Source organism: Nitratireductor basaltis (assembly GCF_000733725.1).
GTDB lineage: Bacteria > Pseudomonadota > Alphaproteobacteria > Rhizobiales > Rhizobiaceae > Chelativorans > Chelativorans basaltis.
This window is the reverse complement of sequence record NZ_JMQM01000002.1, coordinates 339,383-566,508: the sequence shown is the minus strand read 5'-3', so window position 1 is coordinate 566,508 and position 227,126 is coordinate 339,383. Positions and strand designations below refer to the sequence as shown.

Sequence of the window (227,126 nt, the reverse complement as noted above, 5' to 3'; positions counted from 1 at the left end):
TGAAGAATATCCACACGCCCAGGATCAGGATCATCGGCAGCCACGAAATGAAATAACCAAGCAAGGAATTGGAGCCGTCGCTCTCGGGTCGCGCATTGATCGTCACGCCGCGATCTTCAAGACGCTGCACGAGTGAATCATCACCCGGCGAATAGGTCTGGAAGGTCTGCTTGTTGTCCGTATAGGTGCCGGTAATACGGTCGCCGGTGATCGTAACGGAATCCACCCTGCCCGAGGACAGGTCCTGCAGGAATTCGGAATAGGCAACATCGCGCGAAGCACTGCGCTGCTGCGGCGCCTGAAACAGGTTGAACAGGGCTATGAGCAACACTGCGATTATCGCCCACAGCGCGAAATTTCTGTAGTTCGGATTCATAAAGCGTCCCGTGAGTGCGCCGAGGCCGGCAACGTCATTTGCATATCTGATCTAACATAGGGAGCGCACATGGCCTTGCCAAGCGCATCTCCTTCATTCGGTTAAGCCTTGCCTGCCATTGTGGCCTTGCAGAGGCAAGTGCGGCAGCAAACCTGCGCCGATCACATTGCCGATAGCGGCAGCAAGCGGCAGATCGAAGCTTGGCAGGAGGCGGCTCCAGGGCGCAACGAGTGGCCTGGCGTGAAAGATGTCGTCCTGCCCGACTTTGTCCAGTTGCTCCCCTTTGAACCAGGCTGCGGGCAGAGCCGAGCGCCCACCAGCCCCCAGCTGCCCATCAAATTTCTTTCGAACTACGATCTCGTAACGCCCATCCCAGACAAAGGGGCAGTCGGGTGTCGCATCCGCAAGATCGAGCCGCAGCAGATTTCGCTGCTCCCGTGCAAACCTTACCACATCCTTCCTGCAGCTTATCACCGCGCGGGCCAGACTGGCGCCTCTTCCCGCCGAAATGTTTTCAAGCACCAGGGCAGCGCTGTTCTCATCGGGCAATTGCTCGGCCCCGCCCGCCGCAGCGCACAAGGTGCGCACGCACAGGGCACGCGGGCCAGGCGATAGTGACATTAGAGCACTTCGTGAAAGTAAGAGCCGCCCCTCCTCGTCCATGCCGAGATGCAGGGCGAGGAAGTCGGCCAGATTGATGTTCTCCTCCTCACGGGCTGCGGCTGAAGCACGTTGCTCTGCCAGCACCCCGGAGATATCTGCGCCAGCAAGATGCCGGCGCGTGGCAACGCGTTCGAAGGAAATGTTTTCGTTGCTTGGGTCATCGATCCAGCGGATGCCGCGAGCATGCAGCCAGCCGCGCAATTCCTGCCGGCGAATATTCAGAAGAGGCCTCACGAACCAGACCTGCTGCCGAAAAAGGCTCGCAGGTGCGATCCCCGCCAGACCGCGCCCGTGGCCGCGCGCCTTGCGCATCACAACCGTCTCGGCCTGGTCATCCGCCGTATGCCCCACGAGGACAACCCTCGCGCCGCATTCATGCGCCGCTTGCGCAAGCAAGGCCATACGCGCCTCTCGAGCTGCAGCCATTACACCGGCTGCAGGCTTCTCCTCCTGCCATCGCATCACGCGGTGGCCTATTCCGTAAGCGTCGCACAACCGGGCAACATCTTCGGCTTCGCCTGCGGAAGCCTCACGCAGTCCATGATCGACCGTGACGGCCTGCACCTTCCAGGACCGGCCTGAACGCCGCAAATGGTCCTGCAGCAGCAGAAGCATCGCCAAGGAGTCACTGCCGCCCGAAACAGCAACGACAACGGGCTCTCCCGGCTGCAATGTCAATCTGTCGAAAGTCTCGTGGAAACGGATCACGCTCTCGGCTCAACAGCCGGCGAAAGACCGTTCTTCCTCGACGCGCTGCTTCAGCGCATCGGAAGCCTGCGGATAACGCTGGCCTATCTCGCTATAGGTGGCACATGCCACATCACGCTGGTTCATCGCTGCAAGCGCGATACCAAGCTTCAAGAGCATTTCGGGCGCCTTGTTGGCGGAAGGATGTGCGCGGCTTGCCTGCAAGAGGACTTCCGCTGCCTCGCGGTGGCGATCCTGCCCGAGAAGCGCTTCTCCCAGCCAGAACTTCGCGTCTGCCTCGTGTTCCTCACCTGAATACTGATCGATATATTGGCGGAAACCGGCTTCAGCGGTCTTGTAATCACCAGACAGGATGAATTCGTAGGAGTTGCGATAAAGCTCATCCGGGCTGCTCGTCTCGGGCAGAGCGGCGACTTCGGCTGACGGCTCGCCGTCGGGGAGCATGTCCATCGGGACCTCGTTGTCCCCGGCGACAATGTTCCCGTTCTCGTCGAAGGTGATGGAGCCCAGCGTGCGCGGTGGTTCGCCCGTCTGCGGCGCTTCTCCGGTCGAGGAAGGCGCAGATGCGGTGGCAGAGCCACCGGCATCCGGATTGGTATTCCCCGCATCAGGCGTTTGCGCCGTCTGCGTGGAAGAAGAACCGGCTGACGAGCCGGCATCGGTCTGCTTTCCCTCAAGTTCCTGGAAGCGGAACTCGTTGTCTTCCTTCATCCGGCGGATTTCATCCTGTGTCTGCAAGAGCTGGAAATTCAATTCTTCCACCAGCCCGGTGAGGCGGCGCACTTCTTCCTGAAGTGCGGAAACACGCGGATCCACCGCTTGCACCTGAATGATCGGTGCATCCTGCGCCCCCACCTGCATCTTCGGCACGGGATGCAGCCCGCCAGCACTCGCAGAACCGGCTGCGATGGCTAGAACAAGTGGCAGCAGTCCGGCACGTAACACGCTAATGCGAAATGGCATTTCGTCTCTTTCTCCAGAAAACGGCTCGAGATCACGGCCAACACGCGACCGCCAGTCCTTTTAACAGGGCGCGAGACTTCGGCCAAATTTTGATTGTATTACCCAAGATCAGCCAAAACCCGCATAGAACGGAAAAAGGCGGCGCCGCAGCACCGCCTTTGGTTCATCTGGTCCGATGGATCGGGAACTAGCTGCCCGCACCGTTGAGAACGGTGACCGCGCGGCGGTTCTGCGACCAGCAGGAAATGTCATCGCACGTCGCCACGGGCCGCTCCTTGCCGTAGGAGATCGTGCGAATGCGGTTGGCCGCAACACCCTGGCTGACGAGGTAGTCACGCGCGGCGGCAGCACGTCGGGCACCAAGCGCCAGGTTATACTCACGCGTGCCGCGCTCGTCGGCATGGCCTTCCAGCGTGATCGAGTAGTTGGAATACCGGTTGAGCCACTGTGCCTGGCGGGCAAGCGTCGCCTGTGCATCGGCACGGATCAGCGTCGAGTCGGTGTCGAAGAAGATGCGGTCGCCGACGGTGACGGTGAACTCCTGAGTGGAGCCGGGCGTAGCCGCGGAAGTGCCCGCACCTGCGCCAAGGCCAAGCTCGGCGGCATTGTTCGGCACCTGCTGCTTCGAGCGACAGCCGGCAACGGCCAAGGCTGTGAAAAGCACGATGATAGCGGGATTTTTCGTTAGGGCTGCGATACGGCGCATTGCCGTCTCTCCTTAAAATACAGGTGAACTGCTTCAGGCTCCAGTAACCATAGCAAAGTTAAGGAGCTCTCAAGAAACACGGTTAAGGAAAGGTTGCCGTCTGTTGTCCTGGCCCCTCTCCCCCTCTACGAAGCTGCCGAAGCAGCTCCGTTATGTGGCATACCTACTGTCAAATGCGGCTGAAAGGCGGCAATCAGTTGCGCAATGGTGACCAGGCTGGATCAGACGCGAAGTCGGGCGTCGGGATTTGCTGCTCGTTGCGACCGGTCAGATCGATCGAGTGAAGCTTCGGCCCACCTGCACCTGCCGCTTGACGGAAGAACATGATCACGCGGCCATTGGGTGACCAGGTGGGGCCTTCCTGCAGATAGCCGGAGGTGAGAATGCGCTCGCCCGATCCGTCCGTGCGCATGACCCCGATCTGGAACTCGCCGCCGCTCTGCTTGGTGAAGGCGATCAGGTCACCACGCGGCGACCATACCGGTGTTGAGTACGAACCGTTTCCGAAAGAAATGCGGCGCTGATTGCTGCCGTCTGCACCCATCACATAGATCTGTGCACGCCCGCCACGGTCGGAGGTGAAGACGATCTGGCTGCCGTCCGGCGAATAGGAAGGCGAGGTGTCGATGGCGTTCGTATCCGTCAGGCGCGCAGTAGCACGGGTACGCAGATCCATGGTGAAGATATTCGAATTACCATCATCGCGCAGCAGGCTCATGATCACCTTGTCGCCATTGGGCGAAAAGCGCGGTGCAAATGTCATGCCCGGGAAATTGCCAACCAGCTCGCGCTGGCCGGTCTCGATGCGCAGGAGATACACCTGAGGCTGACCGCTTTCGTAGGACATGTAGGTCAGTTCTTGCTGTTGCGGCGAAAATCGCGGCGTCAGGACGATGGAATTGCCGTTGCTGAGATAGATCAGATTGGCTCCGTCCTGATCCATGATGGCCAGGCGCTTGACGCGATTGTCCTTCGGACCGGACTCCGCGACGAATGCGATGCGACTGTCGAAATAGCCCTTCTCGCCGGTAAACTGTTCGTAGATCGTGTCGGCAATGATATGGGCGATACGACGCCAGTTCTTGGCATCCGCGAATAGCTGTTCGCCGACAAGCTGCTGCCCCGTAAAGGTATCCCACAGGCGGAATTCGGCACGCAGGCGGCCATCGGCCTCCTGTGTGACGCGACCGGTGACGACGGCCTGCGCGTTCAGAACCTTCCAGTCCTCGAAACGCGGAGCAACATCCGGGTTCGAGATCTTCTCGATGAAGGCAGCCTTGTCGATCGGAGCAAACAGGCCGGAGCGCCGCAGGTCCGCGGCAATCACGCCGCTGATATCCGCGCCCTTGCTGTCACCGGACAGAAAGTCGGTCACTGCAATCGGTGTGGGCTCTACCACGCCCTTGTTCACATCGATTTCCACCAGCGCACGCGCCGGTGTTGAAGCCATGCCGATCATCGCAGCGGCAAAGACCGCGATGGCCAGGGATGCCTTGAGGATATTTCGCATCAGCAATTGCCTCTCTGTTTCCATTTCGCCGGTCAGGTCCGTCAGAACATGTCAGATGGATCGAAATTCACGATGACGTCTGCCCAGGCACTGTATTTGTCGGCAGGCAGGTTATAGGGCGCACATTGCAGGATGGCACGACGTGCCGATGCTGCTGCAGCGCGCTCCACGGTCGAACCACTGCCCCCGGAGATGATTTCAGGTGATCCGTCGACTGCGCCGCTCGGATCCAGTTTGAACTTCACGGAAACCCGAAGATTCTCGGCATCCAGCGCACCGGCCGGAACGTTCCAGCAACGCTGGATCTGGCCGCGAAGGGCGTCCATCTCGCTCTGCGTCAGCTTTTCACCAGCCGTTTTGCTCTCGCCACCGAGCGAAGCCTGTTCCTGTGAACGCTTGGCCCCGCCACCGGAAGCCTTCTCCTTGTTCAGGAGTGCGGCCACCTGGTCGAGGACCTCGGATTCCGATTTCTCGCTCTTCTGCGCCTGCTGCTGCGCAGGCTTTTCTTCGGCCTTCTGGCGTTCCGGCGCCTTGGCGGTCTGCGGCTTGGGCGGTTGCGGACGAGCCTGCGGCACCGGTGCGCTGTCCGGCAGCTTCAAGCTCTCTTCCACCGGATTTTCCGCGACCAGCGGCTCGGAAGTCGGCTCGGGCGTTACTTCCTGACGCGGCTGCGCTTCCGGCTCGCGCTCGGGTTCAGGTGCCGGCTGCGGCTGGGTTTCGGCAACCTTTGGCTCCTCGACCGGCTTTTCAGCCGGTTTGGGCGTGGGCTTGGGCGCAGGCGGAGGCTCTGCGGCCTGCTCGACAGGTTGGGGCTTGGTTTCCGGTGTCGGCGGTGCTTCCTGGTCCTGATCTGCTTCTCCGACCTTGACCGCGTCCTCGACGGGGTCAGGCCGTTCGGTCGGCGTGGGCGCAGGCTTGTCCAGCTTCGGCGCTTCCTTCTGGCCTTCCTGTATTTGCGTCAGCGCATCGACAGGAATGATGTCCACCGGCAGCGCCTCGACATCCGCCACCTCGAAGGCACGGGGTGCCGACAGCGTGAACAGACCGAAGCCCAGCATCGCAGCATGCAAAGCAACCGATGTGGCAAGCCCCGCCTTCATGACCTTAGGTGTCCTGTTCCTGGAGAGTAACGAGACCGAGATTGCGGAAACCGGCAGCCGAAATTCGTGCCATCACACGCATGACCGTTCCGTAGTCGGCCGCCTTGTCGCCGCGTACATAGATGCGCTCTTCGTAGCCTGCCTGTGCAATGGCCTCGAGCTTCGGCACGACCTCGTCAATCGGTATTTCAGTCTCCTGAAGGAAAATCTGCCCTTCATTGTTCACCGACACCGTGATCGGCTGTGTGTCGGAGTTGAGCGCCTTTGCCTGCGTCTCCGGCAGGTCGATCGGCACGCCCACCGTCATCAACGGTGCTGCAACCATGAAGATGATGAGAAGCACCAGCATCACGTCCACGAAGGGCGTGACGTTGATTTCCGACATCAGCGCCTGCTTGCGGCCGCGCCTTCTGTGTCCACCGGCCCCGCGAGGGGCGCCTACCGACATGCCCATGCTAGTTGCTCCTCAGCCCTGATTACGGGGCGCGACCTTTTCATCGATTTGCCGCGAGAGTATGGCCGAGAACTCATCGGCAAAGCCTTCCATCCGCGCGCCGATCTTGCCTGCGTCGGAAGTCAGCTTGTTGTAGCCGATGACGGCGGGAATGGCGGCAAGCAGACCGATCGCGGTTGCCAGCAGCGCCTCGGCGATACCCGGAGCGACGACCGCAAGATTGGTGGATTTCGATCCGGCAATGGCCTGGAAGGACGTCATGATACCAACGACGGTACCAAACAGACCGATAAATGGCGCTGCCGAACCGATGGAGGCCAGAAAGCCGAGCCGGCCCTCAAGCCGTTCCATCTCGCGGGCAAGCGCCAGATCCATGGCCTTGTCGATACGCATTTGCAGGCCGTGGGGCGAACGCGCACCTTTTTCGAAACTCTTCTTCCATTCGCGCATGGCAGCCACGAAGATGGATCCCATGCCGGTGGTCTTGCGCTCCGAAAGCGAGCGATAGAGTTCTTCCAGCGACTGGCCGGACCAGAACACCTGCTCGAAGCGGTTGAGCGCCATGCGCATCCGCGCGAATGACACCAGCTTGTCGATGATGATGGCCCAGCACCAGACCGAGGCGACCAGAAGCCCGATCATGACGAGCTTCACCACCCAGCCCGCTTCCCAAAACAACGACCAGATCGACAAGTCACCACCCGGCGCGTTGAGCGCTATACTTTCCATGAAACTTCGTCCTCGTAAGATAAGGGCAGCATTTATCTGACTTCACGTCCCCGCCCACTCGCCTCCCTGCCATTCCAGCAGCAGAAAGCGTCCCCAGCGGGCCTTGCTCAGCGCTCTTCTTTCCTTCAATTTTGTTAAAAGGAAGGCGCAATGGGCCTTGGCCATACCGCTCAATGTCTTGAGGCTTTATGGTTAATTAAGCGTTACGCTGACGCTGCGGAATCGCGGATACGAGATCAATTTCCGTCGAGAAGAAGATTATCCCGCTTCACCAAGAAAAGCTGCTGCCCATTGCTTCGGGAAGCGACGTGGCTTGCCGCTGGCGCTGATGATTGCGGCTTCGACACGCGCCCTGATCAGCAGCGTATCGTCACGATGGATGGTCTGCGCCATATAGATGCGCGCGCCCGAAAGCCGCTCGACCTTTGTCTCGATTGTCATGACGTCGTCGATGCGCGCCGGCTGGACGAAATCGATCTCCATGCGCCTGACGATCCAGGCAAGTTTTTCGCCACCATGCTTGCCTTCTTCAAGCTCCGTGTGGTGCACACCGGCAAGCCGCAGAAAGTCCGAGCGTCCGCGCTCCAGAAATTCCAGATAGCGCGCGTGATAGACAACGCCCGTGAAGTCCGTGTCGGCGAAATAGACGCGCGCCCGATAGCGGTGACCTTCGCCAGTCAGCTCGCCCGCCAGCTCGTTTTCGCCAGCCATCAATCCTCCTCCTGGAAAAGATTGATCTGGGTGGCGGTGACGGCCTGCGGCGGCTCAAGTCCCATATGCTGCCATGCGCGCGCGGTCAGAACACGCCCGCGCGGCGTGCGCTGGATGAATCCCTGTTGAATGAGATAGGGCTCGATTATGTCCTCGATGGCATCGCGCGGCTCGGAAAGGGCTGCTGCAATGGTCTCGATTCCCACCGGTCCGCCGCCAAAATTCGAGGTGATCATCGTCAGGTAACGCCGGTCGAGCTGATCGAGCCCCATGGAATCCACTTCGAGCCGTGACAATGCCTGATCGGCTACCTCGCGTGTGACCTTCTCGGCGCCCGCAACGGCTGCAAAGTCGCGCACGCGACGTAGCAGGCGCCCGGCGATACGAGGCGTCCCCCGCGCGCGGCGGGCGATCTCCTCCGCGCCATCTTCCGCCATGGGCAGTCCCAGAATACGCGCGCCGCGGGTCACGATATGCTGCAACTCGTCGACCGTGTAGAAATCAAGCCGAACCGGAATGCCGAAGCGGTCGCGCAGCGGCGTCGTCAGAAGGCCAAGACGCGTTGTCGCAGCCACAAGCGTGAACTTGGCTAGATCGATCTTTACCGACCGAGCTGCCGGACCTTCGCCGATAATGAGATCTAGCTGGTAGTCCTCCATCGCCGGATAGAGAATTTCCTCAACCGCCGGATTGAGCCGGTGTATCTCGTCGATGAAGAGAACGTCGCGCTCTTCCAGATTGGTCAGAAGCGCGGCCAGATCACCGGCCTTCGCAATGACCGGACCGGAGGTGGAGCGGAAATTAACCCCCAGCTCCCGCGCCATGATCTGCGCAAGCGTGGTCTTGCCCAGTCCGGGCGGCCCAACGAAGAGCACGTGATCCAACGCCTCGCCACGGCCGCGCGCTGCTTCAATGAAGACCTTCAGATTGGCCCGCGCCGCCTTCTGCCCGACAAAATCGTCAAGCGTCTGCGGCCGCAAGGACGCATCCACATCCTCACCACGCTTGTCAGCCGTAATCAGGCGATCGGCCTCACTCATACGATTGCTCCACCAACTGTAGTGACGGAGGGATAGGTTGCTGAGCGCTGCTGTTCAACTCTCATCGCGCCAGTTCCTTCAGCCCAAGCCGGATCAGCGTTCCGGCATCGGCTCCTTCACCCGCACTCTTCATGGCTGCGGAAACCGCGCTCGCGGCCTGGTCGCGCGAATAGCCGAGATTGGCGAGTGCCGAAACGGCGTCTGCGACGGGCGCTGGTGCCGCGTTCTCGCCAAGCTCCTGTTTCAGGCCGATGGTGCCGGTGGCATCTCCCGCATAGGCCGGTGCCTTGCTCTTCAGCTCCGTAACGATGCGCTCGGCAACCTTCTTGCCGACACCCGGCGCACGCGCGACCATCGCGACATCCTTCAGCGCAATGGCATTGGCCAGTTCCGCCGTAGAAAGCGTGGAGAGAACCGCCAGCGCCACCTTGGCACCGACGCCCTGCACATTGTTCTGCAAAAGGCGAAACCATTCGCGTTCCAGCTGCGTGCGGAAGCCGTAAAGGCGGATCATGTCTTCGCGCACATAGGTTTCGATATAGAGCGCAACTGCAGTTCCCTCGCCTTCAAGGCTCGAAAGCGTTCGGGCCGGACAATAGGCCACATAGCCAACGCCACCGACATCGACCACGCAATGGTCTTCTGCGATCTCGTCGATAATGCCTTTGAGTTTGCCGATCATTTCGCAAGTTCCATGGCAAGGCGGCCCGGCGCGGACTGCCGGTGATGGGCGTGGCAGATGGCAATGGCGATGGCATCTGCCGCATCGTCGGTATCGAATTTCGCGCGAGGCATCAGGACCTTCACCATCATGTGGATCTGTTTCTTGTCACCATGCCCGACGCCGATCACCGTCTTCTTGACCGCGTTGGGCGCATATTCGCTCACGGGAAGACCCGCCCGCGCAGGCACGAGCATCGCGATGCCGCGCGCCTGGCCGAGCTTCAGCGTTGCCGAGGCATCCTTGTTCACGAATGTCTGCTCCACGGCAGCTTCCACCGGCATATGCGTGTGCAAAATGTCCGAGAGGCCATCATGAAGCTGGCAAAGGCGCGATGCGAGATCCGCCTTGCCGTCAGAAGTCACTGTCCCTGCAGCCACAAAATGCAGGCTGTTGCCAAGGCTCTCGATGATGGCCCAACCGGTGCGTCTGAGCCCCGGATCAATGCCGATGATGCGAATCGCGCTGTTCATGGCCCCACAATAGCCAGCGTCAGGCGCATTGCCACAAAATGCGTCGCGCTGCAGCCTCTGCAGGCAACCAGCTTCAGGAAACGATGTCCGGAATCCTTTTTGATACGAGCTTTTTCCTACTCGCCGCCACGGTGATGGTCGCCGGCATTGCCCGTGGCCTGTCAGGCTTTGGCACCGGCCTCATCGTGGTTCCGGTTGCTGCCGCGCTTTATGACCCGGTGGTGGCGGTGGTGATCGTGGTCATCATCGATTCCTTGCCCATCATTCCGTTGACACTGCCAGTGCTCAAGCATGTGAATTGGCGTGAAGTGCTGCCTGTAACGCTGGGGCTCGCCTTGTTTGTTCCCCTGGGCATCATGGTGCTGAAGCTCGGCGACCCTCACATACTGCGCTGGGCGATCTCCATCATCATTCTCATTTGTGCGGTGTTCTTGTGGAGAGGCTGGCGCTATCACGGCCCCAGAACTTGGCCCGTGTCGACTGCAGTCGGTGCGTTATCAGGCCTGCTTGGGGGCATCGCCTCGATCCCCGGCCCTCCCGTCATCATGTACTGGATGGCTTCGGCTGCCCCGGCATTCATGATCCGTGCAAACCTGATGGCCCTGTTCATGCTGGGCGAGGTATTCGCGTTCGCCAACCAGTGGGCGGCCGGCTTCCTTACCGCCGAGCGCGTCTGGCTAGGTGCCGCGATGGCCCCGATCTACATGACTGGGTTGGGAACAGGATGTCTGCTCTACGGTCGGTCGGCAGAGGCGACCTACCGGCGTATCACCTTCAGCCTGGTCGTGGCATCAGCACTGCTGGCCATGCCGCCTGTCGGGCGCGCACTCCGCAGTGCCTTAAGTGGTCTTGTCGCCTGAAAACAGGATCAGCCGCGGCCGAATGCGGTGCGCAGAAGCGTGATCTGGTCGGAAACGGGATTCGTGCTCAGCGCCCCGTCGTCACTCTCGTCCTCATGAGGACCGTAGATTTCCTCATCCATGCGACGCACAAGCGCTTCCAGACGCAGCGAACGGTCGACGAGATCGCGAAACTCTTCCGGCAGTCCTTCCCAACCCGGTGCATCACGTCCGGTGGATGCGGTATCGAGGCGCACTTTCGCCTTCTCGGCTGCTACCTGTTCGCGCGTCATTTCGCCGGCATTGGCCGCACGCTGGAGAAGAAGCCAGGAGGCAAGCTGCATCAGGCGGGTGGTGAGGCGCATGGATTCGGCGGCATAGAGACCGGCAGCGGTTTTCGACAGGCCCTTGGCCGCTGCACGACCCGGTCCGTCCAGATATTCCGCCGCTTCCTCAACCAGCCCCATGCCCTCATTGTAGAGCGGCTTGAATGACTGGGAGAAAACCCTTCGCTCGGCCAGCTTGACTGTTTTGGCGCTGCCCGTACCCGTCGTTACCATGCGAGATCCGCCCCGAAATCTTTACTCTACGCGCCAGCTGCAAAGCCTTGAGACGCTGGTTGTGAAAAGTTGGCGGGGAAGATGCGCCTCACTCCGCGTGAAGGCAAGTCCCCTCTTAACAAAAGGTTAACGCACAATCGGGCGAAAAAAAGAGCCGCAAACGCGGCTCTCAGGAGTTTAACAGGGAGGCGTCAAACAGAATGGCACCAGCCACTCGGTAAGAATCCAGATCACTGGATACCCACAGTAAACACTCATAAAGCTTAATGCATGGTTAACATGCGCAGTTAAGTTTGACTAAAAGCCGGTCATGCACCCGTGAAGCAACGCCATTGCCGTGCCGTTGGACCGACTCACTCTTCCTTCTTGACCATGTCCCGCAGGCGGAATTTCTGGATCTTGCCGGTGGAGGTCTTCGGGATCTCCTCGAAGAGGATCTCCTTCGGGCACTTGAACGAGGCAAGCAGGCTTTTGCAATGCGCGATCAGGTCTTCCGCCGTTGCCTCTTTCCCGGGTTTCAGCTCGACAAAAGCGATCGGTGTCTCGCCCCAGCGCTCATCCTCCTTGGCAACCACACCGCAGGCAGCGACAGCGGGATGCTTGTAGAGTGCGTCCTCGACCTCGATTGACGAGATGTTCTCGCCGCCAGAGATGATGATGTCTTTTGAGCGGTCCTTGAGCTGGATATAGCCGTCGGGATGCATCACTCCCAGGTCGCCGGAATGGAACCAGCCGCCCGCGAAAGCCTCCTGCGTCGCATTGGGGTTCTTCAGATAGCCCTTCATCACGATGTTCCCGCGGAACATCACCTCGCCGATGGTTTCACCATCCCGCGGCGTTTCCTTCATCGAGACGGGATCCATGACGGTAAGTCCCTCAAGCGATGCATAGCGCACGCCCTGGCGCGCCTTCTGCTTTGCCTGTTCCGCCGGCTCCAGATTGCTCCAGTCCGCCTTCCATTCATTGACCACGGATGGGCCATAGGTCTCCGTCAGGCCATAGAGATGGGTCACCTGAAAACCCTGCTCGGCCATGCCGGAAAGCACTGATTCCGGCGGTGGTGCGGCAGCAGTGTTGAACACGACCGTCTGATCGAATTCCCGCCGCTCCTCCTCGGTTGCGTTGATGAGCGTCGACATGACGATCGGCGCGCCGCACATCTGGGTTACCCCATGATCGGCAATCGCGTCATACATGGCTTTGGCGCGTACCCAACGCAGGCATACATGGGTGCCGGCCTGCACCGAAAGAGTCCAAGGGAAGCACCATCCGTTGCAGTGGAACATGGGCAGCGTCCACAGATAGACCGGATGGCGCGGCATGCTGGCATGTACGGTGTTGGAGTAGCACATGAGTGCCGCCCCGCGGTGATGGTAGACGACCCCCTTGGGGTTGCCCGTCGTGCCCGAAGTATAGTTGAGCGAGATCGCATCCCACTCGTCATCCGGCATCTTCCACCTGAATTCGGGATCGCCTGAGGCGAGAAACTCCTCGTAGTCTATGCGTCCGATCCGCTCACCCTTCGGATATGGCGCATCCGAGGGATACTCGCTGTCATCGAAGTCGATCACGAGCGGCTCCACATGCGCTTGCGCCAAGGCCTCGCGCATGACCGCGGAGAATTCGCGATCCACGATGACGACCTTGCTCTCCGCGTGATCCAGCTGGAAGGCGATGATGGCCGCATCAAGTCGGGTATTGAGGGAGTGCAGCACGCCTTGTGTCATCGGCACAGCATGATGCGCCTCCAGCATGGGCGGCGTGTTGGAGAGCATCACGGTCACCGTATCGCCCTTGCCGATACCGTTGCGCGCCAGTGCGGATGCAAGCTTCACGGACCGCTCATAGAATTCGGCGTAGCTGCGACGGATGCGGCCATGAATGATCGCCGGCTGATCGGGAAATGTCCTGGCTGCACGCTCGAACAGCGTTAGCGGAGTCAGCGGCTGGTGGTTCGCGGGATTACGGTCGAGATCAAGTTCGTACGGGTTCACCATCATGCCCCTCCCAAGGCGGTTTTCCCAGTTAAAGCACACAGTTGCGGTGCCGTCACCACCTCCTCGAGACGACGTTCGACCTAGCCCCAGATGCCGGTAACGCCGTCATGAATGAGCTTGATGGAGACGATGAACACCATGGCATACATCAGTGGATAGAAAATCTCCGCCCGCATCCTCTTGATGAGCCATACCCCCGCAAGGGTGGCCAGCGGTGCAATTGGCGCAAGCGCGAGGGAGATCGTGAGATTGGTCGTGTCGAACTGCCCCAGCGCAAAATATGGCACCAGCTTCACGGCATTCACAACGGCGAAGAAAACCACGCTTGTCCCGGTATAAAGCTTCGGGTCCTGCTTCAGGGGCAGCGCATAGACCTGGTAGGGCGGTCCGCCGGCATGGGCCACGAAACTTGTAAAGCCCGCGATCGATCCCCAGAAGACGCCGCGCGGCGCATTGTGCTCGCTCACCCGTTCCCGGCGGCCCGCCTTCTCTACCAGCCAGCGCAGAAAGAAGACGAGCGCCACCACCCCCACGATCAGGCGCACATGCGCCTCTGTTACGATCGCTGCCGTAAGCCAGCCTATTCCAATGCCTATCATCGCACCGGGCAACATCACCATCAGCGTGCGCCGATCGAAATTTCCACGCCATGCCCAGAGGGAGACGATATCCATCACGATCAGGATCGGCAGCAGGATGGCCGCCGCCTGCACCGGCGGAACGACAAGCGATAGAATGGGCACGCCGAGCAAGGCCATTGCGCCGCCAAAGCCGCCTTTGGACATCCCCACGAGCAGCACCGCCACGACTGCAGCGGCGATGAATTGTGGCTGGGTTAGAAGATCCGTCATTCTGTCGCCCGAATTCAGCACACATCAATGCTCTTCGCCCCGCAATGGGTCGTGACATCGACGCAATAGGATAAAGCCTTGCCTGCCCATGGAACATGGGACTATGCGAAAGATGAGAGTTTGCCCACAATGCCAGTCATGGAAAGTGAAAGCCAGCACATGCAGACAGAACGCTGCCGCCTCGTATTGATCACGCCTGATATCGCGACCGTAGCCGATGTGGCGGAGCGGTTGCAAAGGGCCGTTGACGCAGGCGACGTCGCATCCGTCATCATCCCCGATTGGGGAATGGATGAAGACCAGTTCCAGGATCATGCAGCGGCATTGTCCAAGATTGCGCAGGAAGCCGGCGCAGCCTCCCTCATCGCCGGCGCTCCCCGTGTGGCTGCGCGCATTGGCGCGGACGGCATACATGTCGATGGCAATCGTCTCGAACTCGATGACGCCATCCGACAGTATCAGAACCGCATGATCGTCGGCAGCGGCGGTGCCCGCACGCGCGACGTTGCGCTTGATCTTGGCGAGGCACAGCCAGACTACATGTTTTTCGGCCGCTTCGGCTACGACAACACCCCCGAGCCACACCCGCGCAACATCACGCTCGGCACTTGGTGGGCGCAGATGATCGAAGTACCCTGCATTGTCATGGCAGGATCGGATCCGGCATCAATCCGCACCGTCGCCGAAACGGGCACGGAATTTGTCGCTGCTTCGCAGATCGTGTTCGGCAGTGATGTGGACGCGGCTGAAGCGGTGCGCAATGCCAACAACATGCTCGACCAAGCCGCAGCATCACGAACGGAGAGCGAAAGCTGATGCTGCGACGCGCTAGCTTCCTGCTTGCGGCAATGCTGCTGGCGCAGCCCCTCGGTGCCCAGGAACAGCAGGCCGCCGGCGAACCGCAGATCGAGGAAGTTGATCCCAGCCGCTTCGGCAAACGCACGGATGCTGCTTTCGGAGCCTTTCAACGTGGGCTCTACATAACCGCCCTTCGCCTCGCCACACCGCGAGCGGAAGCAGGCGATGCCGCGGCGCAAACCCTGATAGCAGAGATACACGCCCGTGGGCTGGGCGTACCGCGCAATGCGCGCGAAGCGGCAAGCTGGTATGGGAAAGCGGCAGAACAGGGCGTTGCCGAGGCACAGCTTCAATATGCGCTGATGCTCGTCGACGGAAACTTCGTCGAGAAGGACCTGGAGAAAGCGCGCGAGCTCCTGGAGAAGGCGGCACAAGCCGGACACCGGCTGGCGCAATTCAACCTCGCCCAGTTCATCCTTGCCAATGGCGGCGGCGCACAGGCACAGAAGGAAGCAGTCGAACTTTATGAGGCTGCCGCCAAGGCGAACCTTCCCGATGCCCAATATGCGCTCGCGCTCGTCTATGCGAACGGAATCGGCGGCAAGGAACAGGATGACGCGGAGGCGAGGCGCTGGCTTGCAAGGGCCGCGCGCCAGAACTTCGACACCGCCCAACTCGATCTCGGCACCTGGCTTATCGAAGGGCGCGGCGGAAAAGCCAATCCCGAAGCCGGTTTTGGCTGGCTGAAACGTGCAGCCGACAGCGGCAATGTTGCCGCACAAAACCGGGTGGCAAAGCTCTACCGGGCCGGCATAGGTGTCGAGGGTGATCCGATTGCCGCTTCCGCCTGGTACATACTGGCCCGCCGTGCGGGCCTGGTTGACCGCGAGATGGAAGATTTCATGAACGGACTGACCCAGGAGCAGGTTGAACAGGCTCTGCAGCGCGCCAACCAACTGCGCCGATAGGAACGGCGAACCAGCTTCTAAGGCAGTGTTTTGGCTTGCCTGTCTTGCCTCCCAGCCCATTTTATGGTCTTGGAACGCCGACAAAAACGCCTGAGCGCGTCTCTTATCAGGACAGACCAGATGAAGATCAACGGAAACGAAATCCGTCCGGGAAATGTTATCGAACACAATGGCGGGCTGTGGGTAGCGGTCAAGACCAATGCCGTGAAGCCCGGCAAGGGTGGCGCCTACAACCAGGTTGAGATGAAGAACCTGATCGACGGCACCAAGCTGAACGAGCGCTTCCGCGCTGCCGAGACGGTTGAGAAGGTTCGCCTTGAGCAGAAGGACTTCTCCTATCTCTACGCGCAGGACGACGCACTCGTCTTCATGGACGCCGAAACCTACGAGCAGCTTGAACTGCAGAAGGACTTCGTGGGCGACCGCGCCGCATTCCTGCAGGACGGCATGACCGTGACGGTCGAACTCTACGAGGAAAAGCCCATCGGCATCTCGCTGCCGGATCAGGTTACGCTTGAAGTCGCCGAGGCTGATCCGGTGGTGAAGGGTCAGACGGCTGCATCCTCCTACAAGCCGGCAGTCATGGAAAATGGCGTGCGTGTGATGGTGCCGCCCTTCATCCAGACCGGCGAGAAAATCGTCGTCGACACCAACGAAATCACCTATCTGCGTCGCGCCGACTAAACCGGCTTTTCGCAGAACAACTTACGAGGACAGACGCGATGGCGCGCTCCGCGATCATCAATGTCATGGTGCAGGCCGCCATGAAGGCAGGCCGCTCACTGGCCCGTGACTTCGGCGAGGTGCAGAACCTGCAGGTCTCGCTCAAGGGACCGGGCGACTATGTCAGCCAGGCCGACCGCCGTGCAGAGGAAATCGTGCACCAGGAGCTGTCGCGCGCCCGTCCCGGCTACGCCTTCCTGATGGAAGAGCGCGGCGTGGTGGAAGGCGGCGACGACCAGCATCGCTGGATCGTGGACCCGCTCGACGGCACAACGAACTTTCTGCATGGCATCCCGATCTTCGGCGTCTCCATCGCGCTTGAACGTCAGGGCCAGATCGTTGCCGGCGTAATCTACAATCCGGCCATGGACGAGCTGTACACGGCAGAACGCGGCGGTGGTGCATTCTTCAATGACCGGCGCATGCGCGTGGCGGCCCGCCGCGAACTGACTGACAGTGTCATCGGCACGGGCATACCGCATCTGGGTCGCGGGCACCACGGGCAGGCATTGCTCGACCTGCGTCACATCATGGGCGAGGTCTCCGGCATCCGCCGCATGGGCGCAGTCGCGCTTGATCTGGCCTATGTCGCCGCCGGTCGAATGGACGGTTTCTGGGAAGACGGCTTGCAGCCCTGGGACATGGCAGCCGGCCTGCTGATGGTGCGTGAAGCAGGTGGTTTTGCCACCGACCGGTCCGGGGGGCAGAAGATCTTCGAGACCGGCAATGTGGTAGCCGGCAACGAACTGATCCACCGCGCCCTGCTCAAGCAGTTGCAGAAGGCTTCCAAGCGCGACTGATCTGGATGAATCCTGCTCAGCGCGGCACGCTCTTCCGCGCTGAGCAGGCTTTTATGGCATCCGGCGCTGCCACAGGCGGCTGCCAGCCAAATCTTTCCGCAAATGGTGATGCGTCGAGCAACAGAGGGTCGAACAATTGTTCAGCCAGTTGATGCATGCCGGCCGCCTCGATGCCTGAACGCAGCAGTCCGACGGGCACCGGCACAAGATGCGCACGACGCCCGGCGCCCGCGCGAAGCAGTGTCAGCACTTCCGCAAGTGTGACCGTCTCCGCATCGCATATTTCGTAGACCCCGGCCCCCTTGGCTCCTGATGCACCGGCCTCAAGGGCACTGATGATCGCATCGCACAGATTCTCCACTGCACAAAAGCTGCGCGCCGCGTTGACAGAGGCGAATGGCAGCGGCAGCGGGAGGCGTGCAAGACGCATGAGCCGTGCCCAATTGCCTGGCGCATCTGCCCCGTAGACAAGGGGCGGGCGCAAGCTGATGGCAAGCAGCCCACCTCCCTTCGCGAAGCCTGAGACACGCCGTTCTCCCGCAAGCTTCGACCGTCCATAGGCGGAAGCGCCATCGCCTTCCTCTTCCGCACGACGCGCTGCGATGCTGCTCATATTGACCATGACCGGCAGATCAGCCTCCTCCATCGCCTCCAACAGACGTGCTGTGCCCGCATCACTGGTTGAAAAGAACGCGGCATCGTCACGCACGCGCCCGTGTGCCGGGCCCGCGAGATGCACCACGGCATCTGCTCCGACGAGCGCTCGCGACCAATCTGTGCGCGGGCCGATTTCGCCAACAACCACATCATCTGCGTCGGCCGCAACGCCCGCGCTGCGCAAGGCGCGGCGCACCTGATATCCACGTGTACCGAGCGCCCGACACAGATGTCGGCCGACAAAGCCCGTTGCTCCGGTCACCACAATCTTCATTGTCGTCTCTGCACCCACCATTGCTGCATCCGCGCCATATGGCGGAACCGGCATTACATGCTACACGTTGCCCCAGCGCCGCAACCGGCTTTCAATTTGGTCACAATTGCGCTTACAGTCTGGGCGCTCGGGCACATACCGATGAGGAGAGAATGGCCTTCATGAAATCGCTGGGAGCGGAACGTCTCACCGTGGATGAACAATATGATCCGCGAAGCCTTTCGAGCCCCCACGTCTTTTTCTATTCGATGCTCATCTTTCTGGCCATTGTCGGGTTCGTGGCCGCAATTCTCTATCGCCAGATCTCCGCGGCGTTCCAGAGCAATCCGGGCCTGAACGGGTTGATCCTTGGTGTATTGGCAATCGGCGTTCTGCTGGCCCTCTTGCAGGTGATCCGGCTCTTCCGCGAAGTACGATGGGTGAATTCCTTCCTGGCGGGGACGGAAGCCACCGATCCTGTTTTGCTCGCACCCATGAAGCTTCTGTTGAGCAGGTCCTCCAGCATGGCCCTCTCGACGAGCTCGATGCGCTCGATCCTCGATTCCATCGCCACGCGCCTCGATGAAAGCCGCGACACGTCACGCTATCTAATCGGCCTGCTGGTCTTTCTCGGTCTGCTCGGCACCTTTTGGGGCCTGCTGCAGACCATTGGCTCGATCGGCGATACGATCCAGTCTCTCGATCCCGGTACGGGTTCGGCCAACGACATCCTGGATTCGCTGAAAACCGGGCTCTCTGCACCGCTTGCCGGGATGGGCACTGCCTTTTCCTCGTCACTCTTCGGCCTTTCCGGGTCGCTCGTGCTTGGCTTCCTCGATCTGCAGGCCGGGCGTGCGCAGAACCGCTTTTATGTGGAGCTGGAAAACTGGCTTTCCACCGTCACCGATCTGGGTTCCGATCTTGGCGAAGGCACGCGTGCCGGACAGTCCGAGGAACTGAAGGAACTGGCCGAGAAACTGCGCAACATGCAGGAAAGTGGCAGTGCCTCCAATCCGAAGACCGCAGCCGCCATGGCCTCGCTGGCGGAAGGCATTTCCGGCCTTGTGAAGAACATGCGTCAGGAACAGCAGATGATGCGTGACTGGGTGGAAGCGCAGGCATCAGACCAGCGCGCCCTGCGCGAGACACTGGAAAGTATCGCAGTCTCCCTGAAAAAGCGCGAACGCGAGGACAGCGAATAAGATGGCTCTGGCGCGCAACAGGCGCAGGACGGGCAGCGTCGACTACTGGCCTGGCTTCGTTGATGCCATGGCCACGCTGCTTCTGGCCATCATGTTCCTGCTGTCGGTCTTCGTGCTGGCGCAGTTTTTCCTGAGCCGCGAAATCTCGGGCAAGGACGAGGTGCTCGACCGCCTGAACACACAGATCAATGAATTGACGCAGCTTCTCGCCCTGGAGCGCGCCAGCAATCAGGATGCTGAAGACACGATCGCCAGTCTGCGTGCCTCCCTGGAAGATGCTACCGAAGAACAATCGCGCCTTCAGCAACTCCTGGCTAGCGGCAGCGGACAGAGTGAAGAGGCCCGGGCGCGTCTGGGCGCCCTGACCGAAGAACTGAACGAGGAACGCGGCGTCAGCCAGCGCGCTCTCTCGCAGGTCGAGCTGCTCAATCAGCAGATCTCCGCACTGCGCCGCCAGATTGCAGCCCTGGAATCAGCTCTGGACGTATCGGAAGAGCGTGACCAGGAATCCCGCGCGAAAATCGCAGATCTTGGCCGCCGCCTCAATGTCGCGCTTGCCCAGCGCGTGCAGGAACTGAACCGCTACCGTTCCGACTTTTTCGGACGGCTGCGCGAGATCCTTTCCGATCGCGAGAACATCCGCATCGTTGGCGATCGCTTCGTCTTCCAGTCGGAGGTCCTGTTCCCCTCCGGCGCCACCGAGATCAATCCCAGCGGACGGGAAGAAATGCAGAAGCTTGCCGAGGCCATTCTCGATCTGCAGCAGGAAATTCCGCCCGAGATCAACTGGGTATTGCGCGTCGACGGCCACACCGATGATGTGCCCTTGTCCGGCACCGGTCGCTTCCGCGACAATTGGGAACTCTCCACCGCACGCGCGACGGCCGTCGTGAAATTCCTCATCGAGCAGGGCGTGCCCGCAAACCGGTTGGTGGCAGCGGGTTTTGGTGAATATCAACCGCTCGATGCGTCCGATACGCCCGAAGCCCGTGATCGTAATCGCCGCATCGAACTCAAGCTGACCGAACGCTGATTCCTATCCAACCAGGTATTGTCCATGTCCTTTGATAAGCTCGACAAGCTCGGAACGAAGCTGCACGCCCTCTCGCACGCCCTTTCCATACTGGGGGCGGATGAAGCCACGCATATGGCGCCGGGCGGCGGCGAAGCGCGGGCCGAAGCCATGTCGGTGCTCTCGGGCATGCATCATCGCGAATCGGTCGCTCCGGAAATTGGCGATTGGCTGGATGCCGCGGAGCAGGAAGATCTGAGCGATGACCAGAAGGCGGCAGTGCGCGAATGGCGCCGCCGCTATGTCGGCCTCACCTGCCTGCCGCCCGAATTCGTGGAGCGGCAAACGCGCGCTTCCATGCGCTGCGAGCAGCTTTGGCGTGATCTGCGCGCCCGCAATGACTGGGCAGGTTTCGCACCGGTCTTGCAGGAAGTGGTTGAGCTGGAGCGCGAACGAGCTGCCCGTCGCGGCGAAGTCCTCGGCCTCTCCCCCTATGATGCGCTGATCGAAATGTATGATCCCGGCAGTCGGGTCGAGCAGATTGCGCCGGTATTCGACGAACTGAAAACCTTTCTCGTCGACTTTGTGCCGCGCGCACTCGAAGTGCAGGAAAAGCGCCGCGAAAAGGCCCCCACCCGCCCGCTTTCAGGCAACTACCCGATCGAGAAGCAGCGTGAGCTGGGGCTTGCCATGATGGCCGCTGTCGGTTTCGACCTCACACGCGGCAGCCTTTCCGTCTCACACCATCCCTTCTGCGGTGGCGTGCCAACCGATGTGCGCATCACCACGCGCTACCGTTCGGACGAATTCCTGTCATCGCTGATGGGCACGCTGCACGAAACCGGCCACGCCCTCTACGAACAGAACCTGCCCAAGGAATGGGCGCATTGGCCCTTGGGAGAAGCGCGTGGCATGTCCATGCACGAAAGCCAGAGCCTGTTTGTCGAAAAGCAGATCGGTCGCAATCCGGCCTTTTGGCACTGGGCGCTGCCGCTGGTTGAACAGCATCTCGGCGAGAGCTGGTCGCAGGACGAAATACTAGACCATGTGCATCACGTCGAACGCGGCCTGATCCGCGTCGATGCCGATGAGGTCACCTATCCGCTCCACGTCATCCTGCGCTTTGAAATAGAACAGGAGCTGATCGGCGGGACGCTTGAGGTCACGGATCTGCCGGAAGCATGGGACGAGCGCATGAAGCGCTATCTCGGTCTCTCCACCATCGACTCGCCCAAGGATGGACCGATGCAGGATGTGCATTGGCCTTCATCCGCATTCGGCTATTTCCCCTCCTACACGCTCGGCGCGATGATGGCCGCCCAGCAGTGGAACGCGATCAAGCGGGAGATACCAGATCTGGATGACCAGCTTTCCCGCGGCGAGTTCGAGGCGGTGAACGACTGGCGGCGCAAGCATATCTGGAGCCAGGCATCACGCTGGTCCACCCCGGAGCTGATCGAGCGCGCCACGGGCGAACCGCTCAATGCTAGACACTTCCGCGAGCATCTGGAAGAGCGTTACGGCTGAAACTGAGATCCGCGTCACCGGTCCCGCCGGTGACGCTCCAGACTCTCCCAACGGCTCAGTGCGCAGTCATTTCTTTCACGATCTGCTCGCCCGTCAGCGCGGCCGGGTAATAGGTCGGCCAATTGCTCAGCTCCTTCAGGAGTTCCGCGCGGTCATCGCCCCAATACAGGTGATAGTGGTCTGCCTTCTTCGGCGCGATGATATGGTCGCTGAACTGGATGTAGTCGGGTGCTGAATCGTCGCCTTCCGTCTTCTTGAAGATGAAGCGGACCCCGCGATTGCCCTTCTCATAGGTCAGTATCTCGTAGCCATCGCCAGCATAGGTACCAGAGAAGGAAGCTCCGGACTTCGAGAAGGTCACGTGGTCGCCCTTGATCTCGATCCGGTCGACGTCGGTCTCGTATCCTTTCCGATAATAGGCCTTGTACTCCTCAGCACTCTTGTCACCATTTTCAGCCTTGTGGGCGAAAACCGGGTCCAGCGTCCCATCCTGCAGATATGGGAAAACCGACTGCCACTCGCCCTCCCAGTCTGCCAGGGTCCGTTCCTGCACCTGGCCGTCCTCGAAATAGCCTTGGTAAATTTTCGTTTCTGCCTCGGTGGAATGCGAGTGCGAGTGGGCATGCTTTTCCGAGTGGCTTTCCTTTTTGCCATCAGCCTGGACCGTACCGGCTGCAACAAACAGGCTGGCGGTAACAGCAGCAATCTTGATGATGTTTTTCATGCAGAATATCCTTGGGTGGATTTGTTATGCTATTACATTACATATTCCGTCTATCCGGGCCCGAGAGGATTTGCAACAACTGATTGCAACCCGTACGCCCAAAGCATCCACCCGAAGGCGATGCTCGGGATGCTCAACTTTGAAGATGGGAAACGAGGAAATTCAGCCGGAAAAACTGCGAGGAAGCATGGATGAATGCCGCTGGTGGCCGCAGCTCCGGCCACAGCACGACCACGCGGCTACAGATGGCTAGCATTAAGCCAAGCGCATGGAGGGCAGTCCGGTGGCCTCGGACTTCATTCATGCAAGCAGGCCGCAGCAAACCGGCGTCGTGCCGTTCACACCGCGGCCGAACTCTTGAACGCGTTCGACCCGGAATCGAACTGGAGGCTGGCGAGACGCGCATAAGCGCCTCCGCGCGCGACCAGTTCCTCATGCGTGCCTTCTTCCACGATCCGACCTTCCTCCATGACGAGGATGCGGTCCGCCTTGAGAATCGTCGCCAGCCGGTGCGCAATGACCAGGGTCGTGCGCCCTTCCATCAGCCGTTCCAGCGCCTTCTGGACGAGCGCCTCGCTATGGGCGTCGAGCGCGGACGTGGCTTCATCAAGCAGCAGGATCGGAGCATCTCTCAAAAGCGCCCGCGCAATGGCCAGACGCTGGCGTTGACCGCCTGAAAGCGTCACTCCGCGTTCGCCGACGGGTGTTTCGTATCCCTGCTCCAGCGCGCTGACGAATTCGTCCGCAAGTGCCGCCTTCGCTGCCGCTTCGATTTCAGCTGCTGTCGCATCGGGTTTTCCGAAGGCGATATTGTCTGCTGCGCTGCCGGAAAACACCGTCACATCCTGAGGGACGATCGCCAGACGCTCGCGCAGAGCTTCGGGATCAACCGTCCGGATATCGACATCGTCTACCGTGATCTTTCCTGCAGTGACATCATAGTAGCGCAGGAGCAAGCCGAACAGCGTGCTCTTACCTGCTCCAGATGGACCGACGATCGCCACGGTTTCCCCGGGTTTCACCGAAAGGTTCAACCCGTGAAGCGCGGCAGTTCCTTTCCGTGATGGATACGCAAAACCGACATTTTCGAAGTTGATTTCGCCGCGCGTCGGCGAGGGCAGCACCTCCGGTTTCAGGGGAGCTGCGACAGAAGGTTTCTCATCCAGCAACTCACCCATGCGTTCAGCCGCACCGGCGGCCTGCGAAAGCTCACCCCAGACTTCCGACAAGGCGCCCAGGGCGCCGGCGGCAAGCACCGCATAAAGCAGGAACTGACCGAGCGTCCCGCCGCTCATCTCGCCCGAGAGGACAGCATGAGAACCGACCCAAAGCACTGCCACGACAGAGGTGAAAGTGGTGAAGATTGCAAAGAAGGTCAGGACGGATCGCGCGAGGATGGATTTGCGTGCTGCTTGATAGGCCGCCTCGACGGCGGTGGAAAATCGTCCTGCAGCGCGTTTCTCACCCGTGAATGCCTGCACCACCCGTACTGCACCAATCTGCTCTCCTGCGAAAGCCGTAGCCTCGGCGAGCGTGTCCTGTGCGATGCGGGAGCGGCGGCGAACGGAGCGCCCGAACGCCATGAGCGGAAGCACGATGAACGGTATCGCCACCACCACCAGAAGTGAAAGCTTGGGACTGGTAAGCACCATCATCGCCACGGAGCCTGCCCCCATGAGCGTGTTGCGCAAGGCAACCGAGGCGGATGCCCCCACGGCGGATTTGATCTGGGTGGCATCGGCAGTCAATCGCGAAACGATCTCACCGGATTGCTCGCGATCGAAAAAGCCCGGCGACAGCTTCATGACATGTGCGAACACGTCCTCGCGCAGATCTGCAACGACACGTTCGCCAAGCGTGATGACAAAGAGGTAGCGCCCGGCGGAAGCAACGGCGAGCACTGCCGCCACCACGATCAGCATGGAGAAATAGCTGGCGATGAAGGCACTGTCGGATTCGGTGAATCCGTGGTCGATCATCCGCCTCACGGCCAGCGGCAATGTCAGCGTGGCACCCGCGGCCATCAGCAGAAAGATGCACGCTCCCACCAGCAGGCCGGGATAACGCATGACATAAGGCACAAGCCGGCGCAACGGTCCCAGCGAGCGCCGCGATCTGCCTTCATTCTTCTCGTCAACCTGCATTATGCCCTGCCCGCCTGAAGGCTGAAGCAGCACCAACTGCCCAAGCCCCCTTGTGTCTGAACTGCGCGTGATGTATAGGCACGCCAACCTCAGGCAAGCCGTAGCCCTCATTGGCCGCGGCTTCAAGTTTTTGAGCGTGGGCGACTTTGCCGCATCGGCAGCCGGCGCGAAGTGACCAACAGGAATTTTAGGACCGAGCGATGAAAGCCGATATCCATCCCGACTATCACACCATCAAGGTCGTCATGACGGACGGCACCGAGTACGAGACCCGCTCCACTTGGGGCAAGGAAGGCGACACCCTTCAGCTCGACATCGACTCCTCCACGCATCCCGCATGGACCGGTGGCAACCAGACCCTGATCGACCGCGGTGGCCGCGTGTCGCGCTTCAAGAAGCGCTACGAAGGTCTCGGCATCTAAGCCGCTTCGAAAGTTCAAAGCAAAAAGCCCGGCCATCGCGCCGGGCTTTTTCTTTTTTGTAAGGCTCGGGTTCCAGCCCCCGCAGGGGCTTGAGACTGTTGCTGCTAGCCGTTCTTTTCATGCCAGATCGTATGATCGATCTTGCCGGCAAGTTCTGGATAATCGGCAGCATGGAAGACGGGGAGTTCGCCCGCCTTGCGCTGCTTGAGATAGTCCTGTGTCAGCTTCACCACTGTTCCCGAGAGCAGAACGATAGCGATCAGGTTGATCGTCGCCATAAGACCCATGGATGCATCGGCCGCATTGAAGACCGTAGCGACGCTCTCATAGGCACCCCACAGCACCATCAAAAGCACGGCCACGCGCATCAGTACGATCGGCAGACCGCTGCCCATTCCGAGGAATGTCATCGCATTCTCCGCATAAGAATAGTTGCCGATGATCGAGGTGAAGGCGAAGAAGAAGATCGCGATGGCGATGAAATAGACCCCTGCTCCCCCGATATGGGTGGCAAGCGCATCCTGCGTCAGCTGTACACCTTCAACACCGTTTCCTGGCACGAGAGCGCCCGACAGCAGGATCATCACCGCTGTCGCCGTACACACAAGGATCGTGTCAATGAACACGCCCAGCGCCTGCACAAAGCCTTGCGAGGATGGGTGGTGCGGCTCTGGCGTGGCAACCGCAGCGATATTGGGTGCCGAACCCATGCCCGCCTCGTTGGAGAACAGGCCGCGCTTCACGCCATTGAGCAGCGCGGCCATGACTCCGCCGGTCGCTCCGCCTGCAGCTTCCCGCAGACCGAATGCGCTGCCGACGATGTCGGCCAATACGCCGGGCACCTGGCCAATATTGGTAATCAGGATATAGACCGCCAGAAGCAGATAGAGGATCGCCATGAACGGTACGAGAACCTCGGCCACGCGGGCAATCTGGCGGATGCCACCGAAAATCACGATCCCCGCGAGAATTGCGATCACCACGCCAACGCCGATTTTCGGAACACCGAAAGCGCCCTCCATGGCATCTGCGATCGAGTTCGCCTGCACCGCATTGAAGATCAGGCCGAATGCGAGGATCAGGAAGACCGAGAACAAGGCGCCCGCCCAGGGCGCGCGAAGCCCACGCGCGATATAGAAGGCAGGCCCGCCACGATAGCGGCCATTCTGGTTCTTCACCTTGTAGAGCTGCGCCAGTGTGCTCTCCGAATAGGCCGTGGCCATGCCGACCAGCGCCACCATCCACATCCAGAAGATCGCACCCGGTCCGCCGAGACTGAGGGCGACAGCAACACCGGTGAGATTGCCCGTACCCACGCGTGAGGCAAGACTGACAGTCAGCGCCTGAAAGGGCGAGATACCCGCCTTGTCCTCACTCCGCGACGAGCGGATGACGCGGAACATTTCCCCGAAATGCAGGATCTGGATCAGTTTCAGCCTGAAGGTGAAATAGAGGCCCACCCCCAGCAGACCATAAACGAGGATGTAGCCCCAAAGAATGTTATTCAGGAAATCTATAATGGCAGACATCAATGTCCCTTCCCGCTTCAATAGCAGCATTGTCAGGCGCGTATACGGGCACCTGCCCTCCAAACAAACACACGCTATGCGTGTATCATTCCGTCATATTGCTGCCTGGCTGGCAAGTGTCCATCCCGGCAGCGACAGAATCGTGATGAAAACTAGGGCGTGTCGTCGCTGTGGCGAGTGGAAGCGGAATCTATATGCCCAAGATCACGTTCGGGATCGAGATGATCCCGTACGATCTGCTTCAGCGTCTTGATGTCAGGAAAGCCGCCGTCACGTTTGCGATCCCAAACCAGTTCGCCATCGACCTCGATTTGGAAAATCCCGCCGCTGCGTGGGCGCAGGCAGACCTCGCTTGCGCAAAGCTCTGTCGAGAAGGTGGACAGAAGTTCCTGCGCCATCCAAGCCGCGCGCAAAAGCCACTGGCATTGCGTGCAATAGGTAATCGTGATGCGGTGCGCCGGGGAAGACATGTCTGCACTCATCACCGGCGCTCCCGAAATCAGGCCGCGCTGAGCTTGGCCATTGTCTCGTCGTCGACCTCGAAATTCGCATAGACGTTCTGCACGTCATCATCATCTTCGAGGGTCGCAATGAGCTTGAGGATCGACTGCGCGCGCTCCTCGTCAACGGGTGTACCCGTCTGCGGCTTCCAGATGGCCTTGACCGATTCCGCCTCGCCCAGGCTTTCCTCAAGGGCAGTGGTAACGTCGCCAATATCCTCGAATGTGCAGATGATGACATGGCCGTTCTCATCCGACTGCACGTCTTGTGCGCCAGCCTCGATGGCCGCTTCCATGACCTTCTCGGCATCGCCTGCAGAAGCAGGATAGATGATCTCTCCGACGCGATCGAACATGAAGGCGACGGACCCCGTCTCGCCAAGTGAACCGCCCGATTTGGTGAAGGCAGCGCGGATATTGGAGGCCGAGCGATTGCGGTTGTCGGTCAACGCCTCGACGATGACGGCCACGCCCCCGGGACCGTATCCCTCGTAGCGTACCTCATCATAGTTTTCCGAATCCGAACCGGATGCCTTCTTGATGGCGCGCTCGATATTGTCCTTTGGCATGGACTGCGCCTTGGCGTTCTGAATGGCCAGACGCAGGCGCGGATTCATCGCAGGGTCAGGCAAGCCGGCCTTGGCAGCAACCGTGATTTCGCGAGCGAGCTTGGAGAACATCTTGGAGCGCACTGCGTCCTGACGACCCTTGCGGTGCATGATGTTCTTAAATTGGGAATGGCCGGCCATGGGGCTCCTTCTCCGGGCTTATTCTGCATGTTCAGATTGCCGCGCCTTATAGTGAAATTGAGGCGCAACGTCCAGCAGCACGGCCATTCCGGCGCTCTTCACATTTGCGCAACATCAACCACAACCTGCTTCGCATCCACTGCACTTCGCTCTAGGATGGCGCACCGCAACAGGGAGGACGCCCCATGCTCGTCGCCAGACTGTTCGCATTCACAAGCTTCATATTCCTTTTGGCCTCGCCCACCTGGGCACAGATGCAGCGCCCCAGCACCTGTATGGCGGTGGCCCAAGCTCTGCCCGATATAGTCTATGTCTCTGCCCCACTTGTCGAAGCAGCAGCGGGCGATACGGTTCGTATTACCTATGCGGGGCACTCGACCTATCTCATCGACACGCCGGCGGGCATACGCATAGCGACCGACTTTTCCGGCGCATATGGTGCATCTCCGACGCCGGACGTTGTCACGATGAACAAGGCCCACACAACGCATTTCACCCGCTCTCCATCTCCCGAGATCGCCCATATTCTCCCTGGCTGGAACGAGGAAGGCGGCGGGATTTCGCATTCGCTGCTGGTGGATGATGTGTATATCCGGAACGTCACGACGGACATTTCCCGCTACGGCGTCTTCGAGGAAGATGCCAATTCGATCTTCATCTTTGAAGTCGCCGGCCTGTGCATCGGCCATCTGGGACACCTGCACCATCGCCTGACGGACACGCATTATGCCGAGATCGGCCGCCTCGACATCGTGATGGTACCGGTAGATGGCGGCATGACACTGGCTCTGGACGGAATGAGTGAGATAACGCGCCGGCTCTCGTCCTCGATCATCCTGCCCATGCACCGGCATCGCACACCCATGTCGGCATTCACCGGCCGCATGGGCGAGGCATTCGATCTGGACTTCCGCGAAAGCAACAGCCTCGAGGTCTCGCTTTCAAGCCTGCCCCGGCGACCGACCATTGTCATCCTCGCCGGGGTTTGAGCGTGAGCTCTAGTGCAGCGTCGACTGGCTTTTCGCATCCCGCTCACGCTTGCGCCGTGCCAGCATGTTGAGCCCTTCCACGAGAGCCGAGAAGCCCATTGCTGCGTAGATATAGCCCTTCGGCACGTGGAAGCCGAAGCCATCGGCAATGAGCGTCATACCGATCATCAGCAGGAAGCCCAGCGCCAGCATCACGACGGTCGGGTTCTTGTCGATGAAGCGCGACAGCGGCTCAGCGGCCAGCAGCATCACGGTCACGGCGGAAATAACGGCGATGAACATGATCGCGATTTCATCGGTCATACCGACGGCGGTGATGATGGAATCGATGGAGAAGACGAGATCGAGCAGCAGGATCTGGAAGATCGCCGCACCCAGTGTCATGTTCACCTTGCCCATCATCGTGTCCTTCTGATCGACAGGGTCCACCGAGTGGTGGATTTCCTTTGTCGCCTTCCAGACAAGGAAGAGACCGCCGGCGATCAGGATCAGGTCACGCCATGAGAAGCCGTGACCGAAGGCTTCGAAAACCGGGTCAGTCAGCTGAACGATGATCGAAATCGTACCTAGAAGCGCAAGGCGCAGGATCAGTGCCGCACCGATGCCGAGGCGGCGGGCATTCTTCTGCTGCTCCTTGGGCAGCTTGTTCGTCAGGATGGAGATGAAGATCAGGTTGTCGATGCCGAGCACGATCTCGAGCACGACGAGCGTAAAGAGCGCCACCCAGGCCTCTGGATTGGAAACGAACTCAAAATGCCCGGCAAGCCATTCCATGATCAGTAGTCCCTCTCGAAAATCCGCTCAACTATGGCGTCAGTTATGTGGTGGCAGATGCTGGCGGTCAACGCCAGAAGGCGGGTATTGTTTCCTCCAGACGCGCGCCGAGACGCAGCGGCGCCACCTTTTCGGCAAGGCCCGTCCGGTCGGAAATCTCCACTGCCAGACCGCAGACAGTCGCTGGCCCGGTCGCAGCCTCGAACCGCCCCTTCGGCACCTTGAACAGAAAACGGTGCAGCGGCTCTTCCTTTTCCATGCCCAGCGACGAGTCATAATCGCCGCACATGCCGGCATCTGTCAGATAGGCGGTGCCGTTGTTCAGGATCTGGTGATCGGCGGTCGGTTGATGCGTATGGGTGCCAACGACCACGCTGGCCCGGCCATCAAGAAAATGCCCCATGCACATTTTCTCCGAGGTCGCCTCGGCATGAAAATCAATGATTGCCGCATCCACCTGATCCCCCAGCGGACAGGCTGACAGGATTTCTTCCGCGCTTGAGAACGGATCGTCCAGTTCGGGATGCATGAAGACGCGGCCCATGATGTTGGCAACCAGCACGCGTGCACCATTCTTCGCCATGAAGACGCCCGAGCCATGGCCCGGCGTCCCCTTTGGGAAATTGGCGGGCCGCAGAAACCGTTCCTCCCGCGGTGCGAAGGTCAGGGCCTCGCGCTGGTCCCAGACATGATTGCCCGTCGTCACCACGTCAGCGCCGGCATTGAGCGTGTTGTTGAAGATTTCCTCGGTGATGCCGAAACCGCCAGCAGCGTTTTCTCCATTCACCACAACGAAATCGAGATTGAAGTCCGAGATCAGGCCTGGCAGCCGCTCGAACACCGCATTGCGGCCGGCACGGCCGACCATATCGCCAAGAAACAGAAATCGCATGGAAGGCTTCTACAGGTCAGGCGCGAAGCGGCGCAAGCCGCTTTCCGTGAGTATTTCGGGAAGGACGACATCATGTGGCTCGTCGGGCACTTCGTCCACCTCTTGGCAGTCAAAGGCAATACCCACAAGCTTCGGCATGTGACCTTGTGCAGCCATGCGTGCCAGCGCCCGGTCGTAGAAGCCACCACCATAGCCAATCCGGTGACCCCGCGCATCGAAGGCGGCAAGCGGTACCAGTATGAGGTCCGGCATCAGCACCTGCGCCTCTACATCCGGCCCCTTGGTGCCGAAACCCATTTCAACGAGCTTTGCACCTCGGATGAGTTCTCGAAAGACGATGGTCTGGCTGTCCAGGATGGCCGGCAATGCCAGACGCGCGCCTTGGGCTCCCAGCGCATGCATCAGCGGTCGCACGTCCATTTCGGAGCGGATGGGCCAGAACCCGGCGGCTACGTCCGGTGGCGTTGAGCATATCTCGGCTGCCCACTCCACGAGCGACATGGCTGCATCAAGGCGATAGTCGACAGCCAGGGCATCGCGGCGCGCCAGAGCATCCAGCCGCAGCTTCTTTTTCAGGTCAGGCTTGGTGAGTGTCGTCATGGAACGACCCTAGACCAGCAGGCGCACAGGATGGAAGCGAGGAAGAGAAGGATGCGATCCACGGCGACCGATGGATTGTCGATCCCGGGAACCTACAAAGTAGGTGGGCGCCGTGTAACCAAGCCCACGGGCAAGGTCAGGGACAGCTCCCTTCAGGATCATTAAGGCCCCGGGGAAATGATATCCTGTCGGGAAGCGCAGATCGCAATGCCAGATATAGTCTGCGCACACCCCTTCCGCCAGTGCCCTCAAGCCTTGCCACGAAGATTTCCGGTCAATAGTTTCCGCGGCAAGTAACAATCCTTCAGGAGATTTCTCTGATGCGGTTCGAAGGCACCGGTTCCTACATCGCTGACAAGGACCTCATGGTCGCGGTCAATGCGGCCATCGCTCTGGAACGCCCGCTTCTCGTCAAGGGCGAGCCCGGCACCGGCAAGACGGAACTGGCCATTCAGGTTGCCGAAGCGCTCGGTCTCGACCTCATCCAGTGGCATGTGAAGTCGACCACCCGCGCGCAGCAGGGTCTCTATGAATATGATGCCGTCTCGCGCCTGCGCGACAGCCAGCTCGGCGACGACCGCTTCAACGACATCAACAACTATATCCGCCGCGGCAAGCTGTGGGAGGCTTTTGCCGCCGAGAAGAAGACGGTTCTTCTGATCGATGAGATCGACAAGGCGGATATCGAGTTTCCCAACGACCTGCTGCAGGAACTCGACAAGATGGAGTTCCATGTCTACGAGACCGGCGAGACGGTGAAGGCAAGACAGCGCCCCATCGTCATCATCACCTCCAACAACGAGAAGGAACTGCCCGACGCCTTTCTGCGCCGCTGCTTCTTTCACTATATCCGCTTCCCCCAGCCCGATACCCTCGCACGCATCGTCGAAGTGCATTATCCCGGGATCAAGCAGCGCCTCGTTTCCGAAGCGCTGAAGCAGTTCTACGAGATCCGCGAAGTGCCGGGCCTCAAGAAGAAGCCGTCCACCTCCGAAGCGCTCGACTGGATCCGCCTGCTGGTGGCCGATGATGTTGCCCCCGAGGATCTGCGCGGAGACGCGAAGAACGCGCTGCCAAAGCTGCATGGCGCGCTCCTGAAGAACGAGCAGGACGTCCACCTCTTCGAACGCCTCGCCTTCATGGCGCGCCGGCAGGGATAGAAGCAAAGGATATCCGCCGCTGGCCCATTCAGCTGGTCCATTGATGCTGCCACGATCCTTCGTTTCAAAAACTGGGGGAACGACATGACCAACATCACCATCCGCCCGATCACCCGCGGTGACGAGGCCGAGTGGCGCCGCATGTGGACGAAATATCTGGAATTCTACAAGACGAGCGTGCCCGAGGAAGTCTATGCAAGCACCTTCGAGCGCCTGTTCTCCGATGGCGAGTTCGAGCCGAACTGCCTGATCGCGGAGTTGGATGGCAAGCCGGTTGGTCTCACCCACTACATCTATCACCGCACCTGCTGGGCCGTGGCCAACAACTGCTATCTGCAGGACCTCTATGCGGACCCGGAAGCCCGCGGCAAGGGCGTGGGCCGCGCGCTGATCGAAACCGTCTACGCCAAGGCGGACGAAGATGGAGCGGCTGCTGTCTACTGGATGACACAGGACTTCAACGAAACCGCCCGCAAGCTTTATGATCGCATCGCGAAACTGACGCCCTTCATCAAATATCAGCGAGGCTAGTTTTAGGATCCTTCGCAGACGATGCGAGCAGGGATTGGGAAGTTTTCAGCGAAGCCAGTCCTGCCACAAACCACAGTTCCGCCATCGGCCATTTGTGCTTGTGCTTCTTTTTTCGTTTCGTCTTCAAGTATTCGCTGTTGAGAAAATCAGGCATTGAGGAGCGACCTTTCACTCCATTGCATTCAACACAACAGGGAATAGTCGGTGAAGCGCTGCTATGGACACGGGGTATGATATGATCTCGAGAAGATTTGTTCAGCGGTATAGGCGAATTTTTGCCAGCGCGTCGGCGCATCGCAATGCCACAATAGGCACACCAGTTCCTGCGGTCGTCTTGCCACCACGACCCAATCAGCTTTTCTGCAGAGCGCAGTACGATATGCAACTCATCTGTGTTCATAATGCATCCTGTAATTGAAACAGGTAAAAAACATCTCCAACTGGACAGGTTCAATTTTATCTAATGTTCATCCCCTTCTTCCTTCAGCTGAAAGCCGCGCGCGTTCCTGTTTCGCTTCGGGAATATCTGACGCTGCTTGAGGGGATGGACGCGGATCTGGTCACCTACGACATCGAAGCCTTCTACTATCTGGCGCGCACGACGCTGGTGAAGGATGAGCGGCACATCGACCGCTTCGACCAGGTGTTTGCCCATTGCTTCAAGGGCGTTGAAGCAGTGTCGGGCGAGAGCGCCGTCGATCCGCGGGAACTGCCCGAGGAATGGCTGCGTCGCCTTGCCGAAAAGCACCTGACAGAGGAAGAAAAGAAGCTGGTTGAAAGCCTCGGCGGTTTCGACAAGCTGATGGAAACGCTGAAAAAGCGTCTGGAAGAACAACAGGGCCGGCACCAGGGCGGCAACAAGTGGATCGGCACCGGCGGTACCTCGCCCTTCGGCGCCTATGGCTACAACCCCGAAGGTGTACGCATCGGGCAACACGAGTCGCGCCATCGGCGCGCGGTGAAGGTGTGGGACAAGCGCGAATTTCGCAATTTCGACGACTCCATCGAGATCGGCACGCGTAACATAAAGGTCGCCCTCAAACGCCTGCGCCGCTGGGTGCGCGAAGGGGCGCAAGAAGAATTCGATCTGCCCGAGACCATCCGCTCGACCGCCGAGCACGGCTATCTCGACGTCAAGACACGGCCGGAGCGGCGCAACGCAGTCAAGCTCCTGATGTTCTTTGATGTCGGTGGATCGATGGATGATCACATTCGCATAGTCGAGGAACTGTTTTCAGCCGTGCGAAGCGAATTTCGACACATGGAATATTTCTACTTCCACAACTGCCTCTATGAAGGCGTGTGGAAGGACAATGCACGCCGCCATGCAGACGTGATCCCGACCTTCGACGTGCTTCACAAATATGGCTCCGACTACAAGGTGATCTTTGTGGGGGACGCATCCATGTCGCCCTACGAGATCGCCTATCCCGGCGGTGCCGTTGAGCACTGGAACGCGGAAGCTGGCGCGGTGTGGCTGCAGCGGGCTCTCGAGCATTGGCCCAATGCGGTTTGGCTTAACCCGGTGCGTGAACAGCATTGGAGCTATACGCATTCCATCCAGATGATCCGGGAGATATTCTCCGACCGGATGTATCCACTCACCCTTCAGGGGCTTGAACAGGCCACGCGGGAACTTTCCCGCGCGCACTGAGCTACGCGTCAGGCAATACCGCGGCGCCCAACCTTTGCGTGATGCGTCGGCTTGAGTGACGGATCGCGACCGTCTGCTGCCATCACGCCCGCACCTCCGAATATGATTTGCAGGAACTCGACCAGCCACTGCTTGAGATGCCTATCCCAGATCATCCGCCCTCCTAGATGATCGCGACCGGGCTGCGCGCCGGGCATCACGAAACGATGAGCGCCACGCACCACCCAGCGCTGCATCATCACCCTTGTCAGCTCGGCATGAAACTGCACGCCCCAGGCGTTCTCACCATAGCGGAAGGCCTGATTGGGATAATGATCGGCAGTCGCCAGTAGAGTGGCATCCTTCGGCAGCGAGAACCCTTCGCGGTGAAACTGATAGACCATTTCGGGCCAATGCATGAGCTTGCGCCCTGCCTCGGTGGCACGCAGCGGGTACCAGCCGATCTCGACAAGACCGTCATCATGGCTCTTCACCTGCCCTCCCAGATGCTTCACCAGCATTTGCGCACCAAGGCAGATGCCCAGAAACGGCTTGTTCTCCTTGAGTGGAACCTCCAGCCAGTCGGTTTCACGCTTCACGAACTCATCGCGGTCATTGGCGCTCATGGGACCGCCGAATACGACAGCACCGGCATGCTCTTCCAGAGTCTCTGGCAAGCGGTCGCCAAGCGGGGGCCGCCTGATATCCAGCGTGAAGCCGGAGGCTTCCAGAAGCTGCCCGACCCGACCCGCACTTGAAAGCTCCTGATGCAGTACGACCAGGATCTTGTTGCTCATTCCCCAACGCCCATTCTTCGCGGTTTTAGTTCTTCGAGGCGCTTTCCTGCACCTTCTGTCGCATGATCACCCTCGTGCGGGAATCCACGCCGATCAGCTCGGCCACCCGCCACACGAGATTATCCTCAAGCTCATGAACTTCACCATCGGCAAGGACGATTTCCCACATGAGTCTGATGAATTCCGAGCGAGCCTCTTCACCCAGATGGCGCTTCAGAACGCTGGTGAAACCATAAAGATCAACCGAATCCTTTTCGGCCTCATCGGCAGCCTTTATCAGGTCTGCCAGTTCATCTCCGCTCAGGCTGTAGGCGCGCGCGAGCGTTTCGCGCAGCCGCGCCTGCTCCTCGGGAGTATTGACCCCGTCGGCTTCCATCACATGGATCAGGATCGCAGCCGCTGCCACGCGCGGGTCTTCGGCATCAAGCCGTGTACCGTTGCCCTCATCGCCGGGCAGTTCTTTCAGAAATTGCAGTATGCGCTCGAACATGAGGCCTCGAATTGTTGCTGCGTCCGTTTCGCTATCCTAATGCGAAATGGACGCAGCAATATGTAGTTCCCCGGCAACAGTGTCAGAAGAGTCTGAACCCTTGCTGCGGCTTCGCATCATCTTCCGGGTCAACACCCGGATCATCGGGAATGGGCGGGCGCTTCACCTTGTCTTCTTCGGCGAGCCGCTTGCGATGGGCAGTTGCCGGTGCTGACGTGTCCGCCACTGGTTTTGGCTGCGCCTCAGCCGCATCCGCAACCACTGCATCCGGCTTGCTCTCTTTCACGGGCGCAGCCGTGGCGGCCTGGAGTTTCGGCTCCGCCTTTGGCGTCTCCTGAACCTCATCTGCCTTGACCGCGTCGCCCTTGTCCGACGAGGCATCCGGTTCATTTGGCTTTGCCTTGCCGGCAACAGGCGGCTTCACCTCGGTCAGGCCTTCCTCTACTACGATCTCCGCATCTTCGGATCTGCCTGCGGATGAGGCTCCTGCGGGGGGTGCACTGATTGCAGGCAGTGGCTCCAAGGCATCATCGGCATCGAGTACCGGCGCGAGCCGCTCCACCGGAACGCGCCATTCATAGGCATCGAACCGACCAGACGGAGAGACGGGCGCCCAACGCTCCGAAACCTGGCCATCGGCAATCCATGCCGGATCGCGCGGCGCACGCAGCGCCTTCTGGAGCCAATGGCGCACACGTCCCTGCTCGCCGGTCTCAGCCTCTTCGATATCGGCCAGGATCAGGAAGGCGCTCTCGCGCGGTGCAATGCGTATCGCAGCTTCCGCTGCCTTGCGCGCTTCTGCATATTCGCTCGCATCAAGAGCGGCACGCGCCACGGCAAGTTCGGACTCCACATTGTTCGGCTTCAAGCCACGCAGTTTCCTGGCACGATCCAGACGGTCATGGGTGGAATCGCCCGGGCGTGCGTGCAGATAGGCTTCGGCCAGCTCCGGATGCGGCTCCTTCTTCCAGGTCGATTCCAGTACCTTCGCAGCCTTGCGCAGTTCGTTGTTGCGGAACAGCGCCTTCGCGGCCGTCACGGCTGCCGGCACGAATTCCGGCTGCAGCTTGTGTGCCTCAAGCGCGGCACTGCGCGCAGTTGCGGGATCGCTGTCCAGCACTTCCATGGCTTTCGCGGTCAGGAGAACCGCGCGACGGCGCTTGATGGCGTCCTTGTCCTGGTGCTTGGCGCTCTTCTGTGCATCCACAAGCGAAAGCGCGCTGTCCCACTCTCCTTCACGGGCCCGGGTAGCCAGTGCTGCATTGGCTGCCCAGCCAAGCTGGGGCGCCTGTTTGGCTGCTTCACCGGCATAGTGCTCGGCAGCTTCGCGCTCCCCAAGCCGCTCGGCCTCGAGATAAAGCCCACGCAAGCCAAGAAGCCGTGTCTCGGGATCTTCCGCCATCGCGGCAAACTTCTTGCGCGCCGTCTCGTGATCGCCTTCCAGCATCGCAGCCTGCGCATCCAGAAGATGGATGAGAGGTTCCTGATCCGACGAGATCAGCTTCGATGCCTGTGTACCCATCCGTCGCGCGACGCCACCATCACCGGCTCCCGCTGCAATAAGCCCGGTCGAAAGCGCCTGGTATCCCCGATCCCGGCGCCGCACCCGAAAATGGCGCGCCACGGTTTTCGGGCTGTACCAGATGCTCTTGAGCAGCCACCAGGTGATCATCACAGCAGCAACCACGCCCACAAGCAGGACTGCTGCCACCATCAGCGTGACTTCGTAGCGATAGCCCCCGAAGGTGACCACCAGATCACCCGGGCGTTCCGCCAACCAGGCGAAGCCCAGGCCAAGGGCGAAAATCAGGAGGAAGTAGAACAGGATTCTGAACATCAGCAGCCCCTCAAGCCGGCTTCAGCGCGCTTGAGAGCGCATCTTCGAGAATTTCATCTGCCGCCTGGCGCGCCCGCAGCTTTTCGGCAAAGGCGGACGCCCTTTCCTGGGCTTCCGGCGGCAGGCTTTCATACTCGGCCAGCGCCTTCTCGTAATTGCCCGCCAGTACGGCAGCTTCCATTCGCGCAGCAATGGCCGAGAGGGTCTCACCCTCGACCTCACCCACTGGGCGGACGCTGACAACCGACTTCGCCGAAGACATCAAACGGTCGACGATACCGGCGTCAGGGGGCGCCGCATTCTCAAGTGCGGCAAGACGCGTGGCCACCAGCGGGGCGGCTTCGGCCAGCTCCTCACGGGTGGGAATGCCCTGCTCGGCATAGGGCTGCAGCTGTTCCAGCCCCGGAGCATCCGGCGCAATTGCGGTGAATGTTTCCAGTTCGCTTGCAAAGGACGTGCCGCGCTCCACCGCCGACTTCAGCGCTGAGGCAGCAACGACCAGCGCAAGCTTCGGACCTTCATCCTCTGCTTCCACCTGCTGGGCCAGTTCGTCCAGCCGCCCTGCGACACTCTGCAGCTGCTCGCTGTTGCCTGAAGCAGCCTGCTGTGCGGCATTTGCAGCCTCACGCAATGCAGCCAGGTCCTGCTGAAGTGCTTCGACCTCATCGGCGGAAACAGCATTCTCCGGCAGCGCGGAAACACGCTCCTGCAGGGCACTCAGCGCCTGCTGGATGGCCGGGTCGGCCTCTCCCGCACCACTTTCGGCCGATGAGGATGCTGCCGCCTCAAGCTCCTGAACCCGTGCCTGAAGCGCTTCCAGACTGGCATTCTCGCCAGCTTCACCGGAAGAAACCGCCTCCTGCAGATTGGCAACCGCCTGCTCCACGGCCTCGACGCGGCCATTGAGGGCCTCTACCTCTTCCCCCGCAACGCCTTCGCTCGCGCCAGCGGAAGCCTCTGCAGCCTCAGCGGTCTGCGCGCGGAGCTGTTCGACTTCAGAAGAAAGGGCCGACAATTGCTCACGCAGCGCTTCCACCTCGGAATTGGAAGCCTGTTCCTGCGCGGCATTGTCACTGGAAGGAACCGGCAGGTAGCCGGAAAACTGCGCACCGGCGCCCAGTGCCAATGCAATCACGCCACCCGCGACGCCTGCCAGAAGGCTTCGCCCGGTGCCGCCTTTCCTGGCGGGTTCCGATGTTGCAGCAGTCTTGTTCGACGTTGCTCCAGCCGATGCACCCGTAGTCGTGGAACCTGCAGCTGCGCCCGTAGCTGCAGCACTCTTCACAGGCTCGTCCTTCTTAGCGGAAGGTGCAGAAGCCGCTTTCGCGTCACTATCCTTCTTGGCGCTGGCCGCATCCGATTTGACCGAAGGCTTCGTATCCGCGCCCTGGTTTCCGGGGGTCTTGGCTCCCGCAGCCGAAACTTCCGGCTTCGCCGGCTCGTCGCTCTTGGCAGATGAAGTCGGCTTGGCTGCTGCAGGCTCTGAGCTATCCTTCGGTTTCGCGGCAGGGTTGTCAGCGGACTTTACCTTGTCTGCCTCAAGATCAATCGTCACCGGCTCGCGGCTGGTTTTCGAATGGCGGGTCCTGGGGGTTTTGACCATAGGGCAGCTCCGCTGGAGTATTCAAACCGGGCGCTTGTGCAGCGCATTACATGCTACCTACCACACCACCGGGATGAAGGAAGGGGCATGGGCTCTATTTAGCGCAACAAAGCTAACTGCTTCATCATGCCGACTTCATCCGGTTGACTGGCGATAATGACATTCTCGGGCGCAACACCCATCAGTCGCTCTGCCACGCGCGCGGAGATGCAGACAAACCTTGTTTTGTCCAACGGGAGCGGCGGCTTGCGGTTCCCTGCATCATGCAGGAACAACTCGGCTGCATAGGATGAATACAGCAGCACGACATCCACACCTTCCCAGTCCGCGTGATGCGCCTGAAGCGCGCGCGTATCGTAAGTTTCGAGCATGAGCGGCAAACGACCCGCTTCATGCAGAGACTGCTCCAACACGCCGCGCCTTACACGACCGCACAGGATTGCGATTGTTTCACCGGCTTGGCTCTTGCCGATCACCTGTGCGGCAAGCTGCCGCGCGTCCCCTGCATCGCACGCAACAACCTGAAGTCCGCCAGCCTTGGCAACCTCACCGGTCTTTTCCCCCACCGCGAAAGCAGGCAGCATCGTCAGTTTCCGCAGCAACGCCCGCGGGGCGTGCCGCACCGCGTTGGGGCTGGAAATGGCCACAAGCGAGGCCGCCTCCAGTTCTGGTGGATATGCCGGCTCATTCGGCAATGTCTGCGTGAGAGGAGACACCACCGGCGTCAGCCCCAGGGCGCGCACCCGCTCCGCCGTCTCATCGGCACCCGGTTGCGGACGCGTGATGAGAACCCGCAAGATCACACCCAGTCGGTGAAGAAGCCAGGACCTGCGCTGTCCCGTATCCGAGCCCCGGCATCACGGCCAATTGCAATCGCATCGCTCGCCGCGCCATCCCCTGTGACTTCGTGCACTTCACGCCCATCAGGTGTCAGGATCATTCCGTAAAAGTTCAATCGACCATCATCCAGCTTTGCCTCTCCGGCAATCGGCGTCCGGCATGAACCGTCCAGAGTGGCAAGGAAAGCGCGCTCGCAGGCGAGCTTGGTGCCGGTCGGCTCGTGGTGGATGGGCCCGAGCATGGCCTTTATTCGCTCGTCGCCAATTCGGCTTTCGATACAGATCGCACCCTGACCCAGCGCCGGCGGAAATTCCTGCGCATCCATGATCTCTGTCGCGACATGCTCCATCTGCAGCCGCTTGAGGCCGGAAAGCGCCAGAAGCGTGCCTTCAGCAACACCGTTTTCCAGCTTGCGAAGCCGCGTTTGCACATTGCCGCGGAACATGCCGACTTCAAGGTCGGGCCGCATGCGCAGAACAAGCGCCTGCCTGCGCAGGGACGAAGTGCCGAGCTTGGCGCCTTTCGGCAAATCCCGAATGCGCTTCACGCTGCGGCCGATAAAGACATCCCGCACATCCTCCCGCTCCAGAAAGGCGGAAATCTCCAGCCCGTCCGGCAAAACCGTCGGCATGTCTTTGGAGGAATGAACCGCCAGATCGATGCGCCCATCGAACAGCGCTTCCTCGATCTCCTTGGTGAAAAGCCCCTTTCCACCAGCTTCGGAGAGCGGGCGATCCTGAATGCGGTCGCCGGAAGTGCGGATGACGACGATCTCGAATGCCTCTTCGGGCAGATCATGCGCAGCCATCAGCCGCGCCCGCGTCTCTGCCGCCTGCGCGAGTGCCAACTGGCTGCCGCGCGTTCCGATTCTCACCACATCAGTTTGCATGCCGTCACGTCCGTGCTAACCGGCTCTTCTCAATCAAGCCAACGCCCCTTCCCTAAAGGTCAAAGGCGCATTCGGCAACAAAGGTGAACAGGGACGACATGACGCGGGTGCTGGGCATCGAGACGAGTTGTGACGAGACGGCGGCAAGCGTCGTCACCCGCGACGCGTCCGGCAAGCCTCAGATCATCTCCAATATCGTGCTGAGCCAGATCGAGGAACATGTCGCCTTTGGCGGCGTCGTGCCGGAGATTGCAGCCCGCGCCCATGTCACGGCACTCGACGGCGTCATCAGGGCGGCACTCGATGAAGCAGGGATGAAGCCAGCAGATGTGGATGCAGTTGCGGCCACGGCCGGGCCGGGGCTGATCGGCGGACTGATCGTGGGGCTGACAACGGCGAAGGCGTTCGCCGCAGCCCTTGGAAAACCCCTGATTCCGATCAACCACCTGGAAGGTCATGCGCTGACACCGCGTCTGACCGATAAGGTTGCCTTCCCCTATCTCCTGCTCCTCGTATCCGGCGGCCACAGCCAGATCGTGGAAGTGCGTGGCGTCGGCGACTATCGGCGCTGGGCCACTACAATCGACGATGCGCTCGGCGAGGCTTTCGACAAGACCGCCAAGCTGTTGAGCCTGCCATATCCCGGCGGTCCGAATGTGGAGAAGGCGGCCAAGACTGGCGATCCCAAACGTTTCTCATTCCCACGCCCGTTGAAGGGTGAAGCCCGGCCTGACTTTTCCTTCTCCGGCCTCAAGACAGCGGTACGGCGCACGGCGACGGAGCTTGCTCCGCTCTCACCGCAGGATGTGAGCCACATCTGCGCATCCTTCCAGGCTGCCGTTACGGAGAGCCTGACCGACCGCGTCGCCCGTAGCCTGACGCGTTTTCGCGAGGAACACTCGGGGGTTACAACACCTACGCTTGTTGTGGCCGGCGGCGTTGCCGCAAACCTCACCATCCGGGCGGCTTTGGACGCTACCGCGCAAGAAGCTGGATTTCAGCTTGTGGCCCCGCCATTGCAGCTGTGCGGCGACAATGCCGCCATGATCGCCTGGGCCGGGCTTGAACGACTGGAAGCGGGTCTGGCAGAAGAAGCACCGATGAATTTCCGGCCACGCCCACGCTGGCCTCTGGACGAGACTTCCACACCCGTCTTCGGCGCGGGAAAACGCGGAGCCAAGGCATGAAGATTGCTGTTCTGGGAGCTGGTGCATGGGGCACGGCCCTTGCTCTGAATGCCCTGCGGGCCGGCCACAAGCCCCATCTGTGGGCCAGAGACCCGGGCCTTGCCGACCAGATCATGAGCGGCTCCAACAACCGTTATCTGCCAGACATCGCCCTGGATGAAGGCCTGACGGCTTCTGCGGAAATGGAAGCGGCTTTGGCGCAGGCAGAACTCGTTCTCGCCGTAACGCCTGCACAGACCTTGCGGACGGTTCTGTCAAACGCCAAGCAGCATCTAAGCCTCGACATTCCGATTGTTCTTTGCGCCAAGGGCATTGAGCGCGACAGCGGCAAGCTCATGTCGCAGCTTGCCCGCGAGGTTCTGCCCTACAACCCGATTGGCGCCTTGTCCGGGCCCAGTTTCGCAACGGATGTAGCGAAGGGATTGCCGACAGCCGTTACCGTCGCAGCAGTGGAAGAACCCCTTGCCCGCGATCTTGCGCATAAGCTTTCGGGCCCGCATTTGCGCTGCTACGCCACCGACGACCTGACAGGCGTTGAACTTGGCGGCGCGCTCAAGAACGTGCTGGCCATTGCGGCGGGCGCGACGGAAGGCGCAGGCCTTGGCGCCAGCGCGGTTGCCGCGATCATAACGCGCGGCTTCGTCGAGCTGCGCCGCATCGCCCGCAGCTTCGGCGCGCGAGAGGAAACGCTGATGGGGCTCTCCGGGCTCGGAGACCTGATCCTTACCTGCTCCTCCGCCCAATCGCGCAATTTCGCCTTTGGGCTGGCGCTCGGACGCGGGGAAGATCTGACGGGGCGTCCCCTGGCTGAAGGTGCCCATACGGCCGGCATCGCCGCAAGCATCGTCACCAGGAAGGGTTTTGACGCGCCAATTATCGAAAGCGTCAGCGATTTGATCGAAGGACGCGTGACAGTGCAAAACGCCATGAAGGCGCTGCTCTCGCGTCCATTGAAGAACGAAGCCGGTTGAACGAAGGGACCTAGACCGATGATTTTCGCCATTACCTGCAAGGACAAGCCGGGCCATCTGCAGACCCGCATGGACACGCGGCCGGAGCATGTCGCCTTTCTCAACGACCTCAATGACAAGGGCACCCTCAAATTCGCCGGCCCCTTCCTTGATGAAGAAGGCAAGCCCTGCGGCAGCCTTGTAGCCATCGAGGCCGCGGACAAGGCAGAGGCGAAAGCCATCGCCGACAGCGACCCCTACGCAAAGGCCGGTCTCTTCGAGAGCGTGGAAATTCGCCCCTGGAACTGGGTCTTCAACAATCCGGAGCAGGCGTAAATGGCCTATTGGCTTTTCAAGTCCGAACCCAACACCTGGGGTTGGGAGGATCAGAAGCGCAAGGGCGACGCTGGCGAGGAATGGAACGGCGTGCGCAACTACCAGGCGCGCAACAATATGCGGGAAATGAAGCTCGGCGATCTGGGCTTCTTCTACCATTCGGTGAAGGAAACCCGCATAGTCGGCATCGTGGAGGTCTGCAAGGAGGTCCACCCCGATTCCACCACGGAGGATCCGCGCTGGGAATGCGTGGACATCAAGGCCGTGCAGGACATGCCTGAACCCGTCACGCTGGCGCAGATCAAGGAAAATCCGGTCCTCGCCGACATGATCCTCGTCAACAATTCCCGCCTCTCGGTCCAGCCGGTGCGCGAGGAAGAATGGTTCGAGATCTGCCGCATGGGCGGCCTGAAGCAGGATTGACAAGATGCGGCGGCTGACGCCGGAAGAAGCCGAACATTTCATCCGTGAAAACACGGCTCTTCTGGCGCCGCCGCACGTCCCCGAAATACGCCTTCACCTTGCCGACGAAGCCCATGATCTGTGGCAGCGCACGGAAGAAGAGCTTGAGGAAATAGGCCTGCCGCCACCCTTCTGGGCCTTTGCCTGGGCGGGCGGTCAGGGGCTGGCGCGCCACGTTCTCGACTACCCTCAAATCGTGCGCGGCAGAAGGGTTCTGGATTTCGCAACCGGCTCCGGTCTCGTCGCCATTGCCGCCTGCAAGTCGGGCGCGGCCAGCGTGAATGCTGCCGACACCGACCCTTTCACCCTCTGCGCCTGCCGCCTGAACGCCGCGGCCAATGGCGTGTCGTTCACGACCACCACGGATGATCTGATCGGTACCATGCCCGATGCCGAAGTCGTTCTCGCCGGCGACGTCTTCTATGACCGCGAGATGTCGATAGCAGTGACGAAATGGTTCTCGATACTTGCGGAAGCCGGCAAGACCGTTCTCGTGGGCGACCCCGGCCGCAGCTATTTGCCGAAAGACAGGCTTGAGCGCCTTGGCGAATATCAGGTGCCGGTCACACGCGCCTTGGAAGACGCGGAGATCAAGCATACCACCGTCTGGCGCTTTGCCTGAAATCCGCCCTTGCGATATCCTGAGCCTCTATTTGAGCACGGGAGATTTTATCCATGGATTTCGGCGGAATGAACTTCATCGCCATCGTGGTCGCAGCTGCGGCAGCCTTTCTCTTTGGCGGTGCCTATTATGGTGCTGTCTCCAAACGCTGGCTGAAAGCCGCTCGCATAGACCCCGGTGAAGCCAGGATGACGCCCGTCCATTTCATCACCTCCATCGTGGGAGAGCTGATCATGGCATGGGTTCTGGCAGGACTGATCGGTCATCTGGGCACCGGCCAGGTCACCCTCATGAACGGCATCGTTTCAGGGCTGTTCGTCTGGGCGGGCTTCATGATGACGACCATGGCCATCAACCACCGCTATCAGGACTATGGCTGGGACCTGACCGTCATCGACGGCGTGCACTGGCTGGGCGTGGCCGTGATCATGGGCGCGATCATCGGCTGGTTCGGCGTGTAGATTAGCCAGAGGCGGCTTGAACGCCGCCTCATCTCCCTCAGCCTTCTTTCTGCTCTTCCAGCGAATGGCGCATGATGAGCGGCATCTGGCTCATGGTGAAGATCACCGTGATTGGCATGATGCCCCATACCTTGAACGCCACCCATGTGTTGGTGGAGAAATTGCGCCAGACGATCTCGTTGACTACCGCCAGGAACAGGAAGAACAGCCCCCAGCGCATGGTAAGCTTGCGCCAGCCTTCCGCATCCAGCTTGAACGCTGAATCGAAGACATAGCCAAGCAGCGATTTCCCGAAATAAAGCCCGCCGAGAAGGATCACGCCGAAAAGCGTGTTCACGATGGTCGGCTTCATCTTGATGAAGGTGTCGTTCTGCAAAAACAGTGTTAGCGCGCCGAAGACGAAGACCACTATCCCTGAAATCAGCGGCATCATCGGCAGCGTCCGCGTCAGTAGCCAAGAGGCGGCAAGCGCAATCGCGGTAGCCGCCATGAAAAGCCCGGTCGCGATGAAGATCGGGCCTCCGAGCTCACCCAGAGCAGGAAAGCGCTCGGCCAGCCATTCGCCCCGCGAATTGGCAAAGAAGAAAACGACCAGCGGACCAAGCTCAAGCACAAGCTTCAGGAGCGGATTGACCTCCTTGCGCTTCGGGTCGGACGGATCGCGTTCGATGATGCGGGTCAATGGGTGTGCTCCTTGTTAGAAGTAGGCGCTGCACCCCCCTCTGGCCTGCCGGCCATCTCCCCCTCAAGGGGGGAGATCAGTCGCGGCCTTGCCGTGCTTCCTTGGACGGGCATGCAAAACGTCGATGACAGCCGATCTCCCCCCTTGAGGGGGAGATGCCTGGCAAGGCAGAGGGGGGTGTCGGAGCGCACCATCATCAAATCACCCGATTCCCGCAATCGCCTTGGCGAAGTCTTCCGCCGAGAATGGCTCGAGATCCTCAACGCCTTCGCCCACGCCGATGAAATAGACTGGCAGCTTGTGCTTGGCGGCGATGGACACAAGGATACCGCCGCGTGCGGTGCCGTCGAGCTTGGTCATCACAAGCCCGTTCACCCCTGCCACATTGCGGAAGATCTCGACCTGGTTGAGCGCGTTTTGACCGGTGGTGGCATCGACGGTCTGCAGCACCGTGTGCGGCGCTTCCGGGTCGTGTTTGCCAAGCACGCGCACGACCTTTTCAAGCTCGGCCATGAGCTCGGTCTTGTTCTGCAGACGGCCTGCCGTGTCGATGATGAGCACATCGGATCCGTTCCGCTTTGCCTCGTCGAAAGCATCATAGGCGAGACCGGCAGCATCCGCGCCAAGCTTGCTCGCAACGACCGGCGAATTGGTACGATCGCCCCAGATTTTGAGCTGCTCTATGGCCGCCGCACGGAATGTGTCACCGGCTGCCAGGGTTACCTTCAACCCGCCAGCAGTCAGCTTGGCCGCCAGCTTGCCAATCGTGGTGGTTTTGCCGGTGCCGTTCACGCCGACCACGAGGATCACATGCGGCTTGTGCGACAGGTCGAGCTCAAGCGGTTTTGCAACCGGCGCCAGCACCTTCTCGATTTCTTCGGCCATGATAGCCTGAACTTCCTCGCCGGAGACATTCTTGCCATAACGGCCCGCTGAAAGCGCATCGGTGACGCGCATGGCCGTCTCCAGCCCGAGATCGGCCTTCAGGAGCACGTCTTCGAGATCCTGCAGCGTGTCTTCATCCAGCTTGCGCTTGGTGAAGATGCCCGAGATGCTTTCGCGCAGCTCCCGCGAGGAGCGCGACAGGCCTTCGCGCAGGCGCTGGAACCAGGGCTTGCGCACTTCCGGTTCCGGCTCGACCGGCACGGGCGCCAACCGGCGCTCAACGGCAGCGCCGACAATCACGCCCGTGCCATCGCCGCGAGGGCTTTCCTCTTCCGCCTGCTCTCCGACCGACTCGGTCGGCTCTTCTACGGGAATGGAAGCGGCTTCCTCGGCTGCCTGCTCAATCTCCTCGAGCGCCTCTGCTTCGATGGAACCATCCGCTTCAGATTCTGGCTCGAGTTGCTCGACGGGTGCGTTTTCCTCAACCGGCACGATCTCTGGAGCGGGCACGGCGGGCGCTTCTTCAGCAACCTGACCCACGTCGACAGGCTCTTTCGCTACCGGCTCTTCATCAGCCACCGGCGCTTGCGTGTCTTCAGGTTCGATGCGCTCCGGCTCGGCCTGCCCGTCCTCGACGGGAGCAACCGCCTCAACGGCCGCTTCCCGCTCCTGCGTTTCAGGCTTTTCTTCCTCTTCCGGCTTGTCCTTGCCGAAAGTGAAGACCTTCTTGATGAATCCGAATGCCATGCGTGCCTATGCTGCCTCGGCCAGGGGACGTGCGACCAGCTTGTCGCCGTCATGGCCGGTTATGGTTGCCTCGACGATCTCGCCGGGATTGCCTTTGTCGATAGCCGCGAGCGTGAAGCCTTCCGTGCGCCCGAGCCCCGGCTTTTCGACAAGAATACGCTGCTGCGTGCCATCCAGCGAGGCGAGATGCGCTCGGTAAGCCGCGTCGCCAACCGTCCTCAGCCGTGCGGCACGCTCCTTCACCAGACCGCGCTGAAGCTGCGGCATGCGCGCGGCCGGTGTGCCTTCGCGCGGCGAGAATGGAAAGATATGCAGATGCGACAAGCCGCATTCGTCGATGATCTTCACCGAGTTCTCGAACATCGCTTCCGTCTCTGTCGGGAAGCCCGCAATAATGTCTGCGCCGAAAACCGCGTCCGGACGCAGCCGCCGCACTTCCTCGCAAAAGGCAATGGTATCGGCGCGCAAATGACGGCGCTTCATGCGCTTCAGGATCATGTCGTCGCCATGCTGCAGCGACAGATGCAGATGCGGCATCAGCCGTTCTTCCTCCGCCAGCGCGCGCATCAGATGCTCGTCCGCCTCGATGGAGTCGATGGAAGAAAGACGCAGCCGCTTCAACTCCGGAACCTGTGAAAGGATCGTTCTCACGAGCTTGCCCAGACGCGGAGCGCCGGGAAGATCAGCGCCGAAGCTCGTGAGATCGACACCCGTCAGAACCACCTCGGCATAGCCGTTGCAGACCAGCCTGCGCACCTGATCCACCACAGCACCCATCGGCACGGAGCGTGAATTGCCGCGGCCATAGGGGATGATGCAGAAGGTGCAGCGATGGTCACAACCGTTCTGCACCTGCACGAATGCGCGGGCGCGACCCTCGATCGCATCGACCATGTGGGAAGCAGTCTCCTGCACCTCCATGATGTCGTTGACGCGCACCTTCTCGAACTGGTTCACGCCGAATTCCGGCAGCGCGCGATAGCTGGAGCTTTTCAGCTTTTCTTCATTGCCAAGAACGAGATCGACCTCGTCCATCTCGCCGAATGTGCCCGGCTCGGTCTGCGCGGCACAGCCGGTGACGATGATGCGTGCTTCCGGGTTCTCGCGCCGTGCCTTGCGGATCGCCTGCCGCGCCTGACGCACGGCTTCGGCAGTCACCGCGCAGGTATTGACCACGACTGCACCGCCGTCGAGTTCACCAAGCCCTGCCTCACCGGCTTCACGCTTGATGACCTCGGACTCATAGGCATTGAGCCGGCAGCCGAATGTCAGAACATCGACACCCATCAGGCCACACTCTCCTCGTCGCGTTCCCAGACACCGGTCTGTGGATCGAAGCGACCCGAAAATTCCCATTCGGCAGGACCGGTCATGATGACGTGATCGTCTTCGCGCCAGAGAATATGCAGCGGGCCACCGGGAACATTGACAGTAACCGATCGCCCTGTGCGCCCGGTGCGCGCTGCACTCACTGCACCAGCACATGCAGCCGATCCACAGGCACGCGTCAAACCAGCACCGCGCTCCCAGGTGCGCAGGTCAAGTTCGCCGCGGGAGAGAACGCGTGCAATGGAGATATTTGCCTTTTCCGGAAAGATCGGATGGCTTTCGAGCAGCGGCCCAAAGCGCTCCAGGTCATAATCCCAGACATCTCCCTCCACCCAGAAGATCGCATGGGGATTTCCCATCGAAGCGACCGAAGGCGAATGAAGAACGGGCGCATCTATGGGCCCCACCTGCAACTCGATCATGCGCGTATCGCGAAACTCTTCCGCCAGCGGGATCTCGTTCCAAACAAAGCGGGGCTTGCCCATATCGACCGAAATGAGCCCGTCATCATGCTCCTCGGCATTGAGAATGCCCGCGACCGTCTCGAAAGTGAAAACCTTCTCACCTGTTTCCGCAGCCAGGGCCTGCACAACGCAACGGGTGCCGTTGCCGCAGGCCTGCGCCATGCTGCCGTCGGAATTCAGGATCTCGATATAATTGTGCGTCCCATGGGTCCTGGGATCATGGATAGCCATGATCTGGTCGAAACGGGTCGCCGCATCCGCATTCAATGTACGAGCGGCATCGGGCGATACGCGGTCGGCACGACCGCGCATATCGGCAACGATGATGTCGTTGCCGAGCCCGTTCATCTTCGCAAATTGCGCCAGATCCGCCATGAGTTCCGTTCCGATGGGAATATCGGCCCTATATGGCGGATGATGGCGGCAATTACCAGATGGTTGCGCCTCAGGCGATGGCGACGATGCCAAGTACTGCCAGCAGGAAAAGAACCAGAACGATACCGATCAGTATCTTCACGCCTGTCATGGCGGCGCCGGCAACGCTGTTCATGCCCAGAAGACCGGCGACAGCAGCAATAATGAGAAGAATGAGAATCCACTTGATCATTGAAAGTCCCCTCTGCAGGTGTTGAACCTGCCCTCTCAATGCGTTGGCCGCGGGGCTTGTTCCCTGCACGATCATTGCCAACACAAAATTCTGCCATAATTCAGGCGTCCGGAAACCGGTTCTTAACCAGGAGCATATGTGTTAATCCTACACTTGTGCCATGGTACCGGCACGCTCCAGGGAATGATCATGGCATCGACGGAGAAGGGAATGCGAAACTCAAAAACCGGCTTGATCGCCGTGTCCTTGATGGCGCTTGCGCTTGCTGGCTGTCAGTCGGGAAGGCTCAATCCGATTCAGAGCTCGGCACCCGCCAACCCGCAGCCGCTCAACGCTGCGCCTGCGGGTCAGGTAACGACCAATCGCTTGCCGCCGCCGGCAAATCCGAGCCAGTTCCCACAGGCTCCAGCCAGCAATGACCAGACGCAGATGGCTGCAGTCGATCCGACCGACGGCACTGATCTGACACCCGGTGCCAGCGCTTCGGCCAATGCCGCGGACATCTCCAAGAACAGTCTCGTCGGCTCGTGGAGTGTGGCTTCCGGCGGTGCAAGCTGCCAGATGTTCCTGACGCTGACGAAATACGGAAACGCCTCGCGCGGCGGCACGCGCGGCTGCTCCGGCGACCTGCAGAACATGCGCGGCTGGGACGTCGCAGGCAAGCAGCTCGTCCTTTATGACGACAGTGGCAACACGATCGGTCGCCTCTATTCAAGCGGTGCCGAACGCCTCGACGGCCAGACCAGCGGCGGCAGCGCCGTCTCGTTGTCGCGCTGATTGATTGAAGGAGCCGGCGGTCCGACTACCCCGGCTCCGATATCCACCCTCTTCCAGAACCGATCCAGCGGCAAAACCGGATGTCCCTGCGCGAAGGCCCAACATCGCATCCAACGGTCATGCAGCGCTATGACCATCTGGTGGATTCGGGTCAGGTCAAGCGCGATGACGAACAGATACGGCTTGTCCGCGAACTGGATGCGCTGGCAGAGCGCATCGAGAAGCAGCGCCTCTCCCGCAAATCCAGCGCCCTTGGCTGGCTGTTCGCCCGCAAGCGCGAGAAGGAGACGGTTACCGGTCTTTACATTCACGGCGGCGTCGGTCGCGGCAAGACGATGCTCATGGACATCTTCTATGAGCTTTTGCCGGTGCGGAAGAAACGCCGCGCGCACTTCAACGACTTCATGGCCGATGTACACGACCGCATCGGTCGGCATCGCGACGCGCTGAAGAACGGCGACACGAAGGAAAGCGATCCGATTCCGCCTGTTGCCCGCGAACTGGCCGCCGAATCCTGGATCCTGTGTTTCGACGAGTTCACCGTCACCGACATTGCTGATGCCATGATCCTCTCTCGGCTGTTCTCCGCCCTGTTTGCCCAGGGCGTGGTGCTGGTGGCAACCTCGAATGTCGACCCGGTCAACCTCTATAAGGACGGCCTCAATCGCGGTCTTTTCCTGCCCTTCATCGATCTGCTTGCCCGGCACGTGAAGGTGCTGGAGGTGCAGTCCGAAACGGACTACCGGCTGGAAAAGCTCAACAAGCTGCCGGTGTATCTCTCACCGGATGACCAGCGGGCCCAGGCCACAATGGACGAGGCGTGGGATACGATTGCTGAAGGCCGCGTTGCCGCACCCGCACAGATCGAGGTAAAGGGCCGCAAGGTCGAGATCCCCCTTGCCGCAGGTGACGCTGCCCGGTTTGACTTCGACGACCTGTGCCGCCGTCCGCTAGGCGCACGCGATTATTTGGCCATTGCGCGCCGCTTCTCCACGATCTTCATCGATCACGTTCCGGTTCTGGGCCTGGCGCAACGCAACGAAGCCAAGCGCTTCATCCTTCTGATCGACACGCTTTACGATTGTCACATACGTGTGTTCATCTCTGCCGAAGCCGAGCCGACCGCGCTTTACACCGCTAATCGCGGCACGGAGCAGTTCGAGTTCGAGCGCACCGCTTCCCGCCTGATCGAGATGCAGAGTCACGATTGGCAGCAGCGGCACGAGCGGAAAACACTGGCGAAAGCCGAATAATTCTTACGTTTACGTAAGTCAAAAAGAGTCTAAACGATTGAAAAGGCTGGGCCAGAAATAACCGGTTGAATATTTCGCCCTATCGGACTATGCCAACGCTGTTTTGCGGCTGGTCCTCAACAGCGCAAAATCGATCCTGGCCGGGTCCCGAAAACGTGACCGCGGCGCGTCAACAAAGGGGGACTTTCATCACATGGCACGCAACAAGATTGCCCTTATCGGCTCGGGCATGATCGGCGGCACGCTCGCCCATCTCGCCGGCCTGAAGGAACTGGGGGACATCGTCCTCTTCGACATCGCCGAAGGCATGCCTCAGGGCAAGGCCCTCGACATCGCCGAGTCTTCCCCCGTAGACGGCTTCGACTCCAACCTCGTCGGCGCGAATGATTACGCAGCCATCGAGGGTGCGGATGTCTGCATCGTCACCGCAGGTGTTGCCCGCAAGCCGGGCATGAGCCGCGACGATCTCCTCGGCATCAACCTCAAGGTCATGGAGCAGGTCGGCGCAGGCATCAAGAAATATGCCCCCAACGCCTTCGTCATCTGCATCACCAACCCGCTCGACGCTATGGTCTGGGCGCTGCAGAAGTTCTCGGGTCTGCCGAAGAGCCACGTTGTCGGCATGGCAGGCGTCCTGGACTCCGCGCGCTTCCGCTACTTCCTCGCCGAGGAGTTCAAGGTTTCCGTTGAAGACGTGACGGCCTTTGTTCTCGGCGGCCACGGCGACACCATGGTGCCGCTCACCCGCTACTCCACCGTTGCCGGCATCCCGATCCCGGATCTGGTGAAGATGGGCTGGACCACACAGGACAAGATCGACCAGATCGTACAGCGCACCCGCGACGGTGGCGCAGAGATCGTCGGCCTGCTCAAGACCGGTTCGGCCTATTACGCGCCTGCCGCTTCCGCCATCACGATGGCGGAGAGCTTCCTGAAGGACAAGAAGCGCGTTCTGCCCTGTGCCGCGCATCTTTCCGGCCAGTATGGCGTGAAGGACATGTATGTCGGCGTCCCGACCGTTATCGGTGCCGGCGGCGTCGAGCGCATCATCGAAATCGATCTCAACAAGTCCGAGCAGAAGCTGCTCGACAAGTCGATCGAATCCGTCGAGGGCCTGTGCAAGGCCTGCGCGGAAATCGCGCCCAATCTGAAGCAATAGGAGCCTGAGGCCCGATGAACATCCACGAATACCAGGCCAAGCAGCTGCTGAAAGGCTACGGCGCGCCCGTAGCCGACGGCGTGCCTGTCTTCAACAAGGACGAGGCGGAAGCCGCAGCAAAGAAGCTGCCCGGACCGCTCTACGTCGTGAAGAGCCAGATCCACGCCGGCGGACGCGGCAAGGGCAAGTTCAAGGAGCTCGGGCCTGACGCCAAGGGCGGTGTTCGCCTTGCCAAGAGCGTCGAGGAAGTCGTCACCAATGTCGACGAGATGCTCGGCAACACGCTGGTCACCAAGCAGACCGGCAAGGAAGGCAAGCAGGTAAACCGCCTTTACATAGAAGACGGTGCGGATATCGATCGCGAGCTTTACCTCTCGATCCTGATCGACCGCACCGTTGGCCGCCCGGCATTCGTCGTCTCCACCGAAGGCGGCATGGATATCGAGGCCGTCGCTGAAGAGACGCCTGAAAAGATTCTCACCCTGCCGATCGACCCCGAAGCCGGTGTCACCGCAGACGACGTGAAGAAGCTCAACGAGGCGCTGAAGCTGGAAGGCGAAGCGGCTGCCGATGGCGAGAAGCTGTTCCCGATCCTCTACAAGGCCTTCACCGAGAAGGATATGAGCCTTCTGGAAGTCAACCCGCTGATCGTCATGGAAAACGGCCGTCTGCGTGTTCTCGACGCCAAGGTCTCCTTCGACGGCAATGCCCTTTTCCGTCACGACGATGTTGTTGCCCTGCGCGACACGTCCGAAGAAGACGAGAAGGAAATCGAGGCATCCAAATACGACCTCGCCTATGTTGCGCTGGACGGCAATATCGGCTGCATGGTCAATGGTGCCGGCCTCGCCATGGCGACCATGGACATCATCAAGCTCTACGGTGCTGAGCCCGCCAACTTCCTCGATGTCGGCGGCGGCGCATCCAAGGAGAAGGTGACGGCAGCCTTCAAGATCATCACCGCCGATCCGGCCGTGAAGGGCATCCTCATCAACATCTTCGGCGGCATCATGAAGTGCGACGTCATCGCCGAAGGCGTTGTCGCAGCCGTCAAGGAAGTTGGCCTCAAGGTGCCGCTGGTCGTGCGCCTGGAAGGCACCAATGTCGATCTTGGCAAGAAGATCATCAACGAGTCCGGCCTTGATGTCATCGCCGCCGACGATCTCGACGATGCGGCCAAGAAAATCGTGAATGCCGTGAAGGGAAGCTGAGCCAAGATGTCCATTCTCGTCAATAAAGACACGAAGGTCCTGGTTCAGGGCCTTACCGGCAAGACCGGCACGTTCCACACCGAGCAGGCGCTTGCCTATCACGGCACGCAGATGGTCGGCGGTATCCACCCGAAAAAGGGCGGCACCACCTGGACCGGTCAGGGCGGTGAAGAACTTCCGATCTTCGCTTCCGTTGCCGAAGGCAAGGAACGCACGGGCGCCAATGCGTCTGTCGTCTATGTTCCCCCGGCAGGTGCAGGTGCCGCCATCATCGAGGCGATCGAAGCCGAGATCCCGCTCATCGTCTGCATCACGGAAGGCATTCCGGTGATGGACATGGTGAAGGTGAAGGCACGTCTGGAAAAGTCGAATTCCCGCCTCCTTGGACCGAACTGCCCAGGCGTTCTCACCCCCAACGAGTGCAAGATCGGCATCATGCCGGGCAACATCTTCAAGAAGGGCTCTGTCGGCGTCGTGTCTCGTTCGGGCACCCTCACCTATGAAGCGGTGTTCCAGACCACCAATGAAGGCCTCGGTCAGTCGACGGCTGTCGGCATCGGCGGCGACCCGGTCAAGGGCACCGAGTTCATCGACATGCTGGAAATGTTCCTCGCAGACGACGAAACCGAGTCCATCATCATGATCGGCGAGATCGGTGGTTCGGCCGAGGAAGAGGCTGCCCAGTTCCTCAAGGACGAGGCCAAGAAGGGCCGCAGGAAGCCGATGGCCGGCTTCATCGCGGGTCGCACGGCTCCTCCCGGACGTACCATGGGCCACGCAGGCGCCGTGATCTCCGGCGGCAAGGGCGGCGCGGAAGACAAGATCGCAGCCATGGAAGAGGCCGGCATCAAGGTTTCCCCATCGCCTGCACGCCTTGGCACCACGCTGGTGGAAGCCATCAAGGACTTCCGTCCGTAAGATAATCAGGAACGCCAGCCCGTTCCGGCGGGTTGGCGTTTCGTACAGCTTGAGCACATGACGGTTAAACCGTCCGCGCCGGCCGGCGAGCAGGCCGCATTGCAAGGAGCCGGATTGAGTTCCGGAGCGCGAAAATGGCACGGCAGAACCAAGCCAACGACGAATTTTCCCTCACCTCTTTCCTCTACGGCGGAAATGCCGCCTATATGGAAGAGCTCTACGCGGCCTATCAGCAGGACCCTTCGTCGGTCTCTGAAGACTGGCGCGACTACTTCGCGCAGCTGAAAGACGATGCGGCTGACGTCAGGAAAAACGCCGAAGGCGCTTCCTGGAAAAAGAAGAACTGGCCCATCGAGGCCAATGGTGAGCTTGTCTCCGCACTCGACGGCAACTGGGGCGATGTCGAGAAGCATCTCGACAAGAAGATCAAGGAAAAGGCATCGAAGGGCGGCATCGCGCTGAACGAAGCCGAATTGCAGCGCGCCACCCGCGATTCCGTCCGTGCGATCATGATGATCCGCGCCTATCGCATGCGCGGCCACCTGCACGCAAATCTCGACCCGCTGGGCATCGCGAACCCTCTGGAAGACTACAACGAGCTGTCGCCGGAAGCCTATGGCTTTACCGAAGCCGACCTCGACCGTCCGATTTTCATCGACAATGTCCTGGGGCTTGAGACGGCGACGGTTCGCCAGATGCTCGACATCCTCAAGCGCACCTATTGCTCCACGCTCGGCGTGGAGTTCATGCACATCTCCAACCCCACCGAGAAAGCCTGGATACAGGAGCGCATCGAGGGGCCGGACAAGGGTGTGACCTTCACCGCCAATGGCAAGAAGGCCATCCTGCAGAAGCTGATCGAGGCGGAAGGCTTCGAGCAGTTCATCGATGTCAAATACAAGGGCACCAAGCGCTTCGGCCTTGATGGCGGTGAAGCGCTGATCCCTGCCCTCGAACAGATCATCAAGCGCGGCGGCCAGATGGGCCTGAAGGAAATCGTTCTCGGCATGGCCCACCGCGGCCGCCTGAACGTGCTCTCCCAGGTCATGGAGAAACCGCACCGCGCCATCTTCCACGAGTTCAAGGGCGGCTCTTTCGCTCCTGACGATGTGGAAGGCTCCGGCGACGTGAAGTACCATCTCGGTGCATCCTCCGACCGCGCTTTCGACGGCAACAATGTCCACCTTTCGCTGACGGCAAACCCCTCCCACCTCGAGATCGTTGATCCGGTGGTAATGGGCAAGGCACGCGCCAAGCAGGATCAGGTCTTCGGCCGCAAGCGCGAGGAGATCGTGCCGCCTGCCGAGCGCGCCAAGGTTCTGCCGCTCCTCCTCCACGGTGATGCTGCCTTCGCAGGTCAGGGCGTCGTGGCCGAGTGTCTCGGCCTGTCGGGTCTGCGCGGTCACCGCGTGGCTGGTACGCTGCACTTCATCATCAACAACCAGATCGGCTTCACCACCAATCCGCGCTTCTCGCGCTCATCGCCCTATCCTTCCGATGTGGCGAAGATGATCGAGGCGCCGATATTCCACGTGAATGGCGACGATCCGGAAGCCGTGGTCTATGCGGCCAAGGTGGCGATGGAATATCGCATGACGTTCCAGAAGCCGGTCGTCATCGACATGTTCTGCTATCGCCGCTACGGCCACAACGAAGGCGACGAGCCTGCGTTCACCCAGCCGATCATGTATCGCAAGATCCGTGAGCATAAGACCACGGGCGAAATCTATGCAAAGAAGCTGATCGACGAAGGCCTGATCACGCAGGACGAGATCGACCAGATGAAGGCCGAATGGCGCCAGCATCTGGAAACCGAGTTCGAAGCCGGTCAGGCCTACAAGCCGAACAAGGCCGACTGGCTGGATGGCGTCTGGACAGGCCTGAAGCGCGCCGACCACGAGGACGAGCAGCGCCGCGGCAAGACCGCCGTTTCGCTGAAGACCCTCAAGGAACTCGGCAAGAAGCTGACCGACGTGCCGGAAGGTTTCGAGGTTCACAGAACCATCAAGCGCTTCATGGATAATCGTCGCAAGATGATCGACACCGGCGAAGGTATCGATTGGGCGACGGCGGAGGCACTGGCATTCGGATCGATCCTGATGGATGGTAATCCGGTCCGTCTTTCCGGTCAGGATTCCGAGCGCGGTACCTTCTCCCAGCGTCACTCGGTGCTCTACGACCAGCGTGACGAGAACCGCTACATCCCGCTGAACAATCTCGGACCGCAGCAGGCCTATTACGAGGTCATTAACTCGATGCTCTCCGAAGAAGCAGTACTCGGCTTCGAATATGGCTTCTCGCTGGCAGAACCGCGCGCGCTGACCCTGTGGGAAGCCCAGTTCGGTGACTTCGCAAATGGCGCACAGGTCGTCTTCGACCAGTTCGTCTCCTCTGGCGAACGCAAATGGCTTCGCATGTCCGGTCTCGTCTGCCTTCTGCCGCATGGCTATGAGGGTCAGGGTCCGGAGCACTCCTCTGCACGTCTGGAACGCTTCCTGCAGCTTTGCGCAGAGGACAACATGCAGGTGGCCAATGTCACCACGCCTGCCAACTACTTCCACATTCTGCGCCGTCAGCTGAAACGCGACTTCCGCAAGCCGCTGATCCTGATGACGCCGAAATCGCTGCTGCGCCACAAGCGCGCCGTCTCGCAGCTTTCGGAAATGGCAGGCGAGAGCACCTTCCACCGCCTGCTCTGGGATGATGCGCAGATGCTGCCCGACCAGCCGATCAAGCTGGTGAAGGACTCCAAGATCCGCCGCGTCATCATGTGTTCCGGCAAGGTCTATTACGACCTTTACGAGGAACGCGAGAAGCGCGGGATCGACGACATCTACCTGCTGCGCGTGGAACAGCTTTATCCGTTCCCGGCCAAGGCGCTCATCAACGAGCTGTCGCGCTTCAAGAATGCGGAGATGGTCTGGTGCCAGGAAGAGCCCAAGAATATGGGTGCCTGGTCCTTTATCGACCCGTATCTCGAATGGGTGCTGCAGCACATTGATGCCAAGCACAAGCGGGTTCGCTACACTGGCCGTCCGGCGGCCGCCTCGCCTGCAACGGGCCTCATGTCCAAGCATCTCGAACAGCTGGCCGCCTTCCTTGAAGACGCTCTCGGCGGCAACTGACCTGAACAGAACCAACGGAAACTGATCCCATGGCTACTGAAATCCGCGTTCCCACTCTCGGCGAATCCGTCACCGAGGCTACCATTGGCCGCTGGTTCAAGAAGAAGGGCGATGCCATCACGGCGGACGAGCCCATCGTAGAGCTGGAAACCGACAAGGTTACGGTTGAGGTCCCCGCCCCCGCATCCGGCACGCTGCAGGAAATTGCAGCCGAGGAAGGCACGACCGTCGAGGTCAACGCGCTTCTCGGCATGATCGGTGAAGGCGAAGGCGCTCCGGCCAAGAAGGAAGAAAAGCCTGCCGCCAAGGCAGAGACCGCCAAGACCGAGGAAAAAGCGTCCGGCGGCAAGCTGGTGGATGTGAACGTCCCCTCCGCCGGCGAGTCCGTCACGGAAGCGCAGGTCGGCGAAATCTACAAGAAGGTCGGCGACAGCGTTGCGGTCGACGAGCCCATTCTCGAGCTCGAGACCGACAAGGCCGCTCAGGAAGTCATGGCACCGGTTGCAGGCGTTATCCGCGAGATCGTCGTCTCCAGCGGTGACGAGGTTCAGGTCGGCGCGCTTCTTCTGCGCATCGAGGAAGGCGCATCTGCCGGTTCCACACAGGCTGCCAGCGCATCGCAGGAAAAGGCATCTGCTCCTGCTTCCGATGAAGCCTCCTCCGGTCGCCCGCCCGCACCGGCTGCTGCCAAGCTGCTCGAAGAGCGCGGCATGAAGGCTTCCGACGTTCAGGGCTCCGGCAAGCAGGGCCAGGTCCTGAAAGGCGACGTTCTCGCAGCCGAAGGCAAGGGTGCGCCAAGCCAGCCGGTCGAGAAGCCGAAGGCACCACGCGCACCGTCCGGCACCGAGGATGAGGCTCGCGAAGAGCGCGTGAAGATGACGCGTCTGCGCCAGACCATCGCCCGCCGCCTGAAGGAAGCCCAGGACACGGCAGCCATGCTCACCACCTTCAACGAGGTGGACATGAAGCCGGTCATGGACATGCGTTCCAAGTACAAGGAGCTGTTCGAGAAGAAGCACGGCGTGAAGCTGGGCTTCATGGGCTTCTTCACCAAGGCGGTGACGCATGCCCTGAAGGAAATCCCGGCGGTTAACGCCGAGATCGACGGCACCGACATCATCTACAAGAACTTCTGCCATATCGGCGTGGCCGTCGGCACCGACAAGGGCCTCGTGGTCCCCGTCGTTCGCGATGCCGACCAGATGACGATTGCAGAGGTCGAGAAGGAAATCGGCCGCCTCGGCAAGGCAGCTCGCGACGGCAAGCTTGGCATGGCAGACATGCAGGGCGGCACCTTCACCATCTCCAATGGCGGTGTTTACGGTTCGCTGATGTCCACGCCGATCCTCAATGCTCCGCAGTCCGGTATCCTTGGCATGCACAAGATCCAGGAGCGTCCGATGGTTGTCGGCGGCGAGATCGTCATCCGCCCGATGATGTATCTGGCGCTGTCCTACGATCACCGTATCGTCGACGGCAAGGAAGCCGTGACCTTCCTCGTTCGCGTCAAGGAAGTGCTGGAAGATCCGGAACGCCTCGTTCTCGATCTCTAAGGCAGGATGGGACTGAGCCATGATGGCCGGCCTCAAGGCTTTGACAATCGCCATTCTTCTGGCAGGCAGCACAGGCGCTAGCCTGGCGGCCTGCCCGCAGGAACTGGCAGTCTATACGGAAGCCTATGACGGTCGGTCGGCTCTGGAATTTTTCGCCGATACGCGCAAGCCGGACATTCAGCATTTCCGGCTGCTTCTGCGTGGCGCCAAGCCGAATTCCGGCACTGTCGAACTGCAGGATAGCGGCACACGCAGCCTTGGCAGGGTCGATGGCCTGTGGTCCGGTGCGATCTATGCGATCCAGAGCGACGGCAGCGTTACACCGCTCAAGAAGCGCGGCAGCAAGGCCGCCCAAAGCATCATCCTGAGCGACCTGTCCTACACCTTGAACCGCCACAAATTCGCAGACGGCACACCGGTGCTGCCTGTTTTCGACCTTTACCACCTCACAGGCTGTCAGGAGTGACGGCCAAATCCACCGCAAAGCGGAAGGAAGAGAAATGTCCTACGATCTCGTCGTCATCGGAACCGGCCCCGGCGGCTATGTCTGCGCCATCAAGGCGGCACAGCTTGGGCTGAAGACTGCCGTTGTCGAAAAGCTGCCCACCCATGGCGGCACCTGCGTCAATGTCGGCTGCATCCCCTCCAAGGCGCTGCTGCATGCCACCGAAATGTTCGCTGAAGCCGGTCATTCCTTTGCCGATCTCGGCATCGAGATTTCCAAGCCGAAGCTGAACCTGAAGCAGATGCTGGCGCACAAGACCAAGACGGTGGAACAGAACACCAAGGGTCTCGACTTCCTGATGAAGAAGAACAAGATCGATGTTCTGCGCGGCGTTGGCTCCATCGCGGGCAAGGGCAAGGTCACCGTCAAGGGCGACGACGGCAAGGAACAGACGGTCGAGACCAAGAACATCGTCATCGCCACCGGCTCCACCGTCGCAGGCATTCCCGGCGTCGAAGTGAAGTTCGACGAGAAGGTCATCGTCTCCTCCACCGGCGCTCTCGAATTCGGGAAGGTTCCGGGCAAGATGGTCGTGGTCGGCGGCGGCGTGATCGGGCTTGAGCTCGGCTCGGTCTGGGCACGTCTTGGTGCCGAAGTAACCGTTGTCGAATATCTCGACAAGATCCTCGGACCGATGGACGCCGAAGTCTCCAAGCAGTTCCAGCGCATGCTCGCCAAGCAGGGCCTCACCTTCAAGCTCGGCCAAAAGGTCACCGACGTCTCCAAGGCCGGCAAGGGTGCGAAGGTCACCTTCGAGCCTGCAAAGGGCGGCGATGCGGAAACGATCGAGGCCGACGTCGTGCTCGTCTCGACCGGCCGCAAGCCCTTCACCGAGGGGCTGGGCCTCGACAGCGTTGGCGTCGAACTCGATGACCGCGGCCGGGTGAAGACCGACAAGCACTTCCGCACCAATGTGGAAGGCGTCTATGCCATCGGCGACGTGATCGCTGGACCGATGCTGGCGCACAAGGCCGAAGATGAAGGCATGGCTGTTGCCGAAATCCTCGCCGGCCAGGCCGGTCACGTGAACTACGACGTAATCCCGAGCGTCGTCTATACGAGCCCGGAAGTCGCCTCTGTCGGCAAGCCTGAGGAAGAGCTGAAGGAAGCTGGCGTCGAGTACAATGTCGGCAAGTTCGCCTTCTCGGCCAATGGCCGCGCCCGCGCCATGCTGCATACGGACGGTTTCGTGAAGATCCTGGCCGACAAGAAGACCGACCGCGTGCTGGGCGCACATATCGTCGGCTTCGGTGCTGGCGAAATGATCCATGAAGCTGCCGTGCTTATGGAGTTCTCCGGCTCGTCCGAAGACCTCGCACGCACCTGCCATGCTCACCCGACCATGTCGGAAGCGGTTCGCGAAGCAGCGCTCGGCGCGTTTGCAAAGCCAATCCATTCCTGATCATTCGAGTAATCGCTCACACAAAAAAGGCCGCTCTCGCAGCGGCCTTTTCTTCTGTTCGGTTGCCGGTTCTTACTGGGCAGCCGGTGCATCCGTATTCGGAGCGGGGGCGGTTGGCTCGTCAGGAGCCGGCGCGTCGGTTGCCGGAGCCTCGGTGGCCGGAGCTTCGGGTGCATCCGTATTTGCTGCTGGTGCTTCTGCCTCGGGTGCAGCCTCCTCGACCGGTGCTTCTGGTGCGGCAGGAGCAACAGCATCGCCGCCTTCCGGTGCCACGGTTGTCTCTTCCTGGATGGTCACATCGGCATCATCGGCTCCGCCCCAGATGCCTGCACCGCCAAAGACCAGGAACAACACGATCAGTATTGCTGCCAATACCGCAACCACGATCATCGTGCTGCCACCACCCGACGATGACTGCACAACCGTGTGGTTGGACGGTCGCACAGCGGGATCTGCAGCAGGGTCGGTACGCGGATCTACCGGATCGTTGGGATCGCGGGGCCTGTTGTAATTTGCCATCGGAATGTCTCCCATCTGAGGCCTTGATTGACGGTAGAACGCCTGATCAAGATGAGAGTTCCGGTTGAAGCTGCGCCTTAGCGCATGGCGACAGGAGAGACACGATAGCCCCGCTCCTGCAGGAGAGCCACCAGACCGTCTTCCCCCGGAAGATGAAGCGCCCCAACGGCTATGAAGGCGCCACCATCATTGATGAAGGCGGAAGCCGTCTCGGACATGCTCCGATTGCGCTTGTTCACCATGACCTCTTCAAATGTCGCATATCCCGCGCTCTCGTCGTCACCCGGCATCACGGTATCCATCATCGGCCAGAACATGCCTGTCTCGCCCTCGGTATAGAGAATGATCATGGTTTCGATCACATCGTCGATGCGATCTCCCAGCGCCAGGGTGCTGAGCAGGCCTTCGATGTGAAACTCCATCGGCAGGGACGCCATGGCCTCGAACTGGTCGACCATGGTCTCAAGCCCTGCCACCGCCTTACCTTCCTTCTTCGCATTCGCCGCCAGCAGGGCATCGAGCACCAGCGCCCCCTGTTCCTGCCTCTGCATTTCACAGCTTGGCAGCGAGGCCATGGAGACGAGCATCCAGGGCTTCATCTTGATGACTGTCTGAAGCGGAATGCCCCGATCTTCCAAGGCTGATTTCAACCCCGCCTGCTGCCGATCATCCAGATGATCGGTGAGCTTTTCCGAACCGGTGAACATCATGAGTTCCGGTTGCTGCGCCATGGCCGCCATCATGGCCTTGCGATCAAGCACGTCCGTCGTCTCGATCACGATGGTTTCGGCTTCCGAGAAAGCCGCCTTCGCGGCATCAGGCAAGTCCAACACCCGCGGATCGGTCACATGCATCGTGCCGAAGAGCCAGGAAGGTGCAACGCCGTCCGCCTCCACCTTCCACAGCAACCCGCTGCCATTGACGACCCCTGCGGCTTCCTTCTCGATGGCAGCGAAACGCTCCGGCTCATTCGCCCGGACCTCATGCAACAGATCGCGACCGCGACAGGCATCATCGGCCGCCCGCACCTGTGTCGCGCCAAGCAGGGCCAGAAGAAAGCTGGTGAATGCCAGCAGGTGCAAGATGCCGACAAGGCGCAGCAAGGTGTCGCTCAGCATCTCGGGAAAGTCTCGGAACATCTTTATTATCCTGATTTCAGGCGCGTGGATGGGCGGCGTCGTAAATTTCCAGGAGGCGGCTGGTGTCGACCGCCGTATAGACCTGCGTGGTAGACAGGCTGGCATGGCCCAAGAGCTCCTGGATAGCACGCAGATCCCCTCCCCGCCCCAAAAGATGGGTTGCAAAGGAGTGGCGAAGCGCGTGCGGCGTGGCCGTATCCGGCAGATTGAGCGCTGCGCGCATCTTGCGCATCTCCCGCTGGATGATGGCCGGCTGAAGCGGCCCGCCCTTCGCACCACGAAACAGCGGCTCTTCCGGTGAAAGGTGCCACGGGCAAAGCTTGCAATATTCACCGACAGCCTGCGCAACGACGGGAAGAACAGGCACGAGCCGCGTCTTTCCGCCTTTACCCTTGATGCGCAGCGCGCCCGCACTCTTCCCGTTCAACTCGCCTGCCGTCAGCCCAAGAGCTTCGGAAATGCGCAGGCCCGAACCATAGAGAAGCGCGAGTACCGCAGCGTTGCGGGCGGCGATCCATGGCTCCTCGGCAAGCTGTCCCTCGCCAGAGACAACCTTGCGTGCATCGGCAGCAGTCAGCGGCTTAGGCAAGCCTTTGGGTGCCTTCGGCGAACGTACGGCGCTAACGCCTGCGGCATTGGCCATCCCCTGGCGCTCGAGAAATCGCAGAAAGGACCGGATGCCCGCAAGGCCGCGTCCCAGGCTGCGCGCTCCCGCACCGTCGCGGCGACGCAGCGCGAGAAAGGCGCGAAAATCGGAAGGTCTCAGATCGGCAATATCCTTGATGCCGGGCGCATCGCCCAGATGCCCGGTCAGGAATTGCAGGAACTGCCGCGTGTCGCGCTCATAGGCCGTAACGGTGAGTGCGGAAAGCCGCCGCTCGCCGTCCAACCGCTTCAGCCATTCCACCCGCGCCTGCTGCAGGTCGGGTTTGGCGCTGATCAGAAATGCTTCGCTCATGCCGTGCCTCCATGCGTGCAATTTCGCTCATGGAGGTTAGCCAAGCGTGAAGGTGTCAGGCGCCTTCGATCTCTTCGCGCAGCATTTCCAGCTCAAGCCATTCTTCCTCGAGCTTCGCTCGCTCCTGGCCCTTCTTCTCAAGCTCTTGCGTGAAGCGGGCAAAGGCTGCAGCGTCTTTCGCGTAAAGATCCGGATCAGCCAGCTTCTGCTCAAGCTTCTCCATTTCGTCGGAAAGAGCCTCGATGCGCCCCGGCAAGGTCTCCAGCGCATATTTCTGCTTGTAGGAGAGCTTGGCGCTGTTGCTGCGTGTCTTTTCTCCGCCCGAACCCTTCGGCGATGAAGCTGCCTTCTCCGCACTGCGCGCCTTGCGCCGCTCCAGCTCCTCGCCCTTGCGCTGCGCCATCATGTCTGAATAGCCGCCCGCATAGATGATCCAACGGCCCTTGCCATCAGGTGCGATGGTGGCAGTGACAGTGCGGTCGAGAAAGTCGCGATCGTGGCTGACAAGCAGAACCGTGCCGGGGAAACCTTCCACCAGCTCCTGAAGCAGGTCCAGCGTTTCCATGTCGAGATCGTTGGTAGGCTCATCGAGCACGAGCAGATTGGCCGGCCGCGTCAGGAGGCGTGCGAGGATCAGACGTGCCCGCTCGCCGCCAGACAGTTCGCGCACCGGCGTGCGCGCCTGCTCCGGCTTGAAGAGGAAGTCCTTCATGTAGGAGACGACATGCCGCTCCTCACCATTGACCACCACGCTGTCGCCGCGCCCGTCCGTGAGGAAATGAGCCAGCGTTTCGTCGGGTTTCGGTGCGTCGCGCTTCTGGTCGAGCACCGCCACTTCCAGATTGTGGCCGAAGCGTATCGCGCCTTCGTCCGGCTCTAGTGCGCCGATCAGCATCTTGAGAAGCGTCGTCTTGCCCGCGCCATTGGGTCCGACAAACCCGATACGCTCGCCACGGTTGATGCGAAGCGAGAAATCGCGAACGACTCCCAGCTCGCCATACGCTTTCGAGATGTTTTTCGCCTCAACGACCAGCTTGCCTGAATCGGCTGCATCGGCGGCCTTCATCACCGCCAGCCCTTCGGCCTTCTGGAAATTGCGGTGTTTTTCGCGCAAGCTTTGCAATTCGCCAAGCCTGCGCACATTGCGCTTGCGGCGTGCGGTTACGCCATAGCGCAGCCAGTGCTCCTCGCGCGCGATCTGACGCCCAAGCTTGTGCTGCTCGCGCTCTTCTTCTTCCAGAACCTTGTCCCGCCATTCCTCGAAATGGGCAAAGCCCTTGTCGAGCCTGCGCGTGACACCCCGGTCGAGCCAGACCGTCGCGCGGGTGACGCGCTCCAGAAAGCGGCGGTCATGCGAGATCGTGACGAGTGCCGAGCTCATGCGCGCGATTTCATCCTCTAGCCATTCGATTGTCGTTAGGTCGAGATGGTTGGTGGGCTCGTCGAGCAGCAGCAGATCGGGCTGAGGAGCAAGCGCCTGTGCAAGGGCCGCACGCCGTGCCTCTCCGCCCGAGAGCGTATGCGGCTCCTCCTCGCCGGTCAGGCCCAGACTGTCGAGCATCAAGGTGACACGGTTGATGTCATCGGCAGGGCCGAGACCCGCCTCGACATAGGCACGAACAGTCTTGTGCCCCTGCCAGTCCGGTGCCTGCGCCAGATAACGAATGGTCGCGGTGGGCTGGCGAAAGATCTCGCCATCCTGCGCCTCGGCAATGCCCGCCGCGATCTTGAGAAGCGTGGACTTGCCCGACCCGTTGCGCCCGACCAGCGCGATACGCTCACCCGGCCCGACCATGAGGCTGGCCCCGTCCAGGAGGGGCGTGCCGCCGAAGGTCAGCTTGATGTCTTCGAGCTTGAGAAGCGGTGGTGCCATCAGGCAGTTTCCTCGTCATTGAGATGAGCGACCAACATCGCGCGGCCTTTTTCCAGCCGAATCGCAAGCCTGTCGGCCACATAATTTGAAAGCGTGAGCGAAGAGCCGAATTCGACCTCTACATGATCAAGCGGCCAGCGAGCGCCCTCGACAGTTAGGCCGCTCAGCGGCTCGAACAGGAGGATGCTGAAGATCGTGCCGGGCGCATAGTCGAATTCGTGCTGAACGCCCGCCGCCAGATGTCGCCCTTCCTGATTGCCGCTCGTCACCAGCGTTGGCACCCCCATCTCGCAAAGGCGCACGACCTGCGTCAGATGCAGATGGGCATGATCGGCGCGCTCACCGCCAAACGCGCCCGCAAGAACAAGCGCGGTAGCGCCTTCTTCGAGCGCATGGTCAATGGCAAGCTCGCCGTCAGTCTTGTCCTTCTCCGGTGGGAACTCGCGGGTCGGCACATACGCGAATGCATTCCGCATCGCAGCGTCTACGCTGTCGAAGTCGCCAACCCAAAGCTCCGGCGTCACGCCAAGCAGCGAAGCATGTCGCATGCCGGAATCCGCCGCGATGATGCGACTGCCTTCAAGCATGGCTGAGAGGCGGCGGGTGGGGGCAAGCTCACCGCCGAGAAGAATGACAAAACGGCTCATGGCCCGACGACTTACAGCATTGGCGCGCAAGACGAAACGTCCTTCGCAATGCCCACCCGGTACCGAATGATGACCGGGCTTGCGCCCTCTGCCCCACCGCCCTATCTTCGCGCCGATCTAACGGGGTGCCAGGCAGGTCTGCCTGAGCTGAGAGGCCAAGCCAACCCGCAGAACCTGATCCGGATCATGCCGGCGGAGGGATTAGACTGTTCAAGCAGCACCCTTCGATACACGAGTGAGAGGTGCTCATGCGCATTACCCCCTATGCCGTATCACTTGCTGCAGCCCTGCTGGCCACCACGGCTGGCGCGCAGGAGAAGCTGACGGTCTACACATATGAAAGCTTCACTGCCGAGTGGGGCCCGGGACCGCAGATCGAGAAGAACTTCGAAGCCGATTGCGGTTGCGATGTTGAATTCGTCTCCGTCGCTGATGGCGTGGCACTGCTCAACCGCCTCAAGCTGGAGGGCAAGGATACCGAAGCCGACATCGTGCTGGGGCTGGATACGAACCTGACCGAGGAAGCCCGCAAGACCGGCCTCTTTGCCCCCCACGAGACGGATCTCGCCAATATCGACATCCCCGGCGACTTCTCTGACGATATTTTCGTGCCATTCGATTACGGCTATTTCGCATTCGTCTATGATACGCAGGCGGTCTCCACACTGCCGAAGAGCATGAAGGCGCTGGTCGATGCGCCTGCCGACATGGTGAAGATCGCCATTCAGGACCCGCGCACCTCCACGCCTGGGCTGGGTCTGCTCCTTTGGGTGAAGGCTATCTATGGTGACGAGGCGCCGCAGGCTTGGGAGAAGCTGCAGGACAAGATCCTGACTGTCACCCCCGGCTGGAGCGAGGCCTATGGCCTGTTTTCCAGCGGCGAAGTGGCCATGGTCCTGTCCTACACGACCTCACCGGCCTATCACATGATCGCCGAGGACACCGAGCGTTATCAGGCAGCGCCCTTCGCTGAAGGCCACTACATGCAGATCGAGGTCGCGGGCAAGACCGTGAAGGGTGCAGACAATCCGCTTGCAGCCCGGTTCATGAGCTTCATGACCGGACCGGGCTTCCAGGATACCATTCCGGAAAGCAACTGGATGTTCCCCGCTGGCAAGACCTCCAAGCCGCTCAACCCGGCATTCCACGAACTCGTAGAGCCGTCCGAAACACTGCTTTTCTCGCCCGCAGAGGTCGCCGAGAACCGCAAGGCATGGGTGGATGAGTGGCTGTCGGTCATGAGCAAGTGATCGCCCCTGTAGGGCGAGGAAGAATCTGGGCCGGCATGGCGGCCTTGAGCTTTCTCGCCCTTCTCATCGGCGGTGCATTTGCAGGTCTTGTTGCAGAAGCTTCCGGCTCCCTGGGTGCCGCAGTCGCGGCATTCGATGGCTATCTCCTGCGTGTCATGCGCTTCACGCTGCTGCAGGCATCACTTTCGACGCTCCTCTCTGTCCTACCCGCAATCCTCATCGCCCGCGCGCTTGCACGGCATCCGCAATTTCCAGGGCGAGGCCTGATCCTCAGCCTGTTTGCGGTTCCGCTGGCGCTGCCCGCCATTGTCGCGGCCCTTGGGGTGCTGGCTCTCTACGGTCGTGCGGGATATTTGGCACCATACCTGTCGATCCTGGGCAACAGTCATTGGGAAGGCATATACGGCCTGTCCGGCATCCTGGTGGCTCATGTCTTCTTCAACCTGCCGCTGGCGGCACGGCTTTTGCTGGCATCGCTCGAATCGGTTCCGGGAAACCACTGGCGCCTTGGCGCGCAGCTCGGAATGGGACCGTTGGCCTCTTTCCGGTTCATCGAATGGCCGGTGCTGCGCGGTTCACTGCCGCAAGTGGCTGCACTCGTCTTCATGCTGTGCGTAACCTCCTTCACCATCGTTCTCACGCTTGGTGGCGGCCCCCGGGCCACAACGCTGGAGGTCGCGATCTATCAGGCATTGCGATTCGATTTCGATCTGGCTCGTGCGCTCGCGCTGACAGTGGCACAGGTCGCGCTCACACTGCTCATCGTGTTGATCCTCGCCCGCCTTGGCGCAACCATTACCGCAGATGCCAATCTGCCGACCGCGCCACGACGGATTGTTTTTGCCGGCAAGGTTGAAACCACGCTGAACAGCCTTCTCATCCTGCTCGCCCTCTTATTCGTGGCCGGGCCGATGGCAGCAACGTTCATGGCCGGAATTGACGCTGATCTTGCGCGTCTCGCCCAAGACAAGGCGGTCATTCATGCGACAGTGACCAGCCTCGTTCTCGCGACGCTTTCGGCTCTGCTTTCCGTCGTCATTTCCACCGCACTGATAATGGCGCGTCGGCAGCTGGAACTGGAGCGCCGCACCGAAGGACGCGGAATCCTTGAACATTTGAGCGATGCGGGTGCGAGCTTCGTTCTGATCATTCCCCCCGTCGTGATCGGAGCGGGCTGGTTCATTCTTCTGCGCCATTTTGGAAGCGTCTTCAGCTTTGCCCCCCTCATGGTCGTGACAGTGAACGCAGCCATGGCAATGCCATTTGCCATGCGCGTCCTTCGCCCGGCTCATGATGCCGCAAGCGCCCGCCATGAGAAATTATGTGCCAGTCTCGGGATTCGGGGCATCAACCGACTGCGGCTGGTGGAATGGCCGGTGCTTCGACGCCCGATGGCCGTGGCATTCGCATTCGCAATGGCCCTTTCGCTCGGCGATCTTGGCGTGATCGCCTTGTTCGGAAGCGACGCGGTTCAGACCTTGCCTTATCTCCTCTTGCAACGAATGGGCAGCTACCGAACCGATGATGCGGCGGGACTTGCCCTTTTTCTCGGTCTGCTGTGCTTGTTGCTTATGCTCGTTGCAAGCCGCCTCTCAAGGGAAAGACATCCATGACTGCCCCTGCCACGATCGAACTCCGTGATATCCGCTTTTCCTATCCCGGCGGAGCCGACATGGTCTTCGATCTCAAGATTCGTGCTGGTGAGAAAGTGGCCGTCATGGGCCCCAGCGGTTCGGGCAAGTCCACATTGCTCAACCTGATTGCCGGCTTCGAGCGCCCGCAAGAGGGAAGCATTCTGATTGACGGACAGGATGTGACGACACTTCCCCCCGACAAGCGCCCGGTCTCGATGGTATTCCAGGAGAACAATCTGTTTTCGCATCTGAGTGTGAGGCAGAATGTAGGCCTTGGCCGGTCTCCGTCACTGCGATTGAACGATTGTGACAGGCAAGCGGTGGAATCAGCCCTGATGCGTACCGGCCTTGGCGACAAGGCGGACCGCCTGCCTGCCGCCCTGTCCGGCGGAGAACGCCAGCGCGTGGCCCTCGCACGCGTCCTCGTGCGCAATCGCGCGGTGCTCTTGCTTGACGAGCCGCTTGCCTCCCTCGGTCCGGCCTTGCGCGAAGAGATGCTGGCGCTCATCGCTGATCTGCATCTGGAGGGCAAGATGACGATCGTGATGGCCACGCATGCACCTGAAGATGCCGGCAGGTTGACCGATCGCCTGGTACATGTGGCCGAAGGCCGCATCGCCGGCATTGGTGCAACCAAGGATTACCTCGGCGGGCAGGCTCCTGAGGGTTTCCGCGACTATCTGGGAAAAAATCGCGCTTGAGCGGCGTTGGAAAGCCGTTATTTCACCACTATGTTTACGCAAAGCCGGGATGAATGGCAGGACCTGCTTCTTGTCTTGTGGTCTTAGCTGTGGCTAGTTCCACCGCGAGACTGGCTCATGGAAATCGGAAGGATTAGCGCCCTGTCGCATTGCAGTGTCCGATCTCTGAGAATTTCGCGCGAGGTGAGGTTCGGCCGCCTGAGAGCAGGCTCCGCACTTCTCCTCGTGACGCTGCTTGCCGGCTGCCAGACACTGGACCTGAACGAAAAGAACTTCGTCCCCTCGTCAAACCCGGTCACGGTGGACACGGTTACTCGCGGGGACCGCCTGGCTGGCCTGGCGAAACGCCAGCACCCCAAGATTCTCAAAACCTATGGTGGCGAATATTCCGATCCGAAGCTGGAGCGCATGCTCGCCCGCGTTGTCGGAAAGCTGACACTGGATCCTGACAATCCGGAGCAAAGCTACCGCATCACCATCCTCGATTCGCCCAATATCAACGCCTTCGCACTGCCCGGCGGCTATCTCTACGTCACGCGCGGGCTCTTGGCCCTTGCGAACGATTCGGCCGAAATTGCAGCCGTACTTGCTCATGAGATGGCGCATGTGACGGCGAATCACGGCCTTGAGCGTCAGCGTCGCGAGGCCGAAGCCAATCTGGCAACCCGCGTGGTCGACGAGGTTCTGGGTAGCAATGGCACTGCACGTGCGGCTGCCGTTCGCGGAAAACTGCGATTGGCGCAATTCTCGCGCAATCAGGAACTGGAAGCGGATTCGGTCGGCATCAGGTCGATCGGCCGCGCAGGTTACGACCCCTATGCGGCAGCGCGCTTTTTGCGCTCCATGGATCAGTACCAATCCTTCCACAATGTCAGCGGCAGCTCGGATGCCAGCCTGGACTTCCTTGCAAGCCACCCCAATGCCCCACGGCGGATCGAACTTGCCCAACGCCATGCGCGCAATTTTGGCCCTCCGGGTAGCGGCCTGAAGGAGCGCGAGCAATATCTCGCAGGCATCGATGGTATCCTGTTCGGTGACAAGCCCTCGCAGGGCTATGTACGCGAACGCTCCTTCCTGCACCCCGGACTGGGCGTCGCTTTCACCGTTCCGAATGGCTTCGTTCTGGATAATTCAAGCGGCGAAGTCGTTGCCGCAGGGCCTGGCAATCTTGCATTCCGTTTTGATGGAACGACGGTCGATACCGGCACTCAGCTCACAGACTATCTCGGCAGTGGCTGGTTGGATGGGCTTGATCCCTCATCGGTCCGCGTCACGACCATCAACGGCCTGCCGGCTGCCCGTGGGCGCGCATATTCCTCCGATTGGCAATTTGACGTAACTGTCGTGCGTGTTGGCGAGCAGGTATATCGCTTGTTGACCGGAGCACCCAGAGACAGCAGTCAACTGGACGCGGTGGCAAACGAGATCACCAGCAGCTTCCGCATGATGAGTCAGTCGGAAGTGGCCGATCTGAAGCCGTTGCGCGTTCGCGTGGTAAATGTCGGACCGGGTGACACGGTAGCGACGCTGGCCTCCCAAATGGTGGGCGTGGAACGCAAGCTTGAGCTGTTCCGCCTGATAAATACCCTCGGCCCCGGCGCGACGCTGACCGCAGGGGAAAAGGCGAAGATCATTACCGATCGCTGATCAGTTTATGCCGGCGCGCGCAACTCAGGATGTTTGCGGCTCAAGCATTCCTGCAGCTTTTCAAGGGCGCGGCTTTCGATCTGACGAACCCGCTCCTTGGAAATACCGAGACTCTCGCCAAGAGCTTCAAGCGTTGCGCCATCTTCCGACAGGCGACGCTCTCGCACGATTTTCAACTCGCGCACATTGAGCGTTTCAAGCGCCTGCTCCAACCATGCGGTCCGGCGCTCTCCATCAATGGATTCGCCCGCAACATCATCGGGCAGCGGGTCATCGCTGACCAGCAGATCGAGCCGTTCGGAGGATTGCTCGCCATCGCTTTTCAGCGGTGCATTGAGCGATGTGTCCGAACCGGACAGACGCGCATCCATCAGCGCGACATCCTTCTCCGGTACTTTCAGCGCGTGCGCCACTTCACGGTAGAGGTCGCCGGATGGCATGGCTTCCCCGCCGGCGCGCTGCATCTTTGCGCGCAGCCGGCGAAGATTGAAGAAGAGCGCCTTCTGTGCGGAGCTTGTGCCGCCGCGCACGATAGACCAGTTGCGCAGTACGTAGTCCTGCATCGAAGCCCTGATCCACCATGTCGCATATGTCGAGAAGCGGACTTCGCGCGAAGGGTCGAAGCGTGCCGCTGCTTCCAGCAGACCCACATATCCCTCCTGGATGAGATCGCCTGCCGGTAGACCGAAGGAACGGAATTTGGACGCCATCGCAATGACAAGACGCATATGAGCCAGGGTGATACGGTGAAGCGCTTCCTGGTCCTGCGCCTCTTTCCAACGGCGCGCCAGCTCCTGCTCTTCGTCCCGTTCGAGATAAGGAGCCTTCATGGCGGCTCGGACCATTTCCTGTCTCGCGCTGTCCTGCATTAATGGCTCCCTTCGGCAGGAGCAGAATGGCGGCGGGCCACACTGCTGATCACAAAAGGTAACAACAGACTACGAGAAAGGTTCCGCTGCACTAAAAGCCGGATGCAGCTCAAAATGCATGAAGCCCGGCCATCACTCGGAGACCGGGCTTCATGCAGAAATAATCAGATGCCGTTCAGGGCACGGAAGATCAGGCAGCTTCTTCCTTCGCTGCTTCTTCGTCTTCAGCCTTCGGACCGCGGCGCGGACCCTTGTTCAGATTGGTCTCGATCAGGCGCACCGCTTCCGTCTCCGACATGCGGTTGACGGCTGCGATTTCACGCGCCATGCGATCAAGTGCCGCTTCGTAGAGCTGGCGTTCCGAATAGGACTGCTCCGGCTGGTTTTCCGCGCGATAGAGGTCGCGGACAACTTCCGAAATGGAGATGAGATCACCGGAATTGATCTTTGCATCATATTCCTGCGCGCGGCGCGACCACATGGTGCGCTTCACGCGTGCACGGCCCTGCACCACCTTTAGAGCGCGATCCACATAATCGGTCTCGGAAAGCTTGCGCATGCCGATGGAGGAAGCCTTCGCAACCGGCACCTTCAGGCGCATCTTGTCTTTCTGGAAATCGATAACGAACAGCTCCAGCTTGTGGCCCGCAACTTCTTGGTCTTCGATCTCGACGATCTGGCCTACCCCGTGTGCTGGATAGACGATGAACTCACCGGTCTTGAAGCCATTTCGCTGCGACGATTTTTTCTGCTGGGTTGCCATACGCCTAACACTCCTGTTTTTATGGGCCGAGGAGATTCGCGTCTCCGCCCGGTCGCAATGCCGATGCTGGCTGGAAATGGCGTCAATTCAGGAGTTACATGCCGCACGGGCACCGGCAGTCATGCCGATCCTCAAGGCCCCGAAAAGTCTTGGCCTTGGAATGTAACGCACCTTTCGAATGATTAGGTTTTCTGCGCCATCTGCAGACGTGTTGAAATCGGCATGTCTTCGGAAGCTACCACAAAAAGCTGAGGAAATCAACTATTTGCCATAGTTGAAGCTTTCCGGCGCAGGGGCCAGATTCGCACCACGCTGTTTTCGCGACAAAGAGTCGCAGAGGCTGAAATGGCTATGCGAGCGGCAAGCCCACATGTGTGACGTCAGTCGCCCTGGCCCGGCTCAGCCGAGAAATACTTTTCGAACTTGCCTTCTTCGCCGTCAAACTTCTGCGCATCGTCGGGCGCGTCGCGCTTGATGGTGATATTGGGCCACTTTTCGGCATATTCGGTATTGACCTGGAGCCACTTGTCGAGACCCGGCTCCGTATCCGGCTTGATGGCTTCAGCCGGGCATTCCGGCTCGCAGACACCGCAGTCGATACACTCATCCGGATGGATGACAAGCATATTCTCGCCTTCATAGAAGCAGTCGACCGGGCATACCTCCACGCAGTCCATATACTTGCACTTGATGCAATTGTCGGTCACGAGATAGGTCATCAGGAACTCCCGGGCGAAGGCGAACGGCTAAGCCGCTTCCGCCGACATCATCTGCTAGTGGATACCCGCCAGGCCGCTTGAGACAAGCGCTGCGAAGGTCGTGGCGGTGAGGTAGCCGCTTTGTCCGACGCTGGCAAGAGTTGGCTGTTGCGCCAGATCACCCTGAAGGGAAACAGCTTTCCAATTCGTTGCAATCAGGTGTCTTCGCCAAAGATGCGCTGCAGTTGGCGGCGGTCCTTCTTTGTCGGACGACCGGCCCCGCGATCGCGTACTGCGATATCCGCTGGCTCGGCTTCCCGTGCGGGCTCGGGCGGGGTCAGATCTTCATAGAGTTTCCGCGCTTCTTCAGCCGGTCCTCTCCGCGTGCCCGGATCAATCACCCGGTAGACCAGCACCCGCCGCTCAAGAGTGATGGTCAACACATCTCCCACCTTGAGCGGATATGAGGCCTGCTCGATCCGGTTGCGATTGACCCGAACCTTGCCCGCCTGCGCCAGCTTGGCAGCAAGCGACCGCGACTTCACGACCCTGGCGAAGAAGAGCCACTTGTCTACACGCTGCCGATCACTGACGACCAAATGTGTATCCTATTTCTTGAGTTGATCTTTGAGAGCAGCGAGCTTGGCGAACGGTGAATCGGGATCGATCCGTGCCGGGCGTTCAGGTCGGGCTTGGCGTGGGCCATTGCGGTTTTCACCGCCTTTGCCACCCTTCCGCGGTCCGCCCTCATGACGCTGGCGAGGTCCGCGACCCTTTGCACCCTTGCCCTTGTTGGCGTCGTTGGGGCGCTCATTGCCACGCTGGGGCCGACGGCGCTCGGAGCGGCCGGGACGCCAGAGCAACACGGGCTTGGGCTCTTCGGCTTCAGCTTCAACCACGGCCTCAGCTTCTGCAGCCGTTTCTACGGGCGCAGCATTCACGCTCTCGGTTCCGGTTTCGGCGACTGCGGGAGCCGCCGTTGCTGCGGCCGCTGCCTCACTGGCAGCCGGAGCAGGAGCGGATTCAGCTTCTCCTGAGGTATCTGCAGGAGCGGGTGCCGCACTTGCCTCGGCACCTTCCAGTTCAGGCTTGGGCGCCAATTCCGCCAGCCGCTTCTCAACCTCGTCAGCAGGCTTGGCCTCCGCACGATAGCCCAGGCCCTTCAGTATCGCTTCCATGTCATCCGGCGTTGCACCCAGAATCGACATCATCGCGGGCGTGACCAGGAAGGCCGAACCGTCATAGGCTCCCTCCGGACGCTCGTGCTGACCAATCTTCCATGAAAGCGCGGGGCGGATGAGATCGGCAAGACGCTCAAGGATGTCTACGCGGACCGCACGACGACCAAGATTGCGATAGCCGGCGAGCCGGTAGAAGGCGCGGTCGAATTCCGGTTCCGTCACCAGCGACGTTCTGCCGGAGGCAAGCGCAGCCACGACATCGCCGTAGCCGGGCTTGTCCTTGCCGTCATTTGCCAGCGCCCAAAGAAGCGTAGCAAGGCCTGCAGGACCGGGCTTGACGAGAGCCGGAACAAAGATGTGATAGGCACCGAAGCGGACGCCGAGCCGGCGTAGTGCCGCACGCGCATCCTGATCGAGCGAGCGCACCTCTTCTGCAACATCGCGACGATTGAGAAGACCAAAATTCTCGACAAGCTGGAAGGCAAGGCCGCGGGCAATGCCCGTCAGGTTGTCAGCCTGTTTCAGGTCGACAAGCGGCTTGAGCTGGCTTTCGATCTGGAAATTCACATAGCGATCAACACGTGCGGCAACCTTGTCACGCGAAGGGCCGGTCAGTTGCTCGTCTGCCAGGAGTATCGCGCGCGGCCGAAGCGGATCATCACCTGCAACCAGGGTGGCCACCGGCGCACCGAGCCAACGAACCACGCCTTCCGACGACAAGGCCAGATCGCCATTGGCAGAAGATGCAAAGCGCTCCGCGCGGGTTTCGAACTCTGCAGCAAGTGCCTTTTGCGCTGCAGTCTTCACCGCACGCGCATCTTCACCTTCGGCAGTCTTGTCCGCGGTGAAGCGGAATCCCTGCATTTCACCCACGTGGTGCCCCTCCACCAGGACTTCACCAGCGTTACTAACTTCAGCTTCCGGCATTCTGTTCTCTCTCAGGCGCTTCATGAGCACGGAAGTCCTGCGGTCCACGAAGCGTTTCGTCAATCGCTCATGCAGCGCATCGGACAGGCTGTCCTCGATCTCCCGTGTTTTTTCCTGCCAGTGTGTCGGATCCGACAACCACCCCGGCCGGTGGGAGACAAAGGTCCAGGTGCGAATTTGCGCAATCCTGTGCGACAGCGTGTCGATCTCACCCTCGGTGGATGACGCGCGCCGCACCTGATCGGCCATGTAATCTTCATCAACATGCCCCTGCCGGGCAAGGTCTTGATAGACGGCAGCCACAATTTCTGCGTGTTGAGCGGGTGCAATCTTGCGATAATCGGGCAATGCACAGGCTTCCCATAGCAGCGCGACCCGCGCGCGGCTGTCGGCAAGCCTTGCCACATCCTCGTCATTTGCCAGATGCTCAAGCACACGCTGGTCGGCTGCAGGAAGCGCTTTTGTAAGCCCTTCACGGTTGGGCGGCGTCTCCAGCGACACACGCAGCGCCTTCAGGCTCGAGAAATCAAAATCGGCCGTACGCCACTGCAATACCTTGGCCGGCTCGAAATGATGGGTCTCGATACGCTCCACGAGAGCATCGTCGAATGGGTCGACATGACCCGTGACGCCGAACGTGCCGTCCCGCACATGGCGACCCGCGCGGCCTGCAATCTGGCCAAGCTCAGCGGCAGACAGGTCGCGAAACTGGAAACCGTCGAACTTGCGGTTCTGCGCAAAGGCGACATGGTCGACATCGAGATTGAGCCCCATGCCAATCGCATCGGTCGCCACGAGATAATCGACATCGCCGGACTGGTAGAGCGCCACCTGCGCATTGCGTGTCCGCGGGCTGAGCGCGCCGAGGACGATGGCCGCACCACCGCGCTGACGGCGGATCAACTCGCCAATTGCGTAAACCTCGTTGGAAGAGAAGGCCACAATTGCAGACCGGCGCGGCAGGCGCGTGATTTTCTTGGAACCGGAATAAGTGAGGACCGACATGCGCGGTCGAGTGATCACCGAGATGCCCGGCAGCAACTTCTCCAGCAGCCCGCGCATGGTGCCCGCACCCAGAAGCAGCGTCTCGTCGCGCCCGCGCAGATGAAGCAGCCGGTCCGTGAAGATGTGGCCGCGTTCCAGATCCGCGGCGAGCTGGACCTCGTCGATTGCAACGAATGCCGCGGTCGTTTCGCGCGGCATGGCCTCGACAGTACAAACCGAATAGCGCGCCTTGGGCGGTACGATCTTTTCTTCACCCGTGATGAGCGCGACATGCTCGGGACCCACACGCTGCACCACGCGCTGATAGACCTCGCGCGCGAGCAGCCGCAGCGGCAGGCCGATGACCCCGGTGCTGTGCGCCACCATCCGCTCGATCGCCATATGCGTCTTGCCGGTATTGGTCGGACCCAATATCGCGGTCACGCCGCGTCCCGTCAGCGCGGTGGGAGATTTCTCATATGGCTGAATATTCATCCAAAGCCTTTTCACTGCCAGGCGGCGCGCGCCCGCGCTAGACATATAGGATGGCGACCAAAGAGCAAAAGGCAAAAACCCGCAGCATTAACAATTGGAACGAGTCTGGAACGAATCGGCGACGAATCGGCTTCCAGGCCGGATTCCGCTTTTGTTCACCACAAGATATGGACGGGTCCACAAGATATGGAGCAGATGCTGATCGAGCAAGTTCTCCAGATGTCGGGATTGACCTTTGGTCGTTAACTTTTGCGGGCGGAACGTCTGCCGCGACGGGGCAGAAAATCTGAAATCCTTGAAAGCGTTAGGTTTTCCTAACAACTGGTTAACCCATTCGGAAGGCCGCCAGCGGTTCCGATTAACAAAGCGGCCAAAGGAAGAACGAATCGGCGACGAATCGGCTGTTCGCGCATGTTCCCTGTATGTTCACTACAAGATGTAGTGTTTTCCACCAGCTATCAACAGGCTTTCCACCGAAAGTCCGCCAAACATTGTGGAACAGGACGAACTCCAAGAAGCGACTTGCCCCAAAACGGGACAGCAACAGGAGAGGCAAAAGTTAAATAGGAAGCGTGTGATCCGGCGGGAATTCGAAGCTCCCGCCAGATCGCTGGCGCCCGAATATGGCGATTAGCCCTCGAAGACTTCAACACACATGGCAACACCCATGCCGCCGCCAATGCAAAGGGTCGCAAGACCCTTGCCGCCGCCACGGCGCCGCAGCTCGTGCAGCAGCGTGTTCAGCACCCTTGCACCGGAAGCTCCGATCGGATGACCAATGGCGATCGACCCGCCATTCACGTTCACGATCTCCGGATCCCAGCCCATGTCCCGGTTGACTGCGCAGGCCTGAGCGGCGAAGGCCTCGTTGGCTTCCACCAGATCAAGGTCGCCTACCTTCCAGCCAGCCTTTTCGAGTGCTCGTCTTGAAGCGGGGATGGGGCCGGTGCCCATGATCTGCGGATCGACCCCCGCAGTGGCCCAGGACGCAATGCGCGCAAGGGGCTTCAGCCCGCGACGCTGAGCCTCCGCCTCGCTAATCAGGAGCACGCCGGCTGCGCCATCATTCAGACCGGATGCATTGCCGGCCGTAACCGACCCGTCTTTCGAAAAAGCCGGCCGCAGCTTCTGCATCGCCTCGAGAGTGGCGCCGTGACGAATATACTCGTCCTCATCAACCTTCACCTCACCCTTGCGGCTCGAGAGCGTGACGGGAACGATCTCATCCCTGAAGCGGCCTGCCTTTTGCGCGGCTTCCGCCTTGTTCTGGGAAGCAAGCGCGAATGCGTCCTGCTCCTCACGCGAGATCTGAAACTTCTCAGCGACATTTTCCGCCGTGACACCCATGTGATAGCCGTTGAAGGCATCCCACAATCCATCCCGGATCATGGTGTCGATCATCTGGAAATCACCCATCTTCACTCCGCTGCGCAGATGCGCGCAATGAGGTGCGAGCGACATGGATTCCTGCCCGCCGGCAATAACCACCTGCGCGTCACCGCAAACGATCTGTTGCATGCCGATTGCGACCGCCCGCAAACCCGAGCCACAGACCTGATTGATGCCCCAGGCGGTTGTCTCGATCGGCAAGCCTGCATTCACGGCAGCCTGTCGAGCGGGATTCTGCCCCTGCCCGGCCGTAAGCACCTGACCGAGGATGACTTCATCCACTTCTGCTGCATCCACGCCAGCTCGCTCAAGCAGCGCCTCGATCACGGTGCGACCAAGCTCGTGAGCCGGAGTATGGGCAAAGGAGCCATTGAAAGAACCGACAGGCGTACGCGCTGCACTCGCAATGACAATCGAATTCGCTTTGTCCATCTTCAACTCCTGAGAATAGGTCGTTCCGGAGGATATATGGGCGTCTGTTCCGGTCAATCAAAAGGCAGCGCCATGACCAGTTTTTAGGCCAGCGGCAAAGCGGCTTTGCTGCACTGCGTATAAACCGCTTTCATTTGCCGCATTCTTTCGCATATCCTGCACCCAAAGGGCAGGACAGATCGCGAAGCTTGCCTAAAAAAGCGCCAGGGAGGGTCGAGGATGCCAGAGAAGGACGATCCGGTCGTCATCAAGAAATATGCGAACCGGCGCCTCTACAATACTGGAACCAGCACCTATGTGACGCTTGAGGACCTTGCGGAAATGGTCAAGCGCGACGAGGAATTCGTCGTGCAGGACGCCAAGACCGGCAATGACATCACACACACCGTTCTGACCCAGATCATATTCGAACTCGAAAACGACAAGGACGGGCAGAACATGCTGCCCATCTCCTTCCTGCGCCAGCTTATCGCCTTCTACGGCGACCAGATGCAGATGGTCGTGCCGAGCTTTCTGGAACAGTCCATGCAGGCCTTCTCCAAGGAGCAGGAACGCATGCGCGAGCACATGCAGAAAGCCTTCGGCGGCAAGCATGCGGACATGATGGATTTTTCTGCGCCCATGAAAATGATCGAGGAGCAGACGCGCCGCAATCTGGAGATGTTCCAGAGCGCCATGCAGATGTTCGCGCCTGCCCCATCGCCCACCGCCAATCATTCATCGACGAATGAGGATGAGCGAACGGCTGCGCCTACGAGGGAAGGCGCTCAGGACGACCTCAACGATCTGCGCGAGCAGATTGCCGCAATGCAGCGAAAGCTCGACTCCATGGGTCGCGACTAAGGCTGCACGCCAAACAATCCGATATATTCCGAAAACGCAAAAAGACCGGCCACAAGGACCGGTCTTTTCTGAAACGCTACACTGCCGGAAAGGAAGCTTACGCGTCCTTCGGCTGGAGAACCTGGCGACCGCGATACATGCCGGACTTCAGGTCCACATGGTGCGGGCGGCGCAGTTCGCCGGAATTCTTGTCCTCGACATAGGTCGGGTTCTTCAGCGCATCTGCCGAGCGGCGCATGCCGCGCTTGGACGGCGTCGTTTTCCTTTTAGGTACAGCCATTGTTCTGCTCCGATATTCGGTCAAACCGGCCCTGCGGCCCCCATCCAGGGTGCCCCGCAAAGCCAGTCGGGTATCTGAATTCGGCTCGCCTATACACTGCAATTGCAGCTTTGGCCAGTAGGTGAGCCCATGTTTTTGCTGCCAACGGCTCTTTCGCCGGCAGTTAATCTCCGCGCTCCACTGCACGCAGATCATACTGATCGACTGTAACCGGGTGGATCAGCTTCGCGTGCAGCAGAAGCAGAATGAGTTCGGCATCTATCCCCTCACCTTCCTCAAGCGCCCGTTCCAGCCGGTTGCGGGCACTTTCCGTTCGAGCCTGACCATTCTCATGCGCAAAATGCTCTTCACCCAAGGCACACAAAGCCATCAATTCGCCGGCAGGCGGATAGGCCGAATCGGGAGGTTCACCCTCCCCTTCACCTGCGATGATGCCGACGGCAGCAAGCTTCACCCCTTCAGGAACCTGCGCTGGATGCAGGCCCGAGAAGCGCAGGGCGCGGTCGAGATTTCGCATGTCCTGCGAGCGGCCGAACCGTCCGAAGAAGCCAATGGATGCGCCGCGTTTCACCATTCCGCACGCTCCTTCACCTGACGCATCCCACATAGCCACCGGCCTTGGCCGCGCGACGTTCTATCAGACCGGCAAGACGCGAGAGACCGGGGCCGGGCCGGGCCGGGTTTCGCTCTGCCGGATTCGGCAACGTGACCGCCAGCAAGGCTGCTTGCCTTGCGGTGAGATTTGCGGCACTGCGCCCGAAATGATGTTGGGCCGCGGCTTCAATTCCGTACAGATCAGGCCCCCATTCGGCAATGTTCAGATAGATTTCCATAAGGCGCTTCTTCGATACGACTGCGTCGAAATAGAGCGCCAGCGGCACCTCCATCGCCTTTCGCACGAAGGACCGCCCCTGCCACAGATAGAGGTTCTTCACCGTCTGCATCGAGATGGTCGAGGCACCCCTTGCCTTCTCGCCCTGCAGCGCGTCTTCGATCACCGTGTTCAGCGCTTCCCAGTCCACTCCGGAATGCGAACAGAAACGTCCGTCTTCGGACATGATCACGGAATGGACCGCCACCGGTGCCACATCGTCAATGGAAGTCCATTGCCGCGTATAGCCCTGCAGCGTGACAAGGTCCTTCACCATGAGCGTGGAAACCGGATGCACCCAGGAAATTCGGTACAGCAGGCTGAGCAGGACCGGCAGCGCCAGCAGCGCAAGTACCGTCAGCAGCCCATATCGCAGCACGCGCCGCAAGGGACGGCGTTGAGCATTCTTCTTGCGCCGTCGTCGAACCTGCCTTTTCTCGCCTTCCACCTGTGGTGCAGCCACGGACCTTTTCCCCCTTGCCAGCCCTTCGATAGCCCTGCGCGTCTTCTCTGGCAACGCACAAGACGCTCGGCTCACGCCAGCCGCACTTGACCGCACAACGTTTTGACGGCATCGCTCCGCCCATGGATGAGACAGCCCCACCCTTCGAAGCACTTCTTGCACTGCGTGCAGAAGAAATGGATGCCCTTCTCAGGGAACTCCTGAGCGCCCGCCCAAGAGACGGAGAACTGGCACGCCCCCAGGGGCTGTTGGCAGCCATGCGCCACGGGGTTCTCAATGGAGGAAAACGGCTGCGCCCCTTCCTCCTGGTGGAGACTGCCTGCCTCTTCGACGCCGGCCATCATGCAGCCCTGCGCGTGGCCGCCGCACTGGAATGCGTGCATTGCTATTCGCTCATCCATGATGACCTGCCTGCAATGGACGATGACGATTATCGGCGCGGCCAGCCAACCGTCCACCGCGCCTTCAACGAGGCTGACGCCATCCTGGCAGGCGACAGCCTGCTGACCTATGCTTTCGACATCATCACCGACGAGAAAACGCAGCTCTCGCCGATCGTGCAGGTCGACCTGGTGAAGAAGCTGGCGCGCGCGGCGGGCCTTGGCGGGATGACCGGCGGACAGTCCCTTGATCTGCTGGCTGAGAAATCTGCACCCGATGAGCAGGGCGTCATCCTGCTGCAGGCCATGAAGACCGGTGCATTGATCCGCTTCGCCTGCGAGGCCGGTGCATTGATAGGCGGCGCCGACGAACGCCAGCGCGAGCATCTGATCCAGTTTGGTGAAATCATCGGCCTTGCCTTCCAGTTGGCCGATGATCTGCTGGACGTCACCTCCAGCGCAGAACAGATGGGTAAGGCAACCGGCAAGGACGCGGCCGCCGGCAAGGCAACGCTCGTTGCCATGAACGGCGAGCAATGGGCCCGCCGACAGCTTGCCGGTCTTGTCGAACAGGCAGAGCAGCTACTCCTTCCATTTGGCGAAAAAGCTGCGGTCTTGCGCCTGGCGGCACGCTTCGTTGCGGATCGGCAGCACTAGGCTGCAGTTTACGGAACAAGGTGACGCGGCGTTAATCACGGCTTAATCGGATTGCTCGATTTTAGCTCCCGGGAACAAGGGGTTAGTGGGGCGATTCATGACATCTGTGGTAACACGCGGCTACATGCACCGTCGGCTTTTGGCGGTACTGATCGGCTTTGTCATGACGGTGGCATTGGGTGCCAGCGTACTTCTTTGGCAGGCTGAGCGCGCCAAGACGCAAGCCCGCTTTTCCGGTCTGATTGGTTATATGACCGACGCCACGAGTGACGTCATCTACAGTGCGCTGCGCATGCAATATGCAAGCCTCCACGCCGCAAGCCTGCGCAATGTTCCGGTCAACTTTACGCGCCGCAGCGTTTCAAGCAGGTATGGCATTTCCGCCAATCTCGCCGCCGTCCCTTCCCCGAATCTCGCCCTTCCACCCATGGAGGATGCCCGCGCCGCATTGCAGTCTGCTCTGGAAGCACTGGAGAACGGCTACAACGCGATGGAAATGGCCCTCCATGGCGATGTGACAACGCTGGAAAGCCAACGTCTTACGGCTGAAGAAGACGGATCTGGCAAAAGCGGAGCGAATGAGGCCGGCTCATTTCTCGAGACACTGACCGGGCAGAGTGCACCATCCTTCGTCCGCGAAATGTGGGAAGGTGATGGTGAAGCCTCCCTCAAGACCGAGTTGAAGGCCATCATCGGGCTCGCCAATCGGCTTGATATCTTCGGCGACTACTCGTCATCCGCTGCACGGCGTGTGTTTACCGAGATGCAGTCGCTGGCGAACGGTTCGATCGTGCCGCATCTAAGCTCGATATCCAATGAGCTGAACATCCAGATGGCGGATACATATGGCACGATGCAACTGACCATCCTGATCATCAGTCTGGCCATCGCGGTGAGTGCCGTTCTCATTTCCGCCCGGGTGTTCCTGCCCATGATCGGGCGCGTGAATGCGGCCCAACAAGCGCTTCACGAAACGAACGAGCAGCTTGCAGAGGAAAAGGTCCGGGCTCAGTCCGCTGACAAGGCGAAATCGGAGTTCCTGGCCAATATGAGCCATGAGATCCGCACTCCCATGAATGGCGTCATGGGCATGGCCGAACTGCTCGCGCGCACGGACCTTGACCAGCGCCAGTCCATGTTCGTGGATGTGATCGTGAAATCCGGCTCTGCCCTTCTCACAATCATCAATGACATCCTCGATTTCTCGAAGATCGATGCTGGGCAGCTACGGCTGGAAGACGCGCCCTTCAGGCTCGGCGAAGCGATCGAGGACGTGGCAACATTGGTGTCGCCGAAGGTCGCGGAGAAGGATCTGGAATTGATCGTACGCATCGATCCGGAAATGCCGGTCTCCTTCATCGGCGATATGGGCCGCTTCAGGCAGGTGGTCACAAACCTTGTCGGCAATGCGGTCAAGTTCACCGAGCGCGGCCATGTGCTGATCGATGTGTCGGGTGAAGCCGGGGAAGATCATGCAAGCGTCACCGTACGCGTCGAAGATACGGGGCCGGGCATTCCCCCCGACCAGCTCAAGGCGGTGTTCGAGAAATTTGCACAGGTCGACGCCTCCTCCACCAGACGCCACGAAGGCACGGGCCTTGGCCTTGCCATCGCCTCCCGTCTGGTTGAACTGATGGGCGGCCAGTTGCAGGCCGACAGCACGGTCGGCGAGGGCTCCGTGTTCTGGTTTACCGTGGATCTGCCGCTGAACCATGAAGCGGCGCCACAAAAGCCGCTGCCGATAGATGTTTCCGGTGCACGCGTTCTTGCCATTGACGACAACCCCATCAACCGCAGCATCCTGATGGAGCAGCTCAAGAGCTGGGGCTTCGACTGCGCGGCTGCCGAGAGCGGTCAGGTGGCACTTGCCTTCCTCAACCACGCACGTGAACTGGGAGGCGCTGTCGACTGCGTGATCCTGGATTACCAGATGCCTGGCATGAATGGCGCAGAGGTGGCGCGTGCGATAAAGTCGGACCCGCGAAACGCCGATCTGCCCATCGTTCTCCTTACCTCTGTCGATCAGGCCGAGACGATGCGCGTCCTTTCAGATTGCGGCATCACCGCACAACTCAACAAACCGGCCCGATCCTCGGCACTTCTGGAAACACTCGTGAGCGCAATGCAGAAGGCCGCACGCAGCAGGAATTCGCCTATCGAACCGCTGGAAATGAATGTGAAGCCGCTACGTCAGCCGCAGAAAAGGCCCGAGGCGAAGAATGCAGCTCAACTCGACATACTGGTCGCTGAGGACAATGAGGTGAACCAGCTTGTCTTCTCCCAGGTTCTGGAGGGTCTCGGCGTCAGCTACCGCATAGCGGGCAATGGGCGCACGGCCACCCAGATGCACCATTCACTGAACCCCACACTTGTGCTGATGGACGTGTCCATGCCGGAGATGAACGGCTTCGAGGCAACCGCAGCCATTCGTGAGACGGACAAGCAGACGGGAAGACACACGCCGATCATCGGCATCACGGCCCACGCGCTCAACGGCGACCGCGAGAAATGCATCAATGCGGGCATGGACGACTACCTTACCAAGCCGATCTCTCCCCAGAAACTCGCGTCCAAGATCAGCGAATGGCTGGAACAGAAGATGGCGGCGAGCGCCTGACGCTGCCGCCATTCATGCAGCTTTGACCGGGTGCGGTTACTCGGCCGCCGCCTGCTGCCCGAAACGCTGCTCGATATATTCGCCGACCATCTTCTCGAAGTCCTGCGCAATTTCAGGCCCGCGGAGGGTTGCAGCCTTCTTGCCGTCGATAAAGACCGGTGCAGCCGGTGTCTCGCCGGTGCCCGGCAGCGAGATGCCAATATCGGCATGCTTGGATTCGCCCGGTCCATTGACGATGCAGCCCATCACGGCGACTTTCAGGGCTTCAACCCCGGGATAGCGCTCGCGCCAGACCGGCATGTTGCGGGCAATGTCGTTCTGGATCTTCTGCGCCAGTTCCTGGAAGACTGTTGAGGTCGTGCGCCCACAGCCGGGGCAGGCAGCAACCACGGGCACGAACTGCCTGAAGCCCATGGTCTGCAGAAGTTCCTGAGCAACCTGCACTTCACGCGTGCGGTCACCGCCAGGTTCGGGCGTCAGCGAAATGCGGATCGTGTCGCCGATCCCCTGCTGAAGCAGGATGCCCATCGCGGCCGACGAGGCAACGATGCCTTTCGACCCCATGCCTGCTTCCGTCAGACCAAGATGAAGAGCATGATTGCTGCGCTTTGCCAGCTCTGTGTAGACGGCGACCAGATCCTGCACCTGGCTGACCTTGGCCGACAAAATGATGCGCTCGCGCGGCAGGCCGATCTCCTCGGCCAGTTCCGCTGAGAGCAATGCCGACTGGACAATCGCCTCCCGCGTCACTTCCTGCGCGGTCATCGGAGAACCGTTTGTCTGGTTCTCATCCATCAGGCGCGTAAGAAGCTCCTGATCGAGCGAGCCCCAGTTCACCCCGATGCGCACCGGCTTGTCGTAGCGGATCGCGGTCTCGATGATCGCGGCGAACTGTTTGTCCTTCTTGTCCTTGAAGCCGACATTGCCCGGATTGATCCGGTACTTTGCCAGCGCCTCCGCACAAGCCGGATGATCGGCGAGAAGCTTGTGGCCGATATAGTGGAAGTCACCGACCAGCGGCACATCCACGCCAACGCGCTCAAGCCGCTCGCGGATTTTCGGAACCGCAGCCGCTGCCTCGTCACGGTCAACGGTGATGCGCACGATCTCCGAACCTGCGCGATGCAATGCGGCAACCTGTGCGACCGTCGCATCGATATCGGCAGTGTCCGTATTGGTCATCGACTGGACAACCACCGGCGCATCACTGCCCACGGTGACGCCACCCACATCCACATTCACCGAAGGGCGCCGTGGGAAAGGTTTGTCGAGGTAGTTCGGGAGGCAATTGCCGCTCATGGCACATTCCGCTTGTTCAAGCCGCTCAAGGCCTTCAGGTGGCTGAGCGAGGTGTGAATGTCAATGGTCGCTCCCGTGACACCACGCTCCGGAAGATGATGGAACCACGAGCCCGATGCGCCGTTTCCTTCGCAGTTGGGAACATGAAAGGAAATGACCTCCATGCACCGCTACCGGGATTCCATGGCTGATGATCTCCATGATCAGATTGCCAGCCTCTCCAGCGAAGTGGCCGATCTGCGCCGGCAGATGTCGCGCAAGAGCGCACGCGCTTTCAACGATACTCGCCACATGAGCGCGGAATTCGGAGAGACGCTACGCGAATATCTGAACGCCGCTCTTCCCGAAATCCGCAAGAACGCACACCGGCTTGAGCGCACCGCGCGCGACAATCCGGCTGCCAGTGCAGGCGTTGCAGCTGCAGGGCTCGTTGCCATTGGCCTGGCCGCAACCTTCTTCCTGCGCCGCTAAGCTGCAAACACCGATTGATAATAGCGCCCCGCCGCCGGTGGGGCGCTATTTGGTCTGTCGCGTTGAAACTAACCTGCAGCCTCGGTCATCCGCGCGTCCCGCGCGCATTCGATCGCCGTTTCGGCAAGCAGCAGCATACGGTCGGCGGCCTCTCGAGCGCCCGGACCGCATTCGCCGCGCATCCGCATGCCTTCCAGCATGTCCAGAAGCATCTCGGCCAGGCTCGCCGCCGTAAGCCCCCTTTCCGCAAGCACGACACCTTCCCTCCGAGCTGCTGATGCGAACTCATGGGTGAATGCCTCCACGAGAACATCGCGCCAACCGCTCACGATGTCGGAGGCGATGCGGTTTTCCATATCCACCAGCTCTACACCGTGCGGCGAGGCGTTGATCTCGTCCATGAGATCGAAGACCGCGGCATCCAGCGCGGCCAGAATGCGCTCGCGCAGCGACCCCGATCCTCGCAATGCCTCTTTTGCCTTGGCGCTCGACTGCTCCAGAAGGTCCTGCCCCACGGCGCGGAATATGTCGGCCTTGTTTCGAAATTCCAGATAGAGGGCCGGGCGGGAGAGACCTGCCGCCTGCGCGATATCGTCCATCGTCGTGCGTGCAAAACCATAGGTGAGGAAGGTCCTCAGCGCACCTTCAACGATCCGCAACCGCTTGTTTTCGCCCAATTTCAGCCTTCGCTTTCCGGTATCACGGGACCCATGTCAGATGGAAGTTGACATTTTTTCGTATTTTGTCAATGTGTCACGAGCCATATAGGCCCATAAGTCAGCGCTTCAACTTTACGTTTGAAAAGGGAAATCCTCTTACCCTTGATGTCAGGAGGGAAGTGTCACCATCTTTCTCCCAATGCTGCGGCATTGTAGAGTTGTGGTTGTGCTTTTTCTCGGCACGAGATTTCTGGGCCGCACAGCGACCCCCACGCGGTCGCCGACAGGCAGGCGCTTCACACTGGAAAAGTAGAATGGCAAAGATAAAGTTCCACAAGGTCGCAGCCATTGTCGTGCTGCTGGCAACAAGCGCGTGGATCGCGACTGGCGAATTCGCGTCCGTTGGCAGCGCCAGTGCCGAGGCTGAAGAGAAGCAGGCGCAAGCGGCGGAAGCACCAGCGCGCGAAGTTGCGCTGAAGACGGTACAGGTTGCCGTCCCCCCTCGCCTTGAGCACGCCCGCACCATTCGCGTATCCGGTTACACGGCTCCTGACAAAAAGTCGGTTCTTGCCGCGCGCTCCTCCGGGATCGTTGAAGAGCTGACGGTGGAAAAGGGTCAACATGTTGAAGAAGGCGAAGTCATTCTGAAGCTTCAGACCGAGGGCAAGGAATCTGCGCTCGCTTCGGCAAAGCAGGCGCTTGCTCAGCGCGAAGCGGAGGCAAGCGCGGCCGAGCGCCTGTCGAAGAGCGGCAATATTGCCCGCCTGCAGCTCGATGCAGCCCGTTCCGCACTCGCCAGCGCACGCTCGGCAGTTGAGGCAGCACAGGCCGACCTTGATCGCGTGATCGTCAAGGCGCCTTTCGCCGGCCTTATCGATTCGGTACCGGTCGAGACAGGCAGCTCCATCATGCAGGGCAGCGAGGTCGCCACCCTGCTGAAGCTCGACCCGATGCTTGCGATCGGCGAAGTGTCCGAGCGCGATCTCGGCACGATCAAGAGCGGCGACAAGGCGCGTGTGCGCCTCGTGAATGGTCGCGATCTGGATGGCACCATCCGCTATGTCAGCCGCGAAGCCTCACCCCAGACACGCACATTTCAGGTCGAGGTGGCTATCGACAACAAGGCTGGAACCATTCCGGCCGGCATGACTGCTGAGATCAGCATTCTCTCCGAGTCGGTCGAGACGGTCGCCTTGCCGCGCTCCGTCGTGACATTGAGCAATGACGGCGATCTCGGCATTCGCGCAGTTGGCGAAGAAGACTTGGTTTCGTTCTACCCGATCGACATTGTCGACGACACGCCCGGCGCGCTGTACCTCGCCGGCATCCCGGAAAATGCGCGGGTCATCGTGGCCGGTCAGGATCTGGTGCGCGACGGCGAAAAGGTCAACGCGGTCGACGCCGACCCTGAACTCATCCGCAAACTCGCTGGCTCCCTTGCGGAACAAGCGGTTCAGTAGGAACCAGCCCTGATGGATATTGTTCGTCTCGCCATACGCAATGCGCGCCTGACGCTGTCGATTCTGATGTTCTTCATCGTCGCCGGCGCACTGGCCTATCAGTCCATTCCGAAGGAGGCTGAGCCGGATGTTCCCATACCGATCATCTATGTGAGCCTGTCTTATCAGGGCATTTCACCGGAAGATTCCGAACGTCTGTTGCTGCGTCCCGTCGAAACGGCCCTCAAGGGGCTGGAAGGCGTCAAGGAGATGCGCTCTTCCGCCTATCAGGGTGGCGGCTATGTACTCGTCGAGTTCCAGGCCGGGTACGACTTCTCCAACGCCATCGAGGATGTTCGCGCCAAGGTTTCCGATGCAGAGCGCGAGCTGCCCCAGGGTGCGGACGAACCCGGTGTCCACGAAGTGAATGTCTCCGAGTTCCCGATCCTCGTCGTCACCCTTTCAGGCGATGTGCCGGAGCGGATTCTCACCAATGCCGCCAAGGAACTGCGCGACCGTATCGAAGAAGTGCCGGGCGTGCTTGAAGGCGCCATTCAGGGTGCGCGCGACGAGCTTGTCGAGATCATCATCGATCCGGTCAAGCTCTCATCCTATGGCCTGCAGCTCGATCAGCTGATCGGCGGCGTGAACGCCTCCAACAGTCTTGTTGCTGCCGGTGCCCTGGAAGGCAGCGAAGGCAAATATGCGGTCAAGATTCCTTCGCTGATCGAGGACGTGGAAGATGTGGCAAATCTGCCCATCGTGGCCACGCAGAACGCGGTGGTCCGCGCGCGTGATCTGGCGACGGTCCGCTCCACCTTTACCGATGCCGATACGGTTACGCGTCTCAATGGCGAGAATGCCATCGCGATCGAGGTAAAGAAGCGCGTTGGCTCCAATCTCGTGGAGACCGTGGATGAGGTGAAGGCGATTGCCGAAAGTTTTGTTGAGGAGACCGGCGCAGGCGTGAATGTCACGTTCAGCCAGGACAAGTCGGTGATGATCCGTGACATGCTTTCGGATCTTCAGAACCACGTTCTGATCGCGGTGATCCTCGTCTTCATCGTCGTGCTCTACACCCTATCGGGACGCGCGTCCTTCCTGATCGGCCTCGCCGTGCCCGCTTCGTTCCTCATGGGCATCTATGCCCTCTCGCTGATGGGCTACACCGTCAACATGGTCGTGCTCTTCAGTCTTATCCTGGCTGTCGGCATGCTTGTCGACGACGCGATTATCGTCACCGAATTTGCAGAACGCCGCATGACCGAGGGCATGGATCGCGCCTCGGCCTTCGAGCTTGCCGCCAAGCGCATGGCCGGTCCGGTGATTGCGGCGACCATGACCCGCATCGCTGCGTTCTCACCACTTCTATTCTGGCCCGGTATCGTGGGCGAGTTCATGAAATATCTGCCAATCACGCTGATCGTGACATTGGCAGCATCCATGTTCTACGCCCTCATATTCACCCCCACGCTGGGCGCGCTCATCGCCAAGGCGGAGGTTCACGAAGAGCCCAAAAAGGACGGCTGGTACATCAGCCTCGTGCGCGGCGCGATCCGTTTCCCGAAGACGGTTCTTCTGCTGACGATAGCTCTTCTGGTTGGTGTCCAGTTTGCCTATTCGAAATATGGCGCTGGCGTCGAATTCTTCCCCGAGGTCGAACCGGAATACGGCCTGATGTATGTGCACGCGCGCGGCAACCTCTCGCTCGACGAGATGGACCGTCTCGTGCGCCCAGCAGAAGACAAGCTTGTCGGCTGGCCGGGCATCGAGTCTGTCTATACCCGCGTTGGCCAGACCCGCGGCGGCGGACAGGATATCGATGCGGATGTGATCGGCGTCATCCAGTACGAGTTCGTGGACTGGCGAGAACGCAAGCCGTCCAACGAGATCCTGGACGATCTGCGTGCTGAGATGGCGAACATGCCGGGTGTGGAAATCGAGGTTCGTGTACCTGAAGCCGGCCCCCCCACCGGCCAGCCAATCCAGATCCAGCTTTCCGCTGCCGATCCGCGAAATCTCAACGAACAGGCCCAACAGGTCGCATCCATGATCGGCGAGATCGACGGTGTGATAGACATCTCTGACGGGTTGCCGCCGCCGGGCATCGATTGGGCGATCCGGGTGGACCGCGCCAAGGCCGCCCAATATGGCGTCAGCCCCGCCTCGGTCGGCACCGTGGTGCAACTTGTTACCAATGGTCTGAAGCTGTCGGATTACCGTCCGGCCGGTGTCGATGACGCGGTCGATATTCGCCTGCGTCTGCCTGAAGACCGGCGCACGCTCTCGACACTCGACCAGCTTCGGGTCCAGACAGCGCAGGGCCCCGTACCCATTTCCAATTTCGTCGAGCGCGAACCGGAGATGGCAACGGGCATCCTGAACCGCATCAACAGCCAGCGAACCGTTTCAGTGACGGCCAATGTGTCGAGCGGGTTCCAGGTCTCGCAGGTGCAGGCAAATGTCGCGCAGGCTATGGAAGGTCTCGACCTCGGTGCGACCCGCTGGAAGCTTGCAGGCTCCAGCGAGGAAAGCGATGAGGCAGCCTCCTTCCTGAGCAAGGCATTTGGCGCAGCGATTTTCCTGATCTTTGTTGTGCTGCTCGCGCAGTTCAACAAGTTCACGAGCGTCTTCCTGGTGCTGATGACCGTGGTGATGGCAACGATCGGCGTGTTCCTCGGCCTGCTGCTCACAGGTCAACCTTTCGGCATCGTCATGTCGGGCATCGGTGTCATCGCGCTTGCCGGGGTCGTGGTGAACAACAATATCGTGTTGATCGATACCTATGACCGCTTGCGGAGCGAAGGCATGGGCAAGCAGGAAGCCATCCTGCAGACTTGCCGAGAGCGCGCACGTCCAGTTCTGCTAACGGCCATTTCAGCCGTGCTTGGTGTCTTGCCGATCGCGTTTGGCCTCGGGCTGGAACTCTTCGACCACGAGGTAACGATTGGTGCGCCCTCGACCCAGTGGTGGGTTTCGCTGTCGAGCGCCATCGTCTATGGCCTGACCTTTGCGACGATCCTCACTTTGATCGTGACACCATCGGCTCTCATGGTGTTCACGCGCGAAAATCAGCCCGCCGGTGAAAAACGTCGCGGCATCCTCTCGCGCATTTTCCGCCGCAAGTCTTCCGCGGAGCGCAAGGAGCCTTTCCTGGACGGCGAGAATGATGATCTGCCCTATTCAAGGGCCGCTGAGTAGAGCATGAGGGGCGGGTGCTGGAACCCGCCCCATTTCATTTGCGTTGTGCGCCTGTTGGTTCATCTCTAGCAAGGGCAACACACATGTCACTCGGCACAATCCTGATTATCATCCTGATACTTGTGCTTATCGGCGCCATCCCCGCATGGCCCTACTCACGCGGTTGGGGTTACGGGCCCTCGGGCATACTCGGCCTGATTCTCGTGATCATTCTGATACTGGTCTTGATGGGCCAGATCTGACCGGCCACACAAAAGCGCCTGTACCCTCACGGGGTGCAGGCGCCTCCAACATGGTTGTCATTCTGCCGGCTGAGACAGAATCCGGTCTGCAGGTGCCACGATCTGGGCCAGCATGATAACAAGAGCCAAGAGGCCTGCCAGCCCCAGATAGACCACCTGAAAGCCGGTATGCTCGGCCACATATCCGATGAGCGATGGAGCAATCAGCAGGCCGGAATAGCCGATCGTGGTCGCCACGCTCATTCCCGCACTTGAAGAAATACCCGGCTGGTTGCCTGCTGCCGAAAAGGCAATGGGCACCATGTTGGCAATACCGAGACCGGTAAGCGCGAAAGCCGCGATCGCAATGACCGCAGATGGCGCGAGCCCTGCCCCGATCATTCCCACCACCGCCAGCATCCCAGAAAAACGAAGCATCCGCACTGCCCCGAAGCGATTGCGCAATCCGTCACCGGCAAAGCGCATCAATGCCATCGCACCTGAAAAGGCCGTGAAGGCAAGGCTCGCTACGGCAATGTTCGCGCCCATCTCCTCGCGCAGATACAGCGCGGCCCAGTCGAGAACCGCGCCTTCCGGCGCCATGCAGAACAGCGTGATGATGCCCACGAGATAGATCGCAGGATTGCGCGGCAGGCGCATCTTCCCCCGATCCTCCAGAACCGGCCGTCGCTCCAGAAGCAGATACGGCCACGCCATGACCGCCAGCACAATTGCAGCCACGGCGACCGCGATGGCATGGAAGACATAGCCATTCGCTTCCAACACCAGCCCGCCGACGCCCGCACCGACGAAGCCGCCAAGGCTCCAGAACCCGTGGGCAGACGACATGATTGCACGTCCAAGGCGGCGCTCTATCAGCACCGCATTGGCATTCATCGAGACATCCATCGCCCCCAGCATGGCACCGAACAGTGCGAGCAGCACCACGAGAAGCGGCAGTGTGGGTGCGAGTATGACGGCAAGGAATGCGGTCGGGAGCAATATTGCAGACAGACGCAAGAGCGGGCGGGTTCCATAGGCTCCGATCAGCATACCGCTCAGCGGCATGGCGCTCACCCCACCGATGCCGAAAACCAGGATCAGCAGCCCAAGTTGCGATTCACTGAGGGAAAAGCGCAGTGCCAGTTCAGGTATCTGCGGCGCCCAGCTGCCGACCATGAAGCCATTGGCGAAAAAACAGGCAGCGCCGGCCCTGCGGCCGCGAATATTCGTGCGATCAGTCATGGTGGTTTCCATTAAGACGAGCCGTCCGGCTCCCCTTGCAAAATCGAATGCTGCACATAGCGCCGTTTCGTGACAGGAGGTCAACAGACATGGCGTTCCCGCGATTTGGTCCAGAACGAAGAAAGCCGGCTGCAACGAGCCGGCTTTCACTGGGTGGTCGCGGATTGGATCAGGCGCTCTCGAAGACCACGAGCAGATCCTTTGCGTCGATCTGCTCACCGGCTTTCACCAGAACTTCCGACACCACGCCGTCACGCTCAGCATGAAGCGCTGTTTCCATTTTCATGGCTTCGATGGACAAGAGGACATCGCCCGCCTTCACATCCTGACCCGTCGTAACCGAGACGGAGGAGATGACGCCCGGCATGGGTGCGCCCACATGTGCCTCGTTGCCGGCTTCCGCCTTCGGACGCGTCTTCGCAGCACCTGCATGGCGGCGATCCGGCACCTTCACGCGGCGCGGCTGGCCGTTGAGTTCGAAGAATACCGTGACCATGCCCTTCTCGTCCGGCTCACCGACGGCAAGGCAGCGGATGACTAGCGTCTTGCCGCGCTCCAGATCAACGAAGATCTCCTCCTCGGTCTCGACACCATAGAAGAAGACCGGCGTCGGCAGAACGCTGACCGGGCCATAGGTCTCCTGCGCGGCCGCGAAATCAAGGAAGACCTTGGGATACATCAGCCAGGAGACAAATTCGAAGTCGCTGACTTCGCGGCCAAGCTTTTCTTCCAGCTCCTTGCGATCTGCCTCCAGATCAGCTGGCTCCAGAAGCGAGCCGGGGCGTACGGTGATGGGCTTCTCGTTCTTGAGCGCCTTTTTCTGCAGCGCTTCGGGCCATCCGCCCGGCGACTGCCCCAGATCGCCGCGCAGCATGGAGACGACCGAGTCGGGGAACGCGATGTCCTTCCGCGGATCAACGACTTCATCAACCGACAGGTCCTGGCTGACCATCATCAGCGCCATGTCGCCAACGACCTTTGAAGACGGCGTCACCTTCACGATATCGCCGAACATCATGTTGACGTCGTGATAGGCGCGCGCCACCTCGTGCCAGCGCGTCTCCAGACCGAGCGAACGTGCCTGTTCCTTCAGATTGGTGAACTGACCACCCGGCATCTCGTGGAGATAGACTTCCGAGGCTGGGCCCTTCAGGTCGCTCTCGAAGGCCGCATATTGATTGCGTACGGCTTCCCAATAGAAGGAAATGCGGCGCACCCATTCACGGTCGAGCCCGGTGTCGCGTTCGTCGCCCTTGAGCGCCTCGACGATCGAGCCCAGGCAGGGCTGGGAGGTGTTGCCCGAAAGCGCATCCATGGCCGCGTCCACTGCGTCCACGCCGCTCTCCACCGCCGCCAGAACGGTCGCTGCCGAAATGCCGGACGTGTCATGCGTGTGGAAATGCAGCGGTAGATCCGTCGCCTCGCGCAGTGCCTTGAAGAGCGCGCGCGCAGCATTCGGCTTCAACAGGCCGGCCATGTCCTTGACAGCGATTATGTTCGCACCGGCAGCCTCAAGCTCCTTGGCCATGCCGACATAATATTTCAGGTCGTATTTGGCGCGCTCCGGATCAAGGATATCGCCGGTATAGCAGATGGTCGCTTCGCAGAGCTTGCCGCTCTCGCGAACGGCATCCATCGCCACGCGCATGTTCTCCACCCAGTTCAGGCAGTCGAAAACGCGGAAGAGATCGATCCCGCCTTCTGCGGCCTTCTCCACGAAAAGCTTCACCACATTGTCGGGATAGTTGGTGTAGCCGACGCCGTTTGCGCCACGCAGAAGCATCTGCAGAAGCAGGTTCGGCGCACCTTCGCGTACCAATGCCAGACGCTCCCACGGATCTTCCTGCAGGAAGCGCATGGAAACGTCGAAAGTCGCACCACCCCAGCATTCGAGCGACAACAGCTCCGGCAGCGCGCGTGCATAGACAGGTGCGATGCGTGCGATATCGTGCGTGCGCATGCGCGTGGCCAGAAGCGACTGATGGCCGTCACGCATCGTGGTGTCGGTCACCAGAATGCGCTTCTGCTCGCGCATCCACTTGGAAAAGCCTTCAGCACCGCGCTCATCCAGCACCTGCTTGGTGCCATCGGGAACGGCTCCGTTGATATATGGGATGATCGGGGCAGCCGCATCGGCCTTGGGCCGCGGGCGGTCACGTGCTTCGGGGTGACCGTTCACCGTCACATCACCCAGATAGTTCAAAAGCTTAGTCGCGCGGTCGCGGCGCTTCACCTGGTCGAAGAGTTCCGGCGTCGTATCGATGAAGCGGGTGGTGTAGGTGTTGTTGCGGAATTTCTCGTGGCGAATGATCGCCTCAAGGAAGGTCAGATTTGTCGCGACACCGCGGATACGGAACTCGCGCAGCGCGCGGTCCATGCGCAGGATTGCTTCTTCCGGCGTCGGTGCCCATGCCGTCACCTTTTCCAGAAGCGGATCGTAGAAGCGGGTGATGACCGCGCCCGAATAGGCCGTGCCGCCGTCAAGACGGATACCGAAGCCGGTCGCACCGCGATAGGCTGTGATGCGTCCGTAATCGGGAATGAAATTCTGCTCGGGATCTTCCGTGGTAATGCGGCACTGAAGCGCGTGACCATTGAGCTTGATCTCCGACTGAACCGGAACGCCGGTATTGCCGTTGCCGATCTCCTGGCCTTCGAGAATGCGGATCTGTGCCTTCACGATGTCGATGCCGGTCACTTCCTCGGTGACCGTATGCTCCACCTGGATACGTGGATTGACCTCGATGAAGTAGAAGGCGCCCGTGTCGGCATCCATGAGGAACTCGACGGTGCCCGCCCCCACATAGTCCGTTGCCTGCGCGATCTTCAGCGCATAGCCGCTGAGCTCTTCGCGCTTCGCGTCGTCAAGGTAAGGTGCCGGCGCACGCTCGACGACTTTCTGATTGCGGCGCTGGATGGAGCAGTCGCGCTCGAACAGATGCACCGCATTGCCATGCGTGTCGCCCAGCACCTGCACTTCCACATGGCGCGCACGCTCGACGAGCTTTTCAAGATAGACCTCGTCCTTGCCGAAGGCGGCCTTTGCCTCGCGCTTGGCTTCCATCACCTCGCGTTCAAGGTCTTCGGCCTTGCGGATGGCGCGCATGCCGCGACCGCCACCGCCCCAGGAGGCCTTGAGCATGACCGGATAGCCGATCTCGTCCGCCATCTTTCGAACCGCATCCATATCGTCCGGCAACGGTTCGGTAGCCGGAACGACGGGCACGCCCACTTCGACGGCGAGATTGCGCGCCGCAACCTTGTTTCCCAGGCGGCGCATGGTTTCAGGCTTCGGTCCGATGAAGGTGATGCCGGCTTCCGCACAAGCTTCGGCGAATTCGGGGCTTTCGGAAAGCAGGCCGTATCCGGGATGGATTGCATCGGCGCCGGAGAGCTTTGCGACGCGCATCACTTCCTCAATCGAAAGATAGCTCTCGATCGGGCCGAAATCCCTGTCCAGATGCGGCCCGCGTCCGACTTGGTACGACTCGTCGGCCTTGAACCGGTGTAGCGAGTATTTGTCCTCTTCCGCCCATATCGCGACCGTTCGAATTCCCATCTCATTGGCTGCGCGAAAGACGCGAATGGCAATTTCGGAACGATTTGCGACGAGAAGCTTCTTGATCTGCACTGGCATACTCCGGTGAAGGAAACAAAATTGCGTACGCTTCGCCGGGCAGAGGCACGAGGCGCCGCCCCTCCCCGAAAAACGCCATGCATTGATTAGCGTGCGGAATGCTGCAGCGCAAACGCATATATCGCAAGGTCAGGTCCCGTATGAGCATATCTTTGCAAGAGAAGGATCCTGTAAAGGATCTTGCGCAAACAAAAACGGCCCGGCATTGCTGCCGGGCCGCATTCTTGCAATTCGAGCTTTGATTACTGCTCGAGATAGTCGTACTGGCCGTCTTTCCACTCGTAGAAGACATAGCCCGGCAGGGTCACGTCGCCCTTCTCGTCGAAGGAGAGTTCTCCCAGAACGGTGTCGAAGGTGCCTTCATTGAGCGCCTTGACCACCGCATCATACTCGACCGAACCGGCATCATTTGCAGCCTTCGCCCAGGTCTGGATGGCTGCGTAGGTGTAAAGCGCATAGCCTTCAGTGGTCTTGCCTGCAGCTTCAAGAGCTTCAACAACCGGCTTCGCGACTTCGTTCTTGCGCGGATCCGGAGAGAAGGTCATGAGCGTGCCTTCGCCGGCATCACCGGTGATGGCCCAGTACTCGTCGGTCACGAGAGCGTCACCGGAAACGAGAACCGTGTCCATGCCCTGCTCGCGCATCTGGCGTGCCATGAGGCCGGCTTCGGTGTGGTAGCCACCTACATAGAGAACGCCAATGCCTTCCTGCTTCAGCTTGGAAACAAGCGCGGTGTAGTCCTTTTCACCAGCGGTGTAGGCTTCGTAGAGCGCTGACGTGCCACCTGCAGCCTCGTAGGCAGCCTTGGTTGCGTCGGCCAGACCCTTGCCATAGGCGGTCTTGTCGTGAACGAAAGCAACCTTCTTGTCGCCGAAATTCTCGACGAGGAAGTTGCCGGCCACTTCACCCTGCTGGTCATCACGACCGCAAACGCGGAACACGCCGTCGCCCGGACGCTCATCGGTGAATTTCGGATTGGTCGAAGCCGGAGTGATCTGGATGATGCCTTCTTCAGCGTAAACGCTGGAAGCCGGGATCGAGGAACCCGAGCAGAAGTGACCTGCAACGAATGCCACGCCCTGACCGGCGAACTGGTTTGCAACGGCAACGGCCTGCTTCGGATCGCAGGCGTCATCACCAACTTCCAGAACGAGCTGTTCGCCGTTCACGCCGCCAGCCGCGTTGATATCGGCCACGGCCTGTTCTGCACCAGCCTTCATCTGAGCACCGAAGGAGGCATACTGCCCCGTCATCGGGCCGGCGGTTGCGATTGTGATATCGGCCCAAGCGGAACCGGTCATCACGAAGCTGAGCGCTGCGCCAGCCAGAAGTGCTTTTTTCATGGTATCTCCCTTTAACACCTGATGTTCCCACAGCTTTCCGGAAATGGTGTTCGGCTTTCCGGTTCTGCCGCGCGGGCCTGCGCCCGCTTAACCAGCATCAAAGCTCAATTCTAACGCGAAGTGAAGCTATTGTTCTGGTTAATCATGAATCCGCGGCGGCTTTTTTGGTCCAGTTCATCGGACCGCTGCGCGAATATTGAAAACTGTACTGGGTGCTCATCTGCCGCGCTCTCGTGATCCGCTTCCCGACAAAGGCAATCGCCATCAGCACCACTACATCGACAATGTAATAATAGGGCGACAGGAGCGTGCCGTTGAAGAGCGCGAAATGGATGAAGCGGGTTGCCAGCCCCAGAAGCAGCACATAGGCCGCCAGCTGGAGATTGGGCTGCCATGCACTGGCCACGGCCTTGCCCGTGAGATAGGCCGCACCGCCAGCAAGCAGGACCGTCACGAAGACGAATTCCCAGACGGAGACTTCCCAGATCAGACTGTTTGCATTGCCTTCCATCAGTGTGCCCCTCCTTCAAGATAGGCTGCACGCACTTCTTCTTTCTTGAGAAGTTCCTGCCCCGTGCCGCTCATCGTGATGTTGCCATTGACCATCACATAGCCGCGATGGGCGAGCTTGAGCGCATGGAACGCATTCTGCTCCACCAGGAACACCGTCAGTCCCTCGGTCTCGTTCAGCTCGCGTATCGCGTCGAAGATCTGCTTCACGATCAGCGGCGCGAGCCCCAGCGACGGCTCGTCGAGAAGCAGAAGCTTGGGCCTGCTCATGAGAGCACGGCCAATGGCCAGCATCTGCTGCTCGCCACCCGAAAGCGTGCCGCCACGCTGATGCTGGCGCTCCTTCAGGCGCGGGAACAGCGTGAACACCTTGTCCAGGTCCGACTTGAAGTGCTTCGGGTCGACAAGCGAAGCGCCCATCTGCAGGTTTTCCATCACCGTCATGCGCGGAAAGATGCGCCGCCCTTCCGGAGACTGGGCAATGCTCATGCGCATGATCTCATGGGTGGGCATCGAGGTGATGTCCACGCCGTCATAGATGATCTGACCGGTGCGCGCCTGCGGATTGCCGCAGATAGTCATCATGAGCGTTGACTTGCCGGCACCATTGGCGCCGATCATCGTCACGATCTCACCGCGATGCACCTCGAAATCCACGCCCCGCAGGGCACAGATCTTGCCGTAATAGGTCTCGACGCCGCGGACCGAAAGCAATGTATCTGCCGCGTTCGTCATGCCTTGCCTCCCTTGCTACCTTTGGCCGGACCACGACCCGCGCGGCTGGAGGACACCTTCCCCCCGTCGACGCGTTTGGAGAATTCCGTGTCCCCGCCTTCTGCCAGAACCTTTGCCTGGGCAACCCATTCTTCCCGCTCGATACGACCGGGGAATGCGAGATAGGAGCCGACCCACCGGATCTCTTCGGCACTCCATGAGGCGATCTGTCCGAAGGTCCAGATGCCAAGCGCATTCAGCTTGCGCTCGTTCTGCGGACCGATGCCGCGGATCCGCGTCAGGTTGTTTGCACCCGAAGCCGGCGGCTCGATGGAACCCACCGGCTGGCGGCCGGGATAGTTTGCCGCATCGGCGATGACGATTTCCTGTGCTTCGGGCACGTCCGAGGAGGCATGAACCTGTTCTTCATGCTCCTCCACGACTTCCTTCACGTCCTCCAGGACTTCCGGAATGTCGATCTCTTCCTCGTCATCCACGCCCAGATAGGCGGCAATGACCTTCGGATCAGCCTTCACTTCATCAGCCGTGCCATCGGAGATTTTCACGCCGTAGTCCAGCACGATGATGTGATCGGAGATCTCCATCACCACGCCCATATCGTGCTCGATCAGAAGCACCGAGGTGCCATGTTCTTCGCGGATATAGCGCAGGAGATCATTCAGCTCGGCAGATTCGCGGGGGTTGAGACCGGCAGCAGGCTCATCAAGGCACAGAAGCTCCGGGCCGGTGCACATTGCGCGTGCAATCTCCAGACGGCGCTGCGCACCATAGGGAAGATCGGATGCCGGATCGTCGGCGCGGTCGATGAGATGCGTACGCTCAAGCCAGTAGACCGCCCGCTCGATCGCCTCTTCTTCCGCCTTCTTGTAGCTCGGCAGCCCAAGAATGCCGCCAATGGAAAATCCGGATGCCACCACCAGCGGATTGTGCTGGGCGACAAGCAGGTTTTCCAGACAGGTCATGCCGCCGAACAGGCGGATATTCTGGAAGGTACGCGCCACTTTCGCCTTGTGCGAAATTTCGTGGTCGGGCATCCGCTCCAGAAGATAAACCCCCTGGCCACCTTCCTTGTGGAAGCGCAGGCCGCTATCCGTCACGGTCTTCACCGTATCGTCCTGGCGCCCCGGTCCGTGACGCATGATGATGCGCCCTTCGGTCGGCTTGTAGAAGCCGGTGACGCAGTTGAAGACCGTGGTCTTGCCCGCACCATTCGGCCCGATCAGGGCGGTGATGTCACCCCGCCCCACATCAAAGGACAGGTCACCGACAGCAACCAGTCCGCCGAAGCGCATTGTCAGATGCTCCACCGAGAGAACAGGGTCCTGCTCCCAACGACGAAGCGCTGCGCCCGCGGGCGCCTTTTTTCCCGTCATCGCGTTCATCAGTGACCCTCACCCTGTGCAACCATGTCTGCGCCGATCTTCTTCTTCTCCTTGAGAACGGCCGAAGGTTCGCGCGTCGAGACAAGCCCGCGCGGTTTCCAGACCATGATGAGAACCATGGCGAGGCCGAAGATCAGCATGCGGTACTGGACCGGATCAAAATTCGGTCCGAATACCTGGCTGAGGAAGCCAAGATTACGCAGCATCTCGATGCCGCCGATCATGACGACCGAGGCAATGACCACGCCGACCTGCGAACCAAGACCACCCAGAACCACGATGGCGAGGATGATGGCCGATTCCAGGAAGGTGAAGCTTTCCGGCGAGATGAAGCCCTGGCGCGTAGCAAAGAACGAGCCGGCGAATCCACCAAACATCGCGCCGATGGAAAAGGCGGTCAGTTTCGTGTTGCGGGTGTTGATGCCCAGCGAACGGCAGGCAATCTCATCCTCGCGCAGCGCTTCCCAGGCGCGCCCGATCGGCAGTCGCCGCAGTCGCATCGTGACGAAATTCGTCAGAAGCGCGAGTGCGAAGATGATGTAGTAGAGGAAGATGAACCGGTGGATCGGGTCATAGGCAATGCCGAAGAAATCGGCAAACCCGCCCTCGCCGCGCTTCAGTTCCAGACCAAAGAAGGTGGGCTTCGGAATGCCCGAAATGCCATCCGGGCCGCCGGTGAACTCGTACCAGTTCAACAGAACGACACGGATGATCTCACCGAAGGCCAGCGTCACGATGGCCAGATAGTCACCTCGCAGGCGCAGCACCGGGAAACCAAGCACCATGCCCCAGACCGCGGCCAGAAGACCGGCAAGCGGAAGCGCCACCCAGAAGCCGATGAAATCGAAATACTGGGCAAGCAACGCGAAGGAATAGGCACCCACCGCATAGAAGGCGACGTAGCCCAGGTCGAGAAGACCCGCGAGGCCCACCACGATGTTCAGGCCCCAACCCAGCATGATGTAGGTCATGATCAGGATCGCCAGGTCGATGAACTGGCGGTCACGGCCGGGGAAGAGGATCGTGAAGAAGAAGGGCAGGATGCAGGCGAAGATGAAAAGGCCCCGAAGGAACCATTTTCCCATTCCCGGTGCTGCATTGCCCAGTGCGGCGACCTTCTGCCCCAGCGTCTCCGTTGCCGGCTTGCGCGCATTGAACACGAAGACGTTCAGCGCCAGGCGGCCGGCAAAGGCAATGAGGATCGATACGAACCAGGCAACCCAGCGGGTGGTGACGTCCAACCCACCCGGTGCGATGTCGGTGCGCACGTTGATGAAGAACAGTCCAAGCACGCCGACCAGAACGGCAGCCGTCAGCGCGTCACGCAGAGAATCCTGCATGGTCTTGCCGGTCGGCACCGGTGGCTGCGTGCCTTCGCGGCGCGCTTCCGCCTTGGCCTGGGCTCCTGCGGGCTTTTGAATGTCCGCCGATACGTTTTTTGCAGGTCCGGCCATCACACCTTCTCCACTTCAGGTTGGCCAAGCAGGCCGGATGGCAGGAAGATGAGCACGATCGCGAGGATCGAGAAGGCAGCGACGTCCTTGTACTCAACCGTGAAATAGCCCGACCAGAACACTTCGATCAGACCGATCAGCAGGCCCCCGAGCATCGCGCCGGGCAGCGAACCGATGCCGCCGAGAACAGCCGCGGTGAACGCCTTAACGCCGGCAAGGAAGCCGATATAGAAGTCGATCACGCCGTAGAGCAGCAGGAACATCAGGCCTGCAACGGCCGCAAGGGCTGCACCCATCACGAAGGTGAGCGAAATGGTGCGGTCGACATTGACGCCCAGCAATGCAGCCATCTTGCGATCCTGTTCACAGGCGCGCTGCGCGCGGCCGAGCGAGGTGCGGTTGATGAGCATGGTGAAACCAGCCATCAGCGCAAGCGTCGTCAGGATGATGATGATCTGCATGTAGGAAAGCTGGACGACGATGGCGCCGGTTTCCGTGTTGCCTTCCATCAGGGTGATACCGCCCTGGATCTGGGGCGGCAGCGGCTTCACGCGGGCGCCCTGGGTGATCTGGACGAAATTCTGCAGCACGATCGACATGCCGATGGCCGTGATCAGAGGCGCCAGGCGGAACGAACCGCGCAAGGGCCGATAGGCCAGACGTTCAACCGTCCACCCCCAGGCGGAGGTAAAGATCATGGCGACGATCACCACGATGAGCAGAACGAGCGGCAGAAAGGCGAAGCCGAGCACACTGGTCAGAATGAGGAACATCGCCAGCGCGATGAACGCGCCGATCATGAAGATGTCGCCATGGGCGAAATTGATCATGCCGATGATGCCGTAGACCATCGTGTAACCGATGGCGATGAGACCATAGATGGAACCCAGCGTCAGCCCGTTGATAAGCTGCTGGACGAAATATTCCATATTTCGCGTATCTCCCCTGAGCGGAATCGAGAGACGATCCGCTGCGTCATTGTTGTTCCCTGGTCGCCTGGTCGGACTTCTGCTGGTCCAATATTTTTCCCGCGACCTTGTTTATCGTGCCATGCCCGCATTGTGGCGTAACCGTGGCGGGGAGGCTATCACCCGCACTCTGCAATGTCCTTGTGTTGAAGGCCAGATTTTTTTCGAATTTTCGAATTATCCGCAGCATTTGGACGAAGTTACGCACAATTCTTGCGCGCATTCAAGATAGCCAGCAACTGCTTGCTCACTGCGGAGGATTCTCTTTTCTAAGCCCTGCGACAGCCTGGAGGCTCTACACGGCGTTGCTGACGTCGCGCATTTGTAGCGGAACCGGTGCAAGGATGGTGCCGGTCGCCTTGCGGCTGCCCCCGGGACACTCAAAATCGTTGCGGTGAGAACGGCGTCAGGTCCAGCGGTGGTGCTTCATCCAGCATGAGACTGCGCACAATCCTACCCGTCGCCGCGCCCTGGGTCAGGCCGAGATGCCCGTGGCCGAATGCCAAGATCACGTCCCGATCCCGGCGCGATCGCCCGATGACGGGCAGTGAATCAGGCAATGAGGGGCGATATCCCATCCACTGCCGCCCGCCTTCGCGCTTCAGTCCCGGCAGGAATCGTTGCGCCTTGTCCAGCATCGCACTGGCACGCGCAAAATTTGGCGGGCGCCTCAGACCACCCAGCTCCACCGCGCCTCCCACGCGAATTCCGGTTGCCAGCGGCGAGACGATGAAGCCATGGGCGCCAAAGATGAGTTGCTTGCGCACCGGAAACGCATCAAGTGGAAGCGTGGTATTATAGCCGCGCTCAGTCTCGAGCGGGACGAGATCACCAAAGCGCTTGGCAAATTTGCGCGAATAGGCGCCGGCCGCGATCACAAGTCGGCGACATATCAGGCTTCGTCCATCGGAAAATACGATTCGCTTTCCGCTCTCGGCTGATCCGATGGAGGTGATTTCTCCGGGCAGGAAGCGAGCGCCATGCGCTTCCGCATGCGCCCACACGCGCTGTCCGATCAATCGGGGGTCGGCGACCGTGTACCAGCCGGGCACATAGGTGCCGCGCTTGATGAACGCAGCCAGACCCGGCTGCAACGCCTCGAGCTCTGCTCCTTCCACATGGGAAAATGAAATGCCGCACTGCTCCCGCGCCTTCCAGCCGGGCAAGGATGCCTTGAATGCGGCCTCATCCGTGTAGAGTTCCAGGCTTCCTTCTTCACGCAACATGTCCATGCTGCCGGCACGCTTCAGAAGATCCGGCCAGGATTTCGCTGACAGCTTCATGAGGGCCGCCTGCGCTGCCAGCGCGCTGTCATAGTGTTTCGGTCTGCTGGCGATAAGAAAGCGGACCAGCCATGGCGCGATCCGCGCCGCATAGCCAGGTGGAATGGCGAAAGGACCAAGCGGATCAAGAAGCCATCCCGGCACCTGTCGCAACATGCCTTTCTGCGACAATGGCAGGACGTCGGCGAAGGCAAGTGCGCCAGCATTGCCGGAACTCGTCTCCTCGCAGATCCCCGAGCGATCGATGACGAGGACCCGTTGCCCGGCTTCGGCAAGATGTGCGGCGACATTGACCCCTATTATGCCGCCGCCAAGCACGACTATGTCTTCGACCATCGTTCCTCTCCGCCTGCTGACACTTGTCGTGCCGCCCAGGCCCGCTCTCGCCGTTGCCGGTCTTCATGTCCCTGATATGCATTGCTGCCCATGAAGGACTAGCCGTGCAAGCGCCTTCTCTTGGTCCAGTCTCTTCACCAGGCACCTGAAGTCCATGGCAACGACGCGGGACCGCCTCGAGAGCCTCGTGTGGACCGGCATGTAAGATAACTCTGTTGATATATCTTTATCATGCTGGCGGCTCGAGGATGCGGGCGGCTATGGTTGAACAAGATATATCACAATGGACCATCATGTATTCCCTCACTCCGACCAATCTGCCAGCAGCGGCGCGTGCCTATCACGCGCTCGAGAAGATGATCGTCACGCTTGAACTTCCGCCACGTTCGGTCACAACCGAAGGCGCGCTCATCAGGATGCTGGGCCTCGGTCGCACACCGGTGCGTGAGGCAATACAACGGCTGTCGTGGGAAGGGCTTGTGGAAATCAGGCCGCGTGCGGGCCTGGCAATTGCCGACCTGAATGCGAGTGACTGGCTGAAGGTGTTGGACGCCAGACGCGGTTTGGAAGTTGCACTCGCGCGCTCTGCGGCACGCTTCGTCACGGCGGATCTCGCCGTTCAGTTTCGCCAGGCAGCACTGCGCATGCAGAAGGCTACCGTCGCTGGAAACGCGATGGCATTTCTCGAGGCGGACCGTGAAGTGGATGAAACCATGGCGCTGGCATCAGACAATCCCCATGCCGCACGTGCGGCCGCGCCGCTTCAGACGCACAGCCGCCGCTTTTGGTACCGTTTCAAGGCCGATTCAGGCCTTGCACCAGCAGCAGAGCAGCATATCCACGTAATCCAGGCCATACTAGACGGGGACGAGCGTGAGGCTGCCAAGGCCGCCGACCAGCTTGTGACGTTCCTGCGCAAGAACGCAGAGGCCGCAGCCCGCATTTGAAGACATGGCGGGTTGTTACCGGACCATGTCACTCCTCAGACGCCCTGCCCCACGAGTGTGGAGAAGTTGTCGTCCCAACCTTCGCCAGCGGCCATGATGCAGCTATTGCCATTCACGTCGGTGGTGAGTATGGTCCAGCTGCCTTGGCTGGACGTGAAGACTTCCATAACCGCTTCCGCACCCAGCATACCGACAGCCTTCTGGCTTTCGTTGAACTGAAGGCCGAGCTGGTTCACCAGATCGTCACGCGGTGCACACACACTCGCTTCACTGGTGGCCTGCTGCGAACCGGTAAAGAGTGCGACGGCGGCAAGCGCCGTCAAGCCGAAGCCGGCTTTCATGGCCTTAATCATCTGAACCTCCTGCCACCTCGTCGGTCGTCTGACGGGGCATCACTCATTGGTTTACGCTTTTTTAGCGCCTTGTCCGGGGAGTAACGGATTTGCGCGGCAGGTGTTCCCTGCGCCCGCCAGAAGCCGATGTCACGTTTTTGAGAGTGGCGCGCGCGCTGCGCCCGAAATACAGACTTATCGCCGCCGGTTTCCTTCAGGATCAACGGATGAAAAAAGCCCCGCTTCGATCCGAAACGGGGCTTCACCTTGCATCTGCGGACTAAGCCGTCAGTTCATGGTGGGGATGACGAATTCCGCACCATCCTTGACGCCCGAAGGCCAGCGCGAAGTGACGGTTTTGGTCTTGGTGTAGAAACGGAATGCGTCAGGGCCATGCTGGTTCAGGTCACCAAAGGCCGAAGCCTTCCAGCCACCGAAAGTGTAATAGGCAATCGGCACAGGGATGGGCACGTTGACGCCGACCATGCCGACATCGACGCGGGCGGCAAAGTCACGCGCCGCATCACCGTCACGGGTGAAGATCGCAACACCATTGCCATATTCGTGGTCATTGGGAAGCGCGAGAGCTTCCTCATAGTTCTTGGCACGCACGACCGAGAGTACCGGCCCGAAGATCTCTTCCTTGTAGATGCGCATATCCGGCGTGACATTGTCGAAGAGGCAGCCGCCCATATAGTAGCCGTCTTCATAGCCCTGCATCTTGAAGTCGCGGCCATCCACGACAAGCTTGGCCCCTTCCTTGACACCCACATCGACGTAATTCTTGACACGCGCGAGTGCATCGGCCGTCACCAGCGGACCGAAATCGGCTGCGCTGTCTGTTGAAGGACCGACCTTCAGGCTTTCGACGCGTGGGATAAGCTTCTCGACAAGCCGGTTCGCCGTCTCTTCACCAACCGGCACCGCAACCGAGACAGCCATGCAGCGTTCACCCGCGGATCCGTAGCCGGCACCGATAAGTGCATCGACCGTCTGGTCCATATCCGCGTCGGGCATGATGATGAGATGGTTTTTCGCGCCACCGAAACACTGTGCGCGCTTTCCGTTCGCCGTGGCACGTCCGTAGATATACTGCGCGATCGGCGTCGAGCCCACAAAGCCGACGGCCTTGATGTCTGGATCATCCAGAATGGCATCGACGGCTTCCTTGTCGCCATTGACGACATTGAGAACGCCGGCGGGAAGTCCTGCCTCGATGAAGAGCTCGGCAATTTTCATCGGCACGCCCGGATCGCGCTCCGACGGCTTCAGGATGAAGGCATTGCCACAGGCCAGCGCGGGACCGATCTTCCAAAGCGGGATCATGGCGGGAAAATTGAAAGGCGTGATGCCCGCGACCACACCAAGCGGCTGGCGCATGGAGTAGACGTCGATGCCCGGACCTGCGCCTTCTGTGAACTCGCCCTTCATCATGTGCGGTGCACCGAGGCAGACCTCGATCACTTCAAGTCCGCGCTGGAGATCGCCCTTGGCGTCGGGAATGGTTTTTCCATGCTCGCGGGCCAGCAATTCCGCCAACTCGTCATAGTCGCGATGTGCAAGCTGAAGAAACTTCATGAGCACTCTTGCGCGGCGCTGCGGATTGGTCGCGGCCCAGGCAGGCTGTGCGGCCTTCGCATTCTCGACTGCCTCACGCATTTCCGCTGCGGACGCCAGCGCCACCTTTGCACGGACCGTGCCGTCCATGGGCTGCATGACATCCTGCGTGCGCCCGCTCTTGCCGGCAACATGCTTGCCGCCGATGAAATGTCCGTATTCTTCCACTGGATGCCTCCAATCGCGTCCTGCGTTCAAAATTCCGCCACGCCGATCGTGGCGGCAGACAACACGCCGGGAGGTGCGGGCTGTCTGTGAATTCAACTGTATTTTCGCGAGGAAGAGCGGCGATTGCAACGCGTCTCCAAAACCAACCGTTGTGCAAAAATTAAATGCGCAATAATATGTCGCGTGCAAAAAACGCTTAACGGGAGGAGCGTCAATGAACTGGGATGATGTGAGAATTTTTCTGGCTGTCGCGCGGGCGGGCCAGATCCTGGGCGCGGCGAAAAGGCTGAACTTGAACCACGCCACGGTCTCACGCAGGGTCGCGGCACTTGAGGAGTCGCTCGGTACACAGCTTTTCCATCGTTTGACGACCGGGTCGGAACTGACTGCGGCCGGCGAGCGGTTGATGGAATCGGCCGAGCGCATGGAAGCCGACATGATTGCTGCCCGGGCAGAACTCGGCGGCGAAGGTGAAACCGTGTCAGGCACCGTGCGCATTGGCGCACCGGACGGGTTCGGCGTGGCCTTTCTTGCCCAGCAGCTTGGTAATCTCACAGCCCAGCATCCCGGACTGTCCGTGCAACTGGTCCCCGTCCCCCGCTCCTTCTCCCTGTCACGCCGCGAAGCCGACATCGCGATCACGGTCGAACGTCCGACCGAAGGCCGTCTCGTTGCCCAGAAGCTGGTGGACTACACGCTCAATCTCTATGCCTCGCGCGCCTATCTGGACGAGAACCCCGCCCCAAGCCGCGTGGAGGACCTGAAGCACCACCGGCTTGTCGGATATGTCCCCGACCTCATCATCAGCCGGACCCTCGATTACGCCACTGAAATCTACGAAGGCTGGGAAGCGGCCTATTCCGTTTCCTCCGCACTTGGCCAGGTGGAAGCGGTGCGCGCGGGCTTCGGCATCGGCATCCTGCACACCTTCATCGCGCGCAATCATCCCGAACTGGTAGAACTGAACCTCACACAGCCGATCCGGCGCAATTACTGGCTCGTCTACCACGAATCCATGCGCCCCTCCCGCCGCGTTCAGAAGGTCGCCGAATTTATCTCCAAGCTTGTGGAGAAGGAGCGCGGCTTGTTCGTGTAGCCTTAGACAAACACCCGCCCCACCTCGAATTTCCGCGGCACGAGACGCTGCAGATAGCCCAGCCCTTCGGCTGATATCCTGTTTGCATCAGGCTCCAGAAAGGTCTCAGGCATGTGGCGGGTCTTGGCCGCCACTGCTTCGAGGGGCACCAGCTTCGGCTCCGTTCTCACGCCATTATACTGCAACGCGACAGAACCATCGCCCTGCTCGACACTGGCAACCGCAAATGCACCCGCCTCGAACGCCTCGCGCGCATCGGTGTCGTTGATGGTGGCAATATTGCCGCGCGGCAGATAGCCGAAAGTATCAACCCGGGCACGCTGTCCGGGCAGGTCCTCGGCGAGCATCCGCTCCACCGCTTGCCCCAGATCCGTGCCTGAAAGGCGGACATTGCCGTGCGCGTCGCGCTCAAGCATTTCCGGCGGCACCAGGCTTTCGACCAGCGATGTACCACTGCCATCCGACACGCCTTCCGACATGGCAACGATGCAGCGCCCATGTCTGGCGAGCACGGATTTCACGTCTTCGATGAACCGCGTGCGGTCAAAGGCGCGCTCAGGCACATAGGTCAGATGCGGTCCTGAAGCTTCATCCGCCGCCCAAGTGGATGCTGCAGCCGTGAGGAACCCGGCATGGCGCCCCATGACGATACCCACATAGACCCCCGGCAATGCGCGGAAATCGAGATCCACGCTCAGAAATGCACCGGCCACGAATTCCGCAGCCGAGATAAATCCTGGCGTATGGTCACTTTCCATAAGGTCGTTGTCGATGGTTTTGGGTGCATGCATGAAGGTCATGCGGCCACCCGCGGCATCCCTCAGAATGGCCTGCGTGCCGGATGTGTCATTGCCACCAATATTGATGAAAGCATCTGCTCCGACAGCTTCAAGCCCCTTGAGTACCTGCGCGCAATAGGCCTCGTCCGGCTTGTCGCGCGTTGACCCGAGGGCAGCGCTTGGCGTGGCCGCAATAGCGCGCAATTCCTCTTCGCTCAGCTCGGAAAGCGTGACGAAGTTTCCGTCGCGAATGCCGCGAACACCGTGAAGCGCGCCCAGCACACGCGCACCGGGAAAGCGTTTCCTGGCCTCAAGCGTTGCACCGACAACGGTTTGATTGATGACGGCGGTCGGGCCTCCGCCCTGCGCGATTACGAAAGTCTCAGCCATTCAAAACGCTCCCGGTGGTCATATGGAAATGTGCCACGCCGCAGCGCAGCCGAAAAGTCGCCTCAACCCTCGCCAACCCGCTGTTGCACCATGGGCAGGAGAACCAGCCCCAGAACGAAGAGCAGAAGAATGGGCGTCACACCCAACCGCTGCGCATCCTCGACCGACAGATCGAAAAGCCGTGAGGAGAAGAATGCGGTGGCGGCGGCGACGGCGAATGGCCCTATGAATGTCGTGGCCTTGCCCGACAGGGCATATAGCCCAAAGGCCTCCGTCACCCGTTCCTGCGGGACCTGATCCACCAGCAGAGTGCGCGACGCGGCCTGTATCGCACCGCCTGCAGCACCGATGAAACCGCCTGCGATGAAGAAGGCAATATCCGGGGCAGAGCTGTCCGTACTGCCGAGCGAAACGAAAAGAAGTTCGCTGCGCGTGGTGGAAATCACCAGCAGACAGCAGGCCGACAGCACGAGGATCGAGATCGTGACCACGAATTTGGGACCAAATTTCTGATCCATTCGGCCGCCGATCCAGGCACCCGCAGCACCGGTCACATTGGCGAGGATGCCAAACAGCCCGATCTGCGTGATCGACCAGTTGAGTACCCCGGCCGCATAGATCCCGCCGAAGGCATAGAGTGCGTTGAGCGCGTCGCGATACAGCATGGAAGAAGCGAGAAAGCTGAAATAGCTGCGCTGCGTGGGCAGGCTTTTCAGCGTGTTCATCAGCTGACGCAGCCCGTCCCGCACTGCTCCAGCGACCGCCTCACGGCGGGGCTGATCGGGCGTGAAGAGGAACATCGGGATGACGAATACGAGAAACCACAGTCCAGTCAAAGGACCCGCCGCGCGGTCGCCTTCACGCGAAGCCGCGTCGAGCCCGAAGATCGGTTCGACCCCCAGAATCGTCAGCCCTGACTCCGGCGAAGCCGACATGAAACCAAGCACGAGGATGAGCGAGACCAGCCCGCCCAGATAGCCAAGCCCCCAGGCGGAACCCGAAAGCCGCCCCAGTTCCTCTCGCGGCACAAGCCCCGGCATCATCGCATTGTTGAAGACCGCGGCGAACTCCATGCCGAAAACCGCAAGCGACACGAGCGCCATGACAAGCCACAGATGCTGCATGTCGGGCACGGCGAACCAGAGTGCCGTATTCGCCAAAATTCCGATGACAGCAAAGACGGCAATCCAGGGCTTGCGGGGACCGGAAGCATCCGCGATCGCCCCCAGAACGGGTGACGAAAGTGCAATCAGCAGCCCGCCCACACCGGTGGCAAGACCCCACATCTCCTGGCCCTGCGCCGCATTGGGCGCAACGGCTGAGGCGAAATAGGGCGCGAACACGAATGTGATGATGAGCGTGTGAAAAGGCTGCTGCGCCCAATCGAACAGCATCCATCCCCAGATCCCGCGCCGCGAGACCCGCTTTTCCTCGATCACTCCATCCGTGGCACTCACCTTCAGATGCTCAGATCGGCCATGAGGCCTGAGGCAACGGTGAGTTTGGAGACGGAAATATCGCCAGTATCGATGAGCGACGTCAGCCGGTCGCGCACCCGGGCAACACGCTCGCCGCCGGACTCAACCCAAAGCACCGCCGGATCGTCAGCCTCCGGATTGGCCTTGATGGCGGCAACAGCCACGTCGCGGCGTGCAGCATCGATCATTTCCGTGGCACGGTTCAGCGCCAGACCGTCATAGTAATCCGCAGGTGTGATCGTGCGCGCGGCGTCCTCGATACGGCTGATGCGGAAGGCTTCGGAGATACCGAAGAATGTGCGCGCGGCGCGGGTCAGGCTCGTATCGGCTTTCTCTGCCGCCAGCATGATGTCCGGCACCAGCTCGATCACGCTGAGGCTCGCCAGTCGCCTGGCAAGGGCCTCCGGTGCGCCATCGGCCATGAACTGGGCTCGTAGTTCCTCGCTACGGTTGGACAGAAACGCCGGCAGCAAGTTGTCGAGAGCGGGTTCCAGCTCCTTGCGCGCTGCCTGCAGGCCCTTGATCCGCTCGCCCACATTGACCTTCTCGGACGCATATTTGAGCTGCCATGCGGTGGCCGAGAGAAGCAGACGCCAGACACGCTGGTAAAGCCGCAATTGCGCCTCGCCATCAATCGTGTTGTCGAGGGCGTCGATTTCTCCAAAGAGCGAGCGCAGGTCGAAACCGTCGCGCACCACCGCATAGGCCGCCACGATCTGCGGAGCAGGCCGACCTGTACGGTCCTGCAGACGCGTGATGAAGCTCGGGCCGCCACGGTTGATCACGTCATTGCCAAGCTCGGTCGCGATGATCTCGCGGCGCAGGCGATGTCCACGGATTTCCTCGGCATATTTCTTCTGCATTTCCTTCGGGAAATAGCCGAAGAGATCTGCCTCGAAATGGGCTTCGTCCGGCACTTCGCTCGCAACCAGCTCGTCGAAGAGCACGATCTTCGCATAGGCCAGAAGCACACCGATCTCCGCACGCGTCAGCGGCTCGCCCCGCGCTTCGCGCTCGGCAAGCTCCTGGGGTCCGGGCAGGAATTCCACCGCACGGTCAAGCAGTCCACGCTGCTCCAGAAGCGTCATCATCCTTGCCTGATGCGGCAGTTCGGACATGCCGCGTTGTTCGACAAGCGAGATCGCCAGCGTCTGCTGATAGTTGTTCTCAAGCACCAGAGCGGCGACTTCTTCCGTCATCTTCGCAAGAAGCTTGTCGCGCGCCTCGCGCGTCAGCGTGTCCGCCCTCATGGCAGCAGCCAGCGCAATCTTGATGTTCACTTCGACGTCGGACGAGTTCACGCCACCGGAATTGTCGATGGCATCGGAATTGGCGCGCCCGCCATGCTTGTTGAATTCGATGCGGGCAAGCTGCGTGACGCCAAGATTGGCGCCTTCGCCGATGACCTTGGCCTTGACCTCCGGTGCGGTGACGCGGATGGCGTCATTGGCGCGGTCGCCGACCTCGGCATTGGTCTCCGATGTCGCGCGGATATAGGTACCGATGCCGCCGAACCACATGAGGTCTACCGGTGCCTTGAGGATCGCGCGCATGATTTCGGTCGGGGAGCCTGCCTCGCCTTCGAAGCCGATCGCCGCTGCCGCTTCCGGCGTCAGCTTGATCTTCTTCTGGCTGCGCGAAACGATCATGCCGCCCTTGGAAAGCTTCGATTGGTCGTAGTCCTGCCAGCTTGACCGGCCCATATCGAACAGCCGCTGGCGCTCTTCGAAACTTGTCTCCGTGTTCGGATCGGGATCGATGAAGATGTCGCGATGGTCGAAGGCCGCAATCAGCTTCGTGCAGGGTGACAACAACATGCCATTGCCGAACACATCGCCCGACATGTCGCCGACACCTGCCGCGGTGAAAGGCTCCTTCTGGATGTCGCGGTTCATCTCGCGGAAATGCCGCTTCACCGCCTCCCACGCGCCGCGCGCTGTAATGCCCATCTTCTTGTGATCGTAACCGGCAGAGCCACCCGAAGCAAAAGCGTCGTCAAGCCAGAAGCCGTGGTCCTGGCTGATGCCATTCGCCGTATCCGAGAAGGTCGCCGTACCCTTGTCGGCGGCAACAACGAAATAGGGATCGTTCTCATCGTGACGCACCACATTGCGTGGCGGTACGACATCGTCGCCATCCAGATTGTCGGTGAGCGACAGAAGGCTGGAAACGAAATTGACATAGGCTGCGCGACCGGCCTCGAACACGGCCTGGCGATCACCACCTTCAGGCAATTGGCGCGGATAGAACCCACCCTTTGCGCCTACCGGCACGATGACGCCGTTCTTCACCTGCTGGGCCTTCACCAGCCCCAGCACCTCGGTGCGGTAATCCTGCGCACGGTCCGACCAGCGCAAGCCGCCGCGGGCAACCGGCCCGAAGCGAAGATGCACGCCCTCCACTTCCGGCCCGTAGACGAAGATCTCGCGCCAAGGACGCGGCTGGGGCAGACCTTCAACCTTGTGGGAATCGAATTTCAGCGCCAGCGAGCGGTTTTCCGGCATGTCTTTCAGCGCGAACCAGTTGGTGCGCAGCGTCGACTGGATGAGGTTGACCATGCGTCGCAGGATCGTATCGTCGTCAAGGCTCGGCACGTCCTGCAGAAGATCTTCGATCTCCTCTTCCAATCGTGCTGCCTGATCCTCCTTCACCCCTTGTGGGTCGAAGCGTGAAACAAACAGCTTGAAGAGACGGGCGGAGACCTCCGGATAACGGTTCAGCGTTGCCGCGATGAAGTCCTGGCTTTGCGGAATGCTCGCCTGGTGCAGATACCTGCTATAGGCGCGCAGCACCGCGATCTCCTCGGCGCGCAGACGCGCGGTCTGCCCCAGTGCGTTCAGCGGATCGTTGTCATGCCGCCCCCGCCAGACAGACAGGAAGAGGTTCTCGAAGAGAGTGCCGTCATCTTCCAGGTCTATGGAGCCGGCGAAGGCATTCTCAAGCTCCATGTCGTGAAGGAACACGGTCTGGCCATCGCGTTCACCCATCTCGAAGGTGCGCTCGGAGATGACGCGGAAGCCCATATTCTCCAGAAGCGGGACGCGACGGCTGAGCGCAACAGGCTTGCCATAGTGATAGATGCGAAGGGCCGCCTGGTTTTCGCTCTGGTCCTCATGGCGATGGAAATCGATCTCGATTTCGTTTTCTGCCGATAGCGCGGCAATGCGCCTTGCGTCGACCAGTGCGGTCTCTGCGGAAAAACTGTTTCGGTAATCGTCCGGAAAGCCCGATGCGATGGAAGCGATCTCGGGCTCTGCAGCCGTGTCCTCGACAGCCGAACGCAGGCTGTCATCCCAGGTACGCACGATCTTGCGGATGCCCGATTCCAGCGTTTCAGCATCGATGCGCGGCGTCTTGCCGCCGGAACGCCCGATGATGAAATGGACGCGTGCCAGCGTGCCTTCCGGGAAGGCCGGATAATATGCTGAGACGCGTCCCTCGAAGACTGTCTTCAGGTACTCGCCGATTTCGGCGCGCACGCGTGAATCGTAGCGGTCCCGCGGCACGAAAACGATGACGGACACGAAACGGTCGAACTGATCGACCCGATAGAGTGCACGAACGCGCGGTCGCTCACCCAGCGCGAGAATGGCCTCGGCATGTTTGCGGAGGCGTTGAACAGGGATCTGGAACAACTCGTCACGCGGATAGGATTCCAGCACATTCATCAGCGCCTTGCCGGAATGGTCGGTGGGAGCGAAGCCGGATTTCTGCACCACCGCCTGCGCCTTGGAACGCAGATAGGGGATTTTCATGACCGAGCTTGTATAGGCGGTGGAGGTGAACAATCCCACGATGCGAAGTTCGCCCGTCAGTTTTCCTTCCTCATCGAAGGTCTTCACGCCCACATAATCGAGATAGATGCGCCGGTGCACGACGGAGCGCGCATTGGCTTTCGTGACAATGATGGGCTCCGGCCCATGCAGGAAGGCGCGGATCTCCGGCGTGGTCGAAACGGCTTCCGTACCCCGGCGCAGGACGAGCACCTTGGGATCGGAAAGAATGCCCAGGCCCTTTTTATCGGAGCGCTCCAGCGTTCCCTCTTCCTCGTTTCCGGTGTAGCGGAACTCGCGCATTCCCAGGAAGGTGAAATTGTCGTTCCTCAACCACTCGAGAAACTCGATGGCTTCCGAAAGCTGGTCCTGCTCGATCGGCACCGGCGCGTAGCGCAGCCGCGTCAGCTCCTGATCGAGCCGCGCCAGCATCGGCTTCCAGTCGGTTACGGCAGCGCGGACCTGGGAAAGTATGTGACAAAGCCGATCCTTGAGCGCCTTGCAATCTTCGTCGGAAAGGCGAGGCAGGTGAACATGGATGAGGCTGACCTTCTCCGCATCAGCCACGGCCTTGATCGACGCATCCCCCAGGACCTCACTCACACCGTGCGCGTCATGGCGCACGAGAAGCACGGGATGCAGAACGAGAATTGGTTCACCGCCCGAATCCGCAATTTCCCCAAGCACCGAATCAAACAGGAACGGCATGTTGTCGTTCACGACCGTGATGGTCGAGATCGCCCGCCCCTCGTGGCGAATATCGGAAACGGGCTCTATCTCCACGATGCTGTCGCCGGCCTTGTGAGCGCCAAGACACTCAGCCGCCAGCCGCACCGCATGGTCGATGTCACCCCGATCATAAGCAGCCAGATCTTCGGTCGGCGCACGCGCCACCATCGCCTCGCGAAGCCGCTCTTCACTGATTCCCGATACCGATTTGGCGGATTTTGCCTTGGATGCCTTGGTGCTCATTCGGGACTATCCCTCCGTAGCGCAATGGATTTTGACCGTAGCCTTATATGGATGGTTTGACGAGGCAATGTCTCTCGGCGAACCTGATGAACAAATGTGGTCTTCCTCCGGAAAGGTGAATTAATCATGACAAAAGACGTGACCGCTATGGACATCGAGGCAGAAACGCCACTCTCGCCTGAAAACGAGGCCTACTTCCAAAAGTGCCGGGAGAAGCTCGGCATGGTGCCCAATGTGCTGACGGCCTACGCGTTCAATGATGCGAAGCTGACGGCCTTCGCGCAGATGTATAACGATCTGATGCTGGCCGATTCGTCGCTGTCAAAGCTGGAACGCGAAATGATCGCGGTCGCCGTATCCAGCGTAAACCACTGCTATTACTGCCTCACCGCCCATGGCGCAGCCGTACGACAGCTCTCGGGCGATCCTGCATTGGGGGAGATGCTGGTCATGAATTATCGTGCAGCCGATCTTGAACCGAAGCAGAAAGCCATGCTGGATTTCGCGGTGAAGCTGACCGAAACGCCCGACCGCATCGAGGAACCCGACCGTCAGGCACTGCGTGATGCCGGCTTCACCGATCGCGACATATGGGACATTGCAGCGGTCGCATCCTTCTTCAACATGTCCAACCGCATGGCAGCCGCCGTCGACATGCGACCGAACGAGGAATATCACGCGATGGCGCGCTGACTTCAGCGCACCACCTCGAAGCTGCGGCCTGGGTGCAGCAAAGGCAAAAGCCTGCGCATCACGAGGGGTTCAACCGCAATACACCCCTCGGTCGGCTTCATTCCCTCTCGCGCGATATGAAGAAAGATGGCACTGCCGCGCCCGCGCGTCCGCGGACGCAAATTCCAATCCAGCACGACAACGACGTTGTAAAGCCGATCATCGCGCTTCATCGTCTCGTGGCTCGCCTTGAACGGCAAACGCACCAGGCGATTATAGTTGGCGTCCCCGGGCGCATCGCACCAGCCCATGTCGCTGCGGATGCGCTGCATCGGCAGTCCAGCCCGCGCCACCGGAAGCGTTGTCTTGTCGCCCCGCCAGAAAATTTCCACCACCTTCATGCGCGCGAGAGGTGTGGCGCCATCGCCTTCGCGCTTGAATGCGCTGATGCCGCCGCGCCCCAGCGCACACGAAAATGTCATGCCATTGTAATTGAGTATTCCGCGGGAGGGCTGGCCCGGCTGGGCGTGAACCCGTATGGGTGTGGATTGAAGCATGCCCCTGTCAAACCTTTGTTTCTCGCATATAATCCTTTGGTGGAAGCAAAGTTTGGCAGTACCGCCCCTCAGCAACCTGACCGTTAGGGCTAGGTTTCCGATTTGGCGGGCAGGGTCAACATCAGCTTTGAGCACAGACGGGAAGCAATATGACGCCACGTACCATTCTGATCGTTGATGATGATGATGATCTGCGCGCCACACTTGTGGAACAACTGGCACTCTATGAAGAATTCGACCTGCTCCAGGAGCCGAATGCCACCAAGGGCATCAATACTGCCCGCAATGGCATGGTCGATCTCATCATCATGGATGTGGGTCTCCCGGACATGGACGGGCGCGAGGCGGTGAAGATCCTGCGCAAGGGCGGGTTCCGTGCACCAATCATCATGCTGACCGCACAGGACACCGACTCCGATACCATTCTGGGCCTTGAAGCCGGTGCCAACGACTATGTGACGAAACCTTTCCGCTTTGCGGTTCTGCTGGCCCGCATCCGCGCTCAGCTTCGCCAGCACGAGCAGAGCGAGGACGCCAAGTTCACCGTCGGGCCCTACACCTTCAAGCCGAGCCAGAAACTTCTCATCGACGAACGTGGCGGGAAAATAAGGCTTACCGAGAAGGAATCCGCCATCATCAAGTTCCTCTACCGTGCCGACCAGAAGGTCGTGACGCGTGATGTGTTGCTGGAGGAGGTTTGGGGATACAATTCCGGCGTTACGACGCACACGCTGGAGACACATGTCTACCGCCTGCGGCAAAAGATCGAACGCGATCCTTCCAAAGCGGAAATTCTTGTGACAGAAAGCGGCGGATACAAGCTCGTCCCTTGAAGACCGGATGCGGGGGCATCATCCGTCTTGAACAAGGCACGGGCGGGGACGGGTGAATGGCGCTGGACGATGATATTCGCGTACTGTCCGGTGTGAGACTTTTTCAGGGTTTCACGCACGAACAGTTGCGTCTGATGGCCTTCGGCGCAGAAACCATCACACTTGCTCCCGGCAAGAAGCTCTATGCCGAAGGCGCTCCGGCCGACTGCGCCTTTGTCATCATTTCAGGTGAAATCGGCCTTTACCGGCAGCAAGACGGCAAGCGCGAGCGCGTCTCCACAGAGCGCAACGGCGCGATATTGGGCGAATTTGCGCTGATCGCGGAAAGCCAGCGCTTGATGGAGGCGGTGGCCGAACACGAGACCAGGCTGCTCCGCCTCAGCCGCTCCATGTTCCGCCGCATACTGGAAGAGTTTCCCGATACCGCAGCGATCCTGCACCGGCGCATCTCGGCCAATCTTCAGGCCATGCTGCGCCAGATAGAGGCTGTCGCCAACCGTCTGCAGCGCTAGCCGATATCGAAATCCGTGATCACCGGCACATGGTCCGATGGGCGATCCCAGCCACGGGCGTCCTTGAGCACGGCCATATCCTTGAGCACCGGAGAAAGATCGGGGGAGGACCACACATGGTCCAGCCTGCGCCCGCGGTTCGACGCTTCCCAGTCCTTTGAGCGATAGCTCCACCAGGTAAACAGCTTCTCTTCCGGCGGAACATGCTGGCGCATGATGTCGACCCAGCCACCCGCCTTGCGCATGGCCTCCAGCCCTTCCGTTTCCACCGGCGTGTGGCTGACGACCTTCAGCATCTGCTTGTGCGACCACACATCGGCCTCAAGCGGTGCGATGTTCAGATCACCCACGAGTATGCTTCCCGTATCGGCGATGGTGGCGGGCAGGATGTCGTGCATCTCCTGCACGAAGTCCAGCTTGTGCCTGAATTTCGGATTGACTTCCGGATCCGGCTCGTCACCGCCTGCGGGTACATAGAAATTGTGCAGATGGATGCGGCGACTGCCAAGCTCGACAGATGTCGCCAGATGCCTGCAATCCTCGATGCCGCAAAAGGTTCGTGTTTCCAGAACCGACATGGGACGACGCGAAATGGTGGCGACGCCGTGATAGCCCTTTTGGCCATGGATCGCGACATGATCATAACCGATCTTGCGGAAGGCGGCTGTCGGGAACTGGTCATTGGGACACTTGGTCTCCTGGAGGCACAGCACATCGGGCTGATGCTCCTCAAGGAAACGCAGAACCAGCGGCAGGCGCAGACGCACCGAGTTGATGTTCCAGGTGGCAATTCGCAGCGGCATCCGCACCCCAACTTTCAAGACTATTCTTGGTCAGGCGCGAAAATGGATGCTGCGGCTCCATAAGACAAGCCCGCCGCGGCAGAAGGCCGGGACGGGCTCGACTTTCCACAAGCACTGCTGACGGATCTGTCAGTTACGCTTGCGGTTCATCTGGTTCACCTTGCGATAATCGATGGCAAAAGTGCTGGGGTCGAATGCCACGCCGTTCTGCACGTTGAAGATCATCACGGTCGTGTCTTTGCCCTGCGCATCCGTGATCGTCCACTGGCGCAGCTCATACGACTTGCTGTCGAACATCATGGTGATCGTCGAATCGCCGAAGACCGACTTGTCGGCGAGCTTGATCGTCGTCAATTCGTCATCCTGCTTTACGCTTTGCACCTTGCTGCCGGAAAGATCGATCTGGCGATCAAGAAGAAGCTTCAGCGGCGTCTTGCCAAGCGGATAAACGTCCGCCGTCTGCAGCTTGCGGTTCTGCACGACCAGAGATGTGCCGTCCGAGATCACTTGCACATTTGAAGGTGCTTCATAGTCGAAGCGCACCTTGCCGGGTCGCTCGATATAGAACTTGCCACCTGTCTGCTCGCCGCTCGGACCGAACTGCACGAATTCGCCGGTCATGGTACGCACGCTGGAGAAGTGGTTTGCGATAGCCTGCGCGGAAGAGGCATTGCCCTGCGCGTGTCCTGCGACGGGCGCAGCCACGGCTCCCAACATCACCAGCCCCATTGCAGCTGCAAAAGCGCGGATCGTGCGGCTGAGCTTCGATGTCTTGTTCATGATCGCTCCGGATGCTGAATCTGATAGTTGCGAATACAAACGCAACTGGGCTGAAATTTGGCTTCCCTCAGGAGAACGGCTGCAACATCTTCAAGTTCCCGATGGAGCCAGGGCCCGACTAGACCTCATCCTGCTCCGTCGGCACCAGTATCTCGCGCTTGCCGGCATGGTTTGCGGGACCGACAATGCCTTCCTGCTCCATGCGCTCGATGATGGAGGCTGCACGATTGTAGCCGATACCAAGACGACGCTGGATATAGCTGGTCGAAGCCTTGCCATCACGCAGCACCACGGCAACCGCCTGATCATACGGGTCGTCGGAATTGCCGAGATTGCCGACCGAGCCTCCGCCCCCGGAGCTGTCACCCTCGTCGCTGCCATCATCTTCAGTGACGGCCTCGAGATAGGCCGGTGCGCCCTGGCGCTTGAGATGCGCGACCACCTCCTCCACTTCGCCGTCGGACACGAAGGACCCGTGGACACGCTGGGTGCGCCCGCCACCGGCCATGTAGAGCATGTCACCCATGCCCAGAAGCTGCTCTGCACCCTGTTCGCCGAGGATCGTGCGGCTGTCGATCTTCGACGTCACCTGGAAGGAGATACGCGTCGGAAAGTTGGCCTTGATGGTGCCGGTGATGACGTCGACGGACGGGCGCTGGGTGGCCATGATGACGTGAATGCCCGCGGCACGCGCCATCTGTGCCAGACGCTGCACCGCGCCTTCGATATCCTTGCCCGCAACCATCATCAGGTCGGCCATCTCGTCGATAATGACGACGATGAACGGCATCGGCTCCAGATCCAGCTCTTCCGTCTCGTAAATGGCTTCGCCCGTTTCACGGTCAAAGCCGGTCTGGACGGTGCGCTGGATGGTCTCGCCCTTCTTCTTGGCGGCCGTAACGCGCTGGTTGAAGCCCTCGATATTACGCACGCCGACCTTGGACATCTTGCGGTAGCGGTCTTCCATCTCCCGCACGGTCCATTTCAGCGCCACAACCGCCTTCTTCGGATCGGTTACGACCGGCGTCAGGAGATGCGGAATGCCGTCGTAAACCGAAAGCTCGAGCATCTTCGGGTCGATCATGATCAGGCGGCACTGCTCCGGCGTCATGCGGTAGAGCAGCGACAGGATCATCGTGTTGATCGCAACCGACTTACCCGAGCCGGTCGTACCGGCAACGAGCAGGTGAGGCATCTTGGCGAGGTCCGCGATCACGCCTTCGCCATTGATGGTCTTCCCCAGCGAGAGCGCCAGCTTGGCCTTGGCCGATTCGAAGTCTCGGCTGGAAAGAAGCTCGCGCAGATACACGGTCTCACGCGTGGAATTGGGAAGCTCGATGCCGATGGCGTTGCGCCCGGGAACCACCGCAACACGTGCGGCAATCGCGCTCATGGAACGGGCGATGTCATCAGCGAGGCCGATCACGCGGGAGGATTTGATACCTGGTGCAGGCTCAAGCTCGTAGAGCGTGACCACGGGACCCGGGCGGACATGAATGATCTCGCCCTTGACGCCGAAGTCCTCCAACACGCCTTCCAGAAGGCGCGCGTTCTGCTCCAGTGCCTCCCTGGAAAGAGAGGGATCTTTCGCCGTGGCTTTCGGTTCAGCCAGCAGATGCAGCGCGGGGAGCTCGAAGCCATCATCACCAAGAAGCGAAGGCTGTGCTTCACGGCGCACACGCGTGCCCGGCTGCGGACGCGGCGTGGGATTGTCCACGCGTGAGGTTTGGGACGTTTGTGCGCCAGCGGGACGCGGTTGAGCAGCAGGCGCTGCGCGCTGGCTCGGCTCCTCCCAGGGGTAATCATCATCCTCGTCATGTCCCGTCTCGGGCGCTTGGACATGTGCAGGGCCGACGCGCTCGGGATGCGCGCCGAAGACATCATCGTCAAAGTCCGGCTCGATCTTCACACCATCATCGATGGTGGGTCCCTGCCCGCTTGGAGCAATGACCGGAACATCATATTCTTCCGGGAGATCAGGCCCGCGGACCGCCAGGCGCCGACGCACGAATGCGCAAGCCGTCAGCCACCAATGGGTGAGCCAGCCAAGGGCAATCGAGCCACTGCCGGTATCCTCGACGAAATCGGCATCATAGATGATCTCTTCCTCGGCTTCCGCCACGGGCGCTGCAACGCGAGGAGAACGACCCAGGATGCTCGACGCGTAGAGAACGAGCCAGGCAGCCGGTCCGATCAGCAACGCACCAATGATGAAACCGAGAAAGCCGGTTGGATACTGGCCGATAAACACCTTCGGTACGGCAAGAACCATGTCTCCAAACACACCACCAAGGCCGGTCGGCAGCGGCCAGGAGGCGGGCGGGGCGACGCATCCTGCAACGCCTGCAGCCAGGATTGAGCCCAGAAACCACGCTCCAACACGGCGAGCCGGACGTTCCACGCCCTGTGCGGTCGCAAGAAGCGCACCGAAAAACACTGCAGGAACCAGCCCCGCCACCGAGGCCAGCCCGTAGAACTGCATGGCAATGTCGGAGAACACGGCTCCCGGATAGCCCATCGCATTGGTGACGGGATTGTCGGTCGCATAGCTGAAGCTTGGATCCGCGACATTCCAGGTGGCAAGGCTGGCCAGGGCGAATGCGGAAAATGCGAGGATCAGCAGCCCGGACAGCCGCGCTGCCTGTCGCAGCAGGAAGGCGTTAAATCCATAGCTGTCTTCGTCATAGACATAGGTCGCGGAAGAACCGGAACTCATACGCATTTGCCCGTCCAAGCATCACTTATGCGGCAATGGCCGCCACTGGGGATTCGCCCCGCAGACTAGGACTGGAAGGTTAAGGGCCCATTAACCATGCAGACCCTTCGCCACTGCCTTTCGGACAAAAAAAGGCCCGGATCACTCCGGGCCAAAGTTGCAGCGGTCAAAGCGGGAGGAAGTGCCTGTTCGCTGCGACGGGAAATTATGAAGCGGCGAGGCTTTTGCCCCGCCTGCTCGACTTAGCGGACGCGCGAGGCGATGAACTCCGGATAGGCTTCAACGCCGACTTCCGCGACATCAAGACCCGAAAGTTCTTCTTCCGGTGACACACGCAGTCCCATGGTGGCCTTCAGGATCGCGAAGACGATGAAGGAAACCGCGAAGGCTGCAACGCCGTAGGCCGCGATGCCGACCAGCTGGACGCCGAAGCTTGCGCCACCATTGGTCAGCGGCACGGCCAGCGTTCCCCAGATACCGGCAATCAGGTGAACCGGAATTGCGCCAACCACATCGTCGATCTTCAGCTTGTCCAGCAGCGGAACCGTGAAGACCACGATGATGCCGCCGATTGCGCCGATGATGATGGCCATGAGCGGGCTCGGGGTCAGCGGCTCGGCAGTGATCGAGACGAGACCGGCCAGCGCGCCGTTGAGCACGAAGGTGATGTCGACGCGCTTGTAGACGATCTGCGTGAGGATAAGTGCGGCAACGACACCGCCAGCGGCAGCAAGATTGGTGTTGGCAAAGATGCGGCTGATGTCGGACACGTCGGAGTTGGTGCCCATGGCGAGCTGCGAAGCACCGTTGAAGCCGAACCAGCCAAGCCACAGGATGAACGTACCAAGCGTGGCGAGCGCCATGTTGGAGCCCGGGATCGGCTGAACCTGGCCATTGGCTCCATACTTGCCCTGACGCGAGCCGAGAAGCAGCGCACCCGCAAGAGCGGCCCAGCCACCGACGGAGTGAACGATCGTGGAGCCGGCAAAATCCTGGAAGCCCATCGCGTCGAGCCAGCCTGCACCCCACTTCCAGGAACCCAGGATCGGGTAGATGAAGCCGGTGAGAACAACGACGAAGATCAGGAAAGGCCACAGCTTGATACGCTCGGCAAGCGTGCCGGAAACGATCGAGGCTGCGGTTGCGACGAAGACCATCTGGAAGAACCAGTCCGAAGCGACCGAGTAGTCGCCTTCATTGGCCACACCGGCATCCGGCCAGCTATAGGCTCCGAAGCTGCCGATCCAGCCGGTCACGTCGACATACATGAGCGAGTAGCCCACCACCCAGTACATCAGACCGGCGATGGAATACAGCGCAACATTCTTCAAGAGCTGCATGGAGACGTTCTTGGAACGCACCATGCCGGCTTCCAGCATGGCAAAGCCTGCGGCCATCCACATGACGAGGAAGCCGCCGATGAGGAAGAGAAGCGTGTTGAAGATGAAAGCCGTGTCGGCACCGGCAGCAGGAGCAGCCTCTGCGTCCTGGGCAAGCACAGGCGCAGCGGTCATCGCTGTCACGGCCAGCGCCCCGGCAAGCCGCCCGCCATTGGCGGTCAAAAAGGAACGAATTGTCATTGATAGTCTCCCTGTAAAATCCGGACGGCTCAAAGAGCGGCGCTGTCGGCTTCGCCGGTGCGGATACGCACGGCCCTGTCCACATTGAGAACGAAGATCTTGCCGTCGCCGATCTGGCCGGTCTTGGCAGCCGCGGCGATCGCTTCGACGGCGCGGTCAGCAATGTCGCTGTCGACAGCAACTTCGACCTTCACCTTCGGCAGGAAGCTCACTGCATATTCGGCCCCACGATAGATTTCCGTATGCCCTTTCTGGCGGCCATAACCCTTCACTTCCGTGACGGTCAGGCCCTGAATTCCAAGCTCGGTCAGCGCTTCTCGCACTGCCTCCAGCTTGAACGGCTTTATGATTGCCATGACGAGTTTCATCAGGATCCACCTCTGCTGGTGCGGTTTCCCGCTTTCAGATGTCGCCAGCCCACCCCTTGCGCCGGCTATGCCAGAATGGATTCAAGTCCCGTGCCAGTTTGAAATACGATTCAGTAAGCCATTGATTTTGATAAATTAAAAAACCTGCTGCGCGATGCGCAGCAGGTTGAGTGATGTTCCTGTAGATTAATTAATAGGCAGATATTTTTCAGTGCCTATTTTTTGCGCATACGCACCAGCCCCTCTTGAGCCGTCGAAGCAACCAATGTTCCGTCACGCGCATAAAGCGACCCACGAGAGAAACCGCGGGCGCCCTGCGAAGAGGGACTGTCGGAGGTGTAGAGCAGCCAGTCATCCAGCTTGGTGGGCCTGTGAAACCACATCGCGTGGTCGAGGCTGGCCATTTGAAGCTCGGGATCAAAGACCGATCGCCCATGAGGGAATGTCGAGGTGTCCAGCAGCGTCATGTCGGACAGATAGGCAAGGATCGCCGCCTGCAATGCACGGTCGTCAGGCACCGGACCGGTCGCGCGCAACCACACATTCTGCACTGGCGGCAATGGGTCTCGCGTCGTGTAATGTTCGACATTCAGCGGGCGGATCTCCAGCGGACGCTCCTGCTTCCAGTAGCGACGGATATTCTCCGGCACCTTGTCACCGAACGCCTCGATGAACTCGCTCTGGGATTTCAGCGTCTCCGGCCCCGGAACATCGAGCGGCATTGGCAGTTGATGTTCAAGCCCCTCTTCTTCCACCTGGAAAGAGGCTGAAAGCGAGAAGATTGCGTGCCCATGCTGGATTGCCACCACCCGCCGCGTCGTGAAGCTGCCGCCGTCCCGGATGCGATCCACCTCGTAGATGATAGGCACGGCAGGATCCCCGGGACGCATGAAATAGCAATGGAGGGAATGAACATGGCGGCCTTCTGCCACGGTGCGCTGGGCAGCGACGAGCGCCTGCCCTATGACCTGGCCGCCAAACACACGCTGCCAGCCCACCTGGGGGCTGCGGCCACGAAACAGGTTGTGTTCAAGCGGCTCGAGATCAAGTATGTCGAGAAGCCCGTTCATTGCAGACGACATAGATATCCCTCCGGCAGCAATTCGGTATTTCAGGCGAGAAAGCGAACGCCAGAGTGGAAGTCAAGGCAGATGGCCAGAATGAGAGGATATTGTCATGGCTGAAACCGCCCCCCATCACGGCGAACAGATCGACATTCTCATTGCTGGTGCGGGCTATGTCGGCCTTGCCACCGCTGTTTCAATCGCGCAGGCTCGTCCAAGCCTGAAGATCATGATCGTCGATGCCGCCCCGGAAGGCGTCTGGCAGAAGGATGGCCGCGCCTCGGCAATAGCTGCTGCGGCCACCCGCATGCTCTCCCGCCTCGGCTGTTGGGACGAGCTTGTCGAGGAAGCCCAGCCCATCAACGAGATGATCGTTACCGATTCTCGCACATCCGACCCCGTCCGCCCGGTTTTCCTCACCTTTGGTGGCGAAGCCGGACCCGGCGAGCCCTTCGCACACATGGTCATGAACCGGAACCTGAACGGTGCGCTGCGCGCCCGAGCAGGTGAACTGGGCATAGACATCGTCCAGGGTGTGGGCGTTGAGGGTTTCGACCGCGGCACTGCACGCACTGTAGTGCGGCTGAGCGATGGCCTTGCGATCTCCGCGCGCCTTCTGATCGCCTGCGACGGAGTCAAGTCGCGCCTGCGCGACATGGCGGGCATCAAGACGCTTCACTGGGATTATGGCCAGTCAGGCATTGTCTGCACGGTCAAGCACGAGCGCCCGCACAACGGACGCGCCGAAGAGCATTTTCTCCCCGCCGGCCCGTTCGCAACACTTCCGCTGAAAGGCGATCGCTCTTCCATAGTATGGACCGAGCGCACGGCCGATGCCGAGCGGCTCGTCAATGAAGACGAGTTCATCTTCGAGCAGGAGCTTGAAATGCGCTTTGGCCTGAAGCTTGGCGAGATCCGCGTCGAGGGACCCCGCCGCGCCTGGCCTCTCGGCCTCACGCTCGCCCGCGATTTCGTGCGCCCACGCTTTGCCCTGGCCGGCGATGCCGCGCACGGGATCCATCCGATTGCCGGCCAGGGTCTCAATCTCGGATTCAAGGACGCTGCTGCCCTGGCTGAAACCGTTGTTGAAGCCGACCGGATGGGCGAGGATATCGGTGCGCTTGATGTCCTGCAGCGCTACGAGCGCTGGCGCCGCTTCGACACGGTGCAGATGGGCGTGACAACCGATGTCCTCAACCGCCTGTTCTCGAATGATATCGGTCCCGTGCGCGCCATCCGCGACCTGGGCCTGGGCATTGTCGACCGCATGCCCGCTTTGAAAGACTTCTTCATTCGCCAGGCATCCAGCCCGCAAGGGTCGGCACCAAGGCTGCTGCAGGGTGAACCAATCTAACTTTCTTGGGGGATCTCATGAAAAGACACGCAAACGCCATCTGGAAGGGTTCGCTTACGCAGGGAACTGGGCGGCTTGACACGCAAAGCCAGGCCATCGGCGACCTGCCCATCACCTTCAAGGCGCGCTTCGAGGACGAACAGGGCATCGCCGGCACAAATCCGGAAGAACTGATCGCAGGTGCTCATGCAAGCTGCTTCTCGATGCAGCTCGCGCATATGCTCGCCGAGAACGGAACGCCGGCGGAGACCCTCTATGCGAAAGCCGAAATCGACCTCCAGCCTGCTCAGAGTGGCGGCTTCGAGATCCGCGGCAGCGCACTGACCGTCATCGGCAAGGTTCCCGGTCTCGAAGAAGAAAAGTTTGTCGAAGTCGCAGAGAAAGCGAAGGAGATCTGCCCGGTCTCGAAGGCGCTCGGTGCGATCAAGATCACACTGTCCGCCCGCTTCGCCTGACGCGCCGGACAGTTTCGGCATCAAAAGGGGCTGCAAAACGCAATGGTCGGTCGCGGCCCCTCCTGTCTTCGCAACCAAAGAACTGCACCGCGAGCGTAAAATCATCCCATGGGAGATGGCACAGGGGCTGGCAACGGCCCTGCCGCCGAGGAGAACATGGGAGTGAGACTATGCTGCATGCACATGCGCAGCCGACCAACCTGAAGCTGTCCACGAAGAACAGCACGCTGCAAATCACCGATGTCACCGACCAGGCCGCGGCGCTGGAGGCCTATGACGGCCATGAGCGCGTCTGGTGCGGACGCGACGAGGAGCGCGGTCTTGTGGCCCTTGTGGGCATACACAACACTGCTCTTGGTCCGGCACTTGGCGGAACGCGGGTATGGCCCCACGAAAGCTTCGAAGCGGGAATGACCGATGTGCTGCGCCTGTCTCGCGGGATGACCTACAAGGCAGCCGTGGCGGGCCTGCCCTTCGGAGGCGGCAAGGCGGTCATCATCGCCGATCCCAAGAAGGACAAGACCGAAGCGCTTCTTGAAGCCTATGCTGAGATGCTCGTTGCACTGGATGGTCAATATTATACCGGGGAAGATGTAGGCCTGACGCTTGCAGACGCAGACTTCATCCGGGAGCGCGCGCCCAACATCTCCGGCACATCCAAGGGCGGCAGCGGCAACCCCTCGCCGGTCACGGCTGAGGGCGTGTTTCTGGGTCTGAAGGCTGCTCTTGCCCACAAGAGCGGCAGTGACCGCCTTGCAGGTGTCCTCGTGGCGGTACAGGGTCTTGGGTCGGTCGGGTGGTCTTTGTGCGAAAAGCTCCATGCCGAAGGCGCAGAACTTGTGGTTGCCGATATCGACACGGACGCGGTCGACCGTGCTGCCAACACATTTGGTGCCCGCATGGCGGATGCGGGCGACATCCTCTTCGTCGAAGCGGATATCCTGGCACCTTGCGCCCTGGGTGGGTTGTTCTCAAGCGATACGATCCCGCAGTTGAAAGCAGGCATCATCGCCGGTGCCGCCAACAATCAGCTTGCCCGCCACGAAGATGCCCGCCTTCTGATGGAGCGCGGCATTCTCTACGCGCCGGATTATGTCATCAATGCAGGCGGCCTGATGAATGTCGCAGCCGAGCTTGCACCCGGCGGCTATAACCGCGAGGCGACAATGCGCAAGGTGACTGAGATACCCCGGACTCTCACCGCTATCTTCCAGAAGGCAGATGCTGAAAAGCGGCCCACCAACGAAGTCGCTTCTGATATCGCGATGGCCCGTATCGCCGACAAACGCTCCTGACGACAGCAATTGGCGCCCCGCCCAAAAAGGTGGAGCGCCTGCAGATCGCGCTACTCTTCGTCGACGGCTTTCGACGTCAGCCCGTCAAGGGCCTTGGCCATCGCGTCGAAAGCCTCATCGGCACCATTCACTCCGTAGCGCTCCTTGAGTGCTTCTGCGGAGAGATATCCAACGCGAACCTTGCCCTCTTCCTCCCAGACCAGCACACGAAGAGGAAGGTCCAGTGCGGCGCGTGGATTGGCCTGCATGATCGGGGTGCCAACCTTCGGATTGCCGAAGAAAAGAACCGTTGCCGGTTGCATCTTCAGATCGACCCGCTCTGCGTTCGCCTGATGATCGAGGCGCGCGACGAGTTTGGCGGGACTCTCCTCCACGGCGGCTGCCAGACGGTCAGCGGTCTCGGTCACGCTGTGCGGGCTGTCCTTGATGACCCAGCCTTCGGCGCCCAGGGAAGCAGTAGCAGAAAGGATGAGGGCGGCGCTGGCACCGAAAATACTCTTCAGAAATTGGCTCATTGAAATCACTCCAGTTCGAACGAAGCGAGCATGACCTGACAATGCGCTTATTTCTTGATGCCGCGCAGCGCGGTTTCCCCCCATACCTCCTTCAGACGCGCATCACGCCGACAACCCTGCCGATAGCCCTCATAGGCGTCGGCTTTGGTCACCAGTCCGAACCGCGTCAGGATGCGCTCGTCGCTGCGATAGTAGTTCTGGTGATAGTCTTCGGCCGTCCAGAAGGTGCTGGCGCCGATAATGGGCGTTACCACACTCTGTCCCAATTCCTTTTCAGCAGCCGTCTTTGCTTCCTTTGCCGCAGCCTCCTGCTCTGGCGACAGCGTGTAGATTGCGGTCGTATAGCTCTCGCCCCTGTCGCAGAACTGCCCGCCTGCATCCGTTGGGTCGACCGAGTGGAAGAAGACATCGAGGAGCTCGGCATAGCTCACCTGCGCGTCGTCATAGGTGATCTTTACCGCTTCACGGTGCCCGCCGCTGGTATGGGTGCGATATGTGGGGTTTTGAGTCCGTCCGCCCGTATATCCGGAAACCGTGCTCGTTACGCCGGGAACCTTGTCGAAATCGGCTTCGACGCACCAGAAGCAGCCACCGGCGAAAATGGCTGTCTGTTCCGCGGCACTCACGGTGGAAAAGCTTGCACCAACAATACCGGCAGCAAGGGCAAGGCGTGTCAGAATTCTGCGCATGGAAATCTCCTCAAGGCTCATCCGACACCTAGCGTGACCGCGCCTGAATGCAATTCAAGCCGCTACACGTCTGTGTGAGCGGCTTGAAAAACTGGGCGTTCAGATATGGGATGGCGTGCGATCAGACGCGGCGCTCCACCATCATCTGCTTGATCTCGGCAATCGCCTTGGCAGGGTTCAGCCCTTTGGGGCAGGCCTGCGTGCAATTCATGATCGTGTGGCACCGATAAAGACGGAACGGGTCCTCGAGATTGTCGAGACGCTCGCCCGTCTTCTCGTCGCGGCTGTCGATCAGCCAGCGATAGGCCTGCAGAAGAACCGCCGGTCCCAGATAGCGCTCGCCATTCCACCAATAGCTCGGGCAGGAAGTCTGGCAGCAGAAGCAGAGAATGCACTCGTAAAGACCGTCGAGCTTCGAGCGGTCCTCATGGCTCTGCTTCCACTCCTTCGCAGGTTCGGGCGAAACCGTTTGAAGCCAGGGCTTGATGGAGGAAAGCTGGGCGTAGGGCACCGAGAGATCCGGCACCAGATCCTTCACCACCGGCATATGAGGCAGCGGGTAGATCTTCACGTCGCTGGATATCTCGTCCATGCCCTTGGTACAGGCCAGCGTGTTCGTGCCGTCGATATTCATCGCGCAGGAACCGCAAATGCCCTCGCGGCAGGAGCGGCGGAAGGTCAGGGTCGGATCGATATGGTCCTTGATCCAGAGCAGACCGTCGAGAACCATCGGCCCGCAATCGTCCATATCGACATAATAGGTGTCGATGCGCGGATTTTCGCCGTCATCAGGCGACCAGCGATAGACCTTGTATTCGCGCAGATTGGTCGCGCCCTCAGGCTTTGGCCAGACCTTGCCCTGACGAACCTTGGAGTTCTTGGGAAGTGTAAGTTCAACCATGATATCCCCGCCTCAGTAGACGCGCGCCTTGGGCGCGATCTTGGCCAACTCGATGCCGCCATCCTCTTCGCTCAGAAGCGGGTCGGTGTGCACCGGGCGATAATCGAGGGTGACCTTGCCACTCTCGTCGATCCAGGAAAGCGTGTGCTTGCGCCAGTTGGCGTCATCACGCTCGGTGAAGTCCTCACGTGCATGCGCGCCACGGCTCTCCTTGCGAGCCTCTGCCGAGTAGACCGTGACAACCGCATTGGCCATCAGGTTTTCCAACTCCAGCGTTTCCATCAGGTCCGAGTTCCAGATCAGCGAACGGTCGGAGACCTTCACATCCGGCAGTTCCTTCCAGACCTCGGAGATGCGCTTGCAGCCCTGCTCCAGCGATTCCTGCGTGCGGAACACGGCAGCATCTTCCTGCATGGTGCGCTGCATGTGCTCGCGGATCTCAGCCGTTGGCGTGGAGCCGGAAGCGTGGCGCAAGCGATCAAAGCGGTCCATGATCTTCTCGCACGCCGCCTCGTTGATCGGCGGAACCTTCGAATCCCGGTCGACCACCTGGCCTGCACGGATGGCTGCGGCACGACCGAAGACCACGAGATCGATCAGCGAATTGGAGCCGAGACGGTTGGCGCCGTGCACCGAAGCACAGGCTGCCTCGCCCACGGCCATCAGACCAGGCGCCACCGCGTCCGGGTTTTCGCTCGTCGGATTCAGCACTTCACCCCAGTAATTGGTGGGGATGCCCCCCATATTGTAGTGAACCGTCGGCAGAACCGGGATCGGCTCGCGCGTCACGTCCACGCCGGCAAAGATGCGCGCCGATTCGGCGATGCCGGGCAGGCGCTCGTGAATGACCGCCGGGTCCAGATGGTCAAGATGCAGGAAGATATGGTCCTTGTTCTTGCCAACACCGCGGCCTTCGCGGATTTCCATGGTCATGCAGCGCGAGACAACGTCACGCGAGGCAAGATCCTTGGCGGACGGCGCATAACGCTCCATGAAGCGCTCGCCCTCGGAATTGACCAGATAGCCACCCTCACCGCGTACACCTTCGGTGATCAGGCAGCCGGCTCCATAGATACCGGTCGGGTGGAACTGCACGAACTCCATGTCCTGCAGCGGCAGGCCCGCGCGCGCAACCATGCCATTGCCGTCGCCCGTACAGGTATGGGCCGACGTGCAGGAGAAATAGGCGCGGCCATAGCCACCGGTCGCAAGCACCACCATCTTGGCAGCGAAACGGTGGATGGTGCCGTCTTCCAGGTTCCAGGCCACAACGCCGGTGCACACACCATCGGTCATGATGAGGTCGAGCGCGAAATACTCGACGAAGAACTGTGCGTTGTTCTTCACCGACTGGCCGTAGAGCGTGTGCAGGATGGCGTGACCGGTACGGTCGGCTGCCGCACAGGTGCGCTGCACCGGCGGGCCGTCACCGAAATTCTGCATGTGGCCGCCGAATGGACGCTGGTAGATGCGACCATCCTCGGTACGCGAGAAAGGAACGCCATAATGCTCAAGCTCATAGACCGCAGCCGGAGCTTCGCGAGCCAGATATTCCATGGCATCCACGTCGCCAAGCCAATCCGACCCCTTCACGGTGTCGTAAAGGTGCCACTGCCAGTGGTCGGGACCCATATTCTGCAGAGATGCCGCGATGCCGCCCTGGGCAGCAACCGTATGCGAACGGGTCGGAAAAACCTTGGTGATGCAGGCCGTCTTCAGCCCCTGCTCGGCCATGCCAAGCGTTGCACGCAGACCCGCACCGCCGGCACCGACAACCACCACGTCGAACTTGTGATCGACATAGGTATAGGCGCTGCCAGCCTTCTTCTCACTTGCTGTAGCCATATCCGCCATCAGCCTCCAAAGGCAATCGTTACAAGGGCGTAGAGTGCGCTCACGCCGACTATGAAGGGAAAGAAGATGTTGAGCAGGATCAACGGCACCTTGGCCGGACCATGCACATAGTCCTCGATGATGACCTGCATACCGATCTTCATGTGATACAGGATCGAAAGCAGCATCAGCGCGATCAGGATGGCAACAACGGGATTGCCGAGCGCGCCGCGCACGGTCTCGTAGGAAGCGCCGTTATAGAAGACGACAAACCCGACGAAAAAGATCACCAGGAAAAGGTTGGATACGGCCGTCAGGCGCTGACGCCAGAAATGGTCAGTGCCTTCCTTGGCAGAGCCGAGGCCGCGAACGCGGTTCAAGGGTGTGCGAAAGTCACTCATGATCAGGCTCCCCCACCGAACGCGTAGCCGGCGACCCAGATCAGCACGGTCAGCGTGACCGAGCCGATGATGGTCGCATAGGCGAACTTGGTCGCCGTCTGCTTCTCAAGACCGTGACCGGTATCCCATATAAGGTGGCGGATGCCGCCCAGCATGTGATGAAGAAGCGCCCAGGTGTAGCCGAACAGGATGAGCCGCCCGAACCAGGATCCGTAAATGCCGTTCACCGTCTCGAAAGCTTCCGGTCCGGACGCTGCGGCGACCAGCCAGATGACCAGCAGGATCGTACCGAAATATAGCGCCGCCCCCGTGATGCGGTGCAGGATCGACATGACCATTGTCGGAATGAAACGATAGACAGAAAGATGTGGCGAGAGGGGCCTCGCGTGGGTGGCTGTTGGCTTGCTCATGGCTTCCCCGTTATCTGGCGGAACAAGCCTCACACTGATGAAGTGTTGGGCAGATCCGCGGCAGGTGGCTTTCTAATGCGCTTTTTGCACTGCGTCAAAGCCGCAGACACCCAACTTTCGCCTTAATCGATTTGGGCATGGTGCCGCTATCGTTTGCATGAAAGCGGACGCTTTCCGGTCACGATCCAGAGGGCTTCTTCCGGATCGACATTGATTGCGTAAGGCGGTGACTGGAAACGAACATCCTGATCCGGCGGAGAGGGAAAAAGCACCACGTCCTGCCCGCGCGGACTCAAGACCCTGATCCCGCCCACATCGGATGTCGAGATCGTGAGGCTTCGTCCGCCATCACAGTGGAATGTCACCGGCAAGCGCAGACCGGAGCCTGATTCGCCCGGCTCACTGCCGGTTGCCGCACAGCCCGAAAGGACTGTCAGCAAAATCAGGCTTCCTGTGATCTTGCGCCCCCGCCGGCCCCAGCCGGAACGGGAGCTAGCTGCCATTGAAGCGCACCACGTGGCTTGTCCAGTCGGCAGGGCCGGCGATCTTCTCGTAGAGGCGGCGACCTTCGACCGAACCGCGCGGAGCATTCAGCACGAGCCGTGTCCAGCCGCGCTCCTCGGCACTGTCGCCGAGCACGTCCACCAGCGCCTTGGCGATGCCCTTGCCGCGATGGTCGTGATGCACATAGAGATGCTCGGCCAAACCGTAGCGCAGACCGGAAAGCGGGTCCGGCAAGTCATAGAAAACGGCAAAACCCACAAGCGCACCGTCGAGATGCGCGCCCAGAACTTCCGCCACGCGGTCTTGCAGCAGCGTCTCTGCATAAAACTCGTCGGGCCGCCGCGGCGCACCCCGTTTCAGCGATTGTGTATGAGCGGCAAGGAGTGGCGCGAGACTGTGCGCATCCTTCAGCCGCAGGAGACCGATATCGATCTGAGGCGTGTCAGTCATGAATAGTCCTGGTCGGTTTTGCGCCGCGAAGCACTCACCGCGCACAGTTCGTCAAATTAACCACAGCTGTCAATTGCGTCATGGGATCGCCGCACTCGCAATGGACAACAGTTAAGAAAGCATTAATCTAAATTGTGAGGAGGCCGCGACAGACATGGAGTGCGCGATGCCTTGGAACAGAAATACGATCGCGGCCGGTGCGCTTGCCCTGGCCGCATTCTTTACGGCAAGCGCTTCTGGTGTGGCTGGCGACCGCGCGGATGCTCTTGTTTACGCGGACGGCTACGGCAATCTCGTCATCCACGCCGCATCCGGCTTCAAGCGGATCATCGTCGGTGAGGGACATCGCCTGGATGCGGTCGTACCGGATCAGGCCGAGGAGCCGGAGGTCGTCTACCTCGACGATACTTCAACAACGGAACGGTCCTACCGTCGGCGCTGCCCCTATGGCGTGCTCGTGAAGGGCCGCTCCTACATGTACGGCCTGCCGGACAATGCCTTGCCGGTCCTGCGCGCCGACTGCCCGTGATCTGCGGCCGGCATAGGTAAGATCAATTTCGAATACCTGCACCACCTGCAGGCTGGGAACGAGTAATGAGCAATGCGTCAGCAGCGCGAAATCTTCGCGCGCAGATCGACCAGATACAGCCGATGACCCGCTTTGTGCTGGCCACGCTTGCGCTTGCCAGCGGTGTCTACACCTATCTGGGCGTGCGCAGCCTGCTCGACGGCTCGGCCACGCTCGTGTTCTTCTCCGCCATTATCTATTCAGCAGCGGTGTCGGTCGGCATCTATGGCTTCTGGAGCTACCTGATCCGCTTCGTGCCGGAGATGCGCGATGCCGCTTCGCGACTGGTGCTCATGGGCGTCATGGTCCTTGGATGCCTGATGATTGTCGCCATGTCGTCCTGGCTAAATGCCGCCGCTCTTGCAGGCTCGGCAGCGGTCGAGCAGCACCTGGCCGAGACACTTGAAGATTACACCGGCGATCTGGACCAGGCGCATGGCAACGCACTTGGCGCCCTCTCGCTTCTGCCCGACATCCAGCGTGCTTCCGACCGCTTCGCCAGACTTGCCGACGACGAGCGCCAGTCCGGCGCCCTGACCGGCACCTCAGGTTCCGGCAGCGTGGTGCAATTGCTCACACAAATGTCGGCGCAGATGGACGAGCTGCACGCCACCATCCTAAATTCCCGCGACACGGTTTCGACATTGTTCGAGGAAGGTCAGCAGCATCTGGCCACGATGCGCGGCCTTGTCTCTGCGCCCGGCCCTGTGCAGCCACGCTCGGACCGCTTTGCCGAAGAGGCCGTGGCGCTGGCCGGCGTTATCGCGTCGCTTGAGCAGACCTCGATCGCCCCCTCCGTTGCGCGCGCTGCCTCAGACCTCTCCGCCGGGTTCATTGCGCCCGTCGCCGATGGCAGCAATGCCGAGCTTGCAGGACGCCAGGACCAGGTGATGGCGACCGTCCGCGAATCCGTCGCTGCGCAGTCGAAGGCTCTCAGCATCGCCGCCGAAGAGATCATGGCGCAGCCGCAGGTCGCCGAGCGGCGCTACGTGCCGCTGTCAGCCGCCGAAGCCGTGCTGCGCTATGCATCAAGCTTCCTCCCGAGCTGGGCTGGCGCAATTTCCATCGACCTTCTGCCCGCCGTGCTCGTGGGCATCATGAGCGTAGTCTACGCCTCCATTCGTCGTGACGAGGCCGTCATGAGCGATGCCGAACGCCTCACGGCAGCCGATCTGCTGCGGTCGCTGGATGTACAGCGCGCGCTGACTGCCCGACAGGACCGGGCGTCCGAGCCAGAAGCCTCCCCGCAGGCACGGCCCGAAAACCCGGTCGAGGAACCCTCACCCGGGCAGAACGTCACTCCCCTTTCACTCAATGAACGCAAGCGGCAAGAGCCATGAGTCAGAACCTGTATCCAACCCTCCAGCCCAAGCGCCGCAACGCCTTCATCCGCTATATCAGCCGTTTTGACGAAGCTGCGGTGGTGCGCTGGGCATTTGTGGGTGTGCTGCTTGGAACAGCCGCGCTTCTGGGCATGGATCTGCGCGAGATGGTCGACCGCAATGGCGGTCTATGGGGCGAAAACAGGCAGCAGCTGACGCGCGAATTTCGCGTGCTGCCGCCCGCCGTGACTGCTGTGCCTTCTGCCGATGCGCAACCCAATGACCCGCGCCAGCATGTGGAGGGCGGTCGGGAGACATTGAGCCAGCCAATGACCTTTGCTCTGGAAGCAGGAGGCATATTGCGCGCAAGTGGCGCTATCGACCCCGGCTCGGCCGAACGCCTTCGCACGGAGCTTGAAGCGCGTGGAGAATATGTCTCGCGTATCAGCGTCAATTCACCCGGCGGCTCGCTGGATGATGCCATCGCCATGGCGCGCATGGTTCGGGAATACCAGCTCGCAACCGTCGTGGAAGAAGGTGCAATCTGCGCTTCTTCCTGCCCGCTGTTCTTCGCCGGAGGAATAGATCGTCAGATTGCTGAAAAGGCTGCAATCGGCGTGCACCAGTTCTATGCGGCAACCGACAACATCATTTCTGCAGCACAGGCCATGGCCGACGCCCAGATGACCACGGCCCGCATTTCGCGCCATCTGGACGAAATGGGCATCGATCCCGCGCTCTGGCTGCACGCGCTCGATACGCCACCGCGTGCCCTCTACTATTTTTCGCCCGACCAGCTGCGCGACTACGGTCTGGTGACCAAGCCCCAGCGCCTCGCCCGCAGCTAGGGTAGCGCTCTCAGGGGAACCGCTGGAAGCTGGACGCGTTGGGAAGCAGACAAAGGAGCTTCCCAGATGGCAGAGACAAGAACACTTACCGATCACGACGAGATCCGCGACTGGGCAGCCGCACGGGCGGGCAAGCCCGTCATCAGCGACCCCGCACCGGGCATGGACGAAGGACGCCCGGTTCTGCGCATCGCTTTCGGACAACATGCCTATCAGGATACCGACGAGGGTGCGGACCATATCGGCGGCAACCAGATCGTCGAATGGGACGAGTGGTTCGAGGAGTTCGAAAAGCGCGAACTGGCCTTGGTGGTCAGTGTCGACGTGCCCGGCCAGCGCGACGAATTCCACGAGATCATACGGCGCTGATTATCAGCTTTCGCAAACGAAAAAAGGCGGCCCGAAAGCCGCCTTTTCCTGTTTCAGATGATGAAGCTTACACCTTTGGCCACTCTCGGATATCCACGAAGCGTCCGGCGATTGCTGCCGCCGCGGCCATGGCGGGCGATACGAGATGCGTGCGGCCCTTGAAGCCCTGACGGCCCTCGAAATTACGGTTGGAGGTCGAGGCGCAGCGCTCGCCCGGCTTCAGGCGGTCGTCATTCATGGCAAGGCACATGGAGCAGCCCGGTTCGCGCCAGTCGAAACCGGCAGCCTTGAAGATCTTGTCGAGCCCTTCGGCCTCGGCCTGCGCCTTCACCAGACCGGAGCCCGGAACGATCATGGCATCCAGACCGTCCTTCACCTTCTGGCCTTCGGCGATCTTGGCTGCTTCGCGCAGATCCTCAATGCGACCATTGGTGCACGAGCCGATGAAGACGCGGTCGACCGCGATATCGGTGATCTTGGTGCCAGGTGTCAGGCCCATATATTCAAGCGCGCGGCGCTTGGACTGACGCTTGTTCTCGTCTGGAATGTCTTCCGGGTTGGGCACGACGCCGGTGATGGAAACCACGTCCTCAGGTGAAGAACCCCAGGTGACGATGGGCGGCAGATTGGCCGCGTCCAGTTTCACCACGCGGTCGAAATGCGCACCTTCGTCGGTCTTCAGCGTCTCCCAATAGGCACGTGCCATGTCCCAAGCCTTGCCCTTGGGTGCGCGCGGGCGATCCTTGATATATTCGAAGGTCGTCTCGTCAGGCGCGATCATGCCTGCGCGCGCGCCGCCTTCGATGGACATGTTGCAGACCGTCATGCGGCCTTCCATGGAAAGCGCACGGATGGCCTCGCCTGCATATTCCATCACGTGACCGGTGCCGCCGGCCGTACCGATCTCGCCGATGATGGCGAGGATGATGTCCTTCGCGGTCACGCCTTCCGGCAGCTTGCCATCCACCTGGATGAGCATGTTCTTCGCGCGACGCTGGATCAGCGTCTGCGTGGCCAGAACATGCTCGACCTCCGAGGTGCCGATGCCATGGGCCAGCGCGCCGAAGGCGCCATGGGTGGAAGTGTGGCTGTCACCGCACACGATCGTCATGCCCGGCAGTGTGAAGCCCTGTTCCGGACCGACAATGTGCACGATACCCTGCCGCTGATCGGCCTCGTTGTAGTACTCGATACCGAATTCCGATGCGTTCCGGGCAAGCGCCTCGACCTGAATGCGGCTTTCCTCGTTCTTGATGCCGAACTTGCGATCCGGCGAGGTGGGCACATTGTGGTCGACCACAGCCAGCGTCTTTTCCGGGTGGCGCACCGGGCGGCTTGCCATGCGCAGTCCTTCGAAAGCCTGCGGGCTGGTCACTTCATGAACGAGATGGCGGTCGATATAGAGCAGGCACGTGCCATCATCCTGGCTGTCAACCAGATGATCGTCGAATACCTTGTCGTAAAGGGTGCGTGGTTTGGTCATGTCACTATTCCTGGGCGGAGCTTTGAATTTGATGGCTGACGCGCTGCTATGGCAGCGCCCGGGCTGGTCCGCCTAGCGAAGTCGACAGCTGACCGCACCGGTCAGATGCGCATAGAAGCGTCCCGGCAGGCGTTTTGCATCCTGCAGGACAATCATCTGATATGCGCTTGTGCCGTCCATTCGCTCCATGACCGCGCTTTTACCAAGCTTTTGCGAGATCGGCAATTATGCGAGCCCCTATTCTTCGGAGCGCGGCTCCTTGAGATCGAGCTTTGTTTCGAAGCGTCGCATTGTGGCCAGAACAAGCACGCCAAGAAGACATCCCAGAAGTGCGACGATCCAGAGGCCAAGCCCCAGCGCCAGGCCCGTGGAAGCGGCAATCCACATCCCGGCCCCGGTGGTCAGGCCCTTCACCTCGCCACCCTTGAACAGGATGAAACCGGCGGCAAGAAAGGCCACGCCGGACGTGATGGCTTCAACGAGACGGATCGGATCGCTACGCACGGAATCGGCGCCAAAAACAGGCATCGACACAATTTCAATCGCAATGATGGCAAATGCTGCCGAAGCCAGACAGACGAGCATATGCGTGCGAAGTCCGGCAGGCCGGTCCGCCAGTTCCCGCTCGAAGCCCAGGAAACCGCCCATGATGACAGCCGCGACAAGGCGCAACGCAATGATCTGCACGGGAATGACGGTTTTGAAATCGAATTCTTGAACCAGAGCATCCATTCCGCACAAACGGATGATGCTGCTTGCTGGTTCCGGCATGGCGCGAAACGCAAATGGCCGGCGCAATCGCACCGGCCATTTCGATATTCTGCTCATCTGACAGGAGCGGATCTGCTCCCTTCAGAGAAAACCCGTGGCTTAGCCCTGGTTCTCGTTGTTTGCAGCCTCGTTCTGTGCTGCTTCCTCTGCGGCCTTCTGCTGTGCGAGAGCCTCTGCAGCTGCGACCTTCTCGGCCTCGATGCGAGCCTTCTCGTCGGCAACGGCCTGACGTTCGGCATCATTGAGCTTGCGGGCGCGAACGCCGGTATTCTCGGTGATACGGGCGGACTTGCCGCGACGGTCACGCAGATAGTAGAGCTTCGCGCGGCGAACCTTACCGCGGCGGACCACTTCCACGCCCTCGACCAGCGGGGAGTAGACGGGGAACACGCGCTCAACGCCTTCACCATAGGAGATCTTGCGAACCGTGAAGTTCTCCTGGAAGCCGGAGCCGGAACGGGCAATGCAGACGCCTTCGAAGGCCTGTACGCGGGTACGCGTACCTTCGGTCACGCGAACCTGCACGCGAACAGTGTCGCCTGCGGAAAATTCGGGAAGCTGGCGCTGTGCAGCAATCTTCTCGGCCTGCTCGGCCTCAAGCTGACGGATAAGGTCCATCGTCACACCTCTTGTTCTTTGCGAAGTGCCAGAGCGCTCATCTCGCCGACAGTCTCTGACCGCCTGAGGAGTGTCCGTTCTTTCGAACGAAGCAGGAGCGAATTCACCTTCATTGATTGGTCACGGCCATGGACCTCCCATGGCAGCGGTACGCGCACATAACGCAACGGGACCCGGAAATCAACTGCAATCGGGACCGGCCACAGTCGCAAAAACATGACCCCACCGCTCACTTTTTCCGGAACATCGTGGCTGCAGCCATTGTTGGTTTCCGGTCACCAAGACAATTGAAGGGACCAAACTTATGTTTCATCACTCCTCAAAGCTTCAATACGAAGTGCGCGTTGACAAGCCCAATCCCGTTTTTGCGAAAATGCTTCAGCAAGCCATTGGCGGTGTCGAAGGCGAAATCCGCGTGGCGATGCAGTATTTCTTTCAGGCCATGGGCGCACGCGGCGATGACAAATATCGCGACCTGCTGATTGCGACCGCAACCGAGGAACTGTCCCATATCGAATTTCTCGGACATGCCGTGGCGCTGAACCTTGAGGGGGCGCCCCTGTCCATGCAGGAGGAAGCCGCGAAAGACCCGGTGGTCAATGCCATCCTGGGCGGAATGAATCCGCGCCACATCCTGTCTTCGGGCCTTTCGGCCATGCCGGTCAATTCCAATGGCGTGCCTTTCGACATGAGCCACATCTATGCGACCGGCAATATCGGCGCCGACATGCTGGCCAATGCCACCGCCGAGGCAGGCGGGCGCGTTCTTGCGTCGCGTCTCTACAACATGACGGACGATGGCGGCATGAAGGACATGCTGTCCTTCCTGATCGCACGCGACACGATGCACCAGCAGCAGTGGCTTGCCGTGATCGAGGAACTTGGCGGCCTGGAGAAATCGCTGCCGATCCCGAACTCCACTCCGGAAGATCACGAGGCAACCGAGCATTCCTACTACTTCCTCAACACGCTGCTCGACAAGGAAGCGCCAAAGGGCCGCTGGACCGAAGGTCCCTCGCTCGACGGCAAGGCGGAATTCTCGGTCAGGGAAAAGCCCGAACCGCAGGGTCAGGAGCCATCACTCGGCAAGGCGCGCAAGGGCTCAGGCGCGCAGAAGGAACAGATGTAGGATGTACGACAAGCGGGGGAGCCACGGCTCCCCTGTTTCCTTTTCAGTCCTGTTCGTATTTCAGCCGACCGACGATGCGGCTTTCATTGCCGTCCGAAGGATGGTTGACCCCGTCGGTTACCGGCACGTCGCTGAAATCGAACGGCGTCACACCTTCGAGACAGGCGGCATTGATGCCGAACTCTTCCGGATTGGAGCGCCTCTGGTGATGGGTGTAGATCCCACAGCGCGAGCAGAAGTAATGCTTCGCCGCGCCGGTATTGAAGGTGTAGAGCGTCAAGGCTTCCTGCCCCTGCAGGATTTCCAGATCGTCCAGGCGCGCCGACACGGTCACTGCCCCGCGCATTCGGCAAAAGGAGCAGGTGCAGCGTCGGGGCCGGTCGAGGTCATCGACAAGCCGCACGGCAAATTTCACGCTCCCGCAATGGCAACTGCCAATACGCCTGGGCGCGCTCGGACCACTCATCGCTGCGCCTTCCCTTCACGACAATAGGCAGCCCAGAGATCGGGCCGGCGCTTCTTCGTCAGTTCCACGGCCCGGTCGTAGCGCCATTCTGCAATCCTGGCATGATTGCCCGAGGCAAGAATTTCGGGGATTGTCATGCCCTCGAATTCGCGCGGACGGGTATATTGCGGATGTTCCAGAAGTCCGCTCTCGAAGCTTTCCTCCTCGCCCGAATGCTGGTTTCCCATGACACCCGGCAACAATCGGATCACCGCATCGAGAAGCACGATGGCCGCAGGTTCTCCACCTGACAGGATGTAATCACCGATCGAGACTTCCTCGAAATCCCGCGCTTCTATCAGGCGCTGGTCCACACCTTCGAAGCGCCCGCAAAGAATGACAGCCCCCGGCCCTTCTGCCAGCGCGCGCACGCGCTTCTGGTTGAGAGGCCGCCCGCGCGGGCTCATCAGAAGCTTGGGGCGCGGATCATCGGCAGGCGCGACATGATCGACTGCCTTGGCCAGAATATCCGGCCGCATCACCATGCCAGCGCCTCCACCGGCAGGGGTGTCATCAACGCTTCGATGCTTGTCGGTGGCGAAATCGCGTATCTGAACCGTCTCCAGTTCCCAGGTGCCCGCCTCGCGCGCCTTTCCCGCCAGCGAGGTTTCGAGCGGGCCGGGAAACATTTCGGGATAAAGCGTCAGGATGCTGGCGCGAAAACTCATGGATGCGCCTCGCTCTCATCGGCTTCGCTGCCGTCTTCGTCACTGGCGATCAGGCCCGCTGCAGCCGGATCGACGACCATATAGCCCGCTGACGGCTTTACCTCCGGCACGGCATCTCGGGTAAAGGGCATCATGACGCTGCGACCCGAAACCGGTTTCACCTCAAGGATGTCGCCTGCCCCGAAGTCATGAACGGCGATCACCTTGCCGAAGTCTTCACCTGCTGCATCGCGCACGGAAAGGCCGATGAGGTCGGCGTGGTAATACTCTTCCTCATCCAGATCCTGCGGCAGCACGGCACGTTCCACGAACAGTCTCGCGCCAGCCAATGCCTCGGCACCCGATCTGTCATTGACGCCTGCGAAGGAAACCACCAGCACATTCTTTGCCGGACGCGCTTTCTGCACGAGAAGCTCCCGCCCATCATCCGTGTGGAGCGGCCCGTAGTCACCGATAGCCAATGGATCTTGCGTAAAGCTCTTGACCCGCAGCTCACCGCGAATGCCGTGGGGCGCACCCACCACGCCGAGCTGCACGGGATCGCGAAGCACTGCCATCATCACCTCAGTCCAAGTTGCAAGGCCGCGCAAGACCGCGCTTTTCCGGAAAGATCAGCCCGACGGCGTATCGGTCGAACTGTCCCCGCTGGAGATTTTCACTGCCACGGCTTCGATACGCTCGGCAAGCTCCAGGATCACGCCGGTCAGCGCGGAATCCTGCTTGTCCGCCTTCAGAAGCGCCTCGTCACGCGTCTTTCGAAGCGTTGCGACCTCGGTTTCCATCCCCTGGATGCGCTTTTGCAGTTCAACGAGCTCATCCATCACCATGATGCCCGCCATGACGGTGATCCGCTGATCGCCGATCTCGCCGAAGGAATCCTTCAGGTGACCGACATAGCGGTCGAAACGCTCCGCCAGGCTGATGAGGTGCTCTTCCTGCCCCTCGTCGCAGGCCATGCGATAGGCCTTGCCATCAATGGTGACCGTGACTTGTGCCATCAGGTGCCTCGTTGCGCCTACCGGTCAAGAACGGCGCGTATGGTTTCCATCGCCGTGACCAGCCGGCGCGACACTTCGCGATTCACATCCGCCAGCCGCTCGGCACGTGCTTCGGATTTGTCGAGTTCCTGGGCCAGTCGCGCACGATCTGCGCCCATACGCTGCACTTCCGCTTCGGCTTCGGCATAGTCATGCTCTTTTTCCAGGCGTGCATCGACAGACGCCTCAAGCGTCTCGATGGCTTTTCCAAGGCGCCCCAGCGCTTCCCGGAGCGTGGTATCGCCGGAATTTTGGATGTTCATGGACATCTTTCCCAGCCGCCCGCCTGCAAAATATGCGGAATCTGAATGTTTTAGTTCTGAAAGATTATGCGCCGGATGAACCCGGCGTCAACAAAGTGCACCATCTATCCCCCAATTTGAAGCAGTGCAATTCTCTTGCTTCAGGTCCTACCGGAACACGCAGGACCGCAGCCACGAATCAGGCTGTTTATTGACTTAAAGTCCCTACCTGCTATGTCTCGCCTGCTTTTTTGGGGCCGCCGGCCTCAAGCTCGATCACAACCTGGCACCCGACCTGCGAGCACCAATGATCTCACGCGACAAACACGACCGGATGGCAAATGCGATCCGCTTCCTCTCTATGGACGCCGTCGAACAGGCGAAGTCCGGCCATCCTGGCCTGCCCATGGGCGCAGCGGACATAGCAACTGTCCTCTATACGCGCTTCATGACCCATGACCCGAAGAAGCCGGACTGGGCAGACCGCGACCGCTTCGTGCTTTCCGCCGGTCACGGCTCGATGCTTCTCTATTCCCTGCTTTACCTGCTGGGCTATGAGGACATCACGATCGACGAGATCAAGAATTTCCGTCAGCTCGGCTCCCGCACTGCCGGCCATCCCGAATATGGCTATGCGGCCGGTATCGAGACGACGACGGGTCCGCTGGGCCAGGGTCTGGCAAACTCGGTCGGCATGGCGCTCGCCGAGCGCCTGCTCAATGCCCGCTATGGCGACGAGCTTGTCAATCACTACACCTATGTGCTCGCCGGCGACGGCTGCCTCATGGAAGGCATCAGCCAGGAGGCGATCGCACTTGCCGGTCACCTGAAGCTGAACAAGCTCATCGTGATGTGGGACGACAACCAGATCTCCATCGATGGTCCTGTGTCCCTTTCCGACAGCACCGACCAGTGCGCACGCTTTGCAGCGTCCGGCTGGAACACGATCCGCGCAGACGGTCACGATCCCGATGCCATTGCATCCGCGATCGAAGCCGCACGCGAATCCGACCTGCCGACGCTGATCGCATTCCGCACCACCATCGGCTACGGTTCGCCCAACAAGGCCGGCACCAACAAGGTTCACGGTTCGCCGCTGGGTGCCGAGGAAATCGCAGCCGTCCGCAAGGAACTCGGCTGGGAAGCAGAACCCTTCGTGGTTCCTTCAGACATTCTGGACGACTGGCGCCTCGCCGGCCTTCGCTCCGCCAAGGAGCGCAAGGAGTGGGAGAAGCGCCTGGCTGCGGTCAGCGCCGAAGTGCGCGCCGAGTTCGAGCGCCGCATGCGTGGCGACCTGCCGGAAAGCTTTGCTGGCGCCATCGACGACTACAAGAAGAAGCTTGGCGAGGAGAACCCGAAGCTTGCCACCCGCGCAGCCTCGGAGAACGCTCTCGAAGTCATCAATGATGCGCTCAGCGAAACCATTGGCGGCTCTGCTGATCTCACCGGTTCCAACAACACCCGCACCAGCCAGCTGGGCGCGGTGAAGCCGGGCGAGTTTTCCGGTCGCTACATCCACTATGGCATCCGCGAGCATGGCATGGCTGCAGCCATGAACGGCATGGCGCTGCATGGCGGCGTGATACCCTATGGCGGCACCTTCCTCACCTTCTCCGACTATGCACGACCGGCCATGCGTCTGGCGTCGCTGATGGGCATCCGCTCCATCTTCGTGATGACGCATGATTCCATCGGACTTGGCGAAGACGGCCCGACCCACCAGCCGGTGGAGCATCTGGCTGCATTGCGTGCGATCCCGAACCACCTCGTCTTCCGTCCGGCCGATCCGGTCGAGACAGCCGAGTGCTGGCAGGTCGCGCTGGAAACGAAGGATGCTCCTTCTACGCTGGCGCTCACCCGCCAGAAGCTTGAGCCGGTGCGCAACGACTACAAGTCGGAAAATCTTTGCGCCCGCGGTGCATACGAGCTTCTCGCTGCAAGCGACGAGGCAAAGGTCACCATCTTTGCCAGCGGCTCGGAAGTCGAGATCGCCGTCGACGCGCGCAACCAGCTTGAAGGCCGCGGCGTGCCAACCCGGGTTGTCTCCGTGCCGTGCTTCGAGCTCTTCGAGGCGCAGTCCGACGAGTACAAGGATATGCTTCTGGGCAAGAACACGGTTCGCATCGCCATTGAAGCCGGCATCTCGATGGGCTGGGAACGCTTTATCGGCGAAGACGGTGTCTTCATCGGCATGAAGGGTTTCGGTGCCAGCGCGCCTGCGCCCGAGCTCTACGAGCATTTCGGCATCACCGCGGAAGCCGCGGTTCAGGCGGCGGAAGCACGCCTGAACAAGGCCGACTGAACGTGAACGAGCGTCCGGCGCTGGCTCATGCCAGACGCCGGACTGCCGCTTTCAATTGCTGGCTGTGAAAGCTAGACAGACCGCGTCCCCTCACGCCTTTCCCAAGGCTCCAAGTTCCGGAGGAAGTCCATGACAGTGAAAGTCGCCATCAACGGGTTTGGCCGCATCGGCCGCAATGTAGCCCGCGCAATCTACGAGTCCGGCCGCAAGGACATCGACATCGTTGCCATCAACGATCTTGGCCCTGCCGAGACTAACGCACATCTGCTGCGCTATGACAGTGTTCACGGTCGTTTCCCGAGCGAGGTGAAGGTCGACGGCGACACGATCCGCATCGGCGACGACAGCTTCAAGGTGTTCGCCGAGCGCGACCCGTCCAAGCTGCCATGGGGTGACCTTGGCGTGGACATCGTGATGGAATGCACCGGCATCTTCACCTCCAAGGAGAAGGCCTCCATGCATCTGGAGGCAGGCGCCAAGCGCGTTCTTGTTTCCGCTCCCGCATCCGGCGCCGACATCACCGTCGTCTATGGCGTGAACCACGACAAGATCACGTCCGACCACACGATCATCTCCAACGCATCCTGCACCACGAACTGCCTGGCACCGGTCGCCAAGGTCCTCAACGATGCTTTCGGCATCGAGAAGGGCTTCATGACAACGGTTCACGCCTATACCGGCGACCAGCCGACGCTGGACACGATGCACAAGGATCTCTACCGCGCCCGCGCGGCAGCCATGTCCATGATCCCGACCTCGACGGGTGCGGCCAAGGCTGTCGGCCTTGTTCTGCCCGAGCTTCAGGGCAAGCTCGATGGTGTTGCCATCCGCGTTCCCACCCCGAATGTCTCGGTGGTCGACTTCAAGTTCGTGCCGAAGACAAAGGTCACGGTCGAAGAGGTCAACAAGGCCCTTGTCGACGCAGCCAATGGTTCGCTGAACGGCATCCTTGCATTCACCGACGAGCCGCTTGTCTCGATCGACATGAACCACAACCCCGCCTCCTCCACCTTTGCTCTCGACCAGACCAAGGTGATCGACGGCGACCTCGTGCGTGTCATGTCCTGGTATGACAACGAATGGGGCTTCTCCAACCGCATGGCCGATACCGCAACGGCAATCGCCAAGACCCTCTGATCGACGCGCCAAAAATTCCGCTGTGACAAAACGCCCGGCCATCAACCGGGCGTTTTTTTATGTTGGCTGTTGATGAGGTTGTTAACCGGCCTCATGTTGTAGAGTGTAAAAAGCAGGCAGCGAGGGCGATGGATCAGGGCATTTACGTAATCATCTTGATCGGCACTGCCTTGGTGCTACTCGCAGCTTTCTCAAGCCTGATCGCTCGACGTTTCGGCGCGCCTCTCCTTCTCATATTTCTTGGCATTGGACTGGCCGCGGGTACCGATGGCCTGGGGCTGGATTTTGACAATGCGACTGCCGCCTATTTCATCGGCTCCCTCGCGCTCGCCGTGATCCTGTTCGATTCAGGCTTCGGCACCTCTCTCGCTTCCTTTCGCGCGGCGGCAGCTCCGGCGATCACTCTTGCAACATTTGGTGTATTGCTGACGGCAGGCATTGTTGGCGTTGCGGCGCATTTCATCACCGATCTGGGCTGGCTGCCTTCCATGCTTCTGGGCGCCACGGTCGCCTCCACGGACGCCGCGGCGGTCTTCTTCCTGCTGCGCGTTGGCAACATTTCCGTGCGAGACCGAGTGCGCTCGACGCTGGAGGTGGAATCCGGCTCGAACGATCCCATCGCGATCTTCCTCACCCTTTCCCTGGTAAGCCTGATCGCTACCGGTGCGGCTGCCGAACCGGAAAAGCTCGCGCTCGACGTTGCATTCGGGTTCCTGCAGCAGATGGGCATCGGTCTCGTGGCCGGCCTGATCGGAGGCTATCTGATCGTGCGCCTCGTCATCCGCCTGCGGCTCGACCAGGGGCTGGTCCCGATCTTCGTGCTCGCGCTTTCCCTGCTGGTCTTCTCAATCACAGGCGCATTTGGAGGCTCGGGCTTTCTTGCGGTCTATATTGCCGGGCTCGTTGCGGGCAACAGCCGCCTGCGCGCGACCGATCAGATCAAGCGTTTCCAGGATGGGGTGACCTGGCTTGCCCAGATCATCATGTTCCTGGTTCTGGGGCTGTTCGCCACACCGTCGCAGTTCCCGGAGATCGCCCTGCCCGCCCTGGTCCTCGGCGTATTCCTGATCTTTGTGGCCCGGCCGATCGCGGTTGCGCTATGCCTTCTTCCGTTCCGTTTCACTCGCGAGGAAACCGCTTTCATCTCCTGGGTTGGGCTGCGCGGCGCCGTCTCGATCCTGCTCGCAATCACGCCGGTCATCGACAATATTGATGGTGGGCGGGCGCTCTTCAACACGGTCTTCATCATCGTTCTCGTCTCGCTGATGATACAGGGCTGGACCGTGGGCCCGCTTGCGCGTCGCCTCGGAATGGTCGTTCCACCACGCCTCGGGCCACTCAACAAGGTGGAACTGGAACTGCCCGGTTCCGCCCACCACGAATTACTAGCCTATCGCATCGTCGCCGGCAGTCCGGTGGAACGCGGCGCGCGCATTCCGCGCTGGGCGAGACCGTCGCTCGTGCTGCGCGACGGGCGATCCATGACCTATCAGTATGCAGGCCGCCTCATGGCCGGCGATCGGGTCTACATCTTCGTCCCCGACCGCTATCCGCGTCTGCTCGACCGCCTGTTTGCCAGCCCCGCCGAGGTTGATTCCGAAGATGCCGAATTCTTCGGTGCATTCGCGGTTGATCCCGACCGCCCTGCGCTGGAACTGGAACAGGCCTATGCGCCCGGCCTGAAGGAGAAAGAACTCGAAATGACCATCGCCGAGCTCGTCGCGGCAAGGCTTGGAGGGCGCGCCGAATATGCCGACCGTGTCACCCTCGGCAATATCGAGCTTATTGTGCGCGACGTGGACGACGACGATCACATCACCTCCATCGGTCTGTCGGTCGAACCACCTGCCCAGGCGCCCAAGGTGCCTGCCTTCATCAGCGTCAGCGAATTGCTGCGTCGGCTGTGGGCGATGTTGCAGAGCCGCAAAACCGCGCGAGAGCCACGCGCCGGAGAAAATTAAGCGCTTTGGCCTCGTGCAGCCACCTTGCAAGACGCCAGCCTCACTGTATGTTCCAGCCCGATTGCGTTTTGCCTTTCAAGAAGGAGTGGCGGGTAGATGGCTGGTTTCAAGACACTTGACGATCTGGACGATGTATCCGGCAAGCGCGTGCTTGTGCGCGTTGACCTCAATGTTCCGGTCAAGGATGGCAGCGTGACCGACACGACCCGGATCGAGCGTATCGCGCCGACCATTACCGAACTTTCCGACAAGGGCGCCAAGGTCATCCTGCTCGCCCATTTCGGACGCCCCAAGGGCAAGCGCACGGAAGCCGATTCGCTCGGGCCCATTGCATATGCCGTGGAAACCACGCTTGACCGCCGCGTCCATTTCGCCTCCGACTGCATCGGGGACGAAGCTGCCGATGCAATCGAGGAAATGACCGGCGGCGACATACTGCTTCTGGAGAACACCCGCTTCCACGAAGGCGAAGAAAAGAACGACCCCGAATTTGCCAAGGCGCTGGCAGAGAATGGTGACATCTACGTGAACGACGCCTTCTCCGCGGCCCACCGTGCCCATGCTTCCACCGAAGGTCTCGCCCGCCTCCTGCCCGCCTATGCCGGTCGCACCATGCAGGCAGAGCTTGAGGCGCTGGAAAAGGGCCTCGGCAATCCGGACCGTCCGGTTCTGGCCGTGGTCGGCGGTGCCAAGGTCTCCACCAAGATCGATCTCCTGCTCAACCTCGTGAAAAAGGTCGACGCACTGGTCATCGGTGGCGGCATGGCCAACACCTTCCTTGCAGCCCGTGGCAGCGATGTCGGCAAGTCGCTTTGCGAGCATGACCTGGCAGAGACGGCAAAGCAGATCATGATCGATGCGGCTTCCGCCGGTTGTGCCATCATCCTGCCCTCCGATGCGGTGGTGGCACGCGAATTCAAGGCAGGCGCTGCCTCTGAGGTCGTGGATGTGGACGCGGTCCCCGCTGATGCCATGATCCTCGATGTGGGGCCGAATTCCATCGAGAAGGTCAAGGAATGGCTTGAGCGCGCCGACACCGTGGTCTGGAACGGACCGCTTGGTGCATTCGAGATCGAACCCTTCGACAAGGCCACGATGGAATCCGCGCGCTTCGCCGCCCAGCGCACCCGCGAAGGTCTGCTCGTGTCCGTCGCCGGTGGCGGTGACACGGTCGCAGCACTCAACCAGGCAGGTGTCGCCGAAGACTTCACCTATATCTCCACCGCGGGTGGTGCATTCCTTGAATGGATGGAAGGCAAGGAGCTGCCGGGCGTGGCCGCGTTAAGCAATTAACGTAAAATCCTTTCCTTTCAATCGATTAGGGTTCTTCTACCCACATTCCGTTTTCTCGTGCCTTCTGCTAATCGCCTCTCAATGGCTTTAAAGGAGGCACGAGAATGAGCGAACGTCTTGAAGATATCGCCGCCAGGATGGTGGCTGAGGGCAAGGGCATCCTCGCCGCAGACGAGAGCACCGGCACCATCAAGAAGCGTTTCGACACGATCAGCCTTGAGTCGACCGAAGAGAACCGCCGCGACTATCGCGAGATGCTGTTCTCCGCTGACGAGGCGATGAAGAACCACATCTCCGGCGTCATCCTCTACGACGAGACACTTCGCCAGAAGGCAAAGGACGGCACGCCGCTCGCGCGGATGATCGCTGACGCCGGTGCGGTTCCCGGCATCAAGGTCGACAAGGGCGCAAAGCCGCTTGCAGGTTTTGAAGGCGAGACAATCACCGAAGGTCTCGATGGCCTGCGCGAGCGCCTGAACGAATATTACGAGCTCGGCGCGCGCTTTGCCAAATGGCGCGGTGTCATCTCGATTGCCGATGGTCTTCCCACCTGGGGTGCGGTGAAGCAGAACGCGCAGGCGCTCGCACGCTACGCGGCGCTCTGCCAGGAAGCCGGCATCGTCCCGATCGTCGAGCCCGAAGTGCTGATGGACGGCAATCCCGGTACCCACAAGATCGAGCGCTGCTACGACGTGACCGAGTGGGTTCTGAAGACCGTCTTCGACGAGCTTTTCGATGCCCGCGTGAAGCTTGAGGGCATGATCCTGAAGCCGAACATGATCATCGACGGCAAGAATGTACGCACTGCCAGCCGCGAAGAGGTTGCAGAGCGGACCGTACGCTGCCTCAAGGCCACCGTGCCGGCCGCAGTTCCAGGCATCGCCTTCCTCTCCGGCGGTCAGTCGGATGAAGAGGCAACCGCACATCTGTCGATCATGAATGCGACCTATGACATGCCGTGGAAGCTGACCTTCTCCTATGGCCGCGCGCTGCAGGCAGCAGCCCTGAAGGCATGGGGCGGCAAGGCGGAAAACGTGGCTGCAGGCCAGCGCGCCTTCACCCACCGTGCCCGCATGAACGGCCTTGCAGCCAGCGGCAGCTGGAAGCAGGACCTCGAACAGGCTGCCTGATCGTTGTAAATGCGGCGGAGGGCCGATGCTCCTCCGCCGTTTCGCTTCACGCATGAAGCGAATGTGAGTTCACGCCACCGGCAGCCTTTGCTAAGGCTTGGCCATGAACGCACTCAAAGCCGCCTTCTCCTGGATCGCCTTTCCCGTCTATGCCTGGCAGGGCATCGGTGTCCGCCTCAGAACACCGCGCATGCTGCCGCCCCAGGGCCCTGTTCGCCATCGCATCGAAGGCAAGGACCCCGCGGTACGCCTGCTGGTGATCGGCGACTCCTCTGCCGCGGGTGTGGGCATTGCAGACAACAGCCACGGGCTTCCATCGCAGCTGGCGCGCCTGATCGCACTTCGCCATGACCGCGCCGTTACCTGGCGTGCTGCGGGTTTCAACTCGGCGACATCTGGCCAGCTGCGCGATCATGTCATTCCCAATCTGGCGGATGAAAACTGGACGCATATCGTGCTGGTCGTGGGCACGAATGATGCCAAGAACTTCCACACCATCCCCCGCTTCAAGCGCGAATTCGGCGGGCTGCTTTACGCATTGCGGGCCAAGTGGCCGGAAGCGCTGATCGTCTGGTCGCCCATCGTGAATATGCGGCAGATGCCAGCGCTGCCGCCGCTTCTGGGAAAGATTCTCGCCATCCGCGCCGAGCTTGTGAACCGCAAGGGGACGCTGCTCTGTCAGGAGCGCGGCGTGGTACCGGCCCTGCCACTGCCAATCGACGATCCTGAGCAAGGCTTCGCCGAAGACGGCTTTCACGCTTCGGCTGCAGGCTACCGCGCTTGGGCGGAACATCTGCTGCACTACATGGAGGAACGCCGTCAGGTGGATCGCCCGGGACGGCTGGTCGCCTGATCTCACCCGTGGCTGACAGCGACCGTCAGCATGATCGCGGCGATGGCGACAATGGCCAGCTTCCAGAAATCCTTGCGCTTCTTCAGCCCCGGCAATCCGAGCGGACGAATGAGGTGAAGCACCATCATGGCGATCACCAGAAGCGAAAGTATCTTGGTCATATGTGCCCGCTCTCCGGATTCCTGAGCGGATCTTGTGCCCGTTGGCAGCAGAACTGTCAAAATGCTTGGGCAGCGACTGGCCCAAACCCATTGGATCTTGCAGCTTGACCTTCCCTCGTTGAAAGACCAGTTTCGCCACCGATAGATGAAATGAGGTGAGACATGGCACTCGACGGCAAGACGGCAATCGTGACTGGCGCAGCGAGCGGCATCGGCTACGCGATTGCAGAACGGCTATTGCGCGAAGGCGTGCGCGTGGTTCTCGCCGATATTGATGCCGAGAAGGGCGCTCAGGCCGTTGAAGACCTCGAGAAGCTTGGCGAGGTCCGCTTCGTCAAGACGGATGTCTCCAAGAGTCTCGACGTGCACAATCTCGTCGCCTCGACCATCGACGCTTTGGGCGACATCGACATTCTCGTCAACAATGCCGGAATTGTGCATGGCGCGGATTTCCTCGACCTGAAGGAGGAGGATTTTGATCGCGTGATCGGCGTCAACCTCAAGGGCGCTTTCCTCGTGGGGCAGGCCGTGGCGCGCTACATGGTCGAAAAAGTGAAGACTGGCGGCGCTGCCGGTTCCATCATCAACATGTCGTCGGTCAATGCGGTCTTCGCTATCGCCAACCAGGTTCCATATTCGGTCTCCAAGGGCGGTATGAACCAGTTGACCAAGGTCATGTCCCTGTCGCTTGCTCCCTATGGCATCCGCGTGAATGCCATCGGACCAGGCTCGATCATGACCGAAATGCTGGCAAGCGTGAACGCGGACCCTGCTGCCAAGAAGCGCATTCTGTCGCGTACTCCGCTTGGGCGCATCGGCGAGCCGAAGGAGATCGCCTCCATCGCAGCTTTCCTCGCATCCGACGACGCAAGCTATGTCACCGGCCAGACAATCTATGCCGATGGCGGACGCTTGCCCCTCAATTATACGGTCGATGTGAAGGAAACCGACGACTAGGGCGCGCCGCTGTTTTATCAAGCCCGCTGAAAAGGCTCCTGACTCTATGTTGTCAGGAGCCCTGTGCGAAAGTGACGCCGCGTCAATGAGGGAGACGTGGCATTGGTGCTGCCCCTGCGCAGATGAACAGCTGTTAATTTGCCTACTGGCATGAATACCGCCATATTGCCCCTTTCCGGCACCATTCCCCCTGGTGCAGGCAGCTTCCGCTGCAAATGAGGACAGACCTCATGAGAAGAGCAGACCGACTATTCCAGATCGTCCAGCATCTGCGTGGAGGGCGGCTTGTTACCGCTCGCATGCTTTCCGAGAGGCTGGAAGTTTCCGAGCGCACCATTTATCGCGACATTGCCGATCTTCAGTCATCGGGTGTTCCAATCGATGGCGAGGCCGGCGTTGGCTATCTCATGCGCGAGGGTTTCGAGCTCCCGCCCATGATGTTCAACCGCGATGAAATCGTGGCACTGGTTGCCGGCGCACGCATGGTGCGTGCATTTGGCGGAGCGACCATGGCACGCGCTGCCGAAGAAGCGCTGATGAAGATTCGAAGTGTGCTGCCCGAACAGGACCGCCACCGCATTGCCCGAACCGAAATCTACACGCCCGACTGGGTCATTTCGGATGCCGAGCGTCTGATAATCGACGAACTTGAGAAGGCGGTGGAGAAACGCGACGTGCTGCGTGTTTCCTACCGCGACGAAGGAGGTCAGAACTCGCAGCGTGAGATACGGCCATTGGGCTTGTGGTTCTGGGGCAAGGTCTGGACACTCGTCGCCTGGTGCGAGTTGCGCAGCGACTTCCGCGCCTTCCGGCTGGACCGCATCGCCACAATGGAACATGCCGGACGCAGCTTCCGGCCGGAGCCGGGCAAGCAGCTGGCCGACTTCTATCGCATGTTCGAACTTCAGGGCGCCTGCGCCAGGCCTCCGAACCATGAAGCCCCTTGCGAGCGCACTCGCGCCGTAGCCTGAACGCGCATCGAAACTGAAAAAGGGCTGCCCCGCATGGAGGCAGCCCTTTCCGTGTTCAACGTTCTCACGCGGTCTTGGCCCGAAAGCGGCCGCGTGTCATGCGCTCTAGCGGGAAGACTGCTCCCCGCAAAGGCAATCCATCGAGACCACGTTGAAACGATAACCACTCGACATTGGATCACCTCCTTTCACTTCGTTGACGTTGCCCCCAATGTGGAGGCAACTGGAAACGACTGCAAGACCTTCTCAGGCCTTTTTGTTCTGACGGTTGTTCACCAGATCGTCGACAACCGCCGGATCAGCCAGGGTGGAGGTGTCACCCAGGGCCTTGGGATCATCCTCCGCGATCTTGCGCAGGATGCGGCGCATGATCTTGCCCGAGCGTGTTTTCGGCAGACCGGGGGCGAACTGGATCTTGTCCGGTGATGCGATGGGGCCAATCTCGGAGCGCACATGGGCAACCAGCTCCTTCTTGAGCTCTTCCGAGCCTTCTTCACCGGCCATGAGCGTGACATAGCAATAGATGCCCTGCCCCTTTACGTCATGCGGATAGCCAACCACAGCGGCTTCCGAGACCTTGGGATGCGCAACAAGTGCCGATTCCACTTCCGCCGTGCCCATGCGGTGACCGGAGACATTCAGCACGTCATCGACGCGGCCCGTGATCCAGTAATATCCGTCCTCGTCACGTCGGCAGCCGTCACCGGTGAAATATTTGCCCTTGTAGGTGGAGAAATAAGTCTGGATGAAACGCTCGTGATCGCCATAGACCGTGCGCATCTGGCCCGGCCATGAATCGACAATGCACAGATTGCCGCTGGCGGCGCCTTCGAGAACCCCGCCCTCATTGTCAACGAGCTGCGGCTGAACGCCGAAGAAGGGTTTGGTCGCCGAGCCGGCCTTGAGGTCGATGGCGCCGGGCAGCGGTGTGATTAGAATGCCGCCGGTTTCCGTCTGCCACCAGGTATCGACGATGGGCGACTTCTCGTCGCCAACGACCTTGTAGTACCACTCCCAGGCTTCCGGATTGATCGGTTCGCCCACCGAACCGAGCACGCGCAGCGACGAACGTGACGCGCGCTTCACATAGTCGTCGCCCGCACCCATCAGAGCGCGAATGGCTGTCGGGGCCGTATAGAAGATGTTGACCTTGTGCTTGTCGACAACATCCCAGCAGCGCCCCGCATCGGGATAGTTGGGCACACCTTCGAACATGAGCGTGATCGCGCCATTGGCGAGCGGCCCGTAGACGATATAGCTGTGGCCCGTGACCCAGCCCACATCAGCCGTGCACCAGTAGACATCACCCTCGTGATAATCGAACACATACTGATGCGTCATGGACGCATAGACGAGATAGCCGCCGGTGGTGTGGAGCACGCCCTTGGGCTTTCCGGTCGAACCTGACGTGTAGAGAATGAAGAGCGGATCTTCCGCATTCATCTTCTCCGGCTCGCATTCGGCGGACGCCTTTTCCATCTCCGCCTCATAGGCGAGATCGCGGCCATCCACCCAGTTCACATCCGCACCGGTACGCTTGACCACCAGCACGTTGCGCACCTTCGCGCCTGCCTTTTCGGCAATCTCAATGGCCTTGTCGGTATTGGCTTTCAGCGGCACCTTCTTGCCGCCACGCAGACCTTCATCGGCGGTGATGACGAAATCGGACTTGCAGTCCTCGATACGTCCGGCAAGCGAATCCGGCGAGAACCCGCCAAAGACGACCGAATGCACCGCACCGATGCGCGCGCAGGCCAGCATCGCATAGGCTGCTTCCGGGATCATCGGCATGTAGATGGTGACGCGGTCGCCCTTCTTGACGCCGTTCGATTTCAGAACATTGCCAAGCTTCGAGACCTGCTCGTGAAGTTCGTGATAGGTGATCTTCTTGTCGTCAGCCGGATCATCCCCTTCCCAGATGATCGCGGTCTGGTCACCGCGCTTTTCCAGATGCCGGTCGACGCAATTGTGGCAGACATTGGAGACGCCATCCTCGAACCACTTGATCGAGACATCGCCTTCATAGGACGTGTTCTTCACCTTGGTGTAGGGCGTGAACCAGTCGATGCGCTTGCCATGCTCGCGCCAGAAACCTTCCGGATCGGTGATGCTGTCCTGGTACCACTTCTCATAGGTCGCAGCATCAATCAGCGCGTCCTTCTTCCATTCATCCTTCACGCGATGAACATGCACCTCGGACATGGTACCTCCTCCACAATAACCGGTCATTTTCGGCCGAATGGCCTGGCGCATGAGACCATGCACCTCGTGTCGCGCGCATTGTTACCATTCTGGGCGCGACTTCAACATTAGACATTGGATGACACTTGCCCGCTTGGACCAGCAGGGGCAGAAATGGTAGCAGCCACCCAAGTATGCTGCTAACATATTGTATTAATTGATTTTTCACGCGCCATTCATCATCATTTGCATTCCACGTCAACCGTGGATGCCGCATTGTGCCGGCGTGATGAGGAAAGGACGCAAATGAGGACGAATGAAACCGAACTGATGCTCAAGGGCTATGGCCTGACCACAGCCGAGTTCATCTACCATATGCCGGACCACCCGCATCTCCTGCAGAGCTTCGTGTGGCAGACCTATGATCTCGCACCGAAGTTCCCGGCGCTCTATCGTTTCATCGACTTCTGGAAGGAAAAGCTCGACGGCCCGCTGCACTCGGTTTCATACACGCATCAGAAACTGATCAGCCCGACCGAATGGCGCAATGTGAGCGGCGAGCTCGTCCTGCAATAGTGAAGATAAGCGCAGCCACTTTGGAAGCGGCTGCGCTGTATCCTCAGGCAGGCTGTGCGGCAGAGACCCGCCGGTGCACATGCTGCGCCAGCAATGCGACCATGAAGGCGCCGAGCGGAACAAGTGCTGCGATCCACATGATGCCGCCCAGACCCGGGCCGTGGTCGATGACCGCACCACCTAGCCACGCTCCCATGGCATTGCCCAGATTGAAGGCCGCGATATTGAAGGATGAAGCTAGGCCTTGGCCCGCACCCTTTGCCTCGCTCAGCACCCACATCTGAAGTGGTGCGACGGTCGAGAATGCGGAAGCACCGAAGACGGCGATGGCAATGACAGCCGCAACCTTGTCGTGAATGGCGAAATGCATGATGAAGAGCGAAACCGTCAGCGCCAGAAGGCTCCCCACCACAGTCGCACGCAGATAGCGGTCGGCAAGCCTGCCACCCACGAGATTTCCGACAATCAGCCCGCCGCCAAACACGAGCAGGATCGCCGAAACCGCAGCATCCGAAAACCCGGTGATCTGCGTCAGGATCGGCGCGATATAGGTAAAGCCCGCAAAACACCCCACCCAGGCGAGGACCGTGATCGCCAGACCGAAAAGGACCTGCGGACGGGAAAGCACTTCCAGCGCTGATCCTTCCTCGCGCAGTTGCGAAACAGCCTCATCGCGCGGAACGAAAAGCGCGATGATTGCAAAGGCTGCTACTCCGATTGCAGCCACAGCAAGAAATGTCGCGCGCCAGCCATAGGCCTGACCCAGCCAGGTGCCGAAGGGCACGCCGAGAATATTCGCAACCGTCAGCCCCGTGAACATCACGGCAATGGCAGAGGCCTTCTTGTCTTCGGCCACCAGCCCCGTGGCGACCATCGAGCCAACGCCAAAGAACGAGGCATGGGCGAAGGAGGTCAGCACACGCGCTCCCATCAGCGTCCAGTAGTCCGGGGCCAGTGCGCAGGCGAGATTGCCGATGGTGAAAACCACCATCAGGGCCATCAGCAACTTCTTGCGCGGCCAGCCGGCGGTGAGAGACCCGAGTATCGGCGCGCCGACCACAACGCCGAGCGCGTAACCGGTGATGAGAAGGCCTGCCGCAGAGATGGTCACGCCAAGATCGGCGCTCACCTCCAGAAGCAATCCCATGATGACGAATTCGGTGACACCGATTCCAAAGGCACCGGTCGTCAATGCGTAAACTGCGAAAGGCATGATCCAGCTCTTCGTTCTCGATGGGAAGACGGCCTCAAAGGCCGGTCCGGGATAGCTAGACCTTTCACCATCGAAGAATTAGATTGCCTGAATTATTATGTGCTATGAAATGAGTTCATCAATGGCGCGCAGCGAGATCAACCGCTCCGGAGAAATGGAAGTCTTCGCCCAGGTTGTGGAGGCAGGAAGCTTCTCCGCCGCCGCGCGCGAATTGCGCATGACGCCCTCCGCCGTCAGCAAGCTCGTGGCACGCCTTGAAACACGTCTTGGCACCGCGCTTATGCGCCGCTCGACGCGAAGGCTGCAGGTCACTGCCGAAGGCCAGGCCTTCTACGAGAATTGCCTGCGCATCCTCGCCGACATGGAAGCCGCCGAGCGTGAAGCTGCAGCCGGTGCCGTGCCGCGCGGCAAGCTGAAGGTCGACTGTAATGTTGGCTTCGGCACCCACTACCTGGCGCCACTGGTCCCGGAGTTTCTGGAGCTCTATCCCGAAATCAGCCTTGAGCTGTCGCTGTCTGACCGCGTCGTGGATCTGATGGAGGAGCAGACGGACCTTGCCATCCGGGCCGGAACACTTGCCGTCTCCTCACTCATTGCCCGCAGGCTTTGCAACTCCCCCATGGTTCTGGTGGCCTCACCCGGCTATCTGGCGCGAAAAGGTGTACCCGAACATCCCGACGACCTGAACGGCCATGAGTTGCTGGGCTTCAGCTTCCGCCGCATCAACGAAACCTGGCCATTTCGCACCATGGATGGCGAGGAGATCACCGTCCTGCCGCAAAGCCGCAATCTGGCGAGTGATGGCGAGACAATGCGCCTTCTGGCATTGGCCGGAACCGGGCTTGCCCGCCTGTCACGCTGGCACGTGGAGCGCGACATTTCCGCGGGAAGGCTCGTCCCCGTACTGGAGGATTTCAATCCCGGCGACCGTGATAGTGTCCACGCCGTCTATGTAGGCCAGGGCCGCTATCTGCCTGCCCGGGTCCGTGCATTCATCGATTTTCTGGTGGAACGAGTGAAAATCGACTGAGGCTTCAACGTGCGCCGAAAATGGCCGAGCCAACCCGCACACTCGTTGCACCAAAGCCGATTGCCGTCTCGAAATCGCCCGACATGCCCATGGAAAGCTGCGCAACACCTGCCTCGCGGGCAAGCTTCTCCAGAAGCGCGAAATGCGGACCGGGATTTTCTTCCAGCGGCGGAATGCACATGAGGCCGACAACATCCAGCCCATGCACCTCGCGGCATCGCTTCACGAAATCGACCGTCTCACGCGGATCGATGCCGGCCTTCTGTGGTTCGAGACCAGTATTCACCTGCACGTAGCAGGGAAGTTTTCGCCCCTGCTTTTCCATCTCGTCCGCAAGCGCCTTGGCAATCTTTTCGCGATCAACGCTCTCGATCACGTCAAAAAGCGCCACCGCTTCCTTCGCCTTGTTGGACTGCAACGGACCGATGAGGTGAAGTTCGATGTCGGAAAACGTCTCGCGCAACTGCGGCCACTTGCCCTGTGCTTCCTGAACGCGGTTTTCGCCGAATATGCGCTGGCCGGCTTCGAGGACGGGCCTGATAGCGTCACCATCGAAGGTCTTGGAAACGGCAACCAGCGCAACATCTTCCGCGCTTCGACCGGCCTCGGCCGCTGCCTTGGCAATTCTCTCCCGAATCTCGACCAGATTGCGCGTTGCGTCAGCCATTTATCGTCTTTCCGCCCTGAACTGCTTCATCTGGACCATGCTTCATTAGCCCCATGCGGTTGACGCTCGTCACAAAGCATGGTGAAGGTCCGCCGACTGTTTCTGGCACCTTTCTATGTGAAAAAACCGGCATGGCAACCGAACGATACAATCCGCGCACGTCCGAACCCAAGTGGCAGAAGGCCTGGGAAGAGGCAAAACTCTTCGAGACCCGCAATGATGACGGGCGCCCGACCTATTACGTGCTGGAGATGTTCCCCTATCCGTCGGGGCGCATCCATATCGGCCACACCCGCAACTACACGATGGGTGACGTGGTGGCCCGCTACAAGCGCGCCAGGGGCTTCAACGTGCTGCACCCGATGGGTTGGGACGCATTCGGCATGCCGGCTGAAAACGCGGCCATGCAGAACAAGGTCCATCCCAAGGAATGGACGTATCAGAACATCGCCACCATGCGCGGCCAGCTCAAGACCTTCGGCCTGTCGCTGGACTGGAGCCGCGAATTCGCGACCTGCGATGTGGATTATTACCACCGTCAGCAGATGCTTTTCGTGGACTTCTACGAAAACGATCTGATCACCCGCAAAACCTCCAAGGTGAACTGGGACCCGGTGGACCAGACGGTTCTCGCCAATGAACAGGTGATCGACGGCAAGGGCTGGCGCTCAGGTGCCGAGGTCGAGCAGCGCGAACTGGCGCAGTGGTTCTTCAAGATCACCGACTTCTCCGACGAGCTGCTTGAGGCCATCGACGGCCTCGACAATTGGCCGGAAAAGGTTCGCCTGATGCAGCGCAACTGGATCGGCCGTTCCGAAGGCCTTTTGGTTCGCTGGGAACTCGACGCGGACACCGCACCCGGCGGCGAGAGCGAATTGCAGGTCTATACGACGCGCCCTGACACGCTTTTCGGCGCTTCCTTCATGGCAATCGCCGCCGATCATCCGCTCGCACGCAAGGCAGCAACCGAAAATGCGGAACTGGCTGCATTCTGCGAGGAATGCCGGCGCATGGGCACATCCGCAGCAGCTCTCGAAACGGCGGAAAAGCGTGGCTTCGACACCGGCATCCGCGTGAAGCACCCCTTCGATCCCGAATGGACGCTGCCGGTCTATGTCGCCAATTTCGTCCTCATGGATTACGGCACGGGCGCGATCTTCGGCTGCCCGTCGGGCGACCAGCGCGATCTGGACTTCGCCAACAAATATGGCCTGCCGGTCACGCCTGTCGTGCTGCCGGAAGGCGCTGATCCCGAAAGCTTCAAGATCACCGACGAGGCCTATACCGACGACGGCGTGATGATCAATTCGCGCTTCCTCGACGGAATGCCGACCGACAAGGCTTTCGAGGAAGTCGCGTCGCGCCTCGAGAAGGCCGATCTGAACGGCAAGCCGGTGGCCGAGCGCAAGGTCAATTACCGCCTGCGCGACTGGGGCATTTCCCGCCAGCGCTACTGGGGCTGCCCGATCCCGATGATCCATTGCGAAAGCTGTGGCGTCGTGCCAGTGCCCAAGGATGACCTGCCGGTCGTCCTGCCCGACGATGTGGACTTCGACACGCCCGGCAACCCGCTCGACCGTCACCCCACCTGGAAGCATGTGAAGTGTCCGAAATGCGGCAGCGACGCGCGCCGCGAGACAGACACGATGGACACCTTCGTGGACTCGTCGTGGTATTTCGCCTGCTTCACCGCACCGGATGCCGACACGCCGACGATCCCCGACATCGCCAATCGCTGGCTGCCTGTGGACCAGTATATCGGCGGCGTCGAGCACGCGATCCTGCACCTGCTCTATTCGCGCTTCTTCACCCGCGCGATGCGCAAGGCAGGCCATCTCGATCTCGACGAGCCCTTCAAGGGTCTCTTCACGCAGGGCATGGTCGTCCATGAGACCTTCAAGGCCGAAGATGGCCGCTGGCTCGCGCCGACCGAAGTGCGTATCGAAGGTTCAGGCGCAGATCGCAAAGCATTCGAAATCGATACGGGCAAGCCGGTCACGATCGGCCAGCTTGAAAAGATGTCGAAGTCGAAGAAGAACACGGTGAGCCCGGAAGAGATCACCGGCTCCTTCGGTGCCGACACGGCGCGCTGGTTCACGCTTTCCGATTCGCCGCCCGACCGCGACGTGGAATGGACCGACGACGGTGCCGCTGGTGCGCATCGCTTCCTTCAGCGCGTTTGGCGCCTGGTCGTTGACAACAAGTCGGTGATCGAAGGCGTGGAAGGCAGCCCCGCCCGCGAAGGCAGTGCAGCCGCGATATCAAAGCCGGCACACAAGGCACTCAAGGCCGTCGGCGAAGACATCGAGCGTCTCGCCTTCAACCGGGCAATCGCCCGTATGCACGAACTCGTCAACGAGCTTCACGGCACAATCGGCAAGCTTGGTGCAGATGCCTCGGAAGAAGAGAAGGCGGCCGCGCGCAACGCGGTTGAAATCCTGATCCACGTGATCGCGCCCTTCATGCCTCACCTGGCCGAGGAATGCTGGCACGAAATCGGGGGCACCGACCTTGTGGCCGCCCGCTCCTGGCCGGACTACGATCCGACACTGGTGGTCGACAACGAGATCATCCTGCCCGTTCAGATCAACGGCAAGAAGCGCGGGGATTTGACAATCGCTCGCGACGCGGACAAGTCTTCCATCGAGCAGGCGGTACTTGAACTCGACTTCGTGCAAAAGGCGCTGAATGGCGCCGAGCCGCGCAAGGTCATCGTCGTGCCGCAGCGCATCGTCAATGTGGTGGCCTGAGCGGAGGAGCCAGCCTTGAAGTCCGTTTTCAAAGCCTTGGTCATGAGCGGGCTTCTGGCAGCCATGACAGCTGTATCCGCCTGTACGGTGAAGCCGCTCTATGCGACGTCCGACGCAGGACTGAGTGGTGGAACCACCGCCGCACTGGCATCGGTCGCCGTGTCTGAGCAGAACACACGCTACGGCCTTGAGGTGCGCAATCACCTCATGTTCCTGCTGCACGGAGGCGCCACGCCTCCGGCCAATCCGCGCTACATCCTTGACCTTTCCGTCACCTCCGTCACCGCCTCCGCCGCAACGATCCAGCGCGCTGGCATTGACGAACCAACGGCGGGCACCGTGCGCATGAAGGGCACTTACATTCTCAAGGACGCGACGACGGATGCGGTTCTTGGGCGCGGCACGCGCGAGGTTTCATCGGCTTTCGACCGTCCGCGTCAGGAATATGCGGCCTTGCGCGCCGAGCGCGATGCACAAAACCGCGCAGCACGGGAACTTGCCGAGATTGTCCGGCTTTCCGTTGCGCAGAACCTTGCGGCCTCCCCAGGCATCTGAAGCGGGATTATGCTATAAGGATGAGCGGTGATATCGGAGGTGCGAGAGGGGCTTCGCACAATGCATTTGTTCCGGTTGTCATTGCGACGTCATGGAGATCGGTGAAACAGCCGCCATTGGAGTGCTTCGCTAATGGGATTTCATACCACGATGATGTCTGTCGCTGGCGTATTCGGAAGCAAGCTCTTGAAGCGTGAAGCTCTGGCCCCCGAGACGGCAGATCATGTCGTGGACCAGCTCATCGCCGAGCGCACCACACACCTGTCGCAGACCTTCATCTGGCCTGTCGCAAAGCCCCTGCTCTATCGTTACTTCCATTATCGTCAGGCCGTTGCCATGGCCGATGAAGTGGCCGCGATGTCGGGCTGGGATGCATTCACCTATATTAGCGAACTTCTCTCGCTTGAGGTTTCCTCTACCGGTTTGGATAACATCCCCAAGAAGGGTGGCTTCATCCTTGCCCCGACGCATCCGACCGGCATCGCCGACGGCATTGCCGTTTTCGATCTTCTCAAGGAGATCAGGCCGGACATGGCCTTCTTTGCCAATCGCGATGCGCTGCGGGTCAATCCCCAGTTCCGTGAGCTGGTGATACCGGTCGAATGGCGTGCTGGGGAGAAGTCCCATGCGAAGAGCCGCGACACGCTCGCGATGACGGCCAAGGCCTTCAACGAAGAGCGTGCGGTCGTGCTCTTCCCGTCCGGTCGCATAGCCTACTGGAACGAGGACAAGCTGACCGAACGCCCCTGGCAGCCATCCGTCGTGGCTCTGGCGCGGCGCTATGAGGTTCCGGTGATCCCGATGAACATCACCGCGCGCAATTCCGGGCTGTTCTACCTGCTCTCGAAATATTCGAACGAGTTGCGCGACATGACCCTGTTTCACGAGCTTCTCAACAAGAAGGGCCGCGCCATCTCCATGATCATCGGGCGCCCCATTCCGCATGAGACCTTGCAGGATGGTGAGCCATCCGAACTTGCCGAGCGCCTGCAGGAACATGCGGTGCATGCTTTGGCAAAGGATCGCGACGCGGTCTTCAAGCCATGAAAAACCCCGGCACGATGGCCGGGGCTTAAACTTCACTGATTGAACGAGATCAGCCGATTTTCTGGCCGGTCTTTTCCCAGTCGGCGAGGAAGGCCTCAAGCCCCTTGTCTGTCAGCGGATGCTTGACCAGCGCCTTCAGCGTGGCGGGCGGAACGGTCGCGACATCCGCGCCGATCAGGGCCGCCTGCTTCACATGGTTTACCGTGCGAATGGATGCCGCAAGGATCTCGGTGCCGAAGCCGTAATTGTCATAGATAGTGCGGATCTCGGCGATCAGGTCCATGCCGTCGATCGCCATGTCATCGAGACGACCAATGAAGGGCGAGATGAAGGTTGCACCGGCCTTGGCGGCCAGAAGAGCCTGATTGGCCGAGAAGCAGAGCGTTACATTGACCTGGCGGCCGCTCTCGGTGATCTTCTTGCACGCTTTCAGACCATCGAAGGTCAGCGGAACCTTGATACACACATTGTCGGCAATCTTGGACAAAACCTCGGCTTCGCGCATCATGCCGTCGAAATCGGTCGCCGTGACCTCGGCGGAAACCGGACCATCCACGAGATCACAGATTTCCTTGGTCACTTCGGTGATGTCCCGGCCCGCTTTCATGATAAGCGAAGGATTGGTCGTCACGCCATCAAGGAGACCCAGCTCGTTGAGTTCTTTGATTTCATTTACATCGGCGGTATCGACGAAGAATTTCATGGGCATCTCCCTGGATTTTCGAACTGCATTGGCATGTGCGCGCACGCATCGTGGGTTGCTTTAAACAATTTAAACGGCAAGGTCACGCCTCATGGACAAAGATTCGGGCACATCGCGCGTGATTCCCGTCATGGTGCCGATGCCGGCGGAACGACCCTACAGTTATGCGGTTCCCGAGGGCATGCCAGTGGCGCCGGGCTCGATTGTACGTGTCCCGCTCGGGCCGCGACAGGTTGCAGGCATTGCCTGGGACGGTGATGGCGGCACCGTCGACCCGAAGAAACTGCGCCCCATTGAGGCCGTGTTTGACTGCCCTCCCATTAGCGGGGAAATGCGGCGCTTTGTCGAGTGGATCAGCACCTACACGCTCTCCCCACCGGGAATGGTGGCACGAATGCTGCTTCGCGCGCCGGGTGCCTTTGATCCGGAGCCTCCGCAACAGGGTCTGCGCCTGACCGACAACCGGCCTGACCGTATGACCACCGCGCGCGAGCGTGCCCTGGAGCTCGCGCGGGACGGTCAGGCCTGGACTCGCTCCGGCCTTGCCCATGCCGCCGGCATTTCGCTGAGCGTGATCGACGGGCTGGCAAAGCAGGGCGTATTCAAAACCGTCGAACTGCCACCCCAGCCCGTTGTCGCCCCACCGGACCCGCTATATGGCCGGCCGGAACTTTCTGATGGGCAGGCTGAGGCAGCGGAACATCTGCGTGAACAGGCTGCACGTGATGGCTTTTCCGTCACGCTTCTTGATGGCGTCACCGGCTCGGGCAAGACCGAAGTCTATTTCGAGGCGGTCGCCGCTGCACTCGAGCGCGGGAAGCAGGTGCTGATTCTCATCCCGGAAATCGCGCTCACCCAGGCCTTTCTGGACCGCTTTCACGACCGCTTCGGATCGAAGCCTGCCGATTGGCACTCCGATCTGGCTCCCAAAAAGCGCGAGCGCATATGGCGGCAGGTGGCGGAAGGTCAGGTTCGCGTGGTCGCAGGCGCCCGCTCGGCGCTGTTCCTGCCTTTCAGCGATCTGGGCCTCATCGTCGTGGATGAGGAACACGACCCCGCCTACAAGCAGGAAGACCGCGTCTTCTACAATGCGCGCGACATGGCGGTGAAGCGCGGGCATCTGGGCAATTTTCCGGTTGTTCTGGCATCAGCCACGCCCTCCATCGAAAGCCGGGTCAATGCCCAAAGCGGACGCTATGACCGGATCGTGCTTTCCAGCCGCTATGCAGACGCGGCCCTGCCCGACCTCAAAGCCATCGACATGCGCAAGGCCCCGCCCGAACGGGGAGGCTTTCTTTCACCGGTCCTGATCCGGGCGATCGGACAGACCTTGGAGCGCAAGGAGCAGTCGCTGCTTTTCCTCAACCGCCGCGGCTACGCACCCCTGACGCTCTGCCGTGTCTGTGGCCACCGATTCCAGTGCCCGGACTGCTCAAGCTGGCTGGTCGAGCACCGTTTTCGGAAACAACTTATCTGTCACCACTGTGGGCACAACAGGCCGGTGCCGGAAGCCTGCCCCGAATGTGGAACGCTCGACCACCTTGTCGCCTGCGGACCGGGCGTGGAACGCATTGCCGAGGAAGTTGACCGCCATTTTCCCGATGCGCGCACCATCGTACTGTCTTCCGACATGCTGGGCGGGGTGAAACGCCTGCGCCTTGAACTGGAGGCCATTGCGGATGGTGAGGCCGACATAGTCGTCGGTACGCAGCTCGTCGCCAAGGGTCACAATTTTCCCGCCATGACGCTGGTCGGCGTGGTCGATGCGGATATCGGCCTGTCCAATGGCGATCCGCGCGCTGCAGAGCGCACTTTCCAGCTGTTGAGCCAGGTTACCGGTCGCGCCGGGCGCTCCGGTCGCAAAAGTCTGGGCCTCATCCAGACCTATCAGCCGGAACATCCGGTGATGCGCGCGATCATCTCTGGCGATTCGGAGGCTTTCTACGAGCGCGAGATTGCAGAACGCGAGCGCTCTTCCCTTCCGCCATTCGGAAGACTGGCCGCAATCATTGTCAGCGCCAACGAGCGCAAGGAGGCGGAAGGCCATGCCCGCGCGCTCAGGCTGGCGGCACCTGCCTCGGATGTTCTGGAAACGCTTGGACCGGCTGAAGCACCTCTCTCGCTTCTGGCCGGTCGTCACCGCTTCCGCCTGCTCGTCCATGGCACCCGCCGCGCCGACATCCAGGCATATCTGCGCCAGATGATCGCCACTGCCCCGAAGCCCCGTGGTTCGATCCGCGTGCAGGTGGACATTGATCCGCAAAGCTTCCTGTGATCGGCCGGAGTGAACCGGGCTGCCAAAGAGGCTGGAAACGGAGTATAGCGCCGCAACCAATGGCTGAACGCCTGATTCGGCCTGCATGAACAGGATGGAGAGCCGCAATGGATTTTGCACTACCCTGGCCCACCAGCGACGGTGAATGGCTTGCCTGGTCATCGGCGGCAGCCACCATCTTCATTGGCTTTATCGCCATGTTCGCTCCGGGAACCACGTTGCGGCTCCTGCGGCTCGACAATCCGCCAATGCACAATTCTGGTTTGAGCACCGTTCGCGCACAGCTTGGCGGATTTTATATCGGCATTGGCGTGGCAGCGATTCTGTTTGCCCAGCCGCTTATCTACCTGACCCTTGGTCTTGGATGGTCGCTTGCGCTCTTTGGTCGCATAATCTCCATGATGTCAGACCGCGCAAACACGCTGCACAACTGGATTGCGCTTGTACTTAACGCGCTGCTGGCGGCCCTCTCCCTGGCTTTCACGCTTGGATTCATTAGCTGAGACAACGATTCCACCCGAGTCTTTGTCAAACAGCACGGATTCAACGTTTCCGCCGTGTTGCGCCTGCGGAAGGCCTGTGCTAGACGGCAATCGGCTTTCGGCAGGGGGGTTATGCCGTACATTCTCCTCAGCCGATAAACTATCAACAAGGTCAGCATGTTAGACCCGAGCCATCCGGCTCCCGTGTCGCAATGTGCTGCCGCAAGCTGTGAGAAGAGACCATCCCGTGGCAGAATCTGGCTCGATGATCTCCGGAGTGGCAGGGCGCTATGCGCGGTCGCTCTTCGAACTTGCCCAGGAATCCGACTCAGTCGCCAATGTCGAGCAGGATCTCAACGATTTCGACAAGATTTTGCGCGACAGCGAAGACCTGCAGAGGCTGGTGAACAGTCCGGTCTTTTCCTCCGATGAACAGACCCGCGCCCTTGGTGCGGTCCTCGACAAGGCTGGGGTTTCCGGCCTGGTCGGCAATTTCCTTCGTGTCGTGGCGCAAAACCGCCGCCTCTTCGCCGTTCCGCAGATGATCCGCGCGTTTCGTCAGGTCGCTGCAGAAGCTCGTGGCGAAGTCGCTGCGGAAGTGACCGCTGCTCATGCGCTGAGCGCTGAGCAGGAGAAGGATCTCAAGGCAACACTGAAGGAAGTGGCCGGCAAGGACGTCAATATCGATGTCACGGTCGATCCCTCCCTTCTCGGCGGCCTTGTCGTGAAGCTGGGGTCGCGCCAGATCGACACTTCGCTTAAAACCAAACTCAATTCGCTCAAGCTTGCACTGAAAGAGGTCGGCTGATGGATATCCGCGCGGCGGAAATTTCCGCAATTCTAAAGGACCAGATCAAGAATTTCGGCAAAGAGGCCGAAGTTTCCGAGGTCGGTCAGGTTCTCTCCGTCGGTGACGGTATTGCCCGCGTCTATGGCCTCGACAATGTTCAGGCCGGTGAGATGGTCGAATTCCCGGGCGGGATTCGCGGCATGGCACTGAACCTTGAAGTCGACAATGTCGGTGTCGTTATTTTCGGCGCTGACCGCGACATCAAGGAAGGCGACACCGTCAAGCGCACCGGCGCCATCGTGGACGTGCCGGTTGGCCCGGGCCTGCTTGGCCGCGTGGTCGACCCGCTCGGCAACCCGCTCGACGGCAAGGGTCCGATCGAGGCGGCAGAGCGTCGCCGCGTTGACGTGAAGGCTCCGGGCATCATCCCGCGCAAGTCGGTTCACGAGCCGATGTCCACCGGCCTCAAGGCAATTGACGCCCTGATCCCGGTTGGCCGTGGCCAGCGCGAGCTGATCATTGGTGACCGCCAGACCGGCAAGACCGCCATCGTTCTCGACACCTTCCTTAACCAGAAGGGCATCAACGACAACGCAGCCGACGACCAGAAGCTCTACTGCGTCTATGTCGCTGTCGGCCAGAAGCGCTCCACCGTTGCCCAGTTCGTGAAGGTTCTGGAAGAGCGTGGCGCTCTTGAATACTCCATCGTGATCGCGGCAACCGCCTCCGATCCGGCACCGATGCAGTTCCTGGCGCCATTTGCCGGCTGCGCGATGGGTGAATATTTCCGCGACAACGGCCAGCATGCCGTGATCGCCTATGACGATCTGTCCAAGCAGGCTGTTGCCTACCGTCAGATGTCGCTCCTGCTTCGTCGTCCGCCCGGTCGTGAAGCTTACCCGGGTGACGTGTTCTACCTGCATTCCCGCCTTCTCGAGCGCGCTGCAAAGCTGAACGAGGACAATGGTTCGGGTTCGCTGACGGCTCTGCCGATCATTGAAACGCAGGCGAACGACGTTTCGGCCTATATTCCGACCAACGTGATTTCGATCACCGACGGCCAGATCTTCCTCGAGACCAACCTGTTCTTCCAGGGTGTCCGTCCGGCCGTTAACGTCGGTCTGTCGGTGTCCCGCGTGGGTTCGGCCGCTCAGGTCAAGGCCATGAAGCAGGTTGCAGGCTCCATCAAGGGTGAGCTTGCCCAGTATCGCGAAATGGCTGCCTTCGCGCAGTTCGGCTCGGATCTGGATGCTGCAACCCAGCGTCTTCTCAACCGTGGTGCGCGCCTGACCGAGCTGCTCAAGCAGCCGCAGTTCTCGCCGCTCAAGACGGAAGAGCAGGTTGCCGTGATCTTTGCCGGTGTGCAGGGCTATCTCGACAAGCTGGCCATCAAGGATGTCGGTCGCTTCGAGCAGGGCCTGCTGGCTCACATGCGCTCGGCCGGCAAGGACGTTCTTGAGACCATCCGCAAGGAGAAGGCTCTCTCCGACGATCTGCGTGCAAAACTCAAGGCCGAGATCGACACCTTCGCCAAGAACTTTGCCTGAGGCTGAAAAAGCATGGCTTCACTGAAGGACCTTCGCAACCGGATCGCCTCGGTCAAGGCGACGCAGAAGATCACCAAGGCGATGCAGATGGTCGCCGCGGCGAAGCTGCGTCGTGCGCAGGAGGCAGCGGAAGCCGCACGGCCATACGCCCAGCGTATGAGCACCGTACTGGCCAACGTGTCGAGCACCGTATCGGGTGCCGACGCTCCGCCGCTGATGGCAGGGACCGGACGCGACGACACGCATCTCCTGATCGTCGCGACGGCCGAGCGTGGTCTTTGCGGCGGCTTCAACAGCCAGATCGCGCGCAAGGCGCGCGATCACGTCCGCGAGCTTCTCGACGCTGGCAAGACGGTCAAGATCCTGTGCATCGGCAAGAAGGGTTACGACATCCTTCGCCGTGATTACGGATCGCTAATCATCGACCGCATTGACCTGCGTGAGGTGAAGAATATCGGCTTCGTCAACGCGAACGACATCGCCCGCAAGGTGATTGGTCTGTTCGAGGACGGCCAGTTCGATGTCGCTACGCTGATCTATTCGGAGTTCCGCTCCGTGATCAGTCAGGTGCCGACTGCCCTGCAGATTATTCCGGCAGCAGTGCCGGAAGCCGATGAAGCAGCAGCAAACGGCCCGGAAGCGATCTACGAATACGAGCCGGACGCAGCCTCAATCCTCGCGGATCTCATCCCCCGCAACATCTCGGTCCAGATTTTCAGGGCACTTCTTGAAAATGCGGCCGGCGAGATGGGTGCCAAGATGACCGCCATGGACAATGCGACCCGCAATGCAGGCGAGATGATCGACAAGCTGTCGATCACCTATAACCGCCAGCGTCAGGCGCAGATCACCAAGGAACTCATCGAGATTATTTCGGGCGCGGAAGCGCTCTAACGGACCGAAGAGGTTAATTATCATGGCTAGAGCAGCGACTCCGAAGACTTCGGCGACCGCTAAGAAAGCCGCTGCCGCGAAGAGCGGTGCGGCAGGCGCAGGCGGCGCCACCGGCACGATCCGCCAGGTGATCGGCGCCGTCGTGGACGTTCAGTTCACCGACCACCTTCCCGCGATCATGAACGCGCTGGAAACCGACAATAACGGCCAGCGTCTGGTTCTCGAGGTTGCACAGCACCTCGGCGAGAACACCGTTCGCACCATCTCCATGGACTCCACCGAGGGTCTGGTTCGCGGCCAGTCCGTAACTGACACCGGTGCTCCGATCTCCGTGCCGGTCGGCCCGGAAATGCTGGGTCGCATCATCAACGTCACCGGCGAGCCGATTGACGAAGCTGGTCCGATCGAAGCAACTGAGATGCGCGCGATCCACCAGCCTGCTCCCGAATATATTGAGCAGTCCACGGAAGCCGAAATCCTCGTCACCGGCATCAAGGTTCTCGACCTTCTCGCTCCTTACGCCAAGGGCGGCAAGATCGGTCTGTTTGGCGGCGCAGGCGTCGGCAAGACGGTTCTGATCCAGGAGCTCATCAACAACGTCGCCAAGGCGCACGGTGGTTACTCCGTGTTTGCAGGCGTTGGTGAGCGTACCCGTGAGGGCAACGACCTCTACCACGAGTTCATCGACTCCGGCGTGAACAAGCAGGGTGGCGGTGAAGGCTCCAAGGCTGCTCTCGTATACGGCCAGATGAACGAGCCGCCCGGTGCACGCGCACGCGTTGGCCTGACCGGTCTGACGGTTGCAGAATATTTCCGCGACCAGGGCCAGGACGTTCTGTTCTTCGTGGATAACATCTTCCGCTTCACGCAGGCTGGTTCCGAGGTGTCCGCACTTCTCGGCCGCATTCCGTCCGCTGTGGGTTATCAGCCGACGCTGGCAACCGACATGGGCGCCCTGCAGGAACGCATTACCACGACCACCAAGGGCTCGATTACCTCGGTGCAGGCCATCTACGTGCCCGCCGACGACTTGACCGACCCTGCACCGGCAACGTCCTTTGCTCACCTTGATGCAACGACGGTTCTCAACCGCGCCATCTCCGAGAAGGGCATCTACCCGGCCGTGGATCCGCTGGACTCCACCTCGCGCATGCTCGACCCGATGATCGTCGGTGAGGAGCATTACGAGGTTGCTCGTGCGGTTCAGCAGACGCTGCAGCGCTACAAGTCGCTTCAGGACATCATCGCCATCCTTGGCATGGACGAGCTTTCCGAAGAGGACAAGCTTACCGTTGCCCGTGCCCGCAAGATCGAGCGCTTCCTGTCCCAGCCGTTTTTCGTGGCCGAGGTCTTCACCGGTTCGCCGGGCAAGCTTGTCGACCTTCAGGACACGATCAAGGGCTTCAAGGGCCTCGTCAACGGCGAGTACGATCACCTTCCCGAGGCTGCCTTCTACATGGTCGGCACCATCGAGGACGCGATCGAGAAGGCCGAGAAGCTGGCAGCTGAAGCTGCCTGACAAGGCGCGAATGCACGATAGCCGGCGGCGGAACACACCGCCCCGGCTCTTTTTCAAGCGGTAGGAAATCATGGCCCAAGCTTTCAAGTTCGAACTGGTTTCGCCTGAGCGCCTCCTTTTCTCCGAAGAGGCCACCGAGGTCGTGATCCCCGGCACCGAGGGTGAAATGACGGTCATGGCCAACCATGCGCCAACCATGACCAGCATCAATCCGGGTGTGGTATCCGTTACTTCGCAGGGCGGCGAGAAGGAACAGTTCGCCGTATTCGGCGGCTTCGCCGACATCCTTCCCGACCAGTGCACCCTTCTGGCCGAAGCAGCCGTTCGCCTTGCTGATCTGAGCAAGGAAGATCTGGAGCAGCGGATCGAGGCAGTCCGTTCGGAGATGGAAGAAGCCAAGGACTACGAGGCTCGCTCCAAGGCGGAGCTTTATCTCTCCCAGCTTACGACCCTTCAGGGCGCGATCATCCCCGCCTGATCTGTTCGAATCCGAATTACGAAAAAGGCCGGCCTTAGTGCCGGCCTTTTTCGTCTCAGAAGCCAAGGAAACATATCCCCCGCTCACCTGTTCGGACATCATTAGGCCCGGTCTTCTGCCGAGGCCAATGGCGCCATCATGGCGCACGAGGAGAGAAGGGAGGACAGATATGCGTCAACTCATCTACGCGGCTTTGGCAACCGCTCTGACGGCCGTTACAGCGCAGGCACAGGATCAGGCGTCCGCCAACATGATCAACACCGACGAGCAGTCCGTCGGCACCGTGACATTCAACCAGACCGCATCCGGCATGGTTCACGTGATCGTGGAGATGACCGACCTGCCACCCGGACCACACGGTTTTCACGTGCATGAAACCGGCGCATGCGACCCCGCTGACGGTTTCAAGTCGGCAGGCGGACATTATGCCGGCGACAAGGATCACGGGATTGAAGCCGAAGGCGGGCCCCATCCGGGTGATTTTCCAAACGTGAATGTCGGTCAGGACGGTGTGCTGAAGCTCGAGTTCTTCACTGAGCACCTGAGCCTTTCTGCTGACGGTGACAATCCCTTGCGTGATGAAGACGGCTCTGCGGTCGTCGTTCATGCTGGAGCCGATGACTACACCAGCCAGCCTTCAGGTGATGCAGGCGACAGGATAGCCTGCGGCGTCATCGAATAGGCTCAAGATGCAGCTTTCGTGCTTTCCGGCACCAGATGCCGGAAGGCCTCCACAACCTGCTCATAGACCTTGCGCTTGAATGGCACGATGAGTTGGGGAAGCTCATCCAGCCTCTTCCATTCCCAGGCATCGAACTCGGCGCTGTGACCGCCCGGCGGGGGGTTGATGGCGATCTCGCCCTCGTCACCCTCGAATCGGAATGCAAACCATCGCTGTGTCTGTCCCCGGTAGCGCCCCTTGAGAGCAACACCGATCAGATGATCGGGCAGGTCGTAGTTGATCCATTCGGGTGCTTCGGCAAGCAAGGAGACGCTGCGCATGCCGGTCTCCTCATACAGTTCGCGTAGGGCAGCCTCCAGAGGGTCCTCTCCCTTGTCGATACCACCCTGCGGCATCTGCCAGAGCTGCGGAACACCCTCGAGTTCTCCCTTTGGCTCCACGATCCGCCGTCCGGCCCAGACCCGGCCCTGCGCATCCAGCACCATCACGCCGACACATTGCCGGTAAGGAAGATCCTCTGCCCTGATGGTCTTGCTCATGGTTCCCAGCCCCTTGCCTGATCTGACGTTCCGACTATCAGCGTTCCGGGTCGAATGAAACCGCCGTGACGGGCACGAGTTCTATGCCGCGCTTGCGTACCTCGCCCGCCCACGCACTGACGGTTTCCACTGTCGCCTCCAGCGCGGAGCCATACCCGATTGCCATGCCCTTCGCCCGTGCTGTCCGCTCAAGCTCGTCAAGCTTCGCCAATATGTCGCCGCGCTTTCCACTCGCGTCTATGGCCGCATCACTGGCAGCGAAGGGCACTCCCTTCCTTTGGGCAACGTCGCGGGCCAGACTGCGCGCGGAGCTGCCGTCATCCAGATAGCCAAGACCGCGCTGAGCGAGCTCATCCATGAGCTCTTCCATGGCGGCCTGGTCGGCGGTGAAGCGCGCGCCCATATAATTCATCACGCCAACATAATTGGTCATGCGTGCGAGAACCCAATGGAGATCATCCTGCCGTTGCGTTTCACTGGCCGATACGAGCAGTGTATGCCGCCCGGGATTTGCACGGGGGTAGTCGAATGGCTCCAGCGGCACCTGCAGCAGTATCTCGTGGCCGTCACGCCGCGCTTCCTGCATCCACCGCCCCAGACTGTTGCCGTGAGGGGCGAAGGCAAGCGTCACCTCTCCCGGCAGAGCCTGAATGGCCGCCTGAGTGCCTGTTTGCGAAATACCAAGCCCGCCAATCACGATCGCGATCTTTGCGCCCCCTGCCCCCGACCATGGACGCGCATAGGCATCAAAGGGGCGCCGGCCATTGGCGTCGCGCACGGGCAGCACGCCTGATTCCGACTCTTCCAGCAACGCCCGGTCCGGCAGATGCGCAACCCGACTATCCGGCCCCACCGAAGATGGGTCGCGGATCACGATGCGCTTGAAGCTGTCGTTCTCGGGGACAGGTTTCGGAACCTTGATGATCTGAGGCTTGCCTTCCACGTTCGATGGCGCTTCTCTCGCGGCTGCCGCAACCGGTTTTGCATCATCAAGCGTGGCGCTGCCATCGGTGGCCATGGCATCGGGCGCTGCTGCTTGCACCATCTGCCCGTTTCCCGTGCCGTCATAGCCCTTGTCGCGCAATGCCAAAACCGTTGAACCCGCAACGACTGCGACGGCAAGACTACCGTACAGGAAACTGGCGAGCCCAACGCGCCGCGCAGTCCGCGTCTGGCGCGGCTCTGGCGTTTGTCCAAGTGGCGTGTCGAGCCTGTTCTGAGAGCTTTTCATGCTGTTCGGGATGACTCAGGAAACGGGGGCGAATATGGCCACAATTCAATCTTTTCCAAGCGTGGCTGAATAGCAACAGAATCCCTATTGCCAAAAATTGCAACCGGGTTCGCAATTTCACCTTCGATGCATGGAAAAAGCCCGCGCAAAGAAAAACACCCGCCGGTCGGGCGGGTGTTTCGAAAGGTCTACTGGTTCATCACGGCCTTGTCCGGATTGGGCGGGAATGCCGGGTCGGATTTCTCGCCTCGCAGAAGCTGCAGGGCGAAACGCAGCTGCTCGTCTTCTTCCGGGTCCTGCGGAACATATGCGATGGAGCCGGAACCCTCTTCGCTTTCTTCCTCACCCTGGATATGACCGCGAAGATCGGATTCGCCGCGTGTCAGATCGCTGCCGGCCATGTCTTCCGGCAGAGGCTGCTCGACCTTGATGTCCGGTGTGATGCCCTTGCCCTGGATCGACTGGCCGGAAGGCGTGTAATAGAGCGCCGTCGTAAGCCGCAACGCACCATTCTCGCCAAGCGGAATGATCGTCTGTACCGAGCCCTTGCCGAAGGACTGTGTGCCAAGAACCGTCGCACGACGGTGATCCTGCAGTGCGCCGGCCACGATCTCCGAAGCGCTTGCCGACCCGCCATTGATCAGGACGACAAGCGGCTTGCCATCGATATTGTCACCCGCACGCGAGTCGTAGCGCGAAATGTCTTCAGCCTCGCGACCACGGGTCGAAACAATCTCGCCGCGCTCCAGGAAGGCATCGGAGACGTTGACTGCCTGATCGAGAAGGCCGCCCGGATTGAGACGGAGGTCAAGGACATAGCCCTTCAGGTCCTTGTCGGGGACTTCGTTCTTGATGGCCTCGATCGCTTCCTTCAGATCATTCGTGGTCTTCTCGGTGAAGGATGTGATCTTGAGGTAACCGACATCTTCCTCGACGCGGTACTTGACCGCCTTCACCTTCACGATGTCGCGGATGATGGTGATCTGCAGCGGCTTGGCCACGCCTTCGCGCAGGACCGAAAGCTCGATAGGTGTGTTTACCGGGCCGCGCATCAGGTCGACCGCATCGGAAAGCGTCATGCCGCGCACCTCCTCGCCGTCGATCTTCTCGATCAGATCGCCGGAAAGAATGCCTGCGCGCGCAGCCGGCGTGTCATCGATCGGAGCGACAACCTTCACCAGCTCGTTTTCCATGGTGACTTCGATGCCAAGACCGCCGAACTCGCCCTTGGTCTGAACCCGCATGTCTTTTGCGGCTTCGGCATTGAGGTAGGAAGAATGCGGATCAAGCGAGGTGAGCATGCCGTTGATGGCGCTCTCGACCAGCTCCTTGTCATCCGGCGGCGTTACATATTGAGCCCGCACGCGCTCGAAAATGTCACCAAATATGGCGAGCTGCCGGTAGGTGTCCGTGCCTGCCGCATTCGCCGAAACACCGTTCGCGCCATTGACCACCGTGACAGCAGTCGCGCCGAGCAGGGCTCCAGCGAACAACATGGACAGCTTACGTATCATTTCCCATCCTTCCAGGTGTTTCCCGCGCCCACCAGCGCCTGGGATCGACGGGTGTTCCGTCTTTTCTGAATTCTATGTAGAGCTCGCGCTCGGAACCTTCCATTGGTCCTGCCGCGATGCTCGCCAGCCGTGCCTCGCCCATAAGGCCAACCGGCTCTCCCGCCAGCACTTTCTGACCAAGCTTGACGTTCAACCGATCCATTCCAGCCAACACAATATGATAGTCATCGCCCGGGTCCAGTATCAATAGCTGACCATATGAGCGGAAAGGCCCCGCATAGAGCACCGTGCCATCCGCCGGAGATGTAACGATTGCGCCCGATTGTGTCCTTAGAATGTCGCCTTTCAGCGCTGCTCCGGTGCTGTCATCTTCACCAAAGCGTGATGCGAAAGTGCCTGAAACAGGCAGCGGAACCATGCCGCGGCGCTCCGAAAAAGGCACTAGCTCCTTAAGGCCCGTACCCTCCCGTGCATTTTCCCGCTGCTCCTCCATGCGTTCACTCAGGCTGGTGATCTTGCTCTGCAATGCACCGATAAGCGCCTGCAGGCTGTCCGCCTCCATCGCAAGCGTCTCGGCCTGCTCGAGCTCTTCGCGCATCTGCCCTTCAGCTTCCGCCTGCATGCGCTGCTGCTCTTCCAAAAGGGCCTCTAGGCGCTGCTTCTCCTTCGCCTGTGCGGCGATCTTTGCGGTAAGCCGCTCCTGCTCGTCATTGATCGAGGCCACAACGCGCGAAAGCTCTCGCAAATCCGTGGCGAGCATTTCGGTTTCCGAGCGAAGCTCCGGAACGACCGCACCCAACAGGATCGCGCTGCGCACGGAGGCCAGCGCATCTTCAGGCCGAACCAGAATCGCCGGCGGCGGGTTGAGACCCATGCGCTGCAGGGCGCCCAGCACCTCCGCCAGTGTTCCGCGCCGGGCGCGTAGCGATGTCTTCAGGTCCTCCCGGCGCAGCAACAGGCTTTCCAGCCGGGTCTCGATATCAGCGATGTCTTCGGAGAGCTTGCGCTCGGTCTTGGCTGTCTGGATAAGTGCTGCAGTGACCGCATTCTGGTCGTCGCGAACCTTGTCGATTTCCTCCGCCAGTTCCTGCTGACGCTGCTGGCTGGCTTCCAGCTCCTGCGTCACCCGCTCGAATTCCTGCTCCCGCTCGATGCGCTGTTGTTCGAGGAAATCCACTGTCTGGGCATTGAGCCCGACGGGCCATGCAAGGCTCACGGCCAGCACCCCGGCAGCGAGGGGCCGCAAACAAGAACGGAGCCTGAAAGACGCGACGCTCATCAAGAGCCTTCTGCTGCTGCAAATTACCGGTCGGCGGACCATAGCGAAGCCATCGTTAATGAAGCATCAACCATGACGCACAACGCCGCGATCAGACCTATTTTCCGTTCAGGGATTGTAATGCGAGATCACGGCTTCCGGGGCGACATTCCGGCCACACTGTTGGACGAAACGCAGCTCTCACCCCGAAGCTTCTGCAAATGACATGCATGTCTGAGCCAGGACATCCCTATTGCCGCGGATCAGAACCACCTTGCGGCGGCTCGTCTGCCCGCTTTCGATGGCAATGTCGGACTTTGCCACGTGGAAGGTCTTGGCCAGCAGCTTTTCCAATGCTCGATTGGCCCTGCCGTCCTCAGGCACCGCACGCACGCGCGCTTTCAGCCAGACCTCCTCGCCGCCAACGCCTTCGACCGAACCGATGGCGTCACGCGCTGCTTTTGGCGTCACGCGAATACGAACGCGTATGCCCTCGCTGCAGATCGTGAAGAACCCGCCCTCAGCCAAGAAGCGCAGGTGCTACGGTCGTGATGAGAAACTGACGGACGAAGAAGAGGATCAGAAGAAGTATGATCGGTGAAATGTCTATCCCGCCAAGATCAGGAAGCACGCGCCGGATGGGGCGCAGCGCCGGTTCGGTCACGCGATAGAGAAAATTGCCGACCGCACCGACAAACTGATTGCCCGAATTCACGACATTGAAGGCGTAAAGCCAGGAGAAGATGGCGGATCCGATAATGAGCCACCAATAGATGTCGAGCGCCATGACGATGGTCTGAATAAGCGCGAGCATTCATTTCTCCGTGGCCATTCTTCAAAAAGCACACGACATGTAGCCATTGCAGGCCAAAGCGGCAAGAGCCTTGGCCTTCGACGCTTCTTGACAGCCTTCGCAGCGCATTCCTAAATGCAGCGCATGGCGATGGGGCTGTAGCTCAGTTGGGAGAGCGCGTCGTTCGCAATGACGAGGTCAGGGGTTCGATTCCCCTCAGCTCCACCAAGGCATTCGATCCGAAGATCAGGGCATCCCCAACGCGGCCTTGTAGAGGTCGATCATCGCCTCTTCTTCCTGGCGCTCGGCTTCTTCCTTCTTGCGCAGGCGCACGATCGTGCGAACAGCCTTTGTGTCGAAGCCGTTGGCCTTCATCTCGGCATAGACTTCCTTGATGTCCTCCGAGATGGTCTTCTTCTCTTCCTCAAGCCGTTCCACGCGCTCGATGAAGGCCCGCAGCTGGCCGGCGGCAACGGTCTGGGAAGTCTCGCTGGTGATATCGTCTGCCATGACACTCTCCGAATGTGATGTGATGCCCGACTCGCGGGAAGAATAGAGTTGCGGTTCGATGCCCCAGCCGTCCCGGCGGGTCAAGACTTGTTCGAGTGCCTGCGTCATTGGCTCAGCGTGCCGCGCAATGCTATGGGCTGCCTCAGTTGAAGCAAGGGTGCCGCGCCGCCGATGAGAGTTGAACAGTTCGACACAGTGATTCTGGGTGCCGGTGCGGCCGGGATGATGTGTGCCATATATGCAGCCTCCCGGGGCGGTCGTGTTCTTGTGGTGGATCATGCCAAGGCACCGGGCGAGAAAATTCGCATCTCCGGCGGCGGTCGCTGCAATTTCACGAATATCGGCGCACGGGCGGAGAACTTCATCTCCGGCAACCGCCATTTTGCCAAGTCCGCCCTCGGCCGCTACACACCGCGCGACTTTCTCGATCTCGTCGAGAAGCACGACATTCCCTGGCACGAGAAGACGCTTGGACAACTCTTTTGCGATCGCTCCGCCAAGGACATCATCCAGATGCTCCGCAACGAGATGGAGCAGGCAAAGGTCGAGATGCGCCTGCGCACCACGCTCGAGGCCATCGACAGGACCGAAAGCGGTTTCGTGCTGCGGCTTGGAGGCGACTGGCCCGGGGCAATTACCGCCAGAAACTTCGTCGTCGCCTGCGGCGGCAAGTCGATCCCGAAAATGGGTGCGACAGGCCATGGCTACCAGCTCGCTGAGCGTTTTGGCCTCTCGGTAACACCAACACGCCCTGCCCTGGTGCCTTTGACATTTGGTGAAGATGTTCTGGCCGGTTTCCGCGAGATCTCCGGCATTTCCGCCGATGCGGTCGTCAAAGTTGGCAAGGCGCGCTTTGAGGAAGCGATACTCTTCACCCATCGCGGCATGTCCGGCCCCGCCATTCTCCAGATTTCATCCTATTGGCGCGAAAAGCAGCCAATTCGCATCTGTCTGGAGCCCACCGTCGATATTGCCGAAAGGCTGATCGAAATGAAGCAGGCATTCCCGCGGAGAACCCTGCCGACGGCTCTTGCCGAGATCTTGCCCAAACGCCTTGCCGCATATCTGGCGCAAACGAATGGCTGGAGCGGAATCCTCGGCGAACAGGCCGACCGCAAGCTCGCGGCCATCGCGGAAGGGCTGAAAAACTGGGAGCTGTATCCCACAGGCACCGAAGGCTATCGCACTGCCGAAGTTACCCTCGGCGGCGTGGACACGGCTGGTCTGGAATCGAAGACCATGGAAGCGAAATCCGTGCCCGGCCTCTATTTCATCGGCGAGGTCGTCGACGTCACCGGATGGCTTGGCGGCTACAATTTCCAGTGGGCATGGTCATCAGGTTGGGCTGCCGGCACCGCGATTTCGGCCGGAGAATAAGCTGCAGCGCTGCTATTCTTCTTGCCGCTCGGCGAATTTCTTCTGCTGCTCCGGGCTCGCCTCGGTCTGATGGCGCGCGCGCCATTCCTCATAGGGCATGCCGTAGACGATCTCGCGTGCCTCGTCCTTGGACAAGGGCGTTCCGGCTTCTTCTGCCGCTTCCTGATACCAGCGTGAGAGACAGTTGCGGCAGAAGCCCGCGAGATTCATCATGTCGATATTCTGCACATCCGTCCGCTCGCGCAGATGCGACACAAGCCGGCGGAAAGCTGCGGCCTCGAGATCGCGCGTCTGTTCGGGTGTCAGCTTGTCCATCATGATCTCCCTGGTACGGGGCCGGTACGCGACGGCCCGATTATGCTCTCATGCAACTCCGAACGGCTGTTCAACTCATCCAGCATCGGTGCCAGGCGGTTGGCCCATTCCTGAATGCCGGCATCCCCTGATATCAGGTCCTGGCGTATTTCGATCAAGGCATGGGCATAGCCTCGCACCGTACAGTGCTTGAACATGCTGTCACCGGCCAGCGCGCCTTCATAAGGTTCGTTGTCACCGACCAAGAGACCGGGCTCTGACCGCAACATCTCCAGAAGCGGCTTCACCGCGCGCTCATCACTGTCCCATAATATGCCTGCATGCCATGGACGTTCGCGTCCCTGCATGCGCGGCGTGAAGGAATGCAGCGAAATGACCAGTGGCGGCCTGCCGGAGCCGTTTTCAACATTGTCCAGCAGTTCATCCACCGCCTGATGGTAGGGCTGGTAATAGCGCTCGAGCCGCAGTGACCGCTCCTGCTCGCTCAGCGGATAATTGCCCGGCACGACCGTGCCGTCATAGAGCTGACGGATCAGTGTCGGATCGTCCTCGCCTCGATTCGGATCGATCAACAGGCGCGAGAACCGCGCCATGACGGCTGGCGCGCCCGTCAGACGGGACAATGCACGGGTCAATGCCTCGATCCCGATGTCATAGGCGATGTGCCGCTGCATTTCACAAGCCGGCAAGCCGAGCGTTCCATATGAATCCGGCAGCAGGTTGAAAGCGTGGTCCGCGATGAGGACCAGACCGGACGAGAAATCGCCCTCGATCTTCTCAAAAGGCGGGAATTGTGAAGCGGCTGTCATCTGGCTCGTTCAAAAGGTGAGTGCATTATTGCCTCCTTCTTTCCAAAACACCGGCCCTCATGCAATCTTTTGATGGAAAAGCAGCTTTTGGCTTCGCCAATCTTTCCCCCGCGTTGACAGTGAGGCGGACATTGCCGAAAAGGTAGCCATGCTGATTTTCATGGATAGAGCGTGATCATGCTGTCCGCTAAACCGAATAAAATGGTGCGGTCGGCGCTTTTGCTTGCCGCAACAGCGAGCGGGTTCCTGCTTTTGGGCGCCAGGCCCGGCCTGGCGGATTTCCGCGTTTGCAACGCGACGCAGAATCTGGTGGGCGTGGCCATTGGCTATCGCGCGGCAACCGGCTGGATCAGTGAAGGCTGGTGGCACATTGAAGGCTCCACCTGCAAGACGCTGATCGAGGGCCGCCTGGAGTCGCGCTACTACTATCTCTATGCCGAGGATGCGACACGCGGCGGGCGCTGGGAAGGCCCGATCCAGATGTGCGTAGCCGACAAGGAATTCAAGATTTCGGGCGTGAACGATTGTTTTGCCCGCGGCTTCCAGCGCGCGGGCTTCCAGGAATATGACACAGGCGAACAGGAGAACTGGATGGTGCAGTTGACGGATGGCGGGCCTACTTCGGCTACACAAGGCAACGCGAGCCCGGCTGCAGCAGCACCAGCCACGGGGGCATCACAATGAAGCGTAATCGCAAGGTCAAGATTCTTGCCACACTGGGCCCGGCATCCTCCGAAAAGGAGCAGATCGCAGCCCTTCACAAGGCAGGCGCCGACGTCTTCCGCATCAATATGAGCCATGCGGACCACGATTTGATGCGCACTCTCGTGGCTCGCATTCGTGACGTGGAGAAGGAAGCAGAGCGTCCGATCGGCATTCTGGCCGACCTTCAGGGGCCGAAGCTTCGCGTCGGTACCTTTGCGGACAAGGGCGTTACGCTTGAAGTTGGCCAGGACTTCACTCTGGACGACGATGAAGCGCCCGGCGACAAGACACGCGTTCACTTGCCGCATCCCGAGATCCTGAAATCGGTTGAGCCGGGCCACCGCTTGCTCATCGATGATGGTCGCCTTCAGCTTGTATGCGTGGAAACCACCGGAAACGCCTTGAAATGCCGCGTTGTCGCCGGCAACAAGATTTCCAACCGCAAGGGCGTCAGCCTGCCCGATACCGACCTGCCGCTTGGCGCGCTGACCGAGAAGGACCGGAAGGATCTGGAAGCCGTTCTGGAAACGGGGGTCGACTGGATCGCCCTTTCCTTTGTCCAGCGTCCCGAAGATCTGGCCGATGTGCGCAAGGTTGCCCGTGGCCGTGCCGCCCTCATGGCGAAGATCGAAAAGCCGCAGGCCGTCAAGCGCCTCGGCGAGATCCTGGAGCTTTCCGATGCACTCATGGTCGCACGCGGTGATCTTGGCGTGGAAATGCCCATCGAATCGGTGCCGGGTATCCAGAAGCAGATCACCCGCGCCTGCCGCCGCGCCGGCAAGCCGGTGGTGGTAGCCACCCAGATGCTTGAGTCCATGATCTCCGCGCCGGTGCCAACCCGCGCGGAAGTGTCCGACGTCGCAACGGCTGTTTTTGAAGGCGCGGATGCCGTCATGCTCTCTGCCGAGTCGGCTGCCGGCGAATATCCGGTTGAAGCAGTGTCCATGATGGATTCCATCGCCACCAAGGTGGAGCGTGACCCGACCTACGCCAATATCGTCAATGCACAGCGTTCCGAGCCCGAATCGACAGGCGCTGACGCCATCTCGCTGGCCTCGCGCCAGATTGCCGAGACGCTCAACCTTTCGGCCATCGTGACCTACACCTCGTCAGGCACGACCGGGCTTCGCGCAGCGCGTGAGCGCCCGCATGTGCCGATCATCGCGCTGTCGCCTGTCGTGGAAACCGCCCGCCGCCTGAGCCTTGTCTGGGGCACGCATTGCGTCGTCTCTGCCGACGCCAGTGATCTCGACGACATGGTGGACCGCGCCTGCCGCATCGCTTTCGAGGAGAAATTCGCAAAGCCCGGCGACCGCGTCATCATCACGGCCGGCGTGCCCCTGCGCACGCCAGGCGCCACGAACATGCTGCGCATCGCCTATGTCGGTTCGGACGGTCTTAGCGGCATCTAGAAGGCAGCAGTGTTGCCGAATCAAAAAACGCCGGGTTCAGCCCGGCGTTTTTCTTTGGCACCAATTATTGGGCGCTGCTAAAGCCGCTCATCTGTCTGATCGTCGGTGATATCGATAAGCGCGCGCTGTGCGTTGCGCTGCATTGGATAGACTTCAAGCATGCGCCGATAGATGCCGAGTGCCTGCTCTTCCAGACCTTGCGAACGCAAGATGCCGGCCACGCCCGCCATGGCCTCGAAATGCCGGGGCTCCATGGACAGGACACGGTAGAAATCCGCCATCGCCTGCCCCATCTCACCGCGCATCAGATGGATCGTCGCACGGGCATTGAATCCGTTGGCGTAGCCCGGATAGAGAAGCGTGACCTGATCGATGAGATCGAGGGCCACATGAAACTTGTCTTCACGCGCGGCACTTTGCGCCCAATCGATCAGAAGTTCGGCGGTTTCGCCGCCCTGGCTGGCCCATGCATCTCGGATTTGCTCTGCAACGCGACGTGCAGCGGCTTCATTCCGCTCCGCACGCAGTCGCGCATAAAGCGCCTCGAGGCGCTCGGCCGGCGAAAGGGAAGCCTCGGTCTCACCCGTTCCCTGCGCATGAGCGATAGGTGCGGGGACAACCACAAGCAGAAAAGCAGCGAATATGGCGCGCAAGAAAAACATAAGGGGCAGCCTAGCCGCCCCTCATGTCCGAAAAAAGTCAAATCTACGTAATCAGGCCGGCAAAAATGCCAGCCGCAGCATCAGCCCTGACGCGCCTTGAAGCGCGGGTTGGACTTGTTGATGATGTAGATACGGCCCTTGCGACGCACCATGCGGTTTTCACGATGGCGGGTCTTGAGCGCCTTGAGCGAGTTCTTGATCTTCATTGTTCTGCCTGTCCATCAGCCACGCGGCACTTGGCCGTGGCCAGCGCCTTACAACAAAGCGCGCCTTGGTTTTCGGGCGCGCCTGAATTCGCATGTGGCTTTAACGGAGCAACGCCCCTCCTGTCAAGCTTGCCCCGGCCCGCAAACCGGCTTTAATGGTCACGCACTTCAGATCCGATTGCTTGCTTTATGTGAAACCGGGATTTTTTATCATGTCTTTCCGCTTCGTTGCCTGTGCAGCACTCCTGCTCTCCACACTCACCCCCGCAGCAGCACTGGATTGCAGCAATGCGATCACCCAGGCAGAGATGAACCAGTGCACGGCTCAAAGCCTTGAAGAGGCAGACCAGGCGCTGAATGAAGCCTATGGCGAGCTTGTAGCCGGTTATGCCGAACAGGAGGATCTGCGGAACGCCCTGCGTGATGCTCAGCGCGCCTGGATCAGGTTTCGCGATGCGGAATGCGACTTCCGCACCTTTTCAAGCCGCACGGGTTCGATCTACCCCACGGTGCGGGCGGGTTGTCTGGAAGACCTGACAAAGGCGCGCACCGAACAATTGCGCAAGGCGGGGGAGTGCGAGGAAGGCGATCTGTCGTGCAACCCCTGACGCAGGTCAGTCCGCCTTTCGCTTCAGCCGCGTGAAATGACCCATCTTGCGGCCGGGCCGCGCTTCGGCCTTGCCGTAGAGATTGAGCACGACATCCGGCTCGCGCGACAAATCCGGCAGCCGATGCTCGTACGCGCCCAGGAAATTCTCCATTTCGCAGTCCGCAAGGCGCCGCGTGGTGCCCAGCGGCATGCCCGCAACCGCGCGAATATGCTGCTCGAACTGCGAACAGCTACACGCGGCTTCGGTCCAGTGACCCGAATTATGAACGCGTGGTGCAAATTCGTTCACGATCGGTCGCCCGTCTGGAAGAACGAAAAACTCGACACCGATGACCCCGACATAATCCAGCGACGTCAGGATCTGCTCTGCAATGCTGCGTGCTGCAACTGCCGTATCGGCGCTGCAGGCTGCCGGAACGATTGACTGGTGCAGGATGCCGTCACGGTGGATGTTTTCCGCCGGATCATAGCTTGCAACCGCGCCGTCCACCGCCCTGGCCGCGATGACGGAGATCTCTCGCTCGAAATGCACGAAGCCTTCCAGTATGAGGGGCACATTGCCCATTTCGGCAAAGACATTCTTGGCGTCATCGACAGATGCATTGCGAAAGACGCGCTGTCCCTTGCCGTCATAGCCGAATCGCCGCGTCTTCAACACGCCATTGCCGTCAAAAGCCTTCAGCGCAGCTTCGAGCCCTGCCTGATCGTCCACGGACTTGAATGGCGCGGTCTCGATGCCGCTGGAGTTGAGAAAGAGCTTTTCGGCCAATCGATCCTGCGCGGCCTCCAAAGCCTCCGGCGGCGGATAGACAGGCGTCGCTTCGGCGAGACTGCGGGCCGTTATGACCGGAACATTCTCGAACTCGTAGGTGATGACGTCACTTGCCTCCGACAGCCGCTTCAGGCCGTGAGGATCGTCATAAGCCGTCGCGATAAGCTCACCTGCCACCTGACCGGCGGGACAGTCTTCCTGCGGCTCGAGAACCACGGTGCGGTAGCCCAGCCGCGCGGCAGCGGTCACGAGCATCCGCCCAAGCTGCCCGCCCCCCACAATTCCGATCACACTGCCGGGAGGAAGCATATTCTTCATGCGTCATCCACCGGCTTTTCCGCGACATTGGCAGCCTGCTTCGCGCGCCAGGCATCAAGCCGGTCAGCCAACGCCTCGTCATTGAGGGCGAGCACGGCGGCTGCCATCAATGCGGCATTCACCGCACCGGCTCTCCCGATCGCCAGGGTCCCAACCGGAATTCCGGCCGGCATCTGCACGATGGAAAGGAGTGAATCCTGACCGGACAGCGCCTTGCTTTGAACAGGCACGCCGAAGACCGGCAGCGGTGTGAGTGCGGCGGCCATGCCGGGCAGGTGGGCTGCACCGCCCGCACCCGCAATGATCACCTTGAAGCCTTCCCCGCGAGCGCCCTTGGCAAATTCATAGAGACGGTCCGGGGTGCGATGAGCCGAAACAATGCGCGCATCAAACCCGATCTCCAGCGCATCAAGCGTTTCGGCGGCATGGCGCATCGTGGCCCAGTCCGACTGGCTGCCCATGATGATGGCGACATCGCTTTGCTTCATGATGATCCTCATCCGCCCGAATTTGCAGATCGCTCTAGCGCATTTTGAGCGTCACGCAAATGTCTGGACGTTCAGACGAAAGCGATTGCCACAGATGAAGCCTGTGCAAAAGCCGCCCCGTCAATGCGAGGTCAGGCGATTATGTCCGGGATGATCTGGTCTTCCAGCTCCTGCAGACGATCCTTCAGCGACAGTTTCTTCTTCTTCATGCGCTGGATCTGAAGCGGGTCGCAGCCTGTCGACATCATCGCGTTGATGGCCGCATCGAAATCCGCATGTTCCTGCTTTAGGCGGGCAAATTCCAGCCGGATGTCGGCCTGTTCCTGTTCCGAATGGTTCACGGTCGAAAAGCTCCGCTCGGTGCTGAAAGCCCGCCTGCAGCTCGGTTCGCCGCGCGGGCCATGGCCCCATATCACATTTTGCCGACGAGCGGAATCCTACCACTGAATGTTCGACAAGCGGCCACACGAATGGCACAGTTGCTTCCTACCGTCTGATATGGGGCGGGTTGGCGTTCAGACGGACCACGAGGAACGGAAGGAGAGCCTACCATGTCGCTTGATTCACATCTTGAAGAACTGCAGCGCAAGCACGGAGATCTTCAGCGTGAAATCGACGAAGCATTATTGCATCCCTCGGTGGACGAGCTTGAAATAGCCAGGCTCAAACGGCGCAAGCTGGCGATCAAGGACCAGCTTGAAACCCTGCGGAAACCGCATACTCACCACTGACATAGCCAACCATTCCGGGCACCTGGCTGCCCGGAACTTCTGACCGCGGTGCGCCACCCGTATCGCGGTCTTTACACGCCTGTATGACAGATGGCTTTCAAAGCTGCTGCTCGTCCTCATCCACGCGCGGATCAAGAACGATGGTTTGCGGCGTGACGGTGCGCTCCGAGGGAAGTGCGGTAAAGGCTTCCCTCTCTTCAACCGGCACGGGCGCACGCTGAGCAACGCGGAAGAGCGCATAGCCGGCAACCCCCAGATGCGCGACACCTGTCACAAGAAACAGGCTCTCCGCCCGCAGGAACTGCATCATGACACCCGCAAGGATCGGCCCGGCCATGGTGCCCGCTCCATAAAGCAGAAGAAGCCCGCTCGAAACCTTCACGAAATCACTCGAATCGGCATGGTCATTCGCGTGTGCGACGACGATTGAATAGAGCGTGTAAGCAAGCAGCCCATAGAACGCGACGAGTGCGATGATGATCGAGCCCGAGCGCGGCGCCATGGCGAAGATGACGATTGCAACAAGGGCTGAACCGACGGCAGCTGCGGCCAGCACGTAACGGCGATCCGTCCTGTCGGACAGGCGACCGGCGGGGAGCTGGGCAAGCGCCCCAGCAAGAACCGCAATACTCATCATGATCGCGATTTCGAGCGTGCTGATTCCCACTTCCGCGCCGTAGACGGCGCCAAGCGTGCCCCATGCACCATTGGCGATGCCAATCAGGAGACAACCCACGAAAGCGACGGGCGAATTGGCGTAAAGTCCCTTCAGGTCTATGGATACATCGGCCAGCGGTGCAGGCGTGATCGCGGTGGAGATGGCGGTAGGCAGAAGCGCCAGGCAGAACAAGATGCCGGTGAACATGAAGAGCATGGCGTTCGAGACATCACCCAGCGTCACCACCATCTGCCCGACCATGATCGCCGCATGGGTTACCATCATGTAGATGGCAAAGACACTGCCGCGCGTCTCGTTCGTGGCGCGCTCGTTGAGCCAGCTCTCGATCACCATGAATGCACCTGCCATGACAAAACCGGTACCAACCCGAAGGACGAACCAGAAGATCGGGTCGATGAACATGCCCGACAGCAGTGCGATGATGGCAGCCCCAGCCGCAAAGGCACCGAAGGCCCGCACATGTCCAACGCGCCGCACCAGGCGCGGTGCCAGATAGCACCCTGCGATGAAGCCGCCCGCCCAGGCGGTACCAAGCAGGCCGAGCGATGCGGGCGAGAAACCTTCGATCTGACCACGCAGCGGCAGGAGCAAGCCATGCAGACCGGAAGCACTGAGAAGGAATGCAGTGCCAAACAGGAGAGCTACGATGGGGCCGATAGAAGAAATCATGGCTGGTCCGTTTCGCTTGTGCCAGTCAGGCGGAGGGTTGGCAGTATGTGGGTGAACTTCAAGGGTGAGTCGCGTACAGCAGGCTGGTGACACGCCTAGCCGTTTTTGAAAAGCGCTTCGGCCGCGGCTTTCGTGCTGTCACGTGAGGCAATCTCCCGCTCGATGCGTGTGATCTCTTCCTTCAGGACGGCGGCAATCTGCTGAAGCTCGTCGATGGAAATTCCGTAGAGGTCCTGTCCCGGTTGGAAACGCCGCGCGCTCCGGGTGGTTTCATCATCAGGCTCTGCCATTCTCATTCCTCCATTTGCCGAGCGGCAGCTTGCACCATAAATAGGCTTGATCGCACGATTCAATCCGAACCGATTGTGGTGCCAGTTTGGCACCGCGTTCGCCTGCCAGCAATGCAAGGATCGCCCCATGTCCGCAACCAGCCTGCCAGATGTGATGACCGCCATAGCAATCAGCGAGCCCGGCGGCCCGCGCGTGCTGAAGCCGGTGGAACGTGCCGTACCGCGTCCGGGCGAGGGCGAGATATTGATCAAGGTGCAGGCAGCGGGTGTAAACAGGCCGGATGTTGCACAGCGACAGGGCCTTTATCCACCGCCCCCGGGCGCATCGGATCTGCCCGGGCTCGAAGTTTCAGGCACCGTTGCCGCCTGCGGCCCGAATGTGCGTCGCTGGCAGGTGGGCGACGAGGTGACTGCTCTGGTGCCCGGCGGCGGCTACGCGCAATATTGCCTGACGCATGAGTCCAACGCCCTTCCCCTGCCCCACGGCTTCACCTTTACCGAAGCCGCCGGCCTTCCCGAAAACTACTTCACCGTCTGGCACAACGTGTTCCAGCGCGGCGGCCTGACGGAAGGCGAGACATTTCTGGTCCATGGCGGATCGTCGGGAATCGGAACGACGGCAATTCAGCTTGCAAAAGCCTTCGGTGCGAAAGTGATCACCACTGCGGGCTCGGACGAAAAATGCAATACCTGCACCGAACTCGGCGCGGACCGGGCCATCAACTACAAGACCGAAGACTTCGTTGAGGTGGTCAAGGAGGTCACCGACGGCCGCGGCGCGGACGTGATCCTCGACATGGTCGGTGGCGACTATGTGAACCGCAACTACTCCGCTGCTGCACTCGACGGCCGCATCGTGCAGATCGCATTTCTGGGTGGTGCAACCGCCGAGGTGAATTTCTCCAGGCTCATGGTCAAGCGGCTAACCCATACGGGCTCGACGCTGCGCCCGCGCTCCACTGCATTCAAGGGCCGGATCGCCAATGAGCTGGAAGCCCATGTCTGGCCACTCCTCGCCGCGCGCAAGATCGCTCCGGTCATGGACATGATTTATCCGCTGACCGAGGCATGGCGTGCTCACGAGCACATGGAGGAAAGCAACCATATCGGCAAGATCATGCTCGACGTGGCCTGAGTATCAGGCCTTGGCGAGGTCGCTCTTGCGGAAATGTCGCTCCGGCACGCTTTCCGGATCGGGCGGCGTCTGGTTTCCGCCATTCAGCTCCAGCTGCATGAACGTGGTGTCCAGCCAGCGGTTGTGCTTGTAGCCACTGCCGACCAGAACGCCGCAATGGGTGAAGCCGCAAGAGGTGTGCAGGCGCACTGACGGGCTCTTTTCCGAACCATCGCCGATAACGGCCAGGAGCTGGCGGTAGCCGCGATTGCGGCACTCGGCGATCAACGCATGCATGAGCTTCTTGCCAAGCCCCTTCCCCTGCGCATCCGGCGCCAGATAGATCGAGTCTTCCACCATGAAGCGATAGGCGGGACGGGCGCGAAACGGTCCACCATAGGCGTAGCCAAGCACGATATTGCCTTCGCAGGCGACAATGAAGGGATAGCCCTCGCCGGTCAGTGCATCGAAACGCCGACGCATCTCCGCCTCGTCCGGTGCTTCCAGCTCATAGGTCGCGGTTCCGTGGTCCACGGAATGGGCGTAGATGCGCGTGATGGCCGGTATGTCTTCATAGGTTGCGGGACGGATGTCGATGGTCATTGAAGTCTCGTTCGTGAGGTGTCGCCGCTATTTCGCACCATCACCACCAAAAGAAAAGGGCGGCCCGAAGACCGCCCTCATCAGCAGACTATGCCAACCTGCTATTCGCGATTGCCCAGGAACTGGAGCAGGAACATGAACAGGTTGATGAAGTCGAGATAGAGCCGCAGCGCGCCCATGATGGCCTTGCGACCGGCGACCAGCGTGCTGTCACCCTCGTAATACATTTCCTTGATCTGCTGCGTGTCATAGGCGGTGAGGCCGGCAAAGACCAGCACGCCGATCACGGAAATCGCGAACTGCAGGGCGCTGGAGCCCAGGAAGATGTTCACGATCGAGGCAAGAATGATGCCGATCAGGCCCATGAACAGGAACGAGCCCATGCCCGAAAGGTCACGCTTTGTAGTGTAGCCCCAGAGCGACAGCGCACCGAAGGATGCGGCCGTGATGAAGAAGGTACGCACGATGCTCTCGCCCGTATAGACGAGGAAGATCGTGGAGAGCGACAGGCCAACCAGCGCCGAATAGACCCAGAAGGTGGTTTGCGCAGCTGCTACGCTCAGCTTGTCGATACGGAAGCTCATGAAGAACACGAGCGCCAGCGGCGCAAGGATCACGACCCAGCGGAAGGCGCTGGCATAGATGAGCTGGCCGAATGCGGTCAGCTGGCCGTCGGAAACAGCCATGTTGTAGGTGGCCAATGCAGCGACGCCGGTCAAAGCCAGGCCAATCGCCATCAGGTTGTACACCTTGAGCATATAGGCGCGCAGGCCCTCGTCTATGGCCGCATCGGCACGAGCGCCGGTGGCCACACGCGCCTGGTAATTGCGAAGGTCAGCCATTGAATTCCTCTTTCTAGCTACTCTCCCGTCCGGTGTCGGCTCGATCAGCCGCTCGCCGCTGGCGGGAGTCCAGCATGCGTGATGTAAATATGATAGCTGTTTGTGTCCACGACAAGACCCACAGTGCTGCAATCGGCAGCGCTGCGACATCTTCATCCATGTGGGAACGCAAAGTTCTCACATGGTTAACGCTTTTCCATACCTGCCCGACTACAAATTGCGCAGGATCGGGGCCGCCTTGTGCCCAAGCACGCGCCAGGTTCCGATCAGGCCGAAACCGACCGTCATCACCAGCGCCAGAACTATCGTCAGAACGGCGACATCGGGGAGAAACTCCCAGGGCAGAGTCATGATCTGCGACACCACGAACCATGCGGCTGCAGTTCCGGCAAGCAGCGCAAAGACCGCTGTTGCCAGCCCAAGCAGCATATATTCCATGGCGAAGGCCGATATCAGCACCCGCCGCGTCGCACCCAGCGTCTTCAATACGACGGCGTCATGAACCCGCGCCCGGTTGCCGGCGGCCAGCGCACCTGAAAGCACCAGAACAGATGCGATCAGTGCCACTGCCGCGGCGGCTCTGATGGCGGTCGCAAGCTGACTGACCAGAGAATTGACCACGTCCAGCGCATCCTTCACCCGCACCGTCGTCACGGTGGGCAGGTTGCGCGTGACTGCATTGAGAAGCGAGGCTTCGCCTTGGGAGGTCGCATTCTCATCGGTAAGCGTCGCCAGCCAGGCATGGGGTGCACCCGCAAAGGTGTTCGGAGAGAATACCATGACGAAGTTCATCGCCAGGGTTTCCCATTCCACTTGCCGGAAACTCGCAATCCTCGCCGTTACGCTGCGACCGAGCACATTCACGGTGATCGTGTCGCCAAGCTCGAGCCCGAGTTCCTTGCCCTCTTCTTCAGTGAAGGAAACGAGTGGCTCGCCCTGGTAGTCGGCAGGCCACCATTCGCCTTCGCTCAAGCTGGAATTTTCCGGCTGGTTGATCGCATAGGTCAGCCCACGATCGCCTCGCAGCACCCACCCGCCCTCAGCCGGAGGCGTGATCTCACGTACATCCACGCCATTGAGCGCGGTGATGCGTCCGCGCAGCATCGGCACCTTGATCAGCTTGCCTTCCGGCGCTTCGTCCTCAACGATCTGCGTGAACTGGTCGACTTCATGCGACTGAATGTCGACAAAGAAGAAGTTGGGTGCGATTTCGGGCAGATTGCCGGAGATCTGACGGCGCAGATTGCCGTCGATCATGGCAAGCGTTGCCAGAAGCGTCAGCCCCAATCCAAGCGCCAGAACGACTGAGGGTGTCAAGGCACCGGGCCGGTGGATATTGCCCACCGCCAGCCGCAGCGCAGTCGACCGAATGCGCGGAGCGCGCCGTGCGAGCCATTGGACCGCGCTCGCCACGAGACGCAGGATCAGGAAGGCAGCGACCATGCCGCCCACAAAGACCATAGCCACCCGCTTGTCTTCGGCATAGGCGATGGCCAGCACGGCCAACAATGCGGCGAGCCCGGCGGACGTAACGAGATAGGAAAGACGCGGCCAGCGACCTGTTGCAATCCCCATTTCGCGGAAAAGCGCCGTGGCCGGCACATCGCGGGCACGCCCCAGCGGCAGCAGCGCAAAGGCAAGCGTGGTCAGCACACCGAAGACCGCTGCCAGGCCGAGCGCCAGCGGATAAAGGCCGGCTTCGCTGGGCACGGGCAGGACATTTGCCAGCGCTGCACTTGCAGCGAACGGCATCAAGGCCGCCAGAACAAGCCCAATTGCGATACCGATCAGCGCAATGATCATGATCTGGATGAGGTAGACGGAAACGACAAAGCCCGCTGAAGCACCGAGGCTCTTGAAGGTAGCGATGACGGTGCGCTTGCCGTCGAGATAGGCCCTGACGGCATTGGCGACACCGACGCCACCGACCACCAGTGCGGTCAGCCCAACCAGGGTCAGGAACTGCGAGAAGCGTTCGACGTTCGAAGCGAGAGACGGCGCTGCGTTCTCCCTCGTCCTCACGCTCCATCCCGCCTCGGGAAACTGGCGACTGGCTTCCTCACGCAAGGCGCGCAAGTCGGTATCCGACACATTTCCATCCAGCCGGATCTTGTAGGTATGCTCCACAAGACTACCCGGCTGCACGAGCCCTGCGGCCTCGAGCCCCTCCAGCGAAATCAGCATGCGCGGGGCAAATCCGAAACCGTCTGAAACCGCGTCCGGCTCATTGGTGATCGTCGCCCGCAATTCGAAGGTCTGGTTGCCCAAAAGCAGTTGATCGCCAAGTTCCAGACCCAGGCGGTCAAGCAGAAGCGGCGCCACTGCCGCACCATGAACATCACCATGAAGGCCGAAAAGCGCCTCATGCGAAAGCGCCGGCTCGGTCTCGAGAACACCGTAGAGCGGGTAGGAAGCGTCGACCGCCTTGGCCTCGACCAGAGCCTGATCGGATGCATCCACGAGGCGGGCCATGGAGCGCATATTCGCGCTTTCGGCGACCTCACCCAGGCTGTTCAGCCACTGCGCCTCTTCGTCCGTCGCCGTCCGCTGGTTCAGTTCGAAGCGGATATCTGCGCCCAGCAGCTCCTGCCCTTGCTCATTGACCGCACTCTGTATGGCGCTGGCGACCGAATTCACACCGCCTATGGCAGCCACACCCAGCGCGATACAGGCCAGAAAGATGAAGAACCCGGACAGCCCGCCGCGCATTTCGCGCAGAGCGAAGCGCAGGGCCAGACGAAAGCCGCCAACGCCCCGGGTCTTGAACCCACCCGCCTCAACGCGGCCTTCCATCGTGGCAGTCTGTGCATCTGCCATTGGCCTACTCCGCCGCCTGGGTGGCCTGAGGCACTTCGATGCGCCCCGATCTCATCGAAACCTGGCGGTCGCATCGTGCGGCAAGTGTCGGGTCATGCGTGACAAGAACCAATGTGGTTCCCCGCTCACGCGCCTTGTCAAAGAGAAGATCGGCGATCTGTCGCCCGGTTGCCTGATCGAGATTACCCGTCGGCTCGTCTGCAATCATGATCGCAGGCGCCGGTGCGAGTGCACGCGCTATGGCCACACGCTGCTGCTCACCACCAGACAATTCCCCGGGATAATGGGTCACGCGATCCTTCAGCCCGACCGCGGCGAGCTCTTCGCCTGCAAGCTTGAAGGGATCTGGATGACCTGCAAGTTCCAGCGGCACCGCCACATTTTCCAGCGCCGTCATGTTCGGGATCAAGTGGAAGGACTGGAAGACAATGCCGATGGTGCGGCCCCGAAAGGCAGCGACCGCATCCTCCGATAGGATGTGCAGGCTCTCACCCGCCACATGCACTTCGCCTGCATCCACGCGCTCCAAGCCAGCCATGACCATCAGCAGGGTGGACTTCCCGGAACCCGAGGGACCGACGATTGCCGTCGATTGGCCTTTTTCGACCTGCAGGCTGACATCCTTGAGGACGTCCACCGAAGAAGCGCCCTCTCCAAGGCGCAAACGAAGATTCTTGAGGGCGATCACGGGTACTGTCACGGGCGGGTCGTCCTATATAGGCAAAAAGGGTCGGGCGCTTCAGTGCTGACATTGGAACCCGGCAAATATGGGATGTGCCAGATGTTATTGAAAGACTCGGCTTCGTTTAAAATCGCCAGGAACCTGCCATTGCTGCTACTTGTCGCGGTCTTCGCGGCCTTTTGCACGGCTGCAAGAGCGGAACCCGTGCGCATTGTCGCGCTCGGCGACAGCCTGATGGCCGGCTACCAATTGCCTCCGGGCGAAAGCGTGCCGGATCGGCTCGAGGAAGCCCTGCGCGCCAACGGCTATGACGTGGAAGTTGCGAATGCCGGCGTGTCGGGGGACACCACGTCCGGCGGACTTTCGCGTCTCGACTGGTCCGTTCCGCAGGAAGCCGATCTCGTGATCGTGGAACTCGGCGCCAATGACATGCTGCGCGGCATCACGCCCGAGGCGACAAGGAAGAACCTGGCCCAGATCATCGACCGGCTGAAGACGCGCGGGCAGATCGTGCTCCTGGCCGGTATGTATGCCGCACCCAATCTGGGCGCAGATTATCAGGAGAGGTTCAACGCCATCTTTCCAAACCTTGCGGAAGAAAAACAGGTGGCGCTGATGCCCTTCTACATGGAAGGCGTGGCAGCCGAACGCGACCTGCTGCTTTCCGACGGCATGCATCCAAACGAGAAGGGTGTTGCGCGTATTGTCGAGAACCTCCTTCCCCATGTGGAAGAGCTTCTCGATCAACAGGCTGCGGACAACTCTGAGCCAAACGAAAAACAGCTTGCCCAGCCCACGGAAGAATGATTCGATTCCTGTCAGACATAGAGATTCGGGGAGGTCGCTTATGCCGCGCCTGTTTTCCGCCCTCGAGATTCCGCGCGATGCCGCGCTATCACTCTCGCTCCTGCGAGGTGGTCTGCCCGGAGCCCGCTGGATCGATGTCGAAAACTACCATCTGACATTGCGATTCATTGGAGACGTGGAAGGTCACGTCGCCGACGAGGTCGCCAATGCGTTGGACAGAATTCGGCGGCCCTCCTTCAATCTGACGCTTTCGGGCGTCGGTGCATTCGGGCAGAAAAAACCACATTCCATATGGGCAGGCGTTGCAGCCTCACCGGATCTACACGCGCTGCAAGGCGAAATCGCCCGCATCTGCCAGAGACTTGGCCTGAGCCCGGATCCACGGAAATTTACGCCCCATGTCACACTGGCGAGACTGCGCAATGCCAGCCCTCATGCGGTCGCGCATTACCTGTCCGCGCGCGGAAATTTCCAAACTCTCCCCTTCCGGGTCGGGCGCTTTGTCCTGATGTCGTCGAGAGATTCGGTCGGCGGTGGACCCTACGTTATCGAGGAAGCCTGGCCTCTCATCAGTGCCGAGCCTTCACGTTCGGCAAATCTGGTGGCCAGCGCTTCCGATGCTTCGCGGATCATCTGATAGACGGTCTCAAAGCCCTCATCGCTGCCATAAAAGGGATCGGGCACGTCCACCTCGCCCAAGCCCGCATATTCCATGAAGAGATGTGCCTTGGTGGGCGCATTCAGCGGGCTGAGCTGGCGCAGGACCCGCAGATTACGCGCATCCATGCACATGACATGGTCAAAGCGACTGAAATCCGCAGGTTCCACCTGCCTGCCGCGCAACCCGCTGATATCCACGCCGTGACGGGCAGCAACGGCAATTGCACGCCGGTCGGGCGCTGCTCCGATATGCCATGCCCCCGTTCCTGCCGAGTCCAACCGGAAACGGTCGCCCAGGCCATGCTCGTCGAGAACGTCGCGAAAAACACCCTCGGCCAGGGGTGAACGGCAGATATTGCCAAGGCAGACGAAAAGCACTGAAATGGAACTGTCGGACAAGCGGCTATCCCGAAACGAGCAATTGATATGGAGCACTTATAGCATGACTGTGGAAAAGCTCGACCCCAAGACCGCTAAGGAAAAGCTTAGCGAACTTGACGGCTGGGAAGTGGAAACGGCTGGCGATGCCATTGTCCGCGGCTTCCGCTTTTCCGACTTCTCGGCAGCCTTCGCCTTCATGACTCGCGTTGCTCTGATCGCAGAAAAGATGGACCACCATCCCGAATGGAAGAATGTCTATAACCGCGTGGATATCCGGCTCACGACCCATGATGCTGGCGGCTTGAGCACGCGCGACATCGCCATGGCCCAGGCGATCGACAGGATCGCCCCGTGATCCCGGTCTTGCATATACGGCGTTGCCCCCCACATGAAATGTCATGATGGACGATGTGAAAATTGGCGAGATTCTCGAGCCCGGCGATGAGCGCGAGAACCAGACGCGCGAAGAGCGGGTAAGGGCAAAGTTCTGGAAGACCGCCACCAAGGCTGCGCGCCAGCTCCCGTTCATGGAAGATCTCGTGGCCGGCTATTACTGCGCGCTCGACCGCCAGACGCCTGCTCGCGTGCGGGCTGTTCTGCTGGCGGCACTGGCCTATTTCGTGCTCCCCTTCGACACGATACCGGATGTGATCCTGGGCCTCGGCTTCACCGACGATGCCGCGGTCCTGGCTGCCGCTCTCAATATGGTGCGCAGCCACATCACGCCGGCCCACCGTCTTGCCGCCCGCCAGGCGCTGGAAGACGGACCAAACTGACAATTCGCGTAAACGCCTCGCTGGAACCCAGTCAAAATCTTGCCTTTTTCATCCGGTTGAACCAAGGGAATGGGGCATTCGGGGCGTTCTCAATGAGCGTCAGTTCAAAAACTTTGGGGGCCGATGTGGCAGGTGCGGATGCCGCTTCACCCTTTGGTAACCCTGATTAAATAATGATGAAGTGAACTTCATCGCGGACACACACTTCCCGTCCCGCACTCGTCATTCACGGCAGACAAAGATACGGTTAAAAAAAATGCGTGGAATTATCTCGTCGCTCATTCTTCTCGCCGCTGTCGCCACGGGTGGTTCGGCATTCGCTCAGGCAAAGGCAGTTTCCCAGCACAATGACTGGGGCGTCTACAGCTACCAGTCCGACAACGGCAAGGTTTGCTATGTCATGAGCGTTCCGAAGGAAAAGACCCCGGCGAGCCTCAATCACGGCGACATCTTCTTCTTCGTCAGCCAGAAGCCGGGCCAGAACGTTGCCTATGAGCCCCAATTCATCGCCGACTACACCCTGCAGGAAGGTTCCAAGGTAACCGTCACCGTTGGCAGCCGCAGCTTTGCCATGTTTACCCAGGGCAAATCCGCATGGCTGGAAAATGCCGCCGAAGAGCCGCAGCTCGTGGCAGCCATGAAGGCAGGAACTGACATGAAGGTGGCAGCGAAGTCCGGTCGTGGCAACGACACCGGCTACACCTTCTCGCTCTCCGGCATCACGGCCGCACTCAACGCGATCCAGAACTGCCAGTGATACTCTCGGGGCGCTTCGGCGCCCCAAACTCCTTGCGCAGGCAGCCTGTCTTGCTCCCGCGTCTTTTCCTGATAAAAGTCGGGCCGAATTCTTCACTCGCCGCCAAGGCGATCTGGGGCACCAGGCACCACAATACCGGAAAAGACCATGGCTGATCTCAAAGACGTAAAGAAGGTCGTGCTTGCCTATTCGGGCGGGCTAGACACCTCCATCATCCTCAAATGGCTTCAGACGGAGCTTGGCGCGGAGGTTGTCACCTTCACTGCCGACCTCGGTCAGGGCGACGAGCTGGAGCCGGCGCGCAAGAAAGCCGAACTGCTCGGCATCAAGGAAATCTACATCGAGGATGTGCGCGAGGAATTCGTGCGCGATTTCGTCTTCCCGATGTTCCGCGCCAACGCGCTGTACGAGGGCGTCTATCTGCTTGGCACTTCCATCGCCCGTCCGCTGATTTCCAAGCGTCTTGTCGAGATCGCAGAGGAAACCGGTGCCGATGCCATCGCTCACGGTGCGACCGGCAAGGGCAACGATCAGGTCCGTTTCGAGCTTTCCGCCTATGCGCTGAACCCCGACATCAAGGTGATTGCGCCCTGGCGTGACTGGACCTTCAAGTCTCGCACCGACCTTCTCAACTTCGCCGAGGCGCATCAGATTCCGGTACCGAAGGACAAGCAGGGTGAAGCTCCCTTCTCCGTCGACGCCAATCTTCTGCACTCCTCTTCCGAGGGCAAGGTGCTGGAAGATCCGTGGGCAGAGCCGCCGGAATATGTTCACCAGCGCTCCGTCTCGCCTTTCGATGCGCCGGACGAGCCGACGGAAATCACAATCCAGTTCGAGAAGGGTGATGCGGTCGCCATCAATGGCGAGGCACTGTCGCCTGCCACGATTCTGGCACGCCTGAACGACCTTGGCCGCGACAATGGCATCGGGCGTATCGACCTTGTCGAAAACCGCTATGTCGGCATGAAGTCGCGCGGCGTCTACGAAACGCCAGGCGGCACGATCCTTCTCGCCGCCCACCGCGCGATGGAATCGCTGACCCTCGACCGTGGTGCTGCTCACCTGAAGGATGAGCTGATGCCGCGCTATGCCGAGCTCATCTACAACGGCTTCTGGTTCTCGCCGGAGCGCGAGATGCTGCAGGCGGCTATCGACAAGAGCCAGGAAGACGTGGAAGGCGAAGTCCGCCTCAAGCTCTACAAGGGCAATGTCATCGTTACCGGTCGCAAGTCCGACAAATCACTCTATTCCGACGCCCTCGTGACATTCGAGGACGACCAGGGCGCCTATGACCAGAAAGACGCAGCCGGCTTCATCAAGCTGAACGCCCTGCGCCTGCGTACGCTGGCAGCAAGGAAGCGCGGCCGGTAATCCGGCAGCCTCAAGCACTCAACGAAAAAGCCGGAGGCGAAGCCCCCGGCTTTTTCTTTGTCGCATATCGAGCCGACCGCTCCGCCGGCCCTGCGCTATGGCTCCGGGCGTTTGGCGCTCAGAAAGCCAAATCATTGGCTTTCTGTCCGCTGCGCGGAACGCTCTGCCGGCCCTACGCTATGGCTCCGGGCGTTCGTCGCTCAGAAAGCCAAATCATTGGCTTTCTGTCCGCTGCGCGGAACGCTCTGCCGGCCCTACGCTATGGCTCCGGGCGTTCGTCGCTCAGAAAGCCAAATCATTGGCTTTCTGTCCGCTGCGCGGAACGCTCCTCACCCATCGATTTCCTTGGCTATGATGGCGATGGCCTGCTGATAGACGCTGGCTGCGTTCCAGCCCTGGATCGCGCGGAAGTTTGGCTGACCCGGCTGGTAGCCAGCACCGGCACGCCAGCCATGGGCGCGTAGGAAGTTGGCGGTGGAAGCGAGCGCGTCCGCAGACGAGCGGATCATGTCCACGCGGCCATCGCCATTGCCGTCAACGCCGTATTTCAGTGCATTTCCCGGCAGGAACTGAGTCTGACCGATCTCGCCATGGGCCGCACCCTTGGCATCGGCGCTCATCATGCCGCGATCGATCATGGTCAGCGCGCCATAGAGATGGCCTGTAAAGAACTCCGAACGGCGGCAGTCATAGGCAAGCGTTGCCACCGCAGACAGGATGTTCTGGTTGCCAAGAAAGCCACCGAAACCGGTTTCCATGCCCCAGATCGCCAGAAGCGGGCCAGCCGGCACACCGTAGCGACGCTCGATATTGGAAAGCATCTTGCCGTGCTTCTTCTTCATGCTTTTGCCACGCGAGATGATCGCATTGGCGCCCCGCTTCTGCATGAAACTGTTCAGCGAGAGCTTGAAGCTTTTCTGGCCGCGGTCGGCTGCGATCGTCTTGGACGCATAGCGCGTGCTCTTCAACGCGCCCAATGCACGCTGGCCGACACCACGTGCTGCCGCTTCCTGGGTGAACTGCGCCTTCCAGTTTTCAAAACCTGCAGCGTTGTTGCCACATTGCGCTGCATATGCCCCACCTGATGCAAGCAACGCACCTGCTACCACAGTGGCAGCAAGTGCCATCCTGCCCCGCAAAGCCATGATTCTCTCCTTGATCGATGAAATTGATTTGGCGCGATGTTGCCAGCCTTCGGGCACAAAGTCACCTTAAGTGCGGCAGATGACGACAAATTGCGGCGCGATTGTGCTTGAGGCGTGACTTCTTCGAGACACAGGGAACCGGAATGCAATCCAGGTTGTTCGATGGCTCATCAGCTCTGGAGAAGGAGAACTCCCATGAAGTCCATCGCACTCAAATCCGGCATCGCCGGCGCAGCACTTGTAGCAATGTCCGGCATCGCTTCTGCGGAAGTCATGGCCAAGGCCACGACCGACCTGAACATCCGCTCCGGCCCCGGCCCCCAATATGAGGTGGTTGGCGTGATTGGTGCCAGCGAAGACACCAATGTCGGCGGCTGCATTGATGGCAGCAAGTGGTGCCGCGTGTCCCACGACGGCATTGAAGGCTGGGCCTATTCCGACTACCTGACCGCTTCGTTCGACACGGGCGAAACCGTTGTCCTGACCGAGCGTCCGGCAACCGCCGTTCCTGCCGTGACCTATGAATCGACCGCCAGCACCGGTGCAGGTGCGGCAACAGGCGCAACGACAGGCGCCGTAGCCGGTGCCATCATCGGCGGCCCGGTCGGCGCAGTGGTTGGCGGCGCAGCAGGTGCTGTTGCAGGTGGCGCAGTCGATACGATCTCCGCACCACCGGCCGAGGTTCGCACCTATGTCCAGTCCAATGCCGTCGAACCGGTCTATCTGGAAGGTGAGGTTGTTGTCGGCGCAGGCCTGCCGGAGACCGTCGAGATCCGTGAGATCCCGGACTACGAATATCGCTATGTCTATGTGAACGGTCAGCCGGTACTGGTTGAGCCGGAGAGCCGCCGCATCGTCTATGTGATGCGTTAATCGGTTCCAACTTGAGCTAAAAGCGCCGCCGGATCCCCTCCGGTGGCGTTTTTCTTGACTCAAGCGCGCAATTCCTGTTTAGAGCGCTGAACTTTCCGCGACGAGTGCAAACTCCGAGCAACCGACCAGGGCGCCTGTCTTCGATGACATCGATGGTGATCCTGGAGGTCAACACCCGGCAGCGCGATGCGCCCCCGGGTGCTTTTCGGCTGTTCGCAAGGGTTTAAGGCGCCGCGCGGAACCATTACTTCTCGGGTCAGACTGACTCGAGATCATGAGGAACGCGGATGTTTGAATCGCTTCAGGAGCGCCTTGGCTCCATCCTGAATGGCCTGACAGGCCGCGGCGCGCTTTCGGAGGCCGATGTCTCCGCTGCGCTGCGCGAGGTTCGCCGTGCGCTGATCGAGGCGGATGTCGCGCTCGATGTCGTGCGTTCCTTTACCGACCGCGTGAAGCAGAAGGCCGTCGGCGCAGAAGTCCTGAAATCGGTGAAGCCTGGCCAGATGGTCGTCAAGATCGTCCATGACGAGCTTGTCGAGATGCTGGGCTCCGAAGGCGAGACCATCGATCTCAATGCGCCTGCCCCGGTCGTCCTCATGATGGTCGGCCTGCAGGGTTCGGGTAAGACCACCACCACCGGCAAGATCGCCAAGCGCCTGACGGAGCGCCAGGGCAAGAAAGTCCTGATGGCCTCGCTCGACACGCGCCGGCCGGCAGCCCAGGAACAGCTCAGGCAGATCGGCGAACAGATCGATGTGGCCACACTGCCCATCGTTCCAAGCCAGACGCCCGTCGACATCGCCAAGCGCGCCGTTCAGGCAGCTAAGCTCGGCGGTCATGACGTCGTCATTCTCGATACCGCCGGTCGCACCCATATCGACGAGCCGCTGATGGTCGAGATGGCCGACATCAAGAAGTCGGCCAATCCGCATGAAATACTGCTGGTGGCCGATTCGCTTACCGGTCAGGACGCCGTCAATCTCGCAACCAACTTCAATGAACGCGTCGGCATTACCGGCCTCGTTCTCACCCGCATGGATGGTGACGGCCGTGGCGGTGCCGCCCTTTCCATGCGCGCGGTCACCGGCCAGCCGATCAAGCTGATCGGTGTCGGCGAAAAGATGGACGCGCTGGAGGAATTTCATCCCAAGCGCATCGCCGACCGCATTCTGGGCATGGGCGACATCGTCAGCCTCGTCGAGAAGGCTGCCGAGACCATCGACCAGGAAAAAGCCGCTGCAATGGCCAAGAAGATGCAGGAGGGGAAGTTCGACCTGAACGACCTCGCCGATCAGCTTGCGCAGATGCAGAAAATGGGCGGCATGGGTGGCATCATGGGCATGATGCCCGGCATGGGCAAGATGAAGGACCAGATGGCTGCCGCCGGCCTCGACGACAAGATGTTCGGCCGCCAGATTGCCATCATCCAGTCGATGACGCCGAAGGAGCGTTCGAATCCCGAACTCCTGAAGCATAGCCGCAAGAAGCGCATTGCCGCCGGTTCGGGCACGGATGCGGCCCAGATCAACAAGCTTCTGAAGATGCACCGCCAGATGGCCGACATGATGAAAGCCATGGGCGGCAAGGGCAAGAAGGGCGGCATGATGCGCGGCCTCATGGGCGGCATGGCCGGCAAGATGGGTCTGGGTGGCATGGGTGGAATGGGCGGCATGCCCGACCTGTCCAAGATGGACCCCAAGCAGCTTGAAGCCCTGCAGAAGCAGGCTGAAGCATCAGGCCTTGGCAAGGGCCTGCCCCAGGGCGGCCTGCCGAAAGGTCTTCCCGGCATTGGCGGCGGCGGCCTTCCGGGTCTGCCCGGTGGCCTTCCCGGCCTGCCGAAGAAGAAATAGAGGGGCAAGGTCATGGATCAGGCAAAAGCGAAGCTTCTGGAACTGCGCGCGTCGATCGACAATATCGATGCAGCCCTTATTCATATGCTGGCCGAGCGCTTCCGTTGCACCAAGGCGGTGGGCCACCTCAAGGCCGAGCATGAGCTTCCGCCAGCCGACCCGGCCCGCGAGGCCCAGCAGATCGAGCGTCTGCGCCGTCTGGCCGACGACGCCAATCTCGATCCTGACTTCGCAGAAAAATTCCTGAACTTCATCGTGAAGGAAGTCATCCGCCACCACGAGGCGATTGCTGAGAGCCACGGGAACGGCGAGGGGGAGAAGGTAAGCACCTGATCCGAATTTATCCGGGCGGCACTGAAGCGCCCGAAAGCAGATCTCGGTCCGCAAGACCGAAACAGCCATTATCGAAAGGAAGAAAACATGGCACTGAAAATTCGTCTGGCCCGTGCGGGCTCCAAGAAGCGCCCCTACTACCACGTCGTGATTGCTGACGTGCGCGCACCGCGCGACGGCCGCTTCATCGAGCAGGTCGGTTCCTGGAACCCGATGCTGCCCAAGGATGGCGAGCGCGTGAAGCTCAACGAAGAGCGCATCAAGCATTGGCTCGACAACGGCGCGCTGCCGACCGACCGCGTGCTGCGCTTCCTCGCAGATGCAGGCCTTGCCGAGCGCTCCGAGCGTTCCAACCCGAACAAGGCAAAGCCGGGCAAGAAGGCTCAGGAGCGTATCGACGCTGCCAAGCAGGCCGAGGAAGAAGCCAAGGCAGCCGCAGCGGAAGCAGAAGCGGCAGCCAATGAGGCTCCTGCTGAAGAAGCTGCAAGCGAATAAGCTTCAAGCTTTGATGGCGGGTCATGCACCCGCCATCATCGTTTCGGCGGCCCGAGGGCGGCAGAAACAACGATTATTCCGCCCCGCAGCCAAAAGCTGGAAAGACAAACCTTCTTTCAATCCGGTTGCTGGTATAGGCATTTCTGCAAATCTGGCGCGGGCAATGGCGCCGGAGTGATGCCTGGATAGCTTTCGTTTACTGGCAGATATGTCTGAAGCGACCTAGATGCGACAACGAAGCTGATCGTCCGAAAGGAAACAAAAAGCGATGAACACCGCCGTGACGAACAAGATCGAGTCCGACCAGAAGCTGGAATTCCCCATTCCCGCTGGCGTCTATGCCGAGCGCGTCGTTTCGGTGAAACATTACACGGATCGCCTCTTCTCCTTCCGCATCACGCGCCCGCAGACCTTCCGATTCCGCTCCGGTGAATTCGTGATGATCGGTTTGCCGAATGCGGAGAAGCCCGTTTTCCGTGCCTATTCCATCGCGAGCCCGAACTGGGACGAGGAAGTGGAATTCTTCTCCATCAAGGTGCCGGACGGCCCGCTGACCCAGCACCTGCAGAAGATCCAGCCCGGCGACACGGTGCTGATGCGCCAGAAATCGACCGGCACGCTGGTCAATGACGCGCTCACCCCGGCCAAGCGCCTCTACATGTTCTCCACCGGCACAGGCATTGCGCCTTTCGCAAGCCTCATCCGCGATCCGGATACATATGAGAAGTTCGATCAGATCATCCTGACCCACACCACCCGCGATGTCGCGGAACTGGAATATGGCAAGGAGCTGATCGAGGCGACCCGCAACGATCCGCTGATCGGCGAACTGACCGAAGGCCGCCTGCACCACTTCACCTCCACCACCCGCGAGGAATCACCGGTGATGGGCCGCATCACCACGCTGATCGAGAATGGCGAGCTTTTCCGTCATCTTGGCACCGAACCGCTGAACCGCGAAAATGACCGCGTCATGATCTGCGGCTCCATGGAAATGCTGAAGGACGTGAAAGCACTGACCGAAAAGGCAGGCCTCGAGGAAGGCTCCAACGCCGCACCGGCTGACTTCGTCGTCGAGCGCGCTTTCGTCGGCTGAACCGCAAGACAGGTTGCCATCGGATATGGCGTCGTGCCCTCCGGCACGGCGCCTTTTTTGCTTTCCCGCCAAATCTTCCTTGCGCAACAGTCTCGCTACTGCTAGCAGTTCGATTATTCCATATTTCTGGATATATCGATGGATCAGCATAGAGCAGTTTCTGCCTTCGCCGCGCTCGGTCACGAAACCCGACTGCATGTCTTCCGCCTGCTGATAAAGGCGGGTCCTGAAGGCATATCAGCAGGCCGCCTCGCCGAGCGTGCCGGCATTCTGCAGAACACGCTGTCAGCCCAGTTGAAGATCCTTGTGCAGGCGGAACTGGTCACCGCCGAACGCGACGGCCGCACCATCATCTATCGCGCCGACATGAGCGGGCTCGGCAGCCTGCTTTCCTTTGTGATGGAAGATTGCTGCAATGGCCAGCCGGACCTCTGCCGCCCGGTGGTTGCGACGCTGACCTGCTGTAACTCAGACGCAACGGAAAAATCATGACCGATCACGCCCTACCCTCAGACGCGCCTGCCGGCGGCATCGGCACATTCGAGAGATACCTCTCTGTCTGGGTCGCGCTCTGCATCCTGGCAGGCATCCTGCTCGGCAATCTGCTGCCCGGCCTTTTCGAGTTTCTGGCCGAGATCGAGTTTGCCTCAGTCAATCTTGTCGTGGCTATCCTCATCTGGGCTATGGTCTTCCCGATGATGGTGAATGTCGACTTCGCCAGCCTCAAACATATCGGCGACCGGCCGAAGGGGCTGGTTCTGACCCTTGTGGTCAATTGGCTGATCAAGCCCTTCACCATGGCCGCTCTCGGCGTCTTCTTCTTTACCTATGTTTTCTCCGGCCTGATCCCGCCCGCAGACGCCGAACATTATATTGCCGGCCTGATTCTGCTTGGTGCCGCCCCCTGCACGGCCATGGTCTTCGTCTGGAGCCAGCTTACCCGCGGTGATGCGACCTATACGCTCGTGCAGGTTTCGGTGAATGACGTCATCATGGTCTTCGCCTTTGCCCCCATCGTTGCACTGCTGCTTGGCGTGACCGACATCGCGGTGCCGTGGGATACGCTGATCCTGTCCACGCTGCTTTATGTCGTGGTCCCGCTTGCTGCCGGTGCCTATGTGCGCCATCGCCTGCTCCAGCGCTCCAACGGCGACGAGGCAGCCGTCTCTGCCTTTACGGAAACGCTGAAGCCCTGGTCGATCCTCGGCCTGCTTGCCACCGTCACGCTTCTTTTCGGCTTTCAGGGCGATGTGATCGTGGAGAAACCGCTCATCATCGTCCTGATCGCGGTGCCGCTGCTGATCCAATCCTATGGCATTTTCTTTCTCGCCTATGGTGCCGCCAAGGCCTGGAATGTGCCTTTCAACGTGGCCGCCCCCTGTGCCCTGATCGGCACCTCGAACTTCTTCGAGTTGGCGGTTGCCGTCGCCATCAGCCTGTTCGGTCTGAATTCAGGTGCAGCCCTCGCAACGGTCGTGGGCGTACTCGTCGAGGTCCCCGTCATGCTGTCGCTGGTTGCCTTTGCAAACCGCACCCGCCACTGGTTCGAGTAAGGAAGACAATCATGTCCGCAATCATCTACCACAACCCGAAATGCGGCACGTCCCGCAATGTGCTCGCCATGCTGCAGGAAGCCGGCGAGGACGTGACGGTTATCGAATATTTGAAGGAGCCGCCGACGCGGGAGCGTCTCGTGCAGCTTCTGGCGGAAATGCAGATTACGCCCCGCCAGCTCCTGCGCCAGAAGGGCACGCCCTATGACGAGCTGGGCCTCGGCGAAGACAAGTGGAGCAATGATCAGCTTATCGACTTCATGATGGAGCACCCGATCCTCATCAATCGCCCCATCGTTGTGACGGAAAAGGGTGCCAAACTGTGCCGCCCCTCCGAGACGGTTCTCGAGCTTCTGGACGAAGGTGCGATCGCTTCCTTCACCAAGGAAGATGGCGAGGTGGTCCGCCCCCGTTGAGGCGGCCCACACGCAATTCACCTGTACATTTGTCCCGAAAGGAATTACATGAGCGCCAACACGCGCGTTTGACGACGCGTGGGCGCGGCGCGTCAGGCCCGCGCGAAACCCTTTCCGAAAGTGGATGAATGACTGAATTTGAAGGCATCGCGCCTGCCCTTGGCCGGGCCTTGGCCAATCGTGGCTATGAGACTCTCACACAGGTACAAAAGGCGGTTCTCGAGCCGGAAATGTCCGGCCGCGACGCGCTGGTTTCCGCCCAGACCGGCTCCGGCAAGACCGTGGCCTTTGGCCTCGCCATCGCGCCAACCCTGCTCGGCGACGAAGAACGCTTCGGCTCCGCAGGTCTGCCCAAGGCGCTGGCCATTGCTCCCACCCGTGAACTGGCCCTCCAGGTCATGCGCGAACTGGAATGGCTTTACGCTGACACCGGCGCACGCGTCGTCTCCTGCGTTGGTGGCATGGACATGCGCACCGAGCGGCGCGAGCTGCAGCGCGGCGCCCATATCGTGGTCGGCACGCCAGGCCGCCTTTGCGACCATATCCGTCGCGGCGCACTGGATATCTCGGAACTGAAGGCTGTCGTGCTCGACGAAGCAGACGAGATGCTTGATCTCGGCTTTCGCGAGGACCTGGAATTCATCCTCGGCGAATCGCCCGAAGACCGTCGCACACTCCTCTTTTCCGCAACGGTGCCCCGCGCCATTGCCGATCTTGCACGCAACTATCAGCGCGACGCGCTGCGCATCACCGCACAGGGCGAGCAGCGCCAGCATGTCGATATCGAGTATCGCGCTCTGACTGTCGCTCCCGCCGACCGCGAAAACGCGATCATCAATGTCCTGCGCTACTACGAGGCGGCCAACGCCATCGTATTCTGTGCAACGCGTGCTGCGGTAAACCACCTCACCGCACGCTTCAACAATCGTGGCTTTTCCGTCGTCGCCCTTTCAGGCGAGTTGAGCCAGAATGAGCGCACCCATGCGCTTCAGGCCATGCGTGACGGTCGCGCCCGCGTCTGTATCGCAACAGACGTTGCCGCCCGCGGCATCGACCTTCCCAATCTGGAACTGGTCATCCACGCCGATCTGCCGACCAATGCCGAAACTTTGCTTCATCGCTCGGGCCGCACCGGCCGTGCCGGACGCAAGGGCGTCAGCGCCATCATAGTTCCGAAAAATGCGCAGCGAAAGGCCGAGCGTCTTCTGAAATTCGCCAAGGTCCAGGCCGAATGGGCAACCCCTCCCTCCGCCGAAATGGTGATCGAACGCGACAATGAGCGGCTTCTGGCAGACGCGTCCCTTTCGCAGCCAGTCGCGGAGGAAGAACAGGATTTCGTCACCCAGCTTCTTAAGCGTCACGGCGCCGAACAGGTGGCCGCGGCTTTCGTTCGGCTTTATCGCGGCAACCGCTCTGCGCCCGAAGACATCATGGAAGTGGCGCCTGGCGCGCCCTCGACCGGTCCCGAACGCAAGGTGCGCGACGGCTTTGCAGAAAGCCGCTGGTTCTCGCTCTCCGTTGGCCGCAAGCAGAATGCCGAGCCACGCTGGCTCCTCCCGCTCCTGTGCCGCGAAGGCAAGATTTCCAAACGCGAGATCGGCGCGATCCGCATGGAGCAGCAGGAGACCTTTGTCGAGATCGAGGCTGGCTCTGCAGACAGTTTCCTGAAGGCCATCGGCCCGAAGAAGATGCTGGAAGACACGATTCGCGTCAAAGCAGTCGATGGCCCTCCAGCCGGCGGTCGTCCCGGCGGTCCCAGGCGCAGTTTCGACAGTGACGGTCCCCATGGGAAACCTGCCAAGAAGCCCCACCGAAAGGGTGGTGCAGGCAAGTCCGACTGGAAAGACCGCCCGCGCGAAAACGCAGGCCGCACCAAAAAGGCGCGCAAGAGCTTCGACTAGGAAACCGCAGGCATCGGAGCAAAATCGGATGACATGCGTTGTAGCTTCAACTGAAATGGAGCGACAGCAATGGACGTCATCCGCATACTCCTCGCCATCCTGATCCCGCCGCTTGGCGTGTTCCTGCAGGTCGGTATCGGCCTGCACTTCTGGCTGAACCTGCTCCTGACGCTGCTGGGCTATGTCCCCGGCATCATCCACGCCATCTGGGTAATCGTGAAGAAGTGATGCACAGCCGCGTATCCGACAACACCCGCTCACCACAGCCGGTCGAAGATCCCCGCCTCGCCGAACTCGACCGGCTGGCAACATTGCTGGATTCGCGCTGGGGCTTAAAGGGCACGCCCTTCACCTTCGGCATAGACGGCGTCGCCAGCCTTCTGCCGGTCATCGGCGACGGGGCAACGGGCCTGATCTCCGCCTATATAATCTACCGTGCCGCCAAAATGGGCGCACCACAGAACGTGCTCGTCAAGATGGCCGGCAATGCAGGCCTCGACTTCGTGATCGGCTCTATCCCCGTCGCCGGCACTGTCTTCGACGTCTTCTTCAAGGCCAACAAACGCAATATCCGCCTGCTACGCGCCCATCTGGAGCGGCAACACCCCCGTAACACCTAACGCAACCCAGCCATGCAGCCTGCCTTGTTGCGCTGCAAAACAGTTGCCGCTAAACATCTGCCATCCATCCTGGACCCGGTGAAACTCCGGGTGGCTCTGCCGGCCGCTTATCCGCCGGCATAATCAGATATATGCCTCGTCTACTTCCGCGCATGAAGCGCGGCGGGGCTCAAGCTGTGCTGGACGACAGATGTTTTCACTCACCCATTACCGCGACCAATGGTTCGGCAATATCCGTGCCGACCTGCTTTCCGGTCTCGTCGTGGCGCTCGCGCTCATTCCCGAGGCTATAGCCTTCTCGATCATTGCAGGCGTCGACCCCAAGGTTGGGCTCTACGCCTCGTTCTCCATTGCCGTCATCACTGCCATCGCGGGTGGACGCCCCGGCATGATCTCCGCAGCCACGGCTGCAACGGCCGTTCTCATGGTCACGCTGGTCAAGGAGCACGGGCTGCAATATCTGCTGGCAGCCACGGTGCTTGCCGGTCTTCTGCAGATCCTCGCCGGCTTCCTGAAGCTCGGCCAGTTGATGCGCTTTGTCTCGCGCTCGGTGATGACGGGCTTCGTCAATGCGTTGGCGATCCTGATCTTCATGGCGCAGCTTCCCGAGCTGATCGGTGTGCCGAACCTCACCTACGTACTGGTCGCTGCCGGTCTTGCCATCATCTACCTCTTCCCGCGTGTGACGACTGCCATCCCCTCGCCGCTGGTCTGCATCGTCGTCCTTACCGCGCTCTCCATGTATTTCGGCTTTGACGTGCGCACGGTCGGCGATATGGGCGATCTGCCGGACACCTTCCCGATCTTCCTTATCCCGGACATCCCGCTGAACCTCGAGACGCTGCAGATCATCCTGCCTTATTCGGCAGCCGTTGCCGCAGTCGGCCTTCTTGAATCGCTCATGACCGCATCACTGGTTGACGAACTGACGGACACCCCATCCGACAAGAACCAGGAATGCATCGGCCAGGGCCTTGCCAACACGGCAACCGGCTTCATCGGCGGCATGGCAGGCTGCGCCATGATCGGCCAGTCCATGATCAACGTGAAATCCGGTGGACGCGGACGCCTCTCATGCTTTGCGGCAGGCGTTCTGCTGCTCATCATGGTGGTGGTGCTGGGCGACTGGGTCAGCCAGATCCCGATGCCCGCACTGGTGGCGATCATGATCATGGTTTCGATCGGCACCTTCTCCTGGTCCTCGATCAAGAACCTGCGCGAGCACCCGCTTTCCTCCTCCATCGTGATGCTGGCGACAGTCATCTTCGTCGTCTTCACGCATAACCTGGCAATCGGCGTGCTTGTTGGTGTGCTGCTTTCGGGCATCTTCTTTGCAGGCAAGATCGCGCAGATCTTCCGCGTCACCTCCACGCTTTCGGAAGATGGTCGCGAGCGCACCTATGTCGTGGAGGGCCAGCTCTTCTTCGCCTCTGTTGAAGACTTCAACGCCGCTTTCGACTTTAAGGAAGCGCTCGAGAAAGTCGTCATCGACGTCTCCCGCGCCCATATCTGGGACATTTCTTCCGTTGCGGCATTGGACATGATCGTGCTCAAATTCCGCCGCGATGGTGCGGAGGTCGAAATTGTCGGCATGAACAGGGCCTCCGAAACCATCGTCGACAAGCTCGGCATCCATGACAAGCCGGGCGCATTAGAGAAACTGATGGGGCATTGACCATGAAGATCAGAGCATTCGTAGACGGCTCCATCTATTCGCAGAGCGTGTGTGACCACGCCGCCTGGGCCGCCGGTCGCCTGCAGGCGGAACTTCAGCTGATGCACGTGCTTGGCCGCCGCGAGGCTGCCAGCGTGCCATCGGACCTGTCAGGCGCATTGGCGCTCGGCGCACGCACCACGCTGCTGCAGGAGCTTTCCGAGCTCGACGAGCAGCGCTCCAAGCTGGCGCAGAAGCGTGGGCGCGCGATCCTCGAGGATGCTGCCGGCATGGCGCATCTGGGTGGTGCGGACAAGGTGACGACCAAGCTGCGCCACGGCGACGTGCTGGAAACGCTGGAAGCTCTTGAAGCAGAAACGGACATGTTCGTCATCGGCAAGCGCGGCGAGGCTGCAGATTTCGCCAAGCTGCATCTGGGCTCCAATCTGGAACGTGTCGTGCGCGCGGCCACCAGGCCCGTCTTCGTCGCCTCACGCGCCTTCAAGCCGATCCAGAAGGTGCTGGTCGCCTTCGATGGCAGCGTGAACAGCCTCAAGGCCGTCGACGCCATGTCGCGCAGCACCCTTTATGCGGGCCTGCAGATCAAGCTCTTGATGGTCGGCGACAGGTCAGCCGAAAACGAAAAACGCATCGAGGACGCCCGCGCCACGCTCTCTGGCGGCAGCATCACCGCAGAGGCCGAAATCGTTGAAGGCCACGTGGAGGCAGTCATTGCCGAACGCGTCGAACAGGAAGGCATCAACCTCCTGGTCATGGGCACCCACGGCCACTCCCGCATCCGCAGCCTCATCATCGGCTCCACAACCACCGAAATGCTGCGCTCCTGCAAGATCCCGGTGATGCTCTATCGATAGAGGTCATGAAGTCGCTGCATGAAAAAAGGCCCGCAACACGCGGGCCTTTTTTTGATCATCCGAAAGCAATCTAATGCCGGAAATGGCGCATGCCGGTTATGACCATGGCGATGCCATGCTCGTCCGCCGCCTTGATGACTTCGTCATCGCGCATGGAGCCGCCGGGCTGGATGACGGCGGTTGCGCCTGCTTCGACGGCTGAAAGCAGCCCGTCGGCGAAGGGGAAGAATGCGTCGGAGGCGACGACCGAACCTTTGGTGAGCGGCTCGCCACCGACCTCGCGCGCGGCATCTTCCGCTTTGCGTGCGGCAATGCGGGCGGAATCGACACGGCTCATCTGGCCTGCACCTACGCCAACCGTCGCACCATCCTTTACATAGACGATGGCATTCGACTTCACATGCTTGGCAACGCGGAAGGCGAATTTCAGATCCGCCATTTCCTGTTCGCTCGGCGCGCGCTTGGTCACGACCTTGAGATCCAGATCATCAACGCTGCCATTGTCCCGCGTCTGCACCAGAATACCGCCGGCCACGGTCTTGGCGGTCAGGCCCTTCTCGCGAGGGTCGGCAATGCCGTCCGTCAGAAGGAGACGCAGGTTTTTCTTCGCCGCAATGATCTCCTGTGCCTCTTCGCTTGCACCCGGCGCGATGATGACCTCGGTGAAGATCTTCACGATCTCAGCTGCCGCTTCTGCATCAAGGGCGCGGTTGCAGGCGATGATGCCGCCAAAGGCCGAGACCGGATCACAGGCCAGCGCCTTACGATAGGCTTCCGCAATCGTCGCACCCTCGGCCACACCGCAGGGATTGGCGTGCTTGATGATGGCAACGGCTGCGGTCTTCGCCGGGTCGAATTCCGACACCAGCTCGAATGCGGCATCCGTGTCGTTGATATTGTTGTAGGACAGCTGCTTGCCCTGAAGCTGGCGCGCATTGGCGACACCCGGACGCTTGTCGCCGGTGACATAGAAGCCCGCCGCCTGATGCGGGTTTTCGCCATAGCGCATGACTTCCTTCAGGCGCCCGCCAAAACCGCGCCATGTCGGCTGCTCGATCTCGAGCTGCTCGGCAAACCACTGCGAGATCGCGCTGTCATAGGCAGCGGTGCGCGCATAGGCTTTTGCTGCGAGCTCCTGACGCAAGCGATATGGCAGCTTGCCATCGCCTTCATCGAGCGCCTCCAAAACACGCGTATAGTCGCCCGGATCGGTGACGACCGCGACATAGGCGTGGTTCTTGGCCGCCGCGCGCAGCATGGCCGGCCCGCCAATATCGATATTTTCCACCGTTGCAGGATAGTCGCCACCTGAAAACCGCACTTCCTCGAAGGGATAGAGATTGATCACCACCAGATCGATCGGCGCGATATTGTGCTCGGCCATGGCCTGGCGATGCTCTTTATCATCGCGAATGCCAAGCAGGCCGCCATGGACGCCCGGATGCAGCGTCTTGACGCGTCCGTCCATGACTTCCGGGAAACCCGTCAGATCGGAGACATCGCGCACGGCAAGGCCGGCATTCGACAGCGCCTTCGACGTGCCACCCGTGGAGACCAGCTCGACGCCCTTGGCCACCAGCGCACGTGCCAGATCGACGATGCCGTCCTTGTCGGAAACCGAAAGCAATGCGCGGCGTACGGGAACAAGATCAGGTGCGGGGATATTCTTGGATTGGACGGCCATCAGGATACTCCGGTCGGCAGGCAGGTTCGCGAGGGCACGGGTTAGCACAGTTCCCCCTCGAATCAAGGCTGACTGCGGCCTGAGCTTACCCAGCGGAATAAAAGCTGTTGGTCTTGAGAAACTGCCAGCGAATTTCAGGGCATTCCGCCGCCTTGAAGTGAAGCACGATCTGGCGGCTTCTGGTCGGACCGGCAATGGCGGCGAAGAAAATGGATTCTTCCACTACGGGCTCAACGCCCTCACAGCTAAAGACCCAGGTATCGGTTGCCTCGCCCGCCAGGATCAGACGGCCCTCATCGTCCTTGAAAAGCTCGATATCGGGATGGATATGAAAGCGTATTGCGACCGCGTGGCTGGAGCCGCGTGCTGCCGGCGTGCCATCGGGAAGGTGGAACCGGTCCACACCCTGAAGCAGGGCGCCCTTCTGCAACAGCGCCAATTCCCGCTCATGCTTGAGGCCGAAGCGCGAAACATAGCCATCATGGCTTGCCACGAATGCATGCACGCCGTCATCGTCCAGCCGATCGCATTCAACCTTTCTCGGACCGCCGACCAGCGGCGTGCCCACCCAGCCGGCCCAGCCGGAAGCCAATGTGAAACGCGCCTGCGAAGTATCGTTGATCGTGGCGGTCGAATGCGCAGCCGTAGCGCGCGAAAGCGCGCGGAACGCATCAGCGCCGAAACTGTCCACGCCGCAATTGACGATGAACTGGTGGCGCCCCGAGGACATCTCGAAGGAAAGGCAGCCGGCATGGGCGACCTCGGACAGTTCGGCTGGTGGTGGGGCAGCGGTATCGGCCAGAACCGTCGTGCCGCCCATATGCAGCCGCTCATAGCCTGAATGCGTCGCATGCAGAAGCGGCGCGCCTCCGGTATCGTCGTGACGCAGGATCGTCGCCACCCGGTCGTGAACGGTGATGCCCATGCCGTTGAAGCGGGCAAGCGAGCCATCGGCATGGCGGAAGAAGCGCAGGCACGGCAACATCCGCTCCACCGCGCCAAGCAGCGCGGGCGGCGGCGGTTCGGCCTGGCTTGCATAGGTCTGGCGAAGCGGAAGAAGATCGGCCAGAAGCTCCATCACCGCGCGCGGATTGCGCGAGACATGGCCGCCGTCGGGCAGGATCTGCTCTTCAAGCTCCAGATTGAGATTGCGCGTGGCCGAGCGAAGCGATGAGACCGGCGTGGGCAGTGACAGCGCTGCGAAAGCCAGGGCTATGCGGGCCCGCAGCCGTTCCTCGCCATCAGGCATTTCCCGTGCCATGGCACGCAGATAGCGCATCTGGATGGCGAGCATTTTCAGGTAAAGCCGGTAAAAGGCCAGATCCGCACCCTGCAACACCACCGCAGAATGCTGCAGCCAGGCAATGACACGTCGCGCGGTAATCGCCGGGTCCCAAGGCAACCCACCAATACGTCGCCCATAAAGGTTGATCCAGTCTCCCACCAATGCCCGCGCATTCGCCGATGCCAGCTCCGACTGCGCCGCATTGAGATGCCGCAGCCAGCGAAAGGCGTGCAGTTCTTCAAGCCAGCCGCGATTGCGCACATCAAGGTGAAAGGGGGACTGCCCGCCGGTTTCGATCAACTGCCCCGCTAGAAGAAAGCGCCCGTGATAGATCTCGCGTGCGATCTCCGGGTCGGCCAGCCGCAGGTCCGGAGGCGCTATCAGAACGCGTTCAGGTGTGCGACCGGTATAGCGCCAGCGATAGACCGGGCCAGTACGCAGCCGACGACGCAGGCGTCGCCATGCCTGGCGCGCCGCAAGTCCCCAAAGAACAGGAGCGTGGCTCCCTGCCGTCTGCACTGACCGCACCTATTTGAATCAATTGCCCCGTATCCGCACAAGACTCTATATGATTCAAACAGTTGTGCGAAGGCGAAAACATGACGGGCTCAGGAAGCGTCAGCGCTTGACGAAACGTGCGGCGAAGAACCCGTCCACAGCCTGCAGCTTGCCTTCCTCCGCTTCCGCCGCGTCGGGCAGTGTGCGCAGATAGCCTTCGGGTGTAATGAAATGCGCGGCTCCCGTGAGCTCCGAAGCAGTAATGGTGGAAAGCTCCAGCCCAAGATCCGAAGCGAGAACTTGCGACACGACCGCTTCACCTTCCAGCGGGTCAATGGAGCAGTTCGCAAAGACGAGCGTTCCCCCGGCCCGAACCAGTGTCGCCGCATGCTCCAGCAGTTTGCGCTGAAGTTCTGCAAGCTTTTCAATGTCCTCGGGAGTCTTTGTCCATGGCACATCCGGGTGCCGACGCACGGTACCGTTCGAGGAGCAGGGCGCATCGAGCAGAACTGCATCGAACGGCTCTTCGACCGTCAGCGTCAGGCCATCGGCCTTCGATATCTCCGCATCAAGCTTGAGGCGCTGCAGATTGGCTGCCAACCGCTTCAACCGGCTCGCGGACAGGTCGACCGCCGTGACCTTTGCGCCATAATGGGCAAGCTGCGCCGTCTTGCCGCCCGGTGCCGCACACAGATCAAGCACGCGCATCCCGGGCCTGGCCCCTATAAGCTTTGCCGGCAGGCTGGCCGCCGCATCCTGGACCCACCATTCGCCCTCATCGAACCCCTCGAGCTCCGGCACGGATGTGTCGAGCTTGTCGACGCGGACGGAGCCATTCGCCAGGACCGTTCCGCCAAAAGCCTCAGCCCAACGCTTTGGGTCCGACTTGACCGTGAAATCAACTGGAGCCTCGAGGCGGTGGGCAGCAAGAATGCGCGCGGCGCGTTCTGCACCATAGGCTTCGCTCAATCTCGTTTGGAACCATTCCGGAGCGTCAACCACCTCATCGATCTTCTGCAGGATCGCATCCTTGCGTCGCGCAATGTTGCGCAGCACGCCATTGACGAGCGCGCTGAACCTGCTGTTGCGGGGATCGGACTTTGCCTGCGAGACCGCAAGATCCACCGCCGCACTGTCGGGAACATCGAGAAACAGGATCTGGACGGCACCGATATGCAGGATGTGGCTGAGCGAGCGGGCATTTCCCGGCAAGGGCCGGTCGAGCCTTTGCATGATGGCTTTCTCGATCCCGCATCGCCGCCGCAATGCCGTCACCAGCATGGCGCGAACAAGCGCCCGGTCACGCGGATCGAGCGCCACATATTGCGGGTGACCATGCTCGCTGTCTGTCACGGCATCAAGCGAAGAGCGCGCATCCACAACGGCCCCAAGAAGACGTGTCGCCACACGCCTGGCATCAAGGCCGGGCTTGTCATCGATGATTTCCGGCTTCCGCCTTGCTGAACGCGCGCCCTGCGCCTTGTTCACGACCACGGCCCCTTGAAACCATCGTCACCTTTGTCCCGGATTCCGGCCGAACCCGTCGGACGTGCGCCCCATGGCCCGGATGCAGCGCCACTTTCCGGCTGCGTATTCGACCAGTTCTGCGGTGTCGGACCCATTTCCTGCGCCATGGCCTGCAGGGCGGCAATGCGGTTCTCGGTGTTGGGGTGGGTGGAAAAAAGTCCGTCCATGCGCTGTCCGTTCAATGGATTGATGATGAACATGTGCGCAGTCGCGGGATTGCGTTCAGCATCCACATTCACCTGCCGTTTCGCACCCATGGCAATCTTGCGCAAGGCCGAAGCAAGCCACATGGGATTGCCGCAGATTTCAGCTCCGCGACGGTCAGCGGAATATTCGCGTGTTCGGCTGATGGCCATCTGTACGAGCATGGCAGCGAAAGGCGCAACGATCATCGCGACAAGTATGCCGATGAAGCCGAAGGGATTGTTGTTGTTGCGCCCGCCACCGAAGAACAGCGCGAAGTTGCCGAGCATGGAAATCGCACCGGCAAGCGTGGCGGTGATCGTCATAATCAGCGTGTCGCGGTTTTGCACATGCGCAAGCTCATGCGCCATGACCGCAGCCACTTCCTCCTCGTTCAGCGCATGAAGAAGTCCGCTTGTCGCCGCCACCGCCGCATTCTCCGGGTTGCGTCCCGTCGCGAAGGCATTGGGCTGCGCATTGTCGATGATGTAGACCTTCGGCATCGGAAGACCTGCGTTTTTCGCAAGGTCCCGAACGATGCCGTAATATTCCGGTGCATTGCGTTCATCCACTTCCTGCGCGCGGTGCATGCGCAGAACCAGCTTGTCGGCATTCCAATAGCTGAAGAGGTTCATCGCGGCGGCAATCGCCAGCGCGATCATCATGCCCCCGGTTCCGCCCAGCATGTAACCCACACCCATGAAAAGGGCAGTCATCACGGCAATCAGCATTGCGGTGCGCATCATGTTCATCGGACACTCCAGAATAGGCTTCAATAAGCCCCCACCGGCTGAAATCAGCCCGCGATGCTCGACGCATGCGGACACCTGACCTATAGATGGCCAGAGGCAGAGTGTTTATCAATATTGGGCCGATCTCATGATGAACGAACCTGAAATTGCAGGCGCTGGAAACAAGGCGGATCCTCAGGAGGCCCCGCGCGAGCTTTCGGCTGCAGCAAAGCGTGCCCTGCGCGAGGCGGAAGAGCGCCGGGCAAATCGCGAGGCCGCAGCGAATGAGATGCCGCGCGAGATAGGTGGTCGCAAGGGACCCGAACCCGTCCGCTTCGGCGACTGGGAAGTGAAAGGCATCGCCACCGATTTCTGATCCGCCGACAGCAGCACCAACTTGCGCAAGCAACATGATAGGAATACTATCCTATTTATGCTGCTTCGCCGATTGAGTCTTCCGATCCTTGCATTTCTTCTGCCCGCCATCGCCCATGCAGGCGACGATGAGGCATTGCCCGGCCCCGTTCCCGCAGATGTTGTCCGTGTCCTGGATGGTGACACCTTCGAGGCACGGGCGCATATCTGGCCGGGACAAACGGTGCAGGTGCTCGTTAGGCTGCGCGGCATCGATGCGCCGGAAATCAGAAGTTCCTGCGCACCCGAGAAGCTTGCCGGCATCACCTCCCGCACGGTCCTGGAGAAGCTGATCGCAGGCCGACGCATCACCATCAGCAATATCAGCGGCGGAAAATATTATGGCCGCGTCATCGCTGACGCGGCCACTGAAAATGGTCAGGCTATAAGCGCCTACCTGCTGGAACGTTCAGTCGTCCGCCCCTATCATGGCGGAAGGCGGGAGCGTTCGTGCCAGCTTTTCGCAGGTGGCTAGTGCACCTGCTCAGTTGTTGTTCTCGTCTTCGTCGTCGTCGGTATTGCCGCGCAGCGAGGACAGTTTCGCGAAGACCGCATCCGCATCCAGCTCCTTTTCTTCCGGCGCCTGATCGTCGAGCGACAGCTTCTCGGTTTCGGATGCCGGAAGCAGCGTCTCGTCGGTCTGCTCGCTCTGCGGAGCATAGCGTGCTGCCTTCTGAACTTCGATGTCGAGATCGATCTGCGAGCAAAGTCCAAGCGTCACCGGATCCATCGGTGTCAGATTGGCCGAGTTCCAGTGCGTGCGATTGCGGATCTGTTCGATCGTGTTCTTGGTCGTGCCGACAAGACGCGAAACCTGGGCGTCCTTGAGCTCGGGATGGTTGCGCACCAGCCACAGAATGGCGTTGGGCCGGTCCTGACGCTTGGAAAGCGGCGTATAGCGCGGGCCCTTGCGCTTCGTCTCCGGCACACGCACCTTCGGCTCGGAAAGCTTGAGCCTGTAATCGGGATTGTTCTCACCCTTGGCAATCTCTTCGCGCGTCAGCTGGCCGGTGATCACGGGGTCCATGCCCTTGATGCCCTGCGCGGCATCGCCATCGGCAATGGCGCTGACTTCAAGCGGATGCAGCTTGCAGAATTCGGCGATCTGGTCGAAGCTCAGCGCCGTATTGTCCACCAGCCAGACGGCGGTTGCCTTGGGCATGAGTAGCGTATTGGCCATGGCATAAATCCTTCTCTTCGCCCGCCTTCCCGGGGCGGACGGTGGTATAACCACCAATGTAGGGAAATCGCCTCACCTATAACCGCATTTGCGCGCCATCGCAATGACTGGCGTTGCGCGCTTGCTGTGTGCTGTCACTGATCTGTCATCACCGGTCATGCAACTGCAATCCATGTCTTCCAGATTCCGCCAACTTCGAATGGCGAGGGAGACGATGATGACCAGCTATCACACCAGAAAAACCATACTCGGCGCAATGGCAGCTGCCCTGCTTGCCGGCACCGCAAATCCTGCATTTGCCGAATCTGCATTCAACCGCATCGCAACATTTCCCGTTGCGGCCAATCTGCCCGCGGACATGGATCAGGCGACCGAAACCTCGTCGGAAATCATCGCAGCGACCGCCGACGGAAACATGTTGGTCTATTCCGACAGCCCTCTTGGTGCCGTTGGCTTTATCGACATCAGTGATGCGCAGAACCCGCAGGCCGCTGGCGTGGTGAAGCTTGAAGGCGAGCCCACATCGGTTGTCGTCTCCGGCAGCAAGGCGCTTGCCGGCATCAACACCTCGCAAAGCTACACCGCGCCCTCCGGCAGGCTGGCCGTTATCGATATTGCGGGACGCGAAGCCGAAATGACCTGCGAATTGGCCGGCCAGCCGGATTCGCTCGCTCTCAGCAAGGATCGCCAATTTCTGGCCGTCGCCATCGAAAACGAGCGCGACGAGGATCTGAATGACGGCGCCCTGCCGCAGCTTCCCGCAGGCGTGCTGCAGGTCTTCGCCATGCAGGATGGTGCTCCCGACTGCGATAGCGTGAAAACCGTGGAATTGACCGGTCTTGCGGAAGTCGGCGCAGACGATCCCGAGCCGGAATTTGTCGACTTCAATGATTCCAACGAGATCGTTGTTTCTCTGCAGGAGAACAACCACTTCGCCGTGGTCAGCGCCGAGAGCGGCGAGATCGTCAGCCACTTTCCAGCAGGCAAGACTTCGGCTGAAAACGTCGATCTCAAGGACGACGGCGCCATCCTCTTCACTGAGACCATGCCGGAAACCGCCCGCGAACCGGATGCGGTGAAATGGCTGGACAATGACCGCTTTGTTGCCGCCAATGAGGGCGACTACCAGGGCGGCTCGCGCGGCTTCACGATCTTCTCCAAAAACGGCGACGTGCTGTTTGATTCCGGATCGGACCTCGAACATCAGGCAGCCCTTGCAGGCCACTATCCCGACAAGCGCTCCGACGCCAAGGGTGCCGAGCCTGAAGGTCTGGAAGTCGCCGAAATTGGCGGCGAGACCTACATTTTCGTCGCTCTCGAGCGCGCCTCGCTCGTTGCCGTCTATCGCGACACCGGCGAGACTCCGGAATTCGTGCAGGTTCTGCCATCAGGCGTCGGTCCGGAAGGCCTTGTTGCGGTCCCCGAGCGCAACCTGCTTGTCACCGCCAATGAAACGGATCTCGGCGAGGACGGTGCTGCGCGCTCCCACATCATGATCTACGAGCTTCAGGACGGCGAAGCCGCCTATCCGACCATCGTCTCTGAGATGAAGGACGGCCAGCCCATCGGCTGGGGCGCGCTTTCGGGCCTATCCGCCGATCCGGCCACCGATGGAAAGCTCTATGCCATCAACGACTCCTTTTACGCCAACCAGCCGGCGATCTTCACGGTGGATGCCACGAGTAAACCAGCCCGCATCACCGGGAAAATGGTGGTCACGCGAAATGGCAATCCGGCCCAGAAGCTTGACCTTGAAGGCATTGTTGCTGACGGCAAGGGCGGCTTCTGGCTGGCATCGGAAGGCAATACGGCAAAGCTCACGCCTCACGCTCTTCTCCATGTCGATGCTGACGGCGAGATCGGCGAGGAAATTGCCCTGCCTGCCGCCCTCATCTCCCAGGAAAAGCGCTTCGGCATGGAAGGCGTGACAATCGTGGGTGAAGGCGACGATCAGATGCTCGTCATGGCCATCCAGCGCGAATGGAATGACGACGCGGAAGGTCTGGTGAAGCTCGTCACCTACAAGCCGTCCGACGAAAGCTGGGCTGCCGTCCACTACCCGCTGGACAAGCCGGACGCCGGCTGGGTCGGCCTGTCCGAAATCACGGCGCATGACGGCAAGCTCTATATTGTCGAGCGTGACAACCAGATCGGCGATGCCGCCCGCATCAAGCGCCTTTTCGCGGTCGAGCTGGAAGGTTTCGAACCCGCTGAACTCGGCGGGGAATTGCCGGTGGTGGAGAAGACGCTTGTGCGCGACCTTCTGCCTGACATGAAAGCCGCGACGAACGAGTATGTGGTCGACAAGATCGAGGGTTTCGCCATCGATCGCGCCGGGACGGCCTATTTCGTCACCGACAATGACGGCGTGGACGACTCGTCCGGCGAGACAATCTTCGTCAATCTCGGCCCAATCAACGCGGTCAACTGATCATATGAGGGGCGGTTGCAAGCCGCCCCTTTCTCATTCAGGCGCGTACGACTTTCAGTTTCTTGTCAAAAACGGAAAGCACCCGCGGCAATTCATGCCCGCGTTTCAGGATCGCGCCACCGGCCGCGACCACGCTATAAGCGCCCTGCTTGCGCGCCAGCTTCGGGTTCTTCACGATCTGGAAAAGCGGCACTTCGCTCGTGCGCCGATAGACCGAGAACACCGCAACATCCTTCTGATGATCGATTGCGTAATCGCGCCACTCGCCCTCAGCCACCATCTGGCCGTAGAGCCGCAGGATCTGGTCCAGTTCGCGGCGATGAAAGGTAACCGGTGGCTGAAACCGCTGCGCCCGGGCCTCCGACAGGCGCACCAGATTGGAGGATGGCTGAGCGTCCTCGCCGCTCGCAAAATCTGTCATGAAGCACGCACCTTTCACGAGTTTGTCATGTAAAAGGTGACCTCTCATGCAGTCGATTGCAAGACTTGGCCCTCATAACAGGTTGGCTCACGACGTGAAATGAAGCGAATGATTTGGTGATAAGAGACCACATTCTCGCCTTGATCTGCCCAAGCTCCCGCCAAATTCTGAAGCCACGATCTCCTTGTTGCCTGAGACGGTTCGATTCGGATGTGGCTTCCGTACCCCCCAAGCCCCCCCGCCCACGGGGCTGCAGCCGGGTCGAACCAATCTCTTCAGGCAATCTTGCCCACCGATTGCGGGCATTGATCTCCCAATACGCCGGCGGCCAGATGGCCGAACCGGCGTTTTTTTTGGCTGGAGGGATCAGCGCTGAAATGGCGGCGCAAAGCCGCGCCGCCACCAGGAACAGGTCAGACCGTCACGCTCATCTGCTGGTCAATCCAGAGCGTTGCGCCACCGGAAGTATAGACATCATAGGTGATGCCATTCTCGGTCTGGTCGGCGCCGCTGTCCGTGAAGCCTGAGGCAGTCGCACTGTCATCAATGTCGCCGCGAAGCTTCACAAGCCCCGCATCCGACATGTCGAGCACATCCTGTTCGGTAACGGTCATGCGGTTGGCCCCGCTGCCGGACAGATCGACCATCTCGATGCCCTTTACCGCGTCCTGGTTGAACGCCGTCAGATCAAGATGAATTCCACCGGCCGAGATGACCATCGTATCCTCGCCCGCACCGCCGTCGACCATAAGAAATCCGGCATTGGCCACGGTCAGAATGTCGTCGCCTTCATAACCGAGAAGCGTATCATTGCCACCCATGCCGT

At 60.5% G+C, this 227,126-nt stretch carries 224 protein-coding genes, 1 tRNA gene, 1 other RNA gene, 1 pseudogene, 1 riboswitch and 1 other annotated feature (2 of these 229 running past the window's edge); of the genes and pseudogenes, 103 read left to right on the top strand and 124 right to left on the bottom strand.

Translation table 11 applies throughout. The features are described 5' to 3' along the window. The 12 genes from ftsH to ruvC form a co-directional block, all read right to left on the bottom strand. Positions 1–376: the beginning of an ATP-dependent zinc metalloprotease FtsH gene (ftsH, locus tag EL18_RS15115; RefSeq protein WP_036486040.1), read on the bottom strand. Its footprint begins 1,562 nt before the window's first position; the window shows 376 of its 1,938 coding nt (coding positions 1–376); it begins with the start codon at positions 374–376; its stop codon lies off the left edge, out of view. 93 nt (positions 377–469) lie between these two features. Next, on the bottom strand, positions 470–1,747 hold the full coding sequence (gene tilS / locus EL18_RS15110; protein ID WP_051914332.1) for a tRNA lysidine(34) synthetase TilS: 1,278 nt from the start codon (positions 1,745–1,747) through the stop codon (positions 470–472). A 9-nt stretch (positions 1,748–1,756) separates the two neighbouring features. After that, on the bottom strand, positions 1,757–2,710 hold the full coding sequence (gene ybgF / locus EL18_RS15105) for a tol-pal system protein YbgF (RefSeq protein WP_036486038.1): 954 nt from the start codon (positions 2,708–2,710) through the stop codon (positions 1,757–1,759). A gap of 187 nt (positions 2,711–2,897) precedes the next feature. After that, positions 2,898–3,416 (bottom strand): peptidoglycan-associated lipoprotein Pal, encoded by a 519-nt coding sequence (pal, locus tag EL18_RS15100; protein ID WP_036486036.1) that lies wholly within the window; start codon positions 3,414–3,416, stop codon positions 2,898–2,900. A 193-nt stretch (positions 3,417–3,609) separates the two neighbouring features. Continuing rightward, positions 3,610–4,926: a Tol-Pal system beta propeller repeat protein TolB gene (gene tolB, locus EL18_RS15095; protein ID WP_036486026.1), complete on the bottom strand. Its 1,317-nt coding sequence runs from the start codon at positions 4,924–4,926 to the stop codon at positions 3,610–3,612. Between the two features lie 41 nt (positions 4,927–4,967). After that, a complete protein-coding gene (locus tag EL18_RS15090) occupies positions 4,968–6,026 on the bottom strand; it encodes a hypothetical protein (protein ID WP_036486024.1) in 1,059 nt (352 codons plus the stop codon). Positions 6,027–6,030: 4 nt separating this feature from the next. Next, positions 6,031–6,480, bottom strand: coding sequence for a protein TolR (gene tolR / locus EL18_RS15085; RefSeq protein WP_036486022.1), 450 nt, complete (start codon positions 6,478–6,480; stop codon positions 6,031–6,033). A 12-nt stretch (positions 6,481–6,492) separates the two neighbouring features. Beyond that, positions 6,493–7,209 carry a protein TolQ gene (gene tolQ / locus EL18_RS15080; protein ID WP_036486020.1) on the bottom strand — a complete coding sequence of 239 codons (717 nt, stop codon included), beginning with the start codon at positions 7,207–7,209 and terminating at the stop codon, positions 6,493–6,495. Positions 7,210–7,467: 258 nt separating this feature from the next. Beyond that, the gene (gene ybgC / locus EL18_RS15075; protein WP_036486018.1) at positions 7,468–7,920 is read right to left on the bottom strand and encodes a tol-pal system-associated acyl-CoA thioesterase; all 453 of its coding nucleotides are present in this window, start codon (positions 7,918–7,920) and stop codon (positions 7,468–7,470) included. Beyond that, positions 7,920–8,960 (bottom strand): Holliday junction branch migration DNA helicase RuvB, encoded by a 1,041-nt coding sequence (ruvB, locus tag EL18_RS15070; RefSeq protein ID WP_036486016.1) that lies wholly within the window; start codon positions 8,958–8,960, stop codon positions 7,920–7,922. Before ruvB ends, ybgC begins: the two co-directional genes overlap by 1 nt. A 61-nt stretch (positions 8,961–9,021) precedes the next feature. Further along, complete coding sequence (ruvA, locus tag EL18_RS15065) at positions 9,022–9,642, bottom strand: Holliday junction branch migration protein RuvA (RefSeq protein WP_036486014.1); 621 nt, start codon at positions 9,640–9,642, stop codon at positions 9,022–9,024. Then, positions 9,639–10,154: a crossover junction endodeoxyribonuclease RuvC gene (ruvC, locus tag EL18_RS15060; protein WP_036486012.1), complete on the bottom strand. Its 516-nt coding sequence runs from the start codon at positions 10,152–10,154 to the stop codon at positions 9,639–9,641. Before ruvC ends, ruvA begins: the two co-directional genes overlap by 4 nt. Positions 10,155–10,237: 83 nt before the next feature. Here ruvC and EL18_RS15055 point away from each other — a divergent pair, with 83 nt between their 5' ends. Then, positions 10,238–11,014 carry a sulfite exporter TauE/SafE family protein gene (locus EL18_RS15055; protein WP_244444614.1) on the top strand — a complete coding sequence of 259 codons (777 nt, stop codon included), beginning with the start codon at positions 10,238–10,240 and terminating at the stop codon, positions 11,012–11,014. Between the two features lie 8 nt (positions 11,015–11,022). Here EL18_RS15055 and rcdA read toward each other — a convergent pair whose 3' ends face one another. From rcdA to EL18_RS15040, 3 genes are all read right to left on the bottom strand, one after another. After that, a complete protein-coding gene (gene rcdA / locus EL18_RS15050) occupies positions 11,023–11,553 on the bottom strand; it encodes a protease adaptor protein RcdA (RefSeq protein ID WP_036486010.1) in 531 nt (176 codons plus the stop codon). Positions 11,554–11,906: 353 nt separating this feature from the next. Next, entirely contained in the window at positions 11,907–13,550 is a 1,644-nt protein-coding gene (locus EL18_RS15045) for an acyl-CoA synthetase (RefSeq protein WP_036486479.1), read from the bottom strand. A gap of 80 nt (positions 13,551–13,630) precedes the next feature. Further along, on the bottom strand, positions 13,631–14,401 hold the full coding sequence (locus tag EL18_RS15040; protein WP_036486008.1) for a sulfite exporter TauE/SafE family protein: 771 nt from the start codon (positions 14,399–14,401) through the stop codon (positions 13,631–13,633). A gap of 159 nt (positions 14,402–14,560) precedes the next feature. Here EL18_RS15040 and EL18_RS15035 point away from each other — a divergent pair, with 159 nt between their 5' ends. The 4 genes from EL18_RS15035 (at position 14,561) to EL18_RS15020 (ending at position 17,690) form a co-directional block, all read left to right on the top strand. Next, positions 14,561–15,217, top strand: a complete 657-nt coding sequence (locus EL18_RS15035) for a thiamine phosphate synthase (RefSeq protein ID WP_036486477.1) — start codon at positions 14,561–14,563, stop codon at positions 15,215–15,217. Continuing rightward, complete coding sequence (locus tag EL18_RS15030) at positions 15,217–16,167, top strand: tetratricopeptide repeat protein (protein WP_051914330.1); 951 nt, start codon at positions 15,217–15,219, stop codon at positions 16,165–16,167. The genes EL18_RS15035 and EL18_RS15030 overlap by 1 nt, the downstream gene beginning before the upstream one ends. Positions 16,168–16,287: 120 nt before the next feature. Further along, positions 16,288–16,851, top strand: coding sequence for an elongation factor P (gene efp, locus EL18_RS15025; RefSeq protein WP_036486006.1), 564 nt, complete (start codon positions 16,288–16,290; stop codon positions 16,849–16,851). 38 nt (positions 16,852–16,889) lie between these two features. Beyond that, the gene (locus EL18_RS15020; protein WP_036486004.1) at positions 16,890–17,690 is read left to right on the top strand and encodes an inositol monophosphatase family protein; all 801 of its coding nucleotides are present in this window, start codon (positions 16,890–16,892) and stop codon (positions 17,688–17,690) included. A 16-nt stretch (positions 17,691–17,706) separates the two neighbouring features. On the opposite strand, the gene EL18_RS15015 is transcribed toward EL18_RS15020, so the two are convergent. Further along, a complete protein-coding gene (locus tag EL18_RS15015; RefSeq protein WP_051914328.1) occupies positions 17,707–18,675 on the bottom strand; it encodes an NAD-dependent epimerase/dehydratase family protein in 969 nt (322 codons plus the stop codon). A gap of 98 nt (positions 18,676–18,773) precedes the next feature. Here EL18_RS15015 and EL18_RS15010 point away from each other — a divergent pair, with 98 nt between their 5' ends. Genes EL18_RS15010 through EL18_RS15000 form a run of 3 tightly spaced genes read left to right on the top strand, consistent with a single transcriptional unit; the run spans position 18,774 to position 22,341 of the window. Further along, entirely contained in the window at positions 18,774–19,802 is a 1,029-nt protein-coding gene (locus EL18_RS15010; RefSeq protein ID WP_036486002.1) for a MotA/TolQ/ExbB proton channel family protein, read from the top strand. A gap of 1 nt (position 19,803) precedes the next feature. Next, a complete protein-coding gene (locus tag EL18_RS15005; protein WP_036486000.1) occupies positions 19,804–20,835 on the top strand; it encodes a peptidoglycan -binding protein in 1,032 nt (343 codons plus the stop codon). 24 nt (positions 20,836–20,859) lie between these two features. After that, positions 20,860–22,341 carry a carboxypeptidase M32 gene (locus tag EL18_RS15000; RefSeq protein WP_036485998.1) on the top strand — a complete coding sequence of 494 codons (1,482 nt, stop codon included), beginning with the start codon at positions 20,860–20,862 and terminating at the stop codon, positions 22,339–22,341. Between the two features lie 55 nt (positions 22,342–22,396). On the opposite strand, the gene EL18_RS14995 is transcribed toward EL18_RS15000, so the two are convergent. Beyond that, on the bottom strand, positions 22,397–23,065 hold the full coding sequence (locus EL18_RS14995; RefSeq protein WP_036485996.1) for a ZinT family metal-binding protein: 669 nt from the start codon (positions 23,063–23,065) through the stop codon (positions 22,397–22,399). Positions 23,066–23,403: 338 nt separating this feature from the next. Beyond that, positions 23,404–25,209, bottom strand: coding sequence for an ABC transporter transmembrane domain-containing protein (locus tag EL18_RS14990; RefSeq protein ID WP_036485994.1), 1,806 nt, complete (start codon positions 25,207–25,209; stop codon positions 23,404–23,406). A 200-nt stretch (positions 25,210–25,409) separates the two neighbouring features. On the opposite strand from EL18_RS14990, the gene rpmE reads away from it, so the two are divergent. Continuing rightward, positions 25,410–25,631: a 50S ribosomal protein L31 gene (gene rpmE, locus EL18_RS14985; protein ID WP_036485985.1), complete on the top strand. Its 222-nt coding sequence runs from the start codon at positions 25,410–25,412 to the stop codon at positions 25,629–25,631. Positions 25,632–25,735: 104 nt separating this feature from the next. Here the strand turns inward: rpmE and EL18_RS14980 are convergent, their stop codons facing one another. The 3 genes from EL18_RS14980 to EL18_RS14970 all read right to left on the bottom strand — a co-directional run bounded on the left by EL18_RS14980 (position 25,736) and on the right by EL18_RS14970 (position 28,409). Next, a complete protein-coding gene (locus tag EL18_RS14980) occupies positions 25,736–27,160 on the bottom strand; it encodes an alanine/glycine:cation symporter family protein (RefSeq protein WP_036485983.1) in 1,425 nt (474 codons plus the stop codon). 152 nt (positions 27,161–27,312) lie between these two features. Continuing rightward, positions 27,313–27,642, bottom strand: a complete 330-nt coding sequence (locus EL18_RS14975) for an Rdx family protein (RefSeq protein WP_036485981.1) — start codon at positions 27,640–27,642, stop codon at positions 27,313–27,315. Positions 27,643–27,659: 17 nt separating this feature from the next. Continuing rightward, positions 27,660–28,409, bottom strand: a complete 750-nt coding sequence (locus EL18_RS14970) for a YebC/PmpR family DNA-binding transcriptional regulator (RefSeq protein WP_036485979.1) — start codon at positions 28,407–28,409, stop codon at positions 27,660–27,662. A gap of 185 nt (positions 28,410–28,594) precedes the next feature. Here EL18_RS14970 and EL18_RS14965 point away from each other — a divergent pair, with 185 nt between their 5' ends. Further along, complete coding sequence (locus tag EL18_RS14965) at positions 28,595–29,398, top strand: MBL fold metallo-hydrolase (RefSeq protein WP_036485977.1); 804 nt, start codon at positions 28,595–28,597, stop codon at positions 29,396–29,398. Between the two features lie 9 nt (positions 29,399–29,407). On the opposite strand, the gene EL18_RS14960 is transcribed toward EL18_RS14965, so the two are convergent. From EL18_RS14960 to ssrS, 4 genes are all read right to left on the bottom strand, one after another. After that, positions 29,408–30,172: a TerC family protein gene (locus tag EL18_RS14960; protein ID WP_036485975.1), complete on the bottom strand. Its 765-nt coding sequence runs from the start codon at positions 30,170–30,172 to the stop codon at positions 29,408–29,410. A 67-nt stretch (positions 30,173–30,239) separates the two neighbouring features. Continuing rightward, positions 30,240–31,064 carry a TIGR00282 family metallophosphoesterase gene (locus tag EL18_RS14955; RefSeq protein WP_036485966.1) on the bottom strand — a complete coding sequence of 275 codons (825 nt, stop codon included), beginning with the start codon at positions 31,062–31,064 and terminating at the stop codon, positions 30,240–30,242. Between the two features lie 9 nt (positions 31,065–31,073). Next, on the bottom strand, positions 31,074–31,664 hold the full coding sequence (locus EL18_RS14950) for a 5-formyltetrahydrofolate cyclo-ligase (protein ID WP_036485964.1): 591 nt from the start codon (positions 31,662–31,664) through the stop codon (positions 31,074–31,076). A gap of 51 nt (positions 31,665–31,715) precedes the next feature. Beyond that, positions 31,716–31,871, bottom strand: a non-coding RNA gene (ssrS, locus tag EL18_RS17660) — 6S RNA. A gap of 113 nt (positions 31,872–31,984) precedes the next feature. On the opposite strand from ssrS, the gene EL18_RS14945 reads away from it, so the two are divergent. Together EL18_RS14945 and EL18_RS14940 are read left to right on the top strand one after the other, a co-directional pair. Continuing rightward, complete coding sequence (locus EL18_RS14945) at positions 31,985–32,824, top strand: AAA family ATPase (RefSeq protein WP_036485962.1); 840 nt, start codon at positions 31,985–31,987, stop codon at positions 32,822–32,824. 84 nt (positions 32,825–32,908) lie between these two features. Next, positions 32,909–33,355 carry a GNAT family N-acetyltransferase gene (locus EL18_RS14940; RefSeq protein ID WP_036485960.1) on the top strand — a complete coding sequence of 149 codons (447 nt, stop codon included), beginning with the start codon at positions 32,909–32,911 and terminating at the stop codon, positions 33,353–33,355. Here EL18_RS14940 and EL18_RS17865 read toward each other — a convergent pair. Continuing rightward, positions 33,336–33,755: a hypothetical protein gene (locus EL18_RS17865; protein WP_152553069.1), complete on the bottom strand. Its 420-nt coding sequence runs from the start codon at positions 33,753–33,755 to the stop codon at positions 33,336–33,338. The genes EL18_RS14940 and EL18_RS17865 overlap by 20 nt on opposite strands. A 63-nt stretch (positions 33,756–33,818) precedes the next feature. Here EL18_RS17865 and EL18_RS14935 point away from each other — a divergent pair, with 63 nt between their 5' ends. Further along, entirely contained in the window at positions 33,819–35,009 is a 1,191-nt protein-coding gene (locus EL18_RS14935; protein WP_036485957.1) for a vWA domain-containing protein, read from the top strand. 8 nt (positions 35,010–35,017) lie between these two features. Here EL18_RS14935 and EL18_RS14930 read toward each other — a convergent pair whose 3' ends face one another. The 6 genes from EL18_RS14930 to hemC form a co-directional block, all read right to left on the bottom strand. After that, positions 35,018–35,785 carry a glutamine amidotransferase gene (locus tag EL18_RS14930; RefSeq protein WP_036485956.1) on the bottom strand — a complete coding sequence of 256 codons (768 nt, stop codon included), beginning with the start codon at positions 35,783–35,785 and terminating at the stop codon, positions 35,018–35,020. Positions 35,786–35,810: 25 nt separating this feature from the next. Next, positions 35,811–36,275: a tellurite resistance TerB family protein gene (locus EL18_RS14925; protein WP_036485954.1), complete on the bottom strand. Its 465-nt coding sequence runs from the start codon at positions 36,273–36,275 to the stop codon at positions 35,811–35,813. An 82-nt stretch (positions 36,276–36,357) separates the two neighbouring features. Next, complete coding sequence (locus tag EL18_RS14920) at positions 36,358–38,112, bottom strand: heme biosynthesis HemY N-terminal domain-containing protein (protein WP_036485952.1); 1,755 nt, start codon at positions 38,110–38,112, stop codon at positions 36,358–36,360. 10 nt (positions 38,113–38,122) lie between these two features. Then, positions 38,123–39,715: a COG4223 family protein gene (locus tag EL18_RS14915; protein ID WP_036485950.1), complete on the bottom strand. Its 1,593-nt coding sequence runs from the start codon at positions 39,713–39,715 to the stop codon at positions 38,123–38,125. Positions 39,716–39,813: 98 nt separating this feature from the next. Then, positions 39,814–40,512 carry a uroporphyrinogen-III synthase gene (locus tag EL18_RS14910; RefSeq protein ID WP_161782006.1) on the bottom strand — a complete coding sequence of 233 codons (699 nt, stop codon included), beginning with the start codon at positions 40,510–40,512 and terminating at the stop codon, positions 39,814–39,816. A gap of 2 nt (positions 40,513–40,514) precedes the next feature. Further along, a complete protein-coding gene (gene hemC / locus EL18_RS14905) occupies positions 40,515–41,444 on the bottom strand; it encodes a hydroxymethylbilane synthase (RefSeq protein WP_036485948.1) in 930 nt (309 codons plus the stop codon). Between the two features lie 98 nt (positions 41,445–41,542). Here hemC and tsaD point away from each other — a divergent pair, with 98 nt between their 5' ends. From tsaD to EL18_RS14875, 6 genes are read left to right on the top strand one after another with little or no spacing between them, the layout of a single operon-like run. Further along, positions 41,543–42,631: a tRNA (adenosine(37)-N6)-threonylcarbamoyltransferase complex transferase subunit TsaD gene (gene tsaD / locus EL18_RS14900; RefSeq protein ID WP_036485946.1), complete on the top strand. Its 1,089-nt coding sequence runs from the start codon at positions 41,543–41,545 to the stop codon at positions 42,629–42,631. Next, a complete protein-coding gene (locus tag EL18_RS14895) occupies positions 42,628–43,602 on the top strand; it encodes an NAD(P)H-dependent glycerol-3-phosphate dehydrogenase (RefSeq protein ID WP_036485944.1) in 975 nt (324 codons plus the stop codon). Before tsaD ends, EL18_RS14895 begins: the two co-directional genes overlap by 4 nt. Before the next feature lie 18 nt (positions 43,603–43,620). Continuing rightward, the gene (locus EL18_RS14890) at positions 43,621–43,917 is read left to right on the top strand and encodes a YciI-like protein (protein WP_036485942.1); all 297 of its coding nucleotides are present in this window, start codon (positions 43,621–43,623) and stop codon (positions 43,915–43,917) included. Further along, the gene (locus tag EL18_RS14885; RefSeq protein ID WP_036485940.1) at positions 43,918–44,340 is read left to right on the top strand and encodes an EVE domain-containing protein; all 423 of its coding nucleotides are present in this window, start codon (positions 43,918–43,920) and stop codon (positions 44,338–44,340) included. Positions 44,341–44,344: 4 nt separating this feature from the next. Then, the gene (locus EL18_RS14880) at positions 44,345–45,001 is read left to right on the top strand and encodes a class I SAM-dependent methyltransferase (protein ID WP_036485937.1); all 657 of its coding nucleotides are present in this window, start codon (positions 44,345–44,347) and stop codon (positions 44,999–45,001) included. Between the two features lie 53 nt (positions 45,002–45,054). Continuing rightward, entirely contained in the window at positions 45,055–45,462 is a 408-nt protein-coding gene (locus EL18_RS14875; RefSeq protein WP_036485935.1) for a DUF1761 domain-containing protein, read from the top strand. A 37-nt stretch (positions 45,463–45,499) separates the two neighbouring features. Here the strand turns inward: EL18_RS14875 and EL18_RS14870 are convergent, their stop codons facing one another. From EL18_RS14870 to EL18_RS17650, 5 genes and pseudogenes are all read right to left on the bottom strand, one after another. After that, the gene (locus EL18_RS14870) at positions 45,500–46,144 is read right to left on the bottom strand and encodes a septation protein A (RefSeq protein ID WP_036485933.1); all 645 of its coding nucleotides are present in this window, start codon (positions 46,142–46,144) and stop codon (positions 45,500–45,502) included. 201 nt (positions 46,145–46,345) lie between these two features. Further along, positions 46,346–47,323, bottom strand: a pseudogene (ftsY, locus tag EL18_RS14865) (signal recognition particle-docking protein FtsY); the annotation flags it as partial. A gap of 459 nt (positions 47,324–47,782) precedes the next feature. Beyond that, the gene (gene mtaB / locus EL18_RS14860; RefSeq protein WP_036485929.1) at positions 47,783–49,063 is read right to left on the bottom strand and encodes a tRNA (N(6)-L-threonylcarbamoyladenosine(37)-C(2))-methylthiotransferase MtaB; all 1,281 of its coding nucleotides are present in this window, start codon (positions 49,061–49,063) and stop codon (positions 47,783–47,785) included. After that, complete coding sequence (gene dapF / locus EL18_RS14855; RefSeq protein ID WP_036485927.1) at positions 49,063–49,944, bottom strand: diaminopimelate epimerase; 882 nt, start codon at positions 49,942–49,944, stop codon at positions 49,063–49,065. Before dapF ends, mtaB begins: the two co-directional genes overlap by 1 nt. A gap of 70 nt (positions 49,945–50,014) precedes the next feature. Further along, a complete protein-coding gene (locus EL18_RS17650; protein WP_036485924.1) occupies positions 50,015–50,176 on the bottom strand; it encodes a DUF1328 family protein in 162 nt (53 codons plus the stop codon). 210 nt (positions 50,177–50,386) lie between these two features. Between EL18_RS17650 and EL18_RS14845 the strand changes: the two genes are divergently transcribed. From EL18_RS14845 to lpdA, 9 genes are all read left to right on the top strand, one after another. After that, positions 50,387–50,953, top strand: coding sequence for a protease inhibitor Inh/omp19 family protein (locus tag EL18_RS14845; RefSeq protein WP_036486469.1), 567 nt, complete (start codon positions 50,387–50,389; stop codon positions 50,951–50,953). Positions 50,954–51,033: 80 nt separating this feature from the next. Beyond that, positions 51,034–52,206: a cell division protein ZapE gene (gene zapE / locus EL18_RS14840; RefSeq protein ID WP_036485923.1), complete on the top strand. Its 1,173-nt coding sequence runs from the start codon at positions 51,034–51,036 to the stop codon at positions 52,204–52,206. A 193-nt stretch (positions 52,207–52,399) separates the two neighbouring features. Beyond that, on the top strand, positions 52,400–53,365 hold the full coding sequence (gene mdh, locus EL18_RS14835) for a malate dehydrogenase (RefSeq protein WP_036485921.1): 966 nt from the start codon (positions 52,400–52,402) through the stop codon (positions 53,363–53,365). Positions 53,366–53,379: 14 nt separating this feature from the next. After that, on the top strand, positions 53,380–54,576 hold the full coding sequence (gene sucC / locus EL18_RS14830; RefSeq protein ID WP_036485919.1) for an ADP-forming succinate--CoA ligase subunit beta: 1,197 nt from the start codon (positions 53,380–53,382) through the stop codon (positions 54,574–54,576). Positions 54,577–54,582: 6 nt separating this feature from the next. Then, entirely contained in the window at positions 54,583–55,494 is a 912-nt protein-coding gene (gene sucD / locus EL18_RS14825; protein WP_036485917.1) for a succinate--CoA ligase subunit alpha, read from the top strand. Between the two features lie 134 nt (positions 55,495–55,628). Then, positions 55,629–58,619 (top strand): 2-oxoglutarate dehydrogenase E1 component, encoded by a 2,991-nt coding sequence (locus EL18_RS14820; protein WP_036485915.1) that lies wholly within the window; start codon positions 55,629–55,631, stop codon positions 58,617–58,619. A 29-nt stretch (positions 58,620–58,648) separates the two neighbouring features. Next, the gene (gene odhB / locus EL18_RS14815; protein WP_036485913.1) at positions 58,649–60,172 is read left to right on the top strand and encodes a 2-oxoglutarate dehydrogenase complex dihydrolipoyllysine-residue succinyltransferase; all 1,524 of its coding nucleotides are present in this window, start codon (positions 58,649–58,651) and stop codon (positions 60,170–60,172) included. Between the two features lie 19 nt (positions 60,173–60,191). Next, entirely contained in the window at positions 60,192–60,638 is a 447-nt protein-coding gene (locus EL18_RS14810; protein ID WP_036485911.1) for a hypothetical protein, read from the top strand. Positions 60,639–60,672: 34 nt separating this feature from the next. Continuing rightward, the gene (gene lpdA / locus EL18_RS14805; RefSeq protein ID WP_036485902.1) at positions 60,673–62,079 is read left to right on the top strand and encodes a dihydrolipoyl dehydrogenase; all 1,407 of its coding nucleotides are present in this window, start codon (positions 60,673–60,675) and stop codon (positions 62,077–62,079) included. 72 nt (positions 62,080–62,151) lie between these two features. Here the strand turns inward: lpdA and EL18_RS18105 are convergent, their stop codons facing one another. The 5 genes from EL18_RS18105 to EL18_RS14780 all read right to left on the bottom strand — a co-directional run bounded on the left by EL18_RS18105 (position 62,152) and on the right by EL18_RS14780 (position 67,215). After that, positions 62,152–62,598: a hypothetical protein gene (locus EL18_RS18105; protein WP_051914322.1), complete on the bottom strand. Its 447-nt coding sequence runs from the start codon at positions 62,596–62,598 to the stop codon at positions 62,152–62,154. 77 nt (positions 62,599–62,675) lie between these two features. Continuing rightward, the gene (locus EL18_RS14795; protein ID WP_051914320.1) at positions 62,676–63,737 is read right to left on the bottom strand and encodes a TraB/GumN family protein; all 1,062 of its coding nucleotides are present in this window, start codon (positions 63,735–63,737) and stop codon (positions 62,676–62,678) included. Between the two features lie 16 nt (positions 63,738–63,753). After that, on the bottom strand, positions 63,754–64,695 hold the full coding sequence (locus EL18_RS14790; RefSeq protein ID WP_036485900.1) for a tyrosine recombinase XerC: 942 nt from the start codon (positions 64,693–64,695) through the stop codon (positions 63,754–63,756). Positions 64,696–64,750: 55 nt separating this feature from the next. Further along, positions 64,751–66,568 carry an ABC-F family ATP-binding cassette domain-containing protein gene (locus EL18_RS14785; RefSeq protein ID WP_036485898.1) on the bottom strand — a complete coding sequence of 606 codons (1,818 nt, stop codon included), beginning with the start codon at positions 66,566–66,568 and terminating at the stop codon, positions 64,751–64,753. Further along, positions 66,568–67,215 carry a thiamine diphosphokinase gene (locus tag EL18_RS14780; protein WP_036485895.1) on the bottom strand — a complete coding sequence of 216 codons (648 nt, stop codon included), beginning with the start codon at positions 67,213–67,215 and terminating at the stop codon, positions 66,568–66,570. Before EL18_RS14780 ends, EL18_RS14785 begins: the two co-directional genes overlap by 1 nt. Before the next feature lie 111 nt (positions 67,216–67,326). Further along, a riboswitch (TPP riboswitch) is annotated at positions 67,327–67,433 on the top strand. Positions 67,434–67,463: 30 nt separating this feature from the next. On the opposite strand from EL18_RS14780, the gene thiB reads away from it, so the two are divergent. The 4 genes from thiB to EL18_RS14760 all read left to right on the top strand — a co-directional run bounded on the left by thiB (position 67,464) and on the right by EL18_RS14760 (position 72,447). Continuing rightward, on the top strand, positions 67,464–68,465 hold the full coding sequence (thiB, locus tag EL18_RS14775; protein ID WP_036485893.1) for a thiamine ABC transporter substrate binding subunit: 1,002 nt from the start codon (positions 67,464–67,466) through the stop codon (positions 68,463–68,465). Positions 68,466–68,500: 35 nt separating this feature from the next. Then, positions 68,501–70,078, top strand: coding sequence for a thiamine/thiamine pyrophosphate ABC transporter permease (gene thiP, locus EL18_RS14770; protein WP_051914318.1), 1,578 nt, complete (start codon positions 68,501–68,503; stop codon positions 70,076–70,078). Then, the gene (gene thiQ / locus EL18_RS14765; RefSeq protein ID WP_036485889.1) at positions 70,075–70,800 is read left to right on the top strand and encodes a thiamine ABC transporter ATP-binding protein; all 726 of its coding nucleotides are present in this window, start codon (positions 70,075–70,077) and stop codon (positions 70,798–70,800) included. The genes thiP and thiQ overlap by 4 nt, the downstream gene beginning before the upstream one ends. Positions 70,801–70,917: 117 nt before the next feature. Then, positions 70,918–72,447 (top strand): M48 family metalloprotease, encoded by a 1,530-nt coding sequence (locus EL18_RS14760; RefSeq protein ID WP_152553068.1) that lies wholly within the window; start codon positions 70,918–70,920, stop codon positions 72,445–72,447. Positions 72,448–72,452: 5 nt separating this feature from the next. Here EL18_RS14760 and EL18_RS14755 read toward each other — a convergent pair whose 3' ends face one another. From EL18_RS14755 to EL18_RS14730, 6 genes are all read right to left on the bottom strand, one after another. Then, entirely contained in the window at positions 72,453–73,316 is an 864-nt protein-coding gene (locus tag EL18_RS14755; RefSeq protein WP_036485887.1) for an RNA polymerase factor sigma-32, read from the bottom strand. 190 nt (positions 73,317–73,506) lie between these two features. After that, positions 73,507–74,079, bottom strand: coding sequence for a CarD family transcriptional regulator (locus EL18_RS14750; protein WP_036485885.1), 573 nt, complete (start codon positions 74,077–74,079; stop codon positions 73,507–73,509). 380 nt (positions 74,080–74,459) lie between these two features. Continuing rightward, positions 74,460–74,798 carry a ferredoxin FdxA gene (gene fdxA, locus EL18_RS14745; RefSeq protein ID WP_036485883.1) on the bottom strand — a complete coding sequence of 113 codons (339 nt, stop codon included), beginning with the start codon at positions 74,796–74,798 and terminating at the stop codon, positions 74,460–74,462. A 194-nt stretch (positions 74,799–74,992) separates the two neighbouring features. Continuing rightward, the gene (locus EL18_RS14740) at positions 74,993–75,376 is read right to left on the bottom strand and encodes an RNA-binding S4 domain-containing protein (protein WP_036485881.1); all 384 of its coding nucleotides are present in this window, start codon (positions 75,374–75,376) and stop codon (positions 74,993–74,995) included. Positions 75,377–75,385: 9 nt separating this feature from the next. Next, positions 75,386–78,364 carry a helicase-related protein gene (locus EL18_RS14735; protein WP_036485879.1) on the bottom strand — a complete coding sequence of 993 codons (2,979 nt, stop codon included), beginning with the start codon at positions 78,362–78,364 and terminating at the stop codon, positions 75,386–75,388. 630 nt (positions 78,365–78,994) lie between these two features. After that, positions 78,995–80,185, bottom strand: coding sequence for an acetyl-CoA C-acetyltransferase (locus EL18_RS14730; protein WP_036485877.1), 1,191 nt, complete (start codon positions 80,183–80,185; stop codon positions 78,995–78,997). Positions 80,186–80,404: 219 nt separating this feature from the next. Between EL18_RS14730 and phaR the strand changes: the two genes are divergently transcribed. Continuing rightward, positions 80,405–81,028, top strand: a complete 624-nt coding sequence (gene phaR / locus EL18_RS14725; protein WP_036485875.1) for a polyhydroxyalkanoate synthesis repressor PhaR — start codon at positions 80,405–80,407, stop codon at positions 81,026–81,028. Positions 81,029–81,125: 97 nt separating this feature from the next. On the opposite strand, the gene rpmF is transcribed toward phaR, so the two are convergent. The 3 genes from rpmF to mtgA form a co-directional block, all read right to left on the bottom strand. Continuing rightward, the gene (gene rpmF, locus EL18_RS14720) at positions 81,126–81,308 is read right to left on the bottom strand and encodes a 50S ribosomal protein L32 (RefSeq protein WP_036485873.1); all 183 of its coding nucleotides are present in this window, start codon (positions 81,306–81,308) and stop codon (positions 81,126–81,128) included. Between the two features lie 163 nt (positions 81,309–81,471). Further along, positions 81,472–81,882 (bottom strand): hypothetical protein, encoded by a 411-nt coding sequence (locus EL18_RS14715; RefSeq protein WP_036485871.1) that lies wholly within the window; start codon positions 81,880–81,882, stop codon positions 81,472–81,474. Positions 81,883–81,895: 13 nt separating this feature from the next. Continuing rightward, the gene (gene mtgA, locus EL18_RS14710; RefSeq protein ID WP_036485869.1) at positions 81,896–82,642 is read right to left on the bottom strand and encodes a monofunctional biosynthetic peptidoglycan transglycosylase; all 747 of its coding nucleotides are present in this window, start codon (positions 82,640–82,642) and stop codon (positions 81,896–81,898) included. A 122-nt stretch (positions 82,643–82,764) separates the two neighbouring features. Here mtgA and EL18_RS14705 point away from each other — a divergent pair, with 122 nt between their 5' ends. Together EL18_RS14705 and EL18_RS14700 are read left to right on the top strand one after the other, a co-directional pair. Further along, on the top strand, positions 82,765–83,679 hold the full coding sequence (locus EL18_RS14705) for a polyprenyl synthetase family protein (RefSeq protein WP_036486464.1): 915 nt from the start codon (positions 82,765–82,767) through the stop codon (positions 83,677–83,679). 97 nt (positions 83,680–83,776) lie between these two features. Then, complete coding sequence (locus tag EL18_RS14700; RefSeq protein ID WP_036485867.1) at positions 83,777–86,296, top strand: hybrid sensor histidine kinase/response regulator; 2,520 nt, start codon at positions 83,777–83,779, stop codon at positions 86,294–86,296. 36 nt (positions 86,297–86,332) lie between these two features. Here the strand turns inward: EL18_RS14700 and ispG are convergent, their stop codons facing one another. Beyond that, entirely contained in the window at positions 86,333–87,595 is a 1,263-nt protein-coding gene (gene ispG / locus EL18_RS14695; RefSeq protein WP_036485865.1) for a flavodoxin-dependent (E)-4-hydroxy-3-methylbut-2-enyl-diphosphate synthase, read from the bottom strand. A gap of 153 nt (positions 87,596–87,748) precedes the next feature. Here ispG and EL18_RS14690 point away from each other — a divergent pair, with 153 nt between their 5' ends. Next, a complete protein-coding gene (locus tag EL18_RS14690; RefSeq protein WP_036485863.1) occupies positions 87,749–88,066 on the top strand; it encodes a hypothetical protein in 318 nt (105 codons plus the stop codon). 68 nt (positions 88,067–88,134) lie between these two features. On the opposite strand, the gene EL18_RS14685 is transcribed toward EL18_RS14690, so the two are convergent. Continuing rightward, positions 88,135–88,743, bottom strand: a complete 609-nt coding sequence (locus EL18_RS14685) for a TetR/AcrR family transcriptional regulator (RefSeq protein ID WP_244444613.1) — start codon at positions 88,741–88,743, stop codon at positions 88,135–88,137. A 296-nt stretch (positions 88,744–89,039) separates the two neighbouring features. On the opposite strand from EL18_RS14685, the gene EL18_RS14680 reads away from it, so the two are divergent. From EL18_RS14680 to EL18_RS17645, 3 genes are all read left to right on the top strand, one after another. After that, positions 89,040–90,185: an efflux RND transporter periplasmic adaptor subunit gene (locus tag EL18_RS14680; RefSeq protein WP_036485859.1), complete on the top strand. Its 1,146-nt coding sequence runs from the start codon at positions 89,040–89,042 to the stop codon at positions 90,183–90,185. A gap of 12 nt (positions 90,186–90,197) precedes the next feature. After that, the gene (locus tag EL18_RS14675; protein ID WP_036485857.1) at positions 90,198–93,365 is read left to right on the top strand and encodes an efflux RND transporter permease subunit; all 3,168 of its coding nucleotides are present in this window, start codon (positions 90,198–90,200) and stop codon (positions 93,363–93,365) included. An 83-nt stretch (positions 93,366–93,448) separates the two neighbouring features. Further along, on the top strand, positions 93,449–93,607 hold the full coding sequence (locus EL18_RS17645; RefSeq protein ID WP_036485855.1) for a DUF3309 family protein: 159 nt from the start codon (positions 93,449–93,451) through the stop codon (positions 93,605–93,607). A gap of 57 nt (positions 93,608–93,664) precedes the next feature. Here EL18_RS17645 and EL18_RS14665 read toward each other — a convergent pair whose 3' ends face one another. From EL18_RS14665 to EL18_RS14620, 9 genes are all read right to left on the bottom strand, one after another. Further along, positions 93,665–94,831, bottom strand: coding sequence for an MFS transporter (locus EL18_RS14665; protein ID WP_081871274.1), 1,167 nt, complete (start codon positions 94,829–94,831; stop codon positions 93,665–93,667). Between the two features lie 169 nt (positions 94,832–95,000). Then, on the bottom strand, positions 95,001–98,462 hold the full coding sequence (gene pyc / locus EL18_RS14660; protein ID WP_036486463.1) for a pyruvate carboxylase: 3,462 nt from the start codon (positions 98,460–98,462) through the stop codon (positions 95,001–95,003). 248 nt (positions 98,463–98,710) lie between these two features. Further along, on the bottom strand, positions 98,711–99,811 hold the full coding sequence (locus tag EL18_RS14655) for a branched-chain amino acid ABC transporter substrate-binding protein (RefSeq protein WP_036485851.1): 1,101 nt from the start codon (positions 99,809–99,811) through the stop codon (positions 98,711–98,713). Positions 99,812–99,953: 142 nt separating this feature from the next. Continuing rightward, on the bottom strand, positions 99,954–100,322 hold the full coding sequence (locus EL18_RS14650) for a DUF6867 family protein (RefSeq protein ID WP_036485849.1): 369 nt from the start codon (positions 100,320–100,322) through the stop codon (positions 99,954–99,956). Next, positions 100,322–101,056 carry an ABC transporter ATP-binding protein gene (locus EL18_RS14645; protein WP_036485839.1) on the bottom strand — a complete coding sequence of 245 codons (735 nt, stop codon included), beginning with the start codon at positions 101,054–101,056 and terminating at the stop codon, positions 100,322–100,324. The genes EL18_RS14650 and EL18_RS14645 overlap by 1 nt, the downstream gene beginning before the upstream one ends. Next, positions 101,053–102,438 carry an ATP-binding cassette domain-containing protein gene (locus tag EL18_RS14640; RefSeq protein ID WP_051914314.1) on the bottom strand — a complete coding sequence of 462 codons (1,386 nt, stop codon included), beginning with the start codon at positions 102,436–102,438 and terminating at the stop codon, positions 101,053–101,055. Before EL18_RS14640 ends, EL18_RS14645 begins: the two co-directional genes overlap by 4 nt. Then, positions 102,438–103,892 (bottom strand): high-affinity branched-chain amino acid ABC transporter permease LivM, encoded by a 1,455-nt coding sequence (gene livM, locus EL18_RS14635; RefSeq protein WP_081871252.1) that lies wholly within the window; start codon positions 103,890–103,892, stop codon positions 102,438–102,440. Before livM ends, EL18_RS14640 begins: the two co-directional genes overlap by 1 nt. Then, positions 103,892–104,821, bottom strand: a complete 930-nt coding sequence (locus EL18_RS14630; RefSeq protein WP_036485837.1) for an ABC transporter permease subunit — start codon at positions 104,819–104,821, stop codon at positions 103,892–103,894. The genes livM and EL18_RS14630 overlap by 1 nt, the downstream gene beginning before the upstream one ends. Before the next feature lie 419 nt (positions 104,822–105,240). After that, on the bottom strand, positions 105,241–106,479 hold the full coding sequence (locus tag EL18_RS14620; RefSeq protein WP_036485834.1) for an NAD(P)/FAD-dependent oxidoreductase: 1,239 nt from the start codon (positions 106,477–106,479) through the stop codon (positions 105,241–105,243). 260 nt (positions 106,480–106,739) lie between these two features. Between EL18_RS14620 and EL18_RS14615 the strand changes: the two genes are divergently transcribed. Further along, positions 106,740–107,426, top strand: coding sequence for a GntR family transcriptional regulator (locus EL18_RS14615; RefSeq protein ID WP_244444612.1), 687 nt, complete (start codon positions 106,740–106,742; stop codon positions 107,424–107,426). Positions 107,427–107,461: 35 nt separating this feature from the next. Here EL18_RS14615 and EL18_RS14610 read toward each other — a convergent pair whose 3' ends face one another. Both EL18_RS14610 and EL18_RS14605 read right to left on the bottom strand, forming a co-directional pair. Next, the gene (locus tag EL18_RS14610) at positions 107,462–107,779 is read right to left on the bottom strand and encodes a hypothetical protein (protein ID WP_036485830.1); all 318 of its coding nucleotides are present in this window, start codon (positions 107,777–107,779) and stop codon (positions 107,462–107,464) included. A gap of 267 nt (positions 107,780–108,046) precedes the next feature. Continuing rightward, positions 108,047–109,543 (bottom strand): CoA-acylating methylmalonate-semialdehyde dehydrogenase, encoded by a 1,497-nt coding sequence (locus EL18_RS14605; protein WP_036485828.1) that lies wholly within the window; start codon positions 109,541–109,543, stop codon positions 108,047–108,049. A gap of 214 nt (positions 109,544–109,757) precedes the next feature. Here EL18_RS14605 and EL18_RS14600 point away from each other — a divergent pair, with 214 nt between their 5' ends. Then, positions 109,758–110,639: a LysR family transcriptional regulator gene (locus tag EL18_RS14600; RefSeq protein ID WP_036485826.1), complete on the top strand. Its 882-nt coding sequence runs from the start codon at positions 109,758–109,760 to the stop codon at positions 110,637–110,639. Between the two features lie 2 nt (positions 110,640–110,641). Here EL18_RS14600 and EL18_RS14595 read toward each other — a convergent pair whose 3' ends face one another. The 3 genes from EL18_RS14595 to EL18_RS14585 form a co-directional block, all read right to left on the bottom strand. Then, on the bottom strand, positions 110,642–111,808 hold the full coding sequence (locus EL18_RS14595) for a diphosphate--fructose-6-phosphate 1-phosphotransferase (protein WP_036485824.1): 1,167 nt from the start codon (positions 111,806–111,808) through the stop codon (positions 110,642–110,644). A gap of 62 nt (positions 111,809–111,870) precedes the next feature. Beyond that, positions 111,871–113,202: an MFS transporter gene (locus EL18_RS14590; RefSeq protein ID WP_081871273.1), complete on the bottom strand. Its 1,332-nt coding sequence runs from the start codon at positions 113,200–113,202 to the stop codon at positions 111,871–111,873. Positions 113,203–113,267: 65 nt separating this feature from the next. Continuing rightward, on the bottom strand, positions 113,268–118,031 hold the full coding sequence (locus tag EL18_RS14585) for an NAD-glutamate dehydrogenase (RefSeq protein ID WP_036485822.1): 4,764 nt from the start codon (positions 118,029–118,031) through the stop codon (positions 113,268–113,270). A 126-nt stretch (positions 118,032–118,157) separates the two neighbouring features. On the opposite strand from EL18_RS14585, the gene EL18_RS14580 reads away from it, so the two are divergent. Next, positions 118,158–118,724, top strand: a complete 567-nt coding sequence (locus tag EL18_RS14580) for a peroxidase-related enzyme (protein WP_036485820.1) — start codon at positions 118,158–118,160, stop codon at positions 118,722–118,724. 2 nt (positions 118,725–118,726) lie between these two features. Here EL18_RS14580 and EL18_RS14575 read toward each other — a convergent pair whose 3' ends face one another. After that, positions 118,727–119,260 (bottom strand): L,D-transpeptidase family protein, encoded by a 534-nt coding sequence (locus tag EL18_RS14575; protein ID WP_036485819.1) that lies wholly within the window; start codon positions 119,258–119,260, stop codon positions 118,727–118,729. Positions 119,261–119,409: 149 nt separating this feature from the next. Between EL18_RS14575 and EL18_RS14570 the strand changes: the two genes are divergently transcribed. After that, complete coding sequence (locus EL18_RS14570; protein ID WP_036485816.1) at positions 119,410–120,093, top strand: response regulator transcription factor; 684 nt, start codon at positions 119,410–119,412, stop codon at positions 120,091–120,093. 56 nt (positions 120,094–120,149) lie between these two features. Beyond that, positions 120,150–120,605, top strand: a complete 456-nt coding sequence (locus EL18_RS14565; RefSeq protein ID WP_036485814.1) for a cyclic nucleotide-binding domain-containing protein — start codon at positions 120,150–120,152, stop codon at positions 120,603–120,605. On the opposite strand, the gene xth is transcribed toward EL18_RS14565, so the two are convergent. From xth to tesB, 6 genes are all read right to left on the bottom strand, one after another. After that, positions 120,602–121,408, bottom strand: coding sequence for an exodeoxyribonuclease III (gene xth / locus EL18_RS14560; protein WP_036485812.1), 807 nt, complete (start codon positions 121,406–121,408; stop codon positions 120,602–120,604). The two genes, EL18_RS14565 and xth, sit on opposite strands and share 4 nt — an antisense overlap. Before the next feature lie 129 nt (positions 121,409–121,537). Further along, positions 121,538–122,188 carry an outer membrane lipoprotein carrier protein LolA gene (locus tag EL18_RS14555; protein WP_036485810.1) on the bottom strand — a complete coding sequence of 217 codons (651 nt, stop codon included), beginning with the start codon at positions 122,186–122,188 and terminating at the stop codon, positions 121,538–121,540. 118 nt (positions 122,189–122,306) lie between these two features. Further along, the gene (locus EL18_RS14550; RefSeq protein ID WP_036485808.1) at positions 122,307–124,904 is read right to left on the bottom strand and encodes a DNA translocase FtsK; all 2,598 of its coding nucleotides are present in this window, start codon (positions 124,902–124,904) and stop codon (positions 122,307–122,309) included. Positions 124,905–125,146: 242 nt separating this feature from the next. Further along, positions 125,147–126,484 (bottom strand): ammonium transporter family protein, encoded by a 1,338-nt coding sequence (locus EL18_RS14545; protein ID WP_036485805.1) that lies wholly within the window; start codon positions 126,482–126,484, stop codon positions 125,147–125,149. A gap of 29 nt (positions 126,485–126,513) precedes the next feature. Next, positions 126,514–126,852 carry a P-II family nitrogen regulator gene (locus tag EL18_RS14540; protein ID WP_036485804.1) on the bottom strand — a complete coding sequence of 113 codons (339 nt, stop codon included), beginning with the start codon at positions 126,850–126,852 and terminating at the stop codon, positions 126,514–126,516. A gap of 215 nt (positions 126,853–127,067) precedes the next feature. Then, complete coding sequence (gene tesB / locus EL18_RS14535; RefSeq protein ID WP_036485802.1) at positions 127,068–127,934, bottom strand: acyl-CoA thioesterase II; 867 nt, start codon at positions 127,932–127,934, stop codon at positions 127,068–127,070. Between the two features lie 94 nt (positions 127,935–128,028). Here tesB and EL18_RS14530 point away from each other — a divergent pair, with 94 nt between their 5' ends. The 3 genes from EL18_RS14530 to EL18_RS14520 all read left to right on the top strand — a co-directional run bounded on the left by EL18_RS14530 (position 128,029) and on the right by EL18_RS14520 (position 131,020). Beyond that, on the top strand, positions 128,029–129,270 hold the full coding sequence (locus tag EL18_RS14530) for a ubiquinone biosynthesis hydroxylase (RefSeq protein WP_036485800.1): 1,242 nt from the start codon (positions 128,029–128,031) through the stop codon (positions 129,268–129,270). 17 nt (positions 129,271–129,287) lie between these two features. Further along, positions 129,288–129,725, top strand: a complete 438-nt coding sequence (locus tag EL18_RS14525) for an OsmC family protein (protein ID WP_036485798.1) — start codon at positions 129,288–129,290, stop codon at positions 129,723–129,725. Between the two features lie 170 nt (positions 129,726–129,895). Further along, positions 129,896–131,020 carry a Leu/Phe/Val dehydrogenase gene (locus tag EL18_RS14520; RefSeq protein ID WP_081871251.1) on the top strand — a complete coding sequence of 375 codons (1,125 nt, stop codon included), beginning with the start codon at positions 129,896–129,898 and terminating at the stop codon, positions 131,018–131,020. A gap of 50 nt (positions 131,021–131,070) precedes the next feature. On the opposite strand, the gene EL18_RS14515 is transcribed toward EL18_RS14520, so the two are convergent. From EL18_RS14515 to EL18_RS14480, 8 genes are all read right to left on the bottom strand, one after another. Beyond that, positions 131,071–131,535 carry a DUF302 domain-containing protein gene (locus EL18_RS14515; protein WP_036485797.1) on the bottom strand — a complete coding sequence of 155 codons (465 nt, stop codon included), beginning with the start codon at positions 131,533–131,535 and terminating at the stop codon, positions 131,071–131,073. A 47-nt stretch (positions 131,536–131,582) separates the two neighbouring features. Beyond that, complete coding sequence (gene msrA, locus EL18_RS14510; RefSeq protein ID WP_036486453.1) at positions 131,583–132,224, bottom strand: peptide-methionine (S)-S-oxide reductase MsrA; 642 nt, start codon at positions 132,222–132,224, stop codon at positions 131,583–131,585. Positions 132,225–132,345: 121 nt separating this feature from the next. Then, positions 132,346–133,125: a succinate dehydrogenase iron-sulfur subunit gene (locus EL18_RS14505; RefSeq protein ID WP_036485795.1), complete on the bottom strand. Its 780-nt coding sequence runs from the start codon at positions 133,123–133,125 to the stop codon at positions 132,346–132,348. Between the two features lie 12 nt (positions 133,126–133,137). Continuing rightward, on the bottom strand, positions 133,138–134,970 hold the full coding sequence (gene sdhA, locus EL18_RS14500; RefSeq protein ID WP_152553067.1) for a succinate dehydrogenase flavoprotein subunit: 1,833 nt from the start codon (positions 134,968–134,970) through the stop codon (positions 133,138–133,140). Between the two features lie 8 nt (positions 134,971–134,978). Then, on the bottom strand, positions 134,979–135,359 hold the full coding sequence (sdhD, locus tag EL18_RS14495) for a succinate dehydrogenase, hydrophobic membrane anchor protein (protein WP_036485785.1): 381 nt from the start codon (positions 135,357–135,359) through the stop codon (positions 134,979–134,981). Between the two features lie 2 nt (positions 135,360–135,361). Next, positions 135,362–135,769: a succinate dehydrogenase, cytochrome b556 subunit gene (gene sdhC / locus EL18_RS14490; RefSeq protein ID WP_036485783.1), complete on the bottom strand. Its 408-nt coding sequence runs from the start codon at positions 135,767–135,769 to the stop codon at positions 135,362–135,364. A gap of 146 nt (positions 135,770–135,915) precedes the next feature. Next, the gene (locus EL18_RS14485) at positions 135,916–136,272 is read right to left on the bottom strand and encodes a hypothetical protein (RefSeq protein ID WP_152553066.1); all 357 of its coding nucleotides are present in this window, start codon (positions 136,270–136,272) and stop codon (positions 135,916–135,918) included. After that, positions 136,262–136,723, bottom strand: a complete 462-nt coding sequence (locus EL18_RS14480; RefSeq protein ID WP_036485773.1) for a GNAT family N-acetyltransferase — start codon at positions 136,721–136,723, stop codon at positions 136,262–136,264. The genes EL18_RS14485 and EL18_RS14480 overlap by 11 nt, the downstream gene beginning before the upstream one ends. A 166-nt stretch (positions 136,724–136,889) precedes the next feature. Between EL18_RS14480 and EL18_RS14475 the strand changes: the two genes are divergently transcribed. The 4 genes from EL18_RS14475 to EL18_RS14460 all read left to right on the top strand — a co-directional run bounded on the left by EL18_RS14475 (position 136,890) and on the right by EL18_RS14460 (position 139,830). Further along, complete coding sequence (locus EL18_RS14475) at positions 136,890–137,252, top strand: hypothetical protein (protein ID WP_036486449.1); 363 nt, start codon at positions 136,890–136,892, stop codon at positions 137,250–137,252. A gap of 65 nt (positions 137,253–137,317) precedes the next feature. Beyond that, positions 137,318–138,631 carry a hypothetical protein gene (locus EL18_RS14470; protein WP_036485771.1) on the top strand — a complete coding sequence of 438 codons (1,314 nt, stop codon included), beginning with the start codon at positions 137,318–137,320 and terminating at the stop codon, positions 138,629–138,631. After that, positions 138,628–139,461, top strand: coding sequence for a COG3904 family protein (locus EL18_RS14465; RefSeq protein ID WP_051914310.1), 834 nt, complete (start codon positions 138,628–138,630; stop codon positions 139,459–139,461). Before EL18_RS14470 ends, EL18_RS14465 begins: the two co-directional genes overlap by 4 nt. Before the next feature lie 66 nt (positions 139,462–139,527). Continuing rightward, positions 139,528–139,830 (top strand): hypothetical protein, encoded by a 303-nt coding sequence (locus tag EL18_RS14460; protein WP_036485769.1) that lies wholly within the window; start codon positions 139,528–139,530, stop codon positions 139,828–139,830. A gap of 67 nt (positions 139,831–139,897) precedes the next feature. On the opposite strand, the gene leuC is transcribed toward EL18_RS14460, so the two are convergent. The 3 genes from leuC to rplS form a co-directional block, all read right to left on the bottom strand. Continuing rightward, the gene (gene leuC / locus EL18_RS14455; RefSeq protein WP_036485767.1) at positions 139,898–141,313 is read right to left on the bottom strand and encodes a 3-isopropylmalate dehydratase large subunit; all 1,416 of its coding nucleotides are present in this window, start codon (positions 141,311–141,313) and stop codon (positions 139,898–139,900) included. 237 nt (positions 141,314–141,550) lie between these two features. Then, complete coding sequence (locus EL18_RS14450) at positions 141,551–142,141, bottom strand: MgtC/SapB family protein (RefSeq protein WP_244444610.1); 591 nt, start codon at positions 142,139–142,141, stop codon at positions 141,551–141,553. A 42-nt stretch (positions 142,142–142,183) separates the two neighbouring features. Further along, on the bottom strand, positions 142,184–142,702 hold the full coding sequence (gene rplS / locus EL18_RS14445; RefSeq protein ID WP_036485763.1) for a 50S ribosomal protein L19: 519 nt from the start codon (positions 142,700–142,702) through the stop codon (positions 142,184–142,186). 304 nt (positions 142,703–143,006) lie between these two features. Between rplS and EL18_RS14435 the strand changes: the two genes are divergently transcribed. Next, entirely contained in the window at positions 143,007–143,831 is an 825-nt protein-coding gene (locus EL18_RS14435; protein ID WP_036485759.1) for a manganese catalase family protein, read from the top strand. A gap of 43 nt (positions 143,832–143,874) precedes the next feature. Here the strand turns inward: EL18_RS14435 and EL18_RS14430 are convergent, their stop codons facing one another. From EL18_RS14430 to EL18_RS14410, 5 genes are read right to left on the bottom strand one after another with little or no spacing between them, the layout of a single operon-like run. After that, positions 143,875–144,297, bottom strand: a complete 423-nt coding sequence (locus tag EL18_RS14430) for a GFA family protein (protein ID WP_036485757.1) — start codon at positions 144,295–144,297, stop codon at positions 143,875–143,877. Then, a complete protein-coding gene (gene trmD, locus EL18_RS14425) occupies positions 144,294–145,004 on the bottom strand; it encodes a tRNA (guanosine(37)-N1)-methyltransferase TrmD (protein WP_036485754.1) in 711 nt (236 codons plus the stop codon). The genes EL18_RS14430 and trmD overlap by 4 nt, the downstream gene beginning before the upstream one ends. Continuing rightward, positions 145,001–145,561 carry a ribosome maturation factor RimM gene (gene rimM, locus EL18_RS14420; RefSeq protein ID WP_036486447.1) on the bottom strand — a complete coding sequence of 187 codons (561 nt, stop codon included), beginning with the start codon at positions 145,559–145,561 and terminating at the stop codon, positions 145,001–145,003. The genes trmD and rimM overlap by 4 nt, the downstream gene beginning before the upstream one ends. 54 nt (positions 145,562–145,615) lie before the next feature. Beyond that, entirely contained in the window at positions 145,616–146,002 is a 387-nt protein-coding gene (locus tag EL18_RS14415) for a cell division protein ZapA (RefSeq protein ID WP_051914308.1), read from the bottom strand. A gap of 17 nt (positions 146,003–146,019) precedes the next feature. Beyond that, entirely contained in the window at positions 146,020–146,304 is a 285-nt protein-coding gene (locus tag EL18_RS14410) for a DUF4164 domain-containing protein (protein WP_036485752.1), read from the bottom strand. A gap of 286 nt (positions 146,305–146,590) precedes the next feature. Between EL18_RS14410 and tkt the strand changes: the two genes are divergently transcribed. The 6 genes from tkt to EL18_RS14380 all read left to right on the top strand — a co-directional run bounded on the left by tkt (position 146,591) and on the right by EL18_RS14380 (position 154,959). Next, the gene (tkt, locus tag EL18_RS14405; protein WP_036485750.1) at positions 146,591–148,585 is read left to right on the top strand and encodes a transketolase; all 1,995 of its coding nucleotides are present in this window, start codon (positions 146,591–146,593) and stop codon (positions 148,583–148,585) included. A gap of 129 nt (positions 148,586–148,714) precedes the next feature. Beyond that, complete coding sequence (gene gap, locus EL18_RS14400) at positions 148,715–149,722, top strand: type I glyceraldehyde-3-phosphate dehydrogenase (protein WP_036485748.1); 1,008 nt, start codon at positions 148,715–148,717, stop codon at positions 149,720–149,722. Positions 149,723–149,850: 128 nt separating this feature from the next. Beyond that, positions 149,851–151,683 (top strand): potassium/proton antiporter, encoded by a 1,833-nt coding sequence (locus tag EL18_RS14395; RefSeq protein ID WP_036485747.1) that lies wholly within the window; start codon positions 149,851–149,853, stop codon positions 151,681–151,683. 96 nt (positions 151,684–151,779) lie between these two features. Continuing rightward, positions 151,780–152,976, top strand: coding sequence for a phosphoglycerate kinase (locus tag EL18_RS14390; RefSeq protein ID WP_036485745.1), 1,197 nt, complete (start codon positions 151,780–151,782; stop codon positions 152,974–152,976). Positions 152,977–153,080: 104 nt separating this feature from the next. Further along, on the top strand, positions 153,081–154,106 hold the full coding sequence (locus EL18_RS14385; protein ID WP_036485743.1) for a class I fructose-bisphosphate aldolase: 1,026 nt from the start codon (positions 153,081–153,083) through the stop codon (positions 154,104–154,106). A 103-nt stretch (positions 154,107–154,209) separates the two neighbouring features. Further along, positions 154,210–154,959, top strand: a complete 750-nt coding sequence (locus tag EL18_RS14380) for an SGNH/GDSL hydrolase family protein (protein WP_036485741.1) — start codon at positions 154,210–154,212, stop codon at positions 154,957–154,959. A gap of 2 nt (positions 154,960–154,961) precedes the next feature. On the opposite strand, the gene EL18_RS18100 is transcribed toward EL18_RS14380, so the two are convergent. Beyond that, positions 154,962–155,120 carry a hypothetical protein gene (locus EL18_RS18100; protein ID WP_200875543.1) on the bottom strand — a complete coding sequence of 53 codons (159 nt, stop codon included), beginning with the start codon at positions 155,118–155,120 and terminating at the stop codon, positions 154,962–154,964. Between the two features lie 162 nt (positions 155,121–155,282). Between EL18_RS18100 and EL18_RS14375 the strand changes: the two genes are divergently transcribed. Together EL18_RS14375 and EL18_RS14370 are read left to right on the top strand one after the other, a co-directional pair. After that, the gene (locus EL18_RS14375) at positions 155,283–156,077 is read left to right on the top strand and encodes an SDR family NAD(P)-dependent oxidoreductase (RefSeq protein WP_036485738.1); all 795 of its coding nucleotides are present in this window, start codon (positions 155,283–155,285) and stop codon (positions 156,075–156,077) included. A gap of 230 nt (positions 156,078–156,307) precedes the next feature. Continuing rightward, positions 156,308–157,048, top strand: a complete 741-nt coding sequence (locus EL18_RS14370; protein ID WP_081871250.1) for a helix-turn-helix transcriptional regulator — start codon at positions 156,308–156,310, stop codon at positions 157,046–157,048. A gap of 246 nt (positions 157,049–157,294) precedes the next feature. Here EL18_RS14370 and acs read toward each other — a convergent pair whose 3' ends face one another. After that, entirely contained in the window at positions 157,295–159,250 is a 1,956-nt protein-coding gene (gene acs, locus EL18_RS14365; protein WP_036485736.1) for an acetate--CoA ligase, read from the bottom strand. Between the two features lie 285 nt (positions 159,251–159,535). Between acs and EL18_RS14360 the strand changes: the two genes are divergently transcribed. Next, complete coding sequence (locus tag EL18_RS14360; RefSeq protein ID WP_036485734.1) at positions 159,536–159,805, top strand: usg protein; 270 nt, start codon at positions 159,536–159,538, stop codon at positions 159,803–159,805. A 43-nt stretch (positions 159,806–159,848) separates the two neighbouring features. Here the strand turns inward: EL18_RS14360 and EL18_RS14355 are convergent, their stop codons facing one another. Next, positions 159,849–161,018, bottom strand: a complete 1,170-nt coding sequence (locus EL18_RS14355; RefSeq protein ID WP_036485732.1) for an MFS transporter — start codon at positions 161,016–161,018, stop codon at positions 159,849–159,851. A 121-nt stretch (positions 161,019–161,139) separates the two neighbouring features. On the opposite strand from EL18_RS14355, the gene EL18_RS14350 reads away from it, so the two are divergent. Beyond that, on the top strand, positions 161,140–162,048 hold the full coding sequence (locus EL18_RS14350; RefSeq protein ID WP_036485730.1) for a LysR family transcriptional regulator: 909 nt from the start codon (positions 161,140–161,142) through the stop codon (positions 162,046–162,048). A gap of 4 nt (positions 162,049–162,052) precedes the next feature. Here EL18_RS14350 and EL18_RS14345 read toward each other — a convergent pair whose 3' ends face one another. Next, on the bottom strand, positions 162,053–162,715 hold the full coding sequence (locus EL18_RS14345; RefSeq protein ID WP_036485728.1) for a YggS family pyridoxal phosphate-dependent enzyme: 663 nt from the start codon (positions 162,713–162,715) through the stop codon (positions 162,053–162,055). Between the two features lie 131 nt (positions 162,716–162,846). Between EL18_RS14345 and leuS the strand changes: the two genes are divergently transcribed. The 3 genes from leuS to EL18_RS14330 all read left to right on the top strand — a co-directional run bounded on the left by leuS (position 162,847) and on the right by EL18_RS14330 (position 167,067). Beyond that, on the top strand, positions 162,847–165,465 hold the full coding sequence (gene leuS / locus EL18_RS14340) for a leucine--tRNA ligase (protein ID WP_036485726.1): 2,619 nt from the start codon (positions 162,847–162,849) through the stop codon (positions 165,463–165,465). A 15-nt stretch (positions 165,466–165,480) separates the two neighbouring features. Continuing rightward, positions 165,481–166,020, top strand: a complete 540-nt coding sequence (locus tag EL18_RS14335) for an LPS assembly lipoprotein LptE (RefSeq protein ID WP_036485724.1) — start codon at positions 165,481–165,483, stop codon at positions 166,018–166,020. Positions 166,021–166,170: 150 nt separating this feature from the next. Further along, positions 166,171–167,067 carry a 1-acyl-sn-glycerol-3-phosphate acyltransferase gene (locus EL18_RS14330; RefSeq protein ID WP_341872068.1) on the top strand — a complete coding sequence of 299 codons (897 nt, stop codon included), beginning with the start codon at positions 166,171–166,173 and terminating at the stop codon, positions 167,065–167,067. 49 nt (positions 167,068–167,116) lie between these two features. On the opposite strand, the gene fsa is transcribed toward EL18_RS14330, so the two are convergent. Beyond that, positions 167,117–167,770: a fructose-6-phosphate aldolase gene (gene fsa / locus EL18_RS14325; protein ID WP_036485720.1), complete on the bottom strand. Its 654-nt coding sequence runs from the start codon at positions 167,768–167,770 to the stop codon at positions 167,117–167,119. Between the two features lie 91 nt (positions 167,771–167,861). Here fsa and EL18_RS14320 point away from each other — a divergent pair, with 91 nt between their 5' ends. The 8 genes from EL18_RS14320 to EL18_RS14285 all read left to right on the top strand — a co-directional run bounded on the left by EL18_RS14320 (position 167,862) and on the right by EL18_RS14285 (position 176,437). Next, complete coding sequence (locus EL18_RS14320; protein WP_036485718.1) at positions 167,862–170,045, top strand: primosomal protein N'; 2,184 nt, start codon at positions 167,862–167,864, stop codon at positions 170,043–170,045. A gap of 107 nt (positions 170,046–170,152) precedes the next feature. Beyond that, positions 170,153–170,548, top strand: a complete 396-nt coding sequence (locus EL18_RS14315) for an AGROH133_08824 family phage infection protein (protein WP_036485716.1) — start codon at positions 170,153–170,155, stop codon at positions 170,546–170,548. A gap of 226 nt (positions 170,549–170,774) precedes the next feature. Then, complete coding sequence (locus EL18_RS14310) at positions 170,775–171,335, top strand: F0F1 ATP synthase subunit delta (RefSeq protein ID WP_036485714.1); 561 nt, start codon at positions 170,775–170,777, stop codon at positions 171,333–171,335. After that, complete coding sequence (gene atpA / locus EL18_RS14305) at positions 171,335–172,864, top strand: F0F1 ATP synthase subunit alpha (protein WP_036485712.1); 1,530 nt, start codon at positions 171,335–171,337, stop codon at positions 172,862–172,864. Before EL18_RS14310 ends, atpA begins: the two co-directional genes overlap by 1 nt. A 12-nt stretch (positions 172,865–172,876) precedes the next feature. Continuing rightward, on the top strand, positions 172,877–173,758 hold the full coding sequence (locus EL18_RS14300) for a F0F1 ATP synthase subunit gamma (RefSeq protein WP_036485710.1): 882 nt from the start codon (positions 172,877–172,879) through the stop codon (positions 173,756–173,758). Between the two features lie 22 nt (positions 173,759–173,780). Next, positions 173,781–175,277 (top strand): F0F1 ATP synthase subunit beta, encoded by a 1,497-nt coding sequence (gene atpD, locus EL18_RS14295; RefSeq protein WP_036485708.1) that lies wholly within the window; start codon positions 173,781–173,783, stop codon positions 175,275–175,277. Between the two features lie 70 nt (positions 175,278–175,347). After that, on the top strand, positions 175,348–175,755 hold the full coding sequence (locus EL18_RS14290) for a F0F1 ATP synthase subunit epsilon (RefSeq protein WP_036485706.1): 408 nt from the start codon (positions 175,348–175,350) through the stop codon (positions 175,753–175,755). Between the two features lie 169 nt (positions 175,756–175,924). After that, positions 175,925–176,437 carry a superoxide dismutase family protein gene (locus tag EL18_RS14285; protein ID WP_036485704.1) on the top strand — a complete coding sequence of 171 codons (513 nt, stop codon included), beginning with the start codon at positions 175,925–175,927 and terminating at the stop codon, positions 176,435–176,437. Between the two features lie 2 nt (positions 176,438–176,439). Here EL18_RS14285 and EL18_RS14280 read toward each other — a convergent pair whose 3' ends face one another. The 6 genes from EL18_RS14280 to EL18_RS14255 form a co-directional block, all read right to left on the bottom strand. Further along, positions 176,440–176,976: an RNA pyrophosphohydrolase gene (locus EL18_RS14280; RefSeq protein ID WP_036485702.1), complete on the bottom strand. Its 537-nt coding sequence runs from the start codon at positions 176,974–176,976 to the stop codon at positions 176,440–176,442. Between the two features lie 37 nt (positions 176,977–177,013). Further along, positions 177,014–178,207, bottom strand: coding sequence for a divergent polysaccharide deacetylase family protein (locus tag EL18_RS14275; protein WP_036485700.1), 1,194 nt, complete (start codon positions 178,205–178,207; stop codon positions 177,014–177,016). A gap of 188 nt (positions 178,208–178,395) precedes the next feature. Then, complete coding sequence (locus tag EL18_RS14270; RefSeq protein ID WP_036485698.1) at positions 178,396–179,721, bottom strand: S41 family peptidase; 1,326 nt, start codon at positions 179,719–179,721, stop codon at positions 178,396–178,398. Beyond that, positions 179,711–180,937 (bottom strand): murein hydrolase activator EnvC family protein, encoded by a 1,227-nt coding sequence (locus EL18_RS14265; RefSeq protein ID WP_244444609.1) that lies wholly within the window; start codon positions 180,935–180,937, stop codon positions 179,711–179,713. Before EL18_RS14265 ends, EL18_RS14270 begins: the two co-directional genes overlap by 11 nt. Before the next feature lie 243 nt (positions 180,938–181,180). Next, on the bottom strand, positions 181,181–181,507 hold the full coding sequence (locus EL18_RS14260) for a DUF167 domain-containing protein (RefSeq protein ID WP_051914306.1): 327 nt from the start codon (positions 181,505–181,507) through the stop codon (positions 181,181–181,183). Further along, on the bottom strand, positions 181,500–181,793 hold the full coding sequence (locus tag EL18_RS14255) for a YggT family protein (protein WP_036485686.1): 294 nt from the start codon (positions 181,791–181,793) through the stop codon (positions 181,500–181,502). The genes EL18_RS14260 and EL18_RS14255 overlap by 8 nt, the downstream gene beginning before the upstream one ends. 131 nt (positions 181,794–181,924) lie before the next feature. On the opposite strand from EL18_RS14255, the gene EL18_RS14250 reads away from it, so the two are divergent. Continuing rightward, positions 181,925–182,000: transfer RNA gene (locus tag EL18_RS14250), tRNA-Ala, on the top strand. Positions 182,001–182,018: 18 nt separating this feature from the next. On the opposite strand, the gene EL18_RS14245 is transcribed toward EL18_RS14250, so the two are convergent. Continuing rightward, on the bottom strand, positions 182,019–182,282 hold the full coding sequence (locus tag EL18_RS14245; RefSeq protein WP_036486442.1) for a DUF2312 domain-containing protein: 264 nt from the start codon (positions 182,280–182,282) through the stop codon (positions 182,019–182,021). Positions 182,283–182,453: 171 nt separating this feature from the next. On the opposite strand from EL18_RS14245, the gene EL18_RS14240 reads away from it, so the two are divergent. Beyond that, positions 182,454–183,659: a BaiN/RdsA family NAD(P)/FAD-dependent oxidoreductase gene (locus EL18_RS14240; RefSeq protein ID WP_036485684.1), complete on the top strand. Its 1,206-nt coding sequence runs from the start codon at positions 182,454–182,456 to the stop codon at positions 183,657–183,659. A gap of 12 nt (positions 183,660–183,671) precedes the next feature. On the opposite strand, the gene EL18_RS14235 is transcribed toward EL18_RS14240, so the two are convergent. After that, positions 183,672–183,974 (bottom strand): DUF1244 domain-containing protein, encoded by a 303-nt coding sequence (locus EL18_RS14235; protein WP_036485675.1) that lies wholly within the window; start codon positions 183,972–183,974, stop codon positions 183,672–183,674. Then, a complete protein-coding gene (locus EL18_RS14230; protein ID WP_036485673.1) occupies positions 183,974–184,783 on the bottom strand; it encodes an N-formylglutamate amidohydrolase in 810 nt (269 codons plus the stop codon). The genes EL18_RS14235 and EL18_RS14230 overlap by 1 nt, the downstream gene beginning before the upstream one ends. A 177-nt stretch (positions 184,784–184,960) precedes the next feature. Between EL18_RS14230 and EL18_RS14225 the strand changes: the two genes are divergently transcribed. Then, on the top strand, positions 184,961–185,467 hold the full coding sequence (locus tag EL18_RS14225) for a DUF1036 domain-containing protein (RefSeq protein ID WP_036486440.1): 507 nt from the start codon (positions 184,961–184,963) through the stop codon (positions 185,465–185,467). Beyond that, positions 185,464–186,900: a pyruvate kinase gene (gene pyk, locus EL18_RS14220; protein WP_036485671.1), complete on the top strand. Its 1,437-nt coding sequence runs from the start codon at positions 185,464–185,466 to the stop codon at positions 186,898–186,900. The genes EL18_RS14225 and pyk overlap by 4 nt, the downstream gene beginning before the upstream one ends. Before the next feature lie 77 nt (positions 186,901–186,977). Here pyk and EL18_RS14215 read toward each other — a convergent pair whose 3' ends face one another. Both EL18_RS14215 and ykgO read right to left on the bottom strand, forming a co-directional pair. Further along, positions 186,978–187,562, bottom strand: coding sequence for a tetratricopeptide repeat protein (locus tag EL18_RS14215; protein ID WP_036485669.1), 585 nt, complete (start codon positions 187,560–187,562; stop codon positions 186,978–186,980). Positions 187,563–187,642: 80 nt separating this feature from the next. After that, entirely contained in the window at positions 187,643–187,768 is a 126-nt protein-coding gene (gene ykgO / locus EL18_RS14210) for a type B 50S ribosomal protein L36 (protein ID WP_007008283.1), read from the bottom strand. A 212-nt stretch (positions 187,769–187,980) separates the two neighbouring features. Between ykgO and EL18_RS14205 the strand changes: the two genes are divergently transcribed. Beyond that, positions 187,981–188,376 carry a lysozyme inhibitor LprI family protein gene (locus tag EL18_RS14205; protein WP_036486438.1) on the top strand — a complete coding sequence of 132 codons (396 nt, stop codon included), beginning with the start codon at positions 187,981–187,983 and terminating at the stop codon, positions 188,374–188,376. 6 nt (positions 188,377–188,382) lie between these two features. Here EL18_RS14205 and EL18_RS14200 read toward each other — a convergent pair whose 3' ends face one another. The 3 genes from EL18_RS14200 to EL18_RS14190 form a co-directional block, all read right to left on the bottom strand. Then, positions 188,383–189,468: a 5-(carboxyamino)imidazole ribonucleotide synthase gene (locus tag EL18_RS14200; RefSeq protein WP_051914303.1), complete on the bottom strand. Its 1,086-nt coding sequence runs from the start codon at positions 189,466–189,468 to the stop codon at positions 188,383–188,385. Next, a complete protein-coding gene (gene purE / locus EL18_RS14195; protein ID WP_036486425.1) occupies positions 189,465–189,956 on the bottom strand; it encodes a 5-(carboxyamino)imidazole ribonucleotide mutase in 492 nt (163 codons plus the stop codon). Before purE ends, EL18_RS14200 begins: the two co-directional genes overlap by 4 nt. 131 nt (positions 189,957–190,087) lie before the next feature. After that, positions 190,088–190,297 carry a YdcH family protein gene (locus EL18_RS14190; RefSeq protein WP_036486423.1) on the bottom strand — a complete coding sequence of 70 codons (210 nt, stop codon included), beginning with the start codon at positions 190,295–190,297 and terminating at the stop codon, positions 190,088–190,090. 210 nt (positions 190,298–190,507) lie between these two features. On the opposite strand from EL18_RS14190, the gene EL18_RS14185 reads away from it, so the two are divergent. Beyond that, complete coding sequence (locus EL18_RS14185) at positions 190,508–190,687, top strand: YdcH family protein (protein ID WP_036485658.1); 180 nt, start codon at positions 190,508–190,510, stop codon at positions 190,685–190,687. 97 nt (positions 190,688–190,784) lie between these two features. Here EL18_RS14185 and EL18_RS14180 read toward each other — a convergent pair whose 3' ends face one another. Both EL18_RS14180 and EL18_RS14175 read right to left on the bottom strand, forming a co-directional pair. After that, complete coding sequence (locus EL18_RS14180) at positions 190,785–192,035, bottom strand: MFS transporter (protein WP_036485656.1); 1,251 nt, start codon at positions 192,033–192,035, stop codon at positions 190,785–190,787. A gap of 95 nt (positions 192,036–192,130) precedes the next feature. Continuing rightward, positions 192,131–192,325 carry a DUF1192 domain-containing protein gene (locus EL18_RS14175; protein WP_036485654.1) on the bottom strand — a complete coding sequence of 65 codons (195 nt, stop codon included), beginning with the start codon at positions 192,323–192,325 and terminating at the stop codon, positions 192,131–192,133. 127 nt (positions 192,326–192,452) lie between these two features. Between EL18_RS14175 and EL18_RS14170 the strand changes: the two genes are divergently transcribed. Then, on the top strand, positions 192,453–193,460 hold the full coding sequence (locus EL18_RS14170; RefSeq protein WP_244444608.1) for an NAD(P)H-quinone oxidoreductase: 1,008 nt from the start codon (positions 192,453–192,455) through the stop codon (positions 193,458–193,460). Between the two features lie 3 nt (positions 193,461–193,463). Here the strand turns inward: EL18_RS14170 and EL18_RS14165 are convergent, their stop codons facing one another. The 4 genes from EL18_RS14165 to EL18_RS14150 form a co-directional block, all read right to left on the bottom strand. Then, positions 193,464–194,042, bottom strand: coding sequence for a GNAT family N-acetyltransferase (locus EL18_RS14165; RefSeq protein WP_036485652.1), 579 nt, complete (start codon positions 194,040–194,042; stop codon positions 193,464–193,466). A gap of 101 nt (positions 194,043–194,143) precedes the next feature. Further along, positions 194,144–194,884, bottom strand: coding sequence for a Bax inhibitor-1/YccA family protein (locus tag EL18_RS14160; protein ID WP_036485651.1), 741 nt, complete (start codon positions 194,882–194,884; stop codon positions 194,144–194,146). Positions 194,885–195,094: 210 nt separating this feature from the next. Next, the gene (locus tag EL18_RS14155; RefSeq protein ID WP_051914385.1) at positions 195,095–197,677 is read right to left on the bottom strand and encodes an ABC transporter permease; all 2,583 of its coding nucleotides are present in this window, start codon (positions 197,675–197,677) and stop codon (positions 195,095–195,097) included. Positions 197,678–197,705: 28 nt separating this feature from the next. Further along, the gene (locus EL18_RS14150; RefSeq protein WP_036485649.1) at positions 197,706–198,401 is read right to left on the bottom strand and encodes an ABC transporter ATP-binding protein; all 696 of its coding nucleotides are present in this window, start codon (positions 198,399–198,401) and stop codon (positions 197,706–197,708) included. Between the two features lie 81 nt (positions 198,402–198,482). Between EL18_RS14150 and EL18_RS14145 the strand changes: the two genes are divergently transcribed. After that, the gene (locus tag EL18_RS14145) at positions 198,483–199,190 is read left to right on the top strand and encodes an arylesterase (RefSeq protein ID WP_051914383.1); all 708 of its coding nucleotides are present in this window, start codon (positions 198,483–198,485) and stop codon (positions 199,188–199,190) included. A gap of 40 nt (positions 199,191–199,230) precedes the next feature. Continuing rightward, positions 199,231–199,827 (top strand): RNA 2',3'-cyclic phosphodiesterase, encoded by a 597-nt coding sequence (gene thpR / locus EL18_RS17640; protein WP_081871249.1) that lies wholly within the window; start codon positions 199,231–199,233, stop codon positions 199,825–199,827. Here thpR and EL18_RS14135 read toward each other — a convergent pair. After that, a complete protein-coding gene (locus tag EL18_RS14135; RefSeq protein WP_036485645.1) occupies positions 199,731–200,249 on the bottom strand; it encodes a low molecular weight protein-tyrosine-phosphatase in 519 nt (172 codons plus the stop codon). The two genes, thpR and EL18_RS14135, sit on opposite strands and share 97 nt — an antisense overlap. A gap of 43 nt (positions 200,250–200,292) precedes the next feature. On the opposite strand from EL18_RS14135, the gene EL18_RS14130 reads away from it, so the two are divergent. The 4 genes from EL18_RS14130 to EL18_RS14115 all read left to right on the top strand — a co-directional run bounded on the left by EL18_RS14130 (position 200,293) and on the right by EL18_RS14115 (position 203,135). Continuing rightward, positions 200,293–200,586 (top strand): 4a-hydroxytetrahydrobiopterin dehydratase, encoded by a 294-nt coding sequence (locus EL18_RS14130; RefSeq protein ID WP_036485643.1) that lies wholly within the window; start codon positions 200,293–200,295, stop codon positions 200,584–200,586. A gap of 46 nt (positions 200,587–200,632) precedes the next feature. Further along, positions 200,633–201,007 carry a YkvA family protein gene (locus tag EL18_RS14125; protein WP_036486415.1) on the top strand — a complete coding sequence of 125 codons (375 nt, stop codon included), beginning with the start codon at positions 200,633–200,635 and terminating at the stop codon, positions 201,005–201,007. A 256-nt stretch (positions 201,008–201,263) separates the two neighbouring features. Further along, positions 201,264–201,764, top strand: a complete 501-nt coding sequence (locus EL18_RS14120; RefSeq protein WP_036485641.1) for an invasion associated locus B family protein — start codon at positions 201,264–201,266, stop codon at positions 201,762–201,764. 147 nt (positions 201,765–201,911) lie between these two features. Continuing rightward, positions 201,912–203,135, top strand: a complete 1,224-nt coding sequence (locus EL18_RS14115; protein ID WP_036485639.1) for an argininosuccinate synthase — start codon at positions 201,912–201,914, stop codon at positions 203,133–203,135. A 329-nt stretch (positions 203,136–203,464) separates the two neighbouring features. On the opposite strand, the gene EL18_RS14110 is transcribed toward EL18_RS14115, so the two are convergent. After that, entirely contained in the window at positions 203,465–204,280 is an 816-nt protein-coding gene (locus tag EL18_RS14110; protein WP_036485636.1) for a lytic murein transglycosylase, read from the bottom strand. Positions 204,281–204,475: 195 nt separating this feature from the next. Here EL18_RS14110 and EL18_RS14105 point away from each other — a divergent pair, with 195 nt between their 5' ends. The 14 genes from EL18_RS14105 (at position 204,476) to EL18_RS14045 (ending at position 215,946) form a co-directional block, all read left to right on the top strand. After that, complete coding sequence (locus EL18_RS14105; RefSeq protein ID WP_036485634.1) at positions 204,476–205,153, top strand: DUF1236 domain-containing protein; 678 nt, start codon at positions 204,476–204,478, stop codon at positions 205,151–205,153. Positions 205,154–205,440: 287 nt separating this feature from the next. Continuing rightward, positions 205,441–207,003 (top strand): signal recognition particle protein, encoded by a 1,563-nt coding sequence (gene ffh / locus EL18_RS14100; RefSeq protein ID WP_036485632.1) that lies wholly within the window; start codon positions 205,441–205,443, stop codon positions 207,001–207,003. Between the two features lie 12 nt (positions 207,004–207,015). After that, positions 207,016–207,336, top strand: a complete 321-nt coding sequence (locus EL18_RS14095) for a chorismate mutase (RefSeq protein WP_036485629.1) — start codon at positions 207,016–207,018, stop codon at positions 207,334–207,336. A gap of 87 nt (positions 207,337–207,423) precedes the next feature. After that, positions 207,424–207,831, top strand: coding sequence for a 30S ribosomal protein S16 (rpsP, locus tag EL18_RS14090; RefSeq protein WP_036485628.1), 408 nt, complete (start codon positions 207,424–207,426; stop codon positions 207,829–207,831). Further along, positions 207,797–208,009 carry a hypothetical protein gene (locus EL18_RS18095; RefSeq protein WP_152553064.1) on the top strand — a complete coding sequence of 71 codons (213 nt, stop codon included), beginning with the start codon at positions 207,797–207,799 and terminating at the stop codon, positions 208,007–208,009. The genes rpsP and EL18_RS18095 overlap by 35 nt, the downstream gene beginning before the upstream one ends. A gap of 90 nt (positions 208,010–208,099) precedes the next feature. Continuing rightward, positions 208,100–208,927, top strand: a complete 828-nt coding sequence (locus tag EL18_RS14085) for a ferredoxin--NADP reductase (RefSeq protein WP_036485626.1) — start codon at positions 208,100–208,102, stop codon at positions 208,925–208,927. A 138-nt stretch (positions 208,928–209,065) separates the two neighbouring features. Continuing rightward, complete coding sequence (locus EL18_RS14080; RefSeq protein ID WP_036485624.1) at positions 209,066–209,419, top strand: ArsR/SmtB family transcription factor; 354 nt, start codon at positions 209,066–209,068, stop codon at positions 209,417–209,419. Further along, entirely contained in the window at positions 209,416–210,480 is a 1,065-nt protein-coding gene (gene arsB, locus EL18_RS14075; protein ID WP_036485622.1) for an ACR3 family arsenite efflux transporter, read from the top strand. Before EL18_RS14080 ends, arsB begins: the two co-directional genes overlap by 4 nt. Before the next feature lie 11 nt (positions 210,481–210,491). Then, entirely contained in the window at positions 210,492–210,896 is a 405-nt protein-coding gene (gene arsC / locus EL18_RS14070) for an arsenate reductase (glutaredoxin) (RefSeq protein WP_036485619.1), read from the top strand. Between the two features lie 128 nt (positions 210,897–211,024). Beyond that, complete coding sequence (locus EL18_RS14065; RefSeq protein ID WP_051914300.1) at positions 211,025–212,797, top strand: DEAD/DEAH box helicase; 1,773 nt, start codon at positions 211,025–211,027, stop codon at positions 212,795–212,797. 69 nt (positions 212,798–212,866) lie between these two features. Then, positions 212,867–213,025: a YqaE/Pmp3 family membrane protein gene (locus EL18_RS17635; RefSeq protein WP_036485617.1), complete on the top strand. Its 159-nt coding sequence runs from the start codon at positions 212,867–212,869 to the stop codon at positions 213,023–213,025. Beyond that, positions 213,025–213,417: a DUF4112 domain-containing protein gene (locus tag EL18_RS14055; protein WP_036485614.1), complete on the top strand. Its 393-nt coding sequence runs from the start codon at positions 213,025–213,027 to the stop codon at positions 213,415–213,417. The genes EL18_RS17635 and EL18_RS14055 overlap by 1 nt, the downstream gene beginning before the upstream one ends. Before the next feature lie 68 nt (positions 213,418–213,485). Beyond that, positions 213,486–213,541: a sequence feature (sul1 is cis-regulatory element that is thought to sense ions involved in sulfur or methionine metabolism; They are found in Alphaproteobacteria), on the top strand. Positions 213,542–213,607: 66 nt separating this feature from the next. Then, on the top strand, positions 213,608–215,092 hold the full coding sequence (locus tag EL18_RS14050) for a SulP family inorganic anion transporter (protein WP_036485613.1): 1,485 nt from the start codon (positions 213,608–213,610) through the stop codon (positions 215,090–215,092). Positions 215,093–215,094: 2 nt separating this feature from the next. Continuing rightward, entirely contained in the window at positions 215,095–215,946 is an 852-nt protein-coding gene (locus tag EL18_RS14045; RefSeq protein WP_036485610.1) for a universal stress protein, read from the top strand. A gap of 70 nt (positions 215,947–216,016) precedes the next feature. Here EL18_RS14045 and purH read toward each other — a convergent pair whose 3' ends face one another. The 4 genes from purH to htpX all read right to left on the bottom strand — a co-directional run bounded on the left by purH (position 216,017) and on the right by htpX (position 221,875). After that, positions 216,017–217,630 (bottom strand): bifunctional phosphoribosylaminoimidazolecarboxamide formyltransferase/IMP cyclohydrolase, encoded by a 1,614-nt coding sequence (gene purH, locus EL18_RS14040; protein WP_036485608.1) that lies wholly within the window; start codon positions 217,628–217,630, stop codon positions 216,017–216,019. Positions 217,631–217,715: 85 nt separating this feature from the next. Next, positions 217,716–219,434 carry a heparinase II/III family protein gene (locus EL18_RS14035; RefSeq protein ID WP_036485606.1) on the bottom strand — a complete coding sequence of 573 codons (1,719 nt, stop codon included), beginning with the start codon at positions 219,432–219,434 and terminating at the stop codon, positions 217,716–217,718. 99 nt (positions 219,435–219,533) lie between these two features. Beyond that, complete coding sequence (locus tag EL18_RS14030) at positions 219,534–220,901, bottom strand: RsmB/NOP family class I SAM-dependent RNA methyltransferase (protein ID WP_244444605.1); 1,368 nt, start codon at positions 220,899–220,901, stop codon at positions 219,534–219,536. Next, entirely contained in the window at positions 220,898–221,875 is a 978-nt protein-coding gene (gene htpX, locus EL18_RS14025) for a zinc metalloprotease HtpX (protein WP_036485602.1), read from the bottom strand. The genes EL18_RS14030 and htpX overlap by 4 nt, the downstream gene beginning before the upstream one ends. Positions 221,876–222,002: 127 nt before the next feature. Between htpX and EL18_RS14020 the strand changes: the two genes are divergently transcribed. Together EL18_RS14020 and EL18_RS14015 are read left to right on the top strand one after the other, a co-directional pair. Next, the gene (locus EL18_RS14020; protein ID WP_081871248.1) at positions 222,003–222,230 is read left to right on the top strand and encodes a DUF1674 domain-containing protein; all 228 of its coding nucleotides are present in this window, start codon (positions 222,003–222,005) and stop codon (positions 222,228–222,230) included. Positions 222,231–222,287: 57 nt separating this feature from the next. Continuing rightward, the gene (locus tag EL18_RS14015) at positions 222,288–222,743 is read left to right on the top strand and encodes a thermonuclease family protein (RefSeq protein ID WP_036485592.1); all 456 of its coding nucleotides are present in this window, start codon (positions 222,288–222,290) and stop codon (positions 222,741–222,743) included. Positions 222,744–222,752: 9 nt separating this feature from the next. Here the strand turns inward: EL18_RS14015 and EL18_RS14010 are convergent, their stop codons facing one another. Further along, a complete protein-coding gene (locus tag EL18_RS14010; RefSeq protein WP_036485590.1) occupies positions 222,753–223,448 on the bottom strand; it encodes a DUF1013 domain-containing protein in 696 nt (231 codons plus the stop codon). A gap of 217 nt (positions 223,449–223,665) precedes the next feature. Between EL18_RS14010 and EL18_RS14005 the strand changes: the two genes are divergently transcribed. Beyond that, positions 223,666–225,879, top strand: coding sequence for an esterase-like activity of phytase family protein (locus tag EL18_RS14005; protein WP_036486409.1), 2,214 nt, complete (start codon positions 223,666–223,668; stop codon positions 225,877–225,879). Positions 225,880–225,916: 37 nt separating this feature from the next. Here the strand turns inward: EL18_RS14005 and EL18_RS14000 are convergent, their stop codons facing one another. Continuing rightward, positions 225,917–226,300 (bottom strand): DUF2794 domain-containing protein, encoded by a 384-nt coding sequence (locus tag EL18_RS14000; RefSeq protein ID WP_036485588.1) that lies wholly within the window; start codon positions 226,298–226,300, stop codon positions 225,917–225,919. Positions 226,301–226,713: 413 nt separating this feature from the next. After that, positions 226,714–227,126, bottom strand: the 3' end of a protein-coding gene (locus EL18_RS13995) for an Ig-like domain-containing protein (protein WP_036485579.1). The gene runs 5,458 nt beyond the window's last position; only the last 413 of its 5,871 coding nucleotides appear in the window; its start codon lies off the right edge, out of view — the gene reads right to left on this strand; the stop codon is at positions 226,714–226,716.

Coding starts and splice junctions, on each gene's coding strand:
- ybgF (WP_036486038.1), bottom strand. CDS start 2,710: ATGCCATTTCGCATTAGCGTGTTACGTGCCGGACTGCTGCCACTTGTT.
- pal (WP_036486036.1), bottom strand. CDS start 3,416: ATGCGCCGTATCGCAGCCCTAACGAAAAATCCCGCTATCATCGTGCTT.
- tolB (WP_036486026.1), bottom strand. CDS start 4,926: ATGCGAAATATCCTCAAGGCATCCCTGGCCATCGCGGTCTTTGCCGCT.
- EL18_RS15090 (WP_036486024.1), bottom strand. CDS start 6,026: ATGAAGGCGGGGCTTGCCACATCGGTTGCTTTGCATGCTGCGATGCTG.
- tolR (WP_036486022.1), bottom strand. CDS start 6,480: ATGGGCATGTCGGTAGGCGCCCCTCGCGGGGCCGGTGGACACAGAAGG.
- tolQ (WP_036486020.1), bottom strand. CDS start 7,209: ATGGAAAGTATAGCGCTCAACGCGCCGGGTGGTGACTTGTCGATCTGG.
- ybgC (WP_036486018.1), bottom strand. CDS start 7,920: ATGGCTGGCGAAAACGAGCTGGCGGGCGAGCTGACTGGCGAAGGTCAC.
- ruvB (WP_036486016.1), bottom strand. CDS start 8,960: ATGAGTGAGGCCGATCGCCTGATTACGGCTGACAAGCGTGGTGAGGAT.
- ruvA (WP_036486014.1), bottom strand. CDS start 9,642: ATGATCGGCAAACTCAAAGGCATTATCGACGAGATCGCAGAAGACCAT.
- ruvC (WP_036486012.1), bottom strand. CDS start 10,154: ATGAACAGCGCGATTCGCATCATCGGCATTGATCCGGGGCTCAGACGC.
- EL18_RS15055 (WP_244444614.1), top strand. CDS start 10,238: ATGTCCGGAATCCTTTTTGATACGAGCTTTTTCCTACTCGCCGCCACG.
- rcdA (WP_036486010.1), bottom strand. CDS start 11,553: ATGGTAACGACGGGTACGGGCAGCGCCAAAACAGTCAAGCTGGCCGAG.
- EL18_RS15045 (WP_036486479.1), bottom strand. CDS start 13,550: ATGGTGAACCCGTACGAACTTGATCTCGACCGTAATCCCGCGAACCAC.
- EL18_RS15040 (WP_036486008.1), bottom strand. CDS start 14,401: ATGACGGATCTTCTAACCCAGCCACAATTCATCGCCGCTGCAGTCGTG.
- EL18_RS15035 (WP_036486477.1), top strand. CDS start 14,561: ATGCAGACAGAACGCTGCCGCCTCGTATTGATCACGCCTGATATCGCG.
- EL18_RS15030 (WP_051914330.1), top strand. CDS start 15,217: ATGCTGCGACGCGCTAGCTTCCTGCTTGCGGCAATGCTGCTGGCGCAG.
- efp (WP_036486006.1), top strand. CDS start 16,288: ATGAAGATCAACGGAAACGAAATCCGTCCGGGAAATGTTATCGAACAC.
- EL18_RS15020 (WP_036486004.1), top strand. CDS start 16,890: ATGGCGCGCTCCGCGATCATCAATGTCATGGTGCAGGCCGCCATGAAG.
- EL18_RS15015 (WP_051914328.1), bottom strand. CDS start 18,675: ATGCCGGTTCCGCCATATGGCGCGGATGCAGCAATGGTGGGTGCAGAG.
- EL18_RS15010 (WP_036486002.1), top strand. CDS start 18,774: ATGGCCTTCATGAAATCGCTGGGAGCGGAACGTCTCACCGTGGATGAA.
- EL18_RS15005 (WP_036486000.1), top strand. CDS start 19,804: ATGGCTCTGGCGCGCAACAGGCGCAGGACGGGCAGCGTCGACTACTGG.
- EL18_RS15000 (WP_036485998.1), top strand. CDS start 20,860: ATGTCCTTTGATAAGCTCGACAAGCTCGGAACGAAGCTGCACGCCCTC.
- EL18_RS14995 (WP_036485996.1), bottom strand. CDS start 23,065: ATGAAAAACATCATCAAGATTGCTGCTGTTACCGCCAGCCTGTTTGTT.
- EL18_RS14990 (WP_036485994.1), bottom strand. CDS start 25,209: ATGCAGGTTGACGAGAAGAATGAAGGCAGATCGCGGCGCTCGCTGGGA.
- rpmE (WP_036485985.1), top strand. CDS start 25,410: ATGAAAGCCGATATCCATCCCGACTATCACACCATCAAGGTCGTCATG.
- EL18_RS14980 (WP_036485983.1), bottom strand. CDS start 27,160: ATGTCTGCCATTATAGATTTCCTGAATAACATTCTTTGGGGCTACATC.
- EL18_RS14975 (WP_036485981.1), bottom strand. CDS start 27,642: ATGAGTGCAGACATGTCTTCCCCGGCGCACCGCATCACGATTACCTAT.
- EL18_RS14970 (WP_036485979.1), bottom strand. CDS start 28,409: ATGGCCGGCCATTCCCAATTTAAGAACATCATGCACCGCAAGGGTCGT.
- EL18_RS14965 (WP_036485977.1), top strand. CDS start 28,595: ATGCTCGTCGCCAGACTGTTCGCATTCACAAGCTTCATATTCCTTTTG.
- EL18_RS14960 (WP_036485975.1), bottom strand. CDS start 30,172: ATGGAATGGCTTGCCGGGCATTTTGAGTTCGTTTCCAATCCAGAGGCC.
- EL18_RS14955 (WP_036485966.1), bottom strand. CDS start 31,064: ATGCGATTTCTGTTTCTTGGCGATATGGTCGGCCGTGCCGGCCGCAAT.
- EL18_RS14950 (WP_036485964.1), bottom strand. CDS start 31,664: ATGACGACACTCACCAAGCCTGACCTGAAAAAGAAGCTGCGGCTGGAT.
- EL18_RS14945 (WP_036485962.1), top strand. CDS start 31,985: ATGCGGTTCGAAGGCACCGGTTCCTACATCGCTGACAAGGACCTCATG.
- EL18_RS14940 (WP_036485960.1), top strand. CDS start 32,909: ATGACCAACATCACCATCCGCCCGATCACCCGCGGTGACGAGGCCGAG.
- EL18_RS17865 (WP_152553069.1), bottom strand. CDS start 33,755: ATGAACACAGATGAGTTGCATATCGTACTGCGCTCTGCAGAAAAGCTG.
- EL18_RS14935 (WP_036485957.1), top strand. CDS start 33,819: ATGTTCATCCCCTTCTTCCTTCAGCTGAAAGCCGCGCGCGTTCCTGTT.
- EL18_RS14930 (WP_036485956.1), bottom strand. CDS start 35,785: ATGAGCAACAAGATCCTGGTCGTACTGCATCAGGAGCTTTCAAGTGCG.
- EL18_RS14925 (WP_036485954.1), bottom strand. CDS start 36,275: ATGTTCGAGCGCATACTGCAATTTCTGAAAGAACTGCCCGGCGATGAG.
- EL18_RS14920 (WP_036485952.1), bottom strand. CDS start 38,112: ATGTTCAGAATCCTGTTCTACTTCCTCCTGATTTTCGCCCTTGGCCTG.
- EL18_RS14915 (WP_036485950.1), bottom strand. CDS start 39,715: ATGGTCAAAACCCCCAGGACCCGCCATTCGAAAACCAGCCGCGAGCCG.
- hemC (WP_036485948.1), bottom strand. CDS start 41,444: ATGCAAACTGATGTGGTGAGAATCGGAACGCGCGGCAGCCAGTTGGCA.
- tsaD (WP_036485946.1), top strand. CDS start 41,543: ATGACGCGGGTGCTGGGCATCGAGACGAGTTGTGACGAGACGGCGGCA.
- EL18_RS14895 (WP_036485944.1), top strand. CDS start 42,628: ATGAAGATTGCTGTTCTGGGAGCTGGTGCATGGGGCACGGCCCTTGCT.
- EL18_RS14890 (WP_036485942.1), top strand. CDS start 43,621: ATGATTTTCGCCATTACCTGCAAGGACAAGCCGGGCCATCTGCAGACC.
- EL18_RS14885 (WP_036485940.1), top strand. CDS start 43,918: ATGGCCTATTGGCTTTTCAAGTCCGAACCCAACACCTGGGGTTGGGAG.
- EL18_RS14880 (WP_036485937.1), top strand. CDS start 44,345: ATGCGGCGGCTGACGCCGGAAGAAGCCGAACATTTCATCCGTGAAAAC.
- EL18_RS14875 (WP_036485935.1), top strand. CDS start 45,055: ATGGATTTCGGCGGAATGAACTTCATCGCCATCGTGGTCGCAGCTGCG.
- mtaB (WP_036485929.1), bottom strand. CDS start 49,063: ATGGGTGTCGATGTTCTGACATTCGGCTGCCGGCTCAATGCCTATGAG.
- dapF (WP_036485927.1), bottom strand. CDS start 49,944: ATGGCGGATCTGGCGCAATTTGCGAAGATGAACGGGCTCGGCAACGAC.
- EL18_RS17650 (WP_036485924.1), bottom strand. CDS start 50,176: ATGATCAAGTGGATTCTCATTCTTCTCATTATTGCTGCTGTCGCCGGT.
- EL18_RS14845 (WP_036486469.1), top strand. CDS start 50,387: ATGCGAAACTCAAAAACCGGCTTGATCGCCGTGTCCTTGATGGCGCTT.
- zapE (WP_036485923.1), top strand. CDS start 51,034: ATGTCCCTGCGCGAAGGCCCAACATCGCATCCAACGGTCATGCAGCGC.
- mdh (WP_036485921.1), top strand. CDS start 52,400: ATGGCACGCAACAAGATTGCCCTTATCGGCTCGGGCATGATCGGCGGC.
- sucC (WP_036485919.1), top strand. CDS start 53,380: ATGAACATCCACGAATACCAGGCCAAGCAGCTGCTGAAAGGCTACGGC.
- sucD (WP_036485917.1), top strand. CDS start 54,583: ATGTCCATTCTCGTCAATAAAGACACGAAGGTCCTGGTTCAGGGCCTT.
- EL18_RS14820 (WP_036485915.1), top strand. CDS start 55,629: ATGGCACGGCAGAACCAAGCCAACGACGAATTTTCCCTCACCTCTTTC.
- odhB (WP_036485913.1), top strand. CDS start 58,649: ATGGCTACTGAAATCCGCGTTCCCACTCTCGGCGAATCCGTCACCGAG.
- EL18_RS14810 (WP_036485911.1), top strand. CDS start 60,192: ATGATGGCCGGCCTCAAGGCTTTGACAATCGCCATTCTTCTGGCAGGC.
- lpdA (WP_036485902.1), top strand. CDS start 60,673: ATGTCCTACGATCTCGTCGTCATCGGAACCGGCCCCGGCGGCTATGTC.
- EL18_RS18105 (WP_051914322.1), bottom strand. CDS start 62,598: ATGGCAAATTACAACAGGCCCCGCGATCCCAACGATCCGGTAGATCCG.
- EL18_RS14795 (WP_051914320.1), bottom strand. CDS start 63,737: ATGTTCCGAGACTTTCCCGAGATGCTGAGCGACACCTTGCTGCGCCTT.
- EL18_RS14790 (WP_036485900.1), bottom strand. CDS start 64,695: ATGAGCGAAGCATTTCTGATCAGCGCCAAACCCGACCTGCAGCAGGCG.
- EL18_RS14785 (WP_036485898.1), bottom strand. CDS start 66,568: ATGGCACCACCGCTTCTCAAGCTCGAAGACATCAAGCTGACCTTCGGC.
- EL18_RS14780 (WP_036485895.1), bottom strand. CDS start 67,215: ATGAGCCGTTTTGTCATTCTTCTCGGCGGTGAGCTTGCCCCCACCCGC.
- thiB (WP_036485893.1), top strand. CDS start 67,464: ATGCGCATTACCCCCTATGCCGTATCACTTGCTGCAGCCCTGCTGGCC.
- thiP (WP_051914318.1), top strand. CDS start 68,501: ATGGCGGCCTTGAGCTTTCTCGCCCTTCTCATCGGCGGTGCATTTGCA.
- thiQ (WP_036485889.1), top strand. CDS start 70,075: ATGACTGCCCCTGCCACGATCGAACTCCGTGATATCCGCTTTTCCTAT.
- EL18_RS14760 (WP_152553068.1), top strand. CDS start 70,918: ATGGAAATCGGAAGGATTAGCGCCCTGTCGCATTGCAGTGTCCGATCT.
- EL18_RS14755 (WP_036485887.1), bottom strand. CDS start 73,316: ATGCAGGACAGCGCGAGACAGGAAATGGTCCGAGCCGCCATGAAGGCT.
- EL18_RS14750 (WP_036485885.1), bottom strand. CDS start 74,079: ATGGCAACCCAGCAGAAAAAATCGTCGCAGCGAAATGGCTTCAAGACC.
- fdxA (WP_036485883.1), bottom strand. CDS start 74,798: ATGACCTATCTCGTGACCGACAATTGCATCAAGTGCAAGTATATGGAC.
- EL18_RS14735 (WP_036485879.1), bottom strand. CDS start 78,364: ATGAATATTCAGCCATATGAGAAATCTCCCACCGCGCTGACGGGACGC.
- EL18_RS14730 (WP_036485877.1), bottom strand. CDS start 80,185: ATGGACAAAGCGAATTCGATTGTCATTGCGAGTGCAGCGCGTACGCCT.
- phaR (WP_036485875.1), top strand. CDS start 80,405: ATGCCAGAGAAGGACGATCCGGTCGTCATCAAGAAATATGCGAACCGG.
- rpmF (WP_036485873.1), bottom strand. CDS start 81,308: ATGGCTGTACCTAAAAGGAAAACGACGCCGTCCAAGCGCGGCATGCGC.
- EL18_RS14715 (WP_036485871.1), bottom strand. CDS start 81,882: ATGGTGAAACGCGGCGCATCCATTGGCTTCTTCGGACGGTTCGGCCGC.
- EL18_RS14705 (WP_036486464.1), top strand. CDS start 82,765: ATGGATGAGACAGCCCCACCCTTCGAAGCACTTCTTGCACTGCGTGCA.
- EL18_RS14700 (WP_036485867.1), top strand. CDS start 83,777: ATGACATCTGTGGTAACACGCGGCTACATGCACCGTCGGCTTTTGGCG.
- ispG (WP_036485865.1), bottom strand. CDS start 87,595: ATGAGCGGCAATTGCCTCCCGAACTACCTCGACAAACCTTTCCCACGG.
- EL18_RS14690 (WP_036485863.1), top strand. CDS start 87,749: ATGACCTCCATGCACCGCTACCGGGATTCCATGGCTGATGATCTCCAT.
- EL18_RS14680 (WP_036485859.1), top strand. CDS start 89,040: ATGGCAAAGATAAAGTTCCACAAGGTCGCAGCCATTGTCGTGCTGCTG.
- EL18_RS14675 (WP_036485857.1), top strand. CDS start 90,198: ATGGATATTGTTCGTCTCGCCATACGCAATGCGCGCCTGACGCTGTCG.
- EL18_RS17645 (WP_036485855.1), top strand. CDS start 93,449: ATGTCACTCGGCACAATCCTGATTATCATCCTGATACTTGTGCTTATC.
- EL18_RS14665 (WP_081871274.1), bottom strand. CDS start 94,831: ATGACTGATCGCACGAATATTCGCGGCCGCAGGGCCGGCGCTGCCTGT.
- EL18_RS14655 (WP_036485851.1), bottom strand. CDS start 99,811: ATGAAAAAAGCACTTCTGGCTGGCGCAGCGCTCAGCTTCGTGATGACC.
- EL18_RS14650 (WP_036485849.1), bottom strand. CDS start 100,322: ATGGAAGGCAATGCAAACAGTCTGATCTGGGAAGTCTCCGTCTGGGAA.
- EL18_RS14645 (WP_036485839.1), bottom strand. CDS start 101,056: ATGACGAACGCGGCAGATACATTGCTTTCGGTCCGCGGCGTCGAGACC.
- EL18_RS14640 (WP_051914314.1), bottom strand. CDS start 102,438: ATGAACGCGATGACGGGAAAAAAGGCGCCCGCGGGCGCAGCGCTTCGT.
- livM (WP_081871252.1), bottom strand. CDS start 103,892: ATGGCCGGACCTGCAAAAAACGTATCGGCGGACATTCAAAAGCCCGCA.
- EL18_RS14630 (WP_036485837.1), bottom strand. CDS start 104,821: ATGGAATATTTCGTCCAGCAGCTTATCAACGGGCTGACGCTGGGTTCC.
- EL18_RS14620 (WP_036485834.1), bottom strand. CDS start 106,479: ATGGTCGAAGACATAGTCGTGCTTGGCGGCGGCATAATAGGGGTCAAT.
- EL18_RS14615 (WP_244444612.1), top strand. CDS start 106,740: ATGGTTGAACAAGATATATCACAATGGACCATCATGTATTCCCTCACT.
- EL18_RS14610 (WP_036485830.1), bottom strand. CDS start 107,779: ATGATTAAGGCCATGAAAGCCGGCTTCGGCTTGACGGCGCTTGCCGCC.
- EL18_RS14600 (WP_036485826.1), top strand. CDS start 109,758: ATGAACTGGGATGATGTGAGAATTTTTCTGGCTGTCGCGCGGGCGGGC.
- EL18_RS14595 (WP_036485824.1), bottom strand. CDS start 111,808: ATGGCTGAGACTTTCGTAATCGCGCAGGGCGGAGGCCCGACCGCCGTC.
- EL18_RS14590 (WP_081871273.1), bottom strand. CDS start 113,202: ATGCTGTTCGATTGGGCGCAGCAGCCTTTTCACACGCTCATCATCACA.
- EL18_RS14585 (WP_036485822.1), bottom strand. CDS start 118,031: ATGAGCACCAAGGCATCCAAGGCAAAATCCGCCAAATCGGTATCGGGA.
- EL18_RS14580 (WP_036485820.1), top strand. CDS start 118,158: ATGACAAAAGACGTGACCGCTATGGACATCGAGGCAGAAACGCCACTC.
- EL18_RS14575 (WP_036485819.1), bottom strand. CDS start 119,260: ATGCTTCAATCCACACCCATACGGGTTCACGCCCAGCCGGGCCAGCCC.
- EL18_RS14570 (WP_036485816.1), top strand. CDS start 119,410: ATGACGCCACGTACCATTCTGATCGTTGATGATGATGATGATCTGCGC.
- EL18_RS14565 (WP_036485814.1), top strand. CDS start 120,150: ATGGCGCTGGACGATGATATTCGCGTACTGTCCGGTGTGAGACTTTTT.
- xth (WP_036485812.1), bottom strand. CDS start 121,408: ATGCCGCTGCGAATTGCCACCTGGAACATCAACTCGGTGCGTCTGCGC.
- EL18_RS14555 (WP_036485810.1), bottom strand. CDS start 122,188: ATGAACAAGACATCGAAGCTCAGCCGCACGATCCGCGCTTTTGCAGCT.
- EL18_RS14550 (WP_036485808.1), bottom strand. CDS start 124,904: ATGAGTTCCGGTTCTTCCGCGACCTATGTCTATGACGAAGACAGCTAT.
- EL18_RS14545 (WP_036485805.1), bottom strand. CDS start 126,484: ATGACAATTCGTTCCTTTTTGACCGCCAATGGCGGGCGGCTTGCCGGG.
- EL18_RS14540 (WP_036485804.1), bottom strand. CDS start 126,852: ATGAAACTCGTCATGGCAATCATAAAGCCGTTCAAGCTGGAGGCAGTG.
- tesB (WP_036485802.1), bottom strand. CDS start 127,934: ATGTCGTCTGCAATGAACGGGCTTCTCGACATACTTGATCTCGAGCCG.
- EL18_RS14530 (WP_036485800.1), top strand. CDS start 128,029: ATGGCTGAAACCGCCCCCCATCACGGCGAACAGATCGACATTCTCATT.
- EL18_RS14525 (WP_036485798.1), top strand. CDS start 129,288: ATGAAAAGACACGCAAACGCCATCTGGAAGGGTTCGCTTACGCAGGGA.
- EL18_RS14520 (WP_081871251.1), top strand. CDS start 129,896: ATGCTGCATGCACATGCGCAGCCGACCAACCTGAAGCTGTCCACGAAG.
- EL18_RS14515 (WP_036485797.1), bottom strand. CDS start 131,535: ATGAGCCAATTTCTGAAGAGTATTTTCGGTGCCAGCGCCGCCCTCATC.
- msrA (WP_036486453.1), bottom strand. CDS start 132,224: ATGCGCAGAATTCTGACACGCCTTGCCCTTGCTGCCGGTATTGTTGGT.
- EL18_RS14505 (WP_036485795.1), bottom strand. CDS start 133,125: ATGGTTGAACTTACACTTCCCAAGAACTCCAAGGTTCGTCAGGGCAAG.
- sdhA (WP_152553067.1), bottom strand. CDS start 134,970: ATGGCTACAGCAAGTGAGAAGAAGGCTGGCAGCGCCTATACCTATGTC.
- sdhD (WP_036485785.1), bottom strand. CDS start 135,359: ATGAGTGACTTTCGCACACCCTTGAACCGCGTTCGCGGCCTCGGCTCT.
- sdhC (WP_036485783.1), bottom strand. CDS start 135,769: ATGAGCAAGCCAACAGCCACCCACGCGAGGCCCCTCTCGCCACATCTT.
- EL18_RS14485 (WP_152553066.1), bottom strand. CDS start 136,272: ATGGCAGCTAGCTCCCGTTCCGGCTGGGGCCGGCGGGGGCGCAAGATC.
- EL18_RS14480 (WP_036485773.1), bottom strand. CDS start 136,723: ATGACTGACACGCCTCAGATCGATATCGGTCTCCTGCGGCTGAAGGAT.
- EL18_RS14475 (WP_036486449.1), top strand. CDS start 136,890: ATGCCTTGGAACAGAAATACGATCGCGGCCGGTGCGCTTGCCCTGGCC.
- EL18_RS14470 (WP_036485771.1), top strand. CDS start 137,318: ATGAGCAATGCGTCAGCAGCGCGAAATCTTCGCGCGCAGATCGACCAG.
- EL18_RS14465 (WP_051914310.1), top strand. CDS start 138,628: ATGAGTCAGAACCTGTATCCAACCCTCCAGCCCAAGCGCCGCAACGCC.
- EL18_RS14460 (WP_036485769.1), top strand. CDS start 139,528: ATGGCAGAGACAAGAACACTTACCGATCACGACGAGATCCGCGACTGG.
- leuC (WP_036485767.1), bottom strand. CDS start 141,313: ATGACCAAACCACGCACCCTTTACGACAAGGTATTCGACGATCATCTG.
- EL18_RS14450 (WP_244444610.1), bottom strand. CDS start 142,141: ATGAGCAGAATATCGAAATGGCCGGTGCGATTGCGCCGGCCATTTGCG.
- rplS (WP_036485763.1), bottom strand. CDS start 142,702: ATGGACCTTATCCGTCAGCTTGAGGCCGAGCAGGCCGAGAAGATTGCT.
- EL18_RS14435 (WP_036485759.1), top strand. CDS start 143,007: ATGTTTCATCACTCCTCAAAGCTTCAATACGAAGTGCGCGTTGACAAG.
- EL18_RS14430 (WP_036485757.1), bottom strand. CDS start 144,297: ATGAGTGGTCCGAGCGCGCCCAGGCGTATTGGCAGTTGCCATTGCGGG.
- trmD (WP_036485754.1), bottom strand. CDS start 145,004: ATGAGTTTTCGCGCCAGCATCCTGACGCTTTATCCCGAAATGTTTCCC.
- rimM (WP_036486447.1), bottom strand. CDS start 145,561: ATGGCAGTGCTTCGCGATCCCGTGCAGCTCGGCGTGGTGGGTGCGCCC.
- EL18_RS14415 (WP_051914308.1), bottom strand. CDS start 146,002: ATGGCACAAGTCACGGTCACCATTGATGGCAAGGCCTATCGCATGGCC.
- EL18_RS14410 (WP_036485752.1), bottom strand. CDS start 146,304: ATGAACATCCAAAATTCCGGCGATACCACGCTCCGGGAAGCGCTGGGG.
- tkt (WP_036485750.1), top strand. CDS start 146,591: ATGATCTCACGCGACAAACACGACCGGATGGCAAATGCGATCCGCTTC.
- gap (WP_036485748.1), top strand. CDS start 148,715: ATGACAGTGAAAGTCGCCATCAACGGGTTTGGCCGCATCGGCCGCAAT.
- EL18_RS14395 (WP_036485747.1), top strand. CDS start 149,851: ATGGATCAGGGCATTTACGTAATCATCTTGATCGGCACTGCCTTGGTG.
- EL18_RS14390 (WP_036485745.1), top strand. CDS start 151,780: ATGGCTGGTTTCAAGACACTTGACGATCTGGACGATGTATCCGGCAAG.
- EL18_RS14385 (WP_036485743.1), top strand. CDS start 153,081: ATGAGCGAACGTCTTGAAGATATCGCCGCCAGGATGGTGGCTGAGGGC.
- EL18_RS14380 (WP_036485741.1), top strand. CDS start 154,210: ATGAACGCACTCAAAGCCGCCTTCTCCTGGATCGCCTTTCCCGTCTAT.
- EL18_RS18100 (WP_200875543.1), bottom strand. CDS start 155,120: ATGACCAAGATACTTTCGCTTCTGGTGATCGCCATGATGGTGCTTCAC.
- EL18_RS14375 (WP_036485738.1), top strand. CDS start 155,283: ATGGCACTCGACGGCAAGACGGCAATCGTGACTGGCGCAGCGAGCGGC.
- EL18_RS14370 (WP_081871250.1), top strand. CDS start 156,308: ATGAGAAGAGCAGACCGACTATTCCAGATCGTCCAGCATCTGCGTGGA.
- acs (WP_036485736.1), bottom strand. CDS start 159,250: ATGTCCGAGGTGCATGTTCATCGCGTGAAGGATGAATGGAAGAAGGAC.
- EL18_RS14360 (WP_036485734.1), top strand. CDS start 159,536: ATGAGGACGAATGAAACCGAACTGATGCTCAAGGGCTATGGCCTGACC.
- EL18_RS14355 (WP_036485732.1), bottom strand. CDS start 161,018: ATGCCTTTCGCAGTTTACGCATTGACGACCGGTGCCTTTGGAATCGGT.
- EL18_RS14350 (WP_036485730.1), top strand. CDS start 161,140: ATGGCGCGCAGCGAGATCAACCGCTCCGGAGAAATGGAAGTCTTCGCC.
- EL18_RS14345 (WP_036485728.1), bottom strand. CDS start 162,715: ATGGCTGACGCAACGCGCAATCTGGTCGAGATTCGGGAGAGAATTGCC.
- leuS (WP_036485726.1), top strand. CDS start 162,847: ATGGCAACCGAACGATACAATCCGCGCACGTCCGAACCCAAGTGGCAG.
- EL18_RS14330 (WP_341872068.1), top strand. CDS start 166,171: ATGATGTCTGTCGCTGGCGTATTCGGAAGCAAGCTCTTGAAGCGTGAA.
- fsa (WP_036485720.1), bottom strand. CDS start 167,770: ATGAAATTCTTCGTCGATACCGCCGATGTAAATGAAATCAAAGAACTC.
- EL18_RS14320 (WP_036485718.1), top strand. CDS start 167,862: ATGGACAAAGATTCGGGCACATCGCGCGTGATTCCCGTCATGGTGCCG.
- EL18_RS14315 (WP_036485716.1), top strand. CDS start 170,153: ATGGATTTTGCACTACCCTGGCCCACCAGCGACGGTGAATGGCTTGCC.
- atpA (WP_036485712.1), top strand. CDS start 171,335: ATGGATATCCGCGCGGCGGAAATTTCCGCAATTCTAAAGGACCAGATC.
- EL18_RS14300 (WP_036485710.1), top strand. CDS start 172,877: ATGGCTTCACTGAAGGACCTTCGCAACCGGATCGCCTCGGTCAAGGCG.
- atpD (WP_036485708.1), top strand. CDS start 173,781: ATGGCTAGAGCAGCGACTCCGAAGACTTCGGCGACCGCTAAGAAAGCC.
- EL18_RS14290 (WP_036485706.1), top strand. CDS start 175,348: ATGGCCCAAGCTTTCAAGTTCGAACTGGTTTCGCCTGAGCGCCTCCTT.
- EL18_RS14285 (WP_036485704.1), top strand. CDS start 175,925: ATGCGTCAACTCATCTACGCGGCTTTGGCAACCGCTCTGACGGCCGTT.
- EL18_RS14280 (WP_036485702.1), bottom strand. CDS start 176,976: ATGAGCAAGACCATCAGGGCAGAGGATCTTCCTTACCGGCAATGTGTC.
- EL18_RS14275 (WP_036485700.1), bottom strand. CDS start 178,207: ATGAAAAGCTCTCAGAACAGGCTCGACACGCCACTTGGACAAACGCCA.
- EL18_RS14270 (WP_036485698.1), bottom strand. CDS start 179,721: ATGATACGTAAGCTGTCCATGTTGTTCGCTGGAGCCCTGCTCGGCGCG.
- EL18_RS14255 (WP_036485686.1), bottom strand. CDS start 181,793: ATGCTCGCGCTTATTCAGACCATCGTCATGGCGCTCGACATCTATTGG.
- EL18_RS14245 (WP_036486442.1), bottom strand. CDS start 182,282: ATGGCAGACGATATCACCAGCGAGACTTCCCAGACCGTTGCCGCCGGC.
- EL18_RS14240 (WP_036485684.1), top strand. CDS start 182,454: ATGAGAGTTGAACAGTTCGACACAGTGATTCTGGGTGCCGGTGCGGCC.
- EL18_RS14235 (WP_036485675.1), bottom strand. CDS start 183,974: ATGGACAAGCTGACACCCGAACAGACGCGCGATCTCGAGGCCGCAGCT.
- EL18_RS14230 (WP_036485673.1), bottom strand. CDS start 184,783: ATGACAGCCGCTTCACAATTCCCGCCTTTTGAGAAGATCGAGGGCGAT.
- EL18_RS14225 (WP_036486440.1), top strand. CDS start 184,961: ATGCTGTCCGCTAAACCGAATAAAATGGTGCGGTCGGCGCTTTTGCTT.
- pyk (WP_036485671.1), top strand. CDS start 185,464: ATGAAGCGTAATCGCAAGGTCAAGATTCTTGCCACACTGGGCCCGGCA.
- EL18_RS14215 (WP_036485669.1), bottom strand. CDS start 187,562: ATGTTTTTCTTGCGCGCCATATTCGCTGCTTTTCTGCTTGTGGTTGTC.
- ykgO (WP_007008283.1), bottom strand. CDS start 187,768: ATGAAGATCAAGAACTCGCTCAAGGCGCTCAAGACCCGCCATCGTGAA.
- EL18_RS14205 (WP_036486438.1), top strand. CDS start 187,981: ATGTCTTTCCGCTTCGTTGCCTGTGCAGCACTCCTGCTCTCCACACTC.
- EL18_RS14200 (WP_051914303.1), bottom strand. CDS start 189,468: ATGAAGAATATGCTTCCTCCCGGCAGTGTGATCGGAATTGTGGGGGGC.
- purE (WP_036486425.1), bottom strand. CDS start 189,956: ATGAAGCAAAGCGATGTCGCCATCATCATGGGCAGCCAGTCGGACTGG.
- EL18_RS14185 (WP_036485658.1), top strand. CDS start 190,508: ATGTCGCTTGATTCACATCTTGAAGAACTGCAGCGCAAGCACGGAGAT.
- EL18_RS14180 (WP_036485656.1), bottom strand. CDS start 192,035: ATGATTTCTTCTATCGGCCCCATCGTAGCTCTCCTGTTTGGCACTGCA.
- EL18_RS14175 (WP_036485654.1), bottom strand. CDS start 192,325: ATGGCAGAGCCTGATGATGAAACCACCCGGAGCGCGCGGCGTTTCCAA.
- EL18_RS14170 (WP_244444608.1), top strand. CDS start 192,453: ATGTCCGCAACCAGCCTGCCAGATGTGATGACCGCCATAGCAATCAGC.
- EL18_RS14165 (WP_036485652.1), bottom strand. CDS start 194,042: ATGACCATCGACATCCGTCCCGCAACCTATGAAGACATACCGGCCATC.
- EL18_RS14160 (WP_036485651.1), bottom strand. CDS start 194,884: ATGGCTGACCTTCGCAATTACCAGGCGCGTGTGGCCACCGGCGCTCGT.
- EL18_RS14155 (WP_051914385.1), bottom strand. CDS start 197,677: ATGGAAGGCCGCGTTGAGGCGGGTGGGTTCAAGACCCGGGGCGTTGGC.
- EL18_RS14145 (WP_051914383.1), top strand. CDS start 198,483: ATGTTATTGAAAGACTCGGCTTCGTTTAAAATCGCCAGGAACCTGCCA.
- thpR (WP_081871249.1), top strand. CDS start 199,231: ATGCCGCGCCTGTTTTCCGCCCTCGAGATTCCGCGCGATGCCGCGCTA.
- EL18_RS14130 (WP_036485643.1), top strand. CDS start 200,293: ATGACTGTGGAAAAGCTCGACCCCAAGACCGCTAAGGAAAAGCTTAGC.
- EL18_RS14125 (WP_036486415.1), top strand. CDS start 200,633: ATGGACGATGTGAAAATTGGCGAGATTCTCGAGCCCGGCGATGAGCGC.
- EL18_RS14120 (WP_036485641.1), top strand. CDS start 201,264: ATGCGTGGAATTATCTCGTCGCTCATTCTTCTCGCCGCTGTCGCCACG.
- EL18_RS14115 (WP_036485639.1), top strand. CDS start 201,912: ATGGCTGATCTCAAAGACGTAAAGAAGGTCGTGCTTGCCTATTCGGGC.
- EL18_RS14110 (WP_036485636.1), bottom strand. CDS start 204,280: ATGGCTTTGCGGGGCAGGATGGCACTTGCTGCCACTGTGGTAGCAGGT.
- EL18_RS14105 (WP_036485634.1), top strand. CDS start 204,476: ATGAAGTCCATCGCACTCAAATCCGGCATCGCCGGCGCAGCACTTGTA.
- ffh (WP_036485632.1), top strand. CDS start 205,441: ATGTTTGAATCGCTTCAGGAGCGCCTTGGCTCCATCCTGAATGGCCTG.
- EL18_RS14095 (WP_036485629.1), top strand. CDS start 207,016: ATGGATCAGGCAAAAGCGAAGCTTCTGGAACTGCGCGCGTCGATCGAC.
- rpsP (WP_036485628.1), top strand. CDS start 207,424: ATGGCACTGAAAATTCGTCTGGCCCGTGCGGGCTCCAAGAAGCGCCCC.
- EL18_RS18095 (WP_152553064.1), top strand. CDS start 207,797: ATGAGGCTCCTGCTGAAGAAGCTGCAAGCGAATAAGCTTCAAGCTTTG.
- EL18_RS14085 (WP_036485626.1), top strand. CDS start 208,100: ATGAACACCGCCGTGACGAACAAGATCGAGTCCGACCAGAAGCTGGAA.
- EL18_RS14080 (WP_036485624.1), top strand. CDS start 209,066: ATGGATCAGCATAGAGCAGTTTCTGCCTTCGCCGCGCTCGGTCACGAA.
- arsB (WP_036485622.1), top strand. CDS start 209,416: ATGACCGATCACGCCCTACCCTCAGACGCGCCTGCCGGCGGCATCGGC.
- arsC (WP_036485619.1), top strand. CDS start 210,492: ATGTCCGCAATCATCTACCACAACCCGAAATGCGGCACGTCCCGCAAT.
- EL18_RS14065 (WP_051914300.1), top strand. CDS start 211,025: ATGACTGAATTTGAAGGCATCGCGCCTGCCCTTGGCCGGGCCTTGGCC.
- EL18_RS17635 (WP_036485617.1), top strand. CDS start 212,867: ATGGACGTCATCCGCATACTCCTCGCCATCCTGATCCCGCCGCTTGGC.
- EL18_RS14055 (WP_036485614.1), top strand. CDS start 213,025: ATGCACAGCCGCGTATCCGACAACACCCGCTCACCACAGCCGGTCGAA.
- EL18_RS14050 (WP_036485613.1), top strand. CDS start 213,608: ATGTTTTCACTCACCCATTACCGCGACCAATGGTTCGGCAATATCCGT.
- EL18_RS14045 (WP_036485610.1), top strand. CDS start 215,095: ATGAAGATCAGAGCATTCGTAGACGGCTCCATCTATTCGCAGAGCGTG.
- purH (WP_036485608.1), bottom strand. CDS start 217,630: ATGGCCGTCCAATCCAAGAATATCCCCGCACCTGATCTTGTTCCCGTA.
- htpX (WP_036485602.1), bottom strand. CDS start 221,875: ATGAACATGATGCGCACCGCAATGCTGATTGCCGTGATGACTGCCCTT.
- EL18_RS14020 (WP_081871248.1), top strand. CDS start 222,003: ATGATGAACGAACCTGAAATTGCAGGCGCTGGAAACAAGGCGGATCCT.
- EL18_RS14015 (WP_036485592.1), top strand. CDS start 222,288: ATGCTGCTTCGCCGATTGAGTCTTCCGATCCTTGCATTTCTTCTGCCC.
- EL18_RS14010 (WP_036485590.1), bottom strand. CDS start 223,448: ATGGCCAATACGCTACTCATGCCCAAGGCAACCGCCGTCTGGCTGGTG.
- EL18_RS14005 (WP_036486409.1), top strand. CDS start 223,666: ATGACCAGCTATCACACCAGAAAAACCATACTCGGCGCAATGGCAGCT.
- EL18_RS14000 (WP_036485588.1), bottom strand. CDS start 226,300: ATGACAGATTTTGCGAGCGGCGAGGACGCTCAGCCATCCTCCAATCTG.